Here is a 168464-nt window from a genome sequence, read left to right on the forward strand (position 1 = left end):
TCGTCGGTCTTCGAACAACCTCAGACTACGAAGAAGCGCGATGGCCGCCAGCCCGGCCGCGCGCTGCGCTACGCCAAGGGCTTCGCGCGCGGCCTCTTACACCACCCCACGGGGCACTACCATCGGAATTGCCAAGGAGTTGATGAAGAGCGTCAAGGCACGACGATTTTCTGATTGGCCACGGCGCGCCACAAAACCGGATGCAGAGGGAACGGTCCGCCATCCGTTCTTGGAGATGGAGAAATCAAACCTCTGGTACTGCCTTCACTGCGACGCAGAGATCACCGGTCCACAGATCGCTGGAAACCAATGGCACTGCCCCGGCTGCGGCGCTTCACCGATCAACATCTTTCCAGAAGCCTTCTGGCTGGGACGGAACGATGAAAAGCCAGCGCCAGTCCAATCCCGCGCCGAAGAGCAAGAGATTGAACCCATCGTGTCAGTTGTTGATCCGCGGCCTAGGCTTGATCTCAACAAGAACCAGGTGACCCATCTGATCCGATCAGCCCTGTTCGAGGATGCCGCGAGTGCCAGCGAGCGAATGGGAGCGAGTCTGGCCGAGATCTGGGTTGATGACGATCTCGAGGTGATTGTTTCCCTCGAGGATCACTACTGGCCCGAGGACAAAGAGCCGACCGCTGCGATCAAAGTGGCCGCACTGCTTGGGATCGAAATTGAGTTGGAAGTTACTTGGTCGGATCCGTTGTTCGCATGGCCAGGTTTGGGCACTATGACCCGGAGCACGGCCGAATATACGCGCATGATGCTTGATGCCTACCGCAGTAAAGGCATCGTGGAAGAAAGGGGTGGAAACCGATAGCTCCTTAGCCTGCGCGGCTTCGACAACCAACTCGCCGGGCACCGGCAGGCGCGAAACGCCTTCAGTCTGGCGGGTTTCTCCGCTGGGTCTGAGGGGAGACCCGTTCCTCAGAACTGGATCTCATCATCGCGGTCGACCAACTCGGGATGTTCGCTCTCGGCCGAGGCTGTGTGGAAACTCGATCGAACATTGCCTGCCCCGGAACGATATTCTTGGACAGGCGCACCTGTGTAAGTTTGTTCCAATGCGGGCCGCCACAGGCAGGCCAGCAAGGAAACCATTCTTCACGAATTCGGGAAATAAGAGCTTCCATGCAGCCTCGGCCCTCAAGAGACATTCGAGCCAGGAGCAACGGATGACCGGTCTCAGCCCCGCTCAAGACATTCGTGTTAAGCGCTGCATGCGACCGAGCGCTGACACCGAGGGCGGGGAATTGCCTTTCGCGGTAGCACCGACCAACGACCGTTTTGGGGTCGTCTTCTGTCTGTTCGCTTGGCGGTCCCCCGATTGAGATGGCCGTCATTCCCGACATCTGATCACCAGAGCCAGTCGCTTACATCAGTGACCATGGATTTCCGCTCCCTGGCCAACCTGCCGAGGCGCACTTTCAGACATGCCGCTGGAAATCGGATCGTGTTGCGACCATGATGTCATCAATCTCCGATATGCGAGCGTAGAAAAGAAGGAATGATCGAAAATGAGTATTTCTATGGCGAACAAGGGCAGACGTGACGTCCGCGCCGCGGATCTCCACAGGGGGTAATGATGACCGATCGGAGCGCGGTTTCCACGATTACTGGCTATTTCTATCAGTTCGACCGCTCTATACTCAGCATCCTCGCGCTAACCGGAGATAATGACTCTGTGGCGATCGAATGCATCGAGGACATTGACGTCCAAACGGCCACGGAAACAACCGCCGTCCAGTGTAAATATTATGAGAAATCCGAGTACAACCATTCTGTTATCAAGCCCGCGATCCTTTTCATGCTCGAACACTACAAATCGGGCCTCACCGCCGGTCGGCCAGAGATCCAGTATCAGCTTAGCGGGCATTTTGCGTCTGGGCAGAACAAGCTCGCGCTCCCTTTCGATATCGGATTCCTCAAGTCGAATTTTCTCACCACTACATCGAAGGGGAAAACGATCAGAAAGCATGAAGAGCTGGGTGTCAGTGACGCCGAGCTTGAAGGCTTCTTGAAACTTCTATCCATCGACGTGAACGCGGCGAAATTCGACGATCAGTTTCGGAGTATCATCGAGAGTCTGGCAGAAGAATTTGAGTGCTCGCCGTTCGTGGCTGAGTTCTTTTATTATAACAGCGCCCTGCGAGTTATCAAAGAACTGGCCACCGAATCGGAGGAGGCTCGGCGGGTCATAACAAGAAAAGCCTTTGTAAAGCGAATAGACACATCATCGTATCTCTTTGATGAGTGGTTTATCGCTAAGCTCGGTATGGATAAATACTATCTTGAGTTGCGCAAAGAGTTCTTCGCAAGTGGCGTCAACGTCTCCCCTGTGGAACGGCTTTTCATCATCCATCTGGCTGGTAGAAGCTATAGCCGAAGCACGGTTAAAATGCTTCTGAAGACCATATCCCGGAAATATTCCAAGCTGTCCAAGCGCGACGCGAAGCCCTTCTCGCCTTACGTTCTGCTCGTCGGTATCGGCGAAAGCGAACTTGTCGGTCTAAAACAGGAGCTACACAACGAAGACGTTCGCTTCGTCGATGGCTACGATTTCAAGGGGGCCCAGTTCGACGCCGGGTCTATCTCCCGCCGCGCGTCCGTTGCCGGCCCGGCACTGAGGCTATTCTGCAATCTAACAGAGGCGCGGCAGACCTTTCTGTCATTCCGTCGCTCACGCGAGATATACGAATTCTATAGCAGTGAGCCGGTTGAAGACTTTGGTGATGTCGCCATCAACCATACCCGGTTCCAGGTTCCAAAATACGAAGATATCAATAAGATAATTTAGGAGATGACATGAGTGATGTAAAAGCGGAAGTAGTCGCGGTCTTTCCAAACAAGGTCAAGATTGTTGTCGATGACCTCGAGAATTTCAGAATCGCTGAAGAGTCTCTCCGCGTCGGATCTTACTTGAAGATCGCCGACAATGAGAACGCGGTTCTGGTCGCTATCATTGAGAATTTCCAGATTCAGGCGCGCGATGACGGCAGCCAAGACTACGTGATCGAGGCCTTCCCGCTCGGCGTTCTGCGCGATCAGAAGTTTGAGCGCGGGGGCGACGCCCTCGCCATCCCACCAAAGACAGTCCAACCGGCGACGATCGACGATATCCGACTGATTTATGGAAGTTCGCTAGCCGTGAAGGATCGCTTCTGCTTTTCGAACCTCGCGACGAACAATGAGGTCGAGGTTCCTGTCGACGGGAATAAATTCTTCAACAAGCATATCGCAGTGGTCGGTTCTACGGGCTCTGGCAAGTCGCACACCGTCGCGAAGATCATTCAGAAGGCGGTTGGCGCCAAGGGCGACTATACGCTCAACAACTCTCACGTGATCATATTCGATATCCATTCGGAATATCGTGCGGCTTTTCCGGAGGCGAACTTCATCGACAGCACCAGCTTGGTTCTCCCCTACTGGATGCTGAGCGGCGAGGAGTTGGAAGAGTTCTTTCTCGACACCGAGGCGAATGACCACAATCAGCGCAACGTGTTCAAGGATGCCGTGATCCAAAGCCGTAAGGCTGAGTTTACGGGAAATGACGACGAAAGGAACCGGATCCATCTGGACACCCCGCTCCCGTTCGACATTCGCTACGTTTTGGATCATGCCAACCATCTCAACACCGAGATGGTCGACACCGGCGAGGTGTATGCTGCTAGTAACAAGGCGAAGGCCGGACAACCGAAACTCACGCAGGGTAGCCTTCATGGGCGGCTGACCAACTTTGTGAATCGTCTCGAGAACAAGATTAATGATCGGCGCCTCGACTTCTTCCTTGGCGAGAATTCTAAATCGATCTCTTTTGAGGAAACGCTCCGATCCATTCTCGGCTATAGCGCTGACAAGCATAACAACGTTACGGTCATCGATCTGAGCGGCGTCCCGTTCGAGGTCCTGAGCATCACGGTCTCCCTGATTTCGCGGCTGATTTTCGAGCATGGCTATTTCTATAAGCGGCTGCGTTGTGCCGCCAATCCGAAGGAAGAGATCAACAACGATGCACCGATCCTCCTTGTTTACGAGGAAGCGCACAAATACGTGCCGACTAGCGAACTTTCAAAGTTCCGAGCGTCGAAAATGTCGATCGAGCGCATTGCCAAGGAGGGTCGTAAATATGGTGTCACCCTGCTCCTAGCGAGTCAGAGGCCCTCAGAGATTTCGGAGACGATCTTTTCACAATGCAACAATTTCATCGCAATGCGCCTGACCAATCCGGTCGACCAAGGCTACGTTCGCAAGTTGCTGCCAGACTCGCTGGGAACGCTTATCGACAAGATGCCCGGGTTTAAGCAGGGCGAAGCGCTGCTCGTCGGAGAGGCTGTCGCCCTACCGTCTGTAGTCCAAATCGAGAAATGCACGGTGGCTCCAGCATCGACTGATATTCCTTACTGGGACCTCTGGCAGCAAGAGTGGAAGGATCTTGCGATCGACAAGATCCGCGACGAGTGGTTGCGCCGCTAGTCAGGCGATGGGGAGCAGCCGGAAAGTCATTGTCGACCGTTCTGCGAACTATTTTGCAGCTTGGCCAGTGATGTTGGAACGCGCCTGACATCGGCCTTAGGCGACAGGTCTTAGGAGAAGAGCACCGGACGCTAGAAGGACTGAGATTGGGCGCAAAGCGGACGTTGCTCATGAGGAGATCAATCGGCGGTTAGGTCCGGGACTGTCGGTCGCTGTGGCAGCGGAGCCGCCCGAACTGCATATCCGCTTCAGCACCAGAGCCGCCGTTCGTTCAGGTCGCAGCGAACGGCAGCTGTCCGCCCTTTGCGTCAAATCCTTGGGGCAGATAGGGCCTTACTAGTGAAGACAGCAGATGTGGGGCGGACGTAGCGTTCAATTTAAGGATCCTTTTCGAACAATAGCTGCGACCACATCCGGAAGCGCCTGCACCGACAACCTTGAGGATTCCGCGTCCAGAACTAGAAGCGCGCTAGACAGATATGGATGAAACTTCTCCGACATCAGGTTTCCTGCTCCCGCGAACAAATCGACAGGTTCGCCGGATCGAATATCGGCCAGGAGTGCTCGAAGATCAGGTGTTTCATCGCCGACCTCCACCAGCAGAAACCCGTCATGCTGCTCGACTGAAAATCCCTCACTTCTAAGTGCGAGCGCCAGGGTTGACGTCTTAACCGTCCCCACTCGCGTTGCGATGATCGATGTACGCTCGCTGAGAGCCTGGATATTTGTGGCTCGAAACCCAAGTTGGTCATAATGTGCACGCGCTTCGTCTAGCATCTTTAGAGAAACCGCGTCCATGTATGCCGGTTGGGTGCCTCCTTCGAGCACTGCGAACATTCGATCAATCACCTTGTCATGAATGTCACCAGGATCACCGCCAAAGACAGGAGGCACGCCCGCCTTCGCGGGTTTGACCACGATCACCTTCTCGCGGTCATGGATTTCCTGAACCACCCACCGCCGCCCAGAGAAAATCAGAAGCATCCCTGGGGCAAGAACATTGTCAATCGGCAGGGTGCCAAGATCCCTCCCGTCTGCGACCAAGCGGAATTCCTCAGGCGTCTGAAACACTGCGTAGAAGCTGTAGTGTTCGACCAGCTTTTCGCCTGCAGGTCCCAAGAGTAGCAGTCCGCTTCCGGACTGTTCGATCAAACCGGTTTCGGTATGACCGATCGAACGCAACACATCCGCGAAAACTTCGGTTGTGACCTTGCGGAAGGGGCCCTCGCGACACAGGATTCTGTAGACCACACTGGCAGAAGCACCTCCGCGTTGTGCAATGACAGACAGTATCTGATGGACGAGCGTCGAAAGATGAAGCGCCTGCGGTCTTGGCGGTTCGCACCACCCCTCAAGTAACAGGTCTATCATCGCGATCGACCGGATCAAACCAAGGCGAAGACGATCAACGAAGCTGCTTTCTGGCGTCAACTGAGTCTCGACGGCATACTGCCGCAAGACGGCTGGTTGTCCCTCGCGTCGGCCGGACCGGCCGAGACGTTGTCGCAACGCGGCGACGCTGAATGGCGCGCCGATTTGGGCCACGCAGGTCACATCACCGATGTCGATTCCAAGCTCGAGCGTCGACGTGCAGACGGCAGTTGTCGGCTTTGCGGCGTCCTTTAAGCGGCGTTCCACGAAGTCTCGGTGTTCGCGGGAGAGGCTAGCGTGGTGAGGATAGAATTCCTGCGGCAGATGTTCCCTCTCGCAGAGTTCCCGCAGCCGATCTGCATAGATCTCGACTCGTTGCCTCGCCCCAGCGAAGACGAGGTTGTCGCTGCCTCGAAGGTGCTTGAACAGATGGGCTGCGATGGCATCCGTTGCGGATGGGCTGTTTTCATCCTCATCGCCTGATACGTAGCCGCGAAGCTGGAGCCTCAATTCAGCCTCGCCGCCATCTGCTTCTATGAGCTGGACAGCGTTTGCAGCGTCAGGGCGAAGATAGGCCTTGGCGAGGTCCATGTCGCCCAGCGTAGCTGACAGACCTATCCGACGGAGTGGGCGCTTTATCGTGAGCTCGAGCCTTGTGAGCAACGAACGGAGCTGGACACCGCGTTCGCTATCTAGAACCGTGTGCAACTCATCGATAACGACCGCGCGCGTGGCCCCAAACAGGCGGCTAATTTCCAAACCGCGACGAATGAACAGTGCCTCAAGGGACTCTGGAGTTATCAGCAGGATCCCTTTTGGAGATTTCAGCGCGCGCGTCTTGATCGATTGAGAAACATCCCCGTGCCATGGAACAACCGGCAGCTCTGCTTCCTGGCAGATGCCCTCCAGCCGCATGGCCTGGTCCGTGATCAAGGCTTTCAGCGGACCGATATAAAGCAGGTCGAAGCCGATGCCGCCGAACGGCTCGTCAAGCACCTGTGAAATCAACGGCAGGAACGCCGCCTCGGTCTTTCCGCCCGCCGTGGAAGCCGCAACGATCAAATCGGCATCGGTCTCGCAGATCGTCCGGATGGATCGCGCCTGGATGTCGCGAAGCTCGCGCCATCCTTGCTGGCGTATCCATTTCTGCACAGGCCTCGCCAGCTTGTCGAACGCACTGCTCATCGGCGTCAGAGCTTGAAGCTGATCAGGTCATCATCACCGGGGTCTTGGGCACCAGTCGACTCGTCGACCTCGGTCATGTCTTCGCCGCGGTCTTCGTATACCTCGATCTTTTCGATTAGGTCGCTCCACTCGACACCGGGGTTTTGCTCGAGCACGGAAAGCAGGTTCACGAAGGCCGTCACCGTATTGCGCGGGGTGCGGAAGTAAGCTTCACCGATCCGGTCCGAGCAATGCGCCATGAAGGCCTCGAGCGCATCGTCTGGCAGAGCACCGGCGTCGTCCTGCATGATCCGCCGGACATTGGCCAGAAGAACGAAGAGGTCCTCAGGGGTCAGGCTGGCCAGCCGGACAACAGGTCCTGAAAGGTCAACCAACCCGTCTCGCGCGAAGGTGTTCTCGGCCAAACGCGACTGGAGGGCCTCGTAGCTGTAAAGCCCTCGACGGGTGTTCATCAGGAATTCCGGTGTGCCGCCCATGAGAAATCCGAGGTTCTCGGCACTGCCCTGCAGCACATCATTCAGGATCCGGAGGATCTGTTCGTAGTTTGCATTGCGAGCCTGCGACGAGGTCAGCTTGTAGAGGTTCACCATCTCGTCGAGGCCGACGAGCAAGCCTTTGTAACCGGCTTCACACACGAATGCCGACATCAGCTTCAGATGGTCATAGACACTGGCATCGTCGATGATCGTTCGCACTCCAAGCGCCTTGCGCGCGTCGGTGCGTGTGGCGAATTCACCACGCAGCCATCTCAAGGCAGCGGATTTCAACTCGTCGTCGCCGGTCTCATGGCCTTCCCAATATCTCCGGATCACCTCTGCGAATTCAAACCCCCCGGTGAGCTCTTCGAAGTGACCAAGGCGTTCACGAATGACAGACCCCGTGGGCGCATCGCGTTCCTCAGCATCGCGGTGTGCTTGGCTGACGAAACGCTCCACCACGCTGGCCAAGGCCCCGCCATCTGGCTTTGTCCGTGTCGACAGGTTTCGGGCCATCTCTGCATAGAGGCCTCGAGCTTGACCACCGGTCGCGTGAATGCGCCGGTCGGGCGCCAGGTCCGCGAACATCACCACCAGACCCTTTTCAAGCGCGACAAGACGGATCAGATTCATGAAGAACGTCTTTCCCGATCCGTATTCTCCGATGATGAACCGGATCGCCGATCCGCCATCGGATATCCGGTCCATGTCCTTGACGAGCTCTTCAATCTCGCGGACGCGGCCGACTTGGATGTGACGCAGGCCGAGCTTGGGCACGACCCCTGCCCGAAGCGCCTGCACGATTGCATCGCGTTCACGTGGTTTCAACTTCGACATCCCTGCCCTCCGCACTCATCTTTTCTTTTACCGCCTCCGCAATCTCAGGAGACACGTCATATCCATCATACTCGTCGAGAAGCGCTTCATCGTAGGTCTCAAAAGCCCATTCATTCACGACTTCCAAAGCCCCGGATACCATCAAACCATGCGAGGCGCAGATCTTCTCGAACTCGGTCTCAGACCAATGCTCGCGAGTAAGTACTTCGAGGACAAGGGCGCCGTGTTTCGGGTCAAGCCCTGCCACCAGGCATTCGTAGTCAGGCGTGGAGGCACCGCTTTCTTCCTCTTCGACATCGAAAATCTGACCGAGGACGGACGACACGCGCTCGGTGTCCGAACGGATTGCTGCGATCCGCGAAGCGTCGAGCTTGGGTCCGCTGGCTTTCACAAGATCGGGTATCGCTTCGCCCGGACGACCCGGTTTCGAGGCACGAACAGTGCGAGGACCATCCGCAACTTCGCCAGCATGCAGGTCTGAGTAGGCAAGCGCAGGATCTAGACCCAAAGCCTTGTAGATTTTCTCGATGCTTGCAACTTCGTCGGAGTGAATAATGCCATCGGCATGTGCTGCACCAACCAACGCTGCCCGCATAGCGGCCTGGCTGTCTTGGCCCACTTCCTTCAGTTTGCGGCGCAAGAGCGTCATGTCCGGTGGCACGGCCAGGAACCATTCAAGGTTTGCGCGCAGCCTGCGGCCTTCCTGATCGCTTAGGTCCGCGGCGGAGACCTGATCCTCCAGCGCCTTGCGCTCAGGCTCCGCGATGCGACCATCCGCATGAGCAACGAACGACCCAAGTGCCAATTCAATCAGGGCGCTTCGATAGCTGTCGGAAACTTCCTCCAGTCTTTCGATCGGTTCGCCCAGGCTGAACAGTACCACAGGCTCCTCCGCCTTGGGCGACCGGAGCGCAAACCGAGGGTCGGGCGCCAGACCGAAACCGAGACGGGCGAGCGCGTCGGCCGCTCCTGTCATCTGCCGTTTCCCGATCTTCTCGCTCGTTTCTCCCTCCAGACGTCCGATCACCTCCTCAAGCGGCACCAATCCCCCCCGATCGACGATAGTGCTTGCCCAAGATTTCAAGCGGTCCATTTCCTCGGATGGGAAGGCATCCCACAGTTCAGAAGGCAGCAATGCATGCGCTTCCACGCTTCCGCGACCGTCAGGGTTTCGGCCCAGGAAGCGACTGAGCTTGTCGAGATCGTTCATAGCCTCATCGGCCAATTCTTGTGCGATCTCGACCGGCTTACGCAGGCCAGAAATATCCGGCACCGGCTTTCCTTCAACAGTTGGGTTTGCTGAGCCCTCAAACTCGCTGGAAGCAGCCCTATAGGATACCTTGAGCGTTTTCCGGGGTTTGGCAACCTTGAGCCCGTCAGGAAACCGCTGGTCAAACCGGATACGGAAAAGAGCGATGAACTCATCCCGGCATCGCGTCGCCGGAGTTCTCAGATATGTTTCAGGGTGACAAATGAACCAACTCAACAACCATTCGGCAGTCAAGTTTTCGCCCTTGTAAATCCGAGCCCCGATTGCGTACTTCAGTGAAAACGGGAGTTCCCAGCCCTGCTTCTCAAAAATGGGCTCGATCGCGTCGAAGTCGATTTCGACAAGAGTCGCGATGTCGAGGAACTCCCCCAGGTAGCGCCGGACGGAGTGACTATCGGGGTACAGCGACTGCAACCTTCGAACTTCCTGGACGATATCCTTAGCGTCATCCTGGGACTGATCGACGAAGAAACGACGCTCCAACCCGTAAAAATACAGGAACATGTATCCTGCATCAAACCATGCATCTTTTCGACCGCCGGCAAGCCAATCGAGATAGGTCGCCCTGCAGTCCGGCGAGATTTCCGAGTAGTTCGGCCAATACGGCAGCCCGCTTCCAGCAACGTCCGTGCCCCGCTTTGCCACTGGCAAAGCGGGATCGATATAGCCTCGGCACTTTGAACGATAGCCGTTGGTGTTCAGCGAAGGAGGGGTTCCGACGTAAACCATCCCGCCGATGTTGCGGCCCGCGACGCTCGTCGTTTCGTCAGATCGGATCCACCCGATTTTTGGTGATCTCCAAGACAGGGTAGCTGGCGCTGGTTGCTTTCTTTCAGCCGCTGCAGCTAGAGCTGGCGCCGCGGACTTTCCGGCACGGACGATCGCGGCGTAGTCCTGCTTCCGATGAACGTAGGCCTTGGTGGCCGCCTCTGTCGCTTGCGAAGGCTGCGCTCGTTCGGCCGCGGTCAATGAGTCTGGCATGGAAGACCGTCCCGCACGGGCGATTGCGGCGTTGTCCTGCGTAGGTGGGGAGTAGGCTCGAATGGCAGCCGGTGCTTGGGACGCAATGGCTTCGCGAGTTCGTTCGCGCTCACGCTCGATACGTTTGTCGTAGGCACTTGGTTGGGCTGCCAGCTCAGGTCCGAGTGTTCGGGTTTCGGAACTTCCCACGGCTTGCGCTTTTGCAGCGACTTTCCGCGATCTCCGCTTTTCTTGCCACCAGACCAAAATGATAGGAGCACCAAATGCAAACAACATTTGGCCACCCACCGGCCACCCCTGGAGGACTGTGACCACCACGATCATGCAAAAGATGAAGTAGACAAAAAGAAAGAATGTAATTCGGAAAAACTTGAGTAATGAAGACACTATCGCCCCTCCCCCTTCAGTCACACTATTTTACACGAACATCATTTCAATCATTAAAGCGGAGCCTGAACAGTTTTCCGGCCAGCGTCCACTGCCCAATGAGGTGACAGCGGTCATGCCCCAAGCACTTGGGGCCTTCAGCGCCCCCCTGATCTGAACTCGCCACCACGGAGATGATCACTGAGGGAGTGGGTGGCATTGGGGATAACGCATTCATCTCGCGCGTTGACTGGCACCAGCGCCACTGAAGCTGCACATCAACCTCAGACTGCCCTCCCGCCGCAGATGGGAGCCCGATCGCCCTGCATTGCCCTCGGATGCGGCGATCCAGTTCGTTTGACCACCAAGGTCCTGCTCAAGCTGCCGCCCCGGCAAGCGACTGAGATAGTGGCCAGCCCGTTGAAGATGGCGGACTTAGACTGGACGGAGGCGTATCGAGCCAAAGATGCGTTGCCTGAAATCCTTCGAAAACGCTTTGCCGCTAGAAACCCCGGCTGCCAATCCGCCGAGATCAAGATGCGTGCTGCACTGATGAACCGTTTCTCGGCCCTCGGCACCGCCGTGATCGTCTGCACCGCCTGACAAAGACCGATAAAGGGGCCATCACGCCTCAAGCCATCGTTCCGCAACAATGCCGCGGCGGCCTTGAAGGTGCAGCAGGCCAAACTTGGACTAGCCCTAACATGTCGTCGCCGCGATCTTCACAAAAGGCATCCGCGAAAAATTTGGTACTTGGTACACAAGATCACCGCTTACTGTATTGATTATATGAATGTATTCTGGATCAATCCGTCCAATCCATCATCGGCGCGACGGATAGGCGGGAGGCCGTTGATAGCTCCTGTTGTTTCATCTTTTCAACCACTTAGGCGCACCCTGTCTCCGTCTCGCTTCCGCCCGTTCCGTCCCGGCTGCGCCGAGTTCGACGCAGGGCGATACACTCTCCCGAATGAGAGGCCCAAGCCCCCAGTCGCAAGGCCCCCATGGGCTCGCTCAGGACACACAAACGACAGGGCCACAGTGCTCCGCCAGATGTACGCATGATGCGAGAAGGCCCCTCCTATCATGAGACGACGGCCTTTGACAGACGCCCTGCAGCAACCGCCCGGACAAAGACGCCTAAGAAAGAGCTCCCAGGCGACGGGGGAGTTGAACGCTTCCGGCCCCCGACATGCGCAACCGGCGACGGGCCCATTTCGCCGTTCGCCACCAGAGGACACCTCAGGCCTTGCCGATGCACAAAATGATGGTGTTCGCGCCGCCGCTTCACCCCGGAGGAAAACGGGGATGCGCGCAGCGACAGTACCGCGGTCTCCCTTGGCGCGTCCGACGTCGGGCACGAACGGGTTGCGCCTCAAGGACGCGGCCCCCTTCAAACAGGCCGGGAAGCGGCAATCGCCTTGGCCCGGCGGCGTCCGCAGTCCGCTGACCGCCGAGGCGGTCAGCGCCGCAGCTACATCTCGTAGCCCGGCGTTTTGTAGAGCGTCTGCGGATCGGCCTCGGCGATGTCCGGCTGGTAGACGTCTTCCTTCCAGCGGGCCGGGGCGACCTCCTCGATGGCGACCGATACGGCATCGGCACCATATTCGAAGATCTCCATCACATTGCGGCTGATGGCTTCGGCCAGGCGTTTCTTCTGGTCCTCGGTCTTCCCGGGCCAGGCCTTGACGATAACATGCGGCATGACTGCTCCTGCGTGTTGCGAAGGGGCGGCGGCGTTCCCGTCCCCGCCCCAGTCTCATCCCGTCCTCTCAGAGGAAGGCGCCGTTGTCGACCTGAATGACCTGGCCGGTCACCGCCTTGCCCATCTCGCTGGCGAGATAGAGCGCGGCATAGGCCTGATCGCGCGGCTCGGTCATCGGCACGGTGGTGTTGACGTATTTGTCGGAGAACTCGAGCATCACGTCACCGCCCTCCTGCTCGCCCGCGGCCCAGGCCCGCGCGGCGTCGGTATCGGTGACCCCCGGTGCGATGGCGTTGCAGCGGATCTTCGTCCCCGACAGCCGGATCGCGATGTTCTTGGTCATCGTGTTCAGCCCGCCCTTGGTCGAGGTATAGGCCACGCCGCAGATCGGCAGGGTGCCATTGACCGAGGAGACGTTGATGATCCGCCCGTCGTTGCGCGGCATGAAGTGCTTCACCGCCTCGCGGCAGAAGCGGAAAGGACCGGCGAGGTTCAGTTCGACGATCTTGGCGAAATGGTCGTCGGAGGCTTCCTCGATGGCCACCATGTCGCCGGAACCGGCGTTGTTGACCAGGATATCGACCTGGCCATAGGCTGCGATCGCCTCGGCGAACACCCGGGCGGGTGCGGCAGGGTCCGAGGAGTCGGCGACCAGCCCCATCGCCTTGCCGCCCTTGGCGGTAATGTCGGCCACCACCTCGTCGAGCAGATCCTTGCCCCGCGCGGTCAGGACGACATTCGCGCCCTCTTCGGCGAAGAGCTCGGCAATCGCCAGGCCGATCCCCTTGGTGGCGCCGGTCACGATCGCGGTTTTTCCTTCGAGCATCCTGTGCATGATGCAAATCCTCCTTTGAAGTTGGCGGAGAGCCACAGGCTCTCCCGGTTACCGCTCCGGCGGCCGCGTTCCGGCGCCGGCCCGGCGATCAGCGCGGGGTCACCCGCACGGTGGCGGCACGGCTGCGGGCCGAAATCATCGGCGCCAGATAGGCGCTGGTGCCGTATTTCGCCCGATAGGCCGCGTCGATCCTGTCGTTCAGCGTGTCCTCGACCGGCGCGAAGCCGACCTCATGGCGGCTACCGGCCACCGAAATCCGGCCGGCCTTCTGGCGCATCGCCGCCTGATACCAGCGCGATGCCGTGCCGCTATAGGCCCGGACATAGAGTGCGCCGCCGACAACCACCGACCAGATCCAGGTCGGCGTGCCATAGGTCACCCCATCTTCGCGGAACGGCGAAATCTTCAGATCGTCGGCAGCCGCGATCCGCTCCAGTTGCTCATCCGTCCAAGCCATAGCCCACTCCTGTCGGTCTAAAACGCTTCACTTGGGGGCGCGGATTACCGGCCGCCCTCCACTCGCGGCATGATATATCCGTTGCGGCGATGGCGATTAGGCCGGCCTTGCAACTGGCACTCATGATCGCGGCTCATAAGACCGGCGGCGGGAACAGGGCGGAGCCCGGCAGGACATAGCAGGCAAATCCCGCCTGCCCTGGGATCCGGCATCGCAGATATATGACTGCGGCTCATCAGTCTTTGCGTCATTCCGAGCATAGTCCAAAAACCGCCGCCGGCCTACATCTCGCCGACCGCTGAGCGCCGCCGCCGACCGCGCGCCCCGTGCGACCCGGCCGTCTGCGCCATCGCGCACCCGGCGAACGCCCGCAAAGATCGATTGCAACACCAAAGACCCGCGCCGGCCAGGACCCCGTTTCCGGCCGTGACCCTCAGCGCGGCAACAGATTGGACCGCCCTTCATGCCTACCCCCGCATCGTCTCCGACCCATAGCCCCGCCTCCGCCCTGCCGCTCCTCGCCCTGGGGATCGGCGCCTTCGGCATCGGCACCACCGAATTCGCCCCGATGGGGCTGTTGCCGGCCATCGCCTCGGGCACCGGCATCTCGATCCCCGCGGCCGGCCAATTGGTCACGGCCTACGCGCTCGGCGTCATGCTGAGCGCGCCGGCGATGACCCTGCTGATGGCGCGTTTCGACAGGAAGGCCGCGCTGATGGCGCTGATGGGTCTGCTGGTGCTGGGCAATCTGATCTCGGCGCTGGCGCCCGGCTACTGGACGCTGCTGACCGGCCGGCTGATCACCAGCCTGTGCCAGGGCGCCTTCTTCGGCATCGGCGCGGTGGTGGCCACCAGCCTGGTCGCGCCCGAACGGCAGGCCAGTGCCGTCGCCACCATGTTCATGGGACTGAGCATCGCCAATATCGGCGGCGTGCCGGCCTCTGCCTGGCTGGGGGCGCATGTTGGCTGGCGGATGGCCTTCGGCGCCTCCGTCGTCATCGGCCTGATGGCGATCGTCGCGCTGGCCCTGGCGCTGCCGAAGGAGGCCCCCGGCCCACGCCCCAATGCCCGGGCCGAACTGCGCGCCCTGATGCATCCGCGCATGGCGATCACGCTGGCGGCAACGGTGATGTTCGCCGGCGGTTTCTTCGCCGTCTACACCTATGTTGCGCCGCTGCTGCACGAGCTGGCGGGGGCGGACGACAGCTTTGTCATCCTGGTGCTGGTGCTGATCGGGCTGGGGCTGACCTTCGGCAACTGGTTCGGTGGCCGCCTCGCCGACTGGTCGATCGACAAAGGCGCCCGCCTTGCGATGCTGGCGCTGGCGCTGACCTCGCTGCTGCTGCCGCTGCTGGCCACCTCCGCTGCCGGCGCCGTGATCGGCTTCCTGCTCTGGGCGGTGGCGGCGTTTTCCTGTGTGCCGGCGCTGCAGATCCGCGCCATGCAGGCGGCTGCCGGCGCGCCCGGGCTCGGCGCCTCGTTCAACATCGCCGCCTTCAACCTGGGCAATGCCGTCGGCGCCGGCGTCGGTGGCGCCACGCTGGGCTGGGGATTCGGCTATACCGCCGTCCCGGTGGCCGGGGGGCTGATCGTCCTGCTGGGCCTGGCGACGCTGTGGCGCCGCAGACCCGCGATCTGACCCGGGATCCGGCCGGGTCTAATCCGCCTGCAGCTCCGCCGGTCTCTGCTGCCCCGGCCGGCCCTCCCGCGACGGCGGATGCCCGAAGGTCCGGGAATATTCCCGGCTGAACTGCGAGGCGCTTTCGTAGCCGACAGCGAAGGCGGCCCGGCTCACCTCCGTCCCGGCCAGCAGCAGCCGGCGGGCCTCCTGCAGACGCAGCATCTTCTGATACTGCAGCGGGCTCATACCGGTGGTGGCGCGGAAGTGGCGGCGAAACGATGCCTCGCTCATCCCGGCGCAGTTGGCCATGTCCTGGATCGGAACGCTCTGGTCCAGATTGTCGCGCATCCAGGAGAGTGTCCGCCGCAGCTGGCGTGCCTTCGGATCGGCGGCGACGATCTGATGCAGGACCCCTGCCTGCTCCCCCTTCAGCAGCCGGTAGAGAATCTCCTTGCGGATCAGCGGCCCCATCACCGGGCCATCCTCCGGCACGCGGCTGAGGGCGAGAAGCCGCAGGCAGGCCTCGGGCAGGCCCGCCGGGGCCGGGCCGATGGCATAGCCCCCCGACGGCTCCGGCGCGGAGGTCCCGACCTCGGCCAGAAGATCGGCGATCTCCCGATGATGAAGCGCCAGGCTGATCGCCATATAGGGCCGCGCCGAGCTGGCGGTGACAATGCGGCTGGTGACCGGCAGCACCACCGAGCCGACGAAACAGGCGCCAGGCTCGTATCGCACGCTCTGGGCGCCGACCGCCACTTCCTTGACGCCCTGAAGAACCAGGCAGACCGTCGGTTCGGACAGCTCGCCGACCGGGCCGGAGGGCGCGGCGGCGGAACAGAGCGTCGCGTCCGGCAGCAGCGGCACGCTGCGCCCGGGGCAGGCGATCGCCTGTGCCCGCTCGACCAGCTCAGAAAACGAGTCCTGCATGCGACGTTCTCCGCAAGGGGCGGCGCTCCGCAAGCTGCGGAACTGCCGCAACGCGCCGGTTGATCGGATCGGGCAAATCATCGACCGGAATCCACATGGGCGCTCAGGGCTCCCTGACTATATCAGGGCAGAGCGCGTCGCAATCCGGTTCCCGGTCCGCCCGAGGCACGCCCCGGACATGGCCCCAAACAGGCCCGGGACAGGCCGCGCACCTCCGGCCGCTGCGCGGTCGGCGGCACCGCCAACCAGCCGGCCAGACAGAAGACTACTCAGGAGAACACCATGACAGAGCGCCCGATCCGCGTCGGTTTCATCGGCCTCAACCCCGACAGCCACTGGGCGGCCACCGCCCACCTGCCCGCCCTGCAATCGCTGGGGGGCGCCTATGAAATCGTCGGCGTTGCCAACAGCACGCCGGAAAGCGCGGAACGCACCGCCACGGCGCTCGGGCTGAAACATGCCTTTGCCAGCCCCGCAGCTCTCGTCGCCTCGCCCGAGATCGATCTGGTGGTGGTGACGGTGAAGGTGCCCCATCACTTCGAATTGGTCAGCGCGGCGCTGCTGGCCGGCAAACACGTCTATTGCGAATGGCCGCTCGGCAACGGTCTGGACGAGGCGCGCCGCCTCGCCGCCCTGGCCGAGGAGACGGGCGTGGTCGCCGTGGTCGGCACCCAGGCCCGCGCGGCGCTGGAGATCCTGCACCTGAAACAGCTGATCGCCGAGGGCTTCGTCGGCGAAGTGCTGTCGACCAGCCTGATCGGTTCCGGCGGCAACTGGTCGGACAAGACCATCGAGGAATATTACTACCTCTTCGACGCCAGCAACGGCGCCACCATGCAGTCCATCCCGATGGCGCATACCCTGGCCGCCCTGCAGGAGGTTCTGGGCGCCTTCGGCCCGCTCGATGCGCGTTTCATCAACCATTTCGAGACGGTCGAGGTGACCGATGCCGGCGAGACGCGCCCCAAGACGGCGCCCGACCAGCTCCTGGTGCAGGGCACCATGGCCAGCGGCGCGGCGGTGTCGGTCCACTATCGCGGCGGCGTGTCGCGCGGCACCAATCTGCTGTGGGAGATCAACGGCACCGAAGGCGACATTCAGGTCACCGCCGATCTGGGCCACGCGCAGATGGTGCAGCTGACCGTCAAGGGCGCGCGCGGCGACGCCAAGGAGATGACCGAGCAGATGCCCGCACCTGCCCTCTACAACGGCAAGCCGGAGTTTGCCGGCGCCCGCAACGTGGCCGGGATCTATGCCCGTCTCGCCGCCGACATCCGCACCGGCAGCCGCACCGCCCCGAGCTTTGCCGACGCCGTGGCGCTGCATGACCTGCTGGACCGCATCGAAACCTCGGCCGCCGCAAAGGGCTAAGCCGAACAAAGGACCATCCCGGGCGGCCGGGATGGCATTGCCGTTGCGCCTCGGGCGCGCCATGCAGGACGGCAGGACACCATCCATGGAGGACCCGGAATGAAAATCCTGATTATCGGTGCCACCGGCGGGATCGGCCATCGACTTCTGCCGATGCTCGTCGCGAACGGTCACGAGGTCGTCGGGCTGCATCGCAAGCCGGAGCAGGCAGACGCGATCCGCACGGCGGGCGCGGTCCCCTGTCCCGGCGACATCATCGACATGAGCGTGGCGGAGATCGCCGCCGCCGCGCAGAGCTGCGATGCCATCGTGTTCTCCGCAGGTGCGGCGGGCAGCGGCCTCGACCGCACCACCGCCATCGACGGCGACGGGCCGATCAAGACGGTCGCAGCCGCCCGCGCGCTCGGCATTTCGCGCCTCTATCTGGTGTCGGCCTTTCCCGAATCCGCCCGCCAGAAAGAGCGCAACCCGCGGTTCGAGCATTACATGGCGGAGAAGAAACGCGCCGATGTGGCGGTCGCCTCCTCTGAGCTGGACTGGGTGATCGTGAGGCCGGGCACCCTGCAGCACGAAGACGGCGACGGCAGGGTCAGCCTCGGGCCGGCGGTCGCTTATGGCAATGTGGCCCGTGGCAATGTCGCCCGTGTCCTCGCCGGGCTGATCGAGCGCCCGGACATCCGCCGCGAGATCCTGGAGCTGACCGATGGCACGGTTCCTGTCGCTGAGGCGCTGGAGGCTCTGCGCAAGGCACGGCTGAAGGGTTGACGGCACCCTGGGGCCTATGCGCCGTCTCACAGGAACCGATGCGCCCCATTCATGAGAGTTGCTCATGGGTGATTGTCATTATGCCTCGATTATCCCGAAGGCCCCGCTGCGTTACATAGGCGCCATGGATCCGCACAGCCCGCCCCGCGGCGGCGCGGATCGTCCGAGATGACAGAACCGGGGACCCCCGGTTCGACCAACACCAGGAAGAAAGGGATTCAGATGATCCACGAAGAAACATACACCCTGCCGAACGGCGTCGAGATCCCCAAACTCGGGCTCGGCACCTGGATGATCGAAGACGACGTGGTCGCCGATGCCGTGAAGGCGGCGATCGAGATGGGCTACCGTCACATCGACACCGCCCAGGCCTATGGCAACGAACGCGGTGTCGGCGAAGGCATCCGCGCCTCCGGCATCGCCCGCGACCAGCTGTTCCTGCAAACCAAGCTGGCCGCCGAGGTCAAGGATTACGAAGGCGCCAAGGCCGCCATCGAAGGCTCGCTGAAGACCCTCGGGCTCGACTACATCGACCTGATGATCATCCACAGCCCGAAACCCTGGGCGGATTTCGCCGGCGAAGACCGGTTCTTCGAAGGCAACCTCGCAGCATGGAAAGCGCTGGAAGAGGCATATGAAGCCGGCAAGATCCGCGCCATCGGCGTGTCGAACTTCCAGAAGGAAGACCTCGACAACCTGCTCGAGAACGCAAAGATCAAACCGATGGTCGACCAGATCCTCGCGCATGTGAGCAACACGCCCTTCGACCTGATCGACTATGCCACCAGCCAGGGCCTGCTGGTCGAAGCCTATTCGCCCATCGCCCACGGCAAGATCCTCGACAACGCCGAAATCGGCGCGATGGCCGAGAAATACGGTGTGACCGTTCCGCAGCTCTGCATCCGCTACGTGCTGCAGCTCGGGATGGTGGCGCTGCCGAAGACCGGCAACCCGGCCCACATGAAGAGCAATGCGGAGGTCGAATTCGTGATCTCCGACGCCGACATGGAATCGCTGAAGACCATCGATCCGATCAAGGATTATGGCGACGCCAGCGTGTTCCCGGTCTACGCTAAGAACTGATCCGGCAACCGTCGGACAGAGTGAGACAGGCGCCGCACGGATGACGCGGCGCCTGTCCGCCCCCTTCGGGGCGATTTGTGACAGGTGCTCGGGCCTTTTGCCTGCCGGCTTTGTGCCAGTCTTGAAAACTCCCGTTCCAGGATTGCCAGGGCCCGCCCCTGAAGGGATTTCAAAGTCCTCTCAGGGCCGATCCAGTCGCCGTTGCGTCCCCAACGATGTGGCGGCTCCCTTGGACAACTGAGGAGGACACATCATGAAAGCCAATCTCCTGCCCGCTGCGCTGCTGTTGACCACTGCGCTTGTGGCCACCCCTGCGGTGGCGGCGGATTGCGCCGCGCTGGCCGGTCTGAACCTTTTTGGCGTGGATATCGCCACCGCCGAAGAGCAGGTGGCCCAGACCCTGCCGCCCGATCCGATGAGCGCCATGACCGGTGGCTCTCCCCACCCGGTGGAGGTCGCGGCGCATTGCCTGGTCGAGGGCAAGATCGACGATCGCGACGGCGTGAACGGTCGCTATGGCATCCGCTTCCAGATGCGCCTGCCCGACGAGTGGAACGGACGGTTCCTGTTCCAGGGCGGCGGTGGCAGCGACGGATTCATCGCGCCGGCCACCGGCAGCGTCCCCACGCTCGGCACCACGGCGACCCCGGCGCTGCGCCGCGGCTATGCGGTGGTCAGCATGGATGGCGGCCATGACGGTCTCGACGCGAGCTTTGCCCACGATCAACAGGCGCGGCTCGACCTCGCCTATGCCGCCATCGGCAAGGTGACGCGGACCGCCAAGGCGCTGATCCGTGCGCGCTATGACACATCCCCGGCGCAGTCCTTTTTCATGGGCTGTTCCAACGGCGGCCGCGAGGCAATGATGGCCGCGCAGCGCTTTCCCACCGAATTCGACGGGATCGTGGCCGGCAACCCCGGCTTTCGCCTGTCGCGCGCGGCCGTGGCCCAGGCCTGGGATGTGGCCCAGCTGATGCCGGTGGCCCCCGGCGGCGACCTGCCGCAGGCGCTGACGCAGGCCGATCTCGACATCGTCTCGGCCGAAGTGCTGGCACAATGCGATGCGCGGGACGGGCTGGAAGATGGCATCGTCGCCGCTCCGTGCGCCTTTGACAGCGGCACCCTGGATGGACGGATCGCCGCGGGCAAGCTGGCGGCGCTGCGCGCTGTCATGAACGGGCCGACGGGCGCCGACGGCAGGGCGCTCTACAGCGACTGGCCCTGGGACCCGGGGCTTTCCAGCCCAGGCTGGCGGGCGTGGAAACTGGGCACGGCAGAGGTCCCCTCGCTGGCCCTCTCGCTGGGTCGGCCATCGCTGATGACCTTGTTCATGACCCCACCCCAGGATACCTTTCCCGCGGCGCCCGACTTCGACGCGCTGGCGCGGAATGTCAGCTCGGTCGGCGGCTATTTCGATGCCGACGAGACCTTTCTGTCCACCTTCGCGCATGACGGCGGCAAGCTGGTGATCTTCCAGGGCATGGCCGATCCGGTGTTCTCCGCCAATGACATCGCCCGCTGGTACGAGGAAACCGTCGCGAACACCGGCCCGGATGTGGCGCGCCTCTTCATGGTGCCCGGCATGACCCACTGCGGCGGTGGTCCCGCCTTCGAGGATTTCGATCCGCTCACCGCGCTGGAACATTGGATCGACAGCGGAGAGGCCCCCGACATGATGGCCGCCTCGGCGCCCTCGATGCCCGGCCGCGGGATGCCGCTCTGCGCCTACCCCGCACATGCGCAATATACCGGCGGCGACCCCGCCTTGGCCGACAGCTTCGCCTGCGTCACGCCCTGACCCGGTTGCCGGAGGTCGCCCCGCTTGCGGGCGGCCTGACCGGTACGGTTCCCCCTGCCTGCCCAGTCTTTCACCGCCCCGCCGACGCGGCCGATCCCCCCAGCAGCCGCGCTCCGCCCCATTCATGAATGCTCCTCATCGGCGCAAGTTCAAAACGGGCATAGTCGCTGCCAAAGGCAGAAGTATACATTCGTATACCGATGGACCCCAGATGCGGCGCAGCTGTTCGCGGACGGGTCTGCCGATACAGGACGACCCAGTATGGCGATCCCCGGTGTCTCGCGCACCCCATTGCTCCCCGAACGGGAGTCCGGGCCCGAAACCTCCGGACCGGCCAGTGCCGGGCCGTCCTGCCGTGCACCGCAGAAAGCTCGGTCATATCGAAAGGAAGTTACCTCATGAAAGCATCTGTCATCACGCAAGTGGGCAAGCCGTTCACTGTCGTCGACATGGAGATCGCCGACCCCATTGGCGCCGAAGTCGCCTTCGACGTGAAGGCCTCGGGGCTCTGCCACACCGATCTTCATTTCGCCACCACCGACTTCGGCCACCAGATGCCCGCGCTCTTCGGCCATGAGATCGCCGGCGTGGTCACCGCCATCGGCCCCGATGTCACGACCATCGCGGTCGGCGATCACGTCGTCGCCTGTCTGGTGCAGTTCTGCGGCAAATGCGTCAAATGCCTGTCCGGCAAGACCTATGAATGCCAGCACCCCGAGGCGGTGATGCGCAAGGAAGACCAGCCGCCGCGCATCACCCTGGACGGCCAGCCGGTCAACCAGGTGATGGGGGTCGGTGGCTTCGCCGAAAAGGCGCTGATGCACGAGAACCAGCTGGCGGTGGTGAACAAGGACATCCCCTTCGCGCAGGCCTCGCTGATCGGCTGCGCGGTGGTGACAGGTGCCGGCTCCGCCATCCACGCCGCCAAGGTGGCGGTGGGTGACTCGGTGGCCATCATCGGCACCGGCGGTGTCGGCCTCAACACCATCAGCGGCGCCCGGCTGGCCGGGGCCCGCCGTATCATCGCCATCGACATCGACGACGAAAAGCTGGAAGCGGCAAGGAAATTCGGCGCCACCGATGTCGTCAACTCGAAGACGGTCGATCCGATCGAGGCGGTCAGGGAGCTGACCGGCGGCGGCGTCGATCACGCCTTCGAGGTGATCGGCATGGCGATGACGCAGAAACAGGCCGTCGAGATGTGCGGCATGGGCGGCCAGGCCTATTTCATCGGCCTCGCCAAGCCGGGCACCACCATCGAACTGGACACCTCGCTGCAGGCCCTGCTCGATCAGAAAGGCGTCCACGGCGTGCTGATGGGGTCGGTGAACCTGAAGGCCGATATTCCGATGTACGCCGATTTCTACGTTCAGGGCCGCCTGGTGCTGGACGATCTGGTGACCCAGGAAATCGCCCTCTCCGAGATCAACGAAGCCTATGAGGCGCTGACCAAGGGCGGCATCATCCGCTCCGTCATCACCTCCTTCTGATCCCCGCCTGACCAATGCGCCGGCACCGACGCAAAATGTCGGCGCCGGCGTCCGCCTTCAGAGCCGCTCCAGCGGAATGCGGAAGATCGTCCCGTCGCCCCAGGTCGCGCAGAGCAGCGCCTTCTGATCCGGCGTCACCACCAGCCCCACCGGACGCGACAACCCGTCGGCGATGCGTCGGGAGCTGCCGGTGCGCAGGATTTCCCGCACCGTCGTTCCGCCGTAATCGACCACGAAAACCCGGCCATCGGCAGTGAGAGCGATCCCCGACCCCGGTGTGGCAAAGGCCTGTCCGGCCTCGATCCGCCGGCCATCGGGCCGCAGGACCGTGACCCCGCCACCGATGTTCGAGACGACATAGCCGCCATCGGGCGTCTGCACGACGCCGACCGGGGTGTTCAGCCCGTCGATCAGCGGTTTCGGCCCATCGTCCTCCACCGTCAGGATTTCGTGACTGCGCCGGTTCGCCACCATCAGCCGCCCGGCGCGATCAAAGCTCAGCCCCGCCGGCGTCGCCAGACCGGTGACATGGGTGCGGCGATGGCCGTCGGCCGTGAACCGCCAGATCAGATCGTCGGCATAGGAGGCGACGAAGATCGTACCATCGGCGGCGATTGCCAGACCTGAGGGCCCGGGCAGCCCTTCGGCGAACACCTCCCTCCGCCCGTCCGGGGCGAAGCGGCTGATCCGCCCGGCCCCCCATTCGGCGACGAAAAGATGCCCGGCTGCGTCGAACCCCATGCCAGCCGGCGCGCTGACGCCCTGCCACAGGGGCCCGGGATCGCCGGCGGCCCGTGCCCGGCCGGCCACCCCCAGCGACACCGCCAGCCCCTGTGCCAGAACGGCGCGACGGCTCAGCCGCACGTCATACCCTCCTCTGCCGCGGCCCGGGCCGCGAACACCTCCCCTGCGGCAAACAGCCCGTTCAGCGCCGCGGGAAAGCCGGCGTAGACAGCCATCTGCATCAGGATTTCGGTGATCTCCTCCCGGCTCAGCCCGACATTCAGCCCGGCCTCGATATGCACCTTCAGCTGCGGCTGCGCCGTTCCCATCGCCGCCAGGGCGGCAATCGTCGCGATCTCCCGGTCGCGCAGCGCCAGACCTGGGCGGGAATAGATATCGCCGAAGGGGAATTCGAAGAGATAGGTGGCGAAGTCCGGCGCGATCCCGGCCAGCGCATCGATTACGTTCTGACCGGCCTTGCCGTCGATTTCATCGAGCGCGCGCTTGCCGCGCTCCAGCCGGCTCTCCGGCGTCGTACTGCTGTGTATCGTCATGGGTTTGCGTCCTTTTTTCCGTTTCGACATAGCCGTCGATCTTGGTGTCGAGGACGAGAAGACAGGCCTGCAGATCGGCCAGATGATCGCGCACACGGTCGCGGTGCACCTCCAGCATGCGGCGGCGCTCCGGGCTGGTCCGCGCTCCTCTGGCGCGCAACTCCGCATAGCGCAGCATCTCCCGGATCGGCATGCCGGTGGTTTTCAGCCGGTCGAGAAAGGCGATCCAGACCAGGATCGTCTCATCGTAATCCCGCCGTCCTCCGGCGTCGCGATCAGCATAGGGCAGAAGCCCGATCCGCTCGTAATACCGGATGGTATGGGCCGACAGACCGCTGCGTTTCGCAAGTTCGCCGATTTTCATCACACCCGCTTCTCATCAAGACGCGTCCGACCCTAGGGGTTTGAGCGCGCTCTAAGTCAAGACGGAAAATCGCGATGCTTTGACGACCCGCCCGGCCAGCTTCGGGCGAGGATTTCCACAGCGCGGGCGATCTGCGCCTCCTCCAGCGCGGCATAGCCCAGCCGGAACGCCTGGGGCGCCGGTGCATCGAGGGTGAAACGGGTCCCGGGCAGCAGCGCCAACCCGTCCCGGCCGGCCCGTTCGGCCCAGGGCTCTGCCGGCGCGCCGCGACTGCAGAGCCAGAGCGCCAGCCCTCCCGCCGGCAGATCGAAGTGCACCCGGTCGCCCAGCCGCCGGGTCAGCGCCTCGGCCAGCAGATCGCGGCGGGCGCGATAGATCCGGCGGGCCTTGCGGGCATGGCGCCCCAGATCGCCGTCACGGATCAGCTCGGCCAATGCGGCCTCCAGCGGCGTGTCGCCCTGCCGGTCTATGGCCGCCCGCGCCGCCGCCATGCGCGCCAGCACCGGTTCCGGCGCCAGCGCATAGCCCAGCCGGATACCGGGGGAGAGGAGTTTCGACAGCGACCCGATGTAGATCAGCGGCAGGTCGGCCGGCGCCCGGGCCGCCAGCGGCAGGACCGGGCGCCCTTCGAAACGGTATTCGTGATCGTAATCGTCCTCAATCAGCGTCAGCCGGTGCCGCTGCGCCAGCTCCAGCAGCTGCAACCGCCGCGCCGCCCCCATGGTCACCGTCGTCGGATACTGATGATGCGGCGTGACATAGACCGCGCGAATGCCCGGATCGCGCGCCAGCGCCGTCTCCAGTGCCTCCACCTGCAACCCGCCGGCATCGACCGGCACCCCACGGATCGTGGCGCCGGCGGCGCGGAAGGCCTCCCAGGCGAGCGGATAGCCGGGTGCCTCGACCGCGATGGTCTCGCCCGGGACCAGCACCGCCCGCGCCGCCAGGAACAACGCCATCTGACTGCCCCGCGCGATCAGCAGCCGCGCCGGATCGGCGACCACACCGCGATCGGAAGCGAGATAGGCGGCCAGCGTCCGCCGCAGCGCCGGGGTACCGCGCAGGTCGCCGTAATCGGAGCCGGACCGAAAGGCCGGCGCCAGCAGCGCCCGCCGGAAGGCCCGCGCCAGCGCCTTGTCGGGCACCAGCCTGGGATCGGGGGCACCGTCGGTGAAGGCCAGCGCCGGGGAATGCGGTTCCGGCTCCGGCGCGGCCGGCACCGGCGGCGGCGACACCATGGCCTGCGGCAGATCCTCGGCGACGAAGGTGCCCCGGGCGGGCTGCGCCCGCAGCCAGCCCTGCGTCAGCAATTCCTGATAGGCGGCATCGACCGTGTTGCGATGCACCCCGAGCTCGCGCGCCAGCGCCCGGGTGCCCGGCAGCCGCTGTCCCGGCACCAGCCGGCCCCGGGTGATATCGCCGACAATGGCCGCGGCGATGGCAAGAAACAGCGGACCGCCGCCGCCCCTGTCGATGTCCAAGGCAAGCGGGTCGCGCGCCATGTCAAACCGGCCTATCTGAAATTCAGGAACTGGATCTTTTGCCTGGGCCGGTTATTTGCCAGACCGGCGCCAAAGACAAGAGGTTCCGATGACTCATCCCGCCAGCCCCCGCATCATGCTTCTGACCGGCCGCACCGCCCCCCTGCCCGGCAGCGACACGCTCAGCGGCATCGTCAAGACACCGGTGGACCGGCCGCTGACGCTCGGCCCCGAGGGGGTCGAGAGCGACGAACAGGCCGACCGCCGGGTACATGGGGGCGTCGAAAAGGCCCTGCATCACTATCCCCGGGATCACTACGCCCTCTGGCGCGCCGAGCTGGGCGAGCTGCCGCCGCTCGCCGGCCCCGGCGGCTTCGGAGAGAATATCTCGACCACCGGGCTGACCGAAACCACGGTCGCGGTCGGCGATATCTTCCGGCTGGGGGACGCGCTGTTGCAGGTGTCGCAGGGGCGCCAGCCCTGCTGGAAGCTCAACAAGCGGTTCGGGGTCGCCGACATGGCGCGACGGGTGCAGCTGACCGGGCGCACCGGCTGGTACTATCGGGTGCTGCAGCCCGGCACCGTGGCCCCCGGCGACCGGATGGAGTTGGTCGACCGGGTGGCACCGGACTGGAGCCTGCACCGGCTGTGGCACGCGCTCTACGTCGACCGGCTCAATCTGGACGAGCTGGAGGGGATCGTCGCGCTCGACGTGCTGGCCGAGGGCTGGCGCAAATACGCGGTGCGGCGGTTGGAAAGCCGTCGGGTCGAGGACTGGAGCAAACGTCTGGACGGCACCGCATGACCCCGCCGCCCTTCGTGATCTAGATCCAGAGCCAGGTGGTCTTCGGCCATGTCGGCAATTCCGCCGCGCTTTTCCCAATGCAGGCAGCCGGGCTGGAGGTGGCGGCGATCCCCACGGTGGTGTTCTCCAACACCCCCGATTACCCGACATTGCGCGGCCGCGCCCTGCCGCCCGAATTCTTCTCCGACCTGCTGCAGGGCGCCCGCGAACGCGGCCTGCCGGAGCGGGCGGAATTCATCCTGACCGGCTATATCGGATCGCTCGACGTGGCGGAGATGGTGGCGGATTTCGTCGCCGAGGCGAAGGCCGCAAACCCACGGCTGCGCTATCTCTGCGATCCGGTGATGGGCGATGACGCGCCCGGCCTCTATGTCCCCGAGGCGATTGCCGATGTGATGCGCGACCGGCTGCTGCCGATGGCCGATCTGGCGACACCGAACCCGTTTGAGCTGAGCTGGCTGACCGGCCACGAGATCGCCACGCTGGCCGATCTTCGCGCCGCCCGGGCAGAGCTGCATATCGCCCCCGGCGCGGATCTGATCGCCACCGGCTGCAGGCTCGCCGACACCGCCCCGGGCCGGATCGAAACCGTCCTGCTCGGCCCCGAGGGCATCAGCCGTCACCCGACCGACCATCTGCCCATCGCGCTGCCCGGCACCGGGGACCTCTTTGCCGGGCTGATCGTCGCGGGCCTGGGGCGCGGGCTGGCGCTGACCGATGCGGTGGAGAACGCCCAGGCGCTGACCTCCCGCGCACTCTGCCACGCGAAGGCGCTCGGCGCCGGAGAGGTGGTGTTGAGCGATCCCGGCTTCCGCCGCGCGCTCCTGACGCTGGGACCGGGCGCCGGAGAGGATGCCGCCACGCCGCGGGCCCGACCCGGCCAAGGCAGGTAAGATCAGGTCGGGTCGGGCCACGCGTCAGATCATCCGGGTCAGGTCCAGGCCGGCCTGAAACGGGTGCAGATCGTCGCTCGGCCGGATTTCGGCCGGGTCGTGGGCGCTGAGATTGGGCGCCCGCCGGTCCTGCGACGGCGACACGCCGAAAAGCTCACGATAGCGCAGCAGGAAATGCGAATAGGAACCGAAGCCGCAGCGGCTGCTGATCTCGCCGAATTCCAGCGCCGAGCCCTTCACCAGCTTGCGGGCACGGGCCAGCCGGATCTGGCGGAAGTAATCCGAGGCGGTACAGCCGAAGGCAGCCAGGAACATGCGGTCCAGATGCCGGCGCGACACGCCGACCTGAGCGGCAATGGCGGCGATGCCGCCGGCGGTGTCGCCGATCCGTTCCTCCATCAGCCGGCAGGCGCCGCGCACTGCCGGCTGGTGGCCAAGGCTGCGCGCCGTCAACAGCCCGTCCTGCGGCGCCCCCTGAAGCCGCCGCCCGGGATGGCAGATCAGGCTCGCCACCCGGGTCGCCACCACCGCGCCCAGATCGGTTTCGATCACATGCAACATCAGGTCGAGACAGGCGCTGCCGCCCGAGGCGGTCATCCGCCCCTGCCCGCAGGTGAACAGGCTGCGCAGAAACTCGACCCGGGGAAACAGCTGTTCGAACAGCGGCAGGTTGTTGAAATGCGCGGTCGCCTTGTGACCGTCCATCACCCCGGCCTGAGCCAGGTGATAGATGCCGCTCTCAAAGGAGCCCAGCGTCTTGCCGAACCGCGCGAACCGCCGGAGTGCCGCCGCCGTGGCCGCCCCGACATGGTCCTGGTGGCGGAAACTGGCGGTGACGATCAGCACGTCGAACTCCTCCAGCTCCGAGATATGTCGCGCCGCCGGGAGGCTCACCCCGGCGCTCGACATCACGCTCGCCTCGTCGTCATGGACGAATTCCCAAGCATAGAACGGCGTCTCGCAGACCGAATTGGCCACCCGCAGCGCCTCGATCGCCGAGACGAGCCCCAGCAACTGGAAGGAAGGCTGCAGCAGAAAGGCAAAGGTCTTCATTCGATCTCGGTCTCCCGCAGCGATCCTCCCCCGCCTGCCGCAGCACTGCAAGGGGGCGGACCGCAAAGACCCGGTCAGATCAGGTCCAGCTCGGCCCAGAGCCAGTTTTCTGCAACCTCTCGCCGCAGCGAGACGCCGAACCCCGGCCGGTCGTTCACCGGGATGACGCCATTCTTCACCGTGTCCTCGACCGGATCGTCGATCACATCGACATGGCCGGGGATACGCGCCCAATAGGGAAAATGCTCCTGCCAATAGAAATTCGGCACCGCGGCGCTGAAATGCATGCCCACCGCCGTCGACAATGCCGACGCGCAGATATGCGGCTGCACCTTCAGCCCGTAGGCCTCGGCCATGGCGGCGATGCGCCGGGCCTCCATCAGCCCGCCGGTGTTGCCGACATCGGGCTGCAGGATATCGGCGGCCCGCGCCTCCAGCACATCGCGAAAGCCGTAGCGGGAATAGAGCCGCTCGCCCACCGCCACCGATTGCGGGATCGCCCGCTTCACCTCCGCCAGCGCCCTGGTGTCGCCCGGCACGGTGGGCTCCTCGATAAAGCTGATACCGACCTCCTCGAGCGCGTGGCAGAAACGGACGGTATCGTCCGGCGCGATCCCGGCGGAGAGATCCAGCATCAGCTCGACCTCGGCGCCGACGGCGCGGCGGATCTCCTTCATCCGGTCGAGCGCGCGCCGCAACAGCGACTGATCCGCGACCGACCGGCGCGACGGGTGCCGCAGCCGCCCCTCTGCCAAAATCTCGACGAAGGGGTAGAATTTCAGCGCGCCATAGCCCTCTGCCGCCGCCCGTTCCGCCGCCATCGGCAGATCGGCATCCGAGGTGCAGCCGAAATACCAGCCGTTGCAATAGGCGCGCAGCCGGTCGTTGACCCGGCCGCCCAGAAGCTCATAGGCCGGCACCCCGAGGGCGCGGGCACGCAGGTCCACCATCGCCTGTTCCACCGCGCTGATCCCGCTCATCACCACCGGGCCGCCGCCCTTGGCCCAGAAGCCGTGATCGTAGAACTCGTTCCAGACCCGCTCACTGTCCGAAGGGCTGACGCCGCCGCGCAGATAGCGGTCGAGCACATCCTTGACCATGCCCGCCGCGGCGGTGGTGCCGGCGCCATAGGCGATCGCCGCCTCGCCCAGCCCGCGGCTGCCGTCCTCGGTTTCCAGTTCCAGCAGAACCGGGCTGATGCCGCCGCTCTCGACCAGATAGATCCGGGCTTTCACGATTTTCATGTCGGTTCCTCTCAGATGGTGCGGCAGAGCCGCGTCGCCTCAAGGATCGCCGCGTGGATATCGCGGGAGGAGACGGCATCGCCGATGCGGTAAAGCTGATAGGTCTCCGTCTTGGGCGCGGCGACCGCGCCGCCCTCCGCCATCGCGTAGAGGTCGAAGGCCCCCTTGTTGTCGGAGCCCTCTGCAAGCTCCCTGTAGAGTTCGTCCATCGGCAGCGTACCGTTTTCGATCACCACGCGGTCGGCCGGCCGCTGGCTCCGCGCGCCGGTAAAGACGTTCTCCAGCGTCGCCAGCAACCGGTTGTCCCGGCGTTCGATGCCGACCAGCTTGGCATCGGTCAGATGCGTCGCCCCGGCGGCGTAAAAGCCCTTCATCATCAGCGGACGCTCGATACCGCTGGTTTCCATTCCGACCATGGAGTCGGGGGTCACGCAGGTCACACGGGCGCCGCGTTCGGCCATGGTGGTGGCCGCGTTCAGCCCGGTGACAGTGCCGGTCACATCGAAGAACAGCACCTCGCCCTGCATCTCTCCGGGCTGGCCGATCACCTCCCACAGCGAGTCCGCCAGGTCGGCTCCGGGGATCTCCCGCTCCATCGGATCGGGCAGACCGCCGGTGGCGATGATGACGATCTCCGGCGCGCTCGCCGCGACCGTTTCAGCGTCGGCATAGCAGTCGTAGGTGATCGTCACCCCCAGACGCTCCAGCTCGCTCAGCCGCCAGTCGACGATGCCGATCAGATCGCGCCGCTTGTACAGCTCGGCCGCCAGCAGCACCTGGCCACCGGCCTTCGGCGCCGCCTCGAACACGGTGACCTGATGGCCCCGCTCGGCGCAGACCCGCGCCGCCTCCAGCCCGCCGGGACCGGCGCCGACGATGGTGACCCGGCGCGCCCGGTCGGCCTTGTCGATCAGATGCGGCAGGGTCTTTTCCCGCCCGATCGAGGCATTGTGGATGCAGCTGCCGTGCCAGGAGCAATAGGTCGCGCCGACACAGGGACGGATCTCGGCCTCGCGGCCCTCGCGCAGCTTCCGCACGATATGCGGATCGGCGATATGGGCGCGGGTCATCCCCACCATGTCGATCAGCCCCTCGGCAATCGCATAGCGGGCGGTGGCCAGATCGTTGATCCGCGCGGCATGAAACACCGGCAAGCCGACATGCTGCCGGAAGGCGGCGATGAACTGCAGCTGCGGCGCCAGCCCCAGCGCCATCCCCGGCATATAGCTCGACAGCCCCACCGGTGTGTCGATCCGCCCATAGGTGAGGTTGAAGAAGTCGACCAGACCGGAGCGTTCGTGGATCCGGCCCATCTCCAGATAGTCGGCATCCGACATGCCGGCATCCTCGCCCTCGCCCACCGCCATGCGGATGCTGATCAGAAAATCATCGCCACAGCGGCGGCGCATCTCCTCCAGCACACGCAGGCCGAAGCGGGCGCGGTTCTCGATCGAGCCGCCATAATCATCGGTGCGGTGGTTCATCAGCGGTGACCAGAACTGGCCGACCAGATGATGGTGAACGTGGATCTCCACCCCGTCCATCCCGGCCTCGCGGCAGCGCCAAGCGGTGTCCCCGAAGTCGCGCACGATCCGGTCAATGTCGTGCAGTTCGATCTCCTTGGCGAAGGCCCGGTGCGCCGGCTCGCGGAACCGCGACGGCGCCACGATGGGCAGCCAGTTGTCCGCCCGCCAGTGGCTGCGCCCACCCAGATGGGTCAGCTGCACCATGATCGCGGTGTCATGCCGGTGAATCCGGTCGGCAAAGGCGCGCAGATGCGGGATCGCCTCGTCGCGGTCCAGCGACAGCGCCCCGAAGACCGAGCCGGAATCCGGCGACACGTTGGAGGAGCCGCCGAACATGATCAGCCCGATGCCGCCCTTTGCCTTCTCCTCGTTATAGAGCTGGTAGCGCTCCTGCGGCAGCCCGTCCCGGGCGTGCTGGATCGCATGAGCGGTGGTGAAGACACGATTCTTGAGGGTGAGGCCCCGGATCGTCAGCGGCTGCAGCAGCGGATCCCTGGTCGGCGCGGAAGAGCGGGTCGGGTCGGAAGATGTCATCGCGATGTCTTTCGGTGCTGCCCTGCGGGCAGAGGTTGCCCCCAAACGTTTCGCCAGATTGGCAGAGTCGACTAGTCGCGATCTGGACATAATTCATGCCCGATATGGACATCACCCGGATGTCCAAAACCGGCAGGCGATCCGTCCAATTTCGGTCTAGGCAAGCTTTCGGCTTTGGCCCGAGACTGACCCGCAGGGCGCAGCCGGTCCCCTCCGACGCGCAGCCCACGCAACAGAGGACCCCGCCGCATGAGCGACAGCAGGATGCATTCCCTCGACGGCAGCGAATACGATGTCGTCGTGATCGGCGGTGGCGCCACCGGGGCGTCGGCGACCCAGAACCTGGCCGCCAGGGGGTTCCGGGTACTGCTGGTGGACCAGGGCGATTTCGCCTCCGGCACCTCCAGCCGGTCGAGCCGGCTGCTTTATTGCGGGCTCGCCTATTTTTCACCCGACTATCCGCTGTGGCGGGCCCTGTTTCATCCGCGCGAGATGCTGCAACGGGTGCGGATGGCCCGGCTGGCGATGAAATGCCGGACCGAGCTGGCCACCACCGCGCCGGAGCGGGTCACCGCCTGTGAGTTCGTCTTTCCGGTCAAACGCAACAGCGCCTATCCGCGCTGGAAAGTGGCGCTCGGCTATCGCGCGCTCAGCCTGTTCGGATCGCCCCGCGCACCGCTGGCCTACCGGCACGAGCCGACGCCCCAGGCCGCGCGCGGGGGGCTGGTGTCCTTCATGAACCCGGAGGAACTGGCAGGCGTCGCCCGGTTCCGGGAGTATCAGTACAACTGGGCCGAGCGGATCTGCATGGACGCGGTGATGGATGCCGAACGGCTCGGGGCGAGAGTGGAAAACTATGTCCGCGTCGCCAGTTTCCGGCGCGACGGCGAAGACTGGGCGCTGACGCTGGAACCCGGCGCGCTGCCCGGCCGCCCGCATCAGAGCGGCAATCACCGGGCCGAGGTGCGGACGCGTTTTCTGGTCAATGCCGCCGGCCCCTGGATCGACCGGGTACTGAAACAGGGGCCCGGCACCGGGGCGCGCCACGTGATCGGCATCAAGGGGGTCAATGTCATGGTCAAGCTGCCCGAGGCCTGCCGCGGCCAGGGGATGGAGACCATCAGTTCGCAGGATCAGCCGTTCTACCTGATGCCCTGGGGCGATCATCATTTCTTCGGCCCGACCGAGACCGTCTATGTCGGCCCGCCGGAGGATGCCCGGGTGGAACCCGGCGAGATCGACTATATCCTCGGCGAGGCGAACCGCGTGTTCCCGGGCTTCGACCTCGGCCGCGCCGATGTGGTCTACGCCTGGTGCGGGGTGCGGCCGCGCACCGACGATTCCTCCGCCTCCGGCGTCAAATCCTTCACCATCCACGATCTGGCGCGCGAGGGGATGGAGAACGCCATCACCGTCACCGGCACCCCGATCATGGTGCACCGTCACGCCGGCCGCCGGATCGCCGCCTGGGTCGCTGCGCGGCTTCGCCCGACCGGAACGCCCGGCACGCTCGACCCCGGGGCGCGGCACCTGCCCAGCGACGACGGTCCCTCCATCGGAGGCATCAGCGTCACCAGCCTGCGCGCGGCGGCGGCGCAGGAACATGTCCGCACCCTCACCGATCTGATGTTTCGCCGCGTCAACCTGGGCTGGCAGGTGGGTATGGGCCTGCCCCATGCCGAGGCGGTGGCCGGCGCCGTCGCCGACCTGCTGGGCTGGGACGCGACACGGATCGCCCAGGAACTGGCTGCCTACCGCGCCTTCGTGGCCGAGAATTTTCACCCTGCCCCTGCACCGGAGACCGCCGCATGACCGCCATCCCCTTCCGCGATTTCGACGAGGTTCACGCCCGTGCCCCCTGGGGCCGGCTGATCGACGCGCTGGAAGAGGCGCACCGGCGTGAAAAACCGCAAAGCGACCAGCTGCGGCTGATGCAGCCGCGCGCGGACGGCCAGCCCGATTTCCTCATCCTCGCCCCGGCCTGGGACCGCGACCGCGCCCTGGGGGTAAAGCTGGTCACCTCCTTTCCCGAGAACCCCGCGCGCCACGGGCTCACCTCGGTCGGATCGCTGTATATCCTGTTCGATCCAGCCACCGGCAAACCGACCACCCTGCTCGATGGCGAGGCGATGATCTTCCGCAAGACCGCCGCTGACAGCGCGCTCGGCGCCCGGCTCCTCTCGCAGCCCGATGCCCGGCGGCTGGTAATGATGGGCGCCGGGGCGCTGGCCCCCTATGTCATCGACGCGATCCGCCATGTCCGGCCCGGCATCGACGATATCCGGATCTGGAACCGCAGCGGCCACAAGGCCGAGGCCCTTGCCGAGAGCTGCCGCAGCCGCGGCCTGCCCGCCCAGGCCTGCACCGACCCTGCATCGGCGCAGGCCGAAGCCGATATCGTGATGTCGGCCACGATGGCGGAAGAGCCGATCATCCATGGCGATCTCCTGCGCCCCGGCACCCATGTCGGCCTGATCGGCTCCTTCACGCCGCAGATGCGCGAGGGCGACGATGCGCTGCTCCGCCGCGCGATGCTCTATGTCGACGATCCTTCGGCGGTGGAGAAATCCGGCGAGTTCACCGGTCCCATCGGCCGCGGGGTGATCACTCCCACCGATGTTCTGGGCGATCTCTTCGACCTCTGCCAGGGGCGCTGCGCCCTGCCCGGCCCCGACGACATCAGCCTTTTCAAGAACGGCGGTGCCTCGCATCTGGACCTGATCACCGCCGGCGTGGTCATGGCCGCCGACCGGTCCTGACCCTGCCACGGCCCACCGCAGGAGCGGCCATGCATCTGACCGGTTTCAAGATCCTCACCTTCGACGTCTACGGCACGCTGATCGACTGGGAGGCCGGCATGGCCGAGGGGCTCAGGCCGCTGACCGATCGGCTGCCCGAGGCGGTCCCGCGCGACCGGGTGCTGGAAACCCACGCCTTTCACGAAAGCCGGCAGCAGGCGCTGACCCCGGCCAGATGCCAAAGGTGGTTTTCCGCTTCAACTCGATGGCCGATTTCGCCGCCGCGCATCAGGCGGAGGTGACGGCATGAGGTCAGGAACGACCTGCAACCACCTGATATTATGACATAGCGAGGCGACGCGCCCCCAACCCGACCCGGCCTCACATCACCCGACGCAACCCCGCCTGCACCTTCAGCAATTTCGGCAGGCAGCTGTCTTTCAGCGTCTCGGCGCTCTCCGCCGTGGCCGCCATCCCGGTGTTGAGCGCCGCCACCACCCGGCCGCGCCCGTCGATCAGCGGCACCGCGATCGACCGCAGGCCGATCTCGATCTCCTGGTCGATGATCGCGAAACCCTCTGCCCGGGCCTGTTCGATCCGCGCCAGGATCTCCTCTGGATCGGTGACGGAAAACCGCGTGCGCGGGGTCAGGTCGGAGGCCTCGACCAGCGCCCGCGCCTCGCCCACTGGCAGTGCCGCCAGCAGCACCCGGCCCAGCGAGGTCGAGACCGCCGGCAGGCGCGACCCCGGCATCAGCCCGATCGACATCACCCGCTTGCGGGCGGCCCGGGCGATATAGACGATCTCGGTCTCGTCCAGCAGCGCCACCGAACAGCTGTGCCCGGTCTGTTCGGACAGCTGTTCCAGCCAGGGCTGCACGATCTGCGACAGCGGCAGCGAGGCCAGCGCCGCCATCCCCAGCCGCAGGATCCGCGGCGTCAGGGTGAAGAACTTGCCATCGTAATCGGCATAGCCCTCGCGGTGCAGCGTCAGCAGCACCCGCCGCGCGGTGGCCCGGTCCAGCCCGCTGGCGCTGGCGGCCTCGGTGATGGTCAGCCGCGGCGTCTCCGCCCCGAAACATTCGATGACGCGAAGCCCCTTGGCGAGCGAGGCGATATGATCTGTCGGCTTGTTCAACATGCGCACAACTCTATGTGCGAGGTGAACAAATCTCAATATATGAACGAAGGGACTCGCGACCCGCGGCCCGGCAACGCTATCCCTGCGCTGAGATTGCAGGAGGACAGCTTGGACAAATCCGTTGCCACCACGGCCGATGCCGTCGCCGAGGTCCCCGACGGGGCCGTGATCATGATCGGCGGCTTCGGCGGCTCCGGCGCGCCGATCGAGCTGATCCACGCGCTGGTCGACCGCTTCCGCGCCACCGGCCATCCCACCGGGCTGACCGTGATCAACAACAATGCCGGCAACGGCGGTATCGGCATCGCCGCGATGATCCGCGCCGGCATGGTGACGAAGGTGATCTGTTCCTTCCCGCGCACCGCCCAGTCCGAAGCCTTTACCGAGGCCTATCTGGCCGGAGAACTTGCCCTGGAACTGGTGCCGCAGGGTACGCTGGCCGAACGGATCCGCGCCGCTGGCGCCGGCATCCCGGCGTTTTTCACCCCGACCGGCTATGGCACCGATCTTGCAGAGGGCAAACCGGTGGAGATGTTCGAGGGCAAGATGTACGTTCGCGAAAGCTGGCTGAAGGCCGACTACGCGCTGATCAAGGCCGAGGTCGGCGACCGGATGGGCAACCTGACCTATCGCGGTGCCAGCCGCAACTTCAACCCGATCATGGCGATGGCCGCGACCACGACGATCGCCCAGATCAGCAGGCTGGAGCCGCCCGGCGCCATCCCGCCCGGGGCGGTCATCACCCCCGGCATCTTCGTCAGCACCCTGGTCGAGGTCACCGACCCGCAGCAGGAGGAAGTCCTGGTCCGCGCGGAGACGGTGTACTGATGTCCGAGACCGATAATCCCCCCCGCAAGCTGTCGAACCGGCAGATCGCCTGGCGCGCGGCCCAGGATCTGGAAGACGGCGCCTATGTGAACCTCGGCATCGGCTTTCCCGAGCTGATCGCCACCTTCCAGCCCGCCGGCCGCGAGGTGATCTATCACACCGAAAACGGCATCCTCGGCTTCGGCCCCGCCCCCGCCCCGGGGCAGGAGGACTGGGACCTGATCAACGCCGGCAAGAAGGCGGTCACGCTGAAGCCCGGAGCGGCGATCTTTCATCACGCCGACAGTTTCGCCATGGTCCGCGGCGGTCATCTCGATCTGGCGGTACTGGGCGCCTATCAGGTGTCGCAGACCGGCGATCTGGCCAACTGGCGGGTCGGCACCAGCGGTGTCCCGGCGGTGGGCGGCGCCATGGACCTGGTGCATGGCGCCAAGCGCGTGGCGGTGGTGACCGATCACGTCACCCGCGACGGCCAGCCCAAGCTGGTGGCGGAGTGCAGCTTTCCCCTGACCGGGGTGGGCTGTGTCACCCGTGTCTATACTTCGCTGGCGGTGCTCGATATCGACGGCGGCAAATTCCTCCTGCGCGAGAAGCTTCCGGGCCTGTCGATGGAAGCGCTGCAGGCGGTCACTGGCGCCCCCCTTCATGTCGAAGGGACGGTTGCCGATCTCAACGTACCTGAGGATATCTGAATGACTGACGTATATATCTGCGATTACATCCGCACCCCGATCGGCCGATACGGCGGTGCCCTGTCTTCGGTACGGACCGACGATCTGGCGGCGCTGCCGCTGAAGGCGCTGGCTGCGCGGAACCCCGGACTCGACCTCAGCCAGATCGAAGAGGTGATCTTCGGCTGCGCCAACCAGGCCGGCGAGGACAACCGAAACGTTGCCCGCATGGCGCTGCTGCTGGCGGGCTTTCCCGAAAGCGTGCCGGGCACCACGATGAACCGGCTCTGCGGCTCTGGCATGGATGCAGTGATCACCGCCGCCCGCGCAATCAAGGCCGGCGAGGCCGAGCTGATGGTCGCCGGCGGCGTCGAGAGCATGAGCCGCGCACCCTTCGTGATGCCGAAGGCCGATACCGCCTTTTCGCGCAGCAATGCGGTCTATGACACCACCATCGGCTGGCGCTTCGTCAACAAGCTGATGAAGGCGCAATACGGTGTCGATTCCATGCCCGAGACGGCCGAGAACGTCGCCGAGGATTTCAACATTGCCCGGGCCGACCAGGACCTCTTCGCGCTGCGGTCGCAGCAAAAGGCGGTCGCAGCGCAGGAAAACGGCCGCCTGGCGCGGGAAATCGTGCCAGTGGAAATTCCGCAGCGGCGCGGCGATCCCATCGTGGTCTCCGCCGACGAACACCCGCGCGCCAGCACGACGCTGGAAGGGCTGGAAAAGCTCAAGACCTTCGTCAAGGCCGATGGCACCGTCACCGCCGGCAATGCCTCCGGGGTCAACGACGGCGCCGCGGCGCTGATCCTGGCCACCAAGGAAGCGGCTGAGCGCAACGGGCTGACCCCGATCGCCAGGGTGCTGGGCGGAGCCACCGCCGGGGTGCCGCCGCGGATCATGGGCATCGGCCCGGCGCCGGCCTCGAAAAAGCTGATGGCGCGGCTCGGGCTCAAGCAGGAGGACTTCGCGGTGATCGAACTGAACGAAGCCTTCGCAAGCCAGGGCCTGGCCACGCTGCGCGATCTGGGCATCGCCGATGACGATCCGCGGGTGAACCGCAACGGTGGCGCCATCGCGCTCGGCCACCCGCTGGGCATGTCCGGCGCCCGGATCACCGGCAGCGCCATGCTCGACCTCAAGCCGGGAGAGAAATCACTCTCGACCATGTGCATCGGCGTCGGCCAGGGCATCGCCATCGCACTGGAAGCGGTCTGATCCACGCTCCCCGGGCAGACCAGCTGCCCGGGGGCCTTTGCCGCCCGCGCGGGCCCACGCCCTAGCCGCGCGCCGCCCGCATCATGCCGCGCGCGATCACCACCTGCTGGATCTGGCTGGTGCCCTCGTAGATCCGGAACAGCCGCACATCGCGATAGAACCGCTCGATCCCATAGTCGGCGATATATCCGGCACCGCCGTGGATCTGCACCGCCCGGTCGGCGACCCGCCCGACCATCTCGCTGGCATAGAGCTTGCAGCAGGCCGCATCGGTGGAGACGTCCTGCCCGGCGTCCTTGCGCCGCGCGGTCTCCTCGATCATGCAGCGCGCCGCAAAGGCTTCGGTCCGGCTGTCGGCCAGCATCGCCTGCACCAGCTGCTTGTCGGCAATCGGCGCCCCGAACTGCCGGCGCTCCATCGCATAGGTCAGGCTGTCGCGGATCAGCCGCTCCGCCGCGCCGACGCAGATCGCCGAGATATGCAGCCGCCCGCGGTCGAGCACCTTCATCGCAGTCTTGAACCCCTGGTTGATCCGCGCCGCGCCGCCGATGATCGCGGAGACCGGCACCCGGCAATCCTTAAGCATCACATCGCAGGTATGCGCCCCCTTCTGGCCCATCTTGCGGTCCCGAGGCCCCAGCGACAGGCCGGGGGTGCCCGCCTCGACCAGAAAGGCGCTGATGCCCGCGGCGTCCCTGCTGCCCGGCTCGGTCCGCGCGAAGACGGTGAAGAGCCCGGCGCGCGGCGCATTGGTGATGAAGCGTTTGGTGCCGTTGAGGACGAAGTGGTCGCCGTCGCGCCGCGCGCTGGTGCGCAGCGCCCCCGCATCCGATCCCGCATCGGGTTCGGTCAGCGCGAAAGAGGCGATCATCTCGCCGCTGGCCAGTTTCGGCAGATAGGCCTGCTTCTGCTCCGGTGTGCCGTCGATGATGATCCCCTGCGATCCGATACCGTTGTTGGTGCCGATCAGCGACCGGAAGGCGGGAGAGGTCCGGCCCAGAACGAAGGCGGCCTGCACCTCCTCCGACATGCTCAGCCCGAGGCCGCCGAAGGCCTCCGGGATCGACATGCCGAACAGGCCCATTTCGCGGATCTCCTCTACCAGCGCCGGCGGGATCTGGTCGGTCTCCGACACCTCCTCTTCATGCGGGATCAGTCGCTCGCGCACGAACCGGTCGAGCGCGTCCAGAAACTGGCCGAGAATATCACTGTCCATGGGTCTTTGTCCTCAAAGGCGGTTTGCGAAACATGTCCGGCCCGGCCGCAGCAGCGCGCCGCCGGCCGGTTGCACCGAAGATCGGAAGGGGCGGCTCGCCCCGGGGCTCAGCCCTGCCCCTTCTGGCGGACCATGCGCTGATCGCGCAGATCTCCCTTGCCGCGCGCCTTCAGGACCGAGGCGCCGCGGATTTCGAGCACCGGCAAATCCGCCAGCACGTTGACGATCTGGAACATGGTCGGCATCTGATCGAAGCGCGCGGGGGCGAAAGCGATTTCGGCGGCGCCGGTCTGATAGAGCTCGACCCTGCTGGCGCGGGCCGGCGTCGGGCTCAGCATCACCCGGGTGCGGGCCTCATGCGGCTCTTCCCGCCCCATCGGCGGCATATAGGCGTAGTGCAGCACGCCATCCGATGCCACGGGCGCCGGCGGGGTGGCCGGCCGCAGCCCGCTCAGACGCAGGCGGAAGAATTCGAACCCGTCCCAGCTGGCACGGCAGGTCCGGCTGTCGCCCACCACCAGCGGTTCGGGCAATTCGCAATAGACCTTGTTGAACCCCAGCTCCTCGCGGCCGCTCAGGATCGGTTCGGCGCGGTTCTCCCACAGGACCGTCAGCAACGCACCGCGCAGGGTCTCCTCCGCGCCGGTGAAGACCACCGGCAGCTTCACCCCCAGCATCGAATAGGACCGCCCGGCCAGCCAGGCCAGATCGTGGAGGATGGTATGTTCCACCGTCACCACCGGCGCCCCGTTCAGGGCGAAACCCGGCGGCAGCAAGGCCTCGAGCCGTGCCGCATCCGACAGAAACCGGACGGTCGTCACCGAAAACGGCGCCTCGGAGCCGTCGAAGACCTCGCCCTCCGGCCCCTGACGCGGCCCCACCGTCGGCCCGAACATCACCGGCATGCGATAGCGGGCGGCGGGATCGAAGCTGAAAGTCATTCCGCCGCTTCCAGCATGCTGGACATCCAGGGACAGTTCGGCGCCCGCACCCCCCGCCGCGCCAGATCGAGCCGCTGCGCCTCAAGCGCGCGACGCGGGCCCTCCTCCATATAGAGCCGGTCATGCCCCCAAAGGCTGGGGCCATCGTGGGTCTCATAGGGCTCCCAGCTGCCGGGATCGATCAGCAGCCCGCCGAACCCGCTTTCGATGAAGAATCCGGAAGGCGAATGGGTGTAAAAGCTCTGCATGTAATCGTTGGTATGGCGCCCCAGCGTAAAGGCCAGCCGGTCGGCCTCGGTCTGCGCCAGATCGTAGCCATGGCCGACATCGTCAAGCATCTGATATTCCACCATGAAGTGGTGAAATCCCTGGGTGCCGGTGCCGGCCATCGCGAAGGAATGATGCCGGGCATTGCAGTGGAAGAAGTAGATCGGGAAGGGTTTGCGGATGTAATCCGACACTTTGAAGCCCAGCAGATCGACGTAGAAAGGGATCAGCCGATCGACGTCCGCCGCCTTCAGCACCGCATGGCCCATCCCCAGCGCACCGGTCTTGAAGCCGCTGATACTGCGGCCGGGCTGAAACGCCTCGGTGGTGATTTGCGGGCCGTGGAACACCTCGATCATATTGCCCTCGGGGTCGCGAAAGCGGATCAGATGCGCCACGAACCGTTCGTCGGCCAAGGCCTGCGGCGCCAGGGCCACCGCCACGCCGGCATTCTCCAGCCGCGAGGCCAGCGCATCCAGCGCCGCGGCATCCGCGACCTCCCAGCCCATGAAGCCGAGCCCCTCGTCCTCGGCCCCGGTGACCACCAGCCGCTGCTTGCGGTCGTCCATCCGGAAGGCCCGTACCTTGTCCCCCCGGTCGACCTGCTGCATGCCCAGAAGCCCGGTGGCATAGCCCGACCACTCCTCGATCCGGGCCGAATTGATGCCGATATATCCAAGCGCGTTGATTTCCATAACGTCCTCCCGATCTGCGTGATCCGTCGCGCGCACCCTGAAAGCATCGGCGCGGCAGGCCAAATGCGACGACCGGCTTGTTCACACCGTGAACGCCATGCAAAGCTCGGTCGGCCCGCGCGCGGGCCTATGGCAGGCTCCGGCGATACCGGAAACGGCCGCGGGCGGAGGAGCGCCCGGGACCGGCAGGACAGGCTCTCTCGCGGGGCCGGGAGGGAGTGAGGAATGACTGTCTATAAGGCGGTTCGCGCATTGGAGCGCGGTCTGACGATTCTGGAAGCGGTGAACGAAAAGGACGGCATGCGCACCCAGGAGGTCGCCGATTACTGCGGCCTGTCCCGCCCCACCGTGTTCCGGCTTCTGGAAACGCTGGAGGCCCAGGGCTTCGTCCAGCAATCGAAATCCGACGGCGCCTGGCATCCGACGCTGCGCTGCAACCTGCTCAGCTGCGGCTATCTCGACAAGGCCTGGGTCGGCCAGCTCGCCATGCCCGAGATGGTGCGCCTGGGCTCGCAGATCCTCTGGCCGATCGATCTGGTCACCCTGGCCGAGGATTCGATGCAGGTGCGCCAGTCGACCCACAAGTTCAGCCCGTTTTCCTTCGACGTCAGCATGATCGGCAAGAAAATCCCCCTGCTTCTGACGGCCGGTGGCCGGGCCTATTTCTCCTACTGCCCCGAGGAGGAACGGGAGGAAATCCTCGATATCCTGCGCCGCACCGGCCAGCCCGACCACAACCTGGCCCATGATCCGCGGTTTCTGGCCAAGATCATCGCGCTGACCCGCGAGCGCGGCTATGGCTTTCGCGCCGAGGAGTTCCGGCCCAAGACCGTCTCGATCTCGATGCCGATCATGAAACACGGTCGGCCGGTGGCCTGCCTGACGGTGAGCGCCCTGAAATCCGCCCTCTCGCTGGAGGAACTGGCCCGCAAGTTCAGCCGCAAGCTGCGCCAGACCTGCGACCGGATCGAGGAGCTGATCGCGAGGTATCCGGACTAGCGCCCCGGGCGCCGCGTTCACCCCGTGGACGGTGCCCGGGTTCTGCGCCCGTTCCGCAGGCACCGCATCTAGGGTGGCGGCAGACCTAAACGGACGGCTGTCATGACCAAGAGAATTCTCACCTGTGCCCTGCTGGGCAACGGAACCACCCGCGCCCTCAATCCGGCGCTGCCGATCACCCCCGCGGAAATCGCCGCCGATGCCATCGCCGCCTGGCGGGCCGGCGCCGCCATCGCCCATATCCATGTGCGCGACCCCGAAACGGAAAAGCCCGCGATGGAGGTCGCGCTCTATGCCGAGGTCGTCGACCGCATCCGCGATGTTACCGACGAGCTGATCATCAACCTGACCACCGGCACCGGCAGCCGGTATCAACCCGCCCCCGGCGCCCCCGGACAGCCCGGGCCGCGCACCAGCCTGTCGCCCCCCGAACGGCGCGCCGAACATGTGGCGGCGCTGAAACCTGATATCGCCACGCTGGACCTGAACACCATGTGGTTCGGCGCCGATGCGGTGATCAATTCGCCCGACAACATCCGCACAATGGCCCGGATCATCCGCGACGCCGGCGCCCGGCCGGAGATCGAGCTGTTCGATTCCGGCGATATCGCACTGCTGAAGGATCTGGTCGGCTCTGGCGATCTGGCGCCCTCACCGCTCTGTTCGATCGTGATGGGCGTGAAATACGGCTTCGCCGCCACCCCGCAGACGCTGGGCTACGCCACCGCGCAGCTGCCGCCGGGCGCGATCTGGACCGGCTTCGCCACCGGCCGCATGGCCTATCCGATGATGGCGGTCTCCGCGATCAGCGGCGGCCATATCCGCATCGGCCTGGAAGACGCCGTCCGGCTCAGCCGCGATACTCTGGCGCCCTCGAATGCGGCGATGGTGGAGAAAGCCAAACGGCTGATCGCGGATCTGGGCTATGAGCTGGCCAGTGCCGGCGAAGCGCGCCGGATTCTGGGGCTGCGGACATGATCGGGCTGACCCTGTTTCATGCCCCGAACGCCTGCTCCGAAGGCATCGCCCTGCTTCTGCGCGTCGTCGGGGTCGCCCATGACATCCGGATCGTCGACCTGTCCCGGGGCGCGCAACGCGCGCCGGACTATCTGGCGGTGTCCCCCAAGGGCAAGGTGCCGGCGCTGCGGCGCCCGGACGGCACCGTACTGACAGAGTTTCCTGCCATCGCCTTCTGGCTGGCGAAACGCTTTCCCGAGGCGGCGCTGATCGGCGACGGGACCGAGGCCGAGACCCGGGCGCTGGAGCTGACGGAGTTCATCGTCTCCAGCCTGCATATGCGCGGCTTCACCCTGATGAAGGTTCCGCAGAAATTCCTGTCCGATCCGGCGGCGCAGGCCGATCTGCGTGCCCATGGCCGGGCCGAGGTGGAACGGGGCCTGTCCCGGCTGGCCGAGGTTCTCGGGTCCCGGCCGTTCCTGCTGGGCCGGTTCGGCATCGCCGATGCGGCGGCCTTCTACGTGCTGCGATGGGCGGAGCAGGAGGACCTGCCCCTGGCCACCGGGCTGCGGGCACTCCTGCGGCGGATCGAAGCGCTCGACCGGCCCGCCCCGTTCACCCCATGAACGACGGCGCGGATTGCCGTGAGTTCGGCGTGGCGCGGATGTTTGTGTCTGCGCGAAACGCCGCTTTTGGGAGGACAAGACCTTGGCATCCTATCCGCAGGACATCCCTGTCGTCATCGTGGGCGCCGGCCCCACCGGGCTGACCACCGCGCTGCTGCTGGCACGCTACGGCGTACGGTCCATCGTGCTGGAGAAAAACGCGGCCCCGATGGACATTCCGCGCGCCATCGTGCTCGACGACGAAGGCGCCCGCAGCTTCCAGACCTTCGGCGCCGACGCCCGCTTCCTGACCGAAACCGTGCTGGGCGACGGGGCCTCCTATATCGACGATGACGGCGGGCTGATCGCCCGCGTCGGGACCGGGCCGGAAATCTACGGCTTCGCCAAGCGTCATTTCATCAACCAGCCGGAGATGGAAACCGCGTTGCGCGGGCTGATGGCCGATCAGCCGCTCTGCGATATCCGCTTCGGCTCGGAGGTCACCGACACGATCGAGACCGGCGATGGCATCACCGTCCGGCTGACCGGCGCCGATGACAGGCCGCAGGAGATCGCGGCGCAATTCGTTGTCGCCGCCGATGGTGGCCGCAGCCCGATCCGCGAGCGGCTGGGGCTGCAGATGGACGGATCGACCTACAGCCAGGACTGGATCGTCATCGATACGATGAACGACCCCGATCAGACCAATTACTCGCATTTCTACTGTTCGAACAAACGGCCGCATGTCTCGGTCCCCGCGCCGAAGGGCGGCCGGCGGTACGAATTCATGCTGCTACCCGGGGAAACCCACGATCATGTTCTGGACGACGGGTTCGTCGAGGCGCTGGTGGAGCCGTTCCGCCCGCTGGCGCCCGCGGATATCATCCGCAAGACGATCTATACCTTCCACGCCCGTATCGCCAGCAAGTGGCGGGTCGGGCGGATTCTCCTGGCCGGCGATGCCGCGCATCTGACACCGCCCTTCGCCGGCCAGGGCATGAACGCCGGTCTGCGCGACGCCACCAACCTCGCCTGGAAGCTCGCCGCCGTGGTGCAGGGCGGCGCCGATGCCGCGATCCTCGACAGCTATGAGGACGAGCGCCGCGATCCGGCCTGGGCGATGATCCAGCTGGCGGTCATCATGGGCGATATCGTCATGCCGATCGACCCCGCGCAGGTCGCCTTCCGCGCCCAGTTGATGGAGGCGCTGAAGCCGTTCCCCGGCGTGCAGGACTACCTGTTGCAGATGAAGTTCAAGCCGCGGCCGCGCTATGCCGACGGCCTGTTTCTGGGGCTCGACGACACCCCCTTCGAAGGCGCCCTCATCGGCGAGATGATCCCGCAGCCCGATGTGACCGCCGCGGGCGCGACGGTGAAGCTCGACAGTCTGCTGGGGCCGGGCTTTGCGCTGATCGCGCAGGATGCCGCCGGCGCCGAAGCACTGGCCGCCTGCGACATCGCCGACTTCGCCGGGCTGCCGCTGGCCAAGGTCTACCTTCCCTACGGCGCGGTGAGCGAGGCGATGGCCGCGGCGATGCCGGCGGATGACCGGGTCCGGCTGCTGCGCACCCATCGCGATCAAATCCTGCTGATCCGGCCCGACCGCTACTGTGCCGCCGCCTTCGAGCCGGCCGGGCTCCGCGCCGGTCTGGCGGCCTACGCCGACCGGCTGCAGACCGGTTGAACCGCCACGACGGACCTGCCGCGCGTTCACACCGTGAACAGAACCCGCGGCGGATTTGTGACCGCCAGGGCACTTGGGCATCTTCCGCCGCATGCGCGGGGGGCCCATCCATCTGTCCGGCCCACGCATTGGAACGGAGCCGGGCCCTGCCCGGCAAGGGGGGAGACATATGCATCACACCATTCACCGAATGACACAGATTCTGGCACGATCTCTGGCGCTGCTGGGCTTCACGGGGCTTCTGATCCTGTCGATCCTGGTGGTGCTGGATATCATCCTGCGCACGGTGGCCGACTATCCGCTGAAGGGCGTCAACGATATCTCCGCCATGGTGATGGCGGTGGTGATCTCCGCCTGCATCCCGCAATCTCTGCTGATCAAGCAGAGCATTTCCGTCGATGTTCTGGGCCAGTTTCTGGGCGGCCGGGCGGAGCTGCTGCTCAATGCCGTCGCCAGCCTCGCCGTGCTGGTCTTCTTCGGACTGCTGGCCTGGCAGTTCGTGCCCTATGCCGCCTCGGTCAGTGCCAGCGGCGAACGCACCTGGGTGCTGCAATGGCCGGTCGGTCCCTGGTGGTATGTCGCCACCGGCTGTTTCATCGTCTCGGCGCTGACCCAGGCGATGGTGCTGATCGACGACATCATCTCTGTCGCGCTCGGCCGGCCCTGGGCCGCCGGCAGCACCCCCATCGACGGGAGCCTGTGATCATGGATCCGCTTACCGTCGCCGGCATCGGCTTCGCGCTGATGTTCGCGCTGATCGCGCTGCATGTCCCGATCGGCATTGCCATGGGCTTCGTCGGTGTCGGCGGCTTCGCCTTTATCGTCGGCTGGCAACCGGCGCTGTCGCTGCTGGCCAGCGAACCCGCCGCAACGCTGACCAACCTCAACCTGGCGGTGATCCCGCTCTTCATGCTGATGGGCAACCTGGCGGCGGCGGCCGGGCTGGCCAATGACGTCTATAACATCGCGCATGCCTTCATCGGTCACCGCAAGGGCGGGCTCGCCACCGCCACCGTGCTGGGCAGCGGCGGCTTCGGCGCTGTCTGCGGCTCCGGCGTTGCCACCACCGCCACCTTCGGCCGCGTCGCCCTGCCCGAGATGCTGGAGCGCGGCTATGCCCCCTCCCTGGCCTCGGGCGCGATCGCGGCGGGTGGCACGCTGGGCATCATCGTGCCGCCGTCGACCATCATGGTGCTCTACGCCATCCTGACCGAACAATTCGTCGTCGACCTGTTCACCGCGGCGCTGATTCCGGCGCTGCTGGCGGTGCTGCTCTATGCGCTGGCGGTCCGTGCCACGGTGACCTTCAACCGCAGCGCCGCCGCCGAGATCGCGCCGCTGAGCTGGCGGGACCGCCTTGCCGCGCTACGCAAAGGCTGGGGCGTGGTGCTGCTGTCGGTGGTTGTGCTGGGCGGCATCTACGCCGGCATCTTCACCGTCAACGAGGCCGCCGCGGTCGGCGTCGTGGTCTCCTTCGTCTTTCTGCTCGCCCGCAGGGGGCTCGACGTCAAGGAACTGACCGCCATCCTGGTCAGCGCCTCCACCGCGACGGCGATGATCTATGTGATGGTCTTCGGCGCCACCATCTTTTCCTACTTCATGACGATCACCGATGCCCCCGCCGTCATCGTCGATGCCATCACCGCGATGGATCTGCCGCCGCTGGGAGTGATCGTGATGTTCCTGCTGCTCTACATCGTGCTGGGAGCGTTCTTCGACGAGGTGGCGGCGATGATCATCACCATCCCCTTCGTCATCCCGGTGGTGCAGCATCTGGGCTTCGATCTGGTCTGGTGGGGCATCATCAACGTCATCGTCATCGAAATCGGGATGATCACGCCGCCCATCGGCATCAACGTCATGGTGCTGAACGCGATGCGCCGGGATATCGCCCTGCCGCAGATCTACAAGGGCATCTTCCCGTTCTTCATCGCCGACATGATCCGGCTGGCCATCCTGGTCGCCTTCCCCGCGCTGACGCTGTGGCTGCCAAGGCTCCTGCAATAGGTGGCGTTCATCTGATGAACGTTGCCGGCAAATCGCAACACCCCGCCATCCGGGGGGCCTAGGACTCCCCCACGTTTGGAACACCCGGGAACATTAGGGAGGAAACATGTTCTACAAAACGCTCGCATCCGCCGTGGTCGCCGCCTGCATCGCCACCGGTGCCACCGCGGAGACCCTGCGCTTTTCCAGCATCGAACCGCCGGTGGCCTTTCTGACCTCCAAGGTCTTCTCGGCCTGGGGCAAGGCCGTCGAGGACGCCACCGCAGGCGAGGTCAAGGTCAAGATCTTCGCCGGCGGTACCCTGGGCCGATCGCCGGCACAGCAGCTGAAGCTGGTCGAGGATGGCGTCGCCGACGTCGCCTTCATCGTGCCGGGCTACAATCCCGGCGTCTTCCCCGGTGTCATCGTGGGCGAGCTGCCCTTCGTCGTCCCCTCGGCCAAGGCCGGGTCGTTGGCAATGTGGTCGGTCTACGAACAGGGGCTGCTGGAGGGGGATTTCGACAAGTACAAGATCATCGCGCTCTTCACCAGCTCGCCGCAATACGTCGCCTCGAAACCCGAAATCCGCATGCCCTCCGACCTGCAGGGGCGCAACTTCCGCGCCTCCTCCCCCAGCCTGCTGGCGGTGATCGAGGACATGGGCGCCGTGGCGGTCGGCGGCATCACCGGCCCCACCGTCGCCGAAAGCCTGTCGCGCGGGGTGATCGAAGGCTCCTTCAACGAATGGAACGCGATCAAGAGCTACCGGATCGCCGATGCCATCGATCATGTGCTGGAGGTGCCGATGGGCACCAGCCCGCTGATGATCGTCATGAACAAGGCCAGGTTCGAAGGCCTCTCGGAGGCGGCACAGGCCGGGATCGACGCGGTCTCGGGCGCCACCTTCGCGACCGCCTTCGGCGATGCCTTCGACGCCCAGATCGCCGCCACCCGGGCCGATTACGTCGCCCAGGGCCGGATCGCCATCACCGTGCCCGATCGGGCCACGCTCGACGCCTGGAAAGCCGCCTCGCAACCGGTGATCGACGACTGGCTGGCCGCGGCCCCCGGGCGTCCGGCGCTGCTTGCCGCCTATCGCGCCGCCATCGGCGAGTGAGCTCCAACCGCGCCCCGGCGGGGTCGCGGCACATATTTCTGACCTCAGGAAAGGACATACCATGCGTCTCGTATCGTTCAGACGTTCCGACGGAACCGCCTCTTTCGGCCTCATCGAGGGCGACCGTATCAAGGATTGCGGCGCCGCGCTCGCCGGCCGCTATGCCGACCTGCGCGCCGTATTGGCCGCAGATGCCCTGCCCGAGCTCGCCGCCGCCAAGGGCCCCGTACTCGCCATGGACGCGGTCGAGATGCTCTCGCCCGTTCCCAACCCCGACAAGATCCTCTGCATCGGGCTCAACTACCTCAGCCACATCAAGGAAACCGGCCGGGAGAAGCCGAAATACCCCTCGATCTTCACCCGCTACCCCTCCTCGGTGCTGGGGCATGAGGCCAGGCTGATCCGCCCCAGAGCCAGCGAGAAATTCGACTATGAAGGGGAACTTGCGGTGATCATCGGCAAGCCGGGCCGCCATATCCCGGAGGCCGAGGCCTGGGATCACATCGCCGGCTACGCCTGTTTCAACGACGGATCGATCCGCGACTACCAGGTCCACACCTCGCAGTTCTGGCCGGGCAAGAGCTTCGACGACACCGGTTCCATGGGCCCCTGGATCGTGACACCGGACGAGATCGCGGATATCGGCGCCGCCCGGCTGGAAACCCGGGTCAACGGGCAGAAGGTACAGGACACGCTGATCAACGACCTGGCCATCACCATCCCCGAGATCATCGCCTATTGCTCGACCGTCACCAGACTGCTGCCGGGCGATATCATCGCCACCGGCACGCCCGGCGGTGTCGGCCGGTTCCGAGAGCCGCCGCTCTATCTGAAGGCGGGCGATGTCTGCGAAGTCGAGATCGCCGGGGTCGGGCTGCTGAGGAATGGCGTCATCGACGAGGCCTGACCCGGCCGGAGCCGCGACAGACGAAGGGCCCGCCAAACTGGCGGGCCCTTTGCCGATGCAAGCCGGCCGGGCCGGATCAGCCCAGCGGCAACCGCTGGCGAACCAGCGTGGTCCAGTAGGAACAGCCCCAGGCGATCACCTCGTCGTTGAAATCATACATCGGGTGATGCAGCCCGGCAGAAGGACCGTTGCCGACGTTGATCATCGCCCCCGGCACCTCGTTGAGCATGAAGGAGAAATCCTCTCCGCCCAGGGTCTGCGGCATGTCCAGATGCACGTTGTCGACGCCCGCCACCGCCTGCGCGGCCTGCGCCGCCAGCCCGGTTTCACGCTCATGGTTCACCGTCACCGGGTAGTGGCGGGTGTACTCCAGCTTGCCCTCGCCGCCATAGGCCAGCGCGATATGTTCGACCATCGCGCCCAGCCGGCTTTCGACCATGTCGCGCACCTCTTCGCGCAGGGTGCGCACGGTGCCGGTCAGTTCCACCGCCTGCGGGATCACGTTGAAGGCATTGCCGGCGTGGATGGTGCAGAGCGAGACCACCGCGCTGTCGATCGGATCCTTGTTGCGCGAGGTGATGGTCTGCACCGCTTGCAGCAGCGCCCCGGCGACCGGCAGCGGATCGATGGTCTGCTCCGGCCGCGCGGCGTGACCGCCGCGACCGGTGATGGTGATCTTCACCTCGTCGACCGAGCCCATGATCGGCCCCGGTGCGAGGGTGAAATGGCCCACCGGCAGGTTCGGCCGGTTATGCATGCCGTAGACCTCGTCGCAGGGCCAACGGGTGAACAGCCCGTCCTCGATCATCGCGCGGGCGCCGGCGCCGCCCTCCTCTGCGGGCTGAAAGATCACGATCACGGTGCCGTCGAAGGCGCGGCTTTCGGCCAGATGCTTGGCGGCGCCCAGCAGCATGGTGGTGTGGCCGTCGTGACCGCAGGCATGCATCTTGCCCTCGGTCTTCGAGGCCCAGGGCTTGCCGCTTTCTTCATGGATCGGCAGCGCGTCCATGTCGGCGCGAAGCCCGATGCTGCGGCCCGAAGCGGCGCTCTGGCCGCGGATCACGCCGACCACGCCGGTCTTGCCGATGCCTTCGTACACCTCGTCGACGCCGTATTTACGCAGCGCCTCGGCCACGGTCCGGGCGGTGCGCGGCAGATCGTAGAGCAGTTCCGGGTTCTGGTGCAGATCGCGGCGGAATTCAGTGAGTTCGGCGACCTCCTTGGCCACCCAGTTCTCGACAGCCATGGATCAGGCTTCCTTCTTCTTCATGCGGTAACGGAAATCGCAATGTGACGCACCTTTCATGATGGTCTGGGTGCGGGTCATCTCGATCTCCGGGTTGTAGCCGATGCAGAAATCGCCATCGCGGTTGCACGACAGCAGGTGGCCGATATCGCCGATCCCCATGTCGCGGTACATCTCGGCATAGCGGCAGCGGGTGACGTTGAAGTCCATCTTCTCCTCGGAGGCTTCCAGCGTCTCGATCCTGAGCGCGTCCTCGCGGGTCCAGGCTGGCTGGATGGCGGCGAAATCGGTCAGGTCCGGGGCATGCCCCAGCGCCTCGGCCAGCATCTGGCCCTGTTCGATGGCGGATTTCGAGCAGGCGGCACCGATCACCGCCTCCGCCTCCTCGCGGCCCGAGCGTTCGGTGATCACGTCGAGTACATGTTTGAGGATCATCGCCTCGATCTTGCGGCGCAGCAGGATCGGGATGTCGTTGAGATCCATACCTTCGGTTTCGGCCATGGGGAGGTCTCCGGTCAGAGGGACAGTTCTTTGTGATCCTGGCGTTTCAGCCAGGCGAGATAGGTGGGCGCCACCCGGCGCACCAGCGCGTGCAGCGGGAAGGGATGCGGATCGGATACCGGCAAGGCGAGCTCCTCCTCGGGAACCCCGGTCACCGCCCGGGCCAGTTCACGCCCCAGAGAGGTGCCGAGCGCCACACCGCGCCCGTTGCAGCCGATCCAGGCCCAGCCGTTTTCACCCAGCCGGTGTACCCGCGGGAAGCGGTCCCAGTTCATGCCGATGAAGCCCGACCAGACATGGGTCATGGTCGGCACTCCCAGGTCGGGAAACGCCTCGGCCAGATTGCGGGCGGCCTTCTGGCGCACCCGGTTGGCGACATTGAAATTGCCCATCACCGCGCCGCCGGTGATCAGCCGGTTGCGGGCGTCGTAGCGGAAGAAGCGCAGATCGCCGCGGGTATCCGACACCGCCTGCCGACCCGGCAGAATCTTGGTGCGCAGGTTGTCGCTGACGGGTTCGGTCGACATCTGCCAGCTCAGCACCGGCACCACGGAATGGGCGATCCGGGGGGCGAGCCGCGACGCGAGTTCCCCGGTATAGGCGTTGGTGGCCAGGATCAGGGCGCGAGCCTTCAGCGTCCCCTCCGCCGTGCGGATCACCCATTGCGCGCCCTCCCGGGCGAAGCCGACGACCGGCGATTGCTCATGGATCACTGCGCCCAGCCCCTCGGCGGCGCGGGCCATCTCGCGGGCCAGCGCCAGCGGGTTCACATGGCCGCCGGTGGGGTTGTACATGCCGCCGTACCAGAAATCGGTACCGAGGATTTCGGCGGTCTCCCTGGCGTCCTTCAGGACCGCCGGAAAGCCGAACCGCTGCCAGGCATCGACCCGCTTTTGCGACAGTTTCACCCGACCCGGGCTGTGCGCCGGCTGGAACCAGCCCGCCTGCTCGGCCTCGGCCTGCATGCCGAATTCGCGCACCAGATCGAACAGAACGGTGCCGGAATGGCCGATCAGCTTGACCATCCGCTCACCGGCCCCGCCGTAGCGGCTGACCCAGACGTCGGGCTCGGCGCTGGTCAGGATCGGGATTACCTGGCCGTTGTTGCGCCCCGAGGCGCCCCAGCCGGCGGCCTTGCCCTCCAGTACCGTCACCGCATGGCCGCGTTTCGCCGCCTCGATCGCCGCGGACAGGCCGGTGAAACCGGCACCGATCACCGCCACATCGGTTTCTTCGGTGCCCTTGAGCGGCGCGGTGACCGTGCGCTCCGGCGCCGTGGCGGCCCAGATGGATTTGGGGAAGTCGACAGACCCGGTCATCCCGCGGCTCCTTCTTCTGTCGCAACCGCGGCCTCATGCGGCAGCCAGAACCAGCGCAGCGCCTCTTCCTCGTCGGGCAGCGCCTGCGGCTCCGGACAGGGCAGACGGCGGGCGGCGGCGATCAGCGCCTGCGCCTCGGCCAGGCAGCTGTCGAAAGCGGGCGGCACCGCCCCGTCCGGTTGGCCTTCGGACCAGAGCGCCGACAGGCAGTCGGGCGGCGCGTCCTCGACCGGCGGGCGCGCCCGCCAGACGCCTTGGTCCAGATCCAGCGCGTAATGCGGCAACAGCTCCAGCCCGTGGTCGGCGACAAAGCGGATGGCGGCGGCGATGCGGTCGACATCCTCCTCATCGAAGAACCAGTTCACCCCCAGCCGGGCCCAGCCGGGCCGGAAGGCAGTATGACCCTCATGCACCGCCGCCTCGTGCCGGCTGCTGGTGCTGCTGTCGATCTGCAAGAGCGCATGGCCGTAGGGGCCGGCGCAGGAACAGCCGCCGCGCGCCTGGATGCCGAAAAGGTCGTTCAGCAGGGCCACGACGTAATTGTGATGCAGATAGCGATCCTTCACCCGGATGTTGAAGGAGAAGATACCCAGACGCGGGACGTTGCGCGGCCCCAGAAGCTCCACCCCCGGGATCGCGCGCAGCGCCTCTTCCATCCGCCGGGTCAGCGTGGTTTCGCGCGCCTCGACCCGGGCATCGTCCATGTCCCGCTTGAGCTGCATCACCATACCGGCGCGGATATTGTCGACGATGGCGGGGGTGCCGCCCTCTTCGCGGTGCTCGGGGTCACAGACATAGGCGTGGCCCTCCGCCGTGACATAGGACACCGTGCCGCCGCCCACCAGCGTCGGCCGGGCACCGGCGAAGAGGCCGCGATCGGCCACCAGCACGCCGGAGGCTCCCGGCCCGCCGGGGTATTTATGCGGCGACATCACCGCGGCATCGATCCGGTCGCCGGCGCCCGGCGCGGTCTCGGCCAGGCGGATCGGCACATAGGGGGCGGCGGCGGCGAAATCGGCGATGCAGAGCCCGCCATGCGCATGCATCAGGCGCGCGATGGCACGCAGATCGGTCAGCACGCCGGTGACGTTGGACGCGGCGGAAAAAGCGCCGATCTTCAGCGCCGCCCCCTGGTGCCGGTCCAGCGCGCCTTCCAGCGTCTCCAGGCAGATCGAGCCGCCCTCGTTCAGCGGCACCCGCACCACCGTGGCGCCGCTCTCGCGCCAGGGAAGATCGTTGGAGTGATGCTCATAGGGGCCGACGAAAACCACCGCGCCCTGCCCCAGGCCCATCATCGCCAGCGCCCGCACCAGCTTGTCCACCGCGCCGGTGGCCCCGGCGCCGGTGAAGATTACCGCGTGATCGTCATCCGCGCCGACCGCCGTACGCACCGCCTCGCGCGCCATCTCCCGCAGCTGGGTGGTGCGCCGGCCGCAAAACGAGGTCTCGGTATGGGTGTTGCCGTAATAGGGCAGCACATGGGTGCGGATCGCATCCTCGATGAACGACAGCGACCGCCCGGACGCGACATAATCCGCATAGATCAGCGCCCGCGGCCCGAAGGGACCGGGAATAGCGCTGCCCTCGCCGATCAGAGCGCGGCGGATATCTTTGAATTCCAGTGACATTTACAAAACCTCAGGCGGCATCCGGGCGAAACGACGGGGGCGTCCAGTCGCGGCCGGGGATGGAAGACAACAAGTTCCGGGTATAGGGGTGCTGCGGGCTGGCGAAGATCTCGGCCGTCAGCCCGTGTTCGACGATCTCGCCCTTCTGCATGACGATGATCCGGTCGCAGAGCTGGGCCGCCACCCGCAGGTCGTGGGTGACGAAGAGCAACGACAGGTTCAGCCGGTCGCGCAGATCGGCAAGCAGCTTCAGCACCTGCGCCTGCACCGAGACGTCGAGCGCCGAGACCGGTTCATCAGCGACGATTACCTTCGGCTCCAGCGCCAGCGCCCGGGCGATGCCGATCCGCTGCCGCTGCCCGCCCGAGAACTCATGCGGGAACCGGTTGGCGGCGGCCGGCGACAGTTCGACCAGCTCCAGCAGGCGGCGGGCGTCGGCGCGGGCCTTGTCGGGATCGACGCCATGGACGATCGGGCCCTGGGCGATCAGATCGACCACCCGCTTGCGCGGGTTGAGCGAGGCCATCGGGTCCTGGAACACCATCTGGATATGCTTGCGCATGGCCCGCAGCTCCGCCGGCGAACAGGCCAGCAGGTCCTTGCCGTCCATCTCCACCTTGCCGGCGTCGCATTCCAGCAGCCGGGTGACGATACGCGACACCGTGGTCTTGCCCGAGCCGGATTCCCCCACCACGCCCAGGGTTTCGCCCTGATGCAGCTGAAAAGTCAGATCCTTGACGGCGGTGACCGCCTTGCGCTTGCCCGACAGCAGCCCGCCGCGGGCGGCGAAGGTCTTCTTCAGCCCGGTGCCCTTCAGCACCACCGGCGCCTTGGTCACCGGCTTGACCGGCGGCGGCGTCAGCGCCGGCACCGCACCGATCAGCGCACGGGTATAGGCATGCTGCGGGTTGTTCAGCACCTCTTTCGCCGGCCCCTGTTCGACCATTTCACCCCGGCACAGGACCGCAACCTTGTCGGCGATCTCTGCCACCACGCCGAAGTCGTGGGTGATGAAGAGGACGCCGGCGCCCTCCTGTTCCTGCAGCTCGCGGATCAGCTTGAGGATCTGCAGCTGCGTGGTCACGTCGAGCGCGGTGGTCGGCTCGTCGGCGATGATCAGCTTCGGCGACAGCGACAGCGCCTGGGCGATCATCACCCGCTGCCGCTGACCGCCCGAGATCTGGTGCGGATAGGCGTTATAGGCCGAGGCGGGATCGGGGATGTGCACCCGTGTCAGCATCTCGATGGCGCGCGCCTTGCGCTCGGCCTTGTTCATCTTCGTGTGCAGCCGCAGCACCTCGTCCAGCTGCCAGCCCACGGTCTTCTGCGGGTTGAGCGCGGTCATCGGCTCCTGGAAGATCATGGCGATATCCTCGCCCCGGATGCCACGCATCTCGGTCTCGGTCTTGGCCAGCAGTTCGTCGCCCATGAAGCGGATCGCACCGCCGGCGACATGCACGTGGGGTTCCGGCAACAGCCGCATGATGGCGCCCGCGCACAGCGACTTGCCAGACCCGGATTCGCCGACCAAGCAGACGATCTCGCCCGGGTTGATGGTCAGGTCGAGCCCTTCGAGCGCAAAGGGCCGGTCGGCGCCCTTGGGCAGGGCGATCTTGAGGTCGCGGATTTGCAGGATGGGAGGCGTATCTGTCATTGTTTCTTCTGCCTCGGGTTCAGCGCGTCGTTCAGCCCTTCGCCGAGGAGCGAGAAGGACAGCACGGTCAGGACGATGGCGATGCCGGGAATGACGGCGCAATAGGGGGCGGAGCGCAGCACAGCGCGGCCCTGGCCGATCATGTTGCCCCAGCTGGCGTAGTTGGGATCCCCCAGCGCCAGGAAGGCCAGCGCGCTTTCCAGCAGGATCGAAAGCGCCATGATCACCGAGGCATAGACCACGATGGGCGGCAGCGCGTTGGGCAGGATTTCCTTGAAGATGATCGCGGTGTTCGACACCCCGAGGTTGCGCGCCGCATCGACGAATTCACGCCCCCTCAGCGACATGAACTCGGCCCGGACCATGCGCGCCGGCGCGGTCCAACTGACGATACCGATGGCCAGCGTGATCCATTCGATCTTCGATCCCAGGATTGCCACCAGCGTCAGCAGCAGCACGAAGTTCGGGATGGTCTGGAACGCCTCGGTCACCCGCATCAGCACGTCATCGACCCAGCCGCCGAAATAGCCGGCAAGCGCGCCGATGACGACGCCGATGGCGATGGCGACCAGGGTCGCAACCACCCCGATCAGAAGCGAGATGCGGGCACCGTAGAACACGCCCGACAGCACGTCGCGGCCCAGCTGATCGGTGCCCAGGGGTGTCGACCAGTCGGTGAAGGGCGGCGTCAGCGGCACGCCGGCACGGCGCAGCGGATCGTCGGGATCGACGATGCCCGCGGTCAGCGCCATCAGCACCACCAGAACGAAGATCGCCAGTCCCAGGAGGGCGGCCCGGTTGCGCCGGTAACGGCGCCAGAACACCACCAGGCGGGGCGGTTCGGCGGGGGAAAGATCGGTGTCGAGCGAGGTCATGCGAGTTCGATCCGGCTGTCGAGACGTGCATAGAGCAGGTCAGTGAGGAAGTTGACGACGACGACGATCAGGGCACAGAGGAAGATGATGCCCATCAGTGTGTTCATGTCGCGCTGCACGACGGCCTGATAGGCGAGCTGCCCCAGCCCCGGCAGGGTGAAGATGGTCTCGACCACGACGGAGCCGCCGAGCACGGTGGAAAACTGCAGCCCCAGCAGCGTCACCACCGGCAAGAGCGCGTTGCGCATGATGTGGTGGATCATCAGCCGCATCTCCCCTGCCCCCTTGGCGCGCGCGGTGCGGACATAGTCGAGATCGGCCACCTCCAGAACGGAGGCCCGCATCAACCGCAGGTAGAAGGAGAGATAGATCAGCGACAGCGCCGCCGTCGGCATGATCAGGTGCTTGGCGACGTCGATGACATGATCCCAGCCGGTATAGAAACCGGCGATGGTCTTGATGCCGCCAACCGGCAGCCAGCCCAGCTTGACCGAAAACAGCAGCATCATCATCAGCGACAGGAAGAAGGACGGCGTGGCGTAGAACACCAGCCCCAGTACCGAAATCAGGTTGTCGGTGGCGGAATAGGCCCGCCGTGCGGCGATGGCGCCCAGTGCGGTGCCAACGGTGAAGGCAATCGACAGCGAGGTCGCCATCAGCAGAAGCGTGGTGCCGAGCCGGTCCATCAGAACGGTGGAAACCGGTTGCTCGTAAACGAAGGACCAGCCGAAATCGAAGGTGGCGAGCTTGGTCATATAGCGCCAGAGCTGCACCCAGACGGGCTGGTCCAGCCCGTATTCGGCGCGCAGCCGGGCGATGAAGTCGGCATCGGCGCCGCCCATGTCGCCGACCAGCGCATCGACGGTATCGCCCGGCGCCAGCTTCAGCAGCAGGAAGGTGCCGATCATGATCAGGATGACCACCGGTACCGCCTGCAGCAGGCGGCGCAGCGCGTAGATCAGAATCGGGGGAAAGGGAAATCTCATGTCGCGGTCCTTCGCGGTGCGGGCGGGCACCCTGCGGCGCCCGCCCGTCGGATCAGGTTACTGTTCGATCCAGAGGTCGTACCAGCTCGAAGAGTTCCACCGCGGGGTGTTGTGGTGGTTGTGGAGTTTCTTCGAGGTGACCGAGATGAAGGGATGCTCGATGGCGAAGATCACCGGCAGTTCTTCCATCGCCTTGGCCTGGATGGTGTGATACATCTCGGCGCGTTTGGCCGGGTCCAGCTCAGAGGCGGCATCGTCGATCATCTGGTCGATTTCCGCGTCTTTCCAGCCGAACTGGTTGGTCCACGGGGTGCCTTCCGGCTGGCCCGAACGCAGCCAGACCATGGTGGAAACCGCCGGGTCCGAGCGGAACTGGTGCCAGCCGTTGGCGGTATCGAAATCGTGGTCGCGATAGACGCCTTTCAGGAAGCCCGGCGCGTCGTTGGTCAGAATCTCGACATCGATGCCGATTTCTTTCATCGCCTGGGCGTAATACTCAGCCCAGAGCTGGGTGTATTCGCCCCAGGGCGCCGGACGGTGCCGCAGGTGGAAGCGATAGCCGTCGTCCTTCACCGGATAGCCGGCTTCGTCCAGCATCTTCTTGGCCAGTTCGGGATCATAGGCATAGGTCGGCACCTGATCGGTGTAGTTGGCGCCGCCCGCGGTCGGGATCGGGCCGCGGCCCGGCTTGGCATAGCCGCGCATGATCGTCTTGATCGCGTAGTCGATGTCCAGCCCGTGGTACATCGCCTGACGGACCTTCAGATCGGCCAGGATCGGGTTACGGTGGTTGAACTCGACAGTGGAGTGGGCAACGTTGTTCTCATAGCCCATGGTGCCGACGTCGAACCGGTCGTCCTTCGACAGACGCTCGATATCGGCCATGGAAATCCCGATGAAGCCGGATTCCTGCACCTCACCCGATTCAAGGGCGGCGGCGGCTGCCGATTTGTCGTTGATGAAGCGCCACACGATCCGGTCCAGATAGGGGTAGCCCTCACGCCAGTAATCGTCGTTCTTCACCGCCATGACATATTGGCCGCGCTGATACTCGACGAACTTGAACGGCCCGGTGCCGACCGGGGCGGTGTTGTACTTGTTCTTCAGGATGTCGGTGCCTTCATAGAGATGCTTGGGCACCGGATGGCCGAGGTCGGGCATGGCCGCGAGGAACAGATCCATCGGCATCGGCTTGGAGTAGTTGAAGACAGCGGTGTGCGGATCGGGACAATCGACCGACTCCAGGTTCGCCTGCAGCGCCGAGGAATAGTTCAGCAGCTTCTTCCACAGCTCCATGGCGCTGAAGGCCACGTCGTCGCAGGTGAAGGGTTTGCCATCGTGCCAGTTCACCCCTTCGCGCAGTTTCAGGGTGATGTGCAGGCCATCGTCCGAGGAGGACCAGTCGGTCGCCAGCACCGGCTCATAGCCCTCGTAGCTCTTGTCGATCAGCGGCTCCATGATCTTGCCGGTGATGTAATAGACCCCGGTGGAGGCGCGCAGACCGGGGTTCAGGATGCGCTGCTCCCCCTTCATCTGCACCACCACGGTGCCGCCTTTCTGCACCTCTTCCGCCTGGGCAACGGCGGACGCGGTGGTAAGCGCCCCCGCTGCAGCCAGGGCAAGGCCCAGAGATCTGAAATAGGATGTCATGTTGCTTAGCTCCCAGTCGGTTCGGCCCGTCTCGGGCCCGGTTTCTCGTTACCCGGCCAAACCTGCGCCTCTGAGGCATATGCCGTCAATATAAATCTTCAAACAAATTCCCAATTTTGAGACAGAAGTTGGAAAAAATATCTATGGCATGTTCAAACCTTGGGATACATATTAAAACATGAAGACAAACGCAGGGGAGAGTCCACTTGTCCAGAACCGTTTGGATTACCGGTGCAGGATCCGGGATCGGGGCCGCGATGGCGCACGCCTTCGCCGGGGCCGGCTATGATGTCGCGCTGACCGCGCGGTCGCGCGACAGCCTGGAAGAGGTCGCCGCGTCGCTTGAGGGGGCCCGGGCGCTGATCCTGCCCGGCGATGTCACCGACCGCCCCGGCATGGCCGCCGCCGCCGAAGAGGTCGCCGCCTGGGGCGGTGGGTTGCAGGTGCTGTGCAACAACGCCGGGCTCAACATCCCCAAGCGCAGCTGGGCCGAGCTCGACTGGGACAGCTGGGACCGGGTAATCGACGTCAACATCACCGGCGCGCTGAACGTGATCGCCGCCTGCCTGCCGGTGATGCGGGCGCAGCAGGACGGCATCATGATCCACACCTCCAGCTGGGCCGGGCGCTATCACTCCGCCGTCGGCGGCGTGGTCTACGGCGCCTCGAAACACGCGCTCTCCGACATCTCCTCCAGCCTCAACGATCAGGAGGGGGTGAATGGCATCCGCTCCACCGCACTCTGCCCGGCCGAGGTGGCGACGCCGCTGCTGACCCGGCGGCCCGGCTTCGACCCGGCGCTGATGGCCGCGATGATCCAGCCCGAGGATATGGCCCAGACCGCGCTCTATGTCGCCGGGATGTCCCCCGGCGTCGCTGTTCATGAAATCGTACTGGCGCCAGTGCGCCGCTGAGCCCTGCTCACCCCCAAGGAGACATCACATGACACATCCCGTCAAAGGTATCGATCACTGCTTCGCACTTGTTAATGATCTCGATGATGCCGCCGAACAATATGCCGCGCTCGGCTTCACGCTGTCGCCGCGCGGCACCCATTCCGAGGCCAAGGGCACGGCCAATTACACCATCATGTTCCCGCAGGATTACTTTGAACTGCTGGGCATCCTGAAGCCGACCGAGCTGAACGCCGCGCGCCGCGCCACGCTGGAAACCACCGGCCAGGGCCTGCTGGCGATCGCCTGCCGGATCGACGATGCCGCCGCCGCCGCGAAGGCGCTGACCGATCTGGGGATCGCCACCGAGGGGCTGAACAGCTTCGCCCGGCCGGTGCCCCTGCCCGACGGCAGCGAGGGCGAAGCGGCCTTTTCCACCATCTCCTATGTCGCCAGCGAAGTGCCGCGCGGCATCGTCTTCATGTGCCAGCACAAGACCCGCGAAACCGTCTGGATCCCCGAGCTTCTGACCCACGCCAACACCGCCCGCGGGCTGAGCGCGATCCTGGCGCTCTCCGACACGCCGGAGCAGGATGCGGCTGGCTTCGCCCGGCTCTGGGCGGCGGGCAGCGTCCACACCGAGGACGGGGTATCGACCGTCACCACCGGCGAGAATTCCGCACCGCTGAAACTGGTCACCCCCGCGGCGATGGCCGCCGCATACCCCGGCGCCGATCTGGCCGCCACCGCCCAGGGCGCCTTCACCGTGCTGCAGATCAAGGTCGCCGACATGGCCGCGGCTGAGGCCTGCCTGACCAAGGCCGGGATCACACCGATCAGCACTGCCGCCGGGCTCGCCGCCGGCCCGGAACACGCCGCCGGCGTCATCGTGGAATTCGTTCCCGCATGACCGATCCCAAGCCCCGCAAGACCGGCTCGAAACCAGCCGAGAGCATCACCTTCGACGAGATCGACCAGCGCATTCTGGATATGTTGCAGCAGGACAGCGACACCCCGGTGCAGGCGATATCGGAGGCGGTGGGCCTGTCGGCCAACCCCTGCTGGCGCCGCATCAAGCGGATGGAAGAGGCCGGGCTGATCAAGGGCCGCGTCGCCCTGGTGGACCAGACCCGGGCGAATGTACCACTGACCGTCTTCATCGGCGTCAGCACCTCGCGGCACGAGATCGACTGGCTGAAACGGTTCCGCGCCCTGATCGACGAGATCCCCGAGGTGCTCGAAGCCTACCGGCTGACCGGAACGGTGGATTACATCCTCAAGGTGGCGGTGCCGGACATGGCCTCTTACGACGCGGTCTACAAGCGGATGATCGAGCGGCTGGAATTCAGTCAGGTCAACTCGATGATCTCGATGGAGGAACTGAAGTTCACCACCGCGATCCCGACGAAATACCTGTAACGTCCGGGATCATGGCCCCGGGCGGCGCGTGCGTCCGCCCGGGGCCGGAACACGCCCCGATCAGGCGCCGGCAGAAGTGAGCTGCCCCATCTCCTCGGCGCTCAGGCGCAGCGTCGCGGCGCGGGCGAAGCTCTCGACCTGGGCGACGCTGGTGGCGCTGGCAATCGGCGCCGTCACCCCGGGCCGGGCCATCACCCAGGCCAGCGCGACCTCTGCCGGCCTGGCACCATGCGTCGCCGCCACCGCCTCCAGCGCGTCCAGAAGCGCCATGCCCCTGGGGTTCATGTAACTGTGCAGCCGATGCGCCCGGGCGCGGCCCTCCAGATCGGCCTCGCTGCGGTACTTGCCGCTGAGAAAGCCGGAGGCGAGGCTGAAATAGGTCACCACGGCGATGTCGTTGTCGATGCAGAAATCGGCCAGCGCGCCTTCGAACCCGGCCCGGTCATAGAGGTTATATTCCGGTTGCAGCACCTGATAGGCCGGCAGCCCCTCGCGCTCGGAGACCTCCAGCGCGGCGCCCAGCATCTCCGCATCATAGTTGGAAGCGCCGATCGCCCGAATCTTGCCGGCCTTCAGCAGCTTGTCATAGGCGCCCAAGGTTTCGGCATGGGTGACGGAGGCATCCGGGGTATGGGAGAAATAAAGATCGATGGTCTCGATCCCCAGCCGGGCCAGGGAATTGTCGACGGCCTTCAGGATCCAGGCCTCAGACAGGCCCTTCTCCTCCGGCCCCAGCTCGAACCCGACCTTGGTGAACAGCGTGATCCGGTCGCGCATGCCGGGGCGGGCGGCCAGCCATTTGCCCAGCACGCTTTCCGATTCACCGCCCTTATGGCCGGGGGCCCAGGCGGAATAGACATCCGCGGTATCGATCGCGTTGAAACCGTGATCGACGAAGGCGTCGAGAATGCGGAAGCTCTCCGCCTCATCCGCGGTCCAGCCGAAGACGTTGCCGCCAAAGACGATCGGCGCCGTTTTCAGCCCGGTCTTGCCGAGTTGCCTCATCTCCATTTCGATTCTCCTTGCCTTTCAAAGCCTTGTCCCGGCGACCTTTGCATATGTCCCGGAACCGTCCGGGCAAGACATGCAGCCCGCGCCGCCGAAGGCAAGCCCGCAGGCCGAAATCCACCCCCGGTGCCCTGCCCCTTGCCCGCCAATGCGGCACCCGCCCCCGGACCTCCCGGTCGAAGTTTCAGTCGATGTTTCCATCCCCGGCGGGTTCGGTCGGGGCGCTGTCGCGTGCCAGCCGCAAGAAAGCCTCCGCCGCCGGCGACAGATCGTGGCGCGCCCGGATGTATTGCAGGAACCGGCGGCGGCTGGCCGGCCCGTCGAAGGACAGGAACCTGAGCCCGAAGACGCCGGAGAAAAGGCCGGCATAGGCCGGCGCCACGGTGACGAAATCCTCCGTCCCGATCAGTGCCATGGCGCTCATCAGCCCCAGCACCCGCATGTCCTGCGCCCCCGGCATGCTGCGGGTGCCCAGAAGCGCGCGATGCAGCACCTCGCTGAAATCGTCCGAGTAATTGATCCAGCGCGACTGTTCGAGATCCTCCAGCGCCGGACGGCACCCGGAAACGGCCAGCCGCGATCCCGCCGAGACCACCAGCCGCATCGGCACCTCCCAGAGGAATTCCGCCGAGACGCCGTTGATCAGCGGCCGTTCCGGCCCGATGCCGATTTCCGCATCGCCGCGGGCCACCACCTCGATCACCCCATCGCCGGCGCTTTCCAGCACCGTGACCTCGACATCCGGGTACAGCGCGCGAAACCGCCCCAGAACAGGTGGCAGCCAGCAACAGCCCAGCATCTGCGGCACCGCCAGCCGGAGATGCCCGCGCTGCAGAGACCGCAGATCGGCGGCGGAATCGTCGATGTTCTGCAGATCCGACAGCACCCGCATCACCGTCGGCCGGATTTGGGTGCCGAATTCGGTCAGCCGCGCGCCACGCCCGGTGCGCACGAACAACGGTACCTTCAGCTCTTCCTCGAACTGGCGGATCAGCATGCTGACGGCGGATTGCGTCAGGTTCAGACGCTCCGCCGCGCCAGTGAAGCTGGCAGCATCCGCCACCGCCCGAAAGGCCCGCAACTGGCGCAGAGAGACAGGCATCAGAAAACCTTATGAGAGATTAAATTCATTTCGTTTGTATTATTTTACGCGGAGCCGGACAATCGTTTCAAAGACCAACAGGGAAACGACCGGACACCGGCATGCATATCGGAATCATCGGCACCGGCGTCGTCGGCGCGGCAACGGCCGCCTGGCTGCAGCGCGACGGCCACAGTGTCACCTTCTTCGACCCGAAGGAGGCCGGCGAGGCCTGTTCCTTCGGCAACGCCGGATCGCTGTCCCCCAGCGCGGTGCTGCCCGTGGCCATGCCCGGCATGTGGAAACGGGTTCCGAAATGGCTGCTCGACCCGGATGGGCCGCTGGTGATCCGCAGCCATTACCTGCCCACCGTCCTGCCCTGGCTGATGCGATTCCTGCGTTATGCCAACGAACGGGAGGTCACCCGGATCGCCACCGCGATGCGCGGCCTGCTGGCGCCGGTCTTCGATGCCTATACGCCGCTGCTGCAACGCGCCGGGGCAATGTCGCTGATGCGGCAGAACGGCTGTCTCTATGTCTATTCCTCGCGCGCATCGGCGCAGAAATGGTCCTGGGGCGCCAACCTGCGCCGCAGCCTGGGTGTCGAGATGCAGGAGTTGGAGGCCGAAGAGCTGTTCGAACTGGAGCCCGATCTGCGCGGCTCGTTCGGCTTCGGCCAATTCGCCCCCGACAACGGCTCAACCCCCGACCCTTCGGCGCTGGTCAAGGCGATCTACGGCCAGGCGCTGACCGATGGCGCCAGCCACATCCGCGCCCGCGTCACCGGGTTTCGCAAGACCGGCTCCCGTGTCGATGCGCTGCGGCTGGACGACGGCCGCGAGGTGGCGGTGGATGCGGTGGTGATCGCCGCCGGCGCCTGGTCTGGGCAGCTGACCCGGATGCTGGGCGCCAGGGTTCCGCTGGAAAGCCAGCGCGGCTATCACGTCACCGTCACCGATCCCGGTGTCACCCTCAATCGCAACGTGATGGCGGTGGAGCAGAATATCATGGTCAACCCGATGTCGATGGGGCTGAGGCTGGCCGGCACGGTGGAACTGGCCGGGCTGAAGGCGGCGCCGAACTATGCCCGGGCCGAGTCGCTTCTGACCGTGGGGCGCACGATGTTTCCGAAGATGCGCCCAGACCCGCATACCGTCTGGATGGGGCACCGTCCCTGCATGCCCGATTCCATGCCGGTGATCGGCCGGGCGCCGAAGGTCGAAAACGCCTGGCTCGGCTTCGGCCATGGCCATGTCGGCATGTGCGGCGGCGCCACCACCGGGCGCGAGCTGGCCAATCTGATCTCCGGACGCGCGGCGCAGGTCGATCTCAGCGCCTTCGCCCCCGACCGCTTCGGCCTGTTGCCATGACCGGCGCCGAGATGACTGAATACCCAGAAGGCCCGCAAAAGGGTCGATTTCCAGCAGAAACGGAGGTTTCGAAATGCGTAGACACTTTCTGAAAGGGCTTGGCGCAGCAGCGCTGGCGCTGACCACCGGGCTCGGCCCCTCGGCGGTCCTGGCCGCCGACAGCTATCCCGACAAGCCGATCACCATCGTGGTGCCCTTCCCGCCCGGCGGCTCGACCGACCTGCTGGCCCGCAAGATCGGCGAGGCGATTTCCGGCCCGCTCGGCCAGCCGGTGGCGGTGGAGAACCGCGGCGGCGCCGGCGGCACCGTCGGCGCCAACTATGTCGCCAAATCCGATCCCGACGGCTACACCCTGCTGATGGGCGTCACCGGCTCCAACGCGATCAGCGCGGCGCTGCGCGACGACCTGCCCTACAGCCCCACCGCCGATTTCGATCCGGTCAGCATCGTGATCTCCTCGCCGCTGGTGCTGGTGGTCAATTCCGAGAGCGATTTCAAGTCGGTCGAAGACGTGATCGCCTATGCCAAAGCGAACCCCGACACCTTCACCCACGGCACCCCCGGCGTCGGCACCTCGATGCATATGGCCGGCGAGCTGTTCGCTCTGGAATCCGGCACCAAGCTGGTCCACGTCCCCTACAAGGGCTCGGCCGCGGCGCTGCAGGATCTGCTGGGCGGCCGGATCGACGCCATGTTCGGCGACATCCTGGTGACCTCCGAATACATCAACTCCGGCCGACTGCGCGCGCTCGGCGTTACCGGCACCCAGGAGCACTATCTGCTCAAGGACGTGCCGACCATCGCCGAGGCCGGCCTGCCCGGCTATGCCGCCTTCTCCTGGCAGGGGGTTTTCGCCCCGGCCGGTACGCCGCCCGAAGTGCTCGACAAGCTTTACGCTGCCATCGACGCGGCGCTGAAAACCGATGAGCTGCAGGCGATCTTCAAGGAGCGCGGCTTCCTGGTCGAAGGCATGCCGCCTGCGAAATCCAAGGCTTTCATCGCCGCCGAGGTCGAGAAATGGACCGGCGTTGTCGACGCGGCGGGGCTGAAGAAGTAACACTCCCCGACTGAGGGCCCGGCCCCGTCTTCGGGCGGACCGGGCCCGCCTTTTTCGATATCGTCCACCGCGATCTCCCTCCCCGAGTGCGCATCGGAGCGCCGCCCGTGATCAAATCCTCTCTCCTCTCCTATCTGCCCGGTGCCGTCGTCGTGCTGGGCGGCCTCCTGTTCGCGCTCGGCGCCGCAAGCTATCCGCTGGGCACGCTGCTGCGCCCCGGCCCGGGGTTCTTCCCGATGGTGATCGGCGTCGCGCTGGCGCTGATGGGGCTCGGGGTGCTGGCGGAAACCCGGCGCAGCCGCGCCGCCGCCGGCGCCGCGGACGAGCCCTTCGCCTGGCGCGCGGTCCTCTTCACCGTGGCCAGCGTTCTGGTCTTCGCCTTCAGCGTCGAGCGGATCGGTTATGTTCCCGCCGCGCTGCTGCTGATCGCCATCGCCGGCCTGGCCGAACGCCGCAGTGACTGGCCAGCCCTGTTACTGGTGGCGCTGTTCATGGCGGTCTTCGGCACGCTGGTGTTCATCTGGGGCCTTGGCCTGCCCCTCAAAGCCGTCGGAGCGTCGTGATGGATTTGCTGCAGGGCATCGAAACCGGTATTCTGACCGCCTTCACCTGGCATGCGCTGATGTATTGCTTCATCGGCGTCAGCGTCGGCACCTTCGTCGGAGTGCTGCCGGGGATCGGCGCGCTGGCGGCGATCTCCCTGGCGCTGCCGCTGACCTATTACCTCGACCCCACCGACGCGCTGATCATGCTGGCAGGCATCTTCTACGGCGCGCAATACGGCGGCTCCACTGCCTCGATCCTGCTGAACCTACCCGGCACCGCCACCGCCGCGATCACCTGCCTGGACGGCTATCCGATGGCGCGGCAGGGAAAGGCGCCGCTGGCGATCTTCGTCACCGCCATCAACAGCTTCGTCGGCTCCTCCATCGCCATCGTTCTGGTGATGGGCTTCGCCCCGCTGATCGCGGAATTCGCGCTGGAATTCGGGGCGGAGGATTATTTCGCGGTGATCCTGCTGGGGCTTGTCGCCGCCTCGACCATGACCCTGGGCTCGCCCTTCAAGGCGCTGGCGATGGTGGTCTTCGGGCTGGCGCTGGGGATGGTGGGCACGGATGTGAACACCGGCCAGTTCCGCTTCACCTTCGGCGCCTTCGAGCTGGCCGATGGCTTCAGCCTGGTGGCTGTCGCCATGGGCCTTTTCGGCGTGGCCGAGATCATCGCCAACATCGGCCAGCCGCAGGGGGTGCTGCAGAAGGTCGGCCGCATCCGTTTCACCGACATGCTGCCCACCCGATCCGAGTGGAAGCAGATCGCCTGGCCGACGCTGCGCGGCTCTGCCATCGGCTCGTTCATCGGGGCGCTGCCCGGCACCGGCCCCGGCATCGCCTCGCTGATGGCCTATGCCACCGAAATGCGGCTGTCGAAGACACCGGAGAAATTCGGCAAGGGCGCGCTGGAGGGGATCTCCGCCCCCGAAGCCGCCAACAACGCCTCCGTTCAGGCCGCCTTCATCCCCACCCTCAGCCTCGGCATTCCAGGCGATGCGGTGGTTGCAGTGTTGATGGGGGCAATGATCCTGCACGGCATCACGCCCGGCCCGAACCTGATCAACGACCAGCCGCAGATGTTCTGGGGGCTGATCATCAGCTTCTGGGTTGGCAACCTGCTGCTGCTGGTTCTGAACATCCCGCTGATCGGGCTCTGGGTCAAACTGCTGAGCATCCCCTATCACCTGCTCTATCCGGGCATCCTGATCTTCATCTGCCTCGGCGTCTATTCTGCCGACAACAATGTCTTCGATATCTTCGTGGTGCTGGGCTTCGGCATCCTCGGCTATCTGATGCGGCGCACCGGCTTTCCCGCCACGCCGGTTCTGCTGGGCTTCATCCTGGGCCCGATCCTGGAGGAGAACTTCCGCCGCGCCATGCTACTGTCGAAAGGCGATCTGATGGTGTTCTTCGAAAGCCCGATCAGCGCCACCTTCATGGGGCTGAGCCTGCTGTTCATCGCCTCGGTCTTCATGCCGGGGCTGCGGGCGCGGCTGGCGCGGCGCAGCCCGAAGTTTTCGGAAGACGACGACTGAGACTTCGGCAGGCGCCCCCATCCGCCCGCCGATCCCCCTCAGGGCCCCGCATCCATCCCGGTGCGGGGCCTTTTTCACCTACTCCAGCGTACCGTAGCCGGCGCCGCCCGAGCTTTCGATCACCAGCCGGTCGCCCCGGTCGAGCGTTACCGCCGAGCGCGCGGTCAGTTCGATCCGCTCGCCCCCCTTGCGGATCACCGTCGCCGCCGAGCCCCGGGGCGAACCGCCGCCGCGCGCCCCCCGGGCCACCCGGGCAAAGCGTTCGCCGCGGATCGAGGCGGCGATGCCATCGGTCAGCGCCTCGTATTCCCGCCGGGCCCCGTCGCCGCCACGGAACCGCCCCGCCCCGCCGGAGCCGCGCCGGCGCTCGGCCGAGATCAACCGCATCGGCACCATGGCTTCCAGCGATTCCGCCGAGATGTTCATCGCATTGCCGACGTCGGTGGAAATCGCCGCGGCACCATCCGCATGCGGGCCGCCCCCAGCACCGCCGGCGACGATCTCGGTCGACAGAAACGGGGTGCCGTCGTCATCCACCCCGGAAAAGGCGATCACATAGGACATGCCAGAATTGGCCGCCGGCATCCGCGCGCCATCGGCCTCGGCCAGCGCCTGCAGGACCGCGGAGGTGATGCAGCGCACCATGTTCATCCGGGCGTTCACCGCAGCCGGCGGGCTGGCGTTCACCACGCTGGCCTCCGGCAGCTTCAACTCGATCCGCCGCAGGATGCCACCGTTTCTCAACGCCGCCTCTCCCAGCAGCGTCAGCAACCCGTAGAACACCGCCGACAAGGGTCCGGAGCGGACGCAGTTCACCGGCGCCCGGACCTGAGGCGAGGAGCCGGCGAAGTCGGCGATCAGCCGGCCGTCGGAAAATCGGATCGCCACCTCGGCCGCGCAGGGGCCGAGCTCTGGCACCGGGTCGAGCGCATCGGCGCCGCGGAACGGTCCCGCCGCCAGGGCGGAAAGCTGGTCGATCGTCTCCGCCTCGGCCCGGTCCAGCAACGCTCCGATCGCCGCGAGGAAGCCATCGGTGCCGAAATCCGCCGCCAGCCGGCGCAGGCCGATCGCGGCGCTGTGGCCGGCGGCCAGCTGGGTTTCCAGATCGCCGACCACCACATCCGGCGCGCGGGAGGCGAAGCGGATCAGGTTTTCGAACTCGCGCCCGAAGGCACCGCCCTGCCCGGCCCGCATCGGCGGCAGCCTGAGCCCTTCGTGATAGATCTCGGTGGCGTCCGGCGGCACCGATCCCGGCCGGGTGCCGCCGATGTCCTGATGGTGCAGCAGGCTGGCCGTCATGGCGATCAGCCGGTCGCCCTCGAACACCGGCTGGACCACCGCAATATCGGGCAGATGGGTGCCGCCCGAAAACGGATCGTTGGTGACGAAGATATCGCCGGGTCGCATGCTGTCGGCAGGGTAGTCGCGCAGGATCGCCCCCACTGCGCCGGGCAAGGCGCCCAGGAGCAGCGGGATCGCCTCGGCCAGGGCCAGCAGCTCGCCCCCCGGGGTGAACAGCGCGCAGGAGGTATCGGCGCCCTCGCGCACCACCGGCGAGACGGCGCAGCGCAACAGCGTTTGCTGCATGGTTTCGGCCAGACCGTCGAGCCGCAGTTGCAGGATGATCAGGGGATCGGTCATGACGGGCTCCTTTGCAGCAGATAGGCCTGATCCGACGTCTCCAGATGCCAGCCCTGCGGCAGCCATATGGCGCCGGCCTCGGTGCCGATCAGCGCCGGACCTTCGGCAGCGACTGCCCCGCAGGCCAAGCGATTGACCGAAGCTTTGACAGGGGCGGCGGCCGGCAGCGGCGGCAACGCCGCGCGGGCGTCGCGATGAACCGCGATCTGAAAGAGATGTCCCGGCCCCGGCGGCGCGATGCCATAGGCGGCACGATACCGGGCGGCGAACGTGTCCGCCACCTCGGCGGCGGAGACCGGGCGCCTATCCAGGCCGAGCGCCATCGGATGCATCTGCCGCAGCGGCGCCAGGGTGAAGCTGTAGCGGGCCGGCGCCGCGCCCGGCGCCGCCGCCTCCAGCGCATCCAGCCGGGCGGCCAGCGCGCTGTCGGTCAGATCGCGCAGCGGCAGATCGATCCGCTCCAGCGCCTCGGTGCGACGGGCGGCCTCGGCCAGACCGATGGCGCCGGAGGCCCCCGGCGCGCGGGGCAGCGTCACCTGCGTCAGCCCCATGGCGGCGGCGATCTCCGCCGCCAGCAGCGGCCCGGCCCCGCCCATCACCACCAGCTCCGCCCGGGTCGGATCGACATTGCGGCGGGTGGCATAACGGGTCAGCTCCAGCGCCATCAGATCGGCGGCGGCTGCCACGATCTCGCGGGAGAGTGCCTCGACCGGCACCGCCCCGGCGAAGGCGGTCAGCCGCGCGGCCGCCCCCTCCACCGCCGGCACCCGATCCAGCACCGACAGCGCGTCGTCCAACCTCGGCGCCGCGCCGGTCCCGTCGAACCGCAGCCCACGGTCGGTGCGGCGCAGGCCGCAGGCGCCGCCCAGCGGCACGCTCACCAGATCGACGGTCGGCAGCCGTAGCGGCACCCCGGCGATCAGACCCTGCTCCGCCGCCACCGGATCGCCGCCGCGCGCCATCGACATATCCGCGCTCTGCGATCCGATATCGACCGCCAGGGTGACTGCCGGCCGCTGCAGCGCCGCTGCCGCCCGGGCGGCTACCGCCGGCGCCCCGGTCAGCAGAACCGCGTGCTGCATCGCGGTCGCCGCCGCCGGCACCAGCACGCCGCGCCCGTCGCCATAGAGCAGCTCTCCGGCAAAGCCCGCGGCCCGCAGCGCCGCGTCCAGCGCCGCCGCCTCCGCCCCGGAGGTCGCCGTCACCCAGGCGTCGAGCAGCACCGAAACCGTGCGTTCGTATTCGCGCGGTGCCGGATCGACCCGGTGCGACAGGCTGATCGCGATCCCCGGCAGCGCGGCGCGGATCGCCTCGGCTGCGCGCAGCTCGTGATCCGGATTGAGATGCGCGAAGACAAAGCAGAGCGCCACCGCCTCGACCCGCCGCTGCCGCAGCGCCGCGATGGCGGCGGCCAGGTCGGCTTCGGACAGCGGCGCCACCTCCGCCCCGCGGGCGTCGAGCCGGCCGCCGGCCTCGTGGATATCCTCCGGATCGACCAAGAACACCGGCGCCGGAGAACGCGCCACCGGATCGTAGAGCGCGACGCGGTTCTGTCGTCCCAGTTGCAGCGTATCGCCGAACCCCCGCGTGGTCAGCAACGCCACCCGGGCCGGCCGCCGGGCCAGCAACGCATTGAGCGGCGCGGTGGTCACCAGCCGGATCTCCTCCAGCCCCGCCGGGTCCAGCGCCAGTGCCGCAAGCCCCGCCGCCAGTACCTCTGCCGCCGGGCCGGACATGGGCTGTTTCACGATCCTCAGCCCGGTGTCGTCCCAGGCCACGAAATCGGCGAAACGGGCACCGAAATCCACCGCCAGCCGGGTCATGCCGCGCCCCATTCGATGCGCACCGGCGTGGCAAGATCGAGAAATTCGGTATCGCCGGCGCGATCCGCAGCCTTCCACATCAGCGAGGCGAAACAGGCCGGCCGGTCGAGCGCGACGATGCCATGATGCCAGAGCCCGGGGGCATAGGTCACCACATCCCGGGGCCCGGCGACGAAGGCCAGCGGCGGGGCCTCCGGCCCCTCCGGCCAGACCGCGACAAGCCAGCGGGCGGCGCCCATCGGGCAGAACAGCTGCGACGATCGCGGGTGCCGTTCGATCACCCGGGCGTCGAGCGGGCCCGGCTCAGGCTCGACCTCGTAGAAATCCAGCGTCGCATCCGGCGCGGCGGCGAGGTGGTCGAAGACGGTGGAGCTCTTACTCAGCCGGACGCCGCCGCCGCGAATGGCCTTGACCTCGCCCAACCCGGGGCGGGCGACATGGCCGAAGGGCGCAAAGGCCTCGGGCGTGAGCGGCCGGGCCACGATCGCCGAAGCGGCGTGAGAAAGAGGGGGCTGGGACATCTTGACGTCTCCGAAATCAGGACTGGGGCCCGCCGGCGGCGGGAAAGGAATAGGGGAAGGCCGGCGACATCCGGCGCCCGTCCCCGGGCGCGGCGAAGGGGCGGCGAACGGAGGGGCGGTGGGCGGCCGCGCGGGCCCGGCTCATCCCAGCACCGGCGCGATCTGGCCGGCGTAGCGGTGCAGCACCTCGATCACCGCCTCGCGCCGCTCCGGCGGCAGGTCGCCCTTGGGTTCGGAAAGACCGAGCGCCGCCTGGGCGGTGCCCAGCCGTCCGACCGGCACGGCGATGCCGATGGCACCGGCCTCGAACTCGCCATCAACGACGCTGGCGCCCGCTGTGCGGCAGTCGGCCACCGCCGCGGCGACCCGGTCGCGATCCATCAGCGTCTCCGCGGTCAGCGGCTCCAGCGGTGCGGTGCGGATCATTTCCGCCGCCCACTGGCTGTCGCCCCAGGCCAGCAGCATCCGCCCGATCGAGGTGCTGAGCAGCGGCAGCCGGCTGCCAACAGTGAAACCGAAGGTATAACGGGTGTTCTGCTGCGAGCTCTGCGCGACATAGACCGCTTCGGAGCCGTCGCGCATCGCCAGGCCGACGCTGTGGCCCAGCTCACGCGCGCACATCTCGATCAGCGGCTGCACCAGCCGGCCGAACTGATTGCCACGCAGGAAGCCGCCGCCCAGCACCAGCACATGCGGCGTCAGGGAATAGCGGTTCTCCTCCTTGCGGACATAGCCCAGGTGCACCAGCGTCAGCACCAGACGGCGCACCACGGCGCGTTCGATATGGGTCAGGCGCGAGATTTCGGCCAGCGTCAGCCGCGAATGGTTTTCGTCGAAGGCCCGCAGGACCGTCATCCCCTTCAGAAAGGTCAGGGAGATATCCTTGGTCGGGATTTCTGTCTGCACGGTGTCTTGCCTCTTCATCTGGTTGTCGCACCATGACGTCCATAATATGTGCAGTCGATGCATTTTTCGGTGCGATAATCGTACTTACCGTCCAAATCGATTGACCGTGCCTATCCATTAGACGAATTGGTGCATTATCGCACAATAAGGCGAGCAAGCGACCCGAAACGGCGGCTTGCCAAAGCCATTCCGACACGGAGAACCGGATAGCAATGCTGAAGAAACTTGCCCTTACGGGCGCACTCGCGCTGGGGGCCGCCGCGCCCCTCCACGCCAAAGACACCCTGCGCTTCGCCCATTTCATGTCGGCCGCAAGCTGGCAGAATCAGGTGATTTTCGAGGATTGGGCCAAGGCTGTCGAAGACGAGGCCGGCGCCGACAATGTCGACGTTCAGGTCTTCCCCGCGCAGACGCTGGGCAAGGCCGCCGCCGGCTATGACAACGCCGTCACCGGCATCGCCGATATCGCCTGGGCGGTTCCCGGCTATACCGCCGGCCGCTTCCCGCTGGCCCAGATCATGGAGCTTCCGGGCCTGTTCAAGACCGGCGCCGTCGGCTCCTGCGCCTTCCAGAAACTCTATGATTCCGGCGCGCTTGACGAGGAGTTCAAGGACACCCATGTGATCTTCGTCCACACCCACGATCCGGGGCACCTGCACACCGCCAAGGTTCCGGTGCGCACGCTGGAAGAGCTCAAGGGACTGAAGCTGCGCCGCCCGACGCAGGTGGTCGGCGGCCTGCTGGAAGAGCTGGGCGCGGAACCGGTCGGCATGCCGGCACCGAACACCTATGAATCGCTGCAGCGCGGGGCCATCGACGGCTACATGCTGCCCTGGGAAAGCGTCGACAGTTTCCGCCTGGACGAGCTGACCGAATATCACACCGTGTTCGGCTTCTACGCGCTGGCCTTCGTCGCCACCATGAACAAGGCGAAATACGACTCGCTCTCGCCCGAGGTGAAAAAGGCCGTCGACGACAACACCGGCATGAAATGGGCCGTCACCGCCGGCGGCGGCTATGACGAGGCCGGCGCCAAGACGCTGGCGCGGCTGGAAAAGGAATCCACCGTCATCACCCTCGACGATGCCGAACGCGCCCGCTGGGATGCTGCCGCGCAGACCGCCTCCGACGCCTATATCGCCGAGCTGAACGCCAAGGGTCTGCCGGGGACCGAGACCTATGCCGCCGTCAAGGGCTATGTCTCGGCCTGCGAAGCCGAACTGAACTGATCGCTTCCGCTGATCGGGCGGGCCGTGCGGATGCGGCCTGCCCCACCCCCTGTTGTCGCTGTCACGGGACCCGCCATGATCATCCCCCTCATTCGACGGCTGTCCGGCTGGATCGAAGCCGCCTGCATCGCCCTGGCGGCGGTGGCCCTGGCCTATATGGTCTTCGTGGTCGGGTTTAACGTGCTGGCCCGGATCGTCTTCGATCTGACCGACACCGCCATCAATTTCATGATCCCCGGCGCCATCGAGCAAGTGTCCTACCTGCTGGGTCTGATCGCGCTCGCGGCGCTGACCGCCTCGATGAGCGGCGGCATGATCGCGGTCGACATTCTTGTCGGCCGGCTGCCCGGGACGTTGCAAATCCTGATCGCGCGGCTGTGGTTCGTCGCCATCATCGTCTTCGCCCTGACCCTGAGCTGGCTGTTCTACCACGAGACGCTCGCCACCTTCGCGCGGCAGGAGGAGACCCAGGATTTGCGGTTGCCGATGTACCTGATTTACGGGCTTTACACGCTGGAAAGCCTGGCCCTTGCCGTGGTGGCGCTGCGCGAGGCGCTGACCAACCGCGGCCAGCATGCGGAGCTTTCGTGATGACCCCTTTGCTGGTCGGCTATATCTCCATCGCCGTGATGTTCGTCGCCGTGCTTCTGGGCGCCCCCATCGGTCTGGCCATGATCGGCGTCGGTTTCGCCGGCTTCTCCGCCATCATCGGCATCACCCCGGCACTGAGCGTGCTGAAGACCGCCACCTATGAGACCATCACCAGCTATTCCTTCACCCTGATCCCGCTGTTCCTGCTGATGGGCAACCTGATCTCGCGCTCCGGCGTGGCGGCGGATCTGTTCCGCGGTTCGCTGCGGCTGACGCGTGGCTGGTCGGGTGGGCTGGCGGCGGCCGGCGTCACCGCCTCGGCGGTGTTCTCCACGGTCTCGGGCTCCTCGCTCGCCACCGCCTCCACCATGACGCGGGTGGCTCTGCCGGAGATGCGCGCGCATGGCTACGACATGCGGCTGGCGACCGGATCGCTCGCCGCCGGGGGGACGCTGGGCATCCTGATCCCGCCGTCGATCGCGCTGATGCTCTATGCGCTGATCACCGAACAATCGGTGGGCGACATGTTCCTTGCCGGCATCCTGCCGGGGGTGCTGGCCTATCTGCTGTATCTGGTGACGATCCTGATCATGGCGCGGCTGTGGAAACCCGGCAGCCCCGATCCCGCCGCTTCCGCCGCGGTCCAGAGCCAGGTGCCGACCCCGGGCCGCCGGTTCGAGACGCTGCGCCTCTTCGCGCCGTCGCTGGTGCTCTTCGGTCTGGTGATGGGCGGGCTTTACGGCAATCTCTTCACCCCGACCGAGGCCGGCGGCGTCGGTGCGGCGCTGGCGCTGCTCTATGCGCTGAAGCGCCGGATCCCCCGCAAGGAGCTGATCGCCGCCTTCACCGAAACCATCGCCACCACCGGGTCGATCTTCCTGATCCTGATCGGAGCGGAGGTCTTCGGCTTCGTGCTGACCACCTCGCAGCTGTCCTCGGCGCTGGTCGATTTCCTGACCCAGAACGGGTTCTCGCCCTGGCAGGTGATGGCCGGCATCCTGATCTTCTACGTCATCCTGGGCTGTTTCATGGAAAGCCTGGCAATGATCCTGCTGACGGTGCCGATCTTCTTTCCGGTCATCCTGGCCAACGGTTTCGATCCGATCTGGTTCGGCGTCATCGCCGTGGTGACGGTGGAACTGGGGCTGATCACGCCGCCGGTGGGGATGAACCTCTTCATGGTGAAAAGCGCTTCGCGCGGGCTGAAGCTGGAGACCATCATGGTCGGTGTCGTCCCCTTCGTGCTGAGCGATCTGATCCGCCTCGCCATCCTGCTGGCCTTCCCCGCCATCTCGCTTCTACTGACGGGGCGCCTCTAGGCGTCCCGCGGACTAACAAGAATGAATGACGCTTTCGCATGCGCAATGACAGAATCCACCAGCCGTGCGATAATACACCAAAATAGGATGTTGCGCCCGAACCGGGCGCCGCAGTCGATTTTGCCCCGCCCCGGATGTCCGCGCGCGACGTCCGGCTCAACAGAGACCCGGAACTCACATATCCTGACCTGCAAGGAAGCCAGAGGAGAGCCCCCCAATGATTAGCCAAGAGCTGAATGACAGCATCACCCGCGTCGGCCGCGGAACCGACGCCGGCGAGGTCCTGCGCCGGTACTGGCAGCCCGCCGCGCTGAGCGAGGAACTGAACGTCAAACGCCCGGTGGTGCCGGTGCGCCTGCTGGGCGAGGATCTGGTGCTGTTCCGCGACGAGGAAGGCAAACTGGGGCTGATCCAGCGCAACTGCCCACACCGCGGCGCCGACATGTGCTTCGGCCGGCTCGAAGACAACGGCCTGCGCTGCCCGTTCCACGGCTGGCATTTCAACCGCGACGGCCAATGCGTCGAACAGCCTGCCGAACCCGAAGGCAGCAAGATGCACGAACAGATCCGTGCCCGCAGCTATCCGGTGGTGGAACGCGCCGGTGTGGTCTGGGCCTATATGGGCCCGGGCGAAGCGCCCGCCTTCCCCGCCTTCGACTGTTTCGCCGCCCCCGACAGCCATGTCTTCGCCTTCAAGGGCCTGTGGGAATGCAACTGGCTGCAGGCGATGGAGGTCGGCATCGACCCCGCGCACGCCTCCTTCCTGCACCGGTTCCTGCAGGACGAGGACCCGGAAGACAGCTATGGCAAGCAGTTTCGCGACAAGGCGGTGAACACCGATATCCCGATGACCCGGTTGCTGCGCGAATTCCCCCGCCCCGAGGTGCGCGCGGAAGAGACCGATTTCGGCCTGAAGATCACCGCGCTGCGCGATCTGGGCGATGGCCAGGTGCATGTGCGCATCACCAACCAGATCTTCCCCGAGGCGATCTGCATCCCGATGTCGCGCGAGATGACCATCACCCAATGGCATGTGCCGATCGATGACGAGAACTGCTACTGGTATTCGATCTTCACCAGCTTCGACAAACCGGTCGACAAGGAGCTGATGCGCGAGCAGCGGCTGAAGGAACACACCCTGCCCGACTACGCCCCGGTCAAGAACAAGCGCAACAACTACGGCTACAACCCCGAGGAACAGGCGACCGAGACCTATACCGGCATGGGGCTCGACATCAACGTGCACGACCAGTGGGCGGTGGAGAGCATGGGCGCGATCCAGGACCGCACCGACGAGCATCTGGGCAAGTCCGACACCGCGATCATCCGCTATCGCCGCATGCTGCGTGCCGCGATCGCCGCGGTGAAGGACGGCCGCGATGCCGATCTGCCGATGCAGAGCACCGATCTCGACGCGATCAAGGGGCCGATCTCGATCGACGCGATTGCCGCCGATGGCGATATCGACAAGGCCTATGTGACCGAGGACAAGGCCCGGCGCGACCATTGCAGCTGGACCACCGCGCTGGAAGCGGCGGAATAACGGCACCGACGACGTTTGGCGGCGGGCCCCTTTCGGGGGGCCCGTTGCCGTGGCCTAGCCAAGACATGAGCCCCGAAGGAAGCGCGCAAATGACATCCGCATATCTCGAAAGCATCGGCAACGGACGGCTCGCCCGGGAGGGGTTGCTGAGCGAAGACGCAGCCCATCAGGCCGCCGCCGTGCTGGAGCGGCTGGATCAGGCCCCCCTTGAGACGATCCGCATCGTCTTTGCCGATCAGCACGGTATCCTGCGCGGCAAGACCATCGCCGCCGGCGCGCTGGCCTCGGTGTTCCGTTCGGGGCTGAACCTGCCGGGCACCCTGCTGCTGAAGGATACCTCGAACCGCACCGTCTTCCCGGTCTGGGACGGCCCCGGCACCGGGCCGCTGGCCAGCATGACCGGCGCCGGCGACATGCTGCTGGTGCCCGATCCCACGACCTTCCGCGTGCTGCCCTGGAGTTCGCATTCGGCCTGGATGTTCTGCGATCCGGTCGCCAGCGACGGCTCCGCCCTGCCCTTCGCGCCGCGTCCGGTGCTGCGTCGGGCGATCGACCGGTTGAGCGGGCTGGGATACGGGCTGACCGTCGGGCTAGAGGTCGAATTCCACGTCTTCGACCGGGTCGGCGATCCGCTCGGCCACCACGAGACCGGCATGCCCGGCCAGTCGCCGCAGACCCGTCTGCTGGACCAGGGCTATCAGTTCCTGTCGGAAAGCACCTATGACCGGCTGGAACCGGTAATGGACAAGCTGCGCCGCCAGGCCCAGGCGCTGGGGCTGCCGGTGCGCTCGACCGAGGTGGAGATGGGGCCGAGCCAGTTCGAATTCACCTTCGAGCCCGCCGATCCGCTGACCCATGCCGACAACATGATCATGTTCCGCACCATGGTGAAGGAGGTCTGTCACCGCGACGGCATGCATGCGACCTTCATGTGCCGGCCGCGGGTGGAGAACAGCGCCTCGAGCGGGTGGCACCTGCATCAGTCGCTGACCGACAGCGACGGCACCAACGTCTTCATGCCGCAGGCACCGGGAGAACTGCCCGCGATCGCCAGCGCCTGGATCGCCGGCGTGCTGGCCCATGCCAAGGAAAGCTGCCTGCTGACCACCCCGACGGTGAACGGCTACAAACGCTATCAACCGTTCCAGCTGGCGCCCAACCGCATCGAGTGGGGCGAGGACAACCGCGGTGCCATGGTCCGGGCGCTGATGCGCGCCGGCGATGGCGCCAGCCGGATCGAGAACCGCGTCGCCGAACCCGCCGCCAACCCCTATTTCTACTTCGCCTCGCAGATCCTGTCGGGAGTGGCCGGGATCACCGGCGGGCTGACCGCCCCGGTGCCGGTGGAAACCCCCTATGGCGAGCAGTCGCAGGCGCTGCCGCCCAGCCTGATCGCCGCCATCGAGGCCTTCGAGGAGGGCAGCCTCTATCGCGACACGCTGGGCGACGATTTCGCCGACTACATGTCGGTGCTGAAACGGGCGGAGTGGAAACGCTATCTCTCCACCGTCTCGGAATGGGAACAGCGAGAGTATTTCGGCCTGTTCTGAACCGGCCCGGATCGCTCCCCTCAGACGGCAGAAAGGGCCGCCCCCTACCGGGGGGCGGCCCTTTTTCGATCCGCACGGGGATTTCCCCGGCGGGCTCAGGCGGTGGCGGTTTGCAGGATCTCGCCACGTTCGATCTGCAGCTCCTCATCGGCCACCTCGCGCAACAGCGCCGGGGTCGACTCGGTGATCAGCAGGGCCAGATCGGGGCGGTACTTGCGCAGCCGCGACAGGGTCCGGGCATATTCCAGCGCCAGCGCCGGGGCGAGCCCCTGGAAGGGTTCATCCAGAAACAGCACCTTGTCGGCCACCGTCAGCGCCCGGCCAAGGGCCACCATCTTGCCCTGGCCGCCGGAGACGCCGCCGCCCGGCCGCGCCCGCAGGTCCTTGAGCTGCGGCAGGAAATCGAACACCTGGTTCAGCCGTTCGCGGCGTTCCTCCGCCGGCAGCTTCAGCGCCAGCGTCGGCAGCAGGATGTTCTCCTCGATGGAGAAATCCGGGATCAGCCGCCGGTCTTCGGGGGCATAGCCGATGCCCATCCCGGCGCGCCGGTTGGCCGGCAGGTCCTGAATTTCCCGGCCTTCCAGCACCACCGTACCACTGATCCGCGGGATCAGCCCCATGATCGAACGCAGCGTGGTGGTCTTGCCGGCACCGTTGCGCCCGATCAGCACGGTACAGACGCCCGAGCGCAGCGACAGCGACAGATCGCGCAGCACCCGGGTGCCCTCGATCTCGACGTTGAGTTTATCGACAGTCAGCATCAGGCGACCCCCACCACGTTTTCCAGCACCCGCGGGTCCTTCATCACCTCGGCCGGCGCGCCCTCGGCCATCACCGTGCCGGCATTCCAGACCACGACACGATCGGCGTAATTCTCGACGATTTCCATGTCGTGTTCGACGAAGAGCGCGGTGACCCCGCGCGCCTTCATCGCCTTCATCAGCGTGTCCATAAGCGGGAACCGCTCCAGCGCACTGACGCCGCTGGTCGGCTCGTCCAGCAGCAGAAGCTGCGGCCGCAACGCCATCGCCACCGTCACATCGGCCAGTTTGCGCAGCCCCTCCGGCAGGGTGCCGGCGATGGTTTCGGCATGATCGCGCAGGTTCAGCAGCTCCAGCAGCTCCAGCGCCTCGGCCCGGTACTCGCGTCGGTCGAGCGGTCGCAGCGCCTGCCAGATCCCCTCCCGCGAGGCGATGGCCAGCATCACGTTCTCCACCACGGTGTGATCGGTGAAGAGCTGCGGGATCTGGAAGGCGCGCGCGATGCCCCGCCGGGCGATCTGGCGCGGCGCCATCCGGGTGATCTCCTTGTCGCCCAGCCAGACATGGCCCGAAACCGGCCGGATATAGCCGGTGCAAAGGTTCAGGAAGGTGGTCTTGCCGGACCCGTTGGGCCCGATGATGGCGACGAACTCCCCCTTGTTGAGCGTCAGGTTGACCCCGTCGGCGGCCTTGACGCCGCCAAAGGCCACTTCGAGGTTTTCGGCTTTCAGCAGAACGTCACTCACAGCGTCGGCTCCCCATCGGTGGATTTGCGCCCGACCAGGCGTTCGAAGAGACCGAAGAGCCCGCGCGGCAGGAAGAAGATCACCACCAGCAGCGCGATACCCACGATCATGTTCCAGGCCTCGGCGGCATAGCCCACCGCGACCGTATGCACGATCTCAAGGAAGACCGAGCCCAGGAACGGCCCGGCGATGCCGGCGATGCCGCCCAGAACCGCGGTCAGCACCAGATGGCCGGATTCGGTCCAGAAGGCGAATTCCGGCAGCACATGGCCGATCGACAGCGCCGCGATGGCGCCCCCCACCCCGGCCAGCGCAGCCGAAATGCCATAGGCGGTCAGCAACGTCGACCAGGCAGAGACGCCCAGGTATTCCAGCCGCACCTCGTTCGAGTGCACGGCAGAGAGCGCGTGGCCCAGCGGGCTTTTCAGATAGCGATGGACCAGATAGCCCAGCAGCGCCACCAGCACGATCGCGGTGTAATAGAGCAGCCCGTCGAAGCTGGATTTCTCCAGCGTCATGCCGAAGACCGTGGGCACCGCGACGCGCAGCCCGTCGGTGCCGCCGGTGATGCCATAGAGCTTGGAGGCCAGCGCGTAGATCACCATCGACACGGCGAGGTTCAGCATGGCGAAGAAGATCGCCCGGTAGCGCACCAGGAAGAGGCCGAAGAGCACCCCGAAAAAGGCCGATATCGCGGTGGAGCCGATGATCAGCAGCGCGAAATCGGTGATCCCCAGCGTCGTGGCCATGAAGGCCGCGGCATAGGCGCCGATGGCATAGAACATCGCGTGCCCGAGAGAGATCAGCCCGGCGCGCAGCAGCAGCGCCACGCCGAGCGCGGCAAAGCCCTTGGCGATGGCGATGGTCAGGACGAATTGCAGAAAGGGCAGCGCCAGTGGCGCGAGGGCCAGGATCAGCAGCGCTGCGGCGGTGACGAGAGCGGAGCGTTTCATTAGATCTTCCGGGTCGAGCCGCTGCCGAAGAGCCCGTAGGGCTTCACCAGCAGAACGGCGAGCATGACAAGATAGGGCGCGACGGCATCGAGCGAGGGGGCGAAATAGATCGCCAGCACCTTGGCCGCCGCGACGATGACCGAGGCGATGGCGGCGCCTTCGACCTGACCCAGCCCGCCGATGGCGGCAACGGCGAAGGCCAGAACCATGGTATCGGCCCCCAGCCCCGGCGACACGCCGGTGGTCGGCGTCGCCAGCGCGCCACCGAGCGCGGCCAGGAAGACCCCCAGGGTGAAGGCGATCATGAACATCCGTTTGGTGTCGATCCCCAGCGCCTCGGAAACCTCTCGGTCGGCCACCACCGCGGCCAGAAGCCGGCCGGTACGGCTGCGGGTGATGAAGATCCGCAGCGCGATCAGCAGCGCGGCGGCGAAACCGATCAGCAGCAGCTGGTAGTTCAGATAGACGATACCGCCGATCTCGGAGATGCCGAGCATCGCCATCGGCGTGTCCTGATAGACCGACTGCACCCCGAAGACGATGCGCTGCAGATCCTCCAGGATCAGAAACAGCGCGAAGGTTACCAGCACCTGCACCGCCTCGCTCTTGCCATAGGTCCAGCTCACCAGAGTTTTCTCCAGCAGCGGCCCCAGGATGGCGGCAACGACGGCGGCGGACAGGAAGAGCGCCGGAAAGGTCAGCCAGTCGGGCAGCCCGGCCCCGACGATCCACAGCCCGACAGAGGCGGCGACATAGGCGCCGATGGAATAGAAGCTGCCATGGGCGACATTGAGGATGCGCAGCACGCTGAAGACCAGCGTCAGCCCCACGGCAACGAAGAAGATGAGAGCCGCGTTGGCCAGGGCGTCGACGGCCAGCGGGATGAGGGTTTGCAGCATAGGTTTTGTCCGTTTCGGGCAGGACGCGCCCCGGTTGGTTCCGGCGCGCGCGGGCCCTTCCACGATACCACGCGGAAGGGCCGATCTTGGATCGTTTTACTTGTAGCTGCCGGGCTTCGGCATCGCCGCCAGGAACTCCGGCGTCAGCGACCCGATCCAGACCATCGGGTCCTCGCCTTCGGGCGGCAGCACCTTGGAGCCGTCGTAGCGGACCATATCGGTCAGCACCGGACCCTCGATCCCCTCGACGCTGCCGATGGTGCCGACGACCTGATCGACGATGCCGTCGTTATCGGCACGGAAGGTCATACTGCCGGTCAGGGTGTTGATGCTCATCCCCTCCATCGCCGCAGTGACCTGCTCCTTGCTCGGCCAGGCGCCGCCATTGGCCTCGATCGCCTGTTCATAGGCGGCCTTCATCACCACGAAGGCATTGGCCATCTTCATCGCCGGGAAGACCGGGTCCTTGCCGTATTTCTCCTGATAGGCGGTGGCGAACTCGGTCGCGCCCAGTTTCGCCGCATCCGGCGAACGCCACCAGCCGTCGCCCAGCACGCCGACGATCACGCCTTCGGGCATCGCCACATTGTTCATCGAGGATTCGCCCAGGGCGAAGACCGCCTGGCTCTGGCGGAACAGGCCGCGCGGCGCCGCCTGACGCACGAAGTTCTCAAGGTCCCCGCCCCAGAGGTTGGAGAAGATCACGTCCGGGCGCGCCGCCGACAGCCGCGAAATCTCGGTCTGATAAGTGGAGGAGCCCATTTTCGGGAAGAGTTCGGCCACCACTTCGGTGCCCGGCTTCAGCGATTTCAGCGTCGCCTTGACGATTTCGGCGGCGTCATGACCGAAGGAATAGTCGGGGTTTATGATCGCGACCCGTTTCACGTCCGGGTTCTTGTCCAGGAAATAGAGCACGTAGCTCATGAATTCCGCGATGGTATTGCCGTTCGGGCGGTAGAAGAACGGGTGATCCTCCTTGGCGAAGAGCTGGTGGGTATCGCAGTTCCAGCCCACAGTCGGCATCTTCATCTGATCGGCGATCGGAGCCAGCGCCAGGCAGTTGCCCGAGGACAGCGCGGCAATCATGAAATCGGTGGTCGGTTCCTCGCCCAGACGGCGATATTCCGAGATCACCCCCTCGGCGCCCTGCGCCTCGTCGACGAAGGTCGCCGAAACCGGCACACCGCCGATGCCACCGGCCGCGTTGATCTGTTCGATCATCACCTCGGCGCCCTGACGGCCCGGCATGCCATAGGCCGCAGCCGGCCCGGACAGGAAGGTGAAGACCCCGATATCGAAAGAATCGGGCTTGTCCTGCGCAAAGGCCGATCCGGCGGCCGCGGCAAGGGCGGAAGCTGCAGTCAGCGACCGCAGGGTGGACGAGAATTTCATGATTTTTTCCCTGTTCTCATCAGTTGTAGCGCGTCACGTTTCCCGATCCTGGACCGGTCCGGCTTTCGTTCGGGCCCCCTCACAAAAGCCTTGTGATATTTCACATAGTGATTATAAATTCGATCCTGTCAAGACGCTTCAAGGTCACGGGACGTCTCAAACCGCGGATGCCGCCGGAATGACCGCCCGAAGCCATTACCAAAAGGAAAGAGCATGCAGCTTGAGATGAAGATTGTGTCCCGGGACGGGGTCGAATCACTCAGCTTCACCCCCGAGACTCTGGTCATTGCGGGCTGGGCCGGGCGCGACAAGGATGCGATGGAGCATCATATCCAGGAGCTCGAAGCGCTCGGCGTCGCGCGCCCCAAGCAGACCCCGACCTATTACCGGGTCGGCGCCGCGCGGCTGACCACGGACAGCCGGATCGAAGCCTCCGGCGGCGCCTCCAGCGGTGAGGTCGAGCCGATGCTGTTCTGCCATGGCGGCACGCTCTATGTCGGCCTCGGCTCCGATCACACCGACCGCGAGGTCGAGGCCTATGGCGTCACCGTCTCCAAGCAGATGTGCGAAAAACCGGTCGCCGATACTGCCTGGCCGTTTGCCGAGGTCGCCGATCACTGGGACAGCCTGATCCTGCGCAGCTATATCCTCAAGGACGGCGAAAGACTGCTCTATCAGGAGGGTAAGGTGGACAGCCTGCTGGATCCGCGCGATACCGTCGCGGGTTACGGGGACGGAACGTTGCACGAGGACACCGTTCTTTTCTGCGGGACAATGCCGGCGATTGGCGGCATAAAAACCTCGCCCCGTTTCGAGGCTGAAATCGAGGATCCGATCCTGAACCGCAGGATCTCTTTCGGCTACGACATTGTTGAGATGCCCATCGCGGGCTGAAGCTGAGGACATAACTGCATGGCGCGGACAACGACGCTCGCCAAGGACAAGAAGACCGGCCCCCTGCTCCCGCCGAAGAAGCTGTCGCTGCGCGATCAGGCCTATGAGGAGATCAAGGGCCGGATCGTCTCCTGCGAGCTGAAGCCGGGCGAAGCGGTGACGGTCACCGAACTGGCGGAGGCGCTCGGCATCGGGCGCACCCCGGTGATCCAGGCGGTCGACCGGCTGATGGTCGACGGTCTGGTCGAGGTGATGCCGCGCAAGGGCGTCGTCGTCAGCCCGGTGTCACTGGACGAGCTGGTCGACATCATCGAGGTGCGGCTGCTGAACGAATGCCGCGTCGCCCGCTGGGCGGCGGAGCGGATCAGCGACACCCAGATCGCCGATCTGAACCGCAACCTGGCGGCGATGCGCAAGGCAACCGAAACCCGCAACGTCGAGCAGCTGATCACGCTCGACCGCGAGTTCCACCGGCTGATCAATGCCTCGGCCGGCAATGCGGTGATGGCGGAACTTCTGGGCAACCTGCATGACCGCTCGTCGAGGTTCTGGACCCTGTCGCTCAACGTGCCCGATCACAACAAGCGGGTCTGCGAGCAGCACGCCGAGATCGTCGAGGCACTGGCCGCGCATGACGCCGATCGGGCCGAAAAGGCGGTCTACGATCATATCACCGCCTTCCGGTCCAATCTGGTCGAGAATATGTTGAGCCGCTGATCAGCGGCTCAACACCGGTTCCACCGCCCGGGCGACGGCAAACAGCTTGCGATCGCCCAGGGTGTCCCCCATCAGCATCAACCCCACTGGCAGGCCATCACCGGCAATCGGCAGCGAGATCGCGCAGCGGTCGAGGAAGTTGCCGACAGTGGTATTGCGCAGCGCCAGGATGTTCTGGCTGCCATAGAGCGCCTCGTCGGCGTCGAGCTCGGCGATCACCGGCGCCTCCATCGCCACCGTCGGCATCAGCACCGCGTCGTAGGGGGCCGTGATCCGGGCGGCCTCGGCGATGATCTCGTCACGGGTCTGCAGCAGCGCCTCGTATTCGCCAGGCTCCATCGTCTCGCCCTTGCGGATACGCACCGAAACACGCGGGTCGTATTCGGCTTCCCGCGTGGCCAGATCGTCCCTGTGCAAGGCCAGCGCCTCCGCGGCGATGAGGCCGCCATGGGCGTTGAGCTCCGGCAGACGATCCAGATCGGGGATGGTGATCCGATCGATCCGGACCCCGGCCGCCGCGAGCGCTGACAGCGCCCGGTCGAAGGCCGCCGCGACATGCGGGGTCAGCCCGTCGAGAACGTAGTTTTCCAGCACCGCGAAGCGGAGACCGGACAGGGCCGGCGCCGGCGCCGGGTCGTAGGCCTCTCCGGCCATGACCGCATCGGCCAGTTCACAATCGGCGACACTGTGGGCGATGGCACCGATGGAATCCAGCGTCTGCGACAGCGGAAAGCAACCCTCCGCCGGCACCCGCCGGGCGGTCGGCTTCCAGCCCACCAGCCCGCAGAAGGCCGCCGGGATCCGGCAGGAGCCGCCAGTATCGGTGCCGATCCCGATCGCCGCCATACCATCGGCGACGGAGACCGCCGCCCCGGAGGAGGACCCGCCGGGGATCCGGCTGCGGTCGGCGGGATTGCCGGGGGTGCCGTAATGCGGGTTCATGCCCAGACCGGAATAGGCGAATTCGGTCATGTTGGTGTGACCCATGATCACCGCGCCGGCGGCCCGCAGCCGCGTCACGATGGCGGCGTCGGCCTGCGCCGGCGGATTGCCGGCAAAGAGCGTCGATCCGGCGGTGGTCACCAGGCCCGCCACGTCGAACAGGCATTTGACCGAGACCGGCACGCCGGTCAGAGGCCCGACAGTGCCGGCTGCGCGGGCGGCATCGGCACGTTCAGCCACCTGAATGGCCAGATCGGGATCGATGGCGGTGAAGGCGCGCGCGCCCTCCCCCGCCGGATCGAGAATGCGGTCGAGCGCGGCAGAGACCAGAGCCCGGCTCGTGGTCTCCCCCGCGGCCATCGCCGCCTTCATCTCGGATGCGGCCTGCGCGCTCATTCCGTCTCGTCGTAGTAGTGAATTTCGAGAAGCGTGCAGCCACCGTTCGACTTGAACGGGCCGTGATAAGCCCCCGGCGGACGGCAGGCATAGGTGTTGGGCTCGAAGGCTTCGCCGCCCTCGCCGTTCTCGTCGTTGCCGACGGTCAGGTCGCCCTCGACCAGATAAACCTCTTCCCAATAGTCGTGCACGAAGGGGGAAGTGGTGTAGACACCGGGGTCGAAGCGCAGCAGACGGGTGCGGTTGCCGGTCTTGTTGACCTCGTCCAGAACGCCGGCCAGGACCTTCTGCTGAATGCCCGCGGGATAGCCCGGAGGCGGCGCCCAGCCCTCGCGTTCCTTGGTGTCGATGCTGTGGAACTCTTTGTGTTCCTTGTTGATAGCCATCAGTCTTTACTCCGCTGCGGTTGCGAGTTGTGCCAGTTCATCGTCGAGATCGTAGCTGTCCAGCATCCGGTCCACGAGGCCGGTGCAGCGATCCCAATCGAAGGTCCGGAAGGAATGCCCCTTGGTGACGAAGGTCGCCCCTGCATAGAACATCTCGTATTGGGTATGGCGAGAGGCGAATTCGGATCCGACCGCATCCCAGGCCAATTTGAAGAATTTCACACGCCCTTCAGACGATGTTGTAGGCGATTGCTGGGTCTTGCCGATCAGCGCCCGCATCTCCGGGTTGGCGAAATCCGCGATCGAGGACGGCAGCATGATCAGCCCGCCGCCGGCCAGGTCGCGCAGGGTGCCGATGATGCCGTTGTACATCTGCTGGGTCAGCACCTGCGCGGCATAGAGGGTGTGACGGTCGGGAATGAAATACTCGCCCCGCTGGGTCCCCTTAACCTCCATCGCATGCACCAGCGCATCGACCATGGCGTTCTGCGCCGCCAGCTGGCCGAGGGTCTCGCGCACCTGCGGGAAGCCGATCACCCCATTGGTTTCCGCCGTCTTCTTGGCGATCCCCATCAGGAAGCGCATCTTCACCATCAGCCGGATCTGCGCCTGATAGTTCTGATAGACGTGCGCCGGGGTGGCGTGGAACTGCTTCGCGGTCATCGCGATGTCCTGATTGATGAACACCCGGTCCCACGGCACCTTCACATCGTCGAAATAGAGCACCGCGTCGTTTTCGTCGAACCGGCTGGCCAGCGGGTTGTCGAAGGTGCTGGTGGCCGCCGCCTCATAGGATTTGCGCGACAGGATCTTCAGCCCCCTGGCGTTCATCGGGATGGCGAAGGACACTGCATAGGGTTCCTCGCCCTCACGCAGCGGCTGGATGCAGGTGACGAAGACCTCGTTGGCGAGAATGCCGCCGGTGGCCAGCATCTTGGCGCCGCGGATGGTCAGACCCTCGGCATCCTGATCGACCACACCGGCCGACAGGAAGGGATCGGCCTGCTCATGCGCCGCCTTGGAACGGTCCGCCTGCGGGTTGATGATCACATAGGTCAGGTACAGTTCGTTGTCGCGGGCGTATTCGTAGTAGTCCGACAGCGCTTTGGCGCGTTTGGGGTCGTAGTCCTCGAACACCTCGCGGCCCATGTACATGCCGGCGATGCAGGAGGCGACGTGGTCGGGCGCACGGCCCAGAAACCCGCCGTGCAGCTCGGTCCAGGCCTCCAGCGCCTTGCGGCGCTCGACCAGTTCGGCATGGCTCTTGGGCAGTTGCCAGATCCGGTTGGCGCGTTCGCCGCCCTTGCCGGGGATTTCGTAGGTCATCAGCTCGACGTTCTCGGGAGCTGACTGGAAGTCGTAGATCTTGGCGACCGACTGCACCGCGTTGCGATAGGCCGGGTTCACGGTCACGTCGCCGGCCAGCCCGCCGTCGAGATAGACCTGGCGCCCGTCCTGCAGGCTGCTGATGTGCTGCTGTCCTGTCTTGAGCATGGAAGGATCTCCTGTTGGATCAGTAGTGAATGGCGAGGGGCCAGATCGGCGCCTCTTCCGTGTTGGATTGCACCGCGCCGTAACGCCCGCCGGTGAACAGCAGGGGGCGGCGGTCGGGATTGGCGGTGAAACGGTCGACCCGCGCGATGAACAGGCGGTGATCGCCGGCCTCGTGGATCTGATGCGGGGCACATTCGAAGCGGGCGGCGACACCGTGCAGAAGCGGCACGTCGAAAAGCCCGGTGTCGAATTCCAGCCCGGCCCATTTGTCGCCCTGCCGGCCGGCAAAGCGGTTGGAGAGCGCCTGCTGCCCTTCCGACAGCACATGGATCGCATAGCCGCGGGCCTGTTCCCATTGCGGCAGGCTGCGCGCCCGCTTGTCGATGGAAAACAGCACCAGCGCTGGATCCAGCGACAGCGAGTTGAAGGAGCTCATGGTCATGCCCAAAAGCTCTCCCTCCACCTTGGTGGTCATCACGCAGACGCCGGTGGGAAATTGCCCCAGCGCCCGGCGGAAGGCCATCTGGTCGAAAACACCGGTCATGCCGATTTCTCCTCGTCCCTGGAGAGGTAGTCCGACAGCAGCAGCGCCCGTTCGGCGCTGTGCCGCAGCTCTGCCGCCAGATCGTGCAGCACCTGAAAATTCTCCGGCGTGACCGGCTCGAACAGCTGGTCGTTGATCTCCCGCTGCACCGGCGCAAGATCGCGCAACCGCGCCTCGCCCAGCGGTGTCACCCGCAGTTTCACCCGGCGCAGGTCCTGCGGATCGGGCTGTTTCTCAAGCACCCCCAGCTTGACCAGTTTCTTGGTCTCCGTGGTCACGAAGGTCGGGGTCAGCGCCAGATGCTCGGCCACCCGCCCCACCCCGACATCCCCCAGCGCCTGCAGCTGCCGGATAGTGATCAGGATGGTGTATTGCGGCCCGGTCAGCCCGATATGGGCGGCGAAACGGCCACGGATCTGCTCCAGCCGGACCGAGAAGGCCAGAAGGTTGTGCAGCATCTCGCGGAAGGCCAGATCGCTGCCCCCGACGATCAGGCTGCCGCGAGACACGGTCAGAGTCTCTGCCAGGGTCTCTGCCGGGGCCTCAGGCAAGGTTTGCGGCTGGGTCTCTGGATCGCGCTGCTCGGTCATGCTCGGGTCCTGGGTTCGGGCGCCAGTGGTGCGCCTGTGATATTTCACAAATAATCATTAAGTAACTTCATTAATTTGTCAATCTATTCTTCACGTCAGAGCGTCACATGGCAACCGATTGAAATCATTTTCAAAACCGGAAAATCCAGCACATCCACGGCGCCTTTTCGGCACCGATTCACCGGAGGAAGGCAGGCGGAAGCGCAGGATTGTCGGCGAGGAGAGTCGCCGGACAGACCGGGGCCGCGCGCGATTTCCCGCACACGACCCCGGCTCTCTGCGGCAGAGAAACCTCAGCGCAACAGCCGCAGGCTGCCATAGAGCTTGGCAAGCGACTTCTTCGGTCCCGCGATCAGCAGGCCCAGCACCTCATGCCGATCTGCGGCGTCACCTCGCGAAAGCCGCGCAGCTCGGTCAGGTCGAGACGGTCGCGCCGCCGCTTCGGTGACATAAAGCATGTCGTAGCGCAGCGCCCGGCTGTGCGCCTGCCCGGTGTGCAGTTCTTCGGGGTTCATCAGCGGCAGCGACCCGGGCGGCAGCACCCGGTTCTCACCCCGGCAGAAATAGCCGCCCCCCTTCGGCAATAGCGCCGATCGCGACGCCCGCATGGGCATGGCGGGAAAAGGTCCGATCGGTCAGCCGCGCCTCGAACAGGGCGATCCCCTCCAGCCAGGAGAGGTGATGATAGCGGTTCCTCAGCATGGCAGCCGGCAGACTAGGCGGCTGACCCGGGGAATGTTGGGGCCGGCGGCGCGCTACTGCAGCAGCCCCATCACAAGCGGCGCGACCAGCACGTTCATCAGCCCCACCAGCACCATGACCAGCCCGGAAACCGCCCCTTCGGTGGCGCCGATCTGATGCGCCCGGGCGGTGCCGGCGCCATGGGCGGCAATGCCAAAGAGCGCGCCGCGCGCCAGGGCCGAGCGCAGCGGCACCCGCGCCAGCAGCACATCGCCGATCACCGCGCCGACCACCCCGGTGACGATGACGAAGACTGCCGTCAGCTCCGGCACGCCACCGATATCGCCGGAAACCTCCATCGCGAAGGGCGTGCTGATCGACCGCGGCAGCAGGCTGAGCCGCAGCACCCCGTTCAGACCCAGCAGCGAGGCCAGAGCCCAGCTGCTGGCCACCGCGGTGACCGATCCCGCAATCATCCCCAGCAGCAGCACCGGCCATTGCGCCCGGATCAACTGCCGGTGTTCATAGATCGGGATCGCAAAGGCCACCGTCGCCGGCCCCAGCAACAGCACCAGCCAGCGGGTGCCGCTGATGTAATCGCCATAGCCCGCATGCAACGCCACCACCACGACACCGACCAGAACCGGGGTCAGCGCCATCGGCATCAGCCACCAGTAGCCCCAGCGGCGATAGACCCGCTTGGCCAGCAGATAGAGCCCGATGGTCACCGCCGACCAGAACACTCCATGGGCCAGAGGGTTAGCGAGAAGAGGATGCAGCGCGGCCAAGGGCCTGCCTCCAGCGCAGGGACAGCTCCACCGTCAGGCCAGTGACCAACATCACCGCCGCGGTGCTGAGCAGAATGACCAGCAGGATCTTCACCCCGATCAGCCCGAAGAATTCGCGGTGATCGACCACCGCCAGCGCGGCAGGAACGAAGAACAGCAGCAAATCGGCCAGGAACCAGTCGGCACCGCGTCTGGCGCTGAACACGCTGAGCCGGCCGCTCAGCAGCAGCCAGAGCAGCAGCGCCATGCCGATCAGCCCGCCGGGCAGCGGCAGGCCGGACAGCCGAACCAGCCCCTCGCCCAGCAGCCAGATCGCCAGCACCAGCGCGATCTGCAACAGCCGGCTGCGGCGGATCAGGCGACGGGCCGGCACGGTGGCGCGGAGAAGAGGAGACTGCGGTTTCATGCTGCCAATCTAATGCGCCCCACACCATGATGAAAATGAATTGATTGACTAATATCTATTCGCTAATGGAATAGTCATGGAGTTCAGAACCCTACGTGTCTTTGTCGAAGTCGTGCGCCAGGGCGGGTTTTCCCAGGCAGCGCGGACGGTCTTCGCCACCCAGTCCACCGTCAGCAAGGCGGTCAAGCAGCTTGAGGAAGAGGTCGGCCTGCCGCTGCTCGACCGGATCGGCCATCGCAGCGTGATGACCGCGGCGGGCGAGATCGTCTATCGCCGCGGGCTGAAGTTGCTGGCCGACCGCGACGATCTCTCCGCCGAGCTGGACGAGCTGCGCGGGCTGAAGCGCGGGGTGCTGCGGCTGGGGTTGCCACCGGTGGGCAGCAGCGCGCTCTTCGCGCCGGTCTTCGCCCGCTATCGCCAGCGCTATCCGGGCATCGAAATCCGGCTGATGGAACATGGCAGCACCAAGCTGGAGGATATCCTGCGCGCCGGCGAGATCGACTTTGCCGGGCTGCTGGCGCCGATGTCGGCGGATTTCGACTGGCAGGGCGTGCGCAGCGAACCGCTGGTCGCCCTACTGCCGCAGGATCATCCGATGGCCGCGCGCCCTGCCCTGCGTCTGACCGATCTCAGCGAAATGCCCTTCATCATCTTCGACGAAGGCTTCACCCTGCACCGGCTGGTGCTGGAGCGCAGCCGCGAGGCCGGGTTCGAGCCGACCGTCGCCGCCGAAAGCAGCCAGATCGACTTCATGATCGAACTGGTCGCCGCCGGCATCGGCGTCACCTTCCTGCCGCGGATGATCGCCACCCAGCGGCAGCACGGCCAGGTCCGGCAGGTGACGCTGAAAGACGTCGGCATGGTCTGGAACATGACCATGGCCTGGCGGCGCGGCGCCTATCTCTCGGGTGCTGCGCGGGCTTGGCTGGCGATGGTCGGCGAGGTGCACGGCCGCCCCGACGCGCCGCCACCGGCGGGGGGCTGAACGCCTCAGCCGTTGGCGGCAAAGGCGGCACGGGCGTCGGGCTGATCCCAGATCTTGTGGATCGCCGCTGCCCCCGCCGCAGTCAGCGCGGCACTGTCGACCAATGTCAGCCGGCCCTGATCGACCAGCAGCCGCCCGTCGACGATAACGCTGTCGATATTGGCGCGATTGGCGAGGGCGATCAGGCTGCGGACCGGATCGTAATGCGGCTGCAGATGCGGATGGCTCATGTCCACCACGGTCAGATCGGCCTTGGCGCCCGGCGTGATCGTCCCCAGATCGGGCCGCCCCAATGCCACCGCCCCGGCCCCGGTCACCGCATGCAGCAGCGCCGGGGAACTGGCGCTGCGGGCGTCGCCGGCGCTGGTCTTAGACACGATGGCGGCGGCGCCGAGCTCTCCCAGCAGGTCCATGTTATAGCCGTCGGTTCCCACCATGGTGCGCACTCCGGCGGCCTCGAACCGGCTGAAGGCGGCAGTCTTGCCGGTGCGGGCGAAAACCCGCGGGCAGTTCATCACCGTCACCTCGCGCGCGCGCATCAGCGCCAGATCCTCCGCGCTGCTGTAGACGCAATGGGCTGCGAGCAGATCGGGGCCCAGCACCCCCAGCCAGTCGAGGTATTCCGCCGGGGTCCGCCCCTGCCAGCGCTGGCCGATGGTGGCGACCTCTCCCGCGCTCTGGGCCAGATGGATGGTGATCGGCGCACCCAGCTCCCGCGCCCGGGCGGCGGCGGCGCGCAGCAGATCGGGATCGCAGGTATCAGTGGCATGCGGGCTCATCGCCAGACCGATGCGGCCGCCGTCCACCCCCTGCCAGCGATCGTAGAGCGCGTTCCAGGCCCGCAGGTCGGCGGCATTGTCGGTGCCAGCGGCACTCTGGCTGTGATATTCCACCCCCTCTGCGCCGGCCTTCGGATCGGAGGCCGAGAACAGATAGGGCGCGCCCCAGAACCGGATCCCCAACTCGGCGGCGGCATCGAACATCTCCGGCAGCGTGTTGCGGAACGGCTCCATCACCGAGCTCGCCCCGCCCAGCAGCAGCTGCACGACGCCCATGCGGGCGACCGCCAGCCGTTCCTCCGGCGTCAGAAGCTCGGCGCCGGTCTTCGACAGCGGCAGCAGCACGGTATAGACGATGCTCTGATCGTTGCGGCGGCTCACCCCGTCCTCGGCATGGCTGCGCGCGATCGCCTCGCTGAAACAGTGGTTATGCAAGTTCATCATCCCCGGCAGCACGAACCGCCCGGGCCGGTCCAGTACCAGATCGGCCGAGGCTGGGCGGCTCTCCGACACGGCAGCGATCCGGTCGCCTTCCAGGATCACCCAGCGGTCGCGCAGCACCTCTGTCGCGCCGGGAGCGCCGGCCAGAACATAGCTGCCGAACACGGCGGTGGTCCTGCCGGCGGTGGCGGGCAGCGGAGAGATCGGGGAAACAGTCATCGGATCGGACCTTTCTGGGGCATCGGGGTCAGGCGGCGGGCGGGAATGCGCCGGCACGGATCAGGGCCAGCCGGCCGGCGGCGGCAACCGGATCGATCACCGGCAGCGCCAGATCGGCCTCCAGCCGCGCCACCAGGCCGGCCATGCCGGCACAGCCCAGAACGATGGCGCCGGCGCCGCGCGCCCGCAACGTCTCCGCCAGCCGGAGGATTTCGCCGTAGACCTGCGGATCGCGCCCTGAATCGGCGGCAGAGACGTCTTTCAGCGGCAGTTCCGCGACCAGCCGGTCGCGACAACCGAGCGCCTCGATCCGCGTCAGGTGGCGCGGGATCGCCTGTTCCGACAGCGCGATGACGCCGAAACGCTCCGCCCGGTCACAGGCCTCCAGCACCGCGGCCTCCTGCGCCCCCGTCACAGGCAAATCGACCGCCGCCCGCGCCAGTTCCAGCCCGGGATCGGAGAAACAGGCGGTGATGAAGCCCGCCGCCTGCGGCCAGAGCGCCGGCCAATCGGCGATCCGCGCGGCAAAGGCCCGGCCGGCCTCGGCCACATCGGCATCGGTGCGGATCGTCGCCGGGCCGTCGGGACGGTCCAGCACCTCGAAACAATCGCCGAGCGGCGCCAGCGCCGCGGCGATCTCCGCCGTCACCTCGGCCGAGGAATTGGGGTTGATCACCACGATCCGCATCAGCGCAGCCCGGTGCCGAAGTTCTGCGCCGGGTCGAATTCCGGCAGGGTCACACCGGGGCGGCCCCGCAGATCGACCGGGGCGCGGCCGAAGAAGCGGCCCCGGCCGGGCTCCGCCTTCAGCGCGCCCGCCTCGACAATCACCGTGCCGCGGTTCATCACCACCTCCGGCACCCCGGTCAGGCGCTTGCCCTCGAAGGGCGTGTAATCCATCGCGTCATGCTGATCGGCCAGGGTCATCACCCGTTCGGCCTCCGGGTTCCAGATGGCGATATCGGCATCCATGCCAGGTGCGATCCGCCCCTTGGTGGTGCAGCCGAAGGTCTTCGCCGCATTGGTCGCGCTCAGCGCCACGAAGTGTTCCAGCGTGATGCGGCCGCCCACCACCCCTTCGGAGAACAGCCAGGGCAAACGCGCCGCAATCCCCGGCATGCCGTTGGCGAGCTTGGGGTAAGGCGCCTCCGCCCCGTTCAGGAACTTGCCGGTCGCATCGGCGCGATAGGGCGCGTGATCGGAGCTGACGCTTTCGAAAGTGCCCATCGCCAGATGATGCCAGAGCGCCTCCCGGGTGTCGGCGCCGCGCAACGGCGGCGAACAGACGAATTTCGCCCCCTCCATGCCGGGACGGTCCAGATCGTCTCGGGTCAGCGCCAGATACTGCGGGCAGGTTTCGGCAAAGAGCTTGGCGCCTCGGAACTTCTCGCGCCGCACAATCTCCGCCCCGCCGGCGGTTGAGACATGCACGATGAACAGCGGCGCATCGGCCAGCTTGGCCAGCTGGATGGCGCGGTTGATGGCCTCTTCCTCGGCCAGTTCCGGGCGCGAGATCGCATGGTATTTCGGCGCCACCAGCCCGCGGTCGGCCAGCTGGCGGTTCATCCATTTGACCATGTCGTTGTTTTCCGCATGCACCATGGTGATCGCGCCATGGGCGCGGGCCACCGTCAGGATATCCAGCATGCCGCCGTCGCCCAGGTTCATCAGGTCGTAGGTCATGAAGACCTTGAAGCTGGTCAGCCCGCGGGCGAAGGCACGCGGCAACTGATCGGTCAGCACCGCCTCGGTCGGGTCGGTGATGATCAGGTGCCAGGAGTAGTCCAGCACCGAGGGCGCGGCGCGCTGGCTGTAGGTGGCGATGACATCGTCGACCGACTGACCGCGATGCTGGGCGGCAAAGGGGATGATGGTGGAATTGCCCCCGAAGGCGGCAGAGATAGAGCCGGAAAGGTAATCGTCCGCCGTCATGATGCCGGAAGAGCTTTCCTGCGCGATATGGGCATGCGCCTCGATGCCGCCGGGCATCACGATCCGCCCCCCGGCATCGATCCGGCGCACGCCGCCCGCCAGCCGCTCGGCCACCGCAACGATGCGCCCGTCGCGGATGCCGATATCGCCCCGGGCGGAGTAATCCGCCGTGGCGATGGTGCCGGAGTGAATGACGATATCGAAATCCATGAGCCTGTCCTTTCGTCTCAGTCGCGCAGGGTCCAGCGGTCGCGGTGCAGCGCCGTCGGGAACCGCGCGTCGAGCCCGAGCTCGGCGATGCGCCGGATGCTCGCCTCGAACAATGCCGCCTGTACCGGCACGCTGTCGGGGGCAAGGGCGACCGCGCGCAACCCTTCCTCGCGGCCCCGGTAGGCCTCGTAAAGCGCCCGCAGATCGGCCACCGCGCGCCCGTCGGAGATATCGATGCGCAGATCGTAGGCCGGAATGCCATGATCGCCGGTAACCTGCAGCGCGGCGGAACTGAGCGCCCCCGCCACCTCGCCGCCCGCCGCCTCGCCGGCCTCCAGCGCCCGCATCAACCGTTCGGCCAGCGGCAGGTCCGGATCGGCCAGGAACGCTGCCGCCATCGCGCCGGTGACCTGATCGCAGTCGAGGATATTGCCCAGGGCCAGACAGTTGCGCCCGGCGGTGTGGGTATAGATCGAATACATCCGGCGGCCATGATAAACAGCGCTCTGGCCGCGGGCGTCGAGCGCGCCGATCTGGCGCCATTCGATATCCGGCGTGCTGGCGCAGACCTGGGTGACGGTATCATCCGCGCTCTGCCCCTCACGCAGCAGCGCGATGCCCAGATCCCCCAGCCGGCTGTCGGTGCGGTGCTGCGACAACATCGCCCCCTTGCCATGCGCCAGCCGCACGCAGCGGCTGCCCACCGCCAGGTCCGAGGTGGTGATGGCGGCCCCGAAGGCGCCGGTGCGGTCGCAATGCCCGATGATGGAAAAGGTCACGTTCTGCTCCTGAGGGGCTGGATTGGAGTCATTTGCTGCGCAGCATGCCGAAAAGGGTGATCAGCAGGGTGATAAAGACCAGGATGGTCGCCACCGCCGCGATCACCGGATCGACGCTTTCCTGAATGCCTTCCCAGATCATCTTCGGCAATGTCTCCACCCGCCGCACGGTCAGGAACAGCACCCCGACGATCTCGTCGAAGCTGACAATGAAGGCGAAGACGCCGCCGGTGATCATCCCCGGCCGGATCGCCGGCACGATCACGGTGCGGATCGTCATCCCCAGCGAGGCGCCCAGATTGCGCGCCGCCTGCGGGAGCCGGCGATCGAGGTTGGCCAGCGCCGCGAAGACCGAGATGGTCACATAGGGCAGCCCCAGCAGGGTATGCGCCAGGATCACCCCGGTGTGGCTGTCGATCAGCCCGAGCGTCACCCAGAACTTGTAAAAGCCCAGCGACTGCACCACCGGCGGCACCAGGATCGGCACGATCATCACCCAGCGCGCGATCATCGCCGCCCGGTCGGAGAGGAACCAGCAGCCGATGCTGAAGGCGGTTCCCAGCGTGGTCGCGGCCACCGCCACCACCGCCCCGATCCAGATGCTGGTCCAGGTGGCATGCAGCCACTTCGGCGACTCGAGAAAGGTTTCGAAGTGCTGGAGCGACAGATGCTCTCTCGGCAAGCCGATGAAGCTGGTGTCGGTCAGCGACACCGGGATCACGATCAGGATCGGCAGCACCAGAAAGGCCAGCACCGCCCAGCTGCCGGTGGAAAACAGGATGCGCAGCGGCGAACGGGTCATGAGCTGCGCTCCAGAAAGGTCTTGCGCAGGTTGACGAAGCGGGCCGCGACCAGCAGCACCAGCGCGGTCGCCAGCAGCAGCACCACCGACAGCGCCGCCCCCAGGCCCCAGTTCAGGAACTCCTGAATCTGATAGGTGATATATTCCGAGATCATCATCACCCGGCCGCCGCCCAGCAGCGCCGGCGTCACGTAGAAGCCCAGCGACAGCACGAAGACCAGAAGCCCGCCGGAGAACACCCCCGGCAGGGTCTGGGGGAAATAGACCTCGCGGAAGGCACGCCATTCGCTGGCGCCGAGGCCGCGGGCGGCCTTCATGTAGCTGTCCGAGATGCCGCGCATGTTGGTCAGCATCGGCAGCACCGCAAAGGGCAGCATCACATGCACCATGGCGATCAGCACCCCCAGTTCGTTATGCATGAAGCGGATCGGCGTCGCGATCAGCCCGGCGCCGATCAGCGTGTCGTTGACCAGACCGGAACGGCCCAGCAGCACGATCCAGGCGAACGACCGGATCAGCACCGACACCCAGAACGGCAGGAGCACCAGCCCCAGCATCAGCGGCCGCACCCGGCCGGCGAAATTGGCAATGGTATAGGCCACCACATAGCCCAGGATCAGACAGGCGACGGTGGTGATCGCGGCGATGCGGAAGGTCAGCACGAAGCTGACCTGCACTGCGCGGGAGTCGAACATCCTGGTATAATTGCCGAGCCCGGCTGCGGGCTCGGTCACGGAGATGCCCCAAATGTTCAGCACCGGCCAGATGTAGAAGATCACCATCACGGCCAGGCCCGGGAGGACCAGCATCCAATAGCGGAGTTTCTCGTTCATTCGGGGCATCCCTGCCTTGGCTCAGCCGATCAGCGCGTCGATATAGAGCTCTTCGGCGCTGACCTGGTTCCTGCCGTACCATTCGTCGCTGTAGATCACCTGCTTGGCGACATTCTCGGCGCTGGTCGGGTTCCACGCCGCCAGTTCCGCCGGCACCCTGGCGGCGGCAGCGGGGTTGATCGGCCCGTTGCCGATGGCCTTGAACCATTCGACCTGAAGATCCGGATCCTGCGCGGTGGCGATGAAGCGCATCGCCGCCTCCGGACCGGCCGGGTTGTTCTTCGGCACCACCCAGATGCCCGGCTGCAGGACGCCGCCGGCATAGGTCATCCTGAAGCTGCCGGGCTCCATCTGATCCTTCAGCAGGTAACCCCGGGTGGAATAGATGTTGCCCATCGCCACCTCGCCCTGCAGGAACAGGTTCTGGCTTTCGGAACCGGAGCCCCAGACGATGATATTGTCGCGCAGCTCGCGGAACTTGGCGATGGCCGCCTTGATCCCCTCGTCATCGAGGAACTGGTAGACCTCGTCTTTCGCGACCCCCATGGCCAGCGCCGCCCCCTCAAGCTGGCCGCGGACCGATTTGCGGAAGGTCCGCATGCCGGGGAAATCCTTGACGTTCCAGACATCGGCCCAGGTCTCGGGCACGCCGTCCGGCAGCATCGTCGGATTATAGGCCAGCGCATAGGAGAAAACGTAGTTGCCGACGCCGAAGGGCAGATCGGTGCCGGGCAGGACCTTGGCACGGTCGACGATGGAATAGTCGATATCCTGGATCACCCCGGCGCCGTTCATCACGATGGCCGAACCGGCACCGCTGTCGCAGAGGTCCCAGACCACCGCGCCGCTTTCCACCATGGCCCGCACCTTGCCCGGGCTGGGGCCGGCGCCATCGACCCGCACCGGGACGCCGGTTTCCTCTTCATAGGCCTTGCCCAGTAGATCGCGCAGGATGTCCGAGGCCTGACCGCCCCAGTTGCACACCACCAGCTCGGTCGGCGCGGCGACGGCGCGATCGCCCAGGAAGGGCACCAGCCCCAGGGCGCCCAGCGCGCTGAGGAAGCCACGGCGCGACAGCGTCCCAGCCTTGTATTTCTCGGCCGCGATTTCGGCGAGATCCGATTTGAATGCGTGGTCTGTTGTATCCACGGGGCAGTCTCCTTGTTGGTCTGGTCGTTTCGTTTTGGGCCGGGCCCGGTCGGCGATCGGGTCCCGGCGGCGATCTTGCGGGCCGCGCGCCGGGGATACCGGCGGGCGGGCTCCGGGTCCGGAGCCGGGCGGACGGCTCAGGTCTCCAGCAATGGCACGCAGGCACCGGCTCCCCAGCCGAAGCTCACGTCCATCTGCGGTTCGGGGCGCAGGCCGGCATGCCAGGTCGGCTGCGACACCAGCACCTCGCCAAGCACATCGTGATCGACCAGCACCTGACAGCGCTCGCCGAGATAGCTGATCTGCCGCACTCGGCCGGTGAACGCCTCCTGTCCCGGGGCGCCCAGCCGGATCCGTTCAGGCCGCAGCGCCAGGCTGACCGGCCCCTGCGGCGCCAGCCCGGGCCGCGGCGCCAGGGTGAACCTCTGGCCTGCGGCCTCAACCGTCAGCCCCTCGGCCCCCTGCCCGACCACATCGGCCGAGATGAAATTGGATTTGCCGAGGAAATTCGCCACGAAGCGGGTTCGTGGCCAGTCATAGAGCGCGCCCGGGGCGCCCTCCTGCTGGATCGCCCCGTCCTTGAGAATGACGATCCGGTCGGACATCGACAGCGCCTCGTCCTGATCGTGGGTGACATAGATGAAGGTCACCCCGAGCCGTTCGTGCAGCGCCTTCAGCTCCCACTGCAGATCGGCGCGCAGTTTCTTGTCGAGCGCCGAGAGCGGCTCATCCAGCAACAGCACGTCGGGTTCGAACGACAGCGCCCGTGCCAGCGCGATCCGCTGCTGCTGCCCGCCGGAGAGCTGATGCGGCATGCGGTCGGCGAACTGGCCCATCTGCACCAGATCGAGACAGTCCCGCACCCGCGCCTGCAGCGCGCTGCGGCCGTATTTGCGTACCCGCAGCGGATAGCCGACGTTTTCCGCCACGGTCATGGTGGGAAACAGCGCGTAGCCCTGGAACACCATGGCGAAGTCGCGCTTTTCCGGCGGCAACCGGGTGATGTTGCTGCCCCGCGCGTGAACCTCGCCGGCGCTCAGCGCGGTGAAACCCGCGATCGCCGACAGCAGCGTGGTCTTGCCCGAGCCCGACGGCCCCAGCAGCGTGAGAAACTCGCCCTCACGGATATCGAGGTCGACGGCGTCGAGCGCCCGGAACTCGCCATAGGTTTTGACCGCCTTGCGGACAGAGAGGATTGGATCGGACATATCGCTGCCTTTTCACGTCGGTGCGAAGCCTTCAGCTCCGGCGTCGAGGGGAAGAGACCAGCCGTGACCAATATTTTGAAATAAAAATATCGGGCCTAAAAATAACCTCAGGTTATTTCCACTCGATGCGGCAGTTCCGGATCGCTCAGCGCCTCGCGCATGAACTCCTGGAACTGCAGCGCCACATGCGAGGTCGGGTAGAGGTTCGAGGTCACCCCGTGCAGCGTCACCGACAGCGCCGGCTGGATCGCCCGCACCGACACATCCTGACGCGCCCGGCCCATCAGCGCGAAACTGTCGACCAGCGCCACCCCGGCGCCGGCGGCCACCATCTCCAGCGCCGTGGAGGTATGGCGCACCTCGCAGAAATAGCGCCGCTCGGTGCCATGGCGGGAATAGACCTCGTCGATCATCTGCCCCAGCGGCGTACCCGATCCGTAGGAGATATGCCGCACGTGGTTGAGGTCGAGCAGATTGATGCTGCGAGCGTGGGCCAGCTCATGGTCAGGCGGACAGGCGCAGACCATGTCGCCCGCCGCCATCGGCCGCACGCTCAGCGCCGAATGGCGCGGCGAGGTGATGGAAAACCCCAGATCGGCGCGGCCGCTGATCAGATGCTGGATGATCTCGTCGACGCTGCCCACCTCCAGCGACAGCTGCACCCGCGGCCGCGAGCGGGTGAATTCCGCGATCATGCGCGGCAGCAGCGCATAGCCGATCGAGGGCGTGGCGATCACGTTCAGCTGGCCGACGGTGCCGCCGCGCAGCTGGTCGATGATGCGATCCACCCGCTTTTGCTGCGAGAACAGATGCTGCGCCTCCTGCGCGATATGCAGCGCCTCCGGCGTCGGAGTCAGCCGCCCCTTTTCACGCTTGAACAGCGGAAAGCCCACCAGATCCTCGATATGGCGGATCATATTCGACACCGCCGGCTGGCTGACCGACAGTGCCTCCGCCGCGCCAGAGGTGGTGCCGAGATCAATCACGGCGCAAAGCACCTCAAGCTGTCGGACGCGGATCATGGGGAATAACTTTCTATTATTTGTCTTTCATGTATTTTTATTTCCAGATGATAGATGAGATGTCTAGCCTCCGGTCGAGATTTCGAAGGAGCAGGCAATGAGCCGAAAAGAAGTATTCGCCGTGGCCCAGCTGGGGGCGGTTCACCTGAAGGACTCCAAACAGGCGACCGTCGCGCGACTGATCGAGATGCTGCGCGAGGCACACGGCCGTGGCGCCCGCTGGATCACCTTTCCCGAACTGGCGCTGACCACCTTCTTTCCCCGCTATGTCTATGACGATCCCGCAGACTACGATCCGTTCTATGAAGAGGGCCTGCCGTCGCCGGCGATGGCACCGCTGTTCGACGAGGCGCGCCGCCTCGGCATCGGCTTCTACCTCGGCTATGCGGAGAAGGTGACCGAAGCCGGCACCGTGCGCCGTTTCAACACCTCGGTGCTGGTGGCACCAAATGGCGATATCCTCGGCAAATACCGCAAGATCCACCTGCCCGGCACCAAGGATCCGATCGGCGACCCGGAATTCGAACACCTGGAAAAGCGTTATTTCGAGGTCGGCAATCTGGGCTTTCCGGTGTTCAAATCCGACGCTGGCCGCATCGGCATGTGCATCTGCAACGACCGCCGCTGGCCGGAAACCTTCCGGGTGATGGCGCTGCGCGGGGCGGAGATCTTCATGCTCGGCTACAACACCCCCACCCGCAACATCCACCACAACGAACCGGTGCATCTGCGCGAACATCATCACCGGCTCAGCCTGGAATCGGCGGCCTATCAGAACGGCGCCTGGGTGATGTCGGCGGCGAAATGCGGCTCGGAGGACGGCTTCGCGATGATCGGCGGGTCCTCCATCGTCGCCCCCACCGGCGAGACAGTGACCCGCGCGGTCAGCGAGGAGGACGAGGTGATCTCCTTCAACTGCGATCTCGATCTCGGCGCCTATATCCGCCGCTCGGTGTTCAATTTCGCCAAACACCGCCGGCCGGAGCATTACGGACCGATCACCGCCCAGGTCGGGGTGGAGATCGACGACTGACCGGCCCGGCGCCGTCCCCCGCCTGACCGGTCGGCCCGGGGGTCCGCCACTGCGGGCCCCCGGTCGCGTTTGCCCCTCTGCTCCGTCGGCCCGCCGATGCGCCTTCCCTAGTGCCTCCGAGTTGCCAGGGGCGGGCTTTGCGCTAGGATGCTGGCAGGGAGAGAGACAGGAGGGAGCGGCGGGATGCTGGAGGAGGCACTCGTTCTCGATGCCGCGGGGCGGCCGATCCGCCACGACGGGCGGACACGATCGCAGGACTGGGACGAAGTTCAGGAATTCTGCCGCAAGGTCTACATGCCCTATCGGGTGCGGCCGCTGGATCGCCGGGCCCGTCCCGATGCGACGATGATCTCCGCCACCGCCGGCCGGGTGACGATGACCCGTTTCGCCTATGGCACCGGCATTCACCTGAACGAGTTCGACCCCGAGGCCGGCAATATCCTGGTGCTGAACACCCTGCGGGGCGGGCTGAGCCATCAGTCGGATGGGACACCGGCCACCACCGGCCCCGGCGAAAGCTATGTCGTCGACTGCTCGCGCACCGATTACTGGCTCGAAGGCGACGACGCCCATATGCAGTTCAACCTGACCATCCCCCACCGCGCGATGGAGGAGATCGCCGAACGCTGGTTCGGCTTCGTGCCCGATGACGCGCTCTGGACCCGGCGGGTGAAATTCGCCGGCCCCGGATCGCGCTGGCTGAGCCTGCTGGACTATGCCGCACGGGCGGCGCGCGCAGGCGCCCCCGGCACCCCGGAAGGCGCGCTCAACCGTCATCTCGAGGAGATGATCTGCCTGGAGCTTCTGCAGCACTGGGCCGATGCCACCGGGTTGCGGCTGGACCGGGGCGCCCGCGCCGCCGCCCCCCGCCATGTCCGTCAGGCCGAGGAGATCATGACCGCCGAGGCGCGCGAGGCCCCCGCCATCGGCGATATCGCCCGCCGCGTCGGCGTCTCCGCCCGTACCCTGTCGGAGGGCTTCCGGCGGTTCCGCGGCCTGTCTCCGCGCGCGTTTCTCGCCGCGCGCCGGCTGGAAGGGCTGCGCGCCGATCTGCTCACCGCAGCGCCGGAGCGGAGCGTGACCGAGATCGCGTTGAGCTGGGGCTACAGCAACCTCGGCGCCCTGGCCGGCCTCTATCGCAACCGCTTCGGCGAGCGCCCGTCAGAGACCCGCGCCCGCAGCCGGCACCGGCACTGCGCCCCCAAAAGCGATTGATCCCCGAAGCGATCGATCGGGCGCCAAGGCGACAAGGACTGCCCCGTTTTGCTGCCGGTTCCGGACAGTTGCTGCCGATCCCGGACAGTCGGCCGCCATCCGCCGCGCTAGGCTGTCTTCCCAGAGGAATGGGAGGACCCGATGACAAACCTGAAATCCGCCTGCGATGCCGTTCTGGCCACCGCCACCACCGGCGCGGCCCGTGTGCCCGGCGTCGTCGCCATGGCCACCGATCGCGATGGTACCATCTATTCCGGCGCTGCCGGAGACCGCCGCCTGGACGGCACGCCGATGACCGAAGACACCGTCTTCGCGATTTTTTCCACCACCAAGGCGATTGCCGCCACCACCGCGCTGCAATGTGTCGAGGAGGGGCTTCTGGATCTGGACGCCCCGGCCCGCGACTATGCCCCCGCCATCGGCGAGCTGCAGGTGATCGAAGGCTTCGACGACAACGGCGCGCCGCGGCTGCGGGCGCCGAAGACCGATGTCACCACCCGACAGCTGCTGCTGCATACCGGCGGCTTCGGCTATGATTTCTTCAACGAGACCTACAAGCGGCTCGCCGAAGAGCACGGCCAGCCCTCGGTGGTCAGCGGCAGCCGCGCCGCCCTGGAAACCCCGCTGCTGTTCGATCCGGGCAGCCGCTGGGAATACGGCACCAACCTCGACTGGGTCGGCCAGGTGGTCGAGGGCATCCGTGGCAAGCGGCTGGGCGCAGTGATGCGCGAACGGGTGTTCGATCCGCTCGGGATGGAGGAGATCGCCTTTACCCGCAGCCCGGAGATGAAGGCCCGCACCGCCACCATTCACGCCCGCACCGAGGACGGCGGGCTGAGCCCGCTGGACGATTTCGCCCTGCCCGACGATCCCGAGGTCGATATGGGCGGCCACGGGCTCTATGCCACGGTGCCCGAATACATGAAGTTCATCCGCATGTGGCTGAACGACGGCGCCGGTCCCGGCGGCCGGGTGCTGCGGCCGGAGACGGTGGACTGGGCGGTCAAGGGTGCCCTGGTGCCACCGCAGAAGGTGACCATGCTGCCGGGGGTGATCCCCAGCCTGTCCAATGACGCGGAATTCTTCCCCGGGCAGGCAAAGGACTGGTCCTACAGCTTCATGGTCAATGCCGAACCGGCGCCCACCGGGCGCCCCGCCGGATCGATCGGCTGGGCGGGACTGGCCAACAGCTACTACTGGATCGACCGGCAGACCGGCATCGGCGGCTATTGGGCGACGCAGATCCTGCCCTTTGCCGATCCGGTCTCCTTCCCAGCCTATCTGGACTTCGAAACCGCGGTCTATCAGGCGGTCCAGGCCTCCCGCGCCGCCTGAGCCCGGGCCGGGGCAAACTGTCTCCCCGCCCCGGCCCGTTTTGTCCGGCCGCCGGTTCAGCCGAAGCGGAAGGCGCGGAGGTGATCGGGTTCGCTCACCCCGTCCAGATTGCGCGGATCGGGCACCGGCTCCCCGATCACCATCCGCACCGGCAGCTCTCCGGCCCAGATCGGCAGGGCGTAATCGGGCTCCTCATCCTTGGGGGGCCCACTGCGCACCTTGGCGGCGCCCTCGGCAATCTCCAGCCCCAACACCGTGGTCGCCTTCAGGTCCTGATCGTGATCGGGGCGCAGCATCTCATAGCGGCCGGGAAACAGCCCGTTGACGAAGCGGCCGAGCTTTTCCAGCTTTTCCTGCGGGTCCTCGACCTTGAACGCCTTGCCGAACAGCATCACCGACCGGCTGTTGACCGAATGGTGCATGCCCGAGCGCGCCAGCACGAAACCGTCGAGAATGGCCACGGTCACACAGACTTCCACCCCCTTCTGGTTGCGCAGCGCCCGGCTGGCCGAGGATCCGTGCCAGTAGACGTGATTGCCCTCGCGCCACTGCAGCGTCGGAGTGACATAGGGTTTGCCGTCGATCACATAGCCGACGCTGCACATCGGCTGGGCGTCGAGGATGGCATTGATGGCCGCGCGGTCGAAATCGCCGCGCTCGTGCGACCGGCGCAGGCGGGAACGGTCGGTGACGGGCAGGCTGTCGGTCATGAGGCGGGCTCCTTGCGGTTAGACCGTCGGTCAGATGGCTTGATCGGCCCGACGTAGCGCGCTATTGGCCATGCCGATATGGCCAATATTCCCCAAAATGATCGGTCCAATTTCGGCGCCGCACTGTTCGGCCTGAGCCTGGAGCGCGGCAGCGCGCAGCCGATGCATGCGCAGCTGACCGAGGCGCTGCGGGCACTGCTGACCCGGATGCAGGGGCTGGCCGGGCTGCGCCTGCCGGCCAGCCGCGCCCTGGCCGAGGAACTGTCGGTGTCGCGGATGACAGTCACCACTGCCTATGATCAGCTGATCGCCGAGGGTTATCTGACTACCCGACAGGGCAGCGGCACCTATGTCGCCGATCACCTGCCGCATCTGGCCCGCCCCGCCCCTGCCCCTGCGCGCCGGCGTCCGCCTCCGGCAGAGCCCGCACCGGGCGGCGACTGGCTGCCGTTCCAGCCCGGGCTGGCCGATCCGGCGCTGTTTCCCCACCGGCTCTGGGCGCGGCATCTGGACCGCGCCTGGCGGGCGCCGCAGGCGGCGCTGCTGGGACGGCCCGATCTGTTCGGCTGGCCGCCGCTGAGGGCCGCGATTTCCGCCCACCTCGCCGCCTGGCGCGGGCTGGACTGCGATCCGGCACAGGTGATCGTCACTGGCGGCGCCTGGGAGGCCTTCGACATCCTCGGCGGCGCGCTGCTGCCCCCGGGCGCGGCGCTGGCGGTCGAGGATCCCGGCTGGGCCACCCTGCGGCAGGCCATGACCCGCGCCGGCATCCGGCCGCAACCGCTGCGGATCGACGCCGACGGGCTCAACCCGGGCGCACTGCCCGCCGGTCTCGCCGGCGCGGTGATCACCCCGTCGCGGCATTTCCCCACCGGCCGGGCGATGCCGCTGGCCCGGCGTCTGGCCCTGCTCGACTGGGCCGAACGCCACGAGGCTCTGATCATCGAGGACGATTACGACAGCGAATTCCGCTATCAGGGCCAGCCGCTGCCCGCGCTCTCCGGGCTCGACGGTCTGCGCCGAACGCTCTACATGGGCAGCTTTTCGAAATTGCTGAGCCCGGCGCTGAGGATCGGTTATCTGGTGGTGCCGGCCCCGCTGATCGCGGCGGCGCACGACCATCTGGCGGTGACCGGCGCCCGCGCCTCTCTGGTGCCGCAGCCGGCACTGGCCAGCTTCATGGAAAGCGGCGATTTCGCCACCCATCTGCGGCGGATGCGCCGGATCTACGCGCGGCGGCAGGCGCATCTGCTGCGCGCGCTGGCGCCGGTGCAGGATCTGCTGACGCTCGGCCCTGATGCCTCCGGCATGCACCTCTGCCTGCCGCTCGCCGGTGCCCTAGCTGATCGCTCCGACGATCGCGCCATTGCCGCCGCCGCCGCCCCCGCCGGGCTAAGCCCGCGGGCGCTGTCGTCGCACAGCGTGCTGCCCGATCCGCCGCAAGGGCTGTTGCTGGGCTATGCCGGCTTCGACGAGGCGACGCTGACCCAGGCCGCCGCCGATTTCTCCCCGCTGCTGCGGCGGCTGGCGACGGGGTGATCCGCCGCCCCGCCGGTGTCAGAGCCCGCGCGCCCCGCCCAGCACCGGCCGCCGTCGGACGACCAGGATCGCAGCCAACGTCAGCAGGAACAGCGCCACGCCAATGATCTCGGCCTGCCGGTCGGGGATCACCACCAGCAGCCCGGCCAGCCCCAGCAGCCCCCGCCCCGGCAGCGACAGCCGCCCGACACGGTAAAGATAGCCTTCGAGCGCACAGCTCAGAATCACCAACCCGGCGACGGCGGTGGCAACGGCGGCGATCACCTCGCCCGCCGCGCCATCGAGGATCAGCGCCGGCTGATAGACGAAGAGGAACGGCAGCACGAAAAGCATCAGCCCCAGCCGCATCGACATGAAGCCGGTCTCCAGCCCGCGGGCGCCGGAGATCTGCGCCGCCGCGATCGAGGCCAGCGCCACCGGCGGAGTGATATAGGACAGCATCCCCCAGTAGAGCACGAAGAGATGCGAGCCGATCGGTGACAGCCCCAGCTCCACCAGCGCCGGCGCCAGGATGGTCGCCAGGAAGATGTAGCAGGCACTGACCGTCATCCCCATGCCCAGCACGAAACTGGTGATTGCACCCAGAACCAGCAGCAGGAACACGTTGCTGCCGCCATAAAGGATCAGCTCGCGCGAGAAGGCGCCGCCGACGCCGGTGATCGACAGCGCGCCGATCACCAGCCCAATGCCGCAGAGCGTGGCGATCAGATAGGCGATATTGCCGGTCACATCCTCGATGAAGGCAAGCACCCCGGACCAGCGCGGCAACCGGCGATGACGCAGCAGGGCCAGGACCATCATCAGGGCGGTAGCGTAATAGGCCGCCCGCCCGGGGCTGACCCAGAACAGCAGCGCCACCAGCGCGATCAGCGACAGCAGGTGATGCCAGCCTTCACGCAGCGTCGCGATCAGACGCGGCTGATCGGCGCCGGTCTGCGGTGCCAGCCCGTTGCGCGCGGCGAACAGATCCACCTGCAGAAACAGTGCCAGATAATAGAGCACCGAGGGCACCAGCGCCGCCACCATGATGTTGGTGTAGGAGGTATCGAGGAAGGAGGCCATGATGAAGGCCACCGCCCCCATCACCGGTGGCATCAGCGTACCGCCGGTCGAAGCGCAGGCCTCCACCGCAGCGGCGTATTTCGGCGGATAGCCGGTCTTTTGCATCGCCGGAATGGTCAGTCGCCCGGTGGTCAGCACATTGGAGATCACGCTGCCCGAGAGCGAGCCGAACAGGCCGCTCGACAGGATCGCCACCTTGGCCGGGCCACCCCGGCTGCGCCCCATCAGCGACATGGCGAAATCCATGAAGAACTGGCCGCCGCCCATCGCGGTGAGCGCCGAACCGAAGATGATGAAGCCCACCAGCGTATCGGCCACCACCCTGAGCGGGATGCCGATGATCCCCTCCGCGCCCATCACATGCGCCGAGACGGTTTCGGCAAAGCTGAAGCCCGGCCCCCAGAGAAAGCCCGGCATCGTCTCGGCGAACAGCGGATAGGCGGCGAAGACCGCGCAGATCACCAGCAGGATGGTACCGCCGACACGGCGCACCGCCTCCAGCGACAGGGCCACCAGCACAGTCGCCACCGCCACCGCCAACGGCGGCGCGACGATGTCCCAGCCCTCCATCAGGATCCGTTCGCCATTGGCCGACATATAGAGCCCCGAGGCCAGCGCCAGCGCGGCGGTCAGCCCGTCGTACCAGCGCGGCGGCGCGATCCGGCCGCCCAGCGGGAACTTGAGAAAGGCGACGGCCAGGAACAGGCCGATGATCAGGTAATAGTAGCGGTTGGCCAGCAGCGGAAACAGCGGCGGCAGCGCCAGGTTGAAGGTCTGGGCAACGATGGCGGCAAGCCCCAGCGCCCCCAGCAGGCAGATGCCGGCCCGGGCCAGCCTGACCGGGAGACAGGGGGCGCTCTGCGGCGTCTCGTTCGGAGTGGTCGACATGTCATGATCCCCGAGAAAGGTTTCAGTGGTCGCGGCCCCCGGGGCGGTCCCGGAGGCCGCGAACGCGGTCAGGGTCGGATCAGTTGATCATGTCCTTGCGGTATTTGTCCCAGAAGGCCGGCCAGTCCTTGGCCGGCAGGCTCTGGTCCGCGGCGGCCTCCGAGGCGGCCTGCCAGGTGGAGATCACCGCGTTCAGCCGCTCCAGCCGGCGGGCGTTCCAGGCGTCGTCCGCCTCGGTCCAGATACCCTTTTCCTTCAGATAGCGGATCGCGCCGGGGTGGAAAGGTGCATCCGCCGGCGGCCGGCCGGCCCGGTTCAGATCCCAGCCCGGTGTCGCCGCGGTGGCGGAGGCATAGAGGTCATAGGTCTGGTCCAGCGCCTTGATGAAGTTATAGACCTCCTCCTCATCCGCATCGGCATAGACGGTGATCATCGGATAGCGCACCGAGAAGATCGCCGCCGGCGTCTCCTGGCTCAGCCCGGCGCCAGCGGTGGCATCCACCGGCGCGAAGAAACTGGCGACCGAGGTGATGTTATTCCAGCCCTCTGCATCGCCGGCGGGCATCGGTACCCAGGCGATCCCGTGCGAGGAGGACTCCATCTCATAGAGCGTCGCGGCGGTGGGGGTGGAACCGACGGCATCGACCTGACCATCGACCAGCGCCTTCAGCATGGCACCGTAGGATGGCAGCTCGACCACCTCGACATCGTCCCAGCTGAGCCCGCCAAAGGCCAGCATCGCCTCGATCTTGATGTTGATCGACGGATTCGCCTTGATCCGCGCCACCCGCTTGCCCCTGAGATCGGCCATGGTGGCGATGTCGCTGTCGCCCGCCACCGCCATGCCGAAGGTCGAGGGACGGCCGGCGATCACCCGCAGGTCCTGCGGCCCCCATTCCTGGGCGGCGAATTCATAGGTGGCCTCAGTCGCGAAATAGAGCTCGTTGGCGAGCCAGCCGTATTGCACCCGGCCGGTCTTCAGCGGCAGCAGCCGGCTGATCGAGGTGCCCGAGGGCATGATCCGCACCCGGGTGCCATAGGTCTTGCCGAAGGCATCGGCGACAGCCGAAGCTTCGACATAGCCGCTAGAGCCGACGTCGTAAGTTGCCCAGAGCATCGACTTGGGCAGCGCCGGCTGATCGGCGTGAAGGCTCTGCGCGATCAGCGCCGCAGCCAGAAGAGTGGCGGATTTCGCCAGGGGTTTCAGAAACATAGTACTCCTCCCTATGGAACGGCCGGATCTCCGGCCGCAGTTAAGACATGCCCCGTCAGGCCTGCGGACCCATTGGCGCGGCGCCGCTCTGGCGCAGCCTCCGGATGTCGTCCTCGCCGTAGCCAAGGGCCCTTAGCACTTCCTCCGTGTGCTGACCAAAGGCCGGGGGTTTGTGGCGGTAAGTCGCCTGGGTTTCGCTCAGCCGGGCGGGCGCGCCCAGCCCCTGATAGCCGTCGATCTCCACCCGCATGCCGCGGTGTTCGGTGTGCGGATGGCTCAGCGCCTCCTCGATATTCAGGACCGGTCCGGCGGGCACCCCGGCGCGGATCAGCCGATTGGCCAGCTCGCTGCCGTCGAAGGCCACCAGGCAGCTTTCCAGCGCCGCCCTGAGCGCATCGCGGTTCTGCAGCCGGGCGCCATTGCCGGCGAAGCGCTCATCCTCGATCAGCGCCTCGGCCCCGATGGTCTGGCACAGCCGGGCGAATTGCCGGTCGTTGCCCACCGCCAGATAGATCGGCCGGGTTCCGGTCTGATAGACCGAATAGGGCGCGATATTGGGGTGATCGTTGCCCGAACGTTTCGGCAGCCGGCCCGACAGCGCGTAATTGGCCGCATGCGGATGCAGCAGCGACAGCGCCGAATCGAAGAGCGCCGCCTCGACGAACTGGCCGCGTCCGGAAATCTGGCGATGCTGCAGCGCCAGCATCACCGCCAGCGCCGCATTCAGGCCGGTGACCATATCCACCACCGGCAGCCCCACCCGGGTCGGGCCGCCGGCGTCGCTGCCATTGACGCTCATGATGCCGCCCATGGCCTGAAGGATCGCGTCATAGCCCGGCAGCCCGCCCATCGGCCCATCCGCGCCGAAGCCGGTGACGCGGCAATGGATCAGCCGGGGAAAGGATTTCGACAGCACATCGTCATAACCCAGCCCCCATTTCTCCATGGTGCCGGTCTTGAAGTTCTCCAGCAGCACATCGGCGTCCTGCAAGAGCGTCATCAGCACCTCGCGCCCGGCCATCTGCCGCAGATCCAGTGCGATGCCGCGCTTGTTGCGGTTGAGGCCAAGGAAATAGGACGCGGTGCCATCCTCCTGAAACGGCGGCCCCCAGTGTCGGGTCTCATCGCCGGCGGGCGGTTCCACCTTGATCACATCGGCGCCGTGATCGCCGAGGATCTGCCCGGCGAAGGGGCCGCCCAGCACGCGCGACAGATCGATCACCTTCAGCCCGGTCAGGGCGCCGTTGCGGCCGGTCTGCTCCATCGGGGTCACTCCGCCGCCTGCGGCATCGGCCCGGCCCCGTCCAGAAACGCCCGGTCGAGCGCCCCCTGAAGCGTCTCCTCCCCGGCGGCGCGCCGGGCAAAGGGATCGCGGGCGGCCAGCTTGTGCGACAGCACCGCCGCGGCCAGCGTGGCGCGATCCTCGGCATCGTTGCGGCCCTGGCGGCGCAGCTGATCGGCCTCCCAGCACATGGCGACAGCCGAGGCGGCATTATAGACCGCGCTGGCGGCGCCGCGGGTCTCGGCCTCGCGCGCCTTGTCCTCGGCCACCTCCCTGAGATAGGCGGCGGCGCGGTCGAAACCGGCCAAGGCGGCGGTGCCGGCCTCGGTCTGGGCGGCCTCGGCGCTCAGATCGCGCATGTACTCGCCGAGCGCCTCAAGAGCGCCTTCGCGGCGCACCGCGCGGCCGACATCGAGGGCGACGATATTGCTGGTGCCCTCCCAGATCGAGCCCAGATGCGCATCGCGCAGCACGCGGGCATCCGACCATTCCTCGATATAGCCGCAGCCGCCGCGCACCTCCATCGCATCGCCGGCGACCTTGCGGGCATCGCGGCAGGTGCGGAACTTGATCAAGGGCGTCATGATGCGCAGCACCTTGGCCATTTTCGCATCGCCTGCATCGGCGCGTTCCAGCACCCGCGCCGCCTGGAACACCATGCTGCGGCCCTGTTCGGCGGTGACCAGCATCTTGGACAACTGCCGCTGCATCAGCGGCAGATCGGCCAGCCGGCTGCCGAAGGCGGTGCGATTGCGGGCGATGAACAGCGCCTCGTTCACCGAGCGACGCATCAGCCCGGCCGAGCGGACACCGTTGGCCAGCCGCGACATGTTGATCATGTCGGTCATCTGCTTGAAGCCCTGCCCCGGCTCGCCCACCAGATAGGCCACCGCGCCGTTGATGCTGATCTCGCCGCTGGCCATCGACCGGGTGCCCAGCTTGTCCTTCAGCCGCAGGATGTCATAGGCGTTGCGGCTGCCGTCCGGCAGATGCCGCGGCAACAGGAACAGGGACAGGCCACGGGTGCCGGCACTGCCGCCCTCGGGCCGGGCCAGCACCATCGCCAGCGCCGCATCGGGGTTGGAACAGAACCATTTGTCGCCCCAGAGCCGCCATTCGCCGTCCTCGAACCGGGCGATGGTATCGATCGCCCCCACGTCCGATCCGGCGGCCTGTTCGGTCATGAACATCGCGCCCTGAAACAGCGCGTCCATATCCTGGCTGGTGAGCTGGTCGAAATAGCGCGCCACCAGATCGGGATCGCCGAATTTCACCAGCGTGCGGGTCAGTGAATCCGTCATGCTGAGCGGACAGCACAGCCCGAATTCCGCCTGCACGAAGAGATAGACCAGCGCGTATTTCACCAGCGGCGGCAGCTTGTCCGGCGCGCCGAAGACCCCGCCGCGGTGCGACATCGCCGCCAGCCCGAATTCGCCGAAGGCATAGCTTTCGAGACTGACGTAATCGGGGTGTTTGGTGATCCGTTCCTCGGCGGCGCCGTTGCGCGCCCGGATCGACAGCACCGGCGGGTTCTTGTCAGCCGACAGCGCCAGACGCTCCAGCTCGTCGCCGACCAGCGCGCCCATGCGGTCCAGCTCCGGCTCCACCAGGGCGCGGGTCTCGGCATCGAGATAGACCGACAGCAGCGCCGCCATCGACGGATCGGCGCGATAGGCATTGCTGCCACGGCTGTCGGGAATATTGCAATGAACGGCGATCGGCATCGGTTGATCTCCTCCCCTCAACTTCAGTCGAGGGCAGGATCGCCGCTGTTCCATCCTAAATAAAATACTATTTTTCTATTGATTGATAGTAATTAGGCTATCAATCACAGGGCGGCAGCGCGGCCACCGCCCTGCGCATAGACCTCAGCCGTCGAAATAGGCGGCGCGCGCCGCTTCTACCGCACGGGCCTGATCCGGGCTCAGCGCCTGGCCGCCGTAATTCGCGACATGGATATGGAACGGATCGGTCAGGGTCTCCGACACGCCGCACATCTCCTCGACCACGGCCAGCCCGCAATAGGGCACATAGGTCGCCGAATAGCCGCCCTCGTGGGTGACGATCACCCGCCCCTCGCAGTGCTTGTCGGCGACCGCCAGGACCTGGCGCATCATCCAGCGGTAATCCTCGGACGACAGCATCATGATCCCGAGGGGATCAAGCGCCGAGGCATCGAAGCCGCTGGGCACGAAGATCGCCTGCGGCTTGAAGGCTTCCAGCGCCGGCAGCACGATCTTTTCGAACGCCTCGCGATAGGCGCCGGAGCCTGAGCCCGGCGGCAGCGGGATGTTCAGGTTCACCCCCGCGCCGGCGCCGCTGCCGGTTTCGTCGATGGCTCCCGAATCCGGCGGGAACAGATTGTCCTGATGCAGTGAGATCGTCAGCACCGACGGATCGTCATAGAAGATCGCCTGGGTGCCGTTGCCGTGATGCACATCCCAGTCGACAGTGGCGATCCGTTCGATGCCATAGGTGGCCTGGGCGTGCTTGATCCCCAGCGCCGCATTGGCAAACAGGCAAAAGCCCATCGCCAGATCCGGCATCGCGTGGTGCCCGGGCGGCCGGCACAGCACATAGGCATTGTCGACCTCGCCGGTGAACACCGCATCGACCGCCTGCAGCACCCCGCCCACCGCCAGCTGGGCGATCTGGTAGCTGGCCGGCCCCACCGGGGTCAGCTGGCCGGCGTCGCCGCCGCCCGAGGCGCAGACCGCCTTCAGATGCTCCAGATAGGATTGCGGGTGAATCACCGTCAGCGCCGCGTCCTCCACCGGCTCGGGGCGGAACGGCACCAGCAGCGGCGCCAGCCCGGTCACCTCGACCATCGCCTGCATCCGGCGCTTGGTCTCGGGGTTCTCGAAGTGCTGGCCCGGCTGCACCACCATCGAAGGTTCGAGGAACCCGGCCCAGTTCTGAGTGTCGTGCCAGTAGAAATGCTCTGCCGTCACCCAGCCGGTGCGGCGGGTCACGGTCTTGCTGCTGGGCGCCATGCGTCCCTCCTTTAGCCGAAAAAATCATCGCTGGGGGCCAGTCTGACGCAGGATCGGAAGCCTTGGAAATACCACCAGGTTGGTATTGAGTTGCCGGTTCCTGCTATTCTGGGGGTACGGAGATGAGCCGGAGCGCCCGCGTGGAGGACACGATCGCCGAATATGATTTCCTGGGCCGGATCGCGGCGCTGGACACCCTTGCCGCGTTTCAGCAGGCGACTGTCGCCTATTGCAGCCATGTCTTTGATACGCAAAGCGTTCTGGCGATCCGCTATCACCGCGATCGGCAGCCCGACGTGCTGTTTCGCTGGCTGCCCGATGCGGCGCTGCAGGCCACATTCGACCGTTACTACGCACGGCTCGGGTTCATGCTGGACCCGTTTTACCGGCTGGCGCTGGACAGCCCCGGGCTCGCCGCCCACCAGCTGCGCGAAATCGCGCCCGACCGGTTCGAAACCAGCGACTATTTCGCCTCTTATTTCGGCACTACCCAGCTGGTGGACGAACTGGGCGCGACGCTGCGGGTCGATGCCGACACCGCCGTGCATCTGTCACTGAGTCGCGAGGCCGGGCAGAGCCGGTTTCCCGCCCGACTGGCACGGCGGTTCAAGCTGATGGCGCGGGTGCTGCTGCCGAAGCTGCGGGCGCTGTCGCTGCGCGCCGATCCGGAGCCGGCCGCCGCCCCCGGTTTCGTCGATCTCAACCACCGGTTCCGCACCCTGAGGATCGACGATGCCCCCGCCCTGTCCGACCGGCAGGCCGAAATCGCCGCGCTGATCGTGCAGGGTCATTCCAGCCGGGCGATCGGGCTGAAACTGGGCATCTCCGACCAGACGGTGAAGGTTCACCGCCGCAACATGTTCAAGAAGCTTCAGATTTCATCGCAAAGCCAGCTGTTCGGCCTGCTGATCTCGGGCGTGTCGCCCGGCAGCTAACCGCTCAGCGCCCCGCCAGCGCCCGCCCGGTGTGCGAGATGAAGAGCTTCGCCGCACCTTCCTTGAGGATGTCGAGCAGTTCCTCCTGCCGGCGCACGATGATGCTGCGCAGCGCCTCGATCGCCTTGGCCTCGTCGCGCTCGCGCAGCACCTCCAGCAGTTCGCCGTGTTTGCGATAGCTTTCGCGATGGTCCTGATCCTGCCCCGAGGGGGCCCAGCGGACGAAATGGATCTGCGCGTTCAGCCGGCGCAGAGCCTCGACCAGCTTGTCGTTATGGCTCAACCCCACCAGCCGCTCGTGAAACCGTTCGTCCGCGGCGATCCGCTCGGACTGGCTGCGCGTCGGATCGCTGACATCCAGCGCCGCCCACTCCGCCTGCAATGCCGCGATCTCGGCATCGCTGGCCCGCTGGACCGCCAGTCGGACGCCCTCGGTCTCCAGGATCACCCGCAGCTCGTAGAGGTTGACGATTTCGTCGGCGTCGATCTTCGGGCGGTAAAACCCCAGGGCCGGCTCGAACCGCAGCAGGTTTTCCATCACCAGCCGGTTCAGCGCCTCCCGCACCGGCGTGCGGCTGACCCCGAAGCGCTTGGCCAGCTCACCCTCGTTCAGCCGTTCGTCGGGCTTGATCTCATAGGAAAAGATCAGATCGCGCAGCCCCTCGTAGGTGCGCCCCAATGCGGTGCCGCGCGGGCTGGCAGGGGTCTTGCGCGGCTTGGCGCGGGCGGGCGGCTCTTGCGTCGGGCTGCTCATGGATCTGTCCTTCGATGTCCCCCCGGGGGAATAGCAGAAAGGGCGCCGGGCCGCACCCGCCCCGGCGCCACAATTTCCGCGAAAGACCTATAGCCCCGCGATCACCTGGATTTCCACGGTGAAATCGGGGGCTGCCAGTTTCGATTCGACACAGGCCCGGCAGGGCGCGGCACCGGGCGCGACCCAGGCATCCCAGACCTCGTTCATCTCGGCGAAGGTGGCGATATCGGCCAGCCAGATGGTGGCGCTGATCAGCTTTTCCTTGCTGCTGCCGGCGGTTTCGAGCAGCGCGTCGATCTTGCCCAGGATATCCTGCGTCTGCGCCGCCACCGGTGCCCCCGGTGCCCCGAGCGCCACCTGGCCGGCCGTATAGACGGTATCGCCGTGGATCACCGCCTGGCTCATCCGCGGCGCGGGGTCGAGGCGTTTAAGTTCTGTCATGGTCTTCTCCTTCTGATGACATCTGTGGAAACGGGATGCGGCACCGCGCGCTCAGGCCAGCGGCAGGGTGAACAGACGGCCGGCGCCGGCGATGCTGTCTTCGATCCCGGCCAGCCGCAGGCAATGCCAGGCCAGCGCATGATCGCTGGAGGTCACCGCCAGTCCGGTGGCGGCCTCGATCTGCGCCACCCGCTCGCTCAGCCGCATGGAGGTGCAGGAAATGAAGACCGCATCCAGATTGCCGGCCTCGGCCAGCGCCGCGACCCCCGCCTCGATCGAGGCGAAATCGATGCGCGCTGCCTCGCGGTCGTCGAGCTTGCTGTAAGTGCCGAAGGCGGCCACCGGCACGCCCTGATCCTCAAGGTATCGGCGCACCACCGCGTTGACCTCCGCCGCATAGGGGGTCAGCACGCCGATCCGGCGCGCCCCCAGCGCTGCGAAGGCCGCCACCGCGGCGGTGATCGGCGTGGTGCAGGCGATGCCCGGGCGCACCCGGCGGATCGCGTCGAAGATATAATCCTCGCCCAGCGTCATCGTGGCCGAGGTGCAGCCGAAGCCCACCACGTCCAGTGGCAGCCCCGGCAGGATCAGCTCGGTCGCGGCCGGGATCCGCGGGCCGATGGCGCGCAGCGTCTCCGGCGTGATCTCGGCATCGTTATGCACCCGTGTGCAATAGAGCCCCACCCCGTCCAGCGGCAGCAGCCGGCGAAACTCCAGTTCCATGGTCTGGTCGGTGGCCAGGACAATCAACCCGACGGCTGCCCGCGCCGCGGCGCCGCCATCGAGAGTTGCGGGCAGAATGCCCAGATCGGTGAAATTGCCGTCGTCGCGCATGGGGCACCTCAGCTGTCGTTGATCGTGGTGAGATCGAGTGCGGTGGGCCGGCCGGCGATGGCATCGGCCAGCAGCCGGGCAGAGCCATGCGACATGGTCCAGCCGATGTGGCCGTGGCCGGTGTCGTACCAGAGATTGACGTGCCGCCGCCGGCCGATGAAAGGCAGGTTGGTCGGCGTCATCGGCCGCAGCCCAGCCCACATATGCGGGCGGTCGTGATCGGCCCCCTGCGGGTAGAGCTCCCGCGCGACATTGGCCATGAAGGCGAAATCCTCCGGCCGGTGACCGGTGTTGTAACCGGCAATCTCGGCGGTGGCGGTGACCCGCACCGCATCGCCGAAGCGGGAGATCGCCACCAGGTTTTCCTCATCGACCGACCCGATGGTGGGCGGATGCGGATTGTCGCCGATCGGCAGGGTCAGAGAGTAGCCCTTGACCGGATAGATCGGCAGCGGCTCACCGATGCTGCGCGACAGCGCGGCGCTGCCGTTGCCCAGCGCCATCACATAAAGATCGGCCGTGAGCCGCCCGGCGGAGGTGGTGACGGAGGTGATCTCCGATCCCGCGGTCTCGATCGACAGGACGGTTTCCCCGGTCCGGATCTCCGCCCCGTTGCGTTCCAGGTGATCCGCCAGCGCGGCGGTGAAGCGTGTGCAGCTGCCGGTCTCGTCAGTGGGGCAATAGATGCCGCCGGCGATCTTCTCGCCCACCGCGGCCAGTGCCGGTTCCAGCGCCAGAACCCCGGCGCGGTCCAGCACCTCGATCCGCTGGCCCAGACGTTCCATGATCCGCATATGGGCGATCCCCGCCTCCAGCCGCGCCGGGCTGCGGTAGAAATAGAGGATACCCCGGTCGATCCGATCATAGGCGATATCCAGCGTGGCGAGGGTTTCGTGCAGGATGCCCTGAGAATAGGAGGCGAGCCGGAATTTCGCCTGTGTATTCAGATCTGAACGCGATTTCGTACATTGCCCAAGAAACTTCAGAGACCAGCGCCAGAGGTTGGGGTCGAGCGAGGGACGGAAGCGCAGCGACTGGTTCGCCATGACCAGCGACTTCAGCAGGATCATCGGCGCGGCGGGCGACGACCAGGTGAAGGAATGGCCAGGCGCGACCATGCCGGCATTGCCCCAGCTGGTCTCGGTGCCGACGGCATCGTTCTTTTCCACAAGGACGATATCATGGCCGTCTTTCGACAGCTCATAGGCTGCGGTCACCCCCACGACACCTCCGCCCAGAACGGCGATCTTCATCCCAAACTCCCCTGCTGACGGCGACAGATGCGTGGATCATTCGACGTCCGCACAATCTGCATTCAATATTGAATACAGATATGGATTTGATTCGAGTCAACGAAAACGACACCAGTCGGCAAAGGCCACAGCGATCCCGCCCGAAAAGCGGGCAGAGCAGTTCGATGAGCAAAGACATGCGGGAAAGGTGCGGTGGCCTATTCCATCCGGGCGCGGAACAGCAGCGCCGCCGCCGGCAGTGTCACCGCCGCGATCAGCACCATCGGCCAGCTGTTGGCCCAGAGATCGGCGATCGGCATGTCCTTGAGAAAGACGCCCTCGCTCACCACCAGGAAATGCCGGGTCGGCACTGCCTCGGTCACCACCCGCAGCCACAGCGGCATGTTTTCCACCGGGCTGGCATAGCCCGACAGCAGGATCGCCAGCACCGAGGCGAAGAACATGCCCAGAAAGGCCTGCTGCTGGGTCTGGGAAACAGAGGAGATCAGCAGCCCCACCCCGGCCAGCGCCAGCAGGTACAGCACCAGCGAGACATAGAAGAACGGCACCGAACCGGTCAGCGGCACCCCGAACAGCTGCGAGATCAGCACCAGATAGAGCGTTGCGTTGAAGGCGCCCACCAGCATCGGCGGGACGATCTTGCCGATCAGGATCTCGGACAATCGCAGCGGAGAGACCAGAAGCTGGCTGAAACTGCCCAGCTCGCGTTCCCGCGCCACCGATTGCGCGGTCAGCCCAAGGCCCGAGATGGTGGTGATGATCACCACCAGCCCCGGCATGGTGAACCACAGATATTGCAGGTTCGGATTGAACCAATGCACCGTGACGGTGGAGAAACTGGCGGTCTGCCCGGCCAGTTCGGCGCCATAGCCGGCGATGATCGTGCTGAGATAGCCTGACATGATCTGCGCCGCGTTGGATTTGCGTCCGTCGAAGATGCCCTGCACCTGCGCCGGGCGGCCGGCGGCCAGATCGGCACTGAACCCGTCGGCGAAGCTGACCACGGCGACCACCTTCTGCCGGTCGATCGCCGCCCGCGCCTCCGCCTCGCTATAGAGCGGCAGGACGGCGCGGATATTGGGGCTGCCGACGATCCGCTGGGCGATCTCGATACTGGCGGCACCGCCGTCGCGGTCATAGATGCCGATGGCGGTGTTCTTGACCTCCAGCGTGGTGGCGAAGCCCAGCACGAAAAGCTGCATCAGCGGCGGAACCACCAGGATGATACGGCCGCGCGGGTCGCGCAGGATCGCCCAAAGCTCCTTGACGATCATCGCCCACAGACGTCCGCCCATCACGCCACCCGCCGCTTGGTGGCGCGGATCGCCAGCAGGAAGAACCCCAGCCCGAACAGCAACAGCACGCCGATGGCGCGCCAGAACATCGGCCAGATATCCCCCACCACGAAAACCGTCTGCAGCGACGGCACCAGATAGCGCGCGGGCACGATATAGGTCACCGCCCGCACCGGCGCCGGCATCGAGGCGATTTCAAAGACGAAACCGGAGAGCATCATCGACGGCAGGAACCCCAGCACCAGCGCCAGCTGGCTGGCGACGAACTGGTTCTTGGTGATCGCCGAGATCCACAGCCCCTGCCCCAGCGCCGGCATCAGAAAGGCCATCGACAGCGCCCCGAGCCCCAGCGCCGAGCCCCGGAAGGGCACATCGAACAGCGTCACCGCCAGCGTGGTGCACATCGCCATGGAACCGAGCCCGAGCAGAAAATAGGGCAGCACCTTGGAGGCCAGAAGCTCCGCCATGCCCACCGGCGTGGCCAGCAGCGCCTCCATCGTGCCGCGTTCCCATTCGCGCGCCACCACCAGCGCCGTCAGCAGCGTGCCGATCATCGCCATCACCACCGCGATCGCCCCCGGCACCAGGAAATCGCGGCTGGTCAGCTCGGCATTGAACCAGAACCGCGGCACGAAACTCAGAACCGCGGGACGCACCTGGCCGTGATCCTCGGCCCAGGCCCGGGCCCAGGTGGCGCGCACGCCTTCGACGTAATTGGCGACGAAGCTGGCGGTATTGGGCTGCGCGCCGTCGGTGATCACCTGAATGGTCACCTCGCGGTCGCCGGCCTCCAGCCGGGCGGAGAAATCGGCCGGGATCACCACGATGCCGCGCAGGTGGCCGGCGATCAGATCGGGTTCCAGCTCGGCCAGCTCATGCGCCTGGGTGACCTCGAACCAGCGCGATGTGCGATAGGCGGTGGCCAGGCTCTGCGCCGGCGCGCCATCATCCTGAAGTGCCACGCCGATCTTCACCTGCCGGATATCGAAAGAGATCGCATATCCGAACAAAAACAACAAGATAATCGGCAAAACGAAAGCGATGAGCAAAGCCGATGGATCGCGCAGGATCTGGCGAAACTCCTTGATCAGCAGGGCTGGGAACCGGGCGAATCTCATGCCGCGGCCCCGGCGCGGCCGACGGCCGTCTCGCGCGCCTCGATCAGCGCGACGAAGGCGTCCTCCAGCGTCGGATCGCTCAGGCCACCGGTGCCGGCGGCCTCCGCCTTCAGCTGGTCCGGACTGCCGAGCGCGATCTGTTCGGCCCGGTAGATCACCAGGATCCGGTCGCAATATTCGGCCTCTTCCATGAAATGGGTGGTCACCAGAACGGTCACCCCCCTTTGTACCAGCCCGTTGATATGGGTCCAGAACTCCCGGCGCACGATGGGATCGACGCCGGAGGTCGGCTCGTCCAGAAACAGCACCGGCGGCTCATGCATCACCGCGCAGGCCAGGGACAGCCGCTGGCGCACCCCCAGCGGCAGCCCGCCGGCGTTTTGTTTCAGATAGGGGCCGAGGTGAAAGATCTCGGTCATCCGCTCCATCGCGCGGCGTCGCCCGGCCCCCGCCAGACCGTAGACCCCGGCAAAGAAGCTCAGGTTCTGCCGCACGCTCAAATCGCCGTAGAGCGAGAATTTCTGCGCCATATAGCCCAGAGACTGCCGCGCGGCGGCGCGGGCGTGGCCCAGATCGTGGCCCGCCACCCGGCCGCGCCCGGCGCTGGGGTGCAGCAGCCCGCAGAGCATCTTGAAGGTGGTGGATTTGCCGGCCCCGTTCGGCCCCAGCAGGCCGAAGATCTCGCCCCGCGGCACCGTGAAGCGGATATCGCTGGCGGCGGTGAAACTGCCGAAGCGTCTGGTCAACCCCTCGGCCTCGATCGCCGGGGCGCCGGTGTCGGGCACCTCGGGATAGCTTTCGGCCAGCGCGCTGCGCCCGCCCGGGCCCCCGCCCATACGGGCGACAAAGGCATCCTCGAACCGCGGCGGCACCGCCAGTGCGCCGGACGGCGGCGGTGCCCCCGGGGCCATCAGCAGCCGCAACGCCGCGCCCTGAATGGTGGCATCGCGCACCTCCTCGCGGTCGGCCAGCCGGGACAGAAGCTGCCGCCGCGCCAGCCCCTGCGCCGCCAGCCGATAGGTGGCCCCTTCCGCCTCGCGGGTCAGGTCTTGCGGCGGGCCGCCATAGATCAGCCGGCCCTCGTTCAGCAGGAAGACCTCGTCGCATTGCGCCGCCTCGTCGAGATAGGCGGTCGACCACAGCACCGCGATGCCATCGGTCAGAAGCTGCTGCACCATGCCCCAGAGCTCGCGCCGCGACAGTGGGTCGACCCCGACACCGGGCTCGTCCAGCAGCAGCAGATCGGGGGTTTCGACCAGCGCGCAGGCCAGCCCCAGCTTCTGTTTCATGCCGCCCGAAAGATTGCCGGCGAGCCGCGACTGGAAGCGCCGAAGATCGGTGAAGTCCAGCAGCCGGTCGAACCGCTGCTGCCGCGACTCCGCCGCCAGGCCGCGCAGGCGGGCATAGAGGCGCAGGTTCTCGATCACCGTCAGATCTTCATAAAGACCAAAGCGTTGCGGCATATAGCCGATGCGGGAGCGATCGGCGCTGACCGCCGGGCTGCCCAGCACTTCGACCTCTCCCTCATCCGGGTCGAGCAGCCCGGCCAGCAGCCGGATCATCGTCGTCTTGCCGGCGCCATCGGGTCCCACCAGCCCGGTCATGCGCCCGGCCCGGATCTGCAGCGACACCTGATCGAGCGCCGGAACCGCCGCCTTGCCGAAGCGCCGGGTCACCCGGCTCAGCCGGGCGGCGGGCCGGTCCGGCGCCCCGGTCATGCGCCGTCGTCCGGCACCACCACCGTCACCGGCTGGCCCTGCCGCAGGGCACTGTCGGGGTCAGACACGGTGATCCGCAGCCGGAACACCAGATCGGTGCGCAGGTTGGGGGTCTGCACCGATTTCGGGGTGAATTCCGCCACCGGCGACACGAAACCGATGGTGCCGTGATAGATCCTGTCGCTGCTGTCGGTGGTCAGGGTGACGTCCCGCCCCGGCACCACCTGCCCCAGATCGGGTTCGGAGACATAGGCCCGCACCCGCAGCGGCCGGTCGATGGCGAGAGTGAACACCGTGCTGCCGGCGGCGACGATGGCGCCGGGCTCACGCGCGCGGGTCATCACCGTCCCCGCCTGCGCCGCCCTGAGCGTCGCGTCTTCCAGCGCCGTCTGCGCCTGCTCGCGGGCGGCGTGGGCGGCGGCCAGACCGGCCTCAGCGGCGGCGATATCCTCCGCCCGGCTGCCCGCCTCGCTCAGCGACAGCGCTTCGCGCGCCGCCTGCAACAGCGCCTGCGCCTCGCGGTAGGCGGCCTCCGCCGCATCCAGGTCGGACTGGCTGATGGTGTTCGAGGCGATCAGCTTTCTGGCCCGGTCATAGGATAGCTGCGCCTGCGTCAGCGACGCCTCGCGCTGTGCCACCGTGGCGCGCGCCTGGGCGATTTCCTGCGGCCGGTTGCCGGCCACCGCCTTGTCGCGGGCGGCCCCGGCGGCGGCGACCTGCGCCTCGGCCGCGGTCAGCGCCTGTTGCAGCGGCACCGGATCGAGCCGGGCCAGAACATCGCCGGGCGCAACGCTGTCGCCCTCTTCCACCGGGATATCGAGGATTCGCCCCCCGACCCGGAACCCCAGATCGACGGTCCGCACGTCGACATTGCCGTACAGCGTCAGCCCCGCGGTCGTCGTCTCCCCGATCAGCCCGCTGCGCTGGCCGATGACAAAAGCGCCGCCGGCAATCGCCAGAACCGACAGGGCCGCCACGATCTTTCTGTTCATCCCGGCCTCTTCCCCCGGCCCGCGCGACAGGCCTGCTCTGCTAAACCTGTGTCGCAGCTAGGACCGCCGGCGGCCGGTAGTCAAGCGATCCGCCCGCCGAGCCGGGACGCGGGACCGGCGCAGATCAGAAGCGATCGAAGCGGAAGGCCTCTAGATCCAGCGACGGCGTCTGCCCTTCGGCCAGTTCGGTCAGGAGCTGCCCCACCGCCGGGCCAGTGCCAAACCCGTGGCCGGAAAAACCGGTCGCCAGCAGCAGGCCGTCGTGCTCCGGCACCGGGCCGATCACCGGCATGGCATCTGGCGTCCCCTCGATGAAGCCGGACCAGTCCTGGATCACCCGCATTCCGGCGAAGACCGGGAAAGCCTCGATCAGACGGTCGCGCGCCTGGCTCAGGATCGCCGGATCGCCCGGCGCCTCCAGCACCCGGGTGCGTTCGAACACCGTCTCCTCGCCGGCCTGCCAGTCGCGGCTGTCGCGCCAGGCCCGCAGAAAGCCGCCCGGGCTGGCGCGCAGGCCGACCATCTCGCGGTTCTCTCTCAGTGTCGGCAGGAAGTCGCGGAAAAACCGGAAGTGATCCGGCGACAGCTCGCTGGTGCTGCGATTGCGCCGGGCGAAGGTGCAGGTGCCGTCCTGCCGCATCCGGAAACTGATGTCGCGGGCGCTGCAGCAGATCTCCGGCGCCGCCACCCCCTCCAGATGACAGACGGAGGCGCGCAGCGACAGCTGCGGCAGCCGCTGGCCCAGATGCCGCAGGAACAGGCTGGACCAGGCGCCGGTGGCCAGGATCACCCGGTCGCAGGCCACCCGGCCGCGTTCGGTGACCACCGCCGAAATCCGCCCCGCCGCGGTTTCAAGATCGCGCACCGCGCAATTGGTGTAGATCCGCGCGCCCGCCCTGCGGGCGCCGAGCGCGATGCCCGGCGCGGCCTGAAACGGTTCGGCACAGCCATCGGAAGGGGTGTGCAGCGCCCCCTTGAAGGGGCGCTTGCAGCCCGGCAGCAACGCTGCCGTCCGCGCCGCGTCGAGCAGATGGCTTTCCACCCCGGCCGGCTGGCCGATTTCGCGGCGCCAGCGCGCCTGTTCCTCGATCTCCTCCTCGGTATCACAGGGATAGAGCGATCCGTTGACCCGAAATCCCAAGTCCTCGCCGCTGCGCTCTGCCAGCGTCGGCCAGATCTCCCCGGCCAGGATCGCCAGACCGATATCCGTGCTCTGCCGGCCCATCTTGCGGACCCAGCCCCAGTTGCGCCCCGATTGCTCCGCCGCGATCTCGCCCTTCTCGAACAGGCAGACCGGCACCCCCCGCTCCGCCAGGAACAGCGCCGCGGTCACCCCGACGATACCGCCGCCAATGATGGCGACACCGGTCTCCGGCGGCAGATCGCCGTCGCTCTCCACTTGCACCAGGCCCTTGAGCATGATCGTCCTCTTGCTGCGCATTCTGCCCCGATCTCTGCCTCCTTCCGGACGGGTGCAAGGGGAGATTTCCCGCGCCCGGCGGTTTGCAGCCCGCCACCGCGACAGCCGCCCAACCGGCGGGCAGGCAGACTGCGGCCGATGGCACCGCCCCCGACGGCACCACGCGAAAGTGAGGCCGCAGACCTTGTTCGCCGCCCACCCCAGGCCCTAAAGCCTGCCCCAGAGCATCCGAGCAGGAGAGGCCGCGGTGAGACTACTGATCGTCGAGGATGACGACACCCTGCGCGACGGGCTGACCGTCGGGCTCAGACTGTCCGGGTTCTCCCCCGAGGCGGTGGAAACCTGCGCCGATGCCCGCCACGCCCTGACGCTCGACCGGTTCGAGGCGCTGGTACTCGACATGATGCTGCCGGATGGCTCCGGCCTCGATCTGCTGCGCGAGCTGCGCGCCGCCGGCTCCGACCTTCCGGTGCTGATCCTGACCGCCCGCGACGGGCTGGAAGATCGGGTCGCCGGGCTCGACACCGGAGCGGACGACTACCTCGGCAAACCCTTCGAGCTGCAGGAACTGGCGGCCCGGCTGCGGGCGCTGTTGCGGCGCGCCCAGGGCCGGGCCGAAAACCTGCTGGAATGGAACGGGCTCAAGCTCGATCCGGCGCGGATGCAGGGGCGCCGCGCCGGCCGCGACATCGGCTTTTCCAGGCGTGAATTCACCATCCTCGCGGCACTGATGGAGCGTCCGGGCGCCATTCTGGGCAAAGCGGCGCTGGAACAGCGGCTCTATGGCTGGCAGGACGAGGTGGAAAGCAATACCGTCGAGGTGCATATCCACAACCTGCGCGCCAAGCTGGGATCGGCCTTCATCCAGACGGTGCGCGGTGCCGGCTATCGGCTGGCCCCGGAAGAGGACCGCCCGGCATGAGCTCGATCCGCAGACGGCTGATCCTGATCCTGGTGCTCGCCACCGGAGCGATCTGGCTGTCGGCCCTGGGCTGGATTCAATACACCACCCAGAAGGAGGTCACCCATGTTCTTGACCGCCGGCTGGAGGAAGCCGCGCATATGGTCGCCTCGCTGATCCGCGACGGCAATGTCAGCATCGGCGTCGCCAGCAATGCGGTTCGCCAGGCACCGGCGGAGGAGGACGAGGAATATCACCTGGTCCGGCAGCTGTCCTGCCAGGTCTGGGGGCTCGACGGCTATCTGATCGGCGATTCCGAAGGCGCGCCGCAGCAGGAGCTGTCCCCCGCCGCTGCCGGTTTCAGCGAGAATATGGTGGAGGGCGAGCTCTGGCGCGTCTTCACCCTGGTCGATCCCGACCTCGGCGTGCGGGTGCTGGTCGGCGATGCCCTCGCGATGCGCGATCATCTGGTGCACGGGGTGGTGATGGGTCTGCTGGTGCCGGCACTGCTGGTGCTGCCGGCGCTGGCGCTGCTGATCTGGTGGGCGGTCGGCCACGGCCTGCAGCCGCTCGACCGTATCGGCCGGGTGATGGCGGCGCGGCCGCCCAGCGATCTCAGCCCGATCGACGCCAGCCGCGCCCCGAAAGAGGTGCAGCCGATGATCGACGCGCTCAACGGTCTGCTGCGGCGGGTCGGCGGCGCCCGCGAACGCGAGCGCAGCTTTACCGCCTTTGCCGCCCATGAGCTGAAGACGCCGCTGGCCGGCCTGCGCACCCAGGCCGAGATCGCCCGCATGGCGCCGGACGCGGCGACCCGGCAAAAGGCGCTCGACCAGCTCTCGGGCGCGGTCGAACGCACCGACCGGATGGTCAAGCAGCTGCTGGAGATGACCGCGGTGGAACATGCCAGGCCGACCCCCGAGACCCGGCTGCGGGACAGCGCCGAGATCCTGCGCGCCACCGTCGCCGACCTGCAGCCGCTGGCGCAGAAGCGCGGCGTCCGGCTGGAGGGGCAGGCCGATGCGGGGCTGTGGCAGACCGGCTGCGCACCGCTGCTGCAGGCGGCGCTGCGCAATCTGATCGAGAACGCCCTGATCGCCGCCCCCGCCGGCAGCGCCGTCGAAGTGGCGATGATCCCTGAGGACAAGCACATTCTGTTCCGCATCGCCGACCGTGGCCCGGGCATCGCCGAGGCCGACCGCCCGCATGTGATGGAACGGTTCTTCCGCGCCGCCGGGGCCAAGGGCAGCGGCAGCGGTCTGGGGCTGGCCATCGTCGCCGCCGCGATGGACCGGATGGAGGGCGAGATCAGGTTGTCGCCGCGCCCCGGCGGCGGCGAGCTGGCAGAACTGATCCTGCCCCGCGCACCCCGCCCCGGCTGCGGCTGATCCGGGCGGAGGCAGCGGTCATCCGGTCACCGGCAGCACCGTCGCCGTGTCGGCGCCGGGACCGGCGCCCGCCCTACTGCCCAGCCGCTGACTGTTCAGCACCACCGAGACCGAGCTTGCCAGCATCGCCAGCGCCGCCGCCGCCGGTCCCAGAACGCCGGTGAAGGCCGCCGGGACGATCACCGCGTTATAGGCCAGCGCCAGCACCAGGTTCTCCCGCGCGATGCGGCCGAAGCGCCGCGACAGCGCCCGTGCCGCCAGCACCCGGTCGAGCCCGCCGGCGGTGACCACCACATCGGCGGTCTGGGCGGCGGCCGAATGGGCGCTGGCGACCGAGATGCCGCACTCGGCCGCCGCCAGCGCCGGCCCGTCGTTGACGCCGTCGCCGACGAAGATCACCGGTTTCGGCAGGGTTTCGATCAACGCCACCTTGTCGGCCGGGGTGCAGCCGTGCCGCACCTCGGCCGGGCTCAGCCCCAGATCGCGGGCCAACCCCATCGCCGCCCCGGCCCCGTCACCGGTGGCGATGCGCAGCGCCAGCCCCTCGGCCCGCAGGCAGGCGATCATCTCGGCGGCGCCCCTGGCCGGGGTATCGGCCAGCGCGATCTCTCCCACCGGGCGGCCCTCCAGCGTGACCTGAAGCCAACTGCGCCCCTCCAGCCCCTGTTCGGCGCCGGCGCTCACCCGCACCTGACCGCCCTCCGGCGTCCGGGCCTCGGCACCGCGCGGCAACCGCTGCCCCCCCTCGCCCAGCTCACCCCCATGGGCGGTGACGATGGCCTCGGCGATCGGATGGCGAATGCCGGTCTCCGCCCGCGCCGCCAGGGCCAGCAGATCCGTCCCGCTCCAGCCGTCGGCGGGCCGCAGCGCGGCAACCCGCAGCCGGCCCTCGGTCAGCGTGCCGGTCTTGTCGAACACGATGCTGCGGGCCCGGGCCAGGGCGGCGAAACCTTCGGGATCGCGCAGCCGCAGCCCGCCCTCCGCCGCCACCTGCGCCGCCCGCATCTGTGCCAGGGGCAGCGCGATGGAGAGCGCGCAGGGACAGACCCCGACCAGCAGGGTCAGCGCCCGCAGCAGGCTCTCCTCCGGCCCGAGCCCCAGCAGAAGACCGGCCAGACCGGCCAGCCCCCCCAGCACCGGGATCGCGATCGAGAGCCGCTCCGCCCAGGTATCGGCGACAGAGCGGGCGGCTCCGCGGCGGGCAATTTCCAGCGCGATGGCACCGCCCATCCGGTCGATCTCGCGATCGCCATGGGCGCGCTCGACCCGAAGGATTAGCCGCTGGCCCAGGTTCAGCGCGCCGGCCTCGACCCGGTCGCCCGGCCCCACCGGCACCAGGCGGGTCTCGCCGGTCAACACCGCGCGGTTCACCTGGCTCCGGCCCGAGACCACCACCCCGTCCATGCTGATCGGGGCGCCGGCATCCACCGCCACCCGCTGGCCCGGTGCGACCTCGGCGCAGGGGCGGGTGTGCCAGCCGTCGGGGGTTTCGACCCGCGCCAGTTCCGGCGCCGCGGCCTCCATCGCGCTCAGCGCGTCGATGGCGCGGCGGCGGGTCACCACATCGACCAGCCGGCCGAACAGCAGGAGCGTCACCAGCATGGTGGCAGTGTCGAACCAGACCACCGATTGCCCCTGCCAGAGCGCCCAGCCCGACGCGAGGCAGGCCGACAGTGTACCGATGCTGACCAGCAGGTCCATGCCCGGGCTGCGCAGCCGGATCGACCGCCAGGCCATCCAGAGAAAGCCGGACCCGGCCCAGAACACCACCGGCAGCGCAAAGATCCCCGAGGCCAGTGCCAGCCACCAGGACACTGTGGGCGACAGATCGGTGAGATAGATCACGATGGCCGGCAGCATCGACCACATGCCGGCCACCACCGCCACCGCCAACCGCACGCCCAGCCGATGAATCTCCCGCCCCAGGGCGGCGGAGGTCTCCTCCGGCCGCAGTCGTTCGATCATCCGGTAGCCCGCGGCCGCGGTCGCCCGGGCCAGCGCCTCCGGGCTCAGCGCGGTGTCGTCCCAGTCGATCAGCGCCGACCCGGTGAGGTAATGCACCCCGGCCCGATTCACCCCCGGCAGGGCCGAGAGCCGGTTTTCCAGCCCGCGCGCGCATCCCGCGCAGGCCAGACCGTCAATCGCGAAGAGCCGCCGCATCGGCGATCAGCCCTCGTTCTCCGGGGCGCCGACCGGGCGTTCGGGCTCGGGCGTGCCGACACCGACCAGAACGCCGTCGATCTCCTTGCCGTACCAGCTGTCCTCGTTCTTGTGGAAGGTGGCGCGGACCTCCTCGACACTCATCCCCGATTTCTGGCGCGGGTCCTTGGGCCGTTCGTGGCTGTCGATATAGGCGGCCACGTCCCAGGCCTGCTGATCGGTCAGCTTGCCCGGCTGCGACAACGGCATGTTGTGCTTGATAAAGGCGGCGGCGGTGTTGATCCGCCCCATGCCGGCGCCCCAGTTGAAGCTGTTCGGCCCCCAGAGCGGCGGGAACACGATGCGGCCGTTGATATCGGTCTGCCCCTGCCCGTCGGCGCCATGGCAGACCGCGCAGTTCTCGGCGAAGACCGCCTTGCCACGCTCCAGCGAATAGCCGCCTTCGGGTTTGGCGACGGTGCCGAAGCCGGCACCGGCCATCTTGGTGCGGTTCGGTGCGCCGGTCGCCAGCCACGAGAAATAGATCTCCAGATCGCGATAGATGTCATGGCCATGCGGCGGCGGATGGCCGGCCACCGAATGCTGGGCGTTCATCGAATAGGTGAAACAGCCCATCACCCGGTCTTCCATGGTGTTGATCATCTTGTTCTTGCCGCGATACTTCGGGTACTGGCCCCAGGCCGCCCACATCGGCGCCGACAGCGGCTCTTTGCCCGCGTCGAGGTGACAGTTGGCGCAGGCCAGCCCGTTGCCGACGAATTCGCCGGCATTGGTGGCAGTGTTCATGAAGATCTCGCGGCCGCGGCGGATCGCGTCACCGTTCGGACCGTCGGGGATCTCCGCCTCGGTCGGGGGCTGGAAATAGGTGGGATCGGTGGCGGATTGCGCCACCTTGGCGCGGCCGCTGATCCAGCCCGGCACCAGACCGCTTTCCAGCGCCAGGGCGCCGGCGGCGACCAGCACCAGACCTCCGGCCAGGGCATAGATCGTGCGTTTGACCGTGCGGCCGGTCTCAGGGTTCTCAGAGGTCATGTCCATCCCCCTCCTTTGCGACGGCCCCGGTCGACCCGGCCGGAACGGCGGGAAGCGAGGCCAGGTAATCGGCAACCGCGCGGCGGTCGTCGGTGGAAAGCCCTTTGGAAATCTGATCCATCAGGCTCAAAGGCGAATTGGCGCGATGGCCGCCCGCCCAGGCCGCCAGCTGACTGGCGGTATAGGGCGCCTGCTGGGCCGAGAGCGCCGGGAAGTTCGGCGCCACGCCGAAACCCGAGGGCCCGTGGCAGGAGAAACAGGCGGGCACGCCCAGATCCCAGTCGCCGACCAGCGCCAGCGTCTCGCCGCGTTTCAGATCGCCGCCCAGTATCGGCGCTGCCGTCGAGGGCACGCTGAGCCCGGCGTAATAGGCGCCGAGCCCGGCGATATCGGCCTCCGTCAGCCCCTTGGCCACGAAGCTCATGTGTTCGTTGGCCCGGGTGCCGGTCTGGAAATCGCGCAGCTGCTTGGCGATGTAATCGGCCGACAGACCGGAGAGACGCGGGGTATTCTCCACCCCCTGCCCCAGATCGCCGTGGCAGCTGGCGCAGGCCCAGACGTCGTCCCGCCCCTCGAAGATCAGGGCGGAGACATCGGCAGAGACCGGCGTCACGCTGGCGCTGGAAAACGCCGGCTGTGGCGGCAGGCCGGGATAGGCCGCCGCCAGCGCCTCGCCGCCCGACCAGGTGCCCTGACCGACGGCCCTGGCGCGCAGATCGGCCACTGTGGCGGTGTCGACCCCGTCATCGCGGTCGCCGAAGGTGGCGGCGACATAGCTGGCCAGTTCGGCGATTTCCGCATCGCCGAAAGCGGCGGAGAAGCTCGGCATATGACCGTCGTAGTCATGACCGTCGACCCGGATCGGCCCGTCGATGCCGCGCAAGAGCACATTGGCGACCAGCTCCGGCCCCTGGGCGGGGAATTCCGAGCCGCGCAGCGGCGGCACCGCCAGCCGTACACCGGAGCCGTTGGGCTGGTGGCAGGTGGCGCAATTGGCCGCGAAGAGCGCCGCGCCGCTGTCAGGGGCATCGACCGGGCGATCCTGCTGAACTGCGGCCTCGACCGCGGTTTCCGGCGCTCCGCCCGAGGTGGTCAGCAACGTTCCTGTGCCCCAGATCGCCAGGGCCACCGCGACCCAGACCACCGGCAGCGGCATCCGGCCATTGCGTTCCCAGGGTTCGAATTTCTCGTCGACGATATGGTCGGAAGATGTGGGTTTCCGGGTCACGATCCGCTCTCCATGGTGGCATAGCCCTCATCGCGCAGCGCATCGGCCGGCGCCGGATAGGTCCGGTCGAGCGACAGCAGATAGGCGGTCAGATCCAGCGCCTCCTGCCGGGCGACGACCACGCCCGCCTCCGGCGCGAAGGCCTCGGGCAGCACCACGACGGTATCGCCGGGCTCGGCCGCGGGCTTGATCTCGAAGAGGAAGGGATAGGCCGGCATCACCGACCAGCCGAAGATCGCCCGCGGCTGGTAGAGATGGGTCAGCTGCCAGGCCTCGGAAGGCAGGCGGGCGCCGACGTTCAGCAGATCGGGTCCGGTGCGCATGGTGCCCAGCTGGTGCGGCTGGTCATAGACATAGTCGGCCGCCACCGCCGGGCGGCCCCAGCCGCGTTCCCCGTCGGGCGCCTGATCCGGCGAGCGCGGTTGCTGGCTGTGGCAGTAAACGCAGCCCAGCCCGACATATTGGGCGCGGCCCCGCGCCTGCTGTTCGGTATAGGGTTCGAGCTGCGGCGGCACGCTGTGACGAGCGATCTGGACCCCCGGCGCGATCACCAGCATCAGCGTGGCGAAGGCGAGGATGCCGAAGGCGAGAAGAGCGAGAGGAAGATAGCGGTTCATTCGGCAACCACGGGTTTGGCGGCAGTGCCGGGACGGGCCAGCAGAATGCCGATGAAGTTGAGGGCGAAGAGGATGTGACCAAGCGTCATCATCGAGCCGCCGATGGAGCGGGCCTCGAGATAGGGTTTCATCAGGATCACACTCTCGGCGAAGGGACGGGTGGCATCCAGCATGGCGAGCCCCTGCAACACGCCGCCGATCGACAGCGCGAAGAAGTAGATCGCGAAGCCCAGCACCACGAGCCAGAAATGCGCCCGGATCAGGCCCGGCCAGGCGAACTCGCGCCCCAGCAGCCGTGGCATGATGTGATAGACCGACCCGAACATCACGATCGACACGAAGGCATAGGCGCCCAGGTGCGCGTGGCCGATGGTGTAATGGGTGAAGTGGGTGATCGTGTTGACCGAGCGCAGCGCCTCGATCGAGCCCTGGAAGGAGGCGAAGGTATACATCAGCGCCCCGAAGGCGATGAAGCGCAGCGGCAGCGACTGTTTCAGCGCCCAGGTGTTGCGGGCGACGGTAACATGCTGGTTCACCGCCACCGCGATCACCGGGATGAACATCATCACCGAATGCACCACCGACAGGGTCACCACCCAGGTCGGGACCGGGCCGCCGATCAGGTGGTGGATGCCCACCTGGCTGTAGAACAGCGCCAGCCCCCAGAAGCCCAGCAGCGACACCGCGTAGGAATAGACCGGCTTGCCGATGATCTTGGGAATGAAGTAATAGGCCGTCCCCACCCCCAGCGGCGTCAGCCACAGGCCCAGAACGTTATGGGCGAACCACCAGTTTGTGGTGGCCTCTTCCACGCCGTAGTGGATGCCGGGCAGGTTGGCGACGATGAAGAGGAAGGGAAACCAGATCATCGCACCCAGGAAATACCAGCCGGTGACATAGATATGGTGCACCTCACGCTTGCGCGCGGTCTGGATCATCGGCAGCACGAAGAACACGCCCGCCAGCGCCAGCAGGATGTCGAGCTGCCAGGGGATCTCCAGCCATTCCTCGCCATCGGTCCAGCCGGTGGCGATGGCCCAACCGCCGGCGGCCACGGTCAGGTTCCAGATCACCGCACCGGCCAGCGGCAGCCCCGGCATCTTCAGCGGCGTGCGGAAGATGCGCGGCAGGATCCACATCATCCCGGCGATGCCGACCTGGCTGAGCCAACCATAGATCACCAGGTTCAGGTGCAGCGTCCGCATCCGACCGAAGGTCAGCGGCGCCGAGCCGGTCAGCCAGTCGGGCCAGTGCAGCTTGAGCGAGGCCCCCACCCCGAAGAGCGAGCCGACCACCAGCCAGAAGATCGCGGCGGCGATCAGCACCAGCACCGGCCTGGCGGAAATCCGGTCAATGCCGGTGGTATCGAACAGATGGGTGCCATCGACGTCGGGATGGCCGGCGCCCTCGGCCCCGAAGACCGTGGCGGCATCCCCCTTCTGCATTGTGATTTGCCTCGTCGCGACGGCCCAGATCAGAAAGGCCAGCGCAAGAACCGAGACGACGAAGCTGAGGCCCAGAAGGAGCCCGATCGTAAGTGGCATCGTCCGTAAGTGTCCCAAAGAGCTGGGACGGCTCCGCACGGCCGGAACCGGCGCGGAGTCGCCCGAGAAAACATGTCTGTGAGATCTTCTTTACGGGTTAGCTTAAGTGAACCTTAAGAAACGGCGGGAAATCTCGGCCCGGGGCGTTGATCCCTGCCCGGTCCCAGCGTCACTCCCCGGCGGCGACATCCGATGTGGCCCGGCGGATCTGGCGGCTGCGGCGCAGAAAGGCGGCGATGAAAAGCACCGAGAGGATCAGGATGATGGTCGGCGCCGGCGCACTGTCGAGAAAGAAGCTCAGGTAGACACCGCCCAGCATCGCGCCCAGGCAGACCGCCACCGCGATCGCCAGCATATGGGCGAACTGCCGGGTCAGGAGAAAGGCGATGGCACCCGGCGCGATCAGCAGCCCGACCGCCAGGATCAGCCCGGTCGCGCTCAGCGTCGCGACGATGGTCAGCGACAGCAGCGTCAGCAGCCCGTAGTGCAGCAGCCCCACGGCCAGACCGGAGGCGCGCGCCTGCGCCGGATCAAAGGCCTGCAGCATCAGGTCCTTCCATTTCAGCAGGAGCGCCGCCGACACCAGCAGCGAAATGCCCCCCGCGGTCCACAGATCCTCTGCCCCCACCCCGAGGATGTTGCCGAAGAGGATGTGATCCAGGTGCACGTTGGTGTGGATAGAGACATAGATCACGATGCCCAGCCCGAACATGCCGGAGAAGACCACCCCCATCACCGTGTCCTGCTTGACCCGGCTGTTCTGCGCCAGAAAGCCGGTCGCCAGCGCCGTCACCATGCCGGCGGCAAAGGCCCCGAGGATCAGCGGCAGCCCGAGGACATAGGCCAGAACGATGCCGGGCAGCACCGCGTGGCTGACCGCATCCCCCATCAGCGCCCAGCCCTTCAGCACCAGAAAGCACGACAGCAGAGCGGTCGGCACCGCCACCATCGCCGCGATCCAGAAGGCGTTGAGCATGAAGGGAAACTGGAACGGCAGCAGCAGCGTCTCGTTCATCGCTCCGCCTCCGGGCCCTGTATCAGCGCCTCTGCCGCGCGGCGCCGCGCCGCCAGCATCCCATGCTTGGGGGCCCAGACGAACACCGCCAGAAAGATCGCGGTCTGCAGCACGACGATGATGCCCCCCGTGGCCCCGTCGAGGAAATAGCTGAGATAGGCGCCGAGGAAGCTGGTCAGCGCACCGATCGTCACCGAAGTCAGGATCAGCCGCGGAAACCGGTCGCAGAGCAGATAGGCGGTCGCCCCCGGGGTCACCACCATGGCGACCACCAGAAACGCCCCCACCGTCTGCATCGCTGCCACCACGCAGGCCGACAGCAGCACGAAGAACACCGCCTTCAGCAGCCCCGGCCGCAGCCCGATGGAGCGGGCGTGATCCTCGTCGAAGAAGACCACCATCAGGTCCTTCCATCGGACGATCAGCACCGCCAGCGACAGAAAGCCGATCAGCGCCAGCTGCAGCGTGTCACCGGGAGAAATGGCGAGGATATTGCCCATGGTGATGGTCTGGATCGACACCGCCATCGGGTTGACCGAGGCGATGAACAGCCCCAGCCCGAAGAAGGAGGTGAAGATGATGCCGATGATCACGTCGATCTTCAGCCCCGAGCGGTCCGACAGAAATAGCATCGCCGCCGCCGCCAGCCCACCGGACAGGAACGCCCCCAGCGCAAAGGGCAGCCCCAGCAGATAGGCCCCGGCCACCCCCGGCACTACCGCATGCGACAGCGCATCGCCGATCAGCGACCAGCCCTTCAGCATCAGATAGGCGGAGAGAAAGGCGCAGACGCCGCCGACCAGCGCCGACACCCACATCGCGTTGGTCATATAGCCATAGGTGAAGGGCTCCAGCAGCGGGCTCATCCGGCGTCGTCCACCCGCCGGGTGCGGCCGCCGTACCGCACCAGCGGCCGTTCGTCGTCGGTCAGGATGGTGACCTGCCGCGGATCGTCGTCGTCATGCAGCGCCGCGCCGCCAAGGGTGAAATGCCGCAGCACCCCGCCGAAGGCCGCCTCCAGATTGTCGCGGGTGAAGGTCGTCTCGGTCGGGCCCGAGGCCAGCACGGTGCCCTTCACCAGGACCGTGCGATCGCAGAACTCCGGCACCGACCCGAGGTTGTGGGTGGAAACGAGCATCACCCGCCCCTCGTCGCGCAGCGCCCGCAGCAGTGCCACGATCTGCTCCTCGGTCTTCACATCGACGCCGGTAAAGGGTTCGTCGAGCAGGATAACCTGCCCCTCCTGCGCCAGGGCACGGGCCAGGAAGACGCGCTTTTTCTGACCACCGGACAGCTCTCCGATCTGGCGCTGGCGATAATCCTGCATGCCGACGCGCGCCAGCGCCGCCGCCACCGCGGCGCGATCGGCGGCGCGCGGCCGGCGCAGAAACCCCATGTGGCCGTAGCGGCCCATCATCACCACATCCTCGACCAGCACCGGGAACGACCAGTCGACCTCCTCCGCCTGCGGCACATAGGCGACGAGGTTGCGCCGCAACGCCTCCTTCACGCTCATTCCCAGCAGGCGGATATCGCCGGCCGCCAGCGGAACGAAGTCCATGATCGCCTTGAACAGGGTGGATTTCCCGGCGCCGTTCACCCCCACCAGCGCGGTGACGGTGCCACGGGGGATGTCGAAACTGGCCCGGCGCAGGGCGGTATGGCCGTTGCGATAGGTGACGGTAACGTCGCGGGCGCGGATGCCGCCGCCAATCTCTGCCCCGGGCTCCGTGTCGCCGCCAGCGCCGGTCGCGGCAACCGGCCCTCTGTCGGTCGGCGGGGGCGTGGGGCTGTCCTTGGTCATCATCGCTCTCTCCCTGCCGGCTGCTGGCGGCTCAGTTGCCGGGCGCGCGCAGCCCGTCGACGACCGTCTGCGTGGTGACCCGCAGCAGATCGAGATAGCTGGGCACCGGCCCGTCTGCGGTCGACAGGCTGTCGACATAAAGCTCTCCGCCATAGCGCGCGCCGGTCTCCCGCGCGACCTGTTTGGCCGGCGCCGTGTTCACCGTGCTCTCGCAGAAGACCACCGGGATATCATGCGCCCGCACCCCGTCGATCACCGCGCGCACCTGCTGCGGCGTGCCGGTGTGATCGGCGTTCATCGGCCAGAGGTAGAGCTCGTTCAGCCCCAGATCACGGGCGAGATAGCTGAAGGCCCCCTCGCAGGTCACCAGCCAGCGCTGCGCCTCCGGCACCTCGGCAATGCTGGTCTTCAGCGGTTCCATCACCGCGCGCAGCTCCGCCTTGTAGGTCTCGGCATTGGCGGCATAGGTTTCGGCATTGTCTGGGTCCTGCGCAGCGAAGGCGCGGGCGATATTGTCGATGTAGATGGTGGCGTTGCCCAGACCCATCCAGGCATGTGGATTGGGCTTGCCCTCATAGGCGCCGGTGGAGATCGGGATCGGATCGATGCCTTCGGTCAGGGTGACCGAGGGCACATCGCCCAGATTGTCCAGAAACTGCCGGAACCAGAGCTCCAGATTCATCCCGTTCCAGAGGATCAGATCGGCGTCATGCGCCCGCACGATATCGCGCGGCGTCGGCTCATAGCCGTGGATTTCCGCCCCCGGCTTGGTGATGGAGACCACATCCGCCGCTTCCCCCGCCACATGGCGGGCCATGTCGGCCAGCACGGTGAAGGTGGTCACCACCTTCATCCGATCGCCGGCCGCAGCGGCCCCGGCACCAAGCGACAGGGCGGTCGCGCCGATCAGCGCCGTCAGTCTGAAGGAGATCGTCATCGCAGCCCCTGTCCCTTCCCGGATTGTCCCCAGGTCATCCCTGTGTCTTCCGCCTCCAGCCCGGACAAATCCGCCCACGGCCGAAGTTATCCCCAACAGAGATAGCTGATCGCGGCAGAACTGCAAGTGCAATTCATTCTCAAAATGAATGCAGATCGCGAATGACACCGGGTTGCCCGCGGCGCAGGCGGTCCGGACAGGGGGCAAGGGACCAACGGCCCCCTGCCCACCCTTTCAGGCGGCGAGCAGCGCCTCGATATGTCCCGGGCCGGCGGGACGGATGCCGGTCGGGTTCAGCGCCTTGATCGAGAAATAGCCGCGGGTGATGTGATCCATGTTCACGGTCTGGCGCACCCCGGGCAGCCGCAGGACCCGCTCCATATAGGCCGAGAGCCGGGGATATTCCCTGATCTGCCGGCGGTTGGTCTTGAACAGCCCGTGATAGGCCGCATCGAAGCGGATCAGGGTGACGAACAGGCGGATATCGGTTTCGGTGAACCGGTCGCCGAACAGGAAATCGCCGCCCAGCCGCGCCTCCAGCTCGTCGAGCATCGCGAAGACGCCGGCCACCGCCTCGTCATAAGCCGCCTGCGAGGACGCGAACCCGGCCTTGTAGACGCCGTTGTTCAGCTGGTCGTAGATGCGCGGGTTCAGCGCGTCGATCTCGGCGGCCAGATCCTGCGGGTAGAGCCGCAGGTCCGAGGGCACCAGATGTTCGAAAGCAGTGTCGAACATCCGCAGGATATCGGCGCTTTCGTTGTTCACCATCACGTTGCGCTTCATGTCCCAGAGCGCCGGAACGGTGGCGCGGCCGGTGAAATGCGGATCGGCCCGGGTGTAGAGCTCGTGCATGTAGCGGGCGCCGAACTGCGGATCGGCATCGGCTCCGGGATAGCCGCCGAAGCTCCAGCCCTCTTCCGTCATGGTCGGATTGACCACGGTGATCGGGATCAGCGCCTCCAGCCCCTTGAGGCTGCGGGCCATCAGCGTCCGTGAGGCCCAGGGACAGATATAGGCGACATAGAGCCGGTAGCGTCCCGGTTCGGCCGCGAAGCCGCCCTCCCCCGTCGGTCCGGCGGCGCCGTCCGGGGTGATCCAGTTGCGAAAGCTCGACACCTGGCGCACGAAACGGCCTTCTTCGTCGGCCTTCTGCACCGGTGTCCAGTCCTTGGTCCATTTCCCATCGACAAGCATGGCGGCGGCTCCTCAGTAATAGACGAAACTGCGCATCGAGACCGAGCCGAGGTCGATCTTCGGGCTCAGGAACAGAAGCTCGTCCTTCTCGTCCGCCGCACCCGCGACGGTCAGCGCCGGCAGGTAGTGATCGGCAGAAGGATGCGCCATCTGAAACAGCGGGCCGAGTTTCTGGCGGTTGCTCAGCAGCTCCAGATCGCCGGCGTCCAGCCGTTCGGCGAACAGCGTGTCGAATTCCTCGGCCCAGTCCCAGGCCTTGGAACCTGCCCCCCAGCGCACCGCGCCGAGGTTGTGAACCACATTGCCCGATCCCAGGATCAGCACGCCGCGATCGCGCAGGCCGCGCAGGGCGTGGCCGATCTCGATCTGGTAATCCAGCGGCCGGCTCATATCGATGGAGAGCTGGAACACCGGCACGTCGGCCTTGGGATAAAGGAACTTCAGCACCGACCAGGCGCCGTGATCCAGACCCCAGCGATCATCGCCCTGGGCATGGTGGCTGGCGAGAAGCGAGACCACCTCCTGCGCCACATCGGGGGCGCCCGGAGCCGGATACTGCTGTTCGAACAGCTTTTTCGGGAAGCCGTAGAAATCGTGGATGGTCTGCGGATGGGCGGAAATATTCACCAGCGTCGAGCCGCGGGTCATCCAGTGGGCCGAGACCACCAGAATGGCCTGCGGCCGCGGCAGGCTGCGACCAAGCGCCGACCAGCTGCGGGAATACTCGTTGTCCTCGATGGCATTCATCGGGCTGCCGTGGCCGAGAAAGACCACCGGCATCCGGTCGGAGGCCTTCAGTGAGTCTTTCAGCTGGTTGAGTTGCTGCGCGATGCTCATGGCGTTCTCCTTCGCGGGGATGTTTCGGGAGGCTGCGGCGCCAGGGCGCCCGCCGGTTTCGTTGAAGGCAAGATGGCCTCTGGTAGCACGGAATGAAATGGCGATTATATGGAATGATTATCCCCAAAACGTTCCCAATTGAACGAAATGGGCGCCGCCGCCCGCCCTGCCCTCCGGCTTGACACCGCTGCCGGCGACGCTAGGGTACGGACCGCGACATGAGCCGTCGCTGCCCCGCCGGGCCACACTTTCTCAGGCGGATTTCCATTTTACCGGATCGCGGCTCTTGTCTTCCCCTCCCGGACCAGAGCCCGCGATTGCCGCGGATGAGAATCGGACCGAGAAGGATCAGACCATGAAAATCACCCTCGTGGTGGGGAACCCCAAACCGCAATCTCGCACCGCCCGGCTGGCCCGGATGCTGATCGACCGGATATTCGGCCCCGATCGGGCCGAGGTCGAGGTTGTCGAGCTGGCCGATCATGCCGCTGCGCTGTTCACCTGGCCGTCCGAGGAGATGGCCGCGCTCAACGCCCGGGTGGCGGCCTCCGATCTGGTGGTCTTCGCCTCGCCCACCTACAAGGCAACCTATACCGGGCTGCTCAAGGCCTTTCTCGACCGCTACCCGCAGAACGGGCTGGAGCGGACCACCGCGCTGGTGCTGATGACCGGCGGCGGCATGGCCCATTCCATGGGCCCCACCGTGACGCTGATCCCGCTGCTGCACGAGCTGGGCGCGGTGGTGCCGGTGCGCGGTTTCTACTTCAACACCGAGATGATGGACCGCGCCGGAGAGATCATCGACGGGTTCGCCGCCGAGACCCTCGGCGCCTTTGCCCGCATGGTGCCGCTGCTGCAGGCCGCCGCCCCGCGGATGCAGGATATCCACCCCGGCAAGACAGAGAAGACGGACACCCCCCAATGACCCATCCCGCGATCGATCCGCGTGTCTTCCGCGACGCGCTCGGCCATTACGCCTCCGGCATCACCGTGATCACCGGCAGGCAGGACGCGGCCCCGGTCGGTTTCACCTGCCAGTCGTTCTACAGCGTGTCGCTGGAGCCGCCGCTGATCTCCTTCAGCGTCAAGCAGGCGTCGAACAGCTGGCCCCGGATCCGCCCCTCGGGCCGGTTCGCCGTCAACATGCTCAGCGCCGATCAGGAGGCGCTTTCGAACGGCTTCGCCAGCTCGTCCGGCGACCGCTGGTCCGGCGTCGACTGGACCGAAAGCGCCGCCGGCAACCCGCTGATCGCCGGAGCGCTGCTGCAGATCGACTGCGAGATCTTCGCCGAACACGAAGCCGGCGACCACCGGCTGGTGATCGGCCGGGTGCTGCAGCTCGCCACCGCCGATCCGGCGCAGGACCACAGCCCGCTGATCTATTTCAAAGGCCGCTATCGCCAGCTGCACCCGGCCTGACGGCGCCCGCAAGACAGGCAGACCGCCGCGCCCGGGCCGCCGCCCGCCGCCCATGGGGCGGTTTGCGGTTCTCCGGCCCGGCCCGGTCTGTTAGGGCAGGCGCATCCTACCGCCGTCTCTCGCAGGCGGCCCTCCCCCAACAGACAGACGACCCGCCATGACATCTTCCTCCTCTCCCCGCTCCGCCACCGGCCGCCCGGTGGTGGTCAATCAGGTCGACGCCGAGGTGGGCGCCAGCCTGCGCGCCCATCCCGCCGAGCCCGTCGTGATCGACCTTTACGATGCCGAGACCCCGCCCTGGGAGCTGCCGGAAGAGACCGAGGTGCTGGTCACCCGCCCCTCCATCGGCTGGCGCAAGGCACCGCAGGAAGCCGCCGCCCTGCCCGCCGGGCTGCGCTGGGTGCAGACACTGTCGGCGGGGGTCGAGATCTATCCCCGCTGGTTGATGGACGGCCGCGCCTTCACCTGCGGCCGCGGTGTCGCCGCCGGGGCGATCGCCGAATATGTGATGGCGGCGCTGCTGGATCACGCCAAGGGGTTCCGCGATCTGGTGGTCCGCGACGAGGCCAGCTGGAAGACCCGCCCCGAGATCGGCAGCCTGAGCGGCAAGACGCTGGGGCTCCTGGGCTATGGCGCGATCAACCAGGCCATCGCCCGCCGCGCCCAGGGGTTCGAGATGACCGTTCTGGCCAGCCGCCGCGGCGCCTGGGACGCCAGCGACACGCTGGCCGCGCCCGCCGCCTCGCCCGAGGCACTGTTCGCCGCCTCCGATTATCTGGTGGTGGGGATGCCACTGACCGATGCCACCCGGCATATGGTCAATGCCGCGCTGCTGGCTGCGGCCAAGCCGGGGCTGGTGCTGATCAACGTGGCGCGCGGCGAAATCGTCGATCAGGAGGCGCTCTGCGCCGCGCTGGAGGCCGGGCAACTGGGTCGTGCGGTGCTGGATGTCACCACGCCGGAACCGCTGCCCGACGGGCACCCGCTCTATGCCCAGGCAGGGGTGACGATCACGCCGCATATCTCCTGGGTCAGCCCGGATTTCATGGCCGGCTTCCTGCAGGATCTGGGCAGCAATCTCTCCGCCTATATGGCTGGCGCGCCGCTGATGAATCTGGTCGATACCGATCGCGGCTACTGACGCCGCAGCGCCGACCCGACGGATGCAAGGACCACAGGCCCCCGGCGGTGACGCCCGGGGCCGCAGGTTCTCAGGCCATGGCCTCCCGCACCAACCGACCCAGACGGGCGATGCCCTCGTCGGTCTTTTCCTTCTCGTGCAGCGAGAAGCTCAGGCGCAGGGTGTTGCCATGGGTGCCGTCGGCATAGAAGGCCCGGCCCGGCACGAAGGCGACCCGCTCGGTCTTGAGCGAGGTGGCCAGCAGATCGGCGGCGTCGATGCCCTCGGGAAGTTCCACCCAGACGAACATGCCGCCCTCCGGATGGGTCCAGCTGACGCCCTCGGGCATCTCGCGGGCCAGCGCGTCCAGCATCAGATCGCGGCGCCGGCCGTAGACATCGCGCAGATGCGCGACATGGCCGTCGAAATCCTTCGCCGCCACCTCGGCCACCGCCATCTGGTTCAGCGTCGCGGAATGCAGATCGGCGGCCTGTTTCAACAGCACCAGCCGGTCGATGACCTCACGCGCGGCGACGACCCAGCCAACCCGCAGACCCGGCGACAGGGTTTTCGAGAAAGAGCCGGAATAGACCGTGCGGCAGGCCTCGATATCGCCCTTGCGTTCGATTTCCAGCGCCAGCACCGGCGGCACCGGCTCACCGTCATAGCGCAGCTGCTGATAGGCACCGTCCTCGACGATGGCGCAGTTCATCTCGTCCGAAAGGTCGATCAGCCGCTCACGCTCTTCCCGGGTCAGGGTCAGGCCGGTGGGATTGGCGAAATCGGCGGAGAGATAGGCGAACTTCACCTGCCCGCCGGCCTCGGCCGCGGCCTCCTGATATTGCGCGGCGGTGCGGTTGCCGCGCAGCGACAGCCGGTCGTAGACCGGTTCATAGGCGTTGAAGGCCCCCAGCGCGCCCAGATAGGTCGGCCAGGACACCAGCGCGGTATCGCCCGGGCTGAGCAGCAGCTTGCCGAGGTAGTCCAGCGCCTGCTGCGACCCGGAGGTGATCAGGATGTTATCCTCGGTGCAGGTGATGCCCAGCCGCTCCATCCGGTCACGGATCCAGCTGCGCAGCGGCAGATAGCCTTCGCTGACCGAATATTGCAGCGCGACCTTGGCCGCCTCGCCGCTCAGCGCGTTGGTCATCGCCTGAGAGAACTCCTGCGCCGGAAACAGCGCCGGATCGGGAATACCGCCGGCAAAGGAAATGATGTCGGGCTGGTCCAGCAGTTTCAGAAGTTCGCGGATTTCCGAAGCCTTCATGCGCAGCGCGCGCGAGGCCAGCACCTGTGACCAGTCCATAGATCGTTCTCCTTCACCGCCCCCGGGTCGGGAGGTTTCTGCCTGTCGGGGGGGAAATCTCAGTCGGACTGCCTTCCCCCATCTGGAAGAAAAGTTCAAGCGCATAGCAGCAAACGCATAGCAAGGCTGTGAAAATGTGATAGCGCCGAAATATTCTGTCTGCCGGTTGCCGCAACGGCGGGCATCCCCCCGCTGACCCGGCGGCCCGCCATTGCCCGGGTCATCTCAGATCCGGGTGGTCAGCCCGTAGCCCGGCACGTGATAGAGCCGCGCGAAGGTCACCGGCGCACCGCGCAACCAGGTCATCCGTTCCACCGTGAAGATCGGATCGCCCGGGGCGGCATCCAGAAACTCCGCCATCTCGGCGCCGGCGCGGCTGGCCGAGAAGGTCAGCTCCACATTCGACACCGGCACCCGCTGCAACAGCCACTCATTCGGCCCGATGGCGCTGAAATCGGCCTCGAGCACGCCGGGGACGCTGTCGGTCACGATCCACCGGTCCTCGAACTGGAACGGCCGGGCATCGGCGAAATGCATGCAGCGGACGTGCAGGACCCGCGCCTGCGGCGGCAGGCCGAAGCGCGCCGCCAGCCAGCCGGGCGCGGCCAGTTCCTCCCGCCCGACCAGGACATAGCGATAGCTGGCCCCCATCGCCACCACCTCGTCGCGCACCAGCGGAATCGCCAGACGCGCCTGACGCACCGGCGCGTTCAGCACCCGCGTGCCCGCCTTGCGACGGCGTTCCAGATAGCCCTCCTCCGCCAGTTCCCGCAGCGCCCGGTTCACCGTGGTGCGGGTGCTGGAAAACTCCTCCGCCAGATCCTTCTCGCTGGGCAGCAGGCTGTCGGGCGGCCAGACCCGGCTCTCGATCCGGTCCAGTACCACCTGCTTGATATCGCGAAAGCTCATCGGCTCGCGCGGGTCCTCGGGGGCAGCTGAGAGAAGGTCGGTCATCGGGCATCCGGTCGGCTGATCTGCGCCATTGCGCGGTTATATCCACAGTTTCCAGGCGGGGAAAGCGGCGCCGGCGGCGACCTAAGGGCGATGATTTCCGGCCTCCGAGCGCCGGGACGTGAGATCGTCAAGCGATTTCCTTCTTCATATTATGTATAGACATAATAACCTATAACCTATATTAAACAACCCACCCAATCACCTGAGGCCTCGAATCGTCATGACCTCCGTTCAGCTTCTCCGGAACGCCCGGCTTGCGACCATGGACCCCGCCCGCGACGCGCCCTACGGGCTGATCGCGGCCGGCGCGCTGGTGCTGGAGGGCGAGCGGATCGCCTGGGCCGGGCCAGAGGCGGCGCTGCCCGACCGCTTTGCCCCCCTGGTGGCGGAGGATCTCGGCGGCCGGCTGGTCACCCCCGGGCTGATCGACCCGCACACCCATCTGATCTTCGGCGGCGACCGCGCCGCGGAATTCGAACTGCGGCTGAACGGCGCCAGCTATGAAGAGGTGGCCCGCCGCGGCGGGGGCATCCTTTCCACCGTGCGGGCGACCCGCGCCGCCGATCTGGATCAGCTGGTGGCCAGCGCCCTGCCCCGGCTCGACGCGCTGATCGCCGAGGGGCTCACCACGGTAGAGATCAAATCCGGCTATGGCCTCGACCGGGATACCGAGCTCAGGCTGCTGCGTGCCGCCCGCCGCATCGCGGAGCTGCGACCGGTCCGGGTGCTGACCAGCTTTCTCGGCGCCCATGCGCTGCCGCCGGACTATGCCGGCCGCGCCGATGCCTATCTCGACGAGGTCTGCATCCCGACACTCAGGGCGGCGCAGGCCGAAGGGCTGGTCGACGCGGTCGACGGGTTTTGTGAAACCATCGCCTTCAGCCCGGCGCAGATCGCCCGGGTGTTCGACGCCGCCTGCGCCCTCGGCCTGCCAGTGAAGCTGCATGCCGAACAGCTGTCGAACCTCGGCGGTGCCGCACTGGCGGCGCGCTATGGCGCGCTGTCGGCCGATCACATCGAATATCTCGATCCGGCCGGGGTGACCGCCATGGCCGCCGCCGGCACCGTCGCCACGCTGCTGCCCGGCGCCTTCTACACGCTGCGGGAAACCCGGGTGCCGCCGATCGCGGCGCTGCGCGCGCAGGGCGTGCCGATGGCGCTGGCGACCGACTGCAACCCCGGCACCTCGCCGCTGACCTCGCTGCTGCTGACCCTGAACATGGGCTGCACCCTGTTCCGCCTGACGCCGGAGGAGGCACTGGCCGGGATCACCCGCCACGCCGCCCGCGCGCTGGGGCTGCAGGACTCCGGGGTAATCGCGCCGGGGATGCGCGCCGATCTGGCGATCTGGGATGTCGCCACCCCGGCTGAGCTGGCCTATCGCATCGGCTTCAACCCCCTTCACAAACGTCTGTTCGGAGGCAGGACATGACCCCGCTCCCCCTGATCCCCGGCCAGGCCAGCCTGTCCGATCTGGCCACGCTCTACTGGACCGAGGCGCCGGCCCGGCTCGACCCCGGCTGCCGGCCGCAGGTGGAGGAGGCGGCGCGCCGGATCGCCGCAGCCGCCGCCGGGGCGGCGCCGGTCTATGGCGTCAACACCGGCTTCGGCAAGCTCGCCAGCCTCAAGATCGCACCTCAGGACACGGCGACGCTGCAGCGCAACCTGATCCTCAGCCATTGCTGCGGCGTCGGGCCTGCGATCCCGCGGCGGATCACCCGGCTGATGATGGCGCTGAAGCTTCTGTCCTTCGGTCGCGGTGCTTCCGGCGTGCGCTGGGAGCTGGTCGAGCTCCTGCAGGAGATGCTGGCGCGAGGCGTCACCCCGGTGGTGCCGGCGCAGGGCTCGGTCGGGGCCTCCGGCGATCTGGCACCGCTGGCGCATATGACGGCGGTGATGATCGGCGAAGGCCAGGCGGAGATCGCGGGCGACTGCCTGCCCGGTGCCGAGGCGCTGGCTCGCGCCGGCCTCTCCCCCATCGTGCTGGGCCCGAAAGAGGGGCTGGCCTGCATCAACGGCACCCAGTTCACCACCGCCTTCGCCCTGGCCGGGCTGTTCCGCGGCTGGCGGGCGATGCAGAACGCGCTGGCGATCTCGGCGCTGTCGACCGATGCCATCATGGGCTCCACCGCGCCGCTGCAGCCCGAGATCCACAGCCTGCGCGGTCATCAGGGCCAGATCGATGCCGCCGCCAGCCTGCGGGCGATCCTCGCGGGCTCGGACATCCGCGAAAGCCATCGCGACGGCGACAGCCGGGTGCAGGATCCCTATTGCATCCGCTGCCAGCCGCAGGTGACCGGCGCGGCGATCGACGTGCTGCGTCAGTCCGCCCGTACCCTGCTGATCGAGGCCAATGCCGCCACCGACAACCCGCTGGTGCTGACCGGCGCCGGGCTGATCGTCTCGGGCGGGAACTTCCATGCCGAGCCGGTGGGCTTTGCCGCCGATATCATCGCCCTGGCCCTGGCGGAGATCGGCGCCATCGCCCAACGCCGCATCGCGCTGATGGTGGACCCGACGCTGAGCCACGATCTGCCGCCCTTCCTGACGCCGGACCCGGGGCTGAACTCCGGCCTGATGATCGCCGAGGTGACCTCTGCCGCGCTGATGAGCGAGAACAAGCATCTGGCCAACCCCTGCGTCACCGACAGCACGCCGACCTCCGCCAATCAGGAAGATCACGTCTCGATGGCCGCGCACGGCGCCCGGCGGCTGGAGCGGATGGTGGAGAACCTGAACCACATTCTGGGGATCGAACTGCTCTGCGCCGCCAACGGGGTGGAGTTCCGGGCGCCGCTGACGACCAGCCCGGCGCTGCAGCAACTGCTGGCGCGGCTGCGCCATACCATCCCGCCACTGCGCGCCGACCGCTATCTCGCCCCCGATCTGGCCGCCGCCCAGGCCCTGGTCGCCGACGGCCGGCTGATCGCCGGCCTGCCGCTGCCGGAACTGGAGCCCGCGGCATGAGCCCCTGTACCCGGCGGCGCGCCGCCGCCGCGCCCCTTCCCCCCACCCCGGCCGCCCCGGCCCCCGGACAGAAAGGCTGACCGATGACCGACCCGCGTCACAACACCCGCGACATCTTCCCCCCGACCGGCCCCGAGCTGACGGCCAAGAGCTGGCTGACCGAGGCGCCGCTGCGGATGCTGATGAACAACCTGCATCCCGATGTGGCCGAGAACCCGCATGACCTGGTAGTCTATGGCGGCATCGGCCGCGCCGCCCGGACCTGGAAGGACTTCGACCTGATCCTCGACAGCCTGAAGGGGCTGGAGGCGGACGAGACGCTGGTGGTGCAGTCGGGCAAGCCGGTCGCCATCGTGCGCAGCCATGCCGATGCGCCGCGCGTGCTGATCGCCAATTCGAACCTGGTACCGCATTGGGCCACCTGGGATCATTTCAACGAATTGGATAAGAAGGGCCTGATGATGTACGGCCAGATGACCGCCGGTTCCTGGATCTACATCGGCAGCCAGGGCATCGTGCAGGGCACCTACGAGACCTTCATGGAGGCCGGGCGCCAGCACTACGGCGGCGATCTGAAGGGCCGCTGGATCCTGACCGGGGGCCTCGGCGGCATGGGCGGGGCGCAGCCGCTGGCGGCGGTGATGGCCGGGGCCTGCTGTCTCGCCGTCGAATGCGACGAGACCCGCGCCGATTTCCGCCTGCGCACCGGCTATGTCGACGAGAAGACCCACTCTCTGGACGAGGCGCTGGAGATGATCGACCGCTGGACCGCAGCGGGAGAGGCGAAATCGGTGGCATTGATTGGCAATGCCGCAGATGTGTTCCCGGCGATCCTGCACCGCGGCCGGCGGCCCGATATCGTCACCGACCAGACCTCGGCCCATGATCCGGTGAACGGCTACCTGCCGCAGGGCTGGACGGTGGCGGAATGGCGTGCCCGGGCCGAGAGCGATCCGAAAGCGGTGGAAAAGGCCGCCCGCGCCTCGATGCGGGTGCAGGTGGAGGCGATGGTGGCCTTTCACGACGCCGGCATCCCCACCGTCGATTACGGCAACAACATCCGCCAGATGGCGCTGGAGGAAGGGCTTGAGCGCGCCTTCGCCTTCCCCGGCTTCGTGCCGGCCTATATCCGGCCGCTGTTCTGCCGGGGCGTCGGCCCGTTCCGCTGGGCGGCGCTGTCTGGCGATCCGGAGGATATCTGGAAGACCGACCAGAAGGTGAAGGAGCTGATGCCCGACGACGCCCATCTGCACAACTGGCTGGACATGGCGCGCGCGCGGATCGCCTTTCAGGGGCTGCCGGCGCGGATCTGCTGGGTGGGTCTGGGCGATCGTCACCGGCTGGGCCTGGCCTTCAACGAAATGGTGCGGCGCGGCGAGTTGAAGGCGCCGGTGGCGATCGGGCGCGATCACCTCGACAGCGGCTCGGTCGCCTCGCCCAACCGCGAGACCGAGGCTATGCGGGACGGCTCCGACGCGGTGTCGGACTGGCCGCTGCTGAACGCGCTGGTCAATACCGCCTCCGGCGCCACCTGGGTGTCGCTGCATCACGGCGGCGGCGTCGGCATGGGCTTCAGCCAGCACGCCGGCATGGTCATCGTCGCCGATGGCAGCGCCGAGGCCGACCGCCGGCTGGAACGGGTGCTGTGGAACGATCCGGCCTCAGGCGTCTGGCGCCACGCCGACGCCGGCTATGAAGAGGCGATCGCCTGCGCCCGTCACCACGGCCTGCGGTTGCCCGGCATCCTGGGCTGAGGCCCCTGGCCGGCGGGCTGGCCCTGCTCCCGCCGGCCGCTTCCTCCTTACCGCATTTCGCTTTTTCCTTGCGCCCGCGGCCCCGTCTTGGGAGGGTCGCGCCGGTCCCGATCATGGGGGCACGCCAGCGGCCCAGCCCGCAAGCCAGCGAGACGAAAGCATGTCCCAGTCCCCGGGCGACCGGATCAAAACCCTGCTGCTGCTCAGCGCCCTGACCACGCTGGCCATCGGCCTTCTGCTGCTGCTGGCCGGAGCCGACCGCGGCGCCACGCTGATCTGGGCGCTGGGAGTGCTGCCGGTTCTGACCGGCCTCTGCCTGGAGATCCTGCGCAGCCTCCGGCAGGGGGAAATCGGGCTTGATATCGTGGCGGCGCTGTCGATGACCAGCGCGCTGGTCTTCGGCGAAACGCTGGCCGCCTCGGTGGTGGCGGTGATGTATGCCGGCGGCACCTTTCTGGAGAGCCATGCCGAACGCCGCGCCCGCCGCGAAATGCACGATCTTCTGGCCCGGGTACCGCGCAGCGCCACCCGCATCGGCGCCGCCGGGCTGGAGGACGTCCCGCTCGAGGCGCTGGCCCCGGGCGATGAGCTGCTGATCCACCAGGGGGATGTGGTGCCCGTCGATGGCGTCGTTCTCGACGGTCAGGCGTTTCTCGACACCTCCGCCCTGACCGGGGAATCGCTGCCGGTGAAATGCGGCCCCGGCGCCGCCGTCATGAGCGGGGCCACCAATGCCGGCGAGGCGTTTCGCCTGCGCGCCAGCCACAGCGCCGGCGACAGCACCTATGCCGGGATCGTCCGGCTGGTGGAGGAGGCGCAGCGGTCCAAGGCGCCGATGTCGCGGCTGGCCGACCGCTGGTCGCTGGGCTTCCTGGCGGTGACCGTGGCGCTGGCCGGCCTCGCCTGGGCACTGACCGGCGATCCGATCCGGGCGGTGGCGGTGCTGGTGGTCGCCACCCCCTGCCCGCTGATCCTGGCGGTGCCGGTGGCGCTGGTCGCCGGGCTCAGCCGGGCGGCGCAGTTCGGCGTCCTGGTCAAGGGCGCCCGGCCGCTCGAGGCGATGGCCCATATCCGCACGCTGATCCTCGACAAGACCGGCACCCTGACCGACGGGCGCCCTCAGATCACCAGCGTCCTGCCGCATGCAGACCTGCCCGAGGCCGAGGTGCTGCGGCTGGCCGCCGCGCTCGATCAGGGCAGCAAGCATCCGGTGGCCCAGGCCCTGGTCGCCGAGGCGCAGGCGCGCGGGCTGCACCTGCCGGTGCCCGCCGGTCTGACCGAACATGCCGGCGAAGGAGTCTCCGGCCGGGTCGACGACCGTCAGGTCCTGGTCGGTGGCGCCGATTTCGTGGCCGCCCGCATCGGCGCCACGGTCAGCGAGACCGCACTGCCGATGGCCGCCGACCTGGACGCCGGCGCCGTGCTGGTGGCGGTTGCCGTCGATGGTCGGCTGGCCGGGCATCTGGTGATGGCAGACCCGCTGCGCGAGGGCGCCGCCGGCCTGCTGCAGGCGCTGCGCCGGCAGGGCATCGCCCGGCTGCTGCTGGCCACCGGTGACCGCGCCGAGGTGGCCCGGCGGGTGACCGCCGGGCTCGGCCTCGACGGGGTGCGGGCCGGCCTCAGCCCGGATCAGAAGGTGCTTCTGGTCCTCAGCGAACGCAAGAACGGCCCGGTGATGATGGTCGGCGACGGGGTCAACGATGCGCCGGCGCTGGCGGCCGCCGATGTCGGCGTAGCGATGGGTGCGCGCGGTGCCGCCGCCTCGGCCGAGGCCGCCGATGTGGTGCTGCTGGTCGACCACCTCGACCGGCTGCGCCCCGGGCTGGAGATCGCGCGGCGCGCGCGCGGCATCGCCATCCAGAGCGTGGTCGCCGGCATCGGCCTGTCGGTGCTGGGCATGATCGCCGCCGCGCTCGGCTGGCTGACGCCGGTCGAGGGGGCGCTGCTGCAGGAGGTGATCGATGTCGCGGTGATCCTGAACGCACTGCGCGCCCTGCGCATCCGCCCCGGGATCGAGGAGATCTCTGCCTGAGGCGCCTCAGCCCGGCGGCAAGGGGGTCGCCGGCGCGCTCCAGTCCTCGGCCAGGACCCAGTCGCAGAAGGTCGCGACCGTCTTCATCCGGCGATGGGCGCGCGGCAGCACCAGATAGAACCCCGGAACATCGCCCGCGGCCATGTCCGCCAGCACCTCTGCCCCCAGGGGTGCGACCAGCCGGCCGCTGTCCAGATCCTCGACCGCGTCGCCGCGCGACACCAGCCCCACCCCCATCCCGGCAAGGGTCGCCTGCCGCATGCTGTCGGCATCCTGAAAGGCGATCTCGCCGGCCTGATCGGGCAGGCTCACCCCGAGGTGGCGCAGCACCCTCGGCCAGTAGGTCCCGGCCGAGACCGGATGCAGCAGCGTCTGACGCAGCAGATCGTCCGGCCTGCGGATCGCGGCGGCCAGCGCCGGCGCGCAGCAGATCAGCTTGGGGTCGCGCACCAGCAAATGCGCCTCCATCCCCGGCCAGTCGCCAAAGCCCCACTGGATCGAGACATCGACATCGTCGCTGATGAAATCCGGCAGCGCCACCATGGTGGTCAGCCGCAGATCGGCGCCGGGCATGCGGGCGCGGAACCGGTCGAGCCGACCGATCAGATAGCGGGTGGCGAAATAGGGGCTGACGTTCAGAGTGATCCGGTGGCGCCCGGCGACAGAGGTGACCCGCCGCACCCCTTCGGCGAATTCGTCGAACCCCGCCTGCACGAAATGCGACAGCAGGATCGCCTGCTCGGTGGGATCGACCGCCCGGCCCCGGCGCAGGAACAGCGCCACCCCCAGGATGTCCTCCAGCAGCTTGATCTGCTGGCTGACCGCCTGGGGCGACACAGAAAGTTCCGCCGCGGCGGCGCGAAAGCTGCCGCGCCGCATCACCGCCCAGAACACGCGCAGCGCGTTCAGCGGCGGCAGGCGGACCGGTGGGCTCTGCATTGCGGGCTCCTCCCCCCGAGGCGGCGTCAGATGATCGCCTTTTCCAGGAACGGGCGCCCTTCGATCACCCGCTCGTAACCCACTTCCGCGAAATCGAGGCTGCGGTATTCGCCATAGGCGATCAGTTCGGACACCGCCCGGCCGGTTGCCGGGCCCTGCTGCAGCCCGTGGCCGGAAAACCCGTTGGCGAAGATGAAATTCTCCACCTCCGGATGGCGGCCCACCACCATGTTGTGATCGAGCGTGTTGTAGGCGTAATGCCCCGCCCACTGGTTGATCACCTTGATCGCCTCGAACTGCGGCGAGCGTTCCGCCAGCGCCGGCCAGATCTGTTCCTCGAACTCGGCATAGCGCGGCTCGAAATCGTCCCAGTCCACCGCCGGGTCCTCCTCCGGCACGCCACCGGCGAGGAAATACTTGCCCTCGGGCCGGCACCACACGCCGGTCGGGTCGATCATCAGCGGCAGCCTGCCGTCGTTCACCACGGCGGAGCCCTCGGGGCTGTCGGCGCAGTCGAAGACGAAGAGCGTGCGCTTGCGCGGCTCCACCGGGATATCGAGGCCGGCCATCCGTGCCGTCAGCGCCGCCCGCGGACCGGAGGCGTTGACCACCGTGCCCACCCCGATCACCGCACCGGATTTCAGGGTGACGCCGGTGACCTTGGCGCCGTCGCGGGCGATGGCGACCACCTCGTCGGTGACGATCTCGGCGCCCAATGCCCGGGCCTTCTTGCGGAAACCGGCCATGATGCCGGTGTTGTTGAACCAGCCCTCGCCCGACAGGCCGTAGGAGGCGAGCTGGATATCCTCGACCCGGAGATGCGGGAAGGCGGCGGCCAGTTCGTCCTTCTCCCACAGCACCACATCGGCACCGCAGGCGCGCTGGACCTCGTGACACTCGCGCAGCACCTGCGCCTGCTCCGCCGTGCCGGCGAGGTAGAGATAGCCGCCGGAATGGAAGTTCAGGTCGGGCCGGTCGTCGCCCACCTGCATGATCTCGGCGAAATTGCGGATCACCTCCAGCCCGTACTGGCTGACCTTGACGTTGATCGGGTTGGAATACTGCACCCGGATCCCCGAGGCAGAGAGCGAGGTCGAGGCCTGCGCATAGCTCGGGTCGCGCTCCACCACCAGGATCGAGCCGTCGAAATCCGGGTTCGCCGCCAGGTAATAGGCCACGGCAGAGCCGATGACGGCGCCGCCGACGATCACGACGTCATAGTGTTCTTTCATTTCCCAACCTCATCATCAGGATGACCCATATCCACGTACCAGCCGCCCATGCACTGGGTCGACCGGGCCATCGGATCGGCAATATCGGTTTTCGCTTCCACCGCCGCGCGATAGGGCTCGGCGCTGTCCTGCGGGATATACCCAAGGTGCCCGGCCTTGGAATTGTCAACCGGCTTCACCCGGTTGTCGGACATGCCGAAACTGACGGTATAGCCCAGATGCGGCGCGGTCAGCGCGGCGCTGACCAGCCGCACGCAATCGTCGAAACTGAGCCAGGACCACAGCATCCGCCGGTCCGCCGGCTCCGGGAAGGAGGAGAAGATGCGGATCATCGCGCTCTCGATCCCGAACTTGTCCCAGTAGAGACTGCCCAGGGATTCGACAAAACACTTCGACACACCATAAAGCGTGTCGGGCCGCAACGGGCTGTCGGTGTCGATATGGGTGTCGAGCTGGTGATAGCCGATGGCATGTACCGAGGAGGCGTAGATCACCCGCCGGACCCCGTGTTTCCGCGCACCCTCATAGATGTGATAGGAGCCGCGGATGTTGGAATCGAGCACCTCCTGCCAGGGCCGCTCGGTCGGGGCGCCGCCCATGTGAACGATGGCGTCGCAGCCCTCGGTCGCGGCGATGGTGGCCGCCTCGTCGCCCAGATCGAAGACCGCCGCCTCCTCATGCGGCTGCAGGTCTGTGATCGGCTCGCGATCGGCCAGACGCAGGCTGTCGGCCAGGGGCGCCAGCCCGCGACGCAGCTGGCTGCCCAGACGTCCCGCCGCGCCGGTGATCAGGATTTTCTGGAATGGTTTGGTCATGGCTGATGTCCTTCGGATTGGCAGATCGGGCAGATTGATGGATCGGGCGGGTCGGGGTCCCGGGGCGGCCGCCCCGGGCGAAATCACTCGGGCTTGCGGCTGACATAGCCCCGGCGCAGATCGCGGGCGCGATCCTCCGGCGCGCGCGCCGCCGGGTCGCCAAAGCCGCCGCCGCCGGGCGCCTTCAGCACCAGCCGGCGGCCCTCGGGGACGAATTGCCAGCCCTTGGGCTTCAGCGGCGTGCCGTCGTCCAGCTCCACCACACCGGCCGCACCGGACCCGCCGCCGTCGCGGCCACGGGGCGGCGTGGTGACCCGGTCGAACATGGCGGAGAAGTCGAATTCATGGCCCGCCTCGGGCCCGATCTCGATGATCTGGCCGAGCCCGCCGCGATATTGCCCCTCGCCGCCCGAATCCGGCCGTAGCTCCTTGCGCCAGACGATGATCGGGCCGGTATGTTCCGTCGCCTCGATCGGCATGGTGTGCACACCGGAGGGAAAGGCGGTGGCCGACAGCCCGTCCAGCCCGGGCCGCGCCCCCATGCCGCCGGAATTGAACATGAGGACTTCGGCGCGCCGCCCCGGTTGCCCCGCCACCGGCCGGGCAGAGATATGGACATTCCACAGCGCGCCCGCCCCTTCGGCCAGGATCTGCCCCGGCAGCGCCTTGGCCAAGGCCCCCAGCACCACGTCGGGCACCATGTGGCCGATCACATGGCGCAGGCTGACCGGCGCCGGGCGCGGCGCATTGAGAATGCCCTCGGGGGCGGAAATGGTGAAGGCCGCGAGCGAGGCGGCGTTGTTCGGGATATCCGGCGCCACCACGCATTTGATCGCATAGCAGGCATAGGCCTTGGTGTAGATCAGCGGCACGTTGATGCCCCAGCGGCTAACCGGCGACGAGCCGGTGAAATCGACATTCACCCGGTCTCCGGTGATCTCCACCGCCGCCGCCAGCCGGATCGGATCGTCATAGCCATCGGTCAGCATATCGTTCGACCACTGCCCCCTGGGCAGCGCCGCGATCCGCTCCATCACCGCCGCATGGGTGCGGGAGAAGATGAACTCCGCCAGCGGATCGAGGCGCGGCAGCCCGACCTCTTCCAGCATCTCGACCAGCCGGCGGTGGCCGACATCGTTGCAGGCCGCCAGCGAATAGAAATCGCCGATCACCTGATCGGGTTCGCGCACATTGGCGCGCAGCAGTCGCAGCAGATCGCGGTTCACCTCGCCTGCGCGGGCGAAATGCATGATCGGGATCTGGATGCCTTCCTCATAGACCGATTTGCCATCCGCACCGAAGCCGCGTCCGCCCACATCCACCACATGGGCGGTGCAGGCGAAGAAACCGATCAGCTCGTCCTCAAGAAACGAGGGCGAGACCATGGTGATGTCGTGCAGATGGCCGGTGCCCTTCCAGGGATCGTTGGTGACATAGGTGTCGCCCGGGCGCATCTCCTCATCGGCCAGCGCCGCGATGAAATGCGGCACCGCCTCGGCCATGGTGTTGACATGCCCCGGCGTGCCGGTGACCGCCTGGGCCAGCATCCGCCCCTCGCGGTCGAACACCCCGGCAGAGAGATCGCCGGCCTCGCGCACCGAGGTGGAGAAGGCAGTGCGCAAGAGCGTCGTCGCCTGTTCCTCCACCACCGAGATCAGCCGGTTCCACATCACCTGCATCCGGATATCGTCGATCTGGCTCATGTCTCAGGCTCCTTTCCTGAGCAGCAGGATACTGCCGTCACTCTGGATCACCGCGTCGAAGGGGCTGGTGACCACGGTGGCGGTCTCCTCCTCGACGATCACCGCCGGGCCGGCGATGCGGGCGCCCGGCGCCAGCCCGTCACGGGCATGGATCGCGCTGGGGCACATGACGCCGCTGGCCGGGTCGAAGACATCGCGGCTGTCGCTCACCGGCTGGTCGATGCCATCGAGCTCCAGCACATGGCGGGCGCCCTCGGGGCGGATGTCCTGCACCTTGACCGAGAAGGTCACGCATTCGATCTCCAGCCCCTCGACGGCGCGGCCGAAGAACTGCGCATAGCGCTCACGGAAGGCTTCGGCGATCGCTGCGGCATCCGCCGGGGTGAAAGGCCGGTCGGGCAAGGGCACCGGGATTTCCCAGCCCTGCCCGGCATAGCGCATGAACGCGGTGATCTCATGCATGATCTCGCCCCGTGCCCCCTCGCGGACGAACCCCTCCGCCGTGGCTTTCAGCCCGGCGAGCAGCGTGTTCAGCCCCGCCGCATCGAAGCCCGTGAGCCGCATCACCTGGGACGCCACCGCCTCATAACCGAAGGGCGCCCTGAGAAAACCGATGGCCGAACCGACCCCGGCACCGCGCGGGATCAGGCAGAGGTCGATCCCCAGTTTCTCGCAAAGCCGGGCGGCATGCAGCGGCGCGGCGCCGCCGAAGGCGATCATCCGGGTGTCAGAGATGTTCTTGCCGTTCTCCACCGCATGGACGCGGGCGGCATTGGCCATGTTCTCATCGACCACATCGCAGATTCCGAAGGCCGCCGCCTGCGTCCCCAGCCCCAGCCGCGCGCCCACCTCCGTCGCCACCGCCTGCTCAGCCGCCGGCACCGAGAGGCGGATCTTGCCACCGGCGAAATTCTCCGGGTCGAGCTTGCCGAGAAGCAGATCGGCATCGGTGATCGCCGGCCGGGTGCCGCCCTGTCCGTAGCAGGCCGGGCCCGGCTCCGACCCCGCCGATTGCGGCCCGGCCTGGATCCGCCCCATGGCGTCGACCCAAGCGAGCGAGCCGCCCCCGGCGCCGATCTCGATCATCTCGATCACCGGAATGGAGATCGGCATGCCCGAGCCCTTGGAGAACCGGTAACTGCGCGCTACCTCGAAACTGCGGGCGGTCTGCGGCTGATACTGGTCGATCAGGCAGATCTTGGCGGTGGTGCCACCCATGTCGTAGCTGACCACCCGCTCCAGCCCGAACTGCCGGGCGATATCGGCGGCGAAGATGGCACCGCCCGCCGGCCCGGATTCGACCAGCCGCACCGGGAATTCCGCCGCCGTCTCGACCGAGATCAGCCCGCCGCCGGAATGGATCATGAAGACCGGGCATTGCGCCCCCTGCTCTCGCAGCCGCCGTTGCAGCCGGTGCAGGTAATCCTCCATCTGCGGCCGCACATAGGCATTGGCGCAGACGGTGTTGAACCGCTCGAATTCCCGCATCTGGGGCGACACGTCGGAGGAGAGCGAGATCGGCAGGTCCAGCCGCTGCGCCAGAATCTCCCGCGCACGGCGTTCGTGTGCCGGGTTGGCATAGGCGTGGATGAAGCCCACCGCCACCGAGCCGAAGCCGCCGGCGGCGATCTCCGCCGCGATCTGCTGCAGGCGCGCCTCGTCCAGCGGCTGAAGCTCGGCGCCCTGCGCGTTCATCCGTCCTCCGACGGTAAAGCGATCCTCGCGCGGGATCAGCGGCTCGGGCAGCTTCAGGTTCAGGTCGTATTGCTCGAAGCGGTTCTCGGTCCGCATCTCGATCACGTCGCGAAACCCTTCGGTGGTGACCAATGCGGTACGCGCGCCGCGGCGTTCGATCAGCGCATTGGTGGCCAGCGTGGTGCCGTGGATGATCATGTCGATCCGGCCGATCGGCAGCCCCGCCTGCTCCAGCACGATATCGATCCCGTCGAGGATCGCCTGCTCCGGCTGGGCATAATTCGTCAGCACCTTGGTCGAATAGATCACGCCCCTGAGGTCGAGCGCGATGTCGGTGAAGGTGCCGCCGATATCGGCGCCCAGCCGGATGTCGCCTGTGGTCATGCCGATCCTTTCGCTGCCAGTGCCGCCGCCCGCATCTGGCTGAGACTGACCCGAGGCGTCAGCGCCTCGGGCGAGATGTTGAGATCCAGCACCGCCCCGGTTTTCGAGGCCAGCGCCCGGTCGAAGGCGGCCGGGAAATCTTCGGTGGTTTCGACCCGCTCGCCGTGAAAACCATAGGCGCGGGCGAGTGCGGCGAAATCCGGGCTGACCATGGTGGTGCCGGACACACGCTCGGGATAATGGCGCTCCTGATGCGCCCGGATGGTTCCGTAGATGCCGTTGTTGAGGATCAGAACGATGGGCTGGGCGCCGGCCTGCAGCGCGGTCGCCAGTTCGGTGCAGTTCATCTGGAAATCGCCGTCCCCGGCAAAGCAGACCACGGTTTTCTCCGGCTCGGCGACCTTGGCGGCGATCGCTGCCGGCAGGCCGTAGCCCATCGCCCCCGACTGCGGCGCCAGAAGCCGCGCCTTCGGTCCGAACTTGAAGAACCGCCCCGACCAGACGGTGAAATTGCCGGCCCCGTTGGTCAGGATCATATCCCGGGGCAGCACCTCGCGCAGATGGGCACAGACCTTGCCCATATCGACCGGCGACGGCAGGTCGGGCAGTTCGAAGCCCGCCTCATAGGCGGCGCGCCCCTCCGCCCGCCAGACGGCCCAGTCGCCGGTGACGGGCGCGAGGGCAGAGAGCGCCTCGGCAAAGGCATTGGGACCGGCCTGAATGCCCAGCTCGGGACGATAGATCTTGCCGATCTCCAGATCGGAGCCATGCACATGGATCAGCCGCTGTTTCGGCTGCGGTACGTCGAGAAGCGTATAGCCGTCGGTGGAGTTTTCTCCGAACCGGGTGTTGATCGCCAGGATCACATCGGCCTCTGCCACCAGGCGGCGGACATGCGGCGCCATGCCGACCCCGGCCTCGCCACAGAAGACCGGGGAATTGTTGTCGAGCTGATCCTGATAGCGAAACACCGCCACCACGGGAATGTCGGAGGCCTCGGCAAAGGCCTGAATGCGCGCCATGCTGTCGCCCTGCCAGTTGCAGCCGCCGTAGAAGATCACCGGCTGTTTCGCCTCAGCCAGAATGCCGCGCATCTTCTCCATCGCGGCGGCAGCGGGGGCCGGCTCCACGATCTCGACCGGGCCGGTCAGCGGTGTCGCCTCGGTCAGGCTGGTCAGCATGTCCTCCGGCAGCGCGATCACCACCGGACCCGGCCGGCCCGTGACCGCCATGGTCCAGGCCCGCGACAGGATTTCGGGAATGCGGTCGATCTGGTCGATCTCCACCGCCCATTTGACCATGGTGCCGAAGACCGCCTTGTAATCGACCTCCTGAAACGCCTCGCGGCCCTTCATATCGGTGCCGACCTGCCCCACCAGCAGGATCATCGGCGCGGAATCCTGCATCGCCGTATGCACCCCGATGGAGGCGTTGGTGGCACCGGGCCCCCGTGTCACCATGCAGATGCCGGGCGTCCCGGTCAGCTTGCCATAGGCGGCGGCCATGAATCCGGCGCCGCCCTCGTTGCGGCAAAGGACATAGTCCAGCCGGCCAGGCGTGTCGTGCAGCGCGTCCAGCACCGCCAGATAGCTTTCGCCCGGCACCCCGAACGCCTTCTTCGCCCCCAGTGCGATCAGGCTTTCGACCAGCAGTTGTCCCCCGTTACGCGTCATCGTCCCTGTCCTTTTGCAATCTGTCCCAACCGGTCGCCCCGAAGCGGGACTCACCTGAGCAAGACAGATCATCACCCGGCCCCCGGTGGCAAGCGCCCGCGCCGAAACCACCAGGACCCGAAACCACCAGGGCCCGCACCCTGCGGCGCCCGGCCCTCGTCCCAGGAGCATGCGTCCGGCGAAGCGTGCGGAAAACCAAGAAACGCAACAGAATGACAAGAAAAACTTGTTAAAGGATCATGCCGGCGCGTTCCCCCTTGTCAGAGCGAAGGCGTAACAGGCTGATTATGGGTCACAAAGATACATCCCGGCGTTCCATCGCCGACGGCGGCCCCTGCCCCGAGGACAGCCCCCGCTTTCCCAGACGCTGATCAATCGTCAGGCGTCTCCGCCCCGGTCGCCGCGCCGCCCCGCCGCCAGGCGCGGGGGGACTGGCCGTAATGGTCGGAAAAGGCGCGGGAGAAATGCGCCGGCCCGGCAAAGCCGGTGGCCTGCGCCACCTCGGCCAGCGGCAGGGTCGACCGGCGCAGCAACTGATCGGCCTTTTCCAGCCGCAGCCGACGGTAGAAGCTCATGACGCTCTGGCCCAGCTGCGCCTGCGCCAGCCGCTCCAGCTGCCGCGCCCCCAGCCCGGACAGCTGCGCCAGATCGTCCAGCTTCAGCGGATCGGCGATATGACTGGTCATCAGCTCCACCGCCGCCGCCAGCGCCGGGTGATGCAGCCCGTATTTCGCCACCGCATCGGTTTGCTGCGGCTCTTCCGCGGCGCGGATGCCGGTGTGAATGAACCACTCGCTCACCCCGCGCGCCAGGTCGGCACCGTGATCGCGGGCGATCAGCGCGTGCATCATGTCGAGCGGCGCCATGCCGCCGGCGCAGGTGAAACGGTCGCGGTCGATCACGAACAGCCGGCGCTCGATCAGCGCCTCCGGGTGGCGGGCGCGCAGGCCTTCGGCGTGTTCCCAGTGGATGGTGAAGCGCCGCGCCTGCATCAGCCCGGCCTGCACCAGGATCGCGGCGCCGCCGGAGATCCCGCCCAGCGGCACCCCGCCCCGCCCCAGCCGCCTGAGCCAGCCCAGAACATGCGGATCGACGAAGGCCAGCGGGTCACCACCGGCCACCACGAACAGGATATCGAACCCCAGCCCCGCCTGATCCAGCGTGACGGTCTCAAAGGCACCGCCGACCGAGCTTTGCTGCCAGCCGCCACGGGCCGAGACGAAACGCATGTCATAGAGCGCCCGGCCGGAGAGCAGATTGGCGGCCCGCAAGGGCTCCACCGCCGAGGCGGCCGACAGCAGGGCGAAATCGTCGATCAGCAGGAAGCCGTAGCGTTTCGGGCTCAGGGGGGACATGCGCGGATCCTCACAGCGGGCCTCATGTCCCATTTCTGCAAAAATTTGTCAATTCTAGACAACATCCATGCCGCCGCTTCGTGTCAGAACCGATCCGATCAACAGGAGTTCCCGATGCGCTTTTCCGGCTTTCGCGTGTTCAAGGAGGCAGTGACCGGCCACAAGGGCTGGAAACCGCTCTGGCGCACGCCCGATCCGCAGCCCGAGTATGATATCATCATCGTCGGCGGCGGTGGTCACGGTTTGTCGACCGCCTATCACCTGGCCGCCAAATTCGGCGTCACCCGCGTGGCGGTGCTGGAAAAGGGCTGGCTCGGTTCCGGCAATATCGGCCGCAACACCACCATCATCCGCTCCAACTACCTGTTGCCGGGCAACGAGCATTTCTACGAGCTGTCGATGAAGCTCTGGGAAAACCTGGAGCAGGAGACCAACTTCAACTCCATGGTCAGCCAACGCGGCATCATCAACCTGATCCATACCGACGGTCAGCGCGATGCCTATCGCCGGCGCGGCAACGCGATGATGCTGGCCGGCGCCGGGGCCCAGCTGCTGTCCCGCGACGAGGTGCGCGAGATGGTGCCCTTCCTGAATTTCGACAATGCTCGCTTTCCGATCAAGGGCGGGCTGATGCAAACCCGAGCCGGCACCGCGCGGCATGACGGCGTGGTCTGGGGCTATGCCCGGGGCGCCGACATGCGCGGCGTTGACATCATCCAGAACTGCGAGGTCACCGGCTTCCGCATCGAGAACGGCAAGGTTCTGGGGGTCGAGACCTCCCGCGGCTATATCGGCGCCAAGAAGGTCGGCGTGGCGGTGGCCGGCTCTTCCAGCCGGGTGATGGCGCAGGCCGGCATGCGGCTGCCGATGGAAAGCCACGTGCTGCAGGCCTTCGTCTCCGAAGGGCTGAAACCGACGATCCCTGGGGTGATCACCTTCGGTGCCGGGCATTTCTATATCAGCCAGTCGGACAAGGGCGGGTTGGTCTTCGGCGGCGATCTGGACGGCTACAACTCCTATGCGCAGCGCGGCAACCTGCCGGTGATCGAGGACGTCGCCGAGGGCGGCATGGCACTGATGCCGATGATCGGCCGGGCGCGTCTGCTGCGCATGTGGGGCGGCATCATGGACATGACGATGGACGGCTCCCCGATCATCGACAAGACCGATATCGACGGGCTCTATTTCAACGGCGGCTGGTGTTACGGCGGCTTCAAGGCGACGCCGGCCTCCGGCTTCTGCTTCGCCCATCTGCTGGCCAAGGACGAACCCCATGAGGTCACCAGACAGATGCGGCTGGACCGCTTCGCCCGTGGCTATCTGCTGGACGAAAACGGCCGCGGCGCGCAGCCGAACCTGCACTGAGGTAAGACGATGCTGATCCCCCATCCCCTTCTCGGCCCGCGCGACGCGCAGGAATTCACCTATCTCGGCGATGCGATGATGATCGACCGGCCCGACGGGCTGGCCGAGGGCGCCGAAGCGGCGTTTTGCGATTATGTCTTCCAGCGCGACAACCCCGCCGGGCTGCATCGCGAGCTGTGGTTTCACGAACAGGGCGACCGCTCCTGGCTGGTGGTGACCCGGAACACCGTCACCCATGAAATCCTCGGGGCGGAACTGGCCCGCGACGTGGCGCTGGCCCGCCGCGCCACCGACACGCCCGCCGATCAGGGAGACGCGCAATGACCCGATTGTCCGGCGGTCTGATCGACCGCGACCGCAAACTGTCCTTCACCTTCGACGGGCAGGTCTATTACGGCCACGCCGGCGACACGCTGGCCTCGGCGCTGTTGGCCAATGACGTGCGGCTGGTCGGCCGGTCGTTCAAGTACCACCGGCCGCGCGGTATCTTCTCCGCCGGCTCGGAAGAGCCCAACGCGCTGGTGGAACTGCGCAGCGGCGCGCGCCAGGAACCCAACACCCGGGCGACGGTGGCCGAGCTCTTCGACGGGCTGGAGGCGCGCAGCCAGAACCGCATGGGGCCGCTCAACCGCGACCTGTTGGCGGTCAACGATCTGATGTCGCCCTTCTTCGCGGCGGGCTTCTACTACAAGACCTTCATGTGGCCCAGGGCGTTCTGGGAAAAGCTCTACGAACCGGCGATCCGCAAGGCCGCCGGCCTCGGTAGCCTGTCGATGCAGGCGGACCCCGATCACTACGACAAGGGGTTTCTGCATTGCGACCTGCTGGTGATCGGCGGCGGTGCCGCCGGGCTGGCGGCGGCGCTGACCGCAGCCCGCGCCGGCGCGCAGGTGGTGCTGGCGGATGAGGATTCCCGCCTGGGCGGCCGGCTGCTGGCCGAGACGCTGCAGCTGGACGACGCCCCCGCCACCGAGTGGATCGCGGCGCTGGAGGCGGAATTCGCCAGCCTGCCCAATCTGCGGGTGATGCGGCGCACCACCGTCTTCGGGGTCTATGATCATGGCGTCTACGGCGCGGTGGAACGGGTCGCCGATCACCTGACCACTCCCGGCGCTGGCGTGCGCCAGACGCTTTGGCGGATCACCGCCAAACGCGCGGTGCTGGCGGCGGGGGCCACCGAACGGCATATCCCCTTCGCCAACAACGACCGCCCCGGCATCATGCTCGCCGGCGCGCTGCGCGCCTATGCCAACCGCTGGGCCGTCTGCCCGGCGCGGCGGGTGGCGATCTTCACCAACAACGACGACGGTCACCGCACCGCCCGCGACCTGATCGCCAAGGGGGTCGAGGTGGCAGGCGTCATCGACAGCCGCAAGGGCGTGCACCCGCAGGGCAGCTATCCGCTGTTCGACGGCGCAGTGGTCAGCGACAGCCGCGGCCGGCTGGGACTGACCCGGATCGAGATCACCCGCGACGGCGACAGCCAGTGGATCGACTGCGGCGCGCTCGGTGTCGCCGGCGGCTGGAATCCCAATGTGCATCTGACCGCGCATCACCGCGGCCGCCCGATCTGGGACCCCGAGGCGCTGGCCTTCGTGCCGGGCGCCGACGGCCCCGCCGGGCTGATCGCCGCCGGCGCCGCCGCCGGCCGCGGCGAACTGGCAGCGGCGCTCGCCGATGGCGCCACCCGGGCGGCGCAGGCGCTGGCCGATCTGGGCCTTGCCGCCCGGCTGCCCGATCTGCCGCGGGCCGAGGCATCCCCGGCGGGGCAGGCCGCCTTCTGGCATGTGCCCGGCAAGAAACGCGCCTGGGTCGACATGCAGAACGATGTCACCGTCAAGGACATCGTCCTGGCCCACAAGGAAAACATGCGCCCGGTCGAACATCTGAAACGCTGGACCACGCTGGGCATGGCCACCGATCAGGGCAAGACCGCCAATGTCTCCGCCCTCGCCGTGATGGCCGAGCTGACCGGCCAGTCGATCCCGGCAACCGGCACCACGATCTTCCGCCCGCCCTATACCCCGGTGGCGCTGTCGGTGCTGGGCGGTGGCGACACCGGCCGGCATTTCCGCCCCCACCGGCTGACCCCGACCCACCACTGGGCCGAGGCCCGGGGCGCCGTCTTCACCGAGGTCGGCCAGTGGATGCGTGCGCAGTATTTCCCGCAGGCCGGGGAAACCCACTGGCGCCAGAGCGTCGACCGCGAGGTTCTGGCGGTGCGCGTCGGCGTCGGGCTCTGCGATGTGACCACGCTGGGCAAGGTCGATGTGCAGGGGGCCGACGCGGCCGCCTTCCTCGACCGGCTCTATGCCAACACCATCTCGACGCTGAAGGTCGGGCGGGTGCGCTATGGGCTGATGCTGCGCGAGGACGGCTTCGCCTATGACGACGGCACCGTGGCGCGGATGGCGGAGGATCACTTCGTCGTCACCACCACCACGGCGAACGCGGGCCTCGTCTATCGACAGATGGAATTCGCCCGCCAGTGTCTCTGGCCCGATCTCGACGTGCAACTGATCTCCACCACCGATGCCTGGGCGCAGATCGCGGTGGCGGGGCCGCAGTCGCGCGCACTTCTGGAGCGGGTGGTCGACACGGCGGACCTGTCGAACGCGGGGTTCCCCTTCATGGCCTGTGCCGAGCTGAGCATCTGCAACGGCCTGCGGGCGCGGCTCTTCCGCATCTCCTTCTCCGGTGAGCTGGCCTATGAGGTCGCGGTGCCTGCCCGCTATGGCCATGCGCTGATGCAGCGGCTGATGGAGCTGGGCGAAGACCTGGGCGCCACCCCCTACGGCACCGAGGCGCTGGGAGTGCTCAGGATCGAGAAAGGCCATGCCGCGGGCAATGAGCTGAACGGTCATTCCACCGCCGCGATGCTGGGGCTGGGCCGCATGGTCTCGGCCAAGAAGGATGCGATCGGCGCGCTGATGTCGCGGCGCGAGGGGCTGGCGGCCGACCGCCGCCGCCTGGTCGGGCTGGTACCCGAGACCCGGAGCGGCAAGGTCACCGCCGGCGCGCATCTCTTCACCGATGGCGCCGAGCAGACGATGGAAACCGATCAGGGCTGGATCACCTCGGCCGCCTATTCGCCGCATGTCGGCTCGATGATCGGGCTCGGCTTCCTGGAAAACGGCGATGCCCGCGAGGGGGAAATCCTGATCGCCGCCAACCCGCTTGAAGGCGAGAGCCAGCGCCTGCGCGTCGTCTCGCCCCATTTCGTCGACCCTGAAGGAGGGCGCCTGCGTGTCTGACCTGAAACCGATCTCGGCGCTTGGCGCCGCCGCGCCGCGCCTGCTGACGCTCGGCACCCTGACGCTGCGGGAAAACCCGGGCCTCGGACTGGCCTCGCTCGCCCTGCGCCGCGGGGGCACCGCCCCCTCGCCCTTCGGGCTGACCCTGCCGGATCCCGGCGGCTGGGCCGCCTCCGGCGCATATGCCGCCTTCTGGACCGGACCGGATCAATGGATGATCGAGGCCGAGGGCCGCGGCGAAGAGGATTTCGCCGCCGCACTGAAGGCCGAGGCGCCGGGCTGCTCGATCACCGAACAGACCGACGGCTGGGTCGCATTCGAGATCACTTCGGTCGCCGGCGGCGCTCCGCTGTCCCGGCTGATGGAGAAACTTGTCAACGTGGATGCGGCGGGATTCGGCCCGGGCCACGCAACCCGGACCGGTCTGGAACATATGTCGGTGTTCCTGATCCGCCGGGCCGAGGATCGGCTGGCGATCATCGGCATGCGGACCCTGGCAGGATCGCTCTGGCACGCGATCGAGACCGCCGCCGGGCGGCTCGTCGCGGTCTGAACCGTCGCGGATCACGGCCGAACAGCTTCACGGCCGAACAGCTTCACGGGGGCCTGCCCCTCCGCCCTTGACCCCGGCGCCTGCCTGACCGCATGTGCCCGAACCGATACCAGATGTCCCGCGGGAGACCTTGATGACCACATACTGCCTGACCGTGACCTGCCCCTCGACGCGGGGGATTGTCGCTGCGATTGCCAATTACCTGGCGGATCAGGGCTGCAACATCACCGACAGCTCGCAATTCGACGACCCG

The 168464-nt window shown here is 66.7% G+C and carries 149 protein-coding genes and 1 pseudogene; 60 read left to right on the plus strand and 90 right to left on the minus strand.

The window, feature by feature from the left end:
* Nucleotides 1-142 precede the first annotated feature (142 nt).
* The 3 genes from QO033_RS13955 to QO033_RS13965 all read left to right on the plus strand — a co-directional run bounded on the left by QO033_RS13955 (nt 143) and on the right by QO033_RS13965 (nt 4473).
* On the plus strand, nt 143-820 hold the full coding sequence (locus QO033_RS13955) for a hypothetical protein (protein ID WP_284481593.1): 678 nt from the start codon (nt 143-145) through the stop codon (nt 818-820).
* Nucleotides 821-1585: 765 nt separating this feature from the next.
* Nucleotides 1586-2797, plus strand: coding sequence for a DUF4297 family anti-phage-associated protein (locus QO033_RS13960; RefSeq protein WP_284481594.1), 1212 nt, complete (start codon nt 1586-1588; stop codon nt 2795-2797).
* Nucleotides 2798-2805: 8 nt separating this feature from the next.
* Nucleotides 2806-4473: an ATP-binding protein gene (locus QO033_RS13965; protein ID WP_088624414.1), complete on the plus strand. Its 1668-nt coding sequence runs from the start codon at nt 2806-2808 to the stop codon at nt 4471-4473.
* A gap of 372 nt (nt 4474-4845) precedes the next feature.
* Here QO033_RS13965 and QO033_RS13970 read toward each other — a convergent pair whose 3' ends face one another.
* Genes QO033_RS13970 through QO033_RS13980 form a run of 3 tightly spaced genes read right to left on the minus strand, consistent with a single transcriptional unit; the run spans nt 4846 to nt 10980 of the window.
* Complete coding sequence (locus tag QO033_RS13970; RefSeq protein ID WP_284481595.1) at nt 4846-7029, minus strand: DEAD/DEAH box helicase; 2184 nt, start codon at nt 7027-7029, stop codon at nt 4846-4848.
* 5 nt (nt 7030-7034) lie between these two features.
* A complete protein-coding gene (locus QO033_RS13975; protein WP_088624412.1) occupies nt 7035-8342 on the minus strand; it encodes an ATP-binding protein in 1308 nt (435 codons plus the stop codon).
* Nucleotides 8320-10980, minus strand: a complete 2661-nt coding sequence (locus QO033_RS13980; RefSeq protein WP_284481596.1) for a tellurite resistance TerB family protein — start codon at nt 10978-10980, stop codon at nt 8320-8322. Before QO033_RS13980 ends, QO033_RS13975 begins: the two co-directional genes overlap by 23 nt.
* 424 nt (nt 10981-11404) lie before the next feature.
* On the opposite strand from QO033_RS13980, the pseudogene QO033_RS13985 reads away from it, so the two are divergent.
* A pseudogene (locus tag QO033_RS13985) lies at nt 11405-11562 on the plus strand (IS5/IS1182 family transposase); the annotation flags it as partial.
* Between the two features lie 871 nt (nt 11563-12433).
* Here the strand turns inward: QO033_RS13985 and QO033_RS13990 are convergent.
* From QO033_RS13990 to QO033_RS14000, 3 genes are all read right to left on the minus strand, one after another.
* Nucleotides 12434-12664: a tautomerase family protein gene (locus QO033_RS13990; RefSeq protein ID WP_284481597.1), complete on the minus strand. Its 231-nt coding sequence runs from the start codon at nt 12662-12664 to the stop codon at nt 12434-12436.
* A 67-nt stretch (nt 12665-12731) separates the two neighbouring features.
* Nucleotides 12732-13499 carry an SDR family NAD(P)-dependent oxidoreductase gene (locus tag QO033_RS13995; protein WP_284481598.1) on the minus strand — a complete coding sequence of 256 codons (768 nt, stop codon included), beginning with the start codon at nt 13497-13499 and terminating at the stop codon, nt 12732-12734.
* 88 nt (nt 13500-13587) lie between these two features.
* On the minus strand, nt 13588-13956 hold the full coding sequence (locus QO033_RS14000; protein ID WP_284481599.1) for a DUF2255 family protein: 369 nt from the start codon (nt 13954-13956) through the stop codon (nt 13588-13590).
* A 463-nt stretch (nt 13957-14419) separates the two neighbouring features.
* On the opposite strand from QO033_RS14000, the gene QO033_RS14005 reads away from it, so the two are divergent.
* Nucleotides 14420-15595 (plus strand): MFS transporter, encoded by a 1176-nt coding sequence (locus tag QO033_RS14005; RefSeq protein ID WP_284481600.1) that lies wholly within the window; start codon nt 14420-14422, stop codon nt 15593-15595.
* Between the two features lie 18 nt (nt 15596-15613).
* On the opposite strand, the gene QO033_RS14010 is transcribed toward QO033_RS14005, so the two are convergent.
* Nucleotides 15614-16504 carry an AraC family transcriptional regulator gene (locus tag QO033_RS14010; RefSeq protein ID WP_284481601.1) on the minus strand — a complete coding sequence of 297 codons (891 nt, stop codon included), beginning with the start codon at nt 16502-16504 and terminating at the stop codon, nt 15614-15616.
* 282 nt (nt 16505-16786) lie between these two features.
* On the opposite strand from QO033_RS14010, the gene QO033_RS14015 reads away from it, so the two are divergent.
* The 5 genes from QO033_RS14015 (at nt 16787) to QO033_RS14035 (ending at nt 23011) form a co-directional block, all read left to right on the plus strand.
* Entirely contained in the window at nt 16787-17875 is a 1089-nt protein-coding gene (locus QO033_RS14015) for a Gfo/Idh/MocA family protein (RefSeq protein WP_284481602.1), read from the plus strand.
* A 99-nt stretch (nt 17876-17974) separates the two neighbouring features.
* A complete protein-coding gene (locus QO033_RS14020) occupies nt 17975-18640 on the plus strand; it encodes an NAD(P)H-binding protein (protein WP_284481603.1) in 666 nt (221 codons plus the stop codon).
* A 222-nt stretch (nt 18641-18862) separates the two neighbouring features.
* A complete protein-coding gene (locus tag QO033_RS14025; RefSeq protein ID WP_284481604.1) occupies nt 18863-19723 on the plus strand; it encodes an aldo/keto reductase in 861 nt (286 codons plus the stop codon).
* A 253-nt stretch (nt 19724-19976) separates the two neighbouring features.
* A complete protein-coding gene (locus QO033_RS14030) occupies nt 19977-21521 on the plus strand; it encodes a tannase/feruloyl esterase family alpha/beta hydrolase (RefSeq protein ID WP_284481605.1) in 1545 nt (514 codons plus the stop codon).
* Nucleotides 21522-21919: 398 nt separating this feature from the next.
* Nucleotides 21920-23011 (plus strand): Zn-dependent alcohol dehydrogenase, encoded by a 1092-nt coding sequence (locus QO033_RS14035; RefSeq protein ID WP_284481606.1) that lies wholly within the window; start codon nt 21920-21922, stop codon nt 23009-23011.
* A gap of 57 nt (nt 23012-23068) precedes the next feature.
* Here QO033_RS14035 and QO033_RS14040 read toward each other — a convergent pair whose 3' ends face one another.
* The 4 genes from QO033_RS14040 to pdxR (QO033_RS14055) are packed head-to-tail and all read right to left on the minus strand — an operon-like array spanning nt 23069 to nt 26154.
* Nucleotides 23069-23875: an NHL repeat-containing protein gene (locus QO033_RS14040; RefSeq protein ID WP_284481607.1), complete on the minus strand. Its 807-nt coding sequence runs from the start codon at nt 23873-23875 to the stop codon at nt 23069-23071.
* Nucleotides 23866-24288: a carboxymuconolactone decarboxylase family protein gene (locus QO033_RS14045; RefSeq protein WP_284481608.1), complete on the minus strand. Its 423-nt coding sequence runs from the start codon at nt 24286-24288 to the stop codon at nt 23866-23868. The genes QO033_RS14040 and QO033_RS14045 overlap by 10 nt, the downstream gene beginning before the upstream one ends.
* Entirely contained in the window at nt 24224-24652 is a 429-nt protein-coding gene (locus QO033_RS14050; protein ID WP_284481609.1) for a MerR family transcriptional regulator, read from the minus strand. The genes QO033_RS14045 and QO033_RS14050 overlap by 65 nt, the downstream gene beginning before the upstream one ends.
* 56 nt (nt 24653-24708) lie before the next feature.
* Nucleotides 24709-26154 carry a MocR-like pyridoxine biosynthesis transcription factor PdxR gene (gene pdxR / locus QO033_RS14055; RefSeq protein ID WP_284481610.1) on the minus strand — a complete coding sequence of 482 codons (1446 nt, stop codon included), beginning with the start codon at nt 26152-26154 and terminating at the stop codon, nt 24709-24711.
* Between the two features lie 88 nt (nt 26155-26242).
* On the opposite strand from pdxR (QO033_RS14055), the gene QO033_RS14060 reads away from it, so the two are divergent.
* Nucleotides 26243-26938 (plus strand): MOSC domain-containing protein, encoded by a 696-nt coding sequence (locus QO033_RS14060; RefSeq protein ID WP_284481611.1) that lies wholly within the window; start codon nt 26243-26245, stop codon nt 26936-26938.
* 23 nt (nt 26939-26961) lie between these two features.
* The gene (gene pdxY / locus QO033_RS14065; protein ID WP_284481738.1) at nt 26962-27831 is read left to right on the plus strand and encodes a pyridoxal kinase; all 870 of its coding nucleotides are present in this window, start codon (nt 26962-26964) and stop codon (nt 27829-27831) included.
* A 24-nt stretch (nt 27832-27855) separates the two neighbouring features.
* On the opposite strand, the gene QO033_RS14070 is transcribed toward pdxY, so the two are convergent.
* The 3 genes from QO033_RS14070 to QO033_RS14080 all read right to left on the minus strand — a co-directional run bounded on the left by QO033_RS14070 (nt 27856) and on the right by QO033_RS14080 (nt 32188).
* A complete protein-coding gene (locus QO033_RS14070; RefSeq protein WP_284481612.1) occupies nt 27856-28884 on the minus strand; it encodes a GlxA family transcriptional regulator in 1029 nt (342 codons plus the stop codon).
* A 74-nt stretch (nt 28885-28958) separates the two neighbouring features.
* Nucleotides 28959-30128 (minus strand): mandelate racemase/muconate lactonizing enzyme family protein, encoded by a 1170-nt coding sequence (locus QO033_RS14075; RefSeq protein ID WP_284481613.1) that lies wholly within the window; start codon nt 30126-30128, stop codon nt 28959-28961.
* An 11-nt stretch (nt 30129-30139) separates the two neighbouring features.
* Nucleotides 30140-32188, minus strand: a complete 2049-nt coding sequence (locus QO033_RS14080; RefSeq protein ID WP_284481614.1) for an oxidoreductase — start codon at nt 32186-32188, stop codon at nt 30140-30142.
* Nucleotides 32189-32437: 249 nt separating this feature from the next.
* Between QO033_RS14080 and QO033_RS14085 the strand changes: the two genes are divergently transcribed.
* Genes QO033_RS14085 through QO033_RS14095 form a run of 3 tightly spaced genes read left to right on the plus strand, consistent with a single transcriptional unit; the run spans nt 32438 to nt 35228 of the window.
* Nucleotides 32438-34000 carry an FAD-dependent oxidoreductase gene (locus tag QO033_RS14085; RefSeq protein ID WP_284481615.1) on the plus strand — a complete coding sequence of 521 codons (1563 nt, stop codon included), beginning with the start codon at nt 32438-32440 and terminating at the stop codon, nt 33998-34000.
* Nucleotides 33997-34947, plus strand: coding sequence for an ornithine cyclodeaminase family protein (locus QO033_RS14090; protein ID WP_284481616.1), 951 nt, complete (start codon nt 33997-33999; stop codon nt 34945-34947). The genes QO033_RS14085 and QO033_RS14090 overlap by 4 nt, the downstream gene beginning before the upstream one ends.
* Before the next feature lie 29 nt (nt 34948-34976).
* On the plus strand, nt 34977-35228 hold the full coding sequence (locus QO033_RS14095) for a hypothetical protein (protein ID WP_284481617.1): 252 nt from the start codon (nt 34977-34979) through the stop codon (nt 35226-35228).
* Nucleotides 35229-35307: 79 nt separating this feature from the next.
* On the opposite strand, the gene QO033_RS14100 is transcribed toward QO033_RS14095, so the two are convergent.
* The gene (locus QO033_RS14100; RefSeq protein WP_284481618.1) at nt 35308-36066 is read right to left on the minus strand and encodes an IclR family transcriptional regulator domain-containing protein; all 759 of its coding nucleotides are present in this window, start codon (nt 36064-36066) and stop codon (nt 35308-35310) included.
* 108 nt (nt 36067-36174) lie between these two features.
* Here QO033_RS14100 and QO033_RS14105 point away from each other — a divergent pair, with 108 nt between their 5' ends.
* Genes QO033_RS14105 through pcaF form a run of 3 tightly spaced genes read left to right on the plus strand, consistent with a single transcriptional unit; the run spans nt 36175 to nt 38786 of the window.
* Entirely contained in the window at nt 36175-36894 is a 720-nt protein-coding gene (locus tag QO033_RS14105; protein ID WP_284481619.1) for a 3-oxoacid CoA-transferase subunit A, read from the plus strand.
* On the plus strand, nt 36894-37586 hold the full coding sequence (locus QO033_RS14110) for a 3-oxoacid CoA-transferase subunit B (protein WP_284481620.1): 693 nt from the start codon (nt 36894-36896) through the stop codon (nt 37584-37586). Before QO033_RS14105 ends, QO033_RS14110 begins: the two co-directional genes overlap by 1 nt.
* Nucleotides 37587-38786: a 3-oxoadipyl-CoA thiolase gene (gene pcaF, locus QO033_RS14115; protein WP_284481621.1), complete on the plus strand. Its 1200-nt coding sequence runs from the start codon at nt 37587-37589 to the stop codon at nt 38784-38786.
* Nucleotides 38787-38847: 61 nt separating this feature from the next.
* Here pcaF and QO033_RS14120 read toward each other — a convergent pair whose 3' ends face one another.
* From QO033_RS14120 to QO033_RS14130, 3 genes are all read right to left on the minus strand, one after another.
* Nucleotides 38848-40002 carry an acyl-CoA dehydrogenase family protein gene (locus QO033_RS14120; RefSeq protein ID WP_284481622.1) on the minus strand — a complete coding sequence of 385 codons (1155 nt, stop codon included), beginning with the start codon at nt 40000-40002 and terminating at the stop codon, nt 38848-38850.
* A gap of 107 nt (nt 40003-40109) precedes the next feature.
* A complete protein-coding gene (locus tag QO033_RS14125) occupies nt 40110-40943 on the minus strand; it encodes an acetoacetate decarboxylase family protein (protein ID WP_284481623.1) in 834 nt (277 codons plus the stop codon).
* On the minus strand, nt 40940-41905 hold the full coding sequence (locus QO033_RS14130; RefSeq protein ID WP_284481624.1) for a VOC family protein: 966 nt from the start codon (nt 41903-41905) through the stop codon (nt 40940-40942). Before QO033_RS14130 ends, QO033_RS14125 begins: the two co-directional genes overlap by 4 nt.
* A gap of 225 nt (nt 41906-42130) precedes the next feature.
* Between QO033_RS14130 and QO033_RS14135 the strand changes: the two genes are divergently transcribed.
* From QO033_RS14135 to QO033_RS14170, 8 genes are all read left to right on the plus strand, one after another.
* Entirely contained in the window at nt 42131-42904 is a 774-nt protein-coding gene (locus QO033_RS14135; RefSeq protein WP_284481625.1) for a helix-turn-helix domain-containing protein, read from the plus strand.
* 102 nt (nt 42905-43006) lie between these two features.
* On the plus strand, nt 43007-43882 hold the full coding sequence (locus tag QO033_RS14140; protein WP_284481626.1) for a BKACE family enzyme: 876 nt from the start codon (nt 43007-43009) through the stop codon (nt 43880-43882).
* The gene (locus tag QO033_RS14145; RefSeq protein ID WP_284481627.1) at nt 43879-44487 is read left to right on the plus strand and encodes a glutathione S-transferase family protein; all 609 of its coding nucleotides are present in this window, start codon (nt 43879-43881) and stop codon (nt 44485-44487) included. The genes QO033_RS14140 and QO033_RS14145 overlap by 4 nt, the downstream gene beginning before the upstream one ends.
* A gap of 82 nt (nt 44488-44569) precedes the next feature.
* Complete coding sequence (gene mhpA / locus QO033_RS14150) at nt 44570-46150, plus strand: bifunctional 3-(3-hydroxy-phenyl)propionate/3-hydroxycinnamic acid hydroxylase MhpA (RefSeq protein ID WP_284481628.1); 1581 nt, start codon at nt 44570-44572, stop codon at nt 46148-46150.
* Nucleotides 46151-46340: 190 nt separating this feature from the next.
* On the plus strand, nt 46341-46853 hold the full coding sequence (locus tag QO033_RS14155; protein ID WP_284481629.1) for a TRAP transporter small permease: 513 nt from the start codon (nt 46341-46343) through the stop codon (nt 46851-46853).
* Between the two features lie 2 nt (nt 46854-46855).
* A complete protein-coding gene (locus QO033_RS14160) occupies nt 46856-48157 on the plus strand; it encodes a TRAP transporter large permease (protein ID WP_284481630.1) in 1302 nt (433 codons plus the stop codon).
* A 106-nt stretch (nt 48158-48263) separates the two neighbouring features.
* Nucleotides 48264-49253 carry a TRAP transporter substrate-binding protein gene (locus tag QO033_RS14165; protein ID WP_284481631.1) on the plus strand — a complete coding sequence of 330 codons (990 nt, stop codon included), beginning with the start codon at nt 48264-48266 and terminating at the stop codon, nt 49251-49253.
* A 61-nt stretch (nt 49254-49314) separates the two neighbouring features.
* Nucleotides 49315-50160 carry a fumarylacetoacetate hydrolase family protein gene (locus tag QO033_RS14170; protein ID WP_284481632.1) on the plus strand — a complete coding sequence of 282 codons (846 nt, stop codon included), beginning with the start codon at nt 49315-49317 and terminating at the stop codon, nt 50158-50160.
* Between the two features lie 76 nt (nt 50161-50236).
* Here QO033_RS14170 and QO033_RS14175 read toward each other — a convergent pair whose 3' ends face one another.
* The 8 genes from QO033_RS14175 to QO033_RS14210 are packed head-to-tail and all read right to left on the minus strand — an operon-like array spanning nt 50237 to nt 60019.
* On the minus strand, nt 50237-51406 hold the full coding sequence (locus QO033_RS14175) for a M20 aminoacylase family protein (RefSeq protein ID WP_284481633.1): 1170 nt from the start codon (nt 51404-51406) through the stop codon (nt 50237-50239).
* A gap of 3 nt (nt 51407-51409) precedes the next feature.
* Complete coding sequence (locus tag QO033_RS14180) at nt 51410-51907, minus strand: L-2-amino-thiazoline-4-carboxylic acid hydrolase (RefSeq protein WP_284481634.1); 498 nt, start codon at nt 51905-51907, stop codon at nt 51410-51412.
* Between the two features lie 14 nt (nt 51908-51921).
* Nucleotides 51922-53226: an NAD(P)/FAD-dependent oxidoreductase gene (locus QO033_RS14185; protein WP_284481635.1), complete on the minus strand. Its 1305-nt coding sequence runs from the start codon at nt 53224-53226 to the stop codon at nt 51922-51924.
* Nucleotides 53223-54854, minus strand: a complete 1632-nt coding sequence (locus QO033_RS14190) for an aminotransferase class V-fold PLP-dependent enzyme (RefSeq protein WP_284481636.1) — start codon at nt 54852-54854, stop codon at nt 53223-53225. Before QO033_RS14190 ends, QO033_RS14185 begins: the two co-directional genes overlap by 4 nt.
* 10 nt (nt 54855-54864) lie before the next feature.
* Nucleotides 54865-56508, minus strand: a complete 1644-nt coding sequence (locus QO033_RS14195) for an ABC transporter ATP-binding protein (protein WP_284481637.1) — start codon at nt 56506-56508, stop codon at nt 54865-54867.
* Complete coding sequence (locus QO033_RS14200; protein WP_284481638.1) at nt 56505-57383, minus strand: ABC transporter permease; 879 nt, start codon at nt 57381-57383, stop codon at nt 56505-56507. Before QO033_RS14200 ends, QO033_RS14195 begins: the two co-directional genes overlap by 4 nt.
* Nucleotides 57380-58369: an ABC transporter permease gene (locus tag QO033_RS14205; protein ID WP_284481639.1), complete on the minus strand. Its 990-nt coding sequence runs from the start codon at nt 58367-58369 to the stop codon at nt 57380-57382. Before QO033_RS14205 ends, QO033_RS14200 begins: the two co-directional genes overlap by 4 nt.
* Before the next feature lie 57 nt (nt 58370-58426).
* The gene (locus QO033_RS14210) at nt 58427-60019 is read right to left on the minus strand and encodes an ABC transporter substrate-binding protein (protein ID WP_284481640.1); all 1593 of its coding nucleotides are present in this window, start codon (nt 60017-60019) and stop codon (nt 58427-58429) included.
* A 206-nt stretch (nt 60020-60225) separates the two neighbouring features.
* Here QO033_RS14210 and QO033_RS14215 point away from each other — a divergent pair, with 206 nt between their 5' ends.
* Genes QO033_RS14215 through QO033_RS14225 form a run of 3 tightly spaced genes read left to right on the plus strand, consistent with a single transcriptional unit; the run spans nt 60226 to nt 62331 of the window.
* Nucleotides 60226-60933, plus strand: coding sequence for an SDR family oxidoreductase (locus tag QO033_RS14215; RefSeq protein ID WP_284481641.1), 708 nt, complete (start codon nt 60226-60228; stop codon nt 60931-60933).
* 28 nt (nt 60934-60961) lie between these two features.
* Entirely contained in the window at nt 60962-61822 is an 861-nt protein-coding gene (locus QO033_RS14220) for a VOC family protein (RefSeq protein WP_284481642.1), read from the plus strand.
* The gene (locus tag QO033_RS14225; protein WP_284481643.1) at nt 61819-62331 is read left to right on the plus strand and encodes an Lrp/AsnC family transcriptional regulator; all 513 of its coding nucleotides are present in this window, start codon (nt 61819-61821) and stop codon (nt 62329-62331) included. The genes QO033_RS14220 and QO033_RS14225 overlap by 4 nt, the downstream gene beginning before the upstream one ends.
* A gap of 60 nt (nt 62332-62391) precedes the next feature.
* Here QO033_RS14225 and QO033_RS14230 read toward each other — a convergent pair whose 3' ends face one another.
* Nucleotides 62392-63342 (minus strand): aldo/keto reductase, encoded by a 951-nt coding sequence (locus tag QO033_RS14230; protein WP_284481644.1) that lies wholly within the window; start codon nt 63340-63342, stop codon nt 62392-62394.
* Nucleotides 63343-63523: 181 nt separating this feature from the next.
* Entirely contained in the window at nt 63524-64441 is a 918-nt protein-coding gene (locus QO033_RS14235) for a LysR family transcriptional regulator (RefSeq protein WP_284481645.1), read from the minus strand.
* A 101-nt stretch (nt 64442-64542) separates the two neighbouring features.
* Between QO033_RS14235 and QO033_RS14240 the strand changes: the two genes are divergently transcribed.
* From QO033_RS14240 to QO033_RS14255, 4 genes are all read left to right on the plus strand, one after another.
* Entirely contained in the window at nt 64543-65790 is a 1248-nt protein-coding gene (locus QO033_RS14240) for an NAD(P)/FAD-dependent oxidoreductase (RefSeq protein WP_284481646.1), read from the plus strand.
* Between the two features lie 73 nt (nt 65791-65863).
* Entirely contained in the window at nt 65864-66847 is a 984-nt protein-coding gene (locus QO033_RS14245) for a Bug family tripartite tricarboxylate transporter substrate binding protein (protein WP_284481647.1), read from the plus strand.
* A 107-nt stretch (nt 66848-66954) separates the two neighbouring features.
* The gene (locus QO033_RS14250) at nt 66955-67410 is read left to right on the plus strand and encodes a tripartite tricarboxylate transporter TctB family protein (RefSeq protein WP_284481648.1); all 456 of its coding nucleotides are present in this window, start codon (nt 66955-66957) and stop codon (nt 67408-67410) included.
* Nucleotides 67410-68933 carry a tripartite tricarboxylate transporter permease gene (locus QO033_RS14255; RefSeq protein WP_284481649.1) on the plus strand — a complete coding sequence of 508 codons (1524 nt, stop codon included), beginning with the start codon at nt 67410-67412 and terminating at the stop codon, nt 68931-68933. The genes QO033_RS14250 and QO033_RS14255 overlap by 1 nt, the downstream gene beginning before the upstream one ends.
* A gap of 78 nt (nt 68934-69011) precedes the next feature.
* Here QO033_RS14255 and QO033_RS14260 read toward each other — a convergent pair whose 3' ends face one another.
* The 4 genes from QO033_RS14260 to QO033_RS14275 all read right to left on the minus strand — a co-directional run bounded on the left by QO033_RS14260 (nt 69012) and on the right by QO033_RS14275 (nt 73842).
* Nucleotides 69012-70574: a hydantoinase B/oxoprolinase family protein gene (locus QO033_RS14260; RefSeq protein WP_284481650.1), complete on the minus strand. Its 1563-nt coding sequence runs from the start codon at nt 70572-70574 to the stop codon at nt 69012-69014.
* On the minus strand, nt 70571-72397 hold the full coding sequence (locus QO033_RS14265) for a hydantoinase/oxoprolinase N-terminal domain-containing protein (RefSeq protein ID WP_284481651.1): 1827 nt from the start codon (nt 72395-72397) through the stop codon (nt 70571-70573). Before QO033_RS14265 ends, QO033_RS14260 begins: the two co-directional genes overlap by 4 nt.
* Nucleotides 72394-72918 (minus strand): ureidoglycolate lyase, encoded by a 525-nt coding sequence (locus tag QO033_RS14270; protein WP_284481652.1) that lies wholly within the window; start codon nt 72916-72918, stop codon nt 72394-72396. Before QO033_RS14270 ends, QO033_RS14265 begins: the two co-directional genes overlap by 4 nt.
* 141 nt (nt 72919-73059) lie before the next feature.
* Nucleotides 73060-73842, minus strand: a complete 783-nt coding sequence (locus QO033_RS14275) for an IclR family transcriptional regulator (RefSeq protein ID WP_284481653.1) — start codon at nt 73840-73842, stop codon at nt 73060-73062.
* Between the two features lie 194 nt (nt 73843-74036).
* Between QO033_RS14275 and QO033_RS14280 the strand changes: the two genes are divergently transcribed.
* The 5 genes from QO033_RS14280 to QO033_RS14300 all read left to right on the plus strand — a co-directional run bounded on the left by QO033_RS14280 (nt 74037) and on the right by QO033_RS14300 (nt 80056).
* Complete coding sequence (locus QO033_RS14280; protein WP_284481654.1) at nt 74037-75053, plus strand: TRAP transporter substrate-binding protein; 1017 nt, start codon at nt 74037-74039, stop codon at nt 75051-75053.
* Between the two features lie 75 nt (nt 75054-75128).
* On the plus strand, nt 75129-75644 hold the full coding sequence (locus QO033_RS14285; protein ID WP_284481655.1) for a TRAP transporter small permease: 516 nt from the start codon (nt 75129-75131) through the stop codon (nt 75642-75644).
* On the plus strand, nt 75644-76963 hold the full coding sequence (locus QO033_RS14290; protein WP_284481656.1) for a TRAP transporter large permease: 1320 nt from the start codon (nt 75644-75646) through the stop codon (nt 76961-76963). Before QO033_RS14285 ends, QO033_RS14290 begins: the two co-directional genes overlap by 1 nt.
* A 217-nt stretch (nt 76964-77180) precedes the next feature.
* Nucleotides 77181-78506: an aromatic ring-hydroxylating dioxygenase subunit alpha gene (locus QO033_RS14295; RefSeq protein ID WP_284481657.1), complete on the plus strand. Its 1326-nt coding sequence runs from the start codon at nt 77181-77183 to the stop codon at nt 78504-78506.
* Between the two features lie 89 nt (nt 78507-78595).
* On the plus strand, nt 78596-80056 hold the full coding sequence (locus QO033_RS14300) for a glutamine synthetase family protein (protein ID WP_284481658.1): 1461 nt from the start codon (nt 78596-78598) through the stop codon (nt 80054-80056).
* 95 nt (nt 80057-80151) lie between these two features.
* Here the strand turns inward: QO033_RS14300 and QO033_RS14305 are convergent, their stop codons facing one another.
* The 5 genes from QO033_RS14305 to QO033_RS14325 form a co-directional block, all read right to left on the minus strand.
* Nucleotides 80152-80817 carry an ATP-binding cassette domain-containing protein gene (locus QO033_RS14305; protein WP_284481659.1) on the minus strand — a complete coding sequence of 222 codons (666 nt, stop codon included), beginning with the start codon at nt 80815-80817 and terminating at the stop codon, nt 80152-80154.
* Nucleotides 80817-81563, minus strand: a complete 747-nt coding sequence (locus QO033_RS14310; protein WP_284481660.1) for an ABC transporter ATP-binding protein — start codon at nt 81561-81563, stop codon at nt 80817-80819. Before QO033_RS14310 ends, QO033_RS14305 begins: the two co-directional genes overlap by 1 nt.
* The gene (locus tag QO033_RS14315) at nt 81560-82516 is read right to left on the minus strand and encodes a branched-chain amino acid ABC transporter permease (protein ID WP_284481661.1); all 957 of its coding nucleotides are present in this window, start codon (nt 82514-82516) and stop codon (nt 81560-81562) included. The genes QO033_RS14310 and QO033_RS14315 overlap by 4 nt, the downstream gene beginning before the upstream one ends.
* Entirely contained in the window at nt 82516-83415 is a 900-nt protein-coding gene (locus tag QO033_RS14320) for a branched-chain amino acid ABC transporter permease (protein WP_284481662.1), read from the minus strand. Before QO033_RS14320 ends, QO033_RS14315 begins: the two co-directional genes overlap by 1 nt.
* Before the next feature lie 96 nt (nt 83416-83511).
* Nucleotides 83512-84807, minus strand: coding sequence for an ABC transporter substrate-binding protein (locus QO033_RS14325; protein ID WP_284481663.1), 1296 nt, complete (start codon nt 84805-84807; stop codon nt 83512-83514).
* 213 nt (nt 84808-85020) lie between these two features.
* Between QO033_RS14325 and QO033_RS14330 the strand changes: the two genes are divergently transcribed.
* Both QO033_RS14330 and QO033_RS14335 read left to right on the plus strand, forming a co-directional pair.
* Nucleotides 85021-85701 (plus strand): DUF2848 domain-containing protein, encoded by a 681-nt coding sequence (locus QO033_RS14330; protein ID WP_284481664.1) that lies wholly within the window; start codon nt 85021-85023, stop codon nt 85699-85701.
* A gap of 18 nt (nt 85702-85719) precedes the next feature.
* Nucleotides 85720-86418 (plus strand): GntR family transcriptional regulator, encoded by a 699-nt coding sequence (locus tag QO033_RS14335; protein ID WP_284481665.1) that lies wholly within the window; start codon nt 85720-85722, stop codon nt 86416-86418.
* Here QO033_RS14335 and QO033_RS14340 read toward each other — a convergent pair whose 3' ends face one another.
* From QO033_RS14340 to QO033_RS14380, 9 genes are all read right to left on the minus strand, one after another.
* The gene (locus QO033_RS14340) at nt 86419-87756 is read right to left on the minus strand and encodes an amidase (protein ID WP_284481666.1); all 1338 of its coding nucleotides are present in this window, start codon (nt 87754-87756) and stop codon (nt 86419-86421) included.
* Nucleotides 87753-88142 (minus strand): cupin domain-containing protein, encoded by a 390-nt coding sequence (locus QO033_RS14345; protein ID WP_284481667.1) that lies wholly within the window; start codon nt 88140-88142, stop codon nt 87753-87755. Before QO033_RS14345 ends, QO033_RS14340 begins: the two co-directional genes overlap by 4 nt.
* Before the next feature lie 6 nt (nt 88143-88148).
* Nucleotides 88149-89636 (minus strand): 4-hydroxyphenylacetate 3-hydroxylase family protein, encoded by a 1488-nt coding sequence (locus QO033_RS14350; protein WP_284481668.1) that lies wholly within the window; start codon nt 89634-89636, stop codon nt 88149-88151.
* 19 nt (nt 89637-89655) lie between these two features.
* Nucleotides 89656-90180: a flavin reductase family protein gene (locus QO033_RS14355; protein WP_284481669.1), complete on the minus strand. Its 525-nt coding sequence runs from the start codon at nt 90178-90180 to the stop codon at nt 89656-89658.
* A complete protein-coding gene (locus tag QO033_RS14360) occupies nt 90177-90770 on the minus strand; it encodes a MarR family winged helix-turn-helix transcriptional regulator (protein ID WP_284481670.1) in 594 nt (197 codons plus the stop codon). Before QO033_RS14360 ends, QO033_RS14355 begins: the two co-directional genes overlap by 4 nt.
* A 293-nt stretch (nt 90771-91063) precedes the next feature.
* Complete coding sequence (locus QO033_RS14365; protein WP_284481671.1) at nt 91064-91312, minus strand: AraC family ligand binding domain-containing protein; 249 nt, start codon at nt 91310-91312, stop codon at nt 91064-91066.
* A gap of 7 nt (nt 91313-91319) precedes the next feature.
* A complete protein-coding gene (locus QO033_RS14370; protein WP_284481672.1) occupies nt 91320-91472 on the minus strand; it encodes a hypothetical protein in 153 nt (50 codons plus the stop codon).
* Nucleotides 91473-91525: 53 nt separating this feature from the next.
* Nucleotides 91526-92239 carry an LrgB family protein gene (locus QO033_RS14375; RefSeq protein WP_284481673.1) on the minus strand — a complete coding sequence of 238 codons (714 nt, stop codon included), beginning with the start codon at nt 92237-92239 and terminating at the stop codon, nt 91526-91528.
* Nucleotides 92211-92645, minus strand: coding sequence for a CidA/LrgA family protein (locus QO033_RS14380; protein ID WP_284481674.1), 435 nt, complete (start codon nt 92643-92645; stop codon nt 92211-92213). The genes QO033_RS14375 and QO033_RS14380 overlap by 29 nt, the downstream gene beginning before the upstream one ends.
* Nucleotides 92646-92721: 76 nt before the next feature.
* On the opposite strand from QO033_RS14380, the gene QO033_RS14385 reads away from it, so the two are divergent.
* Nucleotides 92722-93630: a LysR family transcriptional regulator gene (locus tag QO033_RS14385; protein WP_284481675.1), complete on the plus strand. Its 909-nt coding sequence runs from the start codon at nt 92722-92724 to the stop codon at nt 93628-93630.
* A gap of 5 nt (nt 93631-93635) precedes the next feature.
* On the opposite strand, the gene QO033_RS14390 is transcribed toward QO033_RS14385, so the two are convergent.
* From QO033_RS14390 to QO033_RS14430, 9 genes are all read right to left on the minus strand, one after another.
* Nucleotides 93636-95069, minus strand: a complete 1434-nt coding sequence (locus QO033_RS14390) for an amidohydrolase family protein (RefSeq protein WP_284481676.1) — start codon at nt 95067-95069, stop codon at nt 93636-93638.
* 28 nt (nt 95070-95097) lie between these two features.
* Nucleotides 95098-95757 carry an aspartate/glutamate racemase family protein gene (locus QO033_RS14395; protein ID WP_284481677.1) on the minus strand — a complete coding sequence of 220 codons (660 nt, stop codon included), beginning with the start codon at nt 95755-95757 and terminating at the stop codon, nt 95098-95100.
* A complete protein-coding gene (hydA, locus tag QO033_RS14400) occupies nt 95757-97211 on the minus strand; it encodes a dihydropyrimidinase (RefSeq protein WP_284481678.1) in 1455 nt (484 codons plus the stop codon). The genes QO033_RS14395 and hydA overlap by 1 nt, the downstream gene beginning before the upstream one ends.
* A gap of 17 nt (nt 97212-97228) precedes the next feature.
* Nucleotides 97229-97990 carry a DUF1028 domain-containing protein gene (locus tag QO033_RS14405; protein WP_284481679.1) on the minus strand — a complete coding sequence of 254 codons (762 nt, stop codon included), beginning with the start codon at nt 97988-97990 and terminating at the stop codon, nt 97229-97231.
* A gap of 28 nt (nt 97991-98018) precedes the next feature.
* Nucleotides 98019-98792 carry an ABC transporter permease gene (locus tag QO033_RS14410; RefSeq protein WP_284481680.1) on the minus strand — a complete coding sequence of 258 codons (774 nt, stop codon included), beginning with the start codon at nt 98790-98792 and terminating at the stop codon, nt 98019-98021.
* A complete protein-coding gene (locus QO033_RS14415; RefSeq protein WP_284481681.1) occupies nt 98789-99625 on the minus strand; it encodes an ABC transporter permease in 837 nt (278 codons plus the stop codon). Before QO033_RS14415 ends, QO033_RS14410 begins: the two co-directional genes overlap by 4 nt.
* 21 nt (nt 99626-99646) lie before the next feature.
* Complete coding sequence (locus tag QO033_RS14420) at nt 99647-100774, minus strand: ABC transporter substrate-binding protein (RefSeq protein ID WP_284481682.1); 1128 nt, start codon at nt 100772-100774, stop codon at nt 99647-99649.
* Nucleotides 100775-100911: 137 nt separating this feature from the next.
* Nucleotides 100912-101982 (minus strand): ABC transporter ATP-binding protein, encoded by a 1071-nt coding sequence (locus QO033_RS14425; RefSeq protein ID WP_284481683.1) that lies wholly within the window; start codon nt 101980-101982, stop codon nt 100912-100914.
* A gap of 107 nt (nt 101983-102089) precedes the next feature.
* Nucleotides 102090-103004 (minus strand): LysR family transcriptional regulator, encoded by a 915-nt coding sequence (locus tag QO033_RS14430; protein WP_284481684.1) that lies wholly within the window; start codon nt 103002-103004, stop codon nt 102090-102092.
* Between the two features lie 97 nt (nt 103005-103101).
* On the opposite strand from QO033_RS14430, the gene QO033_RS14435 reads away from it, so the two are divergent.
* The 3 genes from QO033_RS14435 (at nt 103102) to QO033_RS14445 (ending at nt 106587) form a co-directional block, all read left to right on the plus strand.
* Complete coding sequence (locus QO033_RS14435) at nt 103102-104037, plus strand: N-carbamoyl-D-amino-acid hydrolase (RefSeq protein WP_284481685.1); 936 nt, start codon at nt 103102-103104, stop codon at nt 104035-104037.
* A 183-nt stretch (nt 104038-104220) separates the two neighbouring features.
* Nucleotides 104221-105252, plus strand: coding sequence for an AraC family transcriptional regulator (locus QO033_RS14440; protein ID WP_284481686.1), 1032 nt, complete (start codon nt 104221-104223; stop codon nt 105250-105252).
* Between the two features lie 141 nt (nt 105253-105393).
* Nucleotides 105394-106587 carry a serine hydrolase domain-containing protein gene (locus tag QO033_RS14445; protein WP_284481687.1) on the plus strand — a complete coding sequence of 398 codons (1194 nt, stop codon included), beginning with the start codon at nt 105394-105396 and terminating at the stop codon, nt 106585-106587.
* 56 nt (nt 106588-106643) lie between these two features.
* Here the strand turns inward: QO033_RS14445 and QO033_RS14450 are convergent, their stop codons facing one another.
* On the minus strand, nt 106644-107297 hold the full coding sequence (locus tag QO033_RS14450; protein WP_284481688.1) for a pyridoxamine 5'-phosphate oxidase family protein: 654 nt from the start codon (nt 107295-107297) through the stop codon (nt 106644-106646).
* Between the two features lie 78 nt (nt 107298-107375).
* On the opposite strand from QO033_RS14450, the gene pdxR (QO033_RS14455) reads away from it, so the two are divergent.
* Nucleotides 107376-108836, plus strand: coding sequence for a MocR-like pyridoxine biosynthesis transcription factor PdxR (pdxR, locus tag QO033_RS14455; protein WP_284481689.1), 1461 nt, complete (start codon nt 107376-107378; stop codon nt 108834-108836).
* Nucleotides 108837-108854: 18 nt separating this feature from the next.
* On the opposite strand, the gene QO033_RS14460 is transcribed toward pdxR (QO033_RS14455), so the two are convergent.
* From QO033_RS14460 to QO033_RS14480, 5 genes are all read right to left on the minus strand, one after another.
* Nucleotides 108855-110786: a TRAP transporter permease gene (locus QO033_RS14460; RefSeq protein WP_284481690.1), complete on the minus strand. Its 1932-nt coding sequence runs from the start codon at nt 110784-110786 to the stop codon at nt 108855-108857.
* A gap of 79 nt (nt 110787-110865) precedes the next feature.
* Nucleotides 110866-111999 (minus strand): TAXI family TRAP transporter solute-binding subunit, encoded by a 1134-nt coding sequence (locus QO033_RS14465; RefSeq protein ID WP_284481691.1) that lies wholly within the window; start codon nt 111997-111999, stop codon nt 110866-110868.
* A 55-nt stretch (nt 112000-112054) separates the two neighbouring features.
* Nucleotides 112055-113263 (minus strand): CaiB/BaiF CoA transferase family protein, encoded by a 1209-nt coding sequence (locus QO033_RS14470; RefSeq protein WP_284481692.1) that lies wholly within the window; start codon nt 113261-113263, stop codon nt 112055-112057.
* 5 nt (nt 113264-113268) lie between these two features.
* On the minus strand, nt 113269-115005 hold the full coding sequence (locus tag QO033_RS14475; protein ID WP_284481693.1) for an acyl-CoA dehydrogenase family protein: 1737 nt from the start codon (nt 115003-115005) through the stop codon (nt 113269-113271).
* Between the two features lie 144 nt (nt 115006-115149).
* A complete protein-coding gene (locus QO033_RS14480; RefSeq protein ID WP_284481694.1) occupies nt 115150-116274 on the minus strand; it encodes a class II histone deacetylase in 1125 nt (374 codons plus the stop codon).
* Nucleotides 116275-116414: 140 nt separating this feature from the next.
* Between QO033_RS14480 and QO033_RS14485 the strand changes: the two genes are divergently transcribed.
* Entirely contained in the window at nt 116415-117209 is a 795-nt protein-coding gene (locus QO033_RS14485) for a helix-turn-helix transcriptional regulator (RefSeq protein ID WP_284481695.1), read from the plus strand.
* 4 nt (nt 117210-117213) lie between these two features.
* Here QO033_RS14485 and QO033_RS14490 read toward each other — a convergent pair whose 3' ends face one another.
* The 9 genes from QO033_RS14490 to QO033_RS14530 all read right to left on the minus strand — a co-directional run bounded on the left by QO033_RS14490 (nt 117214) and on the right by QO033_RS14530 (nt 127055).
* On the minus strand, nt 117214-117963 hold the full coding sequence (locus QO033_RS14490; RefSeq protein ID WP_284481696.1) for a GntR family transcriptional regulator: 750 nt from the start codon (nt 117961-117963) through the stop codon (nt 117214-117216).
* Nucleotides 117964-118050: 87 nt separating this feature from the next.
* On the minus strand, nt 118051-118404 hold the full coding sequence (locus QO033_RS14495; protein WP_284481697.1) for a RidA family protein: 354 nt from the start codon (nt 118402-118404) through the stop codon (nt 118051-118053).
* Between the two features lie 51 nt (nt 118405-118455).
* The gene (locus tag QO033_RS14500) at nt 118456-119238 is read right to left on the minus strand and encodes a maleate cis-trans isomerase family protein (RefSeq protein ID WP_284481698.1); all 783 of its coding nucleotides are present in this window, start codon (nt 119236-119238) and stop codon (nt 118456-118458) included.
* 8 nt (nt 119239-119246) lie between these two features.
* Nucleotides 119247-120491: a D-amino acid dehydrogenase gene (locus QO033_RS14505; RefSeq protein ID WP_284481699.1), complete on the minus strand. Its 1245-nt coding sequence runs from the start codon at nt 120489-120491 to the stop codon at nt 119247-119249.
* A 197-nt stretch (nt 120492-120688) separates the two neighbouring features.
* A complete protein-coding gene (locus QO033_RS14510; protein ID WP_284481700.1) occupies nt 120689-121786 on the minus strand; it encodes an ABC transporter permease in 1098 nt (365 codons plus the stop codon).
* Nucleotides 121786-122904 carry an ABC transporter permease gene (locus QO033_RS14515; RefSeq protein WP_284481701.1) on the minus strand — a complete coding sequence of 373 codons (1119 nt, stop codon included), beginning with the start codon at nt 122902-122904 and terminating at the stop codon, nt 121786-121788. The genes QO033_RS14510 and QO033_RS14515 overlap by 1 nt, the downstream gene beginning before the upstream one ends.
* Nucleotides 122901-124622 carry an ATP-binding cassette domain-containing protein gene (locus QO033_RS14520; protein WP_284481702.1) on the minus strand — a complete coding sequence of 574 codons (1722 nt, stop codon included), beginning with the start codon at nt 124620-124622 and terminating at the stop codon, nt 122901-122903. Before QO033_RS14520 ends, QO033_RS14515 begins: the two co-directional genes overlap by 4 nt.
* Nucleotides 124619-125614 (minus strand): secretion protein HlyD, encoded by a 996-nt coding sequence (gene hlyD / locus QO033_RS14525; protein ID WP_284481703.1) that lies wholly within the window; start codon nt 125612-125614, stop codon nt 124619-124621. The genes QO033_RS14520 and hlyD overlap by 4 nt, the downstream gene beginning before the upstream one ends.
* 124 nt (nt 125615-125738) lie before the next feature.
* Nucleotides 125739-127055 carry an NAD(P)/FAD-dependent oxidoreductase gene (locus QO033_RS14530; protein WP_284481704.1) on the minus strand — a complete coding sequence of 439 codons (1317 nt, stop codon included), beginning with the start codon at nt 127053-127055 and terminating at the stop codon, nt 125739-125741.
* Between the two features lie 226 nt (nt 127056-127281).
* Between QO033_RS14530 and QO033_RS14535 the strand changes: the two genes are divergently transcribed.
* On the plus strand, nt 127282-127956 hold the full coding sequence (locus tag QO033_RS14535) for a response regulator (protein WP_284481705.1): 675 nt from the start codon (nt 127282-127284) through the stop codon (nt 127954-127956).
* On the plus strand, nt 127953-129323 hold the full coding sequence (locus QO033_RS14540; protein ID WP_284481706.1) for an ATP-binding protein: 1371 nt from the start codon (nt 127953-127955) through the stop codon (nt 129321-129323). The genes QO033_RS14535 and QO033_RS14540 overlap by 4 nt, the downstream gene beginning before the upstream one ends.
* A gap of 18 nt (nt 129324-129341) precedes the next feature.
* Here the strand turns inward: QO033_RS14540 and QO033_RS14545 are convergent, their stop codons facing one another.
* The 11 genes from QO033_RS14545 to ygiD form a co-directional block, all read right to left on the minus strand.
* The gene (locus tag QO033_RS14545; protein ID WP_284481707.1) at nt 129342-131483 is read right to left on the minus strand and encodes a heavy metal translocating P-type ATPase; all 2142 of its coding nucleotides are present in this window, start codon (nt 131481-131483) and stop codon (nt 129342-129344) included.
* Nucleotides 131484-131489: 6 nt separating this feature from the next.
* Nucleotides 131490-132515 (minus strand): c-type cytochrome, encoded by a 1026-nt coding sequence (locus QO033_RS14550; RefSeq protein WP_284481708.1) that lies wholly within the window; start codon nt 132513-132515, stop codon nt 131490-131492.
* Complete coding sequence (locus tag QO033_RS14555) at nt 132505-133743, minus strand: c-type cytochrome (RefSeq protein WP_284481709.1); 1239 nt, start codon at nt 133741-133743, stop codon at nt 132505-132507. Before QO033_RS14555 ends, QO033_RS14550 begins: the two co-directional genes overlap by 11 nt.
* On the minus strand, nt 133740-134360 hold the full coding sequence (locus tag QO033_RS14560; protein WP_284481710.1) for a cbb3-type cytochrome c oxidase subunit II: 621 nt from the start codon (nt 134358-134360) through the stop codon (nt 133740-133742). Before QO033_RS14560 ends, QO033_RS14555 begins: the two co-directional genes overlap by 4 nt.
* Nucleotides 134357-135904 carry a cbb3-type cytochrome c oxidase subunit I gene (locus QO033_RS14565; protein ID WP_284481711.1) on the minus strand — a complete coding sequence of 516 codons (1548 nt, stop codon included), beginning with the start codon at nt 135902-135904 and terminating at the stop codon, nt 134357-134359. Before QO033_RS14565 ends, QO033_RS14560 begins: the two co-directional genes overlap by 4 nt.
* A gap of 169 nt (nt 135905-136073) precedes the next feature.
* The gene (locus tag QO033_RS14570; RefSeq protein WP_284481712.1) at nt 136074-136919 is read right to left on the minus strand and encodes a metal ABC transporter permease; all 846 of its coding nucleotides are present in this window, start codon (nt 136917-136919) and stop codon (nt 136074-136076) included.
* A complete protein-coding gene (locus QO033_RS14575; RefSeq protein ID WP_284481713.1) occupies nt 136916-137785 on the minus strand; it encodes a metal ABC transporter permease in 870 nt (289 codons plus the stop codon). The genes QO033_RS14570 and QO033_RS14575 overlap by 4 nt, the downstream gene beginning before the upstream one ends.
* On the minus strand, nt 137782-138723 hold the full coding sequence (locus QO033_RS14580; protein ID WP_407682117.1) for a manganese/iron ABC transporter ATP-binding protein: 942 nt from the start codon (nt 138721-138723) through the stop codon (nt 137782-137784). Before QO033_RS14580 ends, QO033_RS14575 begins: the two co-directional genes overlap by 4 nt.
* Before the next feature lie 31 nt (nt 138724-138754).
* Entirely contained in the window at nt 138755-139660 is a 906-nt protein-coding gene (locus QO033_RS14585; RefSeq protein ID WP_284481715.1) for a metal ABC transporter substrate-binding protein, read from the minus strand.
* Nucleotides 139661-139894: 234 nt separating this feature from the next.
* Nucleotides 139895-140854 carry a glutathione S-transferase family protein gene (locus QO033_RS14590; protein ID WP_284481716.1) on the minus strand — a complete coding sequence of 320 codons (960 nt, stop codon included), beginning with the start codon at nt 140852-140854 and terminating at the stop codon, nt 139895-139897.
* Between the two features lie 12 nt (nt 140855-140866).
* A complete protein-coding gene (ygiD, locus tag QO033_RS14595; RefSeq protein ID WP_284481717.1) occupies nt 140867-141691 on the minus strand; it encodes a 4,5-DOPA-extradiol-dioxygenase in 825 nt (274 codons plus the stop codon).
* Between the two features lie 355 nt (nt 141692-142046).
* Here ygiD and QO033_RS14600 point away from each other — a divergent pair, with 355 nt between their 5' ends.
* From QO033_RS14600 to QO033_RS14610, 3 genes are all read left to right on the plus strand, one after another.
* The gene (locus tag QO033_RS14600) at nt 142047-142616 is read left to right on the plus strand and encodes an NADPH-dependent FMN reductase (RefSeq protein WP_284481718.1); all 570 of its coding nucleotides are present in this window, start codon (nt 142047-142049) and stop codon (nt 142614-142616) included.
* Nucleotides 142613-143110: a flavin reductase family protein gene (locus QO033_RS14605; RefSeq protein WP_284481719.1), complete on the plus strand. Its 498-nt coding sequence runs from the start codon at nt 142613-142615 to the stop codon at nt 143108-143110. The genes QO033_RS14600 and QO033_RS14605 overlap by 4 nt, the downstream gene beginning before the upstream one ends.
* A 157-nt stretch (nt 143111-143267) precedes the next feature.
* A complete protein-coding gene (locus QO033_RS14610) occupies nt 143268-144251 on the plus strand; it encodes an NAD(P)-dependent oxidoreductase (protein WP_284481720.1) in 984 nt (327 codons plus the stop codon).
* A 70-nt stretch (nt 144252-144321) separates the two neighbouring features.
* Here QO033_RS14610 and QO033_RS14615 read toward each other — a convergent pair whose 3' ends face one another.
* Complete coding sequence (locus QO033_RS14615) at nt 144322-145536, minus strand: aminotransferase-like domain-containing protein (RefSeq protein WP_284481721.1); 1215 nt, start codon at nt 145534-145536, stop codon at nt 144322-144324.
* Nucleotides 145537-145761: 225 nt separating this feature from the next.
* Nucleotides 145762-146490 carry a UTRA domain-containing protein gene (locus tag QO033_RS14620; RefSeq protein WP_284481722.1) on the minus strand — a complete coding sequence of 243 codons (729 nt, stop codon included), beginning with the start codon at nt 146488-146490 and terminating at the stop codon, nt 145762-145764.
* 220 nt (nt 146491-146710) lie between these two features.
* Here QO033_RS14620 and hutI point away from each other — a divergent pair, with 220 nt between their 5' ends.
* The 4 genes from hutI (at nt 146711) to QO033_RS14640 (ending at nt 153243) form a co-directional block, all read left to right on the plus strand.
* Nucleotides 146711-147922, plus strand: a complete 1212-nt coding sequence (gene hutI, locus QO033_RS14625; RefSeq protein WP_284481723.1) for an imidazolonepropionase — start codon at nt 146711-146713, stop codon at nt 147920-147922.
* Nucleotides 147919-149457: a histidine ammonia-lyase gene (hutH, locus tag QO033_RS14630; protein ID WP_284481724.1), complete on the plus strand. Its 1539-nt coding sequence runs from the start codon at nt 147919-147921 to the stop codon at nt 149455-149457. The genes hutI and hutH overlap by 4 nt, the downstream gene beginning before the upstream one ends.
* An 83-nt stretch (nt 149458-149540) precedes the next feature.
* On the plus strand, nt 149541-151211 hold the full coding sequence (gene hutU, locus QO033_RS14635; RefSeq protein ID WP_284481725.1) for a urocanate hydratase: 1671 nt from the start codon (nt 149541-149543) through the stop codon (nt 151209-151211).
* A gap of 160 nt (nt 151212-151371) precedes the next feature.
* A complete protein-coding gene (locus QO033_RS14640) occupies nt 151372-153243 on the plus strand; it encodes a heavy metal translocating P-type ATPase (protein WP_284481726.1) in 1872 nt (623 codons plus the stop codon).
* A 6-nt stretch (nt 153244-153249) separates the two neighbouring features.
* On the opposite strand, the gene QO033_RS14645 is transcribed toward QO033_RS14640, so the two are convergent.
* The 7 genes from QO033_RS14645 to QO033_RS14675 form a co-directional block, all read right to left on the minus strand.
* Nucleotides 153250-154182 (minus strand): LysR substrate-binding domain-containing protein, encoded by a 933-nt coding sequence (locus QO033_RS14645; protein ID WP_284481727.1) that lies wholly within the window; start codon nt 154180-154182, stop codon nt 153250-153252.
* 26 nt (nt 154183-154208) lie between these two features.
* Nucleotides 154209-155414, minus strand: coding sequence for an NAD(P)/FAD-dependent oxidoreductase (locus QO033_RS14650; protein ID WP_284481728.1), 1206 nt, complete (start codon nt 155412-155414; stop codon nt 154209-154211).
* The gene (locus QO033_RS14655) at nt 155411-156229 is read right to left on the minus strand and encodes an NAD-dependent epimerase/dehydratase family protein (RefSeq protein WP_284481729.1); all 819 of its coding nucleotides are present in this window, start codon (nt 156227-156229) and stop codon (nt 155411-155413) included. Before QO033_RS14655 ends, QO033_RS14650 begins: the two co-directional genes overlap by 4 nt.
* Nucleotides 156230-156312: 83 nt before the next feature.
* Nucleotides 156313-157932, minus strand: a complete 1620-nt coding sequence (locus tag QO033_RS14660; protein WP_284481730.1) for a hydantoinase B/oxoprolinase family protein — start codon at nt 157930-157932, stop codon at nt 156313-156315.
* 3 nt (nt 157933-157935) lie between these two features.
* On the minus strand, nt 157936-160011 hold the full coding sequence (locus QO033_RS14665; protein ID WP_284481731.1) for a hydantoinase/oxoprolinase family protein: 2076 nt from the start codon (nt 160009-160011) through the stop codon (nt 157936-157938).
* Nucleotides 160008-161684, minus strand: coding sequence for a thiamine pyrophosphate-binding protein (locus QO033_RS14670; protein ID WP_284481732.1), 1677 nt, complete (start codon nt 161682-161684; stop codon nt 160008-160010). Before QO033_RS14670 ends, QO033_RS14665 begins: the two co-directional genes overlap by 4 nt.
* A 371-nt stretch (nt 161685-162055) precedes the next feature.
* Entirely contained in the window at nt 162056-163039 is a 984-nt protein-coding gene (locus QO033_RS14675) for a GlxA family transcriptional regulator (protein WP_284481733.1), read from the minus strand.
* A gap of 114 nt (nt 163040-163153) precedes the next feature.
* On the opposite strand from QO033_RS14675, the gene QO033_RS14680 reads away from it, so the two are divergent.
* The 5 genes from QO033_RS14680 to QO033_RS14700 all read left to right on the plus strand — a co-directional run.
* Complete coding sequence (locus QO033_RS14680) at nt 163154-164404, plus strand: sarcosine oxidase subunit beta family protein (protein ID WP_284481734.1); 1251 nt, start codon at nt 163154-163156, stop codon at nt 164402-164404.
* Between the two features lie 9 nt (nt 164405-164413).
* Nucleotides 164414-164728, plus strand: coding sequence for a sarcosine oxidase subunit delta (locus QO033_RS14685; protein WP_284481735.1), 315 nt, complete (start codon nt 164414-164416; stop codon nt 164726-164728).
* Nucleotides 164725-167658, plus strand: a complete 2934-nt coding sequence (locus tag QO033_RS14690) for a sarcosine oxidase subunit alpha family protein (RefSeq protein WP_284481736.1) — start codon at nt 164725-164727, stop codon at nt 167656-167658. The genes QO033_RS14685 and QO033_RS14690 overlap by 4 nt, the downstream gene beginning before the upstream one ends.
* A complete protein-coding gene (locus tag QO033_RS14695; RefSeq protein ID WP_284481737.1) occupies nt 167651-168211 on the plus strand; it encodes a sarcosine oxidase subunit gamma in 561 nt (186 codons plus the stop codon). Before QO033_RS14690 ends, QO033_RS14695 begins: the two co-directional genes overlap by 8 nt.
* Before the next feature lie 133 nt (nt 168212-168344).
* Nucleotides 168345-168464, plus strand: a 120-nt coding sequence (locus tag QO033_RS14700; RefSeq protein WP_407682118.1) for an ACT domain-containing protein, incomplete at its 3' end; no start/stop codon positions are given.

This window comes from Pseudodonghicola flavimaris (assembly GCF_030164425.1).
GTDB lineage: Bacteria > Pseudomonadota > Alphaproteobacteria > Rhodobacterales > Rhodobacteraceae > Pseudodonghicola > Pseudodonghicola flavimaris.

Bases quoted from the DNA above. Each gene is read 5' to 3' on its own strand.
- QO033_RS13955 (WP_284481593.1), top strand. From the start codon at position 143: ATGAAGAGCGTCAAGGCACGACGATTTTCTGATTGGCCACGGCGCGCC.
- QO033_RS13960 (WP_284481594.1), top strand. From the start codon at position 1,586: ATGACCGATCGGAGCGCGGTTTCCACGATTACTGGCTATTTCTATCAG.
- QO033_RS13965 (WP_088624414.1), top strand. From the start codon at position 2,806: ATGAGTGATGTAAAAGCGGAAGTAGTCGCGGTCTTTCCAAACAAGGTC.
- QO033_RS13970 (WP_284481595.1), bottom strand. From the start codon at position 7,029: ATGAGCAGTGCGTTCGACAAGCTGGCGAGGCCTGTGCAGAAATGGATA.
- QO033_RS13975 (WP_088624412.1), bottom strand. From the start codon at position 8,342: ATGTCGAAGTTGAAACCACGTGAACGCGATGCAATCGTGCAGGCGCTT.
- QO033_RS13990 (WP_284481597.1), bottom strand. From the start codon at position 12,664: ATGCCGCATGTTATCGTCAAGGCCTGGCCCGGGAAGACCGAGGACCAG.
- QO033_RS13995 (WP_284481598.1), bottom strand. From the start codon at position 13,499: ATGCACAGGATGCTCGAAGGAAAAACCGCGATCGTGACCGGCGCCACC.
- QO033_RS14000 (WP_284481599.1), bottom strand. From the start codon at position 13,956: ATGGCTTGGACGGATGAGCAACTGGAGCGGATCGCGGCTGCCGACGAT.
- QO033_RS14005 (WP_284481600.1), top strand. From the start codon at position 14,420: ATGCCTACCCCCGCATCGTCTCCGACCCATAGCCCCGCCTCCGCCCTG.
- QO033_RS14010 (WP_284481601.1), bottom strand. From the start codon at position 16,504: ATGCAGGACTCGTTTTCTGAGCTGGTCGAGCGGGCACAGGCGATCGCC.
- QO033_RS14015 (WP_284481602.1), top strand. From the start codon at position 16,787: ATGACAGAGCGCCCGATCCGCGTCGGTTTCATCGGCCTCAACCCCGAC.
- QO033_RS14020 (WP_284481603.1), top strand. From the start codon at position 17,975: ATGAAAATCCTGATTATCGGTGCCACCGGCGGGATCGGCCATCGACTT.
- QO033_RS14025 (WP_284481604.1), top strand. From the start codon at position 18,863: ATGATCCACGAAGAAACATACACCCTGCCGAACGGCGTCGAGATCCCC.
- QO033_RS14030 (WP_284481605.1), top strand. From the start codon at position 19,977: ATGAAAGCCAATCTCCTGCCCGCTGCGCTGCTGTTGACCACTGCGCTT.
- QO033_RS14035 (WP_284481606.1), top strand. From the start codon at position 21,920: ATGAAAGCATCTGTCATCACGCAAGTGGGCAAGCCGTTCACTGTCGTC.
- QO033_RS14045 (WP_284481608.1), bottom strand. From the start codon at position 24,288: ATGACGATACACAGCAGTACGACGCCGGAGAGCCGGCTGGAGCGCGGC.
- QO033_RS14050 (WP_284481609.1), bottom strand. From the start codon at position 24,652: ATGAAAATCGGCGAACTTGCGAAACGCAGCGGTCTGTCGGCCCATACC.
- pdxR (WP_284481610.1), bottom strand. From the start codon at position 26,154: ATGGCGCGCGACCCGCTTGCCTTGGACATCGACAGGGGCGGCGGCGGT.
- QO033_RS14060 (WP_284481611.1), top strand. From the start codon at position 26,243: ATGACTCATCCCGCCAGCCCCCGCATCATGCTTCTGACCGGCCGCACC.
- QO033_RS14070 (WP_284481612.1), bottom strand. From the start codon at position 28,884: ATGAAGACCTTTGCCTTTCTGCTGCAGCCTTCCTTCCAGTTGCTGGGG.
- QO033_RS14075 (WP_284481613.1), bottom strand. From the start codon at position 30,128: ATGAAAATCGTGAAAGCCCGGATCTATCTGGTCGAGAGCGGCGGCATC.
- QO033_RS14080 (WP_284481614.1), bottom strand. From the start codon at position 32,188: ATGACATCTTCCGACCCGACCCGCTCTTCCGCGCCGACCAGGGATCCG.
- QO033_RS14085 (WP_284481615.1), top strand. From the start codon at position 32,438: ATGAGCGACAGCAGGATGCATTCCCTCGACGGCAGCGAATACGATGTC.
- QO033_RS14090 (WP_284481616.1), top strand. From the start codon at position 33,997: ATGACCGCCATCCCCTTCCGCGATTTCGACGAGGTTCACGCCCGTGCC.
- QO033_RS14095 (WP_284481617.1), top strand. From the start codon at position 34,977: ATGCATCTGACCGGTTTCAAGATCCTCACCTTCGACGTCTACGGCACG.
- QO033_RS14100 (WP_284481618.1), bottom strand. From the start codon at position 36,066: ATGTTGAACAAGCCGACAGATCATATCGCCTCGCTCGCCAAGGGGCTT.
- QO033_RS14110 (WP_284481620.1), top strand. From the start codon at position 36,894: ATGTCCGAGACCGATAATCCCCCCCGCAAGCTGTCGAACCGGCAGATC.
- pcaF (WP_284481621.1), top strand. From the start codon at position 37,587: ATGACTGACGTATATATCTGCGATTACATCCGCACCCCGATCGGCCGA.
- QO033_RS14120 (WP_284481622.1), bottom strand. From the start codon at position 40,002: ATGGACAGTGATATTCTCGGCCAGTTTCTGGACGCGCTCGACCGGTTC.
- QO033_RS14125 (WP_284481623.1), bottom strand. From the start codon at position 40,943: ATGACTTTCAGCTTCGATCCCGCCGCCCGCTATCGCATGCCGGTGATG.
- QO033_RS14130 (WP_284481624.1), bottom strand. From the start codon at position 41,905: ATGGAAATCAACGCGCTTGGATATATCGGCATCAATTCGGCCCGGATC.
- QO033_RS14135 (WP_284481625.1), top strand. From the start codon at position 42,131: ATGACTGTCTATAAGGCGGTTCGCGCATTGGAGCGCGGTCTGACGATT.
- QO033_RS14140 (WP_284481626.1), top strand. From the start codon at position 43,007: ATGACCAAGAGAATTCTCACCTGTGCCCTGCTGGGCAACGGAACCACC.
- QO033_RS14145 (WP_284481627.1), top strand. From the start codon at position 43,879: ATGATCGGGCTGACCCTGTTTCATGCCCCGAACGCCTGCTCCGAAGGC.
- QO033_RS14155 (WP_284481629.1), top strand. From the start codon at position 46,341: ATGACACAGATTCTGGCACGATCTCTGGCGCTGCTGGGCTTCACGGGG.
- QO033_RS14160 (WP_284481630.1), top strand. From the start codon at position 46,856: ATGGATCCGCTTACCGTCGCCGGCATCGGCTTCGCGCTGATGTTCGCG.
- QO033_RS14165 (WP_284481631.1), top strand. From the start codon at position 48,264: ATGTTCTACAAAACGCTCGCATCCGCCGTGGTCGCCGCCTGCATCGCC.
- QO033_RS14170 (WP_284481632.1), top strand. From the start codon at position 49,315: ATGCGTCTCGTATCGTTCAGACGTTCCGACGGAACCGCCTCTTTCGGC.
- QO033_RS14175 (WP_284481633.1), bottom strand. From the start codon at position 51,406: ATGGCTGTCGAGAACTGGGTGGCCAAGGAGGTCGCCGAACTCACTGAA.
- QO033_RS14180 (WP_284481634.1), bottom strand. From the start codon at position 51,907: ATGGCCGAAACCGAAGGTATGGATCTCAACGACATCCCGATCCTGCTG.
- QO033_RS14185 (WP_284481635.1), bottom strand. From the start codon at position 53,226: ATGACCGGGTCTGTCGACTTCCCCAAATCCATCTGGGCCGCCACGGCG.
- QO033_RS14190 (WP_284481636.1), bottom strand. From the start codon at position 54,854: ATGTCACTGGAATTCAAAGATATCCGCCGCGCTCTGATCGGCGAGGGC.
- QO033_RS14195 (WP_284481637.1), bottom strand. From the start codon at position 56,508: ATGACAGATACGCCTCCCATCCTGCAAATCCGCGACCTCAAGATCGCC.
- QO033_RS14200 (WP_284481638.1), bottom strand. From the start codon at position 57,383: ATGACCTCGCTCGACACCGATCTTTCCCCCGCCGAACCGCCCCGCCTG.
- QO033_RS14205 (WP_284481639.1), bottom strand. From the start codon at position 58,369: ATGAGATTTCCCTTTCCCCCGATTCTGATCTACGCGCTGCGCCGCCTG.
- QO033_RS14210 (WP_284481640.1), bottom strand. From the start codon at position 60,019: ATGACATCCTATTTCAGATCTCTGGGCCTTGCCCTGGCTGCAGCGGGG.
- QO033_RS14220 (WP_284481642.1), top strand. From the start codon at position 60,962: ATGACACATCCCGTCAAAGGTATCGATCACTGCTTCGCACTTGTTAAT.
- QO033_RS14225 (WP_284481643.1), top strand. From the start codon at position 61,819: ATGACCGATCCCAAGCCCCGCAAGACCGGCTCGAAACCAGCCGAGAGC.
- QO033_RS14230 (WP_284481644.1), bottom strand. From the start codon at position 63,342: ATGGAGATGAGGCAACTCGGCAAGACCGGGCTGAAAACGGCGCCGATC.
- QO033_RS14235 (WP_284481645.1), bottom strand. From the start codon at position 64,441: ATGCCTGTCTCTCTGCGCCAGTTGCGGGCCTTTCGGGCGGTGGCGGAT.
- QO033_RS14240 (WP_284481646.1), top strand. From the start codon at position 64,543: ATGCATATCGGAATCATCGGCACCGGCGTCGTCGGCGCGGCAACGGCC.
- QO033_RS14245 (WP_284481647.1), top strand. From the start codon at position 65,864: ATGCGTAGACACTTTCTGAAAGGGCTTGGCGCAGCAGCGCTGGCGCTG.
- QO033_RS14255 (WP_284481649.1), top strand. From the start codon at position 67,410: ATGGATTTGCTGCAGGGCATCGAAACCGGTATTCTGACCGCCTTCACC.
- QO033_RS14260 (WP_284481650.1), bottom strand. From the start codon at position 70,574: ATGACCGATCCCCTGATCATCCTGCAACTGCGGCTCGACGGTCTGGCC.
- QO033_RS14265 (WP_284481651.1), bottom strand. From the start codon at position 72,397: ATGACCCGGCTGGCGGTGGATTTCGGTGCCCGTTTCGCCGATTTCGTG.
- QO033_RS14270 (WP_284481652.1), bottom strand. From the start codon at position 72,918: ATGTCCCAGCCCCCTCTTTCTCACGCCGCTTCGGCGATCGTGGCCCGG.
- QO033_RS14275 (WP_284481653.1), bottom strand. From the start codon at position 73,842: ATGAAGAGGCAAGACACCGTGCAGACAGAAATCCCGACCAAGGATATC.
- QO033_RS14280 (WP_284481654.1), top strand. From the start codon at position 74,037: ATGCTGAAGAAACTTGCCCTTACGGGCGCACTCGCGCTGGGGGCCGCC.
- QO033_RS14285 (WP_284481655.1), top strand. From the start codon at position 75,129: ATGATCATCCCCCTCATTCGACGGCTGTCCGGCTGGATCGAAGCCGCC.
- QO033_RS14290 (WP_284481656.1), top strand. From the start codon at position 75,644: ATGACCCCTTTGCTGGTCGGCTATATCTCCATCGCCGTGATGTTCGTC.
- QO033_RS14295 (WP_284481657.1), top strand. From the start codon at position 77,181: ATGATTAGCCAAGAGCTGAATGACAGCATCACCCGCGTCGGCCGCGGA.
- QO033_RS14300 (WP_284481658.1), top strand. From the start codon at position 78,596: ATGACATCCGCATATCTCGAAAGCATCGGCAACGGACGGCTCGCCCGG.
- QO033_RS14305 (WP_284481659.1), bottom strand. From the start codon at position 80,817: ATGCTGACTGTCGATAAACTCAACGTCGAGATCGAGGGCACCCGGGTG.
- QO033_RS14315 (WP_284481661.1), bottom strand. From the start codon at position 82,516: ATGAAACGCTCCGCTCTCGTCACCGCCGCAGCGCTGCTGATCCTGGCC.
- QO033_RS14320 (WP_284481662.1), bottom strand. From the start codon at position 83,415: ATGCTGCAAACCCTCATCCCGCTGGCCGTCGACGCCCTGGCCAACGCG.
- QO033_RS14325 (WP_284481663.1), bottom strand. From the start codon at position 84,807: ATGAAATTCTCGTCCACCCTGCGGTCGCTGACTGCAGCTTCCGCCCTT.
- QO033_RS14330 (WP_284481664.1), top strand. From the start codon at position 85,021: ATGCAGCTTGAGATGAAGATTGTGTCCCGGGACGGGGTCGAATCACTC.
- QO033_RS14335 (WP_284481665.1), top strand. From the start codon at position 85,720: ATGGCGCGGACAACGACGCTCGCCAAGGACAAGAAGACCGGCCCCCTG.
- QO033_RS14340 (WP_284481666.1), bottom strand. From the start codon at position 87,756: ATGAGCGCGCAGGCCGCATCCGAGATGAAGGCGGCGATGGCCGCGGGG.
- QO033_RS14345 (WP_284481667.1), bottom strand. From the start codon at position 88,142: ATGGCTATCAACAAGGAACACAAAGAGTTCCACAGCATCGACACCAAG.
- QO033_RS14350 (WP_284481668.1), bottom strand. From the start codon at position 89,636: ATGCTCAAGACAGGACAGCAGCACATCAGCAGCCTGCAGGACGGGCGC.
- QO033_RS14355 (WP_284481669.1), bottom strand. From the start codon at position 90,180: ATGACCGGTGTTTTCGACCAGATGGCCTTCCGCCGGGCGCTGGGGCAA.
- QO033_RS14360 (WP_284481670.1), bottom strand. From the start codon at position 90,770: ATGACCGAGCAGCGCGATCCAGAGACCCAGCCGCAAACCTTGCCTGAG.
- QO033_RS14370 (WP_284481672.1), bottom strand. From the start codon at position 91,472: ATGCTGAGGAACCGCTATCATCACCTCTCCTGGCTGGAGGGGATCGCC.
- QO033_RS14380 (WP_284481674.1), bottom strand. From the start codon at position 92,645: ATGAAACCGCAGTCTCCTCTTCTCCGCGCCACCGTGCCGGCCCGTCGC.
- QO033_RS14385 (WP_284481675.1), top strand. From the start codon at position 92,722: ATGGAGTTCAGAACCCTACGTGTCTTTGTCGAAGTCGTGCGCCAGGGC.
- QO033_RS14390 (WP_284481676.1), bottom strand. From the start codon at position 95,069: ATGACTGTTTCCCCGATCTCTCCGCTGCCCGCCACCGCCGGCAGGACC.
- QO033_RS14395 (WP_284481677.1), bottom strand. From the start codon at position 95,757: ATGCGGATCGTGGTGATCAACCCCAATTCCTCGGCCGAGGTGACGGCG.
- hydA (WP_284481678.1), bottom strand. From the start codon at position 97,211: ATGGATTTCGATATCGTCATTCACTCCGGCACCATCGCCACGGCGGAT.
- QO033_RS14410 (WP_284481680.1), bottom strand. From the start codon at position 98,792: ATGACCCGTTCGCCGCTGCGCATCCTGTTTTCCACCGGCAGCTGGGCG.
- QO033_RS14415 (WP_284481681.1), bottom strand. From the start codon at position 99,625: ATGAACGAGAAACTCCGCTATTGGATGCTGGTCCTCCCGGGCCTGGCC.
- QO033_RS14425 (WP_284481683.1), bottom strand. From the start codon at position 101,982: ATGTCCGATCCAATCCTCTCTGTCCGCAAGGCGGTCAAAACCTATGGC.
- QO033_RS14430 (WP_284481684.1), bottom strand. From the start codon at position 103,004: ATGATCCGCGTCCGACAGCTTGAGGTGCTTTGCGCCGTGATTGATCTC.
- QO033_RS14435 (WP_284481685.1), top strand. From the start codon at position 103,102: ATGAGCCGAAAAGAAGTATTCGCCGTGGCCCAGCTGGGGGCGGTTCAC.
- QO033_RS14440 (WP_284481686.1), top strand. From the start codon at position 104,221: ATGCTGGAGGAGGCACTCGTTCTCGATGCCGCGGGGCGGCCGATCCGC.
- QO033_RS14445 (WP_284481687.1), top strand. From the start codon at position 105,394: ATGACAAACCTGAAATCCGCCTGCGATGCCGTTCTGGCCACCGCCACC.
- QO033_RS14450 (WP_284481688.1), bottom strand. From the start codon at position 107,297: ATGACCGACAGCCTGCCCGTCACCGACCGTTCCCGCCTGCGCCGGTCG.
- pdxR (WP_284481689.1), top strand. From the start codon at position 107,376: ATGGCCAATATTCCCCAAAATGATCGGTCCAATTTCGGCGCCGCACTG.
- QO033_RS14460 (WP_284481690.1), bottom strand. From the start codon at position 110,786: ATGTCGACCACTCCGAACGAGACGCCGCAGAGCGCCCCCTGTCTCCCG.
- QO033_RS14465 (WP_284481691.1), bottom strand. From the start codon at position 111,999: ATGTTTCTGAAACCCCTGGCGAAATCCGCCACTCTTCTGGCTGCGGCG.
- QO033_RS14470 (WP_284481692.1), bottom strand. From the start codon at position 113,263: ATGGAGCAGACCGGCCGCAACGGCGCCCTGACCGGGCTGAAGGTGATC.
- QO033_RS14475 (WP_284481693.1), bottom strand. From the start codon at position 115,005: ATGCCGATCGCCGTTCATTGCAATATTCCCGACAGCCGTGGCAGCAAT.
- QO033_RS14480 (WP_284481694.1), bottom strand. From the start codon at position 116,274: ATGGCGCCCAGCAGCAAGACCGTGACCCGCCGCACCGGCTGGGTGACG.
- QO033_RS14490 (WP_284481696.1), bottom strand. From the start codon at position 117,963: ATGAGCAGCCCGACGCAAGAGCCGCCCGCCCGCGCCAAGCCGCGCAAG.
- QO033_RS14495 (WP_284481697.1), bottom strand. From the start codon at position 118,404: ATGACAGAACTTAAACGCCTCGACCCCGCGCCGCGGATGAGCCAGGCG.
- QO033_RS14500 (WP_284481698.1), bottom strand. From the start codon at position 119,238: ATGCGCGACGACGGCAATTTCACCGATCTGGGCATTCTGCCCGCAACT.
- QO033_RS14505 (WP_284481699.1), bottom strand. From the start codon at position 120,491: ATGAAGATCGCCGTTCTGGGCGGAGGTGTCGTGGGGGTGACCGCAGCC.
- QO033_RS14510 (WP_284481700.1), bottom strand. From the start codon at position 121,786: ATGGGCGGACGTCTGTGGGCGATGATCGTCAAGGAGCTTTGGGCGATC.
- QO033_RS14515 (WP_284481701.1), bottom strand. From the start codon at position 122,904: ATGAGATTCGCCCGGTTCCCAGCCCTGCTGATCAAGGAGTTTCGCCAG.
- QO033_RS14520 (WP_284481702.1), bottom strand. From the start codon at position 124,622: ATGACCGGGGCGCCGGACCGGCCCGCCGCCCGGCTGAGCCGGGTGACC.
- hlyD (WP_284481703.1), bottom strand. From the start codon at position 125,614: ATGAACAGAAAGATCGTGGCGGCCCTGTCGGTTCTGGCGATTGCCGGC.
- QO033_RS14530 (WP_284481704.1), bottom strand. From the start codon at position 127,055: ATGCGCAGCAAGAGGACGATCATGCTCAAGGGCCTGGTGCAAGTGGAG.
- QO033_RS14540 (WP_284481706.1), top strand. From the start codon at position 127,953: ATGAGCTCGATCCGCAGACGGCTGATCCTGATCCTGGTGCTCGCCACC.
- QO033_RS14545 (WP_284481707.1), bottom strand. From the start codon at position 131,483: ATGCGGCGGCTCTTCGCGATTGACGGTCTGGCCTGCGCGGGATGCGCG.
- QO033_RS14550 (WP_284481708.1), bottom strand. From the start codon at position 132,515: ATGACCTCTGAGAACCCTGAGACCGGCCGCACGGTCAAACGCACGATC.
- QO033_RS14560 (WP_284481710.1), bottom strand. From the start codon at position 134,360: ATGAACCGCTATCTTCCTCTCGCTCTTCTCGCCTTCGGCATCCTCGCC.
- QO033_RS14565 (WP_284481711.1), bottom strand. From the start codon at position 135,904: ATGCCACTTACGATCGGGCTCCTTCTGGGCCTCAGCTTCGTCGTCTCG.
- QO033_RS14570 (WP_284481712.1), bottom strand. From the start codon at position 136,919: ATGAACGAGACGCTGCTGCTGCCGTTCCAGTTTCCCTTCATGCTCAAC.
- QO033_RS14575 (WP_284481713.1), bottom strand. From the start codon at position 137,785: ATGAGCCCGCTGCTGGAGCCCTTCACCTATGGCTATATGACCAACGCG.
- QO033_RS14580 (WP_407682117.1), bottom strand. From the start codon at position 138,723: ATGACCAAGGACAGCCCCACGCCCCCGCCGACCGACAGAGGGCCGGTT.
- QO033_RS14585 (WP_284481715.1), bottom strand. From the start codon at position 139,660: ATGACGATCTCCTTCAGACTGACGGCGCTGATCGGCGCGACCGCCCTG.
- QO033_RS14590 (WP_284481716.1), bottom strand. From the start codon at position 140,854: ATGCTTGTCGATGGGAAATGGACCAAGGACTGGACACCGGTGCAGAAG.
- ygiD (WP_284481717.1), bottom strand. From the start codon at position 141,691: ATGAGCATCGCGCAGCAACTCAACCAGCTGAAAGACTCACTGAAGGCC.
- QO033_RS14600 (WP_284481718.1), top strand. From the start codon at position 142,047: ATGAAAATCACCCTCGTGGTGGGGAACCCCAAACCGCAATCTCGCACC.
- QO033_RS14605 (WP_284481719.1), top strand. From the start codon at position 142,613: ATGACCCATCCCGCGATCGATCCGCGTGTCTTCCGCGACGCGCTCGGC.
- QO033_RS14610 (WP_284481720.1), top strand. From the start codon at position 143,268: ATGACATCTTCCTCCTCTCCCCGCTCCGCCACCGGCCGCCCGGTGGTG.
- QO033_RS14615 (WP_284481721.1), bottom strand. From the start codon at position 145,536: ATGGACTGGTCACAGGTGCTGGCCTCGCGCGCGCTGCGCATGAAGGCT.
- QO033_RS14620 (WP_284481722.1), bottom strand. From the start codon at position 146,490: ATGACCGACCTTCTCTCAGCTGCCCCCGAGGACCCGCGCGAGCCGATG.
- hutI (WP_284481723.1), top strand. From the start codon at position 146,711: ATGACCTCCGTTCAGCTTCTCCGGAACGCCCGGCTTGCGACCATGGAC.
- hutH (WP_284481724.1), top strand. From the start codon at position 147,919: ATGACCCCGCTCCCCCTGATCCCCGGCCAGGCCAGCCTGTCCGATCTG.
- hutU (WP_284481725.1), top strand. From the start codon at position 149,541: ATGACCGACCCGCGTCACAACACCCGCGACATCTTCCCCCCGACCGGC.
- QO033_RS14640 (WP_284481726.1), top strand. From the start codon at position 151,372: ATGTCCCAGTCCCCGGGCGACCGGATCAAAACCCTGCTGCTGCTCAGC.
- QO033_RS14645 (WP_284481727.1), bottom strand. From the start codon at position 154,182: ATGCAGAGCCCACCGGTCCGCCTGCCGCCGCTGAACGCGCTGCGCGTG.
- QO033_RS14650 (WP_284481728.1), bottom strand. From the start codon at position 155,414: ATGAAAGAACACTATGACGTCGTGATCGTCGGCGGCGCCGTCATCGGC.
- QO033_RS14655 (WP_284481729.1), bottom strand. From the start codon at position 156,229: ATGACCAAACCATTCCAGAAAATCCTGATCACCGGCGCGGCGGGACGT.
- QO033_RS14660 (WP_284481730.1), bottom strand. From the start codon at position 157,932: ATGAGCCAGATCGACGATATCCGGATGCAGGTGATGTGGAACCGGCTG.
- QO033_RS14665 (WP_284481731.1), bottom strand. From the start codon at position 160,011: ATGACCACAGGCGACATCCGGCTGGGCGCCGATATCGGCGGCACCTTC.
- QO033_RS14670 (WP_284481732.1), bottom strand. From the start codon at position 161,684: ATGACGCGTAACGGGGGACAACTGCTGGTCGAAAGCCTGATCGCACTG.
- QO033_RS14675 (WP_284481733.1), bottom strand. From the start codon at position 163,039: ATGTCCCCCCTGAGCCCGAAACGCTACGGCTTCCTGCTGATCGACGAT.
- QO033_RS14680 (WP_284481734.1), top strand. From the start codon at position 163,154: ATGCGCTTTTCCGGCTTTCGCGTGTTCAAGGAGGCAGTGACCGGCCAC.
- QO033_RS14685 (WP_284481735.1), top strand. From the start codon at position 164,414: ATGCTGATCCCCCATCCCCTTCTCGGCCCGCGCGACGCGCAGGAATTC.
- QO033_RS14690 (WP_284481736.1), top strand. From the start codon at position 164,725: ATGACCCGATTGTCCGGCGGTCTGATCGACCGCGACCGCAAACTGTCC.